The 215857-nt window shown below is 68.5% G+C and carries 271 protein-coding genes, 3 tRNA genes, 1 pseudogene and 3 riboswitches (1 of these 278 cut by a window edge); of the genes and pseudogenes, 85 read left to right on the forward strand and 190 right to left on the reverse strand.

Annotated features, from left to right (window positions below):
* Positions 1 to 472: 472 nt before the first annotated feature.
* The gene (locus CDO52_RS00010; RefSeq protein WP_094932145.1) at positions 473 to 730 is read left to right on the forward strand and encodes a hypothetical protein; all 258 of its coding nucleotides are present in this window, start codon (positions 473 to 475) and stop codon (positions 728 to 730) included.
* 78 nt (positions 731 to 808) lie between these two features.
* On the opposite strand, the gene CDO52_RS29190 is transcribed toward CDO52_RS00010, so the two are convergent.
* From CDO52_RS29190 to CDO52_RS00070, 14 genes are all read right to left on the reverse strand, one after another.
* The gene (locus CDO52_RS29190) at positions 809 to 1312 is read right to left on the reverse strand and encodes a DNA-methyltransferase (RefSeq protein WP_332459825.1); all 504 of its coding nucleotides are present in this window, start codon (positions 1310 to 1312) and stop codon (positions 809 to 811) included.
* Positions 1305 to 1532, reverse strand: coding sequence for a hypothetical protein (locus CDO52_RS28425; RefSeq protein WP_232524343.1), 228 nt, complete (start codon positions 1530 to 1532; stop codon positions 1305 to 1307). Before CDO52_RS28425 ends, CDO52_RS29190 begins: the two co-directional genes overlap by 8 nt.
* Before the next feature lie 667 nt (positions 1533 to 2199).
* Positions 2200 to 2484 carry a hypothetical protein gene (locus CDO52_RS00025; RefSeq protein WP_094932146.1) on the reverse strand — a complete coding sequence of 95 codons (285 nt, stop codon included), beginning with the start codon at positions 2482 to 2484 and terminating at the stop codon, positions 2200 to 2202.
* A gap of 98 nt (positions 2485 to 2582) precedes the next feature.
* On the reverse strand, positions 2583 to 2717 hold the full coding sequence (locus tag CDO52_RS29015; RefSeq protein ID WP_269769163.1) for a hypothetical protein: 135 nt from the start codon (positions 2715 to 2717) through the stop codon (positions 2583 to 2585).
* 30 nt (positions 2718 to 2747) lie between these two features.
* Positions 2748 to 2945, reverse strand: a complete 198-nt coding sequence (locus CDO52_RS00030; RefSeq protein WP_017619405.1) for a hypothetical protein — start codon at positions 2943 to 2945, stop codon at positions 2748 to 2750.
* A gap of 201 nt (positions 2946 to 3146) precedes the next feature.
* Entirely contained in the window at positions 3147 to 3308 is a 162-nt protein-coding gene (locus CDO52_RS26985) for a hypothetical protein (RefSeq protein WP_157745330.1), read from the reverse strand.
* A 278-nt stretch (positions 3309 to 3586) separates the two neighbouring features.
* Entirely contained in the window at positions 3587 to 6103 is a 2517-nt protein-coding gene (locus CDO52_RS00035) for a phage/plasmid primase, P4 family (protein WP_094932781.1), read from the reverse strand.
* Positions 6100 to 6402 carry a hypothetical protein gene (locus CDO52_RS00040; RefSeq protein ID WP_033300697.1) on the reverse strand — a complete coding sequence of 101 codons (303 nt, stop codon included), beginning with the start codon at positions 6400 to 6402 and terminating at the stop codon, positions 6100 to 6102. Before CDO52_RS00040 ends, CDO52_RS00035 begins: the two co-directional genes overlap by 4 nt.
* A gap of 205 nt (positions 6403 to 6607) precedes the next feature.
* The gene (locus CDO52_RS00045) at positions 6608 to 7117 is read right to left on the reverse strand and encodes a hypothetical protein (RefSeq protein ID WP_017619409.1); all 510 of its coding nucleotides are present in this window, start codon (positions 7115 to 7117) and stop codon (positions 6608 to 6610) included.
* Between the two features lie 15 nt (positions 7118 to 7132).
* Positions 7133 to 7552: a hypothetical protein gene (locus CDO52_RS28430; RefSeq protein WP_232524344.1), complete on the reverse strand. Its 420-nt coding sequence runs from the start codon at positions 7550 to 7552 to the stop codon at positions 7133 to 7135.
* Positions 7549 to 7932, reverse strand: coding sequence for a hypothetical protein (locus CDO52_RS28435; protein WP_232524345.1), 384 nt, complete (start codon positions 7930 to 7932; stop codon positions 7549 to 7551). Before CDO52_RS28435 ends, CDO52_RS28430 begins: the two co-directional genes overlap by 4 nt.
* Positions 7932 to 8243, reverse strand: coding sequence for a hypothetical protein (locus tag CDO52_RS00055; protein WP_017619411.1), 312 nt, complete (start codon positions 8241 to 8243; stop codon positions 7932 to 7934). The genes CDO52_RS28435 and CDO52_RS00055 overlap by 1 nt, the downstream gene beginning before the upstream one ends.
* Before the next feature lie 462 nt (positions 8244 to 8705).
* A complete protein-coding gene (locus CDO52_RS00065; RefSeq protein ID WP_017619413.1) occupies positions 8706 to 8978 on the reverse strand; it encodes a hypothetical protein in 273 nt (90 codons plus the stop codon).
* Positions 8978 to 9157 (reverse strand): hypothetical protein, encoded by a 180-nt coding sequence (locus tag CDO52_RS00070; RefSeq protein ID WP_017619414.1) that lies wholly within the window; start codon positions 9155 to 9157, stop codon positions 8978 to 8980. Before CDO52_RS00070 ends, CDO52_RS00065 begins: the two co-directional genes overlap by 1 nt.
* 244 nt (positions 9158 to 9401) lie before the next feature.
* On the opposite strand from CDO52_RS00070, the gene CDO52_RS00075 reads away from it, so the two are divergent.
* On the forward strand, positions 9402 to 10022 hold the full coding sequence (locus CDO52_RS00075; RefSeq protein WP_017619415.1) for a hypothetical protein: 621 nt from the start codon (positions 9402 to 9404) through the stop codon (positions 10020 to 10022).
* A gap of 131 nt (positions 10023 to 10153) precedes the next feature.
* Entirely contained in the window at positions 10154 to 10585 is a 432-nt protein-coding gene (locus tag CDO52_RS26990) for a hypothetical protein (protein ID WP_157745333.1), read from the forward strand.
* Positions 10586 to 10645: 60 nt separating this feature from the next.
* On the opposite strand, the gene CDO52_RS00080 is transcribed toward CDO52_RS26990, so the two are convergent.
* Positions 10646 to 11581 (reverse strand): tyrosine-type recombinase/integrase, encoded by a 936-nt coding sequence (locus CDO52_RS00080; protein WP_017619417.1) that lies wholly within the window; start codon positions 11579 to 11581, stop codon positions 10646 to 10648.
* A 534-nt stretch (positions 11582 to 12115) separates the two neighbouring features.
* Here CDO52_RS00080 and CDO52_RS27930 point away from each other — a divergent pair.
* Positions 12116 to 12781, forward strand: coding sequence for a methyltransferase domain-containing protein (locus CDO52_RS27930; RefSeq protein ID WP_198345804.1), 666 nt, complete (start codon positions 12116 to 12118; stop codon positions 12779 to 12781).
* 53 nt (positions 12782 to 12834) lie between these two features.
* Positions 12835 to 13272, forward strand: a complete 438-nt coding sequence (locus tag CDO52_RS27935; protein WP_198345805.1) for a hypothetical protein — start codon at positions 12835 to 12837, stop codon at positions 13270 to 13272.
* Between the two features lie 105 nt (positions 13273 to 13377).
* Here the strand turns inward: CDO52_RS27935 and CDO52_RS00090 are convergent, their stop codons facing one another.
* From CDO52_RS00090 to CDO52_RS00095, 3 genes are read right to left on the reverse strand one after another with little or no spacing between them, the layout of a single operon-like run.
* Entirely contained in the window at positions 13378 to 13572 is a 195-nt protein-coding gene (locus CDO52_RS00090) for a DUF397 domain-containing protein (RefSeq protein ID WP_017619371.1), read from the reverse strand.
* Positions 13569 to 13730 carry a hypothetical protein gene (locus CDO52_RS29195; RefSeq protein ID WP_332459758.1) on the reverse strand — a complete coding sequence of 54 codons (162 nt, stop codon included), beginning with the start codon at positions 13728 to 13730 and terminating at the stop codon, positions 13569 to 13571. The genes CDO52_RS00090 and CDO52_RS29195 overlap by 4 nt, the downstream gene beginning before the upstream one ends.
* Positions 13700 to 14383 carry a helix-turn-helix domain-containing protein gene (locus CDO52_RS00095; RefSeq protein ID WP_332459759.1) on the reverse strand — a complete coding sequence of 228 codons (684 nt, stop codon included), beginning with the start codon at positions 14381 to 14383 and terminating at the stop codon, positions 13700 to 13702. The genes CDO52_RS29195 and CDO52_RS00095 overlap by 31 nt, the downstream gene beginning before the upstream one ends.
* 354 nt (positions 14384 to 14737) lie before the next feature.
* Here CDO52_RS00095 and CDO52_RS26995 point away from each other — a divergent pair, with 354 nt between their 5' ends.
* From CDO52_RS26995 to CDO52_RS00135, 10 genes are all read left to right on the forward strand, one after another.
* Positions 14738 to 15127, forward strand: a complete 390-nt coding sequence (locus CDO52_RS26995) for a hypothetical protein (RefSeq protein ID WP_152471663.1) — start codon at positions 14738 to 14740, stop codon at positions 15125 to 15127.
* Entirely contained in the window at positions 15124 to 15393 is a 270-nt protein-coding gene (locus tag CDO52_RS00105) for a hypothetical protein (protein WP_017619374.1), read from the forward strand. The genes CDO52_RS26995 and CDO52_RS00105 overlap by 4 nt, the downstream gene beginning before the upstream one ends.
* Positions 15390 to 15791 (forward strand): hypothetical protein, encoded by a 402-nt coding sequence (locus CDO52_RS00110; protein ID WP_152471665.1) that lies wholly within the window; start codon positions 15390 to 15392, stop codon positions 15789 to 15791. The genes CDO52_RS00105 and CDO52_RS00110 overlap by 4 nt, the downstream gene beginning before the upstream one ends.
* Positions 15792 to 16034: 243 nt before the next feature.
* Positions 16035 to 16316 (forward strand): hypothetical protein, encoded by a 282-nt coding sequence (locus tag CDO52_RS00115; protein WP_017619376.1) that lies wholly within the window; start codon positions 16035 to 16037, stop codon positions 16314 to 16316.
* A 310-nt stretch (positions 16317 to 16626) separates the two neighbouring features.
* Positions 16627 to 17748 (forward strand): radical SAM protein, encoded by a 1122-nt coding sequence (locus CDO52_RS00120; RefSeq protein ID WP_017619377.1) that lies wholly within the window; start codon positions 16627 to 16629, stop codon positions 17746 to 17748.
* Positions 17745 to 17876, forward strand: a complete 132-nt coding sequence (locus tag CDO52_RS29020) for a hypothetical protein (protein WP_017619378.1) — start codon at positions 17745 to 17747, stop codon at positions 17874 to 17876. The genes CDO52_RS00120 and CDO52_RS29020 overlap by 4 nt, the downstream gene beginning before the upstream one ends.
* 103 nt (positions 17877 to 17979) lie before the next feature.
* The gene (locus CDO52_RS00125) at positions 17980 to 18657 is read left to right on the forward strand and encodes an N-acetyltransferase (RefSeq protein ID WP_198345806.1); all 678 of its coding nucleotides are present in this window, start codon (positions 17980 to 17982) and stop codon (positions 18655 to 18657) included.
* A gap of 12 nt (positions 18658 to 18669) precedes the next feature.
* Positions 18670 to 18810: a hypothetical protein gene (locus CDO52_RS27940; RefSeq protein ID WP_198345807.1), complete on the forward strand. Its 141-nt coding sequence runs from the start codon at positions 18670 to 18672 to the stop codon at positions 18808 to 18810.
* 86 nt (positions 18811 to 18896) lie between these two features.
* Complete coding sequence (locus CDO52_RS00130; RefSeq protein ID WP_094932147.1) at positions 18897 to 19223, forward strand: hypothetical protein; 327 nt, start codon at positions 18897 to 18899, stop codon at positions 19221 to 19223.
* Between the two features lie 5 nt (positions 19224 to 19228).
* Entirely contained in the window at positions 19229 to 19621 is a 393-nt protein-coding gene (locus CDO52_RS00135; protein WP_157745336.1) for a hypothetical protein, read from the forward strand.
* Between the two features lie 170 nt (positions 19622 to 19791).
* On the opposite strand, the gene CDO52_RS00140 is transcribed toward CDO52_RS00135, so the two are convergent.
* From CDO52_RS00140 to CDO52_RS00300, 37 genes and pseudogenes are all read right to left on the reverse strand, one after another.
* Positions 19792 to 19983: a hypothetical protein gene (locus CDO52_RS00140; protein ID WP_017619381.1), complete on the reverse strand. Its 192-nt coding sequence runs from the start codon at positions 19981 to 19983 to the stop codon at positions 19792 to 19794.
* Between the two features lie 24 nt (positions 19984 to 20007).
* Entirely contained in the window at positions 20008 to 20154 is a 147-nt protein-coding gene (locus tag CDO52_RS27000; protein WP_198345808.1) for a hypothetical protein, read from the reverse strand.
* The gene (locus CDO52_RS28440; RefSeq protein ID WP_232524346.1) at positions 20151 to 20489 is read right to left on the reverse strand and encodes a peptidoglycan-binding domain-containing protein; all 339 of its coding nucleotides are present in this window, start codon (positions 20487 to 20489) and stop codon (positions 20151 to 20153) included. Before CDO52_RS28440 ends, CDO52_RS27000 begins: the two co-directional genes overlap by 4 nt.
* A 133-nt stretch (positions 20490 to 20622) precedes the next feature.
* Positions 20623 to 20775: pseudogene (locus CDO52_RS28445) on the reverse strand (N-acetylmuramoyl-L-alanine amidase); the annotation flags it as partial.
* Between the two features lie 215 nt (positions 20776 to 20990).
* On the reverse strand, positions 20991 to 21227 hold the full coding sequence (locus tag CDO52_RS00150) for a hypothetical protein (RefSeq protein ID WP_017619384.1): 237 nt from the start codon (positions 21225 to 21227) through the stop codon (positions 20991 to 20993).
* Positions 21217 to 21390, reverse strand: a complete 174-nt coding sequence (locus CDO52_RS27945) for a hypothetical protein (protein ID WP_198345914.1) — start codon at positions 21388 to 21390, stop codon at positions 21217 to 21219. The genes CDO52_RS00150 and CDO52_RS27945 overlap by 11 nt, the downstream gene beginning before the upstream one ends.
* A 13-nt stretch (positions 21391 to 21403) precedes the next feature.
* On the reverse strand, positions 21404 to 23587 hold the full coding sequence (locus tag CDO52_RS00155) for a hypothetical protein (protein WP_017619385.1): 2184 nt from the start codon (positions 23585 to 23587) through the stop codon (positions 21404 to 21406).
* Positions 23574 to 24968: a hypothetical protein gene (locus tag CDO52_RS00160; protein WP_017619386.1), complete on the reverse strand. Its 1395-nt coding sequence runs from the start codon at positions 24966 to 24968 to the stop codon at positions 23574 to 23576. Before CDO52_RS00160 ends, CDO52_RS00155 begins: the two co-directional genes overlap by 14 nt.
* 3 nt (positions 24969 to 24971) lie before the next feature.
* Positions 24972 to 27614 carry a phage tail protein gene (locus tag CDO52_RS00165; RefSeq protein WP_017619387.1) on the reverse strand — a complete coding sequence of 881 codons (2643 nt, stop codon included), beginning with the start codon at positions 27612 to 27614 and terminating at the stop codon, positions 24972 to 24974.
* Positions 27615 to 27636: 22 nt separating this feature from the next.
* A complete protein-coding gene (locus tag CDO52_RS00170) occupies positions 27637 to 27993 on the reverse strand; it encodes a hypothetical protein (RefSeq protein WP_017619388.1) in 357 nt (118 codons plus the stop codon).
* 20 nt (positions 27994 to 28013) lie between these two features.
* Positions 28014 to 28382 (reverse strand): hypothetical protein, encoded by a 369-nt coding sequence (locus CDO52_RS00175; protein ID WP_017619389.1) that lies wholly within the window; start codon positions 28380 to 28382, stop codon positions 28014 to 28016.
* 82 nt (positions 28383 to 28464) lie between these two features.
* On the reverse strand, positions 28465 to 29025 hold the full coding sequence (locus CDO52_RS00180; protein WP_017619390.1) for a phage tail tube protein: 561 nt from the start codon (positions 29023 to 29025) through the stop codon (positions 28465 to 28467).
* 33 nt (positions 29026 to 29058) lie between these two features.
* Positions 29059 to 29493, reverse strand: coding sequence for a hypothetical protein (locus tag CDO52_RS00185; RefSeq protein ID WP_157745342.1), 435 nt, complete (start codon positions 29491 to 29493; stop codon positions 29059 to 29061).
* Positions 29468 to 29764 carry a DUF5403 family protein gene (locus CDO52_RS00190; RefSeq protein WP_017619392.1) on the reverse strand — a complete coding sequence of 99 codons (297 nt, stop codon included), beginning with the start codon at positions 29762 to 29764 and terminating at the stop codon, positions 29468 to 29470. The genes CDO52_RS00185 and CDO52_RS00190 overlap by 26 nt, the downstream gene beginning before the upstream one ends.
* The gene (locus tag CDO52_RS00195; protein WP_017619393.1) at positions 29764 to 30129 is read right to left on the reverse strand and encodes a phage head completion protein; all 366 of its coding nucleotides are present in this window, start codon (positions 30127 to 30129) and stop codon (positions 29764 to 29766) included. The genes CDO52_RS00190 and CDO52_RS00195 overlap by 1 nt, the downstream gene beginning before the upstream one ends.
* Positions 30126 to 30527 (reverse strand): Gp19/Gp15/Gp42 family protein, encoded by a 402-nt coding sequence (locus tag CDO52_RS00200; protein WP_017619394.1) that lies wholly within the window; start codon positions 30525 to 30527, stop codon positions 30126 to 30128. Before CDO52_RS00200 ends, CDO52_RS00195 begins: the two co-directional genes overlap by 4 nt.
* Before the next feature lie 15 nt (positions 30528 to 30542).
* Positions 30543 to 30785: a hypothetical protein gene (locus CDO52_RS00205; protein ID WP_017619395.1), complete on the reverse strand. Its 243-nt coding sequence runs from the start codon at positions 30783 to 30785 to the stop codon at positions 30543 to 30545.
* Positions 30785 to 31720, reverse strand: coding sequence for a phage major capsid protein (locus tag CDO52_RS00210; RefSeq protein WP_017619396.1), 936 nt, complete (start codon positions 31718 to 31720; stop codon positions 30785 to 30787). Before CDO52_RS00210 ends, CDO52_RS00205 begins: the two co-directional genes overlap by 1 nt.
* 34 nt (positions 31721 to 31754) lie before the next feature.
* Positions 31755 to 32228: a hypothetical protein gene (locus CDO52_RS27950; protein WP_017619397.1), complete on the reverse strand. Its 474-nt coding sequence runs from the start codon at positions 32226 to 32228 to the stop codon at positions 31755 to 31757.
* A gap of 75 nt (positions 32229 to 32303) precedes the next feature.
* Positions 32304 to 33062, reverse strand: a complete 759-nt coding sequence (locus CDO52_RS00220) for a VG15 protein (protein ID WP_152471667.1) — start codon at positions 33060 to 33062, stop codon at positions 32304 to 32306.
* Entirely contained in the window at positions 33059 to 34399 is a 1341-nt protein-coding gene (locus CDO52_RS00225) for a phage portal protein (RefSeq protein WP_017619399.1), read from the reverse strand. Before CDO52_RS00225 ends, CDO52_RS00220 begins: the two co-directional genes overlap by 4 nt.
* Positions 34396 to 36027 (reverse strand): terminase, encoded by a 1632-nt coding sequence (locus tag CDO52_RS00230; RefSeq protein WP_198345809.1) that lies wholly within the window; start codon positions 36025 to 36027, stop codon positions 34396 to 34398. The genes CDO52_RS00225 and CDO52_RS00230 overlap by 4 nt, the downstream gene beginning before the upstream one ends.
* Positions 36024 to 36398, reverse strand: a complete 375-nt coding sequence (locus tag CDO52_RS00235; protein ID WP_017619401.1) for a hypothetical protein — start codon at positions 36396 to 36398, stop codon at positions 36024 to 36026. The genes CDO52_RS00230 and CDO52_RS00235 overlap by 4 nt, the downstream gene beginning before the upstream one ends.
* Before the next feature lie 918 nt (positions 36399 to 37316).
* A complete protein-coding gene (locus tag CDO52_RS00245) occupies positions 37317 to 38042 on the reverse strand; it encodes a DNA-methyltransferase (protein ID WP_017619402.1) in 726 nt (241 codons plus the stop codon).
* 150 nt (positions 38043 to 38192) lie between these two features.
* Positions 38193 to 38480, reverse strand: a complete 288-nt coding sequence (locus CDO52_RS00250; protein WP_017619403.1) for a DUF6221 family protein — start codon at positions 38478 to 38480, stop codon at positions 38193 to 38195.
* Positions 38477 to 39232, reverse strand: coding sequence for a hypothetical protein (locus CDO52_RS00255; protein WP_017619404.1), 756 nt, complete (start codon positions 39230 to 39232; stop codon positions 38477 to 38479). The genes CDO52_RS00250 and CDO52_RS00255 overlap by 4 nt, the downstream gene beginning before the upstream one ends.
* A gap of 30 nt (positions 39233 to 39262) precedes the next feature.
* Positions 39263 to 39460, reverse strand: a complete 198-nt coding sequence (locus CDO52_RS00260) for a hypothetical protein (protein WP_017619405.1) — start codon at positions 39458 to 39460, stop codon at positions 39263 to 39265.
* A gap of 19 nt (positions 39461 to 39479) precedes the next feature.
* A complete protein-coding gene (locus CDO52_RS27005; RefSeq protein ID WP_152471670.1) occupies positions 39480 to 39824 on the reverse strand; it encodes a hypothetical protein in 345 nt (114 codons plus the stop codon).
* 278 nt (positions 39825 to 40102) lie between these two features.
* On the reverse strand, positions 40103 to 40294 hold the full coding sequence (locus tag CDO52_RS28450; protein ID WP_232524347.1) for a hypothetical protein: 192 nt from the start codon (positions 40292 to 40294) through the stop codon (positions 40103 to 40105).
* Positions 40291 to 41646, reverse strand: a complete 1356-nt coding sequence (locus tag CDO52_RS28455; RefSeq protein ID WP_232524348.1) for a DNA primase family protein — start codon at positions 41644 to 41646, stop codon at positions 40291 to 40293. The genes CDO52_RS28450 and CDO52_RS28455 overlap by 4 nt, the downstream gene beginning before the upstream one ends.
* A gap of 309 nt (positions 41647 to 41955) precedes the next feature.
* The gene (locus tag CDO52_RS28460) at positions 41956 to 42615 is read right to left on the reverse strand and encodes a bifunctional DNA primase/polymerase (protein WP_232524349.1); all 660 of its coding nucleotides are present in this window, start codon (positions 42613 to 42615) and stop codon (positions 41956 to 41958) included.
* A complete protein-coding gene (locus CDO52_RS00275; protein WP_232524350.1) occupies positions 42612 to 42839 on the reverse strand; it encodes a hypothetical protein in 228 nt (75 codons plus the stop codon). The genes CDO52_RS28460 and CDO52_RS00275 overlap by 4 nt, the downstream gene beginning before the upstream one ends.
* A 275-nt stretch (positions 42840 to 43114) precedes the next feature.
* On the reverse strand, positions 43115 to 43381 hold the full coding sequence (locus CDO52_RS28465; protein ID WP_232524351.1) for a hypothetical protein: 267 nt from the start codon (positions 43379 to 43381) through the stop codon (positions 43115 to 43117).
* Between the two features lie 257 nt (positions 43382 to 43638).
* Complete coding sequence (locus CDO52_RS00285; RefSeq protein ID WP_017619410.1) at positions 43639 to 44439, reverse strand: PD-(D/E)XK nuclease family protein; 801 nt, start codon at positions 44437 to 44439, stop codon at positions 43639 to 43641.
* Positions 44439 to 44588: a hypothetical protein gene (locus tag CDO52_RS28470; RefSeq protein WP_232524352.1), complete on the reverse strand. Its 150-nt coding sequence runs from the start codon at positions 44586 to 44588 to the stop codon at positions 44439 to 44441. Before CDO52_RS28470 ends, CDO52_RS00285 begins: the two co-directional genes overlap by 1 nt.
* A gap of 156 nt (positions 44589 to 44744) precedes the next feature.
* Positions 44745 to 45215, reverse strand: coding sequence for a hypothetical protein (locus CDO52_RS00295; RefSeq protein WP_017619412.1), 471 nt, complete (start codon positions 45213 to 45215; stop codon positions 44745 to 44747).
* Positions 45212 to 45484, reverse strand: coding sequence for a hypothetical protein (locus tag CDO52_RS00300; RefSeq protein WP_017619413.1), 273 nt, complete (start codon positions 45482 to 45484; stop codon positions 45212 to 45214). Before CDO52_RS00300 ends, CDO52_RS00295 begins: the two co-directional genes overlap by 4 nt.
* Before the next feature lie 421 nt (positions 45485 to 45905).
* On the opposite strand from CDO52_RS00300, the gene CDO52_RS00305 reads away from it, so the two are divergent.
* A complete protein-coding gene (locus CDO52_RS00305; protein ID WP_017619415.1) occupies positions 45906 to 46526 on the forward strand; it encodes a hypothetical protein in 621 nt (206 codons plus the stop codon).
* A 215-nt stretch (positions 46527 to 46741) separates the two neighbouring features.
* Here CDO52_RS00305 and CDO52_RS00310 read toward each other — a convergent pair whose 3' ends face one another.
* The gene (locus CDO52_RS00310; protein WP_232524551.1) at positions 46742 to 47713 is read right to left on the reverse strand and encodes a tyrosine-type recombinase/integrase; all 972 of its coding nucleotides are present in this window, start codon (positions 47711 to 47713) and stop codon (positions 46742 to 46744) included.
* The gene (locus CDO52_RS28475) at positions 47595 to 48086 is read right to left on the reverse strand and encodes a phage integrase N-terminal SAM-like domain-containing protein (protein ID WP_094932149.1); all 492 of its coding nucleotides are present in this window, start codon (positions 48084 to 48086) and stop codon (positions 47595 to 47597) included. The genes CDO52_RS00310 and CDO52_RS28475 overlap by 119 nt, the downstream gene beginning before the upstream one ends.
* A gap of 112 nt (positions 48087 to 48198) precedes the next feature.
* Between CDO52_RS28475 and CDO52_RS00320 the strand changes: the two genes are divergently transcribed.
* The 6 genes from CDO52_RS00320 to CDO52_RS00345 all read left to right on the forward strand — a co-directional run bounded on the left by CDO52_RS00320 (position 48199) and on the right by CDO52_RS00345 (position 54383).
* Positions 48199 to 48271 (forward strand) — tRNA-Lys (locus CDO52_RS00320).
* Between the two features lie 357 nt (positions 48272 to 48628).
* A complete protein-coding gene (locus CDO52_RS00325) occupies positions 48629 to 49042 on the forward strand; it encodes a VOC family protein (protein ID WP_026125929.1) in 414 nt (137 codons plus the stop codon).
* Positions 49043 to 49176: 134 nt separating this feature from the next.
* Positions 49177 to 49359: riboswitch (cobalamin riboswitch) on the forward strand.
* Between the two features lie 187 nt (positions 49360 to 49546).
* A complete protein-coding gene (locus tag CDO52_RS00330; RefSeq protein ID WP_017619419.1) occupies positions 49547 to 50716 on the forward strand; it encodes an ABC transporter substrate-binding protein in 1170 nt (389 codons plus the stop codon).
* Entirely contained in the window at positions 50697 to 51791 is a 1095-nt protein-coding gene (locus tag CDO52_RS00335) for a FecCD family ABC transporter permease (protein WP_094932150.1), read from the forward strand. The genes CDO52_RS00330 and CDO52_RS00335 overlap by 20 nt, the downstream gene beginning before the upstream one ends.
* A complete protein-coding gene (locus CDO52_RS00340) occupies positions 51784 to 52539 on the forward strand; it encodes an ABC transporter ATP-binding protein (protein ID WP_017619421.1) in 756 nt (251 codons plus the stop codon). The genes CDO52_RS00335 and CDO52_RS00340 overlap by 8 nt, the downstream gene beginning before the upstream one ends.
* On the forward strand, positions 52536 to 54383 hold the full coding sequence (locus tag CDO52_RS00345) for a TIM barrel protein (RefSeq protein WP_017619422.1): 1848 nt from the start codon (positions 52536 to 52538) through the stop codon (positions 54381 to 54383). Before CDO52_RS00340 ends, CDO52_RS00345 begins: the two co-directional genes overlap by 4 nt.
* Before the next feature lie 32 nt (positions 54384 to 54415).
* On the opposite strand, the gene CDO52_RS00350 is transcribed toward CDO52_RS00345, so the two are convergent.
* The 3 genes from CDO52_RS00350 to CDO52_RS00360 are packed head-to-tail and all read right to left on the reverse strand — an operon-like array spanning position 54416 to position 56625.
* Positions 54416 to 55666: an MFS transporter gene (locus tag CDO52_RS00350; protein ID WP_232524353.1), complete on the reverse strand. Its 1251-nt coding sequence runs from the start codon at positions 55664 to 55666 to the stop codon at positions 54416 to 54418.
* Positions 55667 to 55716: 50 nt separating this feature from the next.
* Positions 55717 to 56076 carry a MerR family transcriptional regulator gene (locus CDO52_RS00355; RefSeq protein WP_017619424.1) on the reverse strand — a complete coding sequence of 120 codons (360 nt, stop codon included), beginning with the start codon at positions 56074 to 56076 and terminating at the stop codon, positions 55717 to 55719.
* Positions 56077 to 56130: 54 nt separating this feature from the next.
* Entirely contained in the window at positions 56131 to 56625 is a 495-nt protein-coding gene (locus CDO52_RS00360) for a MarR family winged helix-turn-helix transcriptional regulator (protein ID WP_017619425.1), read from the reverse strand.
* Between the two features lie 57 nt (positions 56626 to 56682).
* Between CDO52_RS00360 and CDO52_RS00365 the strand changes: the two genes are divergently transcribed.
* From CDO52_RS00365 to CDO52_RS00380, 4 genes are all read left to right on the forward strand, one after another.
* A complete protein-coding gene (locus tag CDO52_RS00365) occupies positions 56683 to 57792 on the forward strand; it encodes a questin oxidase family protein (protein ID WP_094932152.1) in 1110 nt (369 codons plus the stop codon).
* A 267-nt stretch (positions 57793 to 58059) separates the two neighbouring features.
* Positions 58060 to 59742, forward strand: a complete 1683-nt coding sequence (locus CDO52_RS00370; protein WP_017619426.1) for a glycoside hydrolase family 10 protein — start codon at positions 58060 to 58062, stop codon at positions 59740 to 59742.
* 339 nt (positions 59743 to 60081) lie between these two features.
* The gene (locus tag CDO52_RS00375) at positions 60082 to 60567 is read left to right on the forward strand and encodes a hypothetical protein (RefSeq protein ID WP_026125932.1); all 486 of its coding nucleotides are present in this window, start codon (positions 60082 to 60084) and stop codon (positions 60565 to 60567) included.
* A 176-nt stretch (positions 60568 to 60743) separates the two neighbouring features.
* Positions 60744 to 61352, forward strand: a complete 609-nt coding sequence (locus CDO52_RS00380; protein WP_017619428.1) for a rhomboid family intramembrane serine protease — start codon at positions 60744 to 60746, stop codon at positions 61350 to 61352.
* Between the two features lie 86 nt (positions 61353 to 61438).
* On the opposite strand, the gene dcd is transcribed toward CDO52_RS00380, so the two are convergent.
* On the reverse strand, positions 61439 to 62029 hold the full coding sequence (dcd, locus tag CDO52_RS00385; protein ID WP_017619429.1) for a dCTP deaminase: 591 nt from the start codon (positions 62027 to 62029) through the stop codon (positions 61439 to 61441).
* A 122-nt stretch (positions 62030 to 62151) separates the two neighbouring features.
* Between dcd and CDO52_RS00390 the strand changes: the two genes are divergently transcribed.
* From CDO52_RS00390 to CDO52_RS28485, 3 genes are all read left to right on the forward strand, one after another.
* Positions 62152 to 62225 (forward strand) — tRNA-Gly (locus CDO52_RS00390).
* 118 nt (positions 62226 to 62343) lie between these two features.
* On the forward strand, positions 62344 to 62679 hold the full coding sequence (locus CDO52_RS28480) for a WGR domain-containing protein (protein WP_017619430.1): 336 nt from the start codon (positions 62344 to 62346) through the stop codon (positions 62677 to 62679).
* A 102-nt stretch (positions 62680 to 62781) separates the two neighbouring features.
* Positions 62782 to 62982, forward strand: coding sequence for a hypothetical protein (locus CDO52_RS28485; RefSeq protein ID WP_232524354.1), 201 nt, complete (start codon positions 62782 to 62784; stop codon positions 62980 to 62982).
* Positions 62983 to 63047: 65 nt separating this feature from the next.
* Here the strand turns inward: CDO52_RS28485 and CDO52_RS00400 are convergent, their stop codons facing one another.
* Positions 63048 to 63782, reverse strand: coding sequence for a hypothetical protein (locus tag CDO52_RS00400; protein ID WP_017619431.1), 735 nt, complete (start codon positions 63780 to 63782; stop codon positions 63048 to 63050).
* A 259-nt stretch (positions 63783 to 64041) separates the two neighbouring features.
* On the opposite strand from CDO52_RS00400, the gene CDO52_RS00405 reads away from it, so the two are divergent.
* The 3 genes from CDO52_RS00405 to CDO52_RS00415 all read left to right on the forward strand — a co-directional run bounded on the left by CDO52_RS00405 (position 64042) and on the right by CDO52_RS00415 (position 67488).
* Complete coding sequence (locus CDO52_RS00405; RefSeq protein WP_026125933.1) at positions 64042 to 65295, forward strand: cytochrome ubiquinol oxidase subunit I; 1254 nt, start codon at positions 64042 to 64044, stop codon at positions 65293 to 65295.
* A gap of 23 nt (positions 65296 to 65318) precedes the next feature.
* Positions 65319 to 66302: a cytochrome d ubiquinol oxidase subunit II gene (locus CDO52_RS00410; RefSeq protein ID WP_017619433.1), complete on the forward strand. Its 984-nt coding sequence runs from the start codon at positions 65319 to 65321 to the stop codon at positions 66300 to 66302.
* Positions 66303 to 66384: 82 nt separating this feature from the next.
* Positions 66385 to 67488 carry a hypothetical protein gene (locus CDO52_RS00415; protein ID WP_232524355.1) on the forward strand — a complete coding sequence of 368 codons (1104 nt, stop codon included), beginning with the start codon at positions 66385 to 66387 and terminating at the stop codon, positions 67486 to 67488.
* Positions 67489 to 67604: 116 nt separating this feature from the next.
* Here CDO52_RS00415 and CDO52_RS00420 read toward each other — a convergent pair whose 3' ends face one another.
* Positions 67605 to 69011, reverse strand: a complete 1407-nt coding sequence (locus tag CDO52_RS00420) for a hypothetical protein (RefSeq protein WP_017619435.1) — start codon at positions 69009 to 69011, stop codon at positions 67605 to 67607.
* 425 nt (positions 69012 to 69436) lie between these two features.
* Here CDO52_RS00420 and CDO52_RS00425 point away from each other — a divergent pair, with 425 nt between their 5' ends.
* A complete protein-coding gene (locus CDO52_RS00425) occupies positions 69437 to 70309 on the forward strand; it encodes an alpha/beta fold hydrolase (RefSeq protein WP_051060812.1) in 873 nt (290 codons plus the stop codon).
* Positions 70310 to 70329: 20 nt separating this feature from the next.
* Here CDO52_RS00425 and CDO52_RS00430 read toward each other — a convergent pair whose 3' ends face one another.
* Both CDO52_RS00430 and CDO52_RS00435 read right to left on the reverse strand, forming a co-directional pair.
* Complete coding sequence (locus CDO52_RS00430) at positions 70330 to 70737, reverse strand: heavy metal-responsive transcriptional regulator (protein ID WP_017619437.1); 408 nt, start codon at positions 70735 to 70737, stop codon at positions 70330 to 70332.
* A gap of 67 nt (positions 70738 to 70804) precedes the next feature.
* The gene (locus tag CDO52_RS00435; RefSeq protein ID WP_017619438.1) at positions 70805 to 71146 is read right to left on the reverse strand and encodes a hypothetical protein; all 342 of its coding nucleotides are present in this window, start codon (positions 71144 to 71146) and stop codon (positions 70805 to 70807) included.
* Positions 71147 to 71522: 376 nt separating this feature from the next.
* Here CDO52_RS00435 and CDO52_RS28490 point away from each other — a divergent pair, with 376 nt between their 5' ends.
* The 4 genes from CDO52_RS28490 to CDO52_RS00455 all read left to right on the forward strand — a co-directional run bounded on the left by CDO52_RS28490 (position 71523) and on the right by CDO52_RS00455 (position 75620).
* Complete coding sequence (locus tag CDO52_RS28490; RefSeq protein ID WP_017619439.1) at positions 71523 to 72161, forward strand: TetR/AcrR family transcriptional regulator; 639 nt, start codon at positions 71523 to 71525, stop codon at positions 72159 to 72161.
* Between the two features lie 243 nt (positions 72162 to 72404).
* Positions 72405 to 73094 carry an O-methyltransferase gene (locus tag CDO52_RS00445; protein WP_026125934.1) on the forward strand — a complete coding sequence of 230 codons (690 nt, stop codon included), beginning with the start codon at positions 72405 to 72407 and terminating at the stop codon, positions 73092 to 73094.
* Complete coding sequence (locus CDO52_RS00450) at positions 73091 to 74653, forward strand: MFS transporter (protein ID WP_017619441.1); 1563 nt, start codon at positions 73091 to 73093, stop codon at positions 74651 to 74653. The genes CDO52_RS00445 and CDO52_RS00450 overlap by 4 nt, the downstream gene beginning before the upstream one ends.
* A gap of 316 nt (positions 74654 to 74969) precedes the next feature.
* On the forward strand, positions 74970 to 75620 hold the full coding sequence (locus CDO52_RS00455; RefSeq protein ID WP_017619442.1) for a LysE family translocator: 651 nt from the start codon (positions 74970 to 74972) through the stop codon (positions 75618 to 75620).
* Between the two features lie 66 nt (positions 75621 to 75686).
* On the opposite strand, the gene CDO52_RS00460 is transcribed toward CDO52_RS00455, so the two are convergent.
* From CDO52_RS00460 to CDO52_RS00485, 6 genes are all read right to left on the reverse strand, one after another.
* A complete protein-coding gene (locus CDO52_RS00460; RefSeq protein ID WP_051060810.1) occupies positions 75687 to 76160 on the reverse strand; it encodes a YbaK/EbsC family protein in 474 nt (157 codons plus the stop codon).
* Positions 76157 to 76594: a hotdog family protein gene (locus CDO52_RS00465; protein ID WP_017619444.1), complete on the reverse strand. Its 438-nt coding sequence runs from the start codon at positions 76592 to 76594 to the stop codon at positions 76157 to 76159. The genes CDO52_RS00460 and CDO52_RS00465 overlap by 4 nt, the downstream gene beginning before the upstream one ends.
* Positions 76595 to 76621: 27 nt before the next feature.
* The gene (locus tag CDO52_RS00470; RefSeq protein WP_157745348.1) at positions 76622 to 77584 is read right to left on the reverse strand and encodes an amidohydrolase family protein; all 963 of its coding nucleotides are present in this window, start codon (positions 77582 to 77584) and stop codon (positions 76622 to 76624) included.
* Between the two features lie 2 nt (positions 77585 to 77586).
* On the reverse strand, positions 77587 to 78954 hold the full coding sequence (locus CDO52_RS00475) for a TrpB-like pyridoxal phosphate-dependent enzyme (protein WP_094932153.1): 1368 nt from the start codon (positions 78952 to 78954) through the stop codon (positions 77587 to 77589).
* 52 nt (positions 78955 to 79006) lie between these two features.
* Positions 79007 to 80344, reverse strand: coding sequence for an NAD(P)/FAD-dependent oxidoreductase (locus tag CDO52_RS00480; protein ID WP_017619447.1), 1338 nt, complete (start codon positions 80342 to 80344; stop codon positions 79007 to 79009).
* Positions 80345 to 80444: 100 nt separating this feature from the next.
* The gene (locus tag CDO52_RS00485) at positions 80445 to 80720 is read right to left on the reverse strand and encodes an acyl carrier protein (RefSeq protein WP_094932154.1); all 276 of its coding nucleotides are present in this window, start codon (positions 80718 to 80720) and stop codon (positions 80445 to 80447) included.
* A 310-nt stretch (positions 80721 to 81030) separates the two neighbouring features.
* Between CDO52_RS00485 and CDO52_RS00490 the strand changes: the two genes are divergently transcribed.
* Both CDO52_RS00490 and CDO52_RS00495 read left to right on the forward strand, forming a co-directional pair.
* Positions 81031 to 82158, forward strand: a complete 1128-nt coding sequence (locus CDO52_RS00490) for an acyl-CoA dehydrogenase family protein (protein ID WP_017619449.1) — start codon at positions 81031 to 81033, stop codon at positions 82156 to 82158.
* Positions 82155 to 83666: an amino acid adenylation domain-containing protein gene (locus CDO52_RS00495; RefSeq protein WP_017619450.1), complete on the forward strand. Its 1512-nt coding sequence runs from the start codon at positions 82155 to 82157 to the stop codon at positions 83664 to 83666. Before CDO52_RS00490 ends, CDO52_RS00495 begins: the two co-directional genes overlap by 4 nt.
* A 22-nt stretch (positions 83667 to 83688) precedes the next feature.
* On the opposite strand, the gene CDO52_RS00500 is transcribed toward CDO52_RS00495, so the two are convergent.
* Positions 83689 to 84273: a helix-turn-helix transcriptional regulator gene (locus CDO52_RS00500; protein ID WP_017619451.1), complete on the reverse strand. Its 585-nt coding sequence runs from the start codon at positions 84271 to 84273 to the stop codon at positions 83689 to 83691.
* A 418-nt stretch (positions 84274 to 84691) separates the two neighbouring features.
* Positions 84692 to 86362, reverse strand: coding sequence for a gamma-glutamyltransferase (gene ggt / locus CDO52_RS00505; RefSeq protein WP_232524356.1), 1671 nt, complete (start codon positions 86360 to 86362; stop codon positions 84692 to 84694).
* Between the two features lie 430 nt (positions 86363 to 86792).
* On the opposite strand from ggt, the gene CDO52_RS00510 reads away from it, so the two are divergent.
* Positions 86793 to 87650: a siderophore-interacting protein gene (locus CDO52_RS00510; RefSeq protein WP_026125935.1), complete on the forward strand. Its 858-nt coding sequence runs from the start codon at positions 86793 to 86795 to the stop codon at positions 87648 to 87650.
* Here the strand turns inward: CDO52_RS00510 and CDO52_RS00515 are convergent.
* The 3 genes from CDO52_RS00515 to idi all read right to left on the reverse strand — a co-directional run bounded on the left by CDO52_RS00515 (position 87647) and on the right by idi (position 89659).
* Complete coding sequence (locus CDO52_RS00515; protein ID WP_017619454.1) at positions 87647 to 87958, reverse strand: YciI family protein; 312 nt, start codon at positions 87956 to 87958, stop codon at positions 87647 to 87649. The two genes, CDO52_RS00510 and CDO52_RS00515, sit on opposite strands and share 4 nt — an antisense overlap.
* 105 nt (positions 87959 to 88063) lie before the next feature.
* Positions 88064 to 88915 (reverse strand): LysR family transcriptional regulator, encoded by an 852-nt coding sequence (locus tag CDO52_RS00520; RefSeq protein WP_017619455.1) that lies wholly within the window; start codon positions 88913 to 88915, stop codon positions 88064 to 88066.
* A 135-nt stretch (positions 88916 to 89050) separates the two neighbouring features.
* The gene (gene idi / locus CDO52_RS00525; RefSeq protein WP_017619456.1) at positions 89051 to 89659 is read right to left on the reverse strand and encodes an isopentenyl-diphosphate Delta-isomerase; all 609 of its coding nucleotides are present in this window, start codon (positions 89657 to 89659) and stop codon (positions 89051 to 89053) included.
* Between the two features lie 491 nt (positions 89660 to 90150).
* Between idi and CDO52_RS00530 the strand changes: the two genes are divergently transcribed.
* Both CDO52_RS00530 and CDO52_RS00535 read left to right on the forward strand, forming a co-directional pair.
* Entirely contained in the window at positions 90151 to 91128 is a 978-nt protein-coding gene (locus tag CDO52_RS00530) for a nucleoside hydrolase (RefSeq protein WP_017619457.1), read from the forward strand.
* A gap of 57 nt (positions 91129 to 91185) precedes the next feature.
* Positions 91186 to 92481 carry a cytochrome P450 gene (locus CDO52_RS00535; RefSeq protein ID WP_198345810.1) on the forward strand — a complete coding sequence of 432 codons (1296 nt, stop codon included), beginning with the start codon at positions 91186 to 91188 and terminating at the stop codon, positions 92479 to 92481.
* A gap of 101 nt (positions 92482 to 92582) precedes the next feature.
* Here CDO52_RS00535 and CDO52_RS00540 read toward each other — a convergent pair whose 3' ends face one another.
* The 4 genes from CDO52_RS00540 to putP all read right to left on the reverse strand — a co-directional run bounded on the left by CDO52_RS00540 (position 92583) and on the right by putP (position 97961).
* Positions 92583 to 94484, reverse strand: coding sequence for an ABC transporter ATP-binding protein (locus CDO52_RS00540; RefSeq protein ID WP_198345855.1), 1902 nt, complete (start codon positions 94482 to 94484; stop codon positions 92583 to 92585).
* Positions 94485 to 94763: 279 nt separating this feature from the next.
* The gene (gene nadE / locus CDO52_RS00545) at positions 94764 to 95603 is read right to left on the reverse strand and encodes an ammonia-dependent NAD(+) synthetase (protein ID WP_017619460.1); all 840 of its coding nucleotides are present in this window, start codon (positions 95601 to 95603) and stop codon (positions 94764 to 94766) included.
* A gap of 144 nt (positions 95604 to 95747) precedes the next feature.
* Entirely contained in the window at positions 95748 to 96320 is a 573-nt protein-coding gene (locus CDO52_RS00550; RefSeq protein ID WP_026125936.1) for a putative glycolipid-binding domain-containing protein, read from the reverse strand.
* Between the two features lie 138 nt (positions 96321 to 96458).
* A complete protein-coding gene (putP, locus tag CDO52_RS00555) occupies positions 96459 to 97961 on the reverse strand; it encodes a sodium/proline symporter PutP (RefSeq protein WP_017619462.1) in 1503 nt (500 codons plus the stop codon).
* Positions 97962 to 98277: 316 nt separating this feature from the next.
* A riboswitch (cobalamin riboswitch) is annotated at positions 98278 to 98457 on the forward strand.
* Between the two features lie 95 nt (positions 98458 to 98552).
* Between putP and CDO52_RS00560 the strand changes: the two genes are divergently transcribed.
* The 3 genes from CDO52_RS00560 (at position 98553) to CDO52_RS00570 (ending at position 102617) form a co-directional block, all read left to right on the forward strand.
* Positions 98553 to 99611, forward strand: coding sequence for an ABC transporter substrate-binding protein (locus tag CDO52_RS00560; RefSeq protein WP_017619463.1), 1059 nt, complete (start codon positions 98553 to 98555; stop codon positions 99609 to 99611).
* A gap of 8 nt (positions 99612 to 99619) precedes the next feature.
* Positions 99620 to 100774, forward strand: coding sequence for a FecCD family ABC transporter permease (locus CDO52_RS00565; RefSeq protein WP_017619464.1), 1155 nt, complete (start codon positions 99620 to 99622; stop codon positions 100772 to 100774).
* A 214-nt stretch (positions 100775 to 100988) separates the two neighbouring features.
* Complete coding sequence (locus CDO52_RS00570) at positions 100989 to 102617, forward strand: alpha/beta fold hydrolase (protein WP_094932158.1); 1629 nt, start codon at positions 100989 to 100991, stop codon at positions 102615 to 102617.
* Between the two features lie 160 nt (positions 102618 to 102777).
* Here the strand turns inward: CDO52_RS00570 and CDO52_RS00575 are convergent, their stop codons facing one another.
* The 3 genes from CDO52_RS00575 to CDO52_RS00585 all read right to left on the reverse strand — a co-directional run bounded on the left by CDO52_RS00575 (position 102778) and on the right by CDO52_RS00585 (position 105539).
* Positions 102778 to 103926 (reverse strand): OmpA family protein, encoded by a 1149-nt coding sequence (locus CDO52_RS00575; RefSeq protein WP_017619466.1) that lies wholly within the window; start codon positions 103924 to 103926, stop codon positions 102778 to 102780.
* A gap of 77 nt (positions 103927 to 104003) precedes the next feature.
* Positions 104004 to 104564, reverse strand: a complete 561-nt coding sequence (locus tag CDO52_RS00580) for a GNAT family N-acetyltransferase (RefSeq protein WP_017619467.1) — start codon at positions 104562 to 104564, stop codon at positions 104004 to 104006.
* A 99-nt stretch (positions 104565 to 104663) separates the two neighbouring features.
* A complete protein-coding gene (locus CDO52_RS00585; RefSeq protein ID WP_017619468.1) occupies positions 104664 to 105539 on the reverse strand; it encodes an alpha/beta fold hydrolase in 876 nt (291 codons plus the stop codon).
* A 524-nt stretch (positions 105540 to 106063) separates the two neighbouring features.
* Here CDO52_RS00585 and CDO52_RS00590 point away from each other — a divergent pair.
* From CDO52_RS00590 to CDO52_RS00605, 4 genes are all read left to right on the forward strand, one after another.
* The gene (locus CDO52_RS00590) at positions 106064 to 106354 is read left to right on the forward strand and encodes a hypothetical protein (protein ID WP_017619469.1); all 291 of its coding nucleotides are present in this window, start codon (positions 106064 to 106066) and stop codon (positions 106352 to 106354) included.
* A 6-nt stretch (positions 106355 to 106360) separates the two neighbouring features.
* Positions 106361 to 107323 (forward strand): MvdC/MvdD family ATP grasp protein, encoded by a 963-nt coding sequence (locus CDO52_RS00595; RefSeq protein WP_017619470.1) that lies wholly within the window; start codon positions 106361 to 106363, stop codon positions 107321 to 107323.
* A complete protein-coding gene (locus tag CDO52_RS00600) occupies positions 107320 to 108453 on the forward strand; it encodes a methyltransferase domain-containing protein (RefSeq protein WP_017619471.1) in 1134 nt (377 codons plus the stop codon). Before CDO52_RS00595 ends, CDO52_RS00600 begins: the two co-directional genes overlap by 4 nt.
* 88 nt (positions 108454 to 108541) lie before the next feature.
* Positions 108542 to 108757, forward strand: coding sequence for a hypothetical protein (locus tag CDO52_RS00605; RefSeq protein WP_017619472.1), 216 nt, complete (start codon positions 108542 to 108544; stop codon positions 108755 to 108757).
* Between the two features lie 180 nt (positions 108758 to 108937).
* Here the strand turns inward: CDO52_RS00605 and CDO52_RS00610 are convergent, their stop codons facing one another.
* Entirely contained in the window at positions 108938 to 109129 is a 192-nt protein-coding gene (locus tag CDO52_RS00610) for a DUF397 domain-containing protein (RefSeq protein ID WP_017619473.1), read from the reverse strand.
* Positions 109130 to 109139: 10 nt separating this feature from the next.
* On the reverse strand, positions 109140 to 109988 hold the full coding sequence (locus CDO52_RS00615) for a helix-turn-helix domain-containing protein (RefSeq protein ID WP_026125939.1): 849 nt from the start codon (positions 109986 to 109988) through the stop codon (positions 109140 to 109142).
* 184 nt (positions 109989 to 110172) lie between these two features.
* On the opposite strand from CDO52_RS00615, the gene CDO52_RS00620 reads away from it, so the two are divergent.
* From CDO52_RS00620 to CDO52_RS00635, 4 genes are read left to right on the forward strand one after another with little or no spacing between them, the layout of a single operon-like run.
* The gene (locus tag CDO52_RS00620; RefSeq protein WP_017619475.1) at positions 110173 to 110604 is read left to right on the forward strand and encodes a hypothetical protein; all 432 of its coding nucleotides are present in this window, start codon (positions 110173 to 110175) and stop codon (positions 110602 to 110604) included.
* Positions 110601 to 110846, forward strand: a complete 246-nt coding sequence (locus CDO52_RS00625) for a hypothetical protein (protein ID WP_017619476.1) — start codon at positions 110601 to 110603, stop codon at positions 110844 to 110846. The genes CDO52_RS00620 and CDO52_RS00625 overlap by 4 nt, the downstream gene beginning before the upstream one ends.
* Entirely contained in the window at positions 110843 to 111400 is a 558-nt protein-coding gene (locus CDO52_RS28495; protein WP_232524358.1) for a hypothetical protein, read from the forward strand. Before CDO52_RS00625 ends, CDO52_RS28495 begins: the two co-directional genes overlap by 4 nt.
* Positions 111400 to 111843, forward strand: a complete 444-nt coding sequence (locus CDO52_RS00635; protein WP_017619478.1) for a hypothetical protein — start codon at positions 111400 to 111402, stop codon at positions 111841 to 111843. Before CDO52_RS28495 ends, CDO52_RS00635 begins: the two co-directional genes overlap by 1 nt.
* Positions 111844 to 112872: 1029 nt before the next feature.
* Here CDO52_RS00635 and CDO52_RS00640 read toward each other — a convergent pair.
* The 7 genes from CDO52_RS00640 to CDO52_RS00670 all read right to left on the reverse strand — a co-directional run bounded on the left by CDO52_RS00640 (position 112873) and on the right by CDO52_RS00670 (position 115688).
* Complete coding sequence (locus tag CDO52_RS00640; RefSeq protein WP_017619479.1) at positions 112873 to 113100, reverse strand: hypothetical protein; 228 nt, start codon at positions 113098 to 113100, stop codon at positions 112873 to 112875.
* A 223-nt stretch (positions 113101 to 113323) separates the two neighbouring features.
* Complete coding sequence (locus tag CDO52_RS00645; protein WP_017619480.1) at positions 113324 to 113587, reverse strand: hypothetical protein; 264 nt, start codon at positions 113585 to 113587, stop codon at positions 113324 to 113326.
* On the reverse strand, positions 113584 to 113817 hold the full coding sequence (locus tag CDO52_RS00650) for a hypothetical protein (RefSeq protein ID WP_033300752.1): 234 nt from the start codon (positions 113815 to 113817) through the stop codon (positions 113584 to 113586). The genes CDO52_RS00645 and CDO52_RS00650 overlap by 4 nt, the downstream gene beginning before the upstream one ends.
* Positions 113814 to 114026 (reverse strand): hypothetical protein, encoded by a 213-nt coding sequence (locus CDO52_RS00655; protein WP_017619482.1) that lies wholly within the window; start codon positions 114024 to 114026, stop codon positions 113814 to 113816. The genes CDO52_RS00650 and CDO52_RS00655 overlap by 4 nt, the downstream gene beginning before the upstream one ends.
* Before the next feature lie 53 nt (positions 114027 to 114079).
* Complete coding sequence (locus tag CDO52_RS00660; protein ID WP_017619483.1) at positions 114080 to 115093, reverse strand: DUF932 domain-containing protein; 1014 nt, start codon at positions 115091 to 115093, stop codon at positions 114080 to 114082.
* A 44-nt stretch (positions 115094 to 115137) separates the two neighbouring features.
* A complete protein-coding gene (locus tag CDO52_RS00665) occupies positions 115138 to 115386 on the reverse strand; it encodes an SWIM zinc finger family protein (RefSeq protein WP_017619484.1) in 249 nt (82 codons plus the stop codon).
* Positions 115387 to 115478: 92 nt separating this feature from the next.
* On the reverse strand, positions 115479 to 115688 hold the full coding sequence (locus tag CDO52_RS00670) for a hypothetical protein (RefSeq protein WP_017619485.1): 210 nt from the start codon (positions 115686 to 115688) through the stop codon (positions 115479 to 115481).
* Between the two features lie 89 nt (positions 115689 to 115777).
* Between CDO52_RS00670 and CDO52_RS00675 the strand changes: the two genes are divergently transcribed.
* The gene (locus CDO52_RS00675; RefSeq protein ID WP_017619486.1) at positions 115778 to 116107 is read left to right on the forward strand and encodes a hypothetical protein; all 330 of its coding nucleotides are present in this window, start codon (positions 115778 to 115780) and stop codon (positions 116105 to 116107) included.
* 129 nt (positions 116108 to 116236) lie between these two features.
* On the opposite strand, the gene CDO52_RS00680 is transcribed toward CDO52_RS00675, so the two are convergent.
* The 72 genes from CDO52_RS00680 to CDO52_RS01000 form a co-directional block, all read right to left on the reverse strand.
* Entirely contained in the window at positions 116237 to 116473 is a 237-nt protein-coding gene (locus CDO52_RS00680; protein WP_017619487.1) for a hypothetical protein, read from the reverse strand.
* A gap of 9 nt (positions 116474 to 116482) precedes the next feature.
* On the reverse strand, positions 116483 to 117526 hold the full coding sequence (locus CDO52_RS00685; protein WP_017619488.1) for a peptidoglycan recognition protein family protein: 1044 nt from the start codon (positions 117524 to 117526) through the stop codon (positions 116483 to 116485).
* Between the two features lie 12 nt (positions 117527 to 117538).
* Complete coding sequence (locus CDO52_RS00690; protein ID WP_017619489.1) at positions 117539 to 117778, reverse strand: hypothetical protein; 240 nt, start codon at positions 117776 to 117778, stop codon at positions 117539 to 117541.
* A gap of 9 nt (positions 117779 to 117787) precedes the next feature.
* Complete coding sequence (locus tag CDO52_RS00695; RefSeq protein WP_017619490.1) at positions 117788 to 118258, reverse strand: hypothetical protein; 471 nt, start codon at positions 118256 to 118258, stop codon at positions 117788 to 117790.
* On the reverse strand, positions 118258 to 118905 hold the full coding sequence (locus CDO52_RS00700; protein ID WP_152471677.1) for a hypothetical protein: 648 nt from the start codon (positions 118903 to 118905) through the stop codon (positions 118258 to 118260). Before CDO52_RS00700 ends, CDO52_RS00695 begins: the two co-directional genes overlap by 1 nt.
* A 12-nt stretch (positions 118906 to 118917) precedes the next feature.
* Positions 118918 to 121890 (reverse strand): carbohydrate binding domain-containing protein, encoded by a 2973-nt coding sequence (locus tag CDO52_RS00705; RefSeq protein ID WP_017619492.1) that lies wholly within the window; start codon positions 121888 to 121890, stop codon positions 118918 to 118920.
* Positions 121891 to 121893: 3 nt separating this feature from the next.
* Positions 121894 to 125223: a hypothetical protein gene (locus CDO52_RS00710; protein ID WP_094932159.1), complete on the reverse strand. Its 3330-nt coding sequence runs from the start codon at positions 125221 to 125223 to the stop codon at positions 121894 to 121896.
* 6 nt (positions 125224 to 125229) lie between these two features.
* A complete protein-coding gene (locus CDO52_RS00715) occupies positions 125230 to 125508 on the reverse strand; it encodes a hypothetical protein (protein ID WP_017619494.1) in 279 nt (92 codons plus the stop codon).
* A gap of 14 nt (positions 125509 to 125522) precedes the next feature.
* Positions 125523 to 125921, reverse strand: a complete 399-nt coding sequence (locus tag CDO52_RS00720) for a hypothetical protein (RefSeq protein ID WP_017619495.1) — start codon at positions 125919 to 125921, stop codon at positions 125523 to 125525.
* A 202-nt stretch (positions 125922 to 126123) separates the two neighbouring features.
* The gene (locus tag CDO52_RS27015) at positions 126124 to 126348 is read right to left on the reverse strand and encodes a hypothetical protein (RefSeq protein WP_157745354.1); all 225 of its coding nucleotides are present in this window, start codon (positions 126346 to 126348) and stop codon (positions 126124 to 126126) included.
* Positions 126349 to 126650: 302 nt separating this feature from the next.
* Complete coding sequence (locus CDO52_RS00730) at positions 126651 to 127085, reverse strand: hypothetical protein (RefSeq protein ID WP_017619497.1); 435 nt, start codon at positions 127083 to 127085, stop codon at positions 126651 to 126653.
* 81 nt (positions 127086 to 127166) lie between these two features.
* The gene (locus CDO52_RS00735; protein WP_017619498.1) at positions 127167 to 127886 is read right to left on the reverse strand and encodes a hypothetical protein; all 720 of its coding nucleotides are present in this window, start codon (positions 127884 to 127886) and stop codon (positions 127167 to 127169) included.
* Positions 127886 to 128065, reverse strand: coding sequence for a hypothetical protein (locus CDO52_RS27020; RefSeq protein ID WP_017619499.1), 180 nt, complete (start codon positions 128063 to 128065; stop codon positions 127886 to 127888). Before CDO52_RS27020 ends, CDO52_RS00735 begins: the two co-directional genes overlap by 1 nt.
* Positions 128062 to 128496, reverse strand: coding sequence for a hypothetical protein (locus CDO52_RS00740; protein WP_017619500.1), 435 nt, complete (start codon positions 128494 to 128496; stop codon positions 128062 to 128064). The genes CDO52_RS27020 and CDO52_RS00740 overlap by 4 nt, the downstream gene beginning before the upstream one ends.
* 7 nt (positions 128497 to 128503) lie before the next feature.
* A complete protein-coding gene (locus CDO52_RS00745) occupies positions 128504 to 129115 on the reverse strand; it encodes a head-tail connector protein (protein ID WP_017619501.1) in 612 nt (203 codons plus the stop codon).
* 9 nt (positions 129116 to 129124) lie between these two features.
* Entirely contained in the window at positions 129125 to 129538 is a 414-nt protein-coding gene (locus tag CDO52_RS00750) for a hypothetical protein (RefSeq protein ID WP_017619502.1), read from the reverse strand.
* Between the two features lie 378 nt (positions 129539 to 129916).
* Positions 129917 to 131395 carry a phage major capsid protein gene (locus CDO52_RS00760; protein ID WP_026125942.1) on the reverse strand — a complete coding sequence of 493 codons (1479 nt, stop codon included), beginning with the start codon at positions 131393 to 131395 and terminating at the stop codon, positions 129917 to 129919.
* Positions 131395 to 132363, reverse strand: a complete 969-nt coding sequence (locus tag CDO52_RS00765; protein WP_198345811.1) for an HK97 family phage prohead protease — start codon at positions 132361 to 132363, stop codon at positions 131395 to 131397. Before CDO52_RS00765 ends, CDO52_RS00760 begins: the two co-directional genes overlap by 1 nt.
* A 4-nt stretch (positions 132364 to 132367) precedes the next feature.
* A complete protein-coding gene (locus CDO52_RS00770; RefSeq protein WP_017619506.1) occupies positions 132368 to 133756 on the reverse strand; it encodes a phage portal protein in 1389 nt (462 codons plus the stop codon).
* Between the two features lies 1 nt (position 133757).
* On the reverse strand, positions 133758 to 133910 hold the full coding sequence (locus CDO52_RS27025; protein WP_157745357.1) for a hypothetical protein: 153 nt from the start codon (positions 133908 to 133910) through the stop codon (positions 133758 to 133760).
* A 9-nt stretch (positions 133911 to 133919) separates the two neighbouring features.
* Entirely contained in the window at positions 133920 to 135434 is a 1515-nt protein-coding gene (locus tag CDO52_RS00775) for a terminase large subunit (RefSeq protein WP_198345812.1), read from the reverse strand.
* A 343-nt stretch (positions 135435 to 135777) separates the two neighbouring features.
* The gene (locus tag CDO52_RS29340) at positions 135778 to 136272 is read right to left on the reverse strand and encodes an HNH endonuclease (protein ID WP_394296724.1); all 495 of its coding nucleotides are present in this window, start codon (positions 136270 to 136272) and stop codon (positions 135778 to 135780) included.
* 81 nt (positions 136273 to 136353) lie between these two features.
* Positions 136354 to 136569, reverse strand: coding sequence for a helix-turn-helix domain-containing protein (locus CDO52_RS00785; RefSeq protein WP_017619510.1), 216 nt, complete (start codon positions 136567 to 136569; stop codon positions 136354 to 136356).
* 27 nt (positions 136570 to 136596) lie between these two features.
* A complete protein-coding gene (locus CDO52_RS00790) occupies positions 136597 to 136785 on the reverse strand; it encodes a hypothetical protein (RefSeq protein WP_026125945.1) in 189 nt (62 codons plus the stop codon).
* A 76-nt stretch (positions 136786 to 136861) separates the two neighbouring features.
* A complete protein-coding gene (locus CDO52_RS27030; protein ID WP_152471679.1) occupies positions 136862 to 137104 on the reverse strand; it encodes a hypothetical protein in 243 nt (80 codons plus the stop codon).
* A gap of 3 nt (positions 137105 to 137107) precedes the next feature.
* Entirely contained in the window at positions 137108 to 137446 is a 339-nt protein-coding gene (locus CDO52_RS00795) for a hypothetical protein (RefSeq protein ID WP_017619513.1), read from the reverse strand.
* Positions 137443 to 138156 (reverse strand): hypothetical protein, encoded by a 714-nt coding sequence (locus CDO52_RS00800; RefSeq protein ID WP_017619514.1) that lies wholly within the window; start codon positions 138154 to 138156, stop codon positions 137443 to 137445. The genes CDO52_RS00795 and CDO52_RS00800 overlap by 4 nt, the downstream gene beginning before the upstream one ends.
* Positions 138149 to 138514, reverse strand: a complete 366-nt coding sequence (locus CDO52_RS00805) for a hypothetical protein (protein WP_017619515.1) — start codon at positions 138512 to 138514, stop codon at positions 138149 to 138151. The genes CDO52_RS00800 and CDO52_RS00805 overlap by 8 nt, the downstream gene beginning before the upstream one ends.
* The gene (locus CDO52_RS00810; RefSeq protein WP_017619516.1) at positions 138511 to 138708 is read right to left on the reverse strand and encodes a hypothetical protein; all 198 of its coding nucleotides are present in this window, start codon (positions 138706 to 138708) and stop codon (positions 138511 to 138513) included. Before CDO52_RS00810 ends, CDO52_RS00805 begins: the two co-directional genes overlap by 4 nt.
* On the reverse strand, positions 138696 to 139070 hold the full coding sequence (locus CDO52_RS00815) for a hypothetical protein (RefSeq protein ID WP_017619517.1): 375 nt from the start codon (positions 139068 to 139070) through the stop codon (positions 138696 to 138698). Before CDO52_RS00815 ends, CDO52_RS00810 begins: the two co-directional genes overlap by 13 nt.
* Entirely contained in the window at positions 139067 to 140098 is a 1032-nt protein-coding gene (locus CDO52_RS00820) for a hypothetical protein (RefSeq protein ID WP_017619518.1), read from the reverse strand. The genes CDO52_RS00815 and CDO52_RS00820 overlap by 4 nt, the downstream gene beginning before the upstream one ends.
* A complete protein-coding gene (locus CDO52_RS29025) occupies positions 140088 to 140213 on the reverse strand; it encodes a hypothetical protein (RefSeq protein ID WP_017619519.1) in 126 nt (41 codons plus the stop codon). Before CDO52_RS29025 ends, CDO52_RS00820 begins: the two co-directional genes overlap by 11 nt.
* Positions 140210 to 140368, reverse strand: coding sequence for a hypothetical protein (locus CDO52_RS27035; RefSeq protein ID WP_017619520.1), 159 nt, complete (start codon positions 140366 to 140368; stop codon positions 140210 to 140212). The genes CDO52_RS29025 and CDO52_RS27035 overlap by 4 nt, the downstream gene beginning before the upstream one ends.
* 1 nt (position 140369) lies before the next feature.
* A complete protein-coding gene (locus CDO52_RS00825) occupies positions 140370 to 140978 on the reverse strand; it encodes a hypothetical protein (protein ID WP_017619521.1) in 609 nt (202 codons plus the stop codon).
* Entirely contained in the window at positions 140975 to 141172 is a 198-nt protein-coding gene (locus CDO52_RS00830; protein ID WP_017619522.1) for a hypothetical protein, read from the reverse strand. The genes CDO52_RS00825 and CDO52_RS00830 overlap by 4 nt, the downstream gene beginning before the upstream one ends.
* Positions 141169 to 141471 (reverse strand): hypothetical protein, encoded by a 303-nt coding sequence (locus CDO52_RS27040; protein ID WP_152471682.1) that lies wholly within the window; start codon positions 141469 to 141471, stop codon positions 141169 to 141171. The genes CDO52_RS00830 and CDO52_RS27040 overlap by 4 nt, the downstream gene beginning before the upstream one ends.
* On the reverse strand, positions 141468 to 141704 hold the full coding sequence (locus CDO52_RS00835) for a hypothetical protein (RefSeq protein WP_017619523.1): 237 nt from the start codon (positions 141702 to 141704) through the stop codon (positions 141468 to 141470). The genes CDO52_RS27040 and CDO52_RS00835 overlap by 4 nt, the downstream gene beginning before the upstream one ends.
* Positions 141701 to 142066, reverse strand: coding sequence for a DUF4326 domain-containing protein (locus CDO52_RS00840; protein WP_026125946.1), 366 nt, complete (start codon positions 142064 to 142066; stop codon positions 141701 to 141703). Before CDO52_RS00840 ends, CDO52_RS00835 begins: the two co-directional genes overlap by 4 nt.
* Complete coding sequence (locus CDO52_RS00845; protein ID WP_017619525.1) at positions 142063 to 142260, reverse strand: hypothetical protein; 198 nt, start codon at positions 142258 to 142260, stop codon at positions 142063 to 142065. Before CDO52_RS00845 ends, CDO52_RS00840 begins: the two co-directional genes overlap by 4 nt.
* Positions 142257 to 142445 carry a hypothetical protein gene (locus CDO52_RS00850; protein WP_017619526.1) on the reverse strand — a complete coding sequence of 63 codons (189 nt, stop codon included), beginning with the start codon at positions 142443 to 142445 and terminating at the stop codon, positions 142257 to 142259. The genes CDO52_RS00845 and CDO52_RS00850 overlap by 4 nt, the downstream gene beginning before the upstream one ends.
* The gene (locus CDO52_RS00855; protein ID WP_017619527.1) at positions 142442 to 142837 is read right to left on the reverse strand and encodes a hypothetical protein; all 396 of its coding nucleotides are present in this window, start codon (positions 142835 to 142837) and stop codon (positions 142442 to 142444) included. Before CDO52_RS00855 ends, CDO52_RS00850 begins: the two co-directional genes overlap by 4 nt.
* Positions 142834 to 143214 carry a hypothetical protein gene (locus CDO52_RS00860; protein ID WP_017619528.1) on the reverse strand — a complete coding sequence of 127 codons (381 nt, stop codon included), beginning with the start codon at positions 143212 to 143214 and terminating at the stop codon, positions 142834 to 142836. Before CDO52_RS00860 ends, CDO52_RS00855 begins: the two co-directional genes overlap by 4 nt.
* Complete coding sequence (locus tag CDO52_RS00865) at positions 143211 to 143612, reverse strand: hypothetical protein (protein WP_017619529.1); 402 nt, start codon at positions 143610 to 143612, stop codon at positions 143211 to 143213. The genes CDO52_RS00860 and CDO52_RS00865 overlap by 4 nt, the downstream gene beginning before the upstream one ends.
* A complete protein-coding gene (locus CDO52_RS00870) occupies positions 143609 to 143902 on the reverse strand; it encodes a hypothetical protein (RefSeq protein WP_017619530.1) in 294 nt (97 codons plus the stop codon). Before CDO52_RS00870 ends, CDO52_RS00865 begins: the two co-directional genes overlap by 4 nt.
* Complete coding sequence (locus CDO52_RS00875) at positions 143899 to 144285, reverse strand: hypothetical protein (RefSeq protein WP_017619531.1); 387 nt, start codon at positions 144283 to 144285, stop codon at positions 143899 to 143901. The genes CDO52_RS00870 and CDO52_RS00875 overlap by 4 nt, the downstream gene beginning before the upstream one ends.
* Complete coding sequence (locus tag CDO52_RS00880) at positions 144282 to 144521, reverse strand: hypothetical protein (protein WP_017619532.1); 240 nt, start codon at positions 144519 to 144521, stop codon at positions 144282 to 144284. Before CDO52_RS00880 ends, CDO52_RS00875 begins: the two co-directional genes overlap by 4 nt.
* Positions 144514 to 144813: a hypothetical protein gene (locus CDO52_RS00885; RefSeq protein ID WP_017619533.1), complete on the reverse strand. Its 300-nt coding sequence runs from the start codon at positions 144811 to 144813 to the stop codon at positions 144514 to 144516. The genes CDO52_RS00880 and CDO52_RS00885 overlap by 8 nt, the downstream gene beginning before the upstream one ends.
* Positions 144810 to 145382: a hypothetical protein gene (locus CDO52_RS00890; RefSeq protein ID WP_017619534.1), complete on the reverse strand. Its 573-nt coding sequence runs from the start codon at positions 145380 to 145382 to the stop codon at positions 144810 to 144812. Before CDO52_RS00890 ends, CDO52_RS00885 begins: the two co-directional genes overlap by 4 nt.
* The gene (locus CDO52_RS00895) at positions 145372 to 146304 is read right to left on the reverse strand and encodes a hypothetical protein (protein ID WP_017619535.1); all 933 of its coding nucleotides are present in this window, start codon (positions 146302 to 146304) and stop codon (positions 145372 to 145374) included. Before CDO52_RS00895 ends, CDO52_RS00890 begins: the two co-directional genes overlap by 11 nt.
* Before the next feature lie 80 nt (positions 146305 to 146384).
* Positions 146385 to 146888, reverse strand: a complete 504-nt coding sequence (locus CDO52_RS00900) for a hypothetical protein (RefSeq protein ID WP_017619536.1) — start codon at positions 146886 to 146888, stop codon at positions 146385 to 146387.
* A 46-nt stretch (positions 146889 to 146934) separates the two neighbouring features.
* Entirely contained in the window at positions 146935 to 147378 is a 444-nt protein-coding gene (locus CDO52_RS00905) for a hypothetical protein (protein WP_017619537.1), read from the reverse strand.
* Between the two features lie 64 nt (positions 147379 to 147442).
* The gene (locus tag CDO52_RS00910; RefSeq protein ID WP_017619538.1) at positions 147443 to 147988 is read right to left on the reverse strand and encodes a hypothetical protein; all 546 of its coding nucleotides are present in this window, start codon (positions 147986 to 147988) and stop codon (positions 147443 to 147445) included.
* Positions 147988 to 148887, reverse strand: coding sequence for a helix-turn-helix domain-containing protein (locus CDO52_RS00915; RefSeq protein WP_017619539.1), 900 nt, complete (start codon positions 148885 to 148887; stop codon positions 147988 to 147990). The genes CDO52_RS00910 and CDO52_RS00915 overlap by 1 nt, the downstream gene beginning before the upstream one ends.
* Complete coding sequence (locus CDO52_RS00920) at positions 148884 to 149597, reverse strand: hypothetical protein (protein ID WP_017619540.1); 714 nt, start codon at positions 149595 to 149597, stop codon at positions 148884 to 148886. The genes CDO52_RS00915 and CDO52_RS00920 overlap by 4 nt, the downstream gene beginning before the upstream one ends.
* Positions 149594 to 150130, reverse strand: coding sequence for a RuvC family protein (locus CDO52_RS00925; RefSeq protein WP_017619541.1), 537 nt, complete (start codon positions 150128 to 150130; stop codon positions 149594 to 149596). Before CDO52_RS00925 ends, CDO52_RS00920 begins: the two co-directional genes overlap by 4 nt.
* Positions 150131 to 150316: a hypothetical protein gene (locus tag CDO52_RS00930; protein ID WP_017619542.1), complete on the reverse strand. Its 186-nt coding sequence runs from the start codon at positions 150314 to 150316 to the stop codon at positions 150131 to 150133.
* Positions 150316 to 150786 (reverse strand): hypothetical protein, encoded by a 471-nt coding sequence (locus tag CDO52_RS00935; protein WP_017619543.1) that lies wholly within the window; start codon positions 150784 to 150786, stop codon positions 150316 to 150318. The genes CDO52_RS00930 and CDO52_RS00935 overlap by 1 nt, the downstream gene beginning before the upstream one ends.
* Positions 150779 to 151453, reverse strand: a complete 675-nt coding sequence (locus tag CDO52_RS00940; protein WP_017619544.1) for a hypothetical protein — start codon at positions 151451 to 151453, stop codon at positions 150779 to 150781. Before CDO52_RS00940 ends, CDO52_RS00935 begins: the two co-directional genes overlap by 8 nt.
* A gap of 136 nt (positions 151454 to 151589) precedes the next feature.
* Complete coding sequence (locus CDO52_RS00945) at positions 151590 to 151844, reverse strand: hypothetical protein (protein WP_017619546.1); 255 nt, start codon at positions 151842 to 151844, stop codon at positions 151590 to 151592.
* Position 151845: 1 nt separating this feature from the next.
* A complete protein-coding gene (locus CDO52_RS00950) occupies positions 151846 to 152046 on the reverse strand; it encodes a hypothetical protein (protein WP_017619547.1) in 201 nt (66 codons plus the stop codon).
* The gene (locus CDO52_RS00955) at positions 152043 to 152390 is read right to left on the reverse strand and encodes a hypothetical protein (RefSeq protein WP_017619548.1); all 348 of its coding nucleotides are present in this window, start codon (positions 152388 to 152390) and stop codon (positions 152043 to 152045) included. The genes CDO52_RS00950 and CDO52_RS00955 overlap by 4 nt, the downstream gene beginning before the upstream one ends.
* Positions 152387 to 152617 (reverse strand): hypothetical protein, encoded by a 231-nt coding sequence (locus tag CDO52_RS00960; RefSeq protein WP_017619549.1) that lies wholly within the window; start codon positions 152615 to 152617, stop codon positions 152387 to 152389. The genes CDO52_RS00955 and CDO52_RS00960 overlap by 4 nt, the downstream gene beginning before the upstream one ends.
* Positions 152614 to 153474 carry a recombinase RecT gene (locus tag CDO52_RS00965; RefSeq protein WP_017619550.1) on the reverse strand — a complete coding sequence of 287 codons (861 nt, stop codon included), beginning with the start codon at positions 153472 to 153474 and terminating at the stop codon, positions 152614 to 152616. Before CDO52_RS00965 ends, CDO52_RS00960 begins: the two co-directional genes overlap by 4 nt.
* 3 nt (positions 153475 to 153477) lie before the next feature.
* Entirely contained in the window at positions 153478 to 154680 is a 1203-nt protein-coding gene (locus CDO52_RS00970) for a YqaJ viral recombinase family nuclease (protein ID WP_157745360.1), read from the reverse strand.
* A complete protein-coding gene (locus CDO52_RS27045; RefSeq protein ID WP_017619552.1) occupies positions 154677 to 155150 on the reverse strand; it encodes a hypothetical protein in 474 nt (157 codons plus the stop codon). Before CDO52_RS27045 ends, CDO52_RS00970 begins: the two co-directional genes overlap by 4 nt.
* Before the next feature lie 2 nt (positions 155151 to 155152).
* Complete coding sequence (locus CDO52_RS00975) at positions 155153 to 155557, reverse strand: hypothetical protein (protein WP_017619553.1); 405 nt, start codon at positions 155555 to 155557, stop codon at positions 155153 to 155155.
* A complete protein-coding gene (locus CDO52_RS00980; RefSeq protein ID WP_017619554.1) occupies positions 155554 to 155760 on the reverse strand; it encodes a hypothetical protein in 207 nt (68 codons plus the stop codon). Before CDO52_RS00980 ends, CDO52_RS00975 begins: the two co-directional genes overlap by 4 nt.
* Positions 155757 to 155906, reverse strand: coding sequence for a hypothetical protein (locus CDO52_RS27050; protein WP_017619555.1), 150 nt, complete (start codon positions 155904 to 155906; stop codon positions 155757 to 155759). Before CDO52_RS27050 ends, CDO52_RS00980 begins: the two co-directional genes overlap by 4 nt.
* Complete coding sequence (locus tag CDO52_RS00985; protein WP_152471683.1) at positions 155897 to 156100, reverse strand: hypothetical protein; 204 nt, start codon at positions 156098 to 156100, stop codon at positions 155897 to 155899. The genes CDO52_RS27050 and CDO52_RS00985 overlap by 10 nt, the downstream gene beginning before the upstream one ends.
* Positions 156100 to 156726 carry a hypothetical protein gene (locus CDO52_RS00990; protein ID WP_152471684.1) on the reverse strand — a complete coding sequence of 209 codons (627 nt, stop codon included), beginning with the start codon at positions 156724 to 156726 and terminating at the stop codon, positions 156100 to 156102. The genes CDO52_RS00985 and CDO52_RS00990 overlap by 1 nt, the downstream gene beginning before the upstream one ends.
* A 66-nt stretch (positions 156727 to 156792) precedes the next feature.
* Entirely contained in the window at positions 156793 to 157089 is a 297-nt protein-coding gene (locus CDO52_RS00995) for a helix-turn-helix domain-containing protein (RefSeq protein ID WP_017619558.1), read from the reverse strand.
* Positions 157089 to 157331, reverse strand: a complete 243-nt coding sequence (locus CDO52_RS01000) for a helix-turn-helix domain-containing protein (protein ID WP_017619559.1) — start codon at positions 157329 to 157331, stop codon at positions 157089 to 157091. The genes CDO52_RS00995 and CDO52_RS01000 overlap by 1 nt, the downstream gene beginning before the upstream one ends.
* A 182-nt stretch (positions 157332 to 157513) precedes the next feature.
* Here CDO52_RS01000 and CDO52_RS01005 point away from each other — a divergent pair, with 182 nt between their 5' ends.
* Both CDO52_RS01005 and CDO52_RS01015 read left to right on the forward strand, forming a co-directional pair.
* Positions 157514 to 157936, forward strand: a complete 423-nt coding sequence (locus CDO52_RS01005) for a helix-turn-helix domain-containing protein (protein WP_152471685.1) — start codon at positions 157514 to 157516, stop codon at positions 157934 to 157936.
* A 1113-nt stretch (positions 157937 to 159049) separates the two neighbouring features.
* Complete coding sequence (locus CDO52_RS01015) at positions 159050 to 160816, forward strand: site-specific integrase (RefSeq protein WP_017619561.1); 1767 nt, start codon at positions 159050 to 159052, stop codon at positions 160814 to 160816.
* On the opposite strand, the gene CDO52_RS01020 is transcribed toward CDO52_RS01015, so the two are convergent.
* Complete coding sequence (locus CDO52_RS01020; RefSeq protein WP_017619562.1) at positions 160776 to 161849, reverse strand: ribonucleotide-diphosphate reductase subunit beta; 1074 nt, start codon at positions 161847 to 161849, stop codon at positions 160776 to 160778. The genes CDO52_RS01015 and CDO52_RS01020 overlap by 41 nt on opposite strands.
* 52 nt (positions 161850 to 161901) lie before the next feature.
* Complete coding sequence (locus CDO52_RS01025) at positions 161902 to 164451, reverse strand: ribonucleoside-diphosphate reductase subunit alpha (protein ID WP_017619563.1); 2550 nt, start codon at positions 164449 to 164451, stop codon at positions 161902 to 161904.
* Positions 164452 to 164609: 158 nt separating this feature from the next.
* Positions 164610 to 164860, reverse strand: a riboswitch (cobalamin riboswitch).
* Between the two features lie 98 nt (positions 164861 to 164958).
* Between CDO52_RS01025 and CDO52_RS01030 the strand changes: the two genes are divergently transcribed.
* Positions 164959 to 165603, forward strand: a complete 645-nt coding sequence (locus tag CDO52_RS01030; protein ID WP_017619564.1) for an HAD family hydrolase — start codon at positions 164959 to 164961, stop codon at positions 165601 to 165603.
* A gap of 86 nt (positions 165604 to 165689) precedes the next feature.
* Here the strand turns inward: CDO52_RS01030 and CDO52_RS01035 are convergent, their stop codons facing one another.
* From CDO52_RS01035 to CDO52_RS28505, 4 genes are all read right to left on the reverse strand, one after another.
* Positions 165690 to 166247 (reverse strand): hypothetical protein, encoded by a 558-nt coding sequence (locus tag CDO52_RS01035; RefSeq protein ID WP_198345813.1) that lies wholly within the window; start codon positions 166245 to 166247, stop codon positions 165690 to 165692.
* 56 nt (positions 166248 to 166303) lie between these two features.
* Entirely contained in the window at positions 166304 to 168040 is a 1737-nt protein-coding gene (locus CDO52_RS01040; protein WP_094932160.1) for an NYN domain-containing protein, read from the reverse strand.
* A gap of 238 nt (positions 168041 to 168278) precedes the next feature.
* A complete protein-coding gene (locus tag CDO52_RS29030) occupies positions 168279 to 169904 on the reverse strand; it encodes a hypothetical protein (RefSeq protein WP_269769165.1) in 1626 nt (541 codons plus the stop codon).
* The gene (locus CDO52_RS28505; protein WP_232524359.1) at positions 169865 to 171136 is read right to left on the reverse strand and encodes a sigma-70 family RNA polymerase sigma factor; all 1272 of its coding nucleotides are present in this window, start codon (positions 171134 to 171136) and stop codon (positions 169865 to 169867) included. Before CDO52_RS28505 ends, CDO52_RS29030 begins: the two co-directional genes overlap by 40 nt.
* Before the next feature lie 411 nt (positions 171137 to 171547).
* Here CDO52_RS28505 and CDO52_RS01050 point away from each other — a divergent pair, with 411 nt between their 5' ends.
* Positions 171548 to 172171 (forward strand): hypothetical protein, encoded by a 624-nt coding sequence (locus CDO52_RS01050; RefSeq protein ID WP_017619570.1) that lies wholly within the window; start codon positions 171548 to 171550, stop codon positions 172169 to 172171.
* 395 nt (positions 172172 to 172566) lie between these two features.
* Here the strand turns inward: CDO52_RS01050 and CDO52_RS01055 are convergent, their stop codons facing one another.
* Entirely contained in the window at positions 172567 to 173160 is a 594-nt protein-coding gene (locus CDO52_RS01055; protein ID WP_094932161.1) for a hypothetical protein, read from the reverse strand.
* Complete coding sequence (cutA, locus tag CDO52_RS01060; RefSeq protein ID WP_094932162.1) at positions 173157 to 173534, reverse strand: divalent-cation tolerance protein CutA; 378 nt, start codon at positions 173532 to 173534, stop codon at positions 173157 to 173159. The genes CDO52_RS01055 and cutA overlap by 4 nt, the downstream gene beginning before the upstream one ends.
* A gap of 54 nt (positions 173535 to 173588) precedes the next feature.
* On the opposite strand from cutA, the gene pyrE reads away from it, so the two are divergent.
* Entirely contained in the window at positions 173589 to 174122 is a 534-nt protein-coding gene (pyrE, locus tag CDO52_RS01065) for an orotate phosphoribosyltransferase (protein WP_017619573.1), read from the forward strand.
* A gap of 84 nt (positions 174123 to 174206) precedes the next feature.
* On the opposite strand, the gene CDO52_RS01070 is transcribed toward pyrE, so the two are convergent.
* Both CDO52_RS01070 and CDO52_RS01075 read right to left on the reverse strand, forming a co-directional pair.
* Positions 174207 to 174578, reverse strand: coding sequence for a hypothetical protein (locus CDO52_RS01070; RefSeq protein WP_017619574.1), 372 nt, complete (start codon positions 174576 to 174578; stop codon positions 174207 to 174209).
* Between the two features lie 178 nt (positions 174579 to 174756).
* Positions 174757 to 175143, reverse strand: a complete 387-nt coding sequence (locus CDO52_RS01075; RefSeq protein ID WP_017619575.1) for a RodZ domain-containing protein — start codon at positions 175141 to 175143, stop codon at positions 174757 to 174759.
* 331 nt (positions 175144 to 175474) lie between these two features.
* Between CDO52_RS01075 and fbaA the strand changes: the two genes are divergently transcribed.
* The 9 genes from fbaA to CDO52_RS01120 all read left to right on the forward strand — a co-directional run bounded on the left by fbaA (position 175475) and on the right by CDO52_RS01120 (position 186303).
* The gene (gene fbaA, locus CDO52_RS01080) at positions 175475 to 176497 is read left to right on the forward strand and encodes a class II fructose-bisphosphate aldolase (protein WP_017619576.1); all 1023 of its coding nucleotides are present in this window, start codon (positions 175475 to 175477) and stop codon (positions 176495 to 176497) included.
* Positions 176498 to 176596: 99 nt separating this feature from the next.
* A complete protein-coding gene (locus CDO52_RS01085; protein WP_017619577.1) occupies positions 176597 to 177016 on the forward strand; it encodes a DUF3151 domain-containing protein in 420 nt (139 codons plus the stop codon).
* A gap of 203 nt (positions 177017 to 177219) precedes the next feature.
* Positions 177220 to 178503, forward strand: a complete 1284-nt coding sequence (locus tag CDO52_RS01090) for an adenylosuccinate synthase (protein WP_094932163.1) — start codon at positions 177220 to 177222, stop codon at positions 178501 to 178503.
* Between the two features lie 52 nt (positions 178504 to 178555).
* A complete protein-coding gene (gene purD / locus CDO52_RS01095) occupies positions 178556 to 179830 on the forward strand; it encodes a phosphoribosylamine--glycine ligase (protein WP_026125950.1) in 1275 nt (424 codons plus the stop codon).
* 204 nt (positions 179831 to 180034) lie between these two features.
* Positions 180035 to 181342: an adenylosuccinate lyase gene (gene purB / locus CDO52_RS01100; RefSeq protein ID WP_017619580.1), complete on the forward strand. Its 1308-nt coding sequence runs from the start codon at positions 180035 to 180037 to the stop codon at positions 181340 to 181342.
* Positions 181343 to 181397: 55 nt separating this feature from the next.
* On the forward strand, positions 181398 to 182099 hold the full coding sequence (locus CDO52_RS01105) for a hypothetical protein (protein WP_094932164.1): 702 nt from the start codon (positions 181398 to 181400) through the stop codon (positions 182097 to 182099).
* A 61-nt stretch (positions 182100 to 182160) separates the two neighbouring features.
* Positions 182161 to 183075 (forward strand): phosphoribosylaminoimidazolesuccinocarboxamide synthase, encoded by a 915-nt coding sequence (locus CDO52_RS01110; protein WP_026125951.1) that lies wholly within the window; start codon positions 182161 to 182163, stop codon positions 183073 to 183075.
* Between the two features lie 410 nt (positions 183076 to 183485).
* Positions 183486 to 184787, forward strand: a complete 1302-nt coding sequence (gene murA / locus CDO52_RS01115; RefSeq protein WP_026125952.1) for a UDP-N-acetylglucosamine 1-carboxyvinyltransferase — start codon at positions 183486 to 183488, stop codon at positions 184785 to 184787.
* Between the two features lie 250 nt (positions 184788 to 185037).
* Complete coding sequence (locus tag CDO52_RS01120; RefSeq protein WP_094932165.1) at positions 185038 to 186303, forward strand: transcriptional regulator; 1266 nt, start codon at positions 185038 to 185040, stop codon at positions 186301 to 186303.
* Positions 186304 to 186427: 124 nt separating this feature from the next.
* Here CDO52_RS01120 and hisC read toward each other — a convergent pair whose 3' ends face one another.
* A complete protein-coding gene (hisC, locus tag CDO52_RS01125; RefSeq protein ID WP_051060816.1) occupies positions 186428 to 187516 on the reverse strand; it encodes a histidinol-phosphate transaminase in 1089 nt (362 codons plus the stop codon).
* A 149-nt stretch (positions 187517 to 187665) separates the two neighbouring features.
* On the opposite strand from hisC, the gene CDO52_RS01130 reads away from it, so the two are divergent.
* Positions 187666 to 188343 carry a hypothetical protein gene (locus CDO52_RS01130; protein ID WP_017619585.1) on the forward strand — a complete coding sequence of 226 codons (678 nt, stop codon included), beginning with the start codon at positions 187666 to 187668 and terminating at the stop codon, positions 188341 to 188343.
* A 270-nt stretch (positions 188344 to 188613) separates the two neighbouring features.
* Here the strand turns inward: CDO52_RS01130 and CDO52_RS01135 are convergent, their stop codons facing one another.
* Entirely contained in the window at positions 188614 to 189594 is a 981-nt protein-coding gene (locus tag CDO52_RS01135; RefSeq protein WP_017619586.1) for a MauE/DoxX family redox-associated membrane protein, read from the reverse strand.
* 4 nt (positions 189595 to 189598) lie between these two features.
* Complete coding sequence (locus CDO52_RS01140) at positions 189599 to 190552, reverse strand: hypothetical protein (RefSeq protein ID WP_026125955.1); 954 nt, start codon at positions 190550 to 190552, stop codon at positions 189599 to 189601.
* A 388-nt stretch (positions 190553 to 190940) separates the two neighbouring features.
* On the opposite strand from CDO52_RS01140, the gene CDO52_RS01145 reads away from it, so the two are divergent.
* Positions 190941 to 191459 (forward strand): SigE family RNA polymerase sigma factor, encoded by a 519-nt coding sequence (locus tag CDO52_RS01145; protein ID WP_017619588.1) that lies wholly within the window; start codon positions 190941 to 190943, stop codon positions 191457 to 191459.
* Between the two features lie 65 nt (positions 191460 to 191524).
* Positions 191525 to 191613 (forward strand) — tRNA-Ser (locus CDO52_RS01150).
* Between the two features lie 101 nt (positions 191614 to 191714).
* Here the strand turns inward: CDO52_RS01150 and CDO52_RS01155 are convergent.
* The gene (locus tag CDO52_RS01155) at positions 191715 to 192023 is read right to left on the reverse strand and encodes a hypothetical protein (protein ID WP_232524361.1); all 309 of its coding nucleotides are present in this window, start codon (positions 192021 to 192023) and stop codon (positions 191715 to 191717) included.
* A 15-nt stretch (positions 192024 to 192038) separates the two neighbouring features.
* Here CDO52_RS01155 and CDO52_RS27055 point away from each other — a divergent pair, with 15 nt between their 5' ends.
* On the forward strand, positions 192039 to 192236 hold the full coding sequence (locus CDO52_RS27055) for a hypothetical protein (RefSeq protein WP_083919932.1): 198 nt from the start codon (positions 192039 to 192041) through the stop codon (positions 192234 to 192236).
* Positions 192233 to 192715, forward strand: a complete 483-nt coding sequence (locus tag CDO52_RS01160; RefSeq protein ID WP_017619591.1) for a hypothetical protein — start codon at positions 192233 to 192235, stop codon at positions 192713 to 192715. Before CDO52_RS27055 ends, CDO52_RS01160 begins: the two co-directional genes overlap by 4 nt.
* Positions 192716 to 192838: 123 nt before the next feature.
* Here the strand turns inward: CDO52_RS01160 and CDO52_RS01165 are convergent, their stop codons facing one another.
* Both CDO52_RS01165 and CDO52_RS01170 read right to left on the reverse strand, forming a co-directional pair.
* Entirely contained in the window at positions 192839 to 193054 is a 216-nt protein-coding gene (locus CDO52_RS01165; protein WP_017619592.1) for a hypothetical protein, read from the reverse strand.
* A complete protein-coding gene (locus CDO52_RS01170; RefSeq protein WP_017619593.1) occupies positions 193051 to 193494 on the reverse strand; it encodes a hypothetical protein in 444 nt (147 codons plus the stop codon). The genes CDO52_RS01165 and CDO52_RS01170 overlap by 4 nt, the downstream gene beginning before the upstream one ends.
* 426 nt (positions 193495 to 193920) lie before the next feature.
* Between CDO52_RS01170 and CDO52_RS01175 the strand changes: the two genes are divergently transcribed.
* Positions 193921 to 194799 (forward strand): helix-turn-helix domain-containing protein, encoded by an 879-nt coding sequence (locus CDO52_RS01175; RefSeq protein WP_033300785.1) that lies wholly within the window; start codon positions 193921 to 193923, stop codon positions 194797 to 194799.
* Positions 194792 to 194983, forward strand: a complete 192-nt coding sequence (locus CDO52_RS01180; RefSeq protein WP_017619596.1) for a DUF397 domain-containing protein — start codon at positions 194792 to 194794, stop codon at positions 194981 to 194983. Before CDO52_RS01175 ends, CDO52_RS01180 begins: the two co-directional genes overlap by 8 nt.
* 88 nt (positions 194984 to 195071) lie before the next feature.
* Here the strand turns inward: CDO52_RS01180 and CDO52_RS01185 are convergent, their stop codons facing one another.
* The 4 genes from CDO52_RS01185 to CDO52_RS01200 form a co-directional block, all read right to left on the reverse strand.
* Positions 195072 to 196322, reverse strand: a complete 1251-nt coding sequence (locus CDO52_RS01185; RefSeq protein ID WP_017619597.1) for a DUF4407 domain-containing protein — start codon at positions 196320 to 196322, stop codon at positions 195072 to 195074.
* A gap of 115 nt (positions 196323 to 196437) precedes the next feature.
* Complete coding sequence (locus CDO52_RS01190) at positions 196438 to 197676, reverse strand: hypothetical protein (protein ID WP_017619598.1); 1239 nt, start codon at positions 197674 to 197676, stop codon at positions 196438 to 196440.
* Between the two features lie 19 nt (positions 197677 to 197695).
* Positions 197696 to 200008 carry a hypothetical protein gene (locus tag CDO52_RS01195; protein WP_017619599.1) on the reverse strand — a complete coding sequence of 771 codons (2313 nt, stop codon included), beginning with the start codon at positions 200006 to 200008 and terminating at the stop codon, positions 197696 to 197698.
* Between the two features lie 11 nt (positions 200009 to 200019).
* Positions 200020 to 200688, reverse strand: coding sequence for a hypothetical protein (locus CDO52_RS01200; RefSeq protein ID WP_017619600.1), 669 nt, complete (start codon positions 200686 to 200688; stop codon positions 200020 to 200022).
* Between the two features lie 458 nt (positions 200689 to 201146).
* On the opposite strand from CDO52_RS01200, the gene CDO52_RS01205 reads away from it, so the two are divergent.
* On the forward strand, positions 201147 to 201536 hold the full coding sequence (locus tag CDO52_RS01205; RefSeq protein WP_152471689.1) for a hypothetical protein: 390 nt from the start codon (positions 201147 to 201149) through the stop codon (positions 201534 to 201536).
* 7 nt (positions 201537 to 201543) lie between these two features.
* Here CDO52_RS01205 and CDO52_RS01210 read toward each other — a convergent pair whose 3' ends face one another.
* The 3 genes from CDO52_RS01210 to CDO52_RS01220 form a co-directional block, all read right to left on the reverse strand.
* The gene (locus CDO52_RS01210) at positions 201544 to 202245 is read right to left on the reverse strand and encodes a Crp/Fnr family transcriptional regulator (RefSeq protein ID WP_017619602.1); all 702 of its coding nucleotides are present in this window, start codon (positions 202243 to 202245) and stop codon (positions 201544 to 201546) included.
* 96 nt (positions 202246 to 202341) lie between these two features.
* On the reverse strand, positions 202342 to 202635 hold the full coding sequence (locus tag CDO52_RS01215) for a hypothetical protein (RefSeq protein ID WP_152471690.1): 294 nt from the start codon (positions 202633 to 202635) through the stop codon (positions 202342 to 202344).
* A gap of 301 nt (positions 202636 to 202936) precedes the next feature.
* A complete protein-coding gene (locus CDO52_RS01220) occupies positions 202937 to 203449 on the reverse strand; it encodes a helix-turn-helix domain-containing protein (RefSeq protein ID WP_017619604.1) in 513 nt (170 codons plus the stop codon).
* A 265-nt stretch (positions 203450 to 203714) separates the two neighbouring features.
* On the opposite strand from CDO52_RS01220, the gene CDO52_RS01225 reads away from it, so the two are divergent.
* Genes CDO52_RS01225 through CDO52_RS01235 form a run of 3 tightly spaced genes read left to right on the forward strand, consistent with a single transcriptional unit; the run spans position 203715 to position 207564 of the window.
* Positions 203715 to 205097 carry a 3'-5' exonuclease gene (locus CDO52_RS01225; protein WP_017619605.1) on the forward strand — a complete coding sequence of 461 codons (1383 nt, stop codon included), beginning with the start codon at positions 203715 to 203717 and terminating at the stop codon, positions 205095 to 205097.
* Positions 205094 to 205807 (forward strand): DarT ssDNA thymidine ADP-ribosyltransferase family protein, encoded by a 714-nt coding sequence (locus tag CDO52_RS01230; RefSeq protein ID WP_017619606.1) that lies wholly within the window; start codon positions 205094 to 205096, stop codon positions 205805 to 205807. Before CDO52_RS01225 ends, CDO52_RS01230 begins: the two co-directional genes overlap by 4 nt.
* Positions 205804 to 207564 carry an ADP-ribosylglycohydrolase family protein gene (locus CDO52_RS01235; RefSeq protein ID WP_026125958.1) on the forward strand — a complete coding sequence of 587 codons (1761 nt, stop codon included), beginning with the start codon at positions 205804 to 205806 and terminating at the stop codon, positions 207562 to 207564. The genes CDO52_RS01230 and CDO52_RS01235 overlap by 4 nt, the downstream gene beginning before the upstream one ends.
* An 81-nt stretch (positions 207565 to 207645) precedes the next feature.
* Here CDO52_RS01235 and CDO52_RS01240 read toward each other — a convergent pair whose 3' ends face one another.
* Both CDO52_RS01240 and CDO52_RS01245 read right to left on the reverse strand, forming a co-directional pair.
* Positions 207646 to 208449 carry a sporulation protein gene (locus CDO52_RS01240; protein ID WP_017619608.1) on the reverse strand — a complete coding sequence of 268 codons (804 nt, stop codon included), beginning with the start codon at positions 208447 to 208449 and terminating at the stop codon, positions 207646 to 207648.
* Between the two features lie 116 nt (positions 208450 to 208565).
* On the reverse strand, positions 208566 to 209870 hold the full coding sequence (locus CDO52_RS01245; RefSeq protein WP_017619609.1) for an NAD(P)/FAD-dependent oxidoreductase: 1305 nt from the start codon (positions 209868 to 209870) through the stop codon (positions 208566 to 208568).
* 221 nt (positions 209871 to 210091) lie between these two features.
* Here CDO52_RS01245 and CDO52_RS01250 point away from each other — a divergent pair, with 221 nt between their 5' ends.
* From CDO52_RS01250 to CDO52_RS01270, 5 genes are all read left to right on the forward strand, one after another.
* The gene (locus tag CDO52_RS01250; protein WP_026125959.1) at positions 210092 to 210913 is read left to right on the forward strand and encodes an NAD-dependent epimerase/dehydratase family protein; all 822 of its coding nucleotides are present in this window, start codon (positions 210092 to 210094) and stop codon (positions 210911 to 210913) included.
* A 14-nt stretch (positions 210914 to 210927) separates the two neighbouring features.
* Complete coding sequence (locus CDO52_RS01255; protein WP_017619611.1) at positions 210928 to 211974, forward strand: YdcF family protein; 1047 nt, start codon at positions 210928 to 210930, stop codon at positions 211972 to 211974.
* Between the two features lie 290 nt (positions 211975 to 212264).
* Positions 212265 to 212486: a type II toxin-antitoxin system VapB family antitoxin gene (locus CDO52_RS01260; protein WP_017619613.1), complete on the forward strand. Its 222-nt coding sequence runs from the start codon at positions 212265 to 212267 to the stop codon at positions 212484 to 212486.
* The gene (locus tag CDO52_RS01265; RefSeq protein WP_017619614.1) at positions 212483 to 212896 is read left to right on the forward strand and encodes a PIN domain-containing protein; all 414 of its coding nucleotides are present in this window, start codon (positions 212483 to 212485) and stop codon (positions 212894 to 212896) included. Before CDO52_RS01260 ends, CDO52_RS01265 begins: the two co-directional genes overlap by 4 nt.
* A 185-nt stretch (positions 212897 to 213081) precedes the next feature.
* Complete coding sequence (locus tag CDO52_RS01270; RefSeq protein WP_017619615.1) at positions 213082 to 213657, forward strand: NADPH-dependent FMN reductase; 576 nt, start codon at positions 213082 to 213084, stop codon at positions 213655 to 213657.
* Positions 213658 to 213774: 117 nt separating this feature from the next.
* Here the strand turns inward: CDO52_RS01270 and CDO52_RS01275 are convergent, their stop codons facing one another.
* Complete coding sequence (locus CDO52_RS01275; RefSeq protein WP_017619616.1) at positions 213775 to 215304, reverse strand: helix-turn-helix domain-containing protein; 1530 nt, start codon at positions 215302 to 215304, stop codon at positions 213775 to 213777.
* Positions 215305 to 215708: 404 nt separating this feature from the next.
* On the opposite strand from CDO52_RS01275, the gene CDO52_RS01280 reads away from it, so the two are divergent.
* Positions 215709 to 215857 carry the start of a peptidylprolyl isomerase gene (locus tag CDO52_RS01280; protein ID WP_017619617.1) on the forward strand. 511 nt of this gene lie beyond the right edge of the window, so 149 of the gene's 660 nt are visible here — the first part of the coding sequence; it begins with the start codon at positions 215709 to 215711; its stop codon lies beyond the right edge, outside the window.

Genomic DNA, 215857 nt, shown 5'->3' on the forward strand with positions numbered 1-215857 from the left:
CACCGGGCGCTACGGCCTGGACGTCCACTGACGCGCTGGCCGATCAGCCCTGGGTGCGGTTCAGGATCGCGTCGGCGTTTCGGCTGCTTTGCTGCGGCTGCTCTTCCGCCTTCGCTCGACGACTTCGCCCGGTGGTGTGGACGGCACAACGACCTCAGGTTCTGGTCGCTGTGGTCGTCGCCGTTGACGATGTGATCGACGTCGGTGGCAACACGTTCACAGCGTTCACCGTGCTCAATCCATGTGCATCTATAGCCATCCCGTTCAAGGACCCCGGCACGAACCGACGGCCACGACCGCGGGAGTCTTGATCGCCGGGTGGAGTTTCGCCAACCAGACACCGCCACCCCAGACGCGACAAGGATCCCCAGGTTCACGATGTGTCCATTTGTGGCCAGGATCGGAGATCAGGACGCGTGCGGCTGCTATCACCTAGCGTGACTAGGATTCCCCTGAACAGACGGGAGCTCCCATGTACCAGGACCCGCGCTACCACCAAGGCCAGTGGCAGCCGCCTCAGCACCCCCAGTACCCGCCGCCCTACCAGCAGCCGCAGCCACGCATGGTCAAGCGTGTGGAGAAACGGCGTGGTCTTGGGGGGCTGGCGAACTCGACTCACCTGCTGCTGACGGTGCTCACATGCGGGTTTTGGCTGCTGGTTTGGATTCCGTGGTGGATCGTGCGGATGGTGATTCCCCGGAAGCGGGTGACCCGGGAGTACTACCGCTGATTACCAGCATCCAGCTAGGCCTCTGCAGACCCGGCCCTCGCGCGGACCCCTGGTAGACGAGGGCCGGGAGCGCGGGGGCTACGGGTGGTGGCCGGTTTCAGTGAGGCGTTGCCGGGCAACGTCGGCGGAGTGCGCGGCTACTTCGACGCCGACGAACTGCCGCCGTTCAAGCAGCGCCGCGACGCCGGTCGATCCGGCCCCGGCGCACGGGTCCAGGATGGTCCCGCCGACGGGTGCAATCTTTACGAGCTCGCGCATGACCGCGACTGGTTTTTGCGTGATGTGCTGTCGCTGCTTGCCTCGCGGCTGCGAGCCTTCGAGTAGGCCGGGCAGGTAGATGGTCGGTGCGTGGCGGTAGGGCTGGCCGTGCGACGCCCACAGTACGTACTCACATTCGGCCTTGAATCCGTCCCGAACTGGGCGGCTGATCGGCTTGTGCCACGGGATGACGCCGCGCCAGGTCCACCCGGCGGCCTGTAGTGCGTCGGACGTGACCGGTAGCTGTCGCCAGTCGGTGAAGACCAGGGCCGAGCCGCCGGGCGGGTGAGGCGCAGGCCCTCCGACAGCAGTAGCGCTAGCCAGGCGAGGTAGCCGCGCTGGTCGCGGTTGTCCCCGGCGAAGTCGGCGAGGTCGTGTTGGGCGTCGCCGCTGACGTACTTGCCGCGTGCGGTGTCGCTGCGCCGCTCTGCGGGTGTGCGACCCCGCTGTTGTATGGCGGGTCGGTGATGAGGGCGTCGACGCTGCCGGTGGGCAGAGTAGGCAGGACCTGCAGGGCGTCGCCCTGGTGAACGATGGCGGTCACGCGTGCTCCGGTTGACGGAGGGGTCCGCTCCGGAAATACGAACGGCCCGGTTCGTCCCATGGACGGCGCCGGGCCTACATTGGTCGATCTGTGGACACAGTTATCCCGCAATTAAGGTAGCGCCTGTGGATAACTCGCGCAACTGTTGATCACAGCTTCCACATCGGGTCATAGTCGGGATGGCTGCTGTAGACCTGGGCCATGTGATGGAGAACTTCCTTCAGTGCGCCGAGGGACTGATCTATCGGTAGGCTCGGGACCTTATCCTTCTGCCCTTCACCCAGCGGTAGTTTCCAAGAATGCGGGCTTTGGCTCGGATGTCAGCAACCAACTGCTCGTAGGGGTAAGGCTCGGCGGGGTATCCATGCGCCTTCGCCCTGTCCACCCGTTGGGCGTCTTCCTCCAGGCGCGCTCTTAGGAATTCTTCGATAGTCATGACGCCATCCTGCCGTCTTTACTAACCGCTTCGAGCCGCCCGTTCAGCCAGCCCCATTCGTGTTCCGGCCATGCCGGACGGCCGTACACCCAGGTCCCGCAGTCTGCGGGCGGCGGCGAGCACACATCCGAGGTGCACACGATCACCAGTGCGTTGGCGACGAGCCGCACGACTAGGGTTCTCTCCCCTCCTGCGGGCGCCTCGGACGTGACTCCCGGCACCATGCGCACATCACAGAGAGCCGGTGTCCGTCGACGATTTCCCGAGCGCGCCCTCTAGTCGCGCCCGCATTCGGCGCACGGTGTGCTGGGCATCGTCGAGCGCCTCGTGATCGATCTCGGCCGCAGCCGCCAAGTGCTCGCCGACGTGGGCGAGGTACAAGCCGAGCGCCGGGTAGTCGTAGGCCGTGGTCGGCGGAGCGAGAACATCGACGCCAGCCGTCTCGGCGATGCGCTCGGCAAGCTCGTCAGCGGTGGTGAGCAGCTCGGTAAGGACGTCCAGGACATCGAGGTCCATCGGCGCCTTCGACCCTCCGAGGACGCTGTCACCTCGCTCGGCACGCTCGGTACGGACAAGCTCGTCGCGACGGCGCCGAGCGTCAGTGGCGGCGTGGCCTACCGGCCGGGGCGTGCCGTCCCGGGGATCCGGGACTGGTACAGGTCGGGCCAGCGGTCGGAGATCCACAGCAGGTCGGCGCGGACTTGGCCCAGCCTGCGCGCCCAGGTGACGGTCAGGGTCTCCGTGTTCAACAGCGCTCCTCTTGGACGGGAAGGACGGGTTCAGGGTTCGCGGGTCTCAATGACGACATATGCGCCGTCCGGGTCGTCTTGGCCATCGTGGTTCTCGCGGTAGATATGGCCGGTGGGCTCCTGGTAAAGGTCGTAGCCGACCTCGCGCATCAGGAGCCGCACGTCGGCGCTGCCCGGATCAGCGGTGATGCGGGCGTCGAGGAGGTCGCGCAACCGCCGAAGGGTCATCGGGGAATATATGGCGTTCTCAGAAAGGGATGGGTTCGCCATCGTCAGCCTCCTTCTCCGTTGAAGTGAATTCCACTGCCAACTCCGGAATAGGCCCGGGACATTCGTGCGCGGCGAGCACGTGGTGGTGGCGCTGGCGTATTCGGAATTGGTCGCGCTCGGCGACCTCCTGGTGTTGTCCGGCGGGGAACAGGTCGTAGGTCAACCGGCCTGCCAAGCGAGCGTGGAGCTCCTGGGCGGGTCGAGCGAGACGGGGTCGAGTCGGACAGTCAGCGCGGCGAGGGGTGCGTCGAGGGCCAGGACGACCACGGCACGGCAGCGGGCGCAGACGTCGAGCTGGGCACGGAGTCGAGCAGTGGTCACCAGCACCCCTGTGACGGGTCGGGTGACGGATGACGGGTGTGACACGTGGTTCGGGTTGAGCGGCTCGTGTGCGTGCGCATGCGCGCGTGGGAGGCGATGCGGCGAGAATCCGTCATATCTGTCATATGTGTCACCACCTGCCTTCTTTTTGGCTCCGACGTGTCATCGGATGTGTCATTGCCGGACGTGGATGTGTCATGGGTGGGGTACTGCACGTTCTTCTGTGGCCGGCAGGGTGCTGACAGGTCATGTCGGGGGGGGCGGACGGGGTGACGGGTTCACCAGCCGCTCTCATCCGCCGTGTGGTTGAGGTGGACCCCGGCGTAGTAGCGGGTGGAGGCGGACCGCTTCGTGGTGACGCCGTGGCGTTTGAGCTCGGTGGTGAACTTCTTCGCCGAGACAGGCTCTTCTCCCTCGCTGCGGCACCAGGCCTCATAGGCGGCGCGGAGTTTGCCGCCGACGATGCTCATGTGCTGTTGCGAGGGGTCGCCGAGCGTGCACATGTCGGTGAGGAAGCGGGCGACGGTGTCCTGGTCTTGTTCGTAGGAGCGGGTGGCGAGGCGGACGCTCTCAGGTGTGGGAAGTCCTTGGGCGAGGTAGTCGGCGGCGCCGCGGATGAGCCAAGCGAGGATCGCCGGGCCTTCGCCGTCGACGAGCTTTTCCTCCAGGTGGGGGTCGCGGCGGTCTTCGGGGACGGTGTGCAGGAACGGGACGAGGCGGAGCCTTCGCCAGAACGCCGGTCCGCCGGTGCGCACCTGCGGCTGGTGGTTGCCCAGCAGCCACAGTGTGTGCGTCGGGGTGAAGCTGAAGAAGTCCTGTCTCATGAACCGGCCGGTGATGACGTCCCGGCCCGTGAGCATCTTGATGCGGGCCTCGGCGAAGCGCTGACCGTCGTCGAGTTCGGATGCCACGACCAGGCGTGCCCCGGCCAGCCGGGCTATCTCAGTGGGGTGGCTGTTGGCCGACGACGCCAGCAGCATCTCCGAAGGCGCGGAGATGGCGTAGCCGGTCTCGCCGATGCCGACGAGGCGCATGACGGTGTCGGCAAGCGTGCTCTTGCCGTTGGCGCCGTCGCCGAATGCGAAGGGGAGGAGCTGTTCGACCACGGTGCCGATGAGGGAGAGCCCGAGGAGGCGTTGCACGTAGGCGATCAGTGTGGGGTCCCCTCCGAAAGTGTCAGTGAGGAATTGGCCCCATCTCTCAGCCGGAGCGTCGAAGTCCGGGGCGACGAGCGTGGAGCGGGTGTGAAGGGCGGCAGGGTCGGGGGCGCCGAGGGTGCCGGTACGGAGGTCGACGACGCCCGACGGTGTGTTGAGCTGCCAGGGGTCGCCGTCGAGTTCGGCGAGTGGAGTGACGATGCGGGGGTCGGTCTGAGCTACCTTGACCATGGCCTCCAGCCCGCGGGCGGACAGCGATCGCGCCTTGTGCCCGGCGTCCTCCTTGGCCTCGTCGGGCAGGCTTCGTGCGATGGCGCGGGCGAGTTCGCGCACCCGGCCTCGGTCGTCCCACGTCCAGCGGTGGCCGTCCCACACCAACCAGCCCCTCTGAGGACAGTGACGCACCTGGTGAGCGTGCTCGTCGACCAAGCGCAGGGCGTTGCCGTCGTCGGTGCGGGTGTAGGTGTCGGGGCCAGCGGAGGGGGCGGGCTCGTCGACTGACAGCGCGGCGGTGCCCTCGATGGGCGCGGTTCCCGGCTGGGAAAAGCGGGTGCCGCCGACGAGGGTGAGCCGCGGCCGGGAGGGGTCGGGGGCAGGCTTGCCGTACCCGGCCTGCTTGAGCGCGCGGGCCGCGGCGCGGTAGTCGCCGCCGTGTTCGAGGAGGGCATAGGCACCGAACTTTGTGTACGGCGTCTCGCTGGCGAATTCCGCGCTCGTGGTGAACACGTACAGCCTGTCCCTGTCCTCGGCGCGGCCAGTGGTCGCTGAGACTCCCATGCGCTTGCCGGGGCGCCGCCAGTACCGGGTGCGCCCGGACGTCCACAGTTCGGTCCACCCGTGCGGGGTGAGGATGTCGGACCAGTCGGTGCGGGCCTCGTAGTCGTCGCCGGGTGAGGTGCCACCGCCGGTCGAGGACGGGGTGGCGGTCTGAGGCATTGCGGCGGGCGGCGGGGTCTCGTCGAGCATCCGAGCGAGCTCTAGGAGGGCGTCGGAGTGCTCCCGGTTGAGGACGGCGATGGTGTCGGGGCCACCGGACTGCAGGGTCCACCGGCCGCCATTGGGGTGTACCGGGCCGTGCGACGGCGCGACGACGAGGAACCCGCCCTCTGACTTGGTCTCGATGAGGACCTGGGTCCTCTGGTTCGGGTTCTCGGCCAGCTCCTCGGCCGTGCTTGGGCGGCTGGCGAGTTTCGTGTTGGCAACGCCCTGGCCGTCGTCGACGCGCCAGAGCAGATGCAGGCCACCGGACGCGGTCGACTCGGTGTAGCCGCCCATTACCTGGCGAAGGGCGTCTCCCAGGCCGCTGTTGTCGGCCAGCTCCACGTACTGGGCGAAGATCCCCTCGTCGACCGCGCGGCCTTCCACGTCCAGGGCGACGAGGCCGCCGGACACGGCCCCGGCGACGATGCCGACACCGGGGTGGCCGTGGGCGAACCACGCGCGAACCCGATCCTCGCCGGGGCGGGCGGTCATGTAGTCGCGCCACCGGCCAGTGCCCGGGGCCTTGGTGCCATCTGAAGCGGCGGGGATGACGCACAGCCCGGCGGCGTGGAGGGCCAGGGCAGCATTGAGCGTGTGGGGCACGTGGGTCCTGTCCGGGTCGTGCTGGTGGGGTTGCGGGTCGGTGGGGCCGCTCATCGGCGCGCGCCCTGCCACTGGCGGACCTGGTGGGCGTGGGTGCCGGGGTCGGTAGAGGTGACGTAGCCGATGGGCTCGATGACACCTCGGCGGCGGGCGTGGGCGAACCGGGCGCCGATGGCGGCGGTGCGCGCGTCGTCCGGGATTTGCGCGCGGATGTCGTTGGCGCTGAACGGCTTTCCGGTAGCAGCGGCGCGGGCGATGAGAAGGTCGATCGCGGCCACGTCATCCCCGGCGGCCTGCTCGGCGGCAGCCATCCCGGCATCCCTCAGTCGCTCCCCCTCGGCTGTGGTGTGCACTGCTCCCCCTCGTCCTCGTCGTCGTGCGTGGCCGGTGCGTGGTGCCCGCCCGCGGGTTGCACGCGGCGTGTCCGACTGGATCCGGTCGGGCTGAGGTCCAGCTTGGGCGAGGCAGGGAGGGAGGCGGGAAGAGGCGCAGGGGAGGCGATTTTTCGCCTCGTGCGCCTCCCCCTACGCCTCCCTGGGCGCCTCCCCTGGTGACCTGCTACTTCTGCTGCAGGGACTTCAGCAGCGCCTGAACGGCGGGGTCGTTGGGGTCGGCCATCCCCGAAGCCGCCGCCGGGGCCTGGGCGGCGGGCGCCTGCTGTTGCGGCTGGGGCGCCGGGGCGGGCTGGGACACGGCGGGCTTCGCATGGGCGTCCAGCCACGCCTGGGCGCGCTGGGCGTCGGTGCCCTGCTCGTCGAAGGGCTGTAGCACCCACGCCTCAAAGCCGCTCGCGGTTGTGGCCTTGCCGATCCGGCCCAGCACCATGTGGGCGCCGGGCGTAAGGCGGTTGACCAGGCCGCCGTGGGTCATCAGGACGCCCTCGCGCAGCTCGGCGTCGGCATCAAGGTCGACGACGTCCACCGTGGCGGCCGGGACTTCTTTGCCCTTGAACTGGTCGAAGCGGTCTTCGATCTTGTGGCAGTTGGTGATCAGCACCAGGTGGCCGTCATGCTCGGCAGGCTTGAAGAAGCCTCCGCCACCGGAAGGCTGGGAGAAGGTGAAGGACATGGGTGTCTCCGTTTCCTATGCGGCCTTCGTGGCCTGGGTGGTGTTGGTGAGGTCGCCGGGGCAGCCGACGGACAGGTCGGTGCTGGCAGGACGCCACCACGGGCAGAACCGGCATGCGCTGGTTGCCGCGGCGGGAATGTGGGCCCACATCTGCGGGCGTGATTCGGGGTCCAAGGCGACGAGGGCGTCGCGGACGGAACCGAGGCGCTTGAGGGCGTTGAGGGCGACCTGGCGGTCGTAGGGCTCGGACCACACCCACATCCCGCCGAGCATCCCGCCGCGCGGATAGAACGCCAGAGCGACTGTCTGGGGGAAGAAGCCCAAACGCTCGAAGCCGAGGCCGTAGAGGTTGGCCTGGACCCGGTACTGTTCCCGGACTCCTTCGGCCTTGTACTTGCGCAGCGCGGAGTCACCGACGACCTTGTGGTCGATCACGGTATTCGTGGCGGTGTCGTAGGCATCGCACGACCCAGAAAGCCGGTAACCCGATACGGATCCGTCGTCGACTTCCACGGGCTCTCAATGAGGAACCGTCCTGGCTCCTTGTCGTTGTGAAGCAGCAGGGCGTCAGCCAGCCAGGCGTGAGTGGCGGTACCGACGATGCTCGGCCAGGGGTCGCCGCCGTCGTTGACGGTCGGCCAGTCGAGGAGCTTGTAGGCCAGGCGGCGGGGGCACGGGTCGCCGACCTCCGAGGGGCCGATCCGGCGCTGACGGGAACGCGGCGCGTTAGCGGACGCGGCCATGATGACGTCGGTCAGCGTGCGCTTGATGCCCTCATTGGAGTCGGGCTCGACGGCACCGGGCTGGGTAAACATCAAGCCCCACCGTCCTCGACGTCGAGGAGGACGAACCGCCGGCCCGGCTCTCCGGTACGGGTGTATTCGGCGATCAGGTCCGGGTGCTCCCGGCGTAGCCGCCTCGTGTCGAGGCGCTCGACGGGTTTCGTCCAGCGGTAGGTGATCACCGGTCGCCCACCCACTCGAGCCTCGGTCGCCTCCCCCAAACGCCCCTTCAACTGCCCCTCGATGACGGCCTCAGTCTGCTTAAGCTCGGCGATCTGCGCGCGCACCTGGCGCAGCGCGGCGACCCAGGTCGCATCGTCGTCGAGATCGATGTGCACGTTCATGCAGCTTCCTCCGGGCGTGCAGCGGCTCGCCGTACCCGGCCGCGCGCAGCAGCGCAGCTGCGGCGGAAAGGTGCATCCGGACCGGTGCAGTCACGGTGATGTCGGGGAGAGGGCGGCGGGCGCCGAGCAGTGCGGCCAATGTCGCTGCGTCCATGTGCGCCCACCACGACGCGGCTCTATCCGCACTGAACCCTGCCCGCTTGGTCACCAGCACGGCGACGTCGGCGCCAGCGTTGCGCCGCTCGGTCTCGGTCTCCTCCAGCCAATCCCGTATGAGGGAGTCTCCAGCGGTCTCCGCGCTCCTCCCGGACTTGACCTCCCACACGACGCCTGGGGTGCCGGTGATGTCGCCGCGGTCGGCCGCGCCGGACAGTGCGAGCCGCTCGGCATATGGCCACCCGTGTGGGCGTAGGAAGCGAACGACGGCGCTCTCGGCGGCGGTGCCGATCGCCTTGGATCTGCTCACGCGGCGTCCTCCTCTGCGCGCTTGCGCCGACGCGCCTCGACTCCGAGCCTCGACAATTCGAGGTAGAAGGCGGTTCGGTCGTTACGTGCTGCCTTGCGGCGGTCTTCCTCGGACATCACGCCGTCGGGGTCGACGTCACGTTCGTAGCTGGCCTCACGAGCCGTGTTGGCAGCGGCCAGCCGCTCGGCTCGGATCGGGGTGCGTGCCCAGGAGATGTGTGCTGCGCGACGTGCGATTTCCTTGCGCCGCTTGGGATCAGGGTGGGCCATCAGTCGACCTCCACAACTTCGAAGAGGTCGTCGAATCGGCAGTTGAGGGCAAGGAGGGCTCGGGCGATCATCGAGGCCGACGGGGGCATCTCGCCGGTGCCGACACGCATGGCGGTGGTGTGGGAAACGCCCAGGGCTCTGCCCCGCGCGGTGTGGGTCGTCAGGCCCGCGGCGGTCATGCACCGCTCCCAATGTGTGCGGCGAACCGCAACTCGGGCGAGCGACTGCGGTCGCAAGATCGTGTGCATGGACCGCACGTTAGCCCTGGCGTTTATCCGCACGCAAGAGCGAATTGCGCTGATTCATCAGGGATGACGTCGTGTATGTGCGTTGCATGCACACCCTGAAGGTAAGAAACTTGTCGCGTCCGGGCAGGTTAGGTAACCCTCGTAGACAGACGAGAGAAGCTGTAGTGTGCGCTGCATGCACAGCCGAAAATCTTCCCCGCTCTGGGAGCCGATCGCCCTGAACCAAGCGCTCGACGACCTGAAGGAGCTCGGCTACACGCGCGACCGCCTGGCCAAGGTCGCACGGGTCCACCGCTCCCAGGTCAGCCGCTGGGCGCACGGACTTCACCGCCCCAACCACGACGCTGTCGACCACCTCGTCGAGCAGCTTCTCTCTGAGGACAGCCGAACCGAGGTTCGTGACGCGGTGCTCGCCTTCGCCGCTGCGGCCGGTTACCGAAAGAACGTGGAACCAGAAGCCTCGCCACCCTCGTCTGAGCGAGAAGCTGCTGCCTCGCTACAGGACGCCCGGAGCCGCGACGGTGAGGAACTGGTGAACGTCCAGAGCGACCAAGAGCACGGTGTCGAAACGCACCGCTATCTGGTCGCCGATGAGGACTTCGAGATCGTGCAGCGGGTGTACCGCTCGATCGCCGACGACTTAGAAGAGGACGACGACTTGCCGAGGGAACAACGCCGAGCCCTGCTCGAGCACGCGCTGGAGCGGGCACGCGATGACGCGTTGATGATGCTGCATATGCGCAGGGAGCAACGACGCCGCAAGCAGCGACGGGAGCAGCAGGACGATAGCCCTTAGCACATTTCGCAGTCATGCGCGTGGCCGGATCCGGCCACAGCTGCCGGTTTCCCTCAGCGGCGCGGCTTACGGCGCTCGGATGCTGGCTTTGTCACGGTATGTGGTGGATTCTGACTTTAGGTCGGCCTACCATGATCACCTCGAACACCTATCCACGCACGTCAGGGGAGGGACTGTGCCGTACCGATCCCCCATCGCCCCCAATTAACCCCTCTATTTCCCCTTGCTCTCAGGACGACGAGGGAGCTGGCAGCGCCCGACTCGTTCATCACGACCGTGATCAAGATGCGCGGGAGCTCATCACGGTCATCGACGCGCGTGAGGGCATTTCCATCCGGCACCTGTTGCGTGATTACGACCACCACCTGCGCGGTGAGGTCCGTGAAATGTTCTGCGAGGCCGCGGGTCTGACCGACCCGAGGAAGGATCGGGCTGCGTTCTGGCGAGAGGTCGAGTCGCGGTGGGACCCTGCCGCACCTGTCACGCCGGAGCTCATGCGCGAACTGACGCGTGAATTCCGCCTCTACGACCTCAGCGAGTTTCCTGGCCTGAACCTCAACTAGGTCACCGAGCAGGCGCGCCCCGGACCTGGGAGGGATCCGGGGGCGCTGGTGTATCGCGGGTCAGGCTGCTGTGGCCTGGTCTGCCGGGGAGACGCGGCGGTGGGCGGTGCGGGCACGGGCCGCCGCGGCGGACGCCCCGTAGCGTTTGGCCATCGCGGCGGACTTCCATCCGCAGATCGCCATGAGCTCTTCCTCGCTGAGACCTGAGAGCTTCAGGAGGTGTGCGGCTGTGTGGCGGAACAGGTGCGGGTAGATGTGGTGGATTCCGGCCAGCTTGGCGCGGCGCTTGAGCATCTGGCGGACGCCGGAATCGGTCAGTGCTCCCTTCGGGCTGAGCCAGAGCTCCTTGCGGTGGCTCTTGTTGTGGTTGCGGCGCGCTCGGAGGTAGCGGTCGATGGCGTAGGCGGCGGCGCGTCCGATGGGGACGAGGCGCATGTCGCCGCCCTTGAGGGTGACGCGTAGGGCGGACTGCTGCAGGAGGACGTCGTTCGTGTCGCTGTCGTCAGGGGTGTAACGGAGTCCGACCAGGCCGGAGACGCGCACTCCGTTGTCGAGGAGGGTGAGAATGATCGCGCGGTCGCGGCGCGCTTCGAATGAGTTCCCCTTGCAGGTCTTGAGCAGTGCGGTGATGTGCTCCGGAGCGAGCACGGGGATGTCCTTCGTGGGGACCTTGGGCGCGCCGACCTTGAGCATGGGGTTCTTGCCGACCTTGATCTCTTCTTCGCGCACGAGCCAGTTGTAGAAGGCGCGGAGGTTGCGGAAGTCGATGGCCGCGTTGCCTGGCGAGGTGTCGGTCTGGCGCTTGCGGAGGAAGTCACGGATGTGAGCGGGCTTGGCCTTGCCTGCCTTGAGCTCGCGGTCGTGGTCGGCCTGGTAGGCGGCGAAGAGCGTGATGGTGTCGCGGTAGCGCTTGATGGTGCGCTCCGATCGGCCGCGGGCTTGTAGGTCGAGCTCCCAGCTGGCCATGTGCTCAAGGAACAGGTTCTTGACGGTCATCGGTCGCCTCTCACGTTCAGCTGATGTCGGAATCCTCAGCTGTGCGACCGTCGTGCGACTCGGGTAAAGTGACCTCCGTCGGAGAAACCCCTGCACAGTCGGGGGTTCTCACGGGCCATTAGCTCAATTGGCAGAGCAGCGGACTTTTAATCGGGCGTCTCTTCACCGTCGTGCAACACACGGCCGAACAGCTGAAACGCCAGAATAGCCGGAACCGTCGTGCAACCGATCCTCTGCTGTCAAAACTGGCCCGATCCGGCCACCCTTCACGTTCCGGACTTTTATCCCAGAACCCTCCCCCTGCGTCCTCCGCCTCTGCTTGGCCGCCTCCGGCCCTTCCCAGTGACGCACGGCGATCGCCGGGTTACGTTCCCAGTGGACGCGTCCGCGAGCATGGGAGGTAGCGATGGGGCATCGCAAAGGCGGCTCGGAAGATCGGGGCGACGGCCCAGCCTGGGAGAAAGACGGCAAGGAGGGCTCGGGACACGGCAATCAGGACTATCCTGACCAGTCCGGCGATGGCCAGGAACAGAAATGACTGACTTCGACGATGGTCCTGACCGGCTCGCCGACCTCCTCGTCGAGGCCGGTGCTCTGACGGATCCCGCGTGGGAAGCGGCGGTACGGGCGGTGCCACGACACGCCTTCCTTCCCGAAACGGTCTGGGTGCGCGACGACGATCCGCCCTGGCGCAGCCCCTACGGGCCGGACACACCGGAGTGGAGAGATGCCGCCTACGCGGACTATGCGCTCGTCACCCAGGTCGACGACGGTGAGTCGCTCGGTTCCGATGGGCGGGGGATGTACCCGACCAGCTCGGCCAGCCAGCCGAGTCTCGTCGTTCGCATGCTCCAGGCCCTGAACGTGACTGGCGGGGAGACCGCGCTCGAGATCGGAACGGCGACCGGATATAACTGTGCACTCTTGTGTCGACGTCTGGGCGATAAGGCTGTGACTTCGGTCGAGGTCGACGCTGCCCTAGCCCAGCAGGCGCGAGAGAAGCTGTCGGCCGCCGGGTATGAGCCGCGGCTCGTCGTCAGCGACGGCGCCGTCCCAGTCGAGGGCGGCCCCTTCGACCGCATCCTGGCCACGGTAGCCGCGAAGTCGATCCCCGCCGCATGGATCACCCAGCTCGCGCCGGACGGCATGCTCGTGACCCTTGGGGTAGCGATCACGCCGGGCACTGGCTCGTCCGACTGACGGCGGACGGAACTGGGGCCGCACACGGCCGCATCCTCGACGAGGCGCCGTTCATGTGGCTGCGCTCTCAGAGGTCCCACTTCGGCACCTGGCGCGATCACGTTGACGTCGACGCTCCGATGCAGGCGGGGCGAACGAAGCTGGACCCGCGCGCGGCACTGGGAGCCGACGGGTCTGGCCGGGCGATCGTCATCGGCACGCTGGTGCCGGACCTCTATCAGCGTGTCATCCGTGAGGGTGACGAGTTCACGGTATGGGTCTACGACGCGGCCGGGTCCTGGGCGGCTGCCGACTACGTGCCGGGGGCGTCTGAATGGGTGCAGAGCCGGTACGGGCCGCGGGACATCTGGGCAGAGATCGAAGCCGCATACGCGGTGTGGGAGTCGGCGGGCCGGCCGGAGGGTGACCGGATCGGCCTCACCGTGACTGCCGACGAGCACCGGCTATGGGTCGATGCCCCGTCGCGAGTCATCGGTGAAGGACTTCCGTAGTCGAATGGGAGTTGCGGCGATATGCTCGCCTCAGCCCATTGGGTTGTTTCAGGTATGCGTCGGCCCCGGTCTTCGGCCGGGGCCGCGTGTATGTGAACCAGGGCGCTACATGCTGCCCGCCTTGACGTCATCAATAAAGGCGCGCCACTCGGCCGTGGCGAACAAGAGGTGACCATGGTGTGGTTGCTTCGAGTCGCGCACAGCGGCGCCGTTCTGAGTGGCGGCGACCTCCACGCAGTTAGCGCTGTTGGCGCTGTAGCTGCTCTTGTGGAACAGCAGACGCGGGTTGGTCTCGCTCATTGGGGATCATCACTCTCTTGGGTCAGTAGCTGTCTAATGAAGCCGACCGACTCTGACGCGCGGAGGGCCGCGGCCTGCACGTGCCCGAAGATCGTCACGTACTGGGCGACGCCTTCGCCCTCGCTGATCACATGCCCGGTCGCGGTCTCGGTGTACACGATCGAGGGTCAATTTCTGCCGGAAAGTCCATGATGACAAACGGGCCGGTCGTCGCAGCATGAGGACCAGCGCTGAACGGTAGCACCTGTAGGTCTATGTTGTGCCTGGTGGCCATGTTCAGCAGGTGCTGAAGCTGGTCGCGCATGACGCCGGGTTCCCGCACACGCCTTCGAAGGGCTGCCTCGTCGATCACTGCCGAGAAGTGCGGCGGTCTGTGCCGGTTGAGGATCTGCTGTCGTTCGAGTCGCGCTGAGACGTGGCGCTCGACGACGTCGTCCGGATGTGCCTGCCCGCCACGAAAGACCGCTTCGGTGTACTCAGCAGTCTGCAATAGCCCAGGGATCACGAGGGCTTCATAGGCGCGGATCATCGACGCCTCTACCTCGAAGTCGGGCAAGACGTTGTCACCGAAGACGTCCTTGTACTCCGACCACCAGCCGCGTTCGCGTGCCTGGCGGGCAAGCGCGTGAAGTGCCTCGCGAGCCTCACGGTCCTTGATCCCGTAGAGATCGCACAGATGATCGATGTCTTCAGGCTTGATGAATCGGGTCTTGCCGTCCTCGATGCGACTCAGCTTCGGCCCTGACCAGCCGAGAGCCCTCGCGGCGTCGCCAATCTGGTTGTAGTTGGCGTTCAGGCGTGCGCGCCGCATCTCGGCAGCGAGTCGTCTTAGCCGCACAGTCGGGCTGTGGACGGTACGAGGGCGAGTCGGCATGCCCACAGTCTAGGGCGATCTCGGTCTATGAATCTTTCACAGAACCCCTTGCGATTCTGTTGATTGCATATCAGCATGGCGATACCTGACAGCAACACACTGATGGGCTATCCCATGAAATCTACAAGCAAGATCAGGCGTGCGGGTTACGTCTTCTTCCCTCTGCTCATCCCTCTAGCGGCTTTGCTGCTGCGGCTCACTGGTCAGCCGCCGTCTCCGGCTGGTCGGCACGCGGCCACTGGCCGCACTCCCGAGACGGCCGAATCGTCCGCGTCCGCACGGCGTCGCCGGGTGGACGATGAACGGGCTCCGCGGCGCCCGTCGACCCGTTCGCGCCCATACACGGCGGACGTACCTGCCACTGCCGCACTAGTTCCACGGCCGGGCCGGATCCCGGACCGCGACGCGTTCTATGAGCTGGCCGAGCTGTCCCCACACGCCGGGCGGTGGAGCTTCACCTACGATCACCGCGGGGTGCTGGCGCCCTATGTCGCGCGGAACCGCGTCGAGCCCGGCGTCGTGATCGCTGCGGCCACAGTCGGCGATCTCGGCGCGGTGCTCGACAGCATCACCGCCCCGGCATGGCCGCGCCCTTACACGCCCACCTCCGAGCAGCAGAGCGCCGCCGCAGCCGAGCGTGCCGACCTCGACCAGCTCGTCCGGGCGGGGGTGGCCCAGTGACCACCGTCCCGCGCTCCTACTACCGGGCGGAGCCCACCCCTGCCGACGAGCGGCGGCTCCGCGCCGCCTACGGCATGGTGCGGCAGGCCGACAGCATCCTCGTCGACATCGTCGACCACCTGCGCGACCCCGACCTGATCAACCCCGACACCGGTGACCACCCCCTCACCCCGTCGGGCCGTCGGCTGATGGCGGTGTGGGGTGAGGTCAAGGAGCTGGCCCGCCGCCTCGAAGGCGCCATAGACGACGAGGAGGCGACCCGGTGAACCCCTCCCACCTCGCCTGGAGCGGGCTCGACGGCCCTCCACACTGCGCTCAGCGTCGCCCCGGCTACCAGTCGGCCGCGCCCGGCGTCGCATGGCTCCCGTGTGCCCGACCCGCCGCCCACGCCGGGCCTCACATGGACGTCACCGGCGCGTCGTGGGCGACGACCATCGACGTCGTTGAACTCGACCCCGACGAGATGAACATCGTCGACTCAGCCGACGGGCGCCACGTGCACATCATGTTGGGCGACGCTCGGATCACCGTGCCGACCACCGGACCCGGCGCCGACCGTGCGGCCGAGGCCATGTGGCGGCTGTCCGACCTGTCGCATGAGGCGGCGCACCGGGCCGCGTGGCGGGTAGCGGACCGCGCCACCCGACGGCGGCCCTCTGGCTAGATGCTGCCGCCCGGTACCCGGTGTTCCCCTCCCGGGGCCGGGCGGCCACCAGACGCCGGGGTGCCTGACACTCCCCGCCCCGGCACCGGGGCGGGCCGCCACGTCAGAGGGGTGATCAGCGGCCCGCCCCACCCTGCCGCCCCGAGGCGTTGACCGGGGCCCTCGGGGCGGCTCCATCGTGGTCGCGCCCCGGCCGCGGGGACGGGGCGCGACCCTTCCCGCACAGCTCAGAGAGGCCAAACCATGACGGACGTCTTCACGCTCTCCCCGATGCTGATCGCCGTCTATGTCGGGGTGGGCATGGTGGATATGTACCTGCTGCATCGGAAAATCCTGGCGGCTGACCTCGAACGAGATGGAATCTGTGGCGACTGCCGCGCTATCGGGCGGCGCCACCAGGAGCAGGCGATGGCGCTCGAGATGGCGCCGCCGAGTGTGCAGGCGGCGACGATCCTCGTCAGCAGTGTGAGGTGGCCACGGCGGATCTTCGCACGGTTCTTCGTCCACTCGTGTCTACGGCAGTGAGCGTCGTGCATGGCGTGAGGGTGTGCACCCACCCGGATAGCCCCGGGCAGATGCCCGACCGCACTTCCTCTTCGTCGAGGGGATATGGAGGCCGATCGCCCCCGTGTACCTGGCGTTCGCGTCCTGGGCGCACGGGGCACCACAACCAGCATTACGACCCATCGGAAGGAATACGCATGACGATCCCGTTGAGATCCCCGCCCCACAGCCGCGGTTTGTGTGGATGGAGATCACCGGCAGTCGCCAACTGCCACAGAGCAGCAGCCCCTTCTAATTGGGCGCCCACCGCCTGACCCGAGATGAGGACCCGATGCACGAACTGATCGTCGCCCCGTTCCTCGACTCCTACCTCGTACTCCGTCCCGGCCGCGCCAACGGGATGAAGCTTCCGGCGCACCGGTACCTCGAACTTGCCGACGCCCCCGCAGGGAGCACAGTTCCGGGCTGGCTCGCCGCAGCAGCTGACCGCGCATTCGGCCTCGACTTGGCCGACCAGCCGCTCACCCCTACCGTCCTCATCCGCAAGCCCTCGCCCTACGGCTACGTCCGCGCCAGCTACGAACTCAACCTCGGCTGCAACTACGACTGCGAGCACTGCTACCTCGGCCTCAAACGCTTCGAGGGCCTGCCCTGGCCCCAGCGAGAAAGGCTGCTGCACATCATGCGGGACGCCGGCGTGGTGTGGGTTCAGCTCACCGGCGGCGAACCCCTCATCGACAAGCTGTTCCCCGACGTCTACCAGCTCGCCTACGAGCTCGGGATGATGATCAGCATCAGCTCGAACGGGTCCCGCCTTTCCAACCCGCACATCCTCGACCTGCTGACCAGCCGACGCCCCTACAGGCTCACCCTGTCGGTGTACGGGGCCACTGAGGACTCCTATGACGGCATGACGCGCCGCCGCGGCTCCTACCGCAAGTTCATCAAGGGCCTGGACGCCGCCGTCGAGGCCGATCTGCCCGTCCAGCTCAGCGTCGTAGTCAGCGAACGCAACGCCGACGAGGTCGACGCCATGGTCGACATGGCGACCTCACGCGGTATCAGCCACCACGTGTACGTGAACATGTCGCCGACGATCTACGGCGACGGATCGGTGCTGACGACGCAGTCGGCCGAGCACCTGCGTGAACGCAAGCCCTTCACCGGATGCAACGCGGGCCACACCTTCTTCCACGCCGACCCGCACGGCCGCGCCTCGATCTGCAAGATCGGCCGTGACGACGCCATCGACCTCATGTCCGAAGGCATTGAGGGGCTCGCCCGTCTCGGCGAGGTTGCCGACCGCCTGATGCTGCGTACCGGCGGCTGCTCCGGCTGTGCCCTGTCGGGCTCCTGCACCGTGTGCCGACCGCTGGCCTCGCAGTACCAGCAGGCCAAAGCCCCTCTCAAGATGTACTGCCAGCACGGACGACGGGAGGAGGTGACCCCATGACCGCGGTGTTCGTCGAACTCCAGCCGCCCGCGCAGCGGACGGCGGAGATCGAGTTCGTCGACGACCTAGACGACGTACTCGAATCCGAGAAGTGCAGCTGCAACGCAGGGGACGATAACCCCTACTGATCAGGGACGATACCCCTGATCCGGGCCCTGGTGGTTCTGCCGCCGGGCCCGTTTTGCATGGGTAGCATGTCGCCATGCGCGACCAGAGCGCCCCGAGGGGCCCGTGTTCGGTGTCCCCTACGTGCCGACCCTCGGCCCCGTCCACCCCGACGCCATCACCCCGGCCTGTGGAGGAAGTCGTCGCCAACAGCGGCACCGGCCGGTTCCTCCCGCACGACCCGGCCGCCCGCTGGGTGGCGCCAAGGACGGGCAGATCCTCACCGGGCACATCGAGGCCGCTTCCGGCCGGGTGATGGTGCCCACCCTCCTCGGCCGTGGGCACGGCCTGCTCACCGCCCACCACTACGGGCCGCTCGACGTCGACCAGGCGCTCGAAGACGCCGGAAAGCTCGCCGCCGACCAGGGCGCCGCCGAGGCCCGCATCTTCTGGCTCGCCCGTGAGCCACACCCCGAGGCAGGCCGCTGCCGCCGAATCCTCTTGAAGACCTTCCGCGACGTCGAACCGCCGCCGGAACCCGGCCGGGTCCTCACGTTGCACACCGCGTCCGCAGGTGTGCGGGGCACGTGGCCCGGATTCGCCGCGGCCATGGCGCACACGGGCTTCGCCGCGCTCGGCGACCGGATGCGCGCCGGAGGAACGGACGAGCCGGTCCTCGTCACCGTCGCCGAAGGGCGGATCGTCGGCGCGATCGGCCCCATGGCCACCCTGCCCGACCCCCTCGGCAGACTCCGGCTGCTGCCCAGTACTTCGGGGTCCTGCCGATCACCGCGGCACGGGTAACGGGCGTGCGCTGTGGCGCGCTGCGATGCACTGGGGCCGCCGCGCAGGGCCGACTACCAGCTGTTGCAGACCGAGCTCGGCGGCGCCTCCGACCGGCTGTGCCGCTCCGAAGGGCTGAGCACGCTCGGCTTCGTCACCGTGATCACCGTCTGAAAGGGGCGCCTCTTTGGAGTGCAGCGGCGGCAGTGGTCCGACCTGCCCGACGAAGCGCGTGCCGCTGTCGAGGCCTACACCGGCCCGTGCTGAAAGCCGTGCCGACGGGCGGTGGGCTCAACTCTGGGCTCGCCTCGGTGCTACACGACGCCGACGGGGCGGTGTTCGTCAAAGGGCTTCCCGCCGACCATGCGCAGGCGTGGACGCAGGGCCGGGAGGCCGCCATCGCTCCACACGTCGCCGACGTCGCGCCCCGCATGCTGTGGCACGTCCGGGCCGGAGACTGGGACCTGATCGGTTATGAGCACATCGACGGTCGCCACGCCGACTACACGCCCGGTTCGCCGGACATGTCGCGGGTGGCCGAAGCCCTGGCGCTGCTCGGCAAGACCCCTGCCCCGACGTTCCGGTGAAGACTGTGCACCGGTGGCAGGACTATGTGGACCGACCGGAGGACCTCAACCGGCTCGACGGCGTCGCGCTATTGCACACCGATCTCAACCCCACCAACATCCTGGTCCCAGGCGACGGACGGGCACTCCTCGTGGACTGGGCATGGCCGACCCGTGCGGCGGCGTGGATCGACCCGGCGTGCTGGGTGGTCTGGCTTGTCGCCGCTGGCCACACTCCGGCCGAAGCCGAGCGGCAGGCTGCGGCAATCCCGTCATGGAGCCAGGCCGACGCCGTGGCCCTCGACATGTTCGCCCGGGTCCAAGCGCGCCTTTGGGCTGAGATCGCCGACGACACTCCTGGCCGATGGGCCGAAGGTGTTGCTGAGGCGGCGGCGCAGTGGGAGAAGCACCGCACCTAGTGTCTTGACACGAAGCCGGACGGCGCCCCACGCCGTTGGGGGATGCTGTCGATGATCCCGCAGGCTCCAAACACGAAAAACGCCCCTGCCGCCATCGGCGGCAGGGGCGTGGTGCGTCCGGTCCTGGTCTTCCCCTACCTGGATCGAACGCGTGTACGAATAATATCAGGTCAGGACTCGTTGAGTTCGGGACGTGGGGTGTGCGGAGAGAAGTAGCCCACGACCGCGCCTAGGACGACGACAGCGGAAGCGGCGACCTCGGCGGGCACCTCGACACCGGCCAGACCGGCGGCGAATACGAGCACGGTTGCGAGCGCTCCAGCGAGCGTCGGACGGGCGACCTTGGCATCGACACGGGACATGAAGGGATTCCTTTCACTTGATATTCAGGGGAGCACTGGCTCGGCCGCGCCGGTGCAGTAGACGAGGGCGTCGGAGGTCTGCCACACCAGGCAGGTAACGGCGACGCCGACGGCGAGTCCCGCGGCGAACACGACCAGCAGCGGGCGCCGTGGGCGGTGGTGGCCCGTCATGTGATGGGCGAGGTCCATGCGGCGCGCCATGTCTCGGGGCCAATCAAGCCGTCGATGGCAAGGTGCTTCTCGCGCTGGAACGCGAGCGCGACGGATCGGGTACGCGGCCCGTACAGGCCGTCGGCCGCGAGGCTCCATCCCCGGTCGCGCATGCGTCGCTGCCAGGTGCGTAGGTCGCTCCGGTGGCTGTAGTAGCCGGAGACCGAGGCGTTCGGGCCGGAGCGGGGCCGAAATACCAGCCGGACCGCAATGGGAACCGCGGTGCCGTGGTTTCGCTGGTCGGTGGCGGGGTTGAACCGCCGGATCCGTTGACCGGCATCCCGGCGCGCACCCACCGGTAGAGCTGATCGCCGGGGCAATCGGTGCTGTTGACGTCTCGGTGACCGCGCATGGCCAGCGTGCGCCCGCGCGCCGGTTGGCCTCGTCGTACAGCGCCCGGATGGTGCGCCTCGCGGCGGCGGTAGCGTCGCCGTCGTAGCCGATGAAACACACGCCGATCCCGCTCGTGTTGTGTCCCACAGCGTGGGCGCCCACCGTCAGCCATCCTCGCCCCTCGTAGGCGTGGCCCTGGGCGTCGACGAGGAAGTTGTAGCCGATGTCGGCCCACCCCTGTTTGCCCATGTGGTAGCGCTGGATGTCGCGGGGGTCTGAGTCGTGGGGCCGTCGGCATAGTGCACAAAGAACTCAGTCCGTCGGTTCCACGTGGTCGTCACCCGGTTGCGGGGGAGCGGGCTCCCACGAAGCGCGGCTGATGATGTCGACCAATTGAGATTCCTCCTGATACGCGAAAACCCCGGCACACGAGCCGGGCGGGAATGGTTCGGGTTTGTGGGCGGTCAGCCGAGAACGGCGGCGAGCACTGCGGCGACGGCGGCAATCAGCGCGGACACTGTGGAGACGGGCAGGGCGTGGCGCCACTTATCGACGGCATCCGCGCGGCGTTCTAGGTCGGCCACTCGCTTCTCCATCGCGGCGAGCTGCGTGGAGATCGTGGTGAGTTGCCCAGCCATAGATCGCACTTCGCCATAGACATCGGCCACGGTGATCACGGCGTAAGGCTTTTCATCGGTCACGCGGCGGCTCCACGTATCCGTCCGGCGGACCATCGGGCACCGGACTAGGGGCCACGGGCGCTGTGACGCTGTCAGTCTTGATGTCCGGCTCGCCGGGAGGCTGGATCTCAAGGTTCTGGGTGAGGGGCACCGGCCGCGGTAGCTGGAGGTGGAGCTTGGTCATCGGGACCCTTCTCCTATCCGGGGTAGATGGGTGTGGCGGCGGGGTCGGCGATGGGCTCCAAAGTCAGCCCCGCATCGGCCGGGGGTGATGGCCGATACATCGGCCGAACGTCGAGCGTCATGCGCACCTCGGGGCCGCGGCCGGTGACGCGGATGCCAAGCACACGGAACAGGCCATCGACACTGCTGCCCGTCGAATCCGTGAGGCGAACGACGTCGCCGAGCTGGATCCGCGGGTCGGGAAGCACCTCGACGGAGCCGGTCAACGGAATCGGCTGCGCCGTCCACCTGAGGACTTGTTGGCCGATAGTGGACGCGTGGGCGAAGAACTGGACCCAGGGAGAAGCGAGCTGTAGAGCTTGCTGCCCGTAGCGGTCGATGCTGCCCGAATCGGTCAGTACGGCAGGGGCACCGGTGCGCGTGGTGATGGGATGGCGGGCCAGGACGAGTGAAGGGTCTCCTCCGTTACTGGCGGTCTGGGTGTAGGCCGGGTTAACGCCCCGGTTATGGAAGACCGCCGTGAGTGTCTCGTCGGAGTGGACGAGTTCGACTTCCACCGGCGCCAACTTCCCCTCCTTCGTCAGGAACTTGACCCGCGATGCGTCAGGGGTGCCGCTGCCAGAGGTGCTGAAGGGCATGGGGCACGGCGTCATCCACCCCCGGCCGGTCGTGTCGAGGCTGACGCGGAGTGTGCCGCGTGGGGGGATTTCACGGACGGTGTCGTCGGTGTAGAAGTCCTCGGCGCTGAGGCTCTGGAACTCGTAGGCGGTTGGAGCGACCTCCACAATGTTGGCGATGCCGTCTATCTCTTCGGACGTGATGATCTGGGCGAGGTCCCGGGCCGCGGTGATAGTGAGATCGGGACGCGCCTGGGTGTCAGGGCTCATGTAGTCGCGGGCATGGATGCGGAAGACGCCGTCCTCGTCGAAGCCCATGTACAGCAGCTGGGCGTCGGCGATGTCCTTCAGCATGTCCCACCAGGTGCCAGAGACGTTGGGCGCGGCGCGCAGGCGGTAGTCGTGAACCGACGCGTCGGGCAGGATGTCAGCGGTCTTGGCCCAGGTGGTGGTGATGTCCTCGGTGCCGACGAGGCGGGCGACGTCAACGCACTCCATCGGAGTTCGGCTGCTGGCGGTGATGGTGTGCAGCCACCCGAATACGGGGGTATCCCCGGTGTAGGTCGTGGGGGTGGCGAATTGGCGGGTCGGCCCCGTGAGCCACGCCCGTACCTTCACGCCGTCGCTAAGTGTGGCGAAGGAGATTTCGAAGGTCACTTTGTGACGACCATGCGCATGGTATTCAGCGGGGATGCTCCAGGCCGACGAGCCGCCGTTGACCTGTCCACGCAGGGTCCACACGGTGGGGTCGAAGACGCATTCGATGGTGGTGGGAGTGCCGGATTCGCCTGCGCGGAAGTCAAGTATGACGCTGCTGGCTTCGGTGTCGGTGCCGACGAGGACCCACCAGTCCACCAGGAGTGTGCCCTGCTGGGTGATGACGCGGCGCTGCGGCGCCCAGGTGATGGTGTACCCGTTCGCGCTGGTCGAGTGGGGACCGGCGGTCCATGGGGAAAGCCGCCGGTTGAACCCGGAGATGCCAGAGCGGGAGATCCTCATGCCGATGTTGGCGTCAACGCCGGTGTTCATCGAGGCGAAGAAGATCGACCCCGGTCGTTGCGGGGGGCTGTTGTGGATGCCGTTCATCCGCAGCGCGTGGTCGATGCACCAGGCGGTGGAAACACCGATCAGGGTGGTGTCCATGACGGGCGGGAGCCACGCCGGCCCGCGCAGCAGCTCGGCGCCGTCCAACGCGGTGAGGGAGGCCGAGCCGCCGCGCGCGTCCGCAGTGATCCGGCGAACCCGACCACGGAAGACCTGGTCCTGCCCCTCGGTGAGCCCCCAGGAGATGACGGCGGACTGGCCGGGGCGGGTGATGTCAGCGGTCGCGCGCGGCGACCAGGGCGAGTACCTCTGGGCCGCCGTCTGGGTGCCATCGCCGACGAGCGTGAGCTTGGCCTGGGCGGCGACGGCGCCTGTCGTAAAGGCGACCTGTGCGGGAAGCCCGGTGTCATAGGAGCGGTCCACCTCCCACTCGGCGACCTCCTCGGAGATGTCCCGTCCGCCGAGGTGGGCGGCGATAGCGTAGTGGCGCTCTCCCGCCTGCAGGGCCTCGACGAGTGCAGCGCTACCGGGGCGCATGTGATCTCACCTCCACCAGTTCCAGGGAGACGCTGCGGTAGGGCAGCGCGGGCGCGTCGGTGTAGGCCGTGATGGCATAGGTGGGGCAGCCGTCCCCGAGCGCGATGTCAGGAGGCGGCGGGGCGTAGGTGAGCGCGGCGGGACCGATCAGGCGCAGCCCGGTGAACGCGTCGTCCAGAACGGCGCGGGGCGAGACGGTGACCGCTCCGGCCGGGGCGTCCGCTGAGACCGACTCGGCGCCCGCAGCGGCTTCGGCGTGGCCGACGAGGGTGCCGGAGCGGTCCAGGAAGGCCAGCCGGGGCCGCGCGATCGCGTGGATGGAGGCGGTACCGAGGTCGCCGAGCGCCAGGTACACGGGCATCCCTGGGACCAAGGGCCAGCCTGCCGAGCCGTGGTAGGAGTGGAGCCAGATCACCTCGTCGCCGGTTGCGCCGTCGCGGACGCAGGCGTAGCGGGAGGAGTCGATCAGGCCGATGGCCACGGTGCCCGCACCTTCGACGGTGTACAGGTCACCGGCGGCCTCGGTGCTGTTTGCCGCGGCCATAAGGCGTCCGCGTGACTGCTCGGTCGTCAGAAGATTACGGGCCGCCGGGTCGATCACTTCTACCGTGGTGTCGGTGTAGTGGGCGTTCAGCGCGACCTCCGCCACGACGTCGGCGGCGTCTGGTTCCAGGCGATCCCACGACCAGGAGGTGCGGCGCGGCGCCCAGCGGGAGCGCGATGTGGTGAGGCGCCCCTCCAGCGACTCGAACTCAGCGGCACCGAGGTCACGAGTGCGTTGCCACGTCACGGGGGCGTCGTGGATGCGGAGGAGGGCGCCCAGAGGCCCTATCCACAGGTCATCCACAGGCGCACCGGAAGCGGGCGGCAACGGTGGAGGTGGAGGCTCGGGTTCCGTCCAGGCGAGGGTGATGCGGGTCGACTGGTCGCCGTCGTCGTCGGTCCAGGTGGCGAGAAGTTCGCCGGTCTTGTCGCCTGCGCTGCCGGTTGGGGACCGGCGGATCCATAGCGCCTGGGCGTCGGCGTCGGTGGCGTCGATGTGGATCGGGTCGGCGGACCAAGGCAGGTCGCCAGGGTCGGTCATAGGCGACGGAACCGTCAGTGCCTGCGGTTCGGCGGAGTTCCACACGCTAGATGGGGTGGGGTCCAGCGCCCACGCCAATCCCGTCCCGGTCAGGGTCAGGGTGATGTTGCTGGCGCGCCCCGACGGGCCGTCGGTGCTGATGGCGATGCACCGGTAGTCGGCCGCCGGGACGAAGGTGGCCTCCAGCAGTGACGAGGGCACCTGTGTACTGGAGATGTAGCCCCCGAGGGATTGCAGTGGTGTGGACTCCCCGTCCCATCCCTGGCTCAGGTCCGGGTTGGTGAGCTGGATGTACACCGGTCACCTCCTGGCGAGCTGCCGGGCACCGCGCTGGGTGGCGCGTGCGATCTCTTGGCCGTCGACGGTCAGGACGACGTCGCGTCCGGCGAGTGCTTCCACCGCCGCGACGAGGGGGCGCAGGGACGCGGCCTCGGCCGCAGGGGTACCGCGTGTGCCCGCCGCGGCCTCAGGGGCGAGGTCCGGTATGGCCACGGCGGCGAGCTGGGAGGAAGCGCGGGTCACGAGCGCCTCCCCCTGGCGCATGCCGTCGGCCAGCATCGACGCGATGGTGCGGCCCGCCCGGTCCATCGGATGCGTGCGCAGTGGGCCGCGCTTGGCGGGGCTGAACGGCCAGTACTCCCGCACCCCTTGGGCGATGTCGCTCATCTGATCCCACAGCGCTGAGACGGCGTCATTGATGCCGTCCATCAGCCCGTGGACGATCTTGAGCCCGGCGTTCTTCAGCCACGACCGGGCGCCACCGAAGTAGGCGCGGACCCGACTTGGCAGTGACCGCACGGTATCGACCGCCGAGGAGATCGCGCTGGTGACCCCTCGGCGCAACCCGTTCGCCGCTCCCACGGCGCGGTCGCGCGCCGAGCGGAACGCGCCCACCAGCCGGTCGCGGAAACGGGTAACGATTGCGGTGGCCCGGTCTCTCAAGTTCGCGAGCGCGCCGACCGTCCGGTCACGCAGGGAGCGCGCGGCCTGGCCGACGCGCTGTCCGGTCTCCTTGGCCGAGGCCATCCACTGGTAGAAGGACGTGGCCGCGTCGAGCACCCAGGAAATGACGGTGGCGACGGCTCCGACCAGCGTTCCGGCGCCCTTGATGAGCTCCGACAGGGCGGGCTGCAGGTCCCGGATGACCTGTGCCCAGGCCGCCGTTTGTGCGGCGATCATGACCAGCAGGTCAGGTAGGAGCGGTAGCAGGGGCAGTAGCGCCTCGATGATGTCGGGGACCAGCGGTGCCGCTGCCTGGATGAGCTCGTTGAATGCGGCTGCGAGCTCTGGCAGCACCGGCGCCAGGGATTCAGCGAGCTCGGCCGTGATCAGGGCCAACCCCGGCGCGATCGCCGTTAACGCTTCGGCGAGCACTCCGACCAGCAGCGCGGCGAGCTCGCCGACCACAGGCAGCAGCGGGGCGACGGCGATGAGGATGTCGGCCAGCGCCGTTCCGAGCTGCTCGAGGGCACCGGAGGAGACCAGCGCGTCGATGCCCTCGCCTAGGGCGCCGATCACGGCGGTGATCCCCGGCTCGAGGGCCGACAGGGCGGGCACGAGGCCGTTGATCGCCGAGGTGAGGACCGGGCCGAACGCGGTCGCTATATTGCCGACGGCCGGAGCCAGGGCACCGATCCCCGACAGCAGCGCCTGCAGGACCGGCGAGAGGGCGGCGCCGAGGTCGGACAGGCCTTGGAAGATCCCGGAGAGAGCCTGTGTTCCCTCAGCTGATTCGAGGAAGCGCGCCATCGCGCTGGTGGCCTGCTCGATGATGGTGAGCAGCCCACCGTCCCCGGCCGCGCCGAACACGGACCCGAGGATGCTGCCGACGTTCCCGGCGATGTCGCCGAGCTGGCCGAATACTTCGATGGCGCCGTCGATCCACTCGACGGCGCGCCCGGACTCCGCGGCGTCGTTTGCCCAGGCACGGAACCGGGCGGCGGCGTTGTCGATCGCGGTGCCCAGGCCCTCGATATAGGGCAGTCCGGCGCTGCCGAGCGCGGTCAGTCCGGACAAGAAGTCCGGCAGAGCCGAGTCAGCGTTGCGGATCGCCGTGGCGGTGGAGTCGAACAGCTCGTCGAGGAAGTCCAGGGATTGGGCGGATCCGGCGAACTCCAGCACGCTGGACGCCGCCGTTCCCATGGCGTCGGCGACATCCGCCATGCCTGCCGACAGGGTCGGCAGCAGCCGCTCCCCCAGCTTTGTGAGGTCTCCGGCCAGCGGGGCGAAGAGCGCTTCCTGTGCCTGCTGCTGCAGGTCACCCAAGGCCGGGGACAGCGCCTCGACCTCACGCAGCACCGACCTGGCGGCGGGGCTCAGGTCTTCGAGCGCTTCGGTGAACTTCTCGGTGTCACCGGACGCGAGAGCGGCGAAGGCATCGCCTACACCGAGTGTGGCCACCTGCAGCGTGCCCAGGGCCGCGCCTGCCGCAGCGACAGCAGCAGGGAGCGCGGCCGTGATCCCGGTGATTGGGGCGAGCGCGGCACCGAGCTGGACGACTTGTCCGGCCGCGACCGCCGCAGACGCGCCGAGGCTGGAGATGACGCCCACCAACGCCGACAGCCCGACCGCACGCCCACCGGCCCCTGCGACGCCGCGCCCGACCGCTCCCAGTGCTGAACGTGCACGCGACAGTGCCGACCTGTCGACATCGACCGTGATCTCGGCGGTGCGGTCGCGCGCCACGCGTGCGAGGTCGGCGGCGGCCCGAGTCGCGTTGACGTCGAGGCCGATGGCGACACCGTCGAGCTGCCGCTGCAGATCGCGCTTGATCCGGATGGCGTCTGCGGTGATGCGGCCTGCGTCCAGCTTCGTCGGGATGTTGACGGTGAGCGTGCGCTCGAGCCGGGTGAGCGCCTTGCTCAGGTCGGCCTTGAATCGGCTGGTGTCGGGCGCGACGCGGATGTTGACGCGCCCGACCGTGCGTCCGCCAGGACCGGCCATGAGGGGTCACCCCCTCACGCCGTCAGGTCGTTGGGCCACTCATCCCGTTGATCTCCGCGACGGTGAGCACGCGTGGCCGTTTCTTTGCGCCAGGTCGCCGATGGGGCGTGAACCGGTACCGCTTGCCGACCTGTGCCCGGGTGTTCTCGCGTTGGAAGTCGATCAGCTCGGCGGCGAGCAGGTTGGCCTGCAGCCGCGATTGCCAGGCCCTCCACTCGGCGAGCTCGCTGCGCGTCTCCTCGGCCGCACATGAGGCGTGGAACGCGCTGTCGTTAGGTAGGCCCTCCACGAGAGCGAGGGTGAGCACGGGTGATGGCCCACGCCCGCCCACCACCTCGGCCAGGTCGACCCGGTAGTAGCGGAGCAGGTCCGCATACATGGCCGCCCCGTGCCGGGTGATCAGCTCGCGGAGGGCGAGGCTTCCCCCGCCTGGTCCTGGCCGATGTAGCCCAGCGCAACGCGGATCTTCTCTTCGAGGTGCGCGTTGAGGACCGTCATCAGCTGGTTCGCCACTGTCTTCGAGGGGCACGCGGCCCGTAGCAGCGCGTCCAGGTCGGGCAGAGCGTCAGCCATCGCCGCCATGACCGAACGCTGGTCGTCTTGGTCGAGGTCGGCCAGGGCGGCGGTGATGCGCAGAAGCGCGGCGTGGCCCTCGGCTGGCAGTGCCGTGATGGGGCGCAGCCGGATCTCGCCCGCAGGCTGCGGCAGGGTGACGACAAACGGTTCGAGGACCGGGGTCTCAAGATGGGAGAGGTCGATTCCGGGCATGTGGGGCTCCAATGGGTGGCGCGGATCGCCCAAGGCGCATCCGGCAGACGGGCATGGTCAGCGGTGACCGGTGCCGGGCGGGTCAGGGGGCGGGGGGCGTGTAGGTCCGTTTGGCACCGACCTGGAACAAGTCGGCGAGTTCAGAGACACCCAGAACGGTGGCCTGCACCGGGAAACCCGTGAGGGCTTCTGGGTCAAGCTCGACATTGTCGGCGCGCAGGATCGACACGCGCGGGATCCAGAAGTCCGCGAACTGCGGACCGTCATCGACTCGGATGTACATGGCGCCCTCGGTTGGCTGCGGGGTGCCCTTGGCCACGCCGTAATAATCGCCGTCGGTCGTACCACCGGCGCCGTAATAGAGCTGATAGGCGAGCGCATCCCACTGCAGGAGGGCGAACTGGAACATGTGCGTCACAGGCGAGATGGATTCGCGGAGAGCGCTGTTCTGCCAGCTCCCGTGAGTCGTCCTCTCCCCGCCGTCCTGGGCGATCGTCAGCGGCGACTCACGGGAGGTGTGGCCGATTTCGACCAGGTCCGGGCCGGGGTTGTAGGGGTCGGTGGGGCGGGTCGCGGTGCCTGCCAGGTCGAGGTATAGGTGGCCCTCGCCAGGGATCACCACTGCGCCGTCGTCAAGCGCCATGGGTAAGCCTCCTTCGGCAAGACGTAGGGGCGGTCATGCCGCTCGGGGCGGACGGACCGTCAGTGTGTAGGTGGCCTGGTAGCGGTAAATGCCGTGGTCTTCGGCGTCGGATGGGATGTCGACGGGTGCGGCTTCCTCGCTGAAGTGCTGGATATGGCCGAGGCCAGGAAAGGCCCACTGCGGCGGCCGTGCCGCGTCGGCGAGTGCGCCACGGGACTGCTGGGCGATGTCTTCGGCCTCGGCGTCGGACGTCGCCCACACCTGCACGTCGACCAGGGCGACGTCGTAGAACAGTCGCGGGTCTGGGGCCGCACCGCCGACGCGCCGGGCCAGCACGAACGGGTAGCGCATCCTGCCGGGGATGCGGGTGCCAACAGCAACCCTGGGGGCGAGCGCCGAGCGCAGGACGGCGAGCAGCAGTGCGTTGACCCGCGGCAGGCGCCTACCCACCCCGTTGCCCGATCGCACGATGGAGCGCGTATACGCCCTGTGAGGGGCCACGGCTGCTGGTGGCGGTGCGTCCGAACTCGATCGCGAGCGCGTTGCCGCCGGGATCGTTGAGATTGACGAATGCGTCGCTCCGCGCGCCGGTGGTCACGGTGATCTGCGCGCGGCCGGTGTGCCGGTGCGCGCTGAGCACCATGCGGGCACGGGTAGCGAGCTGCTCGGCCTTGTGCTCTGCGGCGTCGGCGGCGAGGTGAGCGGCGATCCGCTCCACGCCACGAAACACCTGCGCCATCACGCCTCCCCTCTGGCCGACTCGGGCGGGTCCTTGCGCTCGCGGATCAGCGCGTCGATGTGGGCAGTGCGTCGTGACATGCCGTACCGGCGCGGTCGCCCGATCACGTCCCACCAGGTGCCCCCGTTGGTGACCCAGCGGACTCGGGACCATGCGCCCAGCGGTGCGGACCGGCAGATGACGCGGTAGGTGGTGGCGAGGTCCTGGCCGACGGCCGATAGCTCGTCGGAGGTGACCGGCTGCACCGAGGCGCGGATGCGCACGGGCTCGTCGGCTGGCCGCACGATGACGTTGCCCAGATCGTCGGTGGTGGTGACCTCCGGGAAGATGTCGAGGAATTCCTCGCCCCGGTCGAGCAGGCTCATCCCAACTCCCAGGCGTTCAGGGGCGGGCGCCGGGTGGCCTGCAGGTGGGGAGTGATGGTGAACGCTCCCCGGGAAGCACCCAGGAGGTCCCACTCCGAATCCATGACGAACAGGTGGCCTGAGGCCACCGCTGCCGATAGTGAATAGGAGTAGTTGCCTTCGGTCTCCTGCCGGTAGCCCTCCGGGTTACGGAGGACCCGGAGGACCGCGTTCGCCTCGACCTGCACGACCAGTGCCCGGAAGTTCGTATCCTTGGCCACGCGCTCGTCAAGGTCGGGGATCCGAGCCCGGATGCGGCTCTCGATGTCGTCAAGGAGTGTCTGGGCGAGTTGCTCCTCCTCAGCGGTGAGCGGCCGGTTCAGCCGCGCCTGCACATCAGCCGCCGTCGCGAGCGCCATGACCCACCCCCTTCGTTACTGAGCCAGGTCGATCAGCCCGGCCTTGGTGAGTTCGGCCGCCTCGGTTTCCGTGAGATCGGTGGTCGCGGCGATGTAGGCGACCCACGCGGCTTTCGCATCGGCATTGGCCGGGCGTTGGGGCTCCGCCGGTTCCGGCGGGTTGCTGACAAGGGTCGTCGCCCAGTCGGAACCGAGCGTCCGCGCTTGAGTGTGAGAGACGTGTATGACGGTGCCCGTGCGCGTGTTGCGGTACCGCATTAGGCCGAAGTGGTCTCGGTGTACTTGACGAACGCCTCGATGTCGTTGACGAGCCACCCGTATTCGGCCTCGGCGCGCACCGCGACGAGGTTGTGCTCGAACAGGCTCACGAGCTGTCCGTTGATGGTGACGGTGGCTTCGGTGGACACGTCGTAGCTGATGCCTCCGACCACGCCCCAGGCGGCCTGCGTCCAGTCGCCGCCGTAGGCCAGGGTGTACGCGGTGTCGGGGCTGGGCGGGGCAGCGGCGCCGACTCCTTCGCCCATGTATGAGGTACGGCCGAGCAGGCGGCCGGGGCGAGCCACTGCCGGAGACGTGTCTTCGGTGGGAAGGTCCACGTACAGCGGACGACCTGTGGTGTCGACGGCGCCGAGCACGAGTGGCTCGACGCGGTCGTCTAGGGCGAACCCGGTCAGGCGCTTACCGTCGTTGACCAGCAGGGACAGACCGGCGACGAAGTCGCCGTGGATACCGCCATCGGCCTGCGTGGTCGAGCCGAGCTCCACGGCCTTGGCGGTGGCCTCCAGGTTGTTGCCGGGGCCGAACGGTGTCGACTGCCCGCGCAGCGCGGCAGCGTCGAACGCGACGGCGAACGCCTCGGCGACCTGCTCGCGAATCAGGTTCATGTAGTTACCGGGGTTGGCGCGAACGACCTCAGCGGAGACCACGGCGATGGTGGCGATCTTCTGCGGGTCCATGTTCTTCAGTGCCAGGGCGCCGGAGCTGGCGGGCTTCTGCCCAGCCTCGGCAACCCACCCAGCTTCCATACGGCCGGTGACGACGGGGATGGATACGCCGTTGCCGCCGAGAGGAACCTCTCGGGCCAGGCGCTGGGCAACAGACATGCGGGCGGCCCGCTCGAAGATGGGCTGAGCCTGTTCGCGGGTGAGGAATCCGGCGAGCTCGCCGGTGGTGGTGGCGGCCGTGATGGCCATGGGCGTCTCCTACAGGGTGTGGGCGGCACCCCGGTTAGGGGATGCCGAGCTTGGACTTGAGGCTGTCGAGCAGCGGGTCACCGTTCAGCGCGTGGTCGGCGCCCTGCCCCTGGGAGGGATCCGGGCGCGGGCTGATGGGGGTCGGTGGCGGCGCGGCGGTGAGCTTGGTGGCCAGGGTCTTGGCGCGTTCCTCCACCTCCTCGTCGCTCTGGCCGGAGAGGAATGGCAGCAGGTCGTCGTCGAGGCCGTAGCGGCGGGCTGCCCGCTCGACGCGCAGCTGCTGCTCGACCTGTGCGGTCTTGCCGCTCAGCTCTTCGTATTCGCGTTGGACGTTGGCCGCTTCAGTGGCCGCGCTCTTCAGGTCGTCATAGTCGGCGTACTTGGCACGCTCACGGGCCAGGCGCTCCGACACGATGCGGTCGACGTCGTCCTGCGTGAACGTGGGGGTGCTGGTCGAGGGTGCGCCCTCGCCCAGGTCGTGGGCGGGGACGTTGTTGGTGTCAGACATGGGTTTCTCCGTGAGCCCGTCGGCATGACCGTCCTTGGGCGCGGACGTGGCGCTTACCCGCAGGGCGCGGGCGGTCTAGGCGGCCTCCCGGCCGGTTTCGCGTTGGTGTAGGTCGAGGTAGCGGCGCCAGCCGGCGAGGCTGCCGTTGGCATGCTCGTCCCACAGGTGCGAGAGCTCGAGGTAGTGGTCGTGGCCCTCCCAGTCGTTCCGGTCGAAGACGGGCACGACCTCGCAGTCGCAGTTGTTGTGAAAGGGTTCGCCAGTAGACGCCGCGTTGCGTCCGCGGCCCTCGTGGCGGATGAGTGCTGCCTCGGCGGATCGGTACACCGGGCCGCGGCTTGCGAGCATGGTGCAGAACGCGCAGTTGTAGGCGCCGGTGAGCCGCCGCGCGTACCCCAGGGCGCGCCTGTCGTGTCGGGCCGCGTCGATCGATGCCTGTCTCCCGGCGTCCTTGGCGTGCCGGTCGGCCACGGTGACGGCCTCCTCGACCACCGCGGAGGGCACGGTGTCGCCCTCGTCGAGGGAGTCAAGCCGTGGCCGGACCATCTCGCCCAGGCCCTTGTCGAGGGCCTGGGGTGGATAGTCGCGGCGGGGGAACTCCACGGGCGATTCGAATCCCAGCACGCGGTCTCGCTCGTCGCGATACGCTCGCTCGGCCAAACGCCAGTAGTCCATCCGCGCCCGGTACACCGCCGGGTAGGCAGCCTGCACCGCGGCGTTCCACTCGGCTTGCGATGGCCGGGGGCGCAGCGCCGTCCGGAACAGCGGCAGGAGCGCGGCGCGCAAGCCGAGAGCGATCATCGACCGCTGACGCTGCCGTTCCTGCGGGGTCACGGCGCAACCTCAGTTGGACGTTGCCCGGCCTCTTGGATGAGCTCCAGGTAGCGCACTGCCGGGTCCACGGCACCGAGGGACCTCAGGTGCCGCCGGTACTCCGGAGAGAACCCCAGTTGTTCCCAGGCGGCTTCCTGCGGCAACAGGCCCGCCTGGAACAGCTTGGTCACGGCATCGGCGCGCGCCGCATAGGTCGGCGTGGACGGATCGCGCCACACAGTCTCCAGCCGGTTGGCGCCCTGCTCGTCGCGGCCGACGATCCGCATCGCCAGCCGCATCGCCTGCTCCCATGCCTCCCCGAACATGCGGGCACGGCGCTCGGCACGCTTGACCAGCCGCGCCTCGCTACTGCGGATCGCATCCGCACTGGCTGGGTTGTCGCTGGTGAAACCGAGGAAGTGCGGAGGGAGACCCGACAGCGCGCCGACGATCCTGGCGTAGTGGTTGATGACCTCGGTGAAGTTCCTCAGATCGGCGCCCGGCAACTGAACGGCCTTAGCGTCTTGGTTGGCCAACGCCTTCATGCGGCCGAGGTAGGCCTCCCAAGTCGTCAGAGCCTTGCCATTCTGATCGACGAAGTCGTCCTTCTCCACGCCGAAGAAGATGTTCTGCGGTACGGCCAGCAACTCCTGGGCGCCCTGAAGGTTCGTCAGGGAACGGCACGCAGCGTCGGTGATCGGGATGACATCGGCCATCTCCGACCGGCCCCTGCGATCGGAGAGGCGGGACCGGTTGGTAATGGGTACTACCGGCACCACACCGAGGTTGTGTTCGTCGGTTGGAAGGTCGGGATTGGAGCGCCACCGGCCGCAATCAAGGCGGAAGTGCCCCGTGCGCTGCGGTAGGTACAGGGTCGCGGCGTGGGCCTGCCCATCGCGGGTGTCGTAGAGCCGCAATGCCCGGGTGACTCGGCGGGTGCGCGGGTCGATCTGGGCGTACATGGACCGGGCCGACTCGACCGTGATCACCGGAGCCGCACCGGCGTTCTCGGGCGCGCCGACGGCGATGTAGGCGCGACCCTGGACCAGGGCCTCCAGGTGCGCCAGCCCGGACTCCTCATCGAGGTTGTTGGCCTGCCACCAGCCCCACAGTTCTTCGTCGGCAGTGACGGCGCCGCCTAAGCGGAACCCCTCGACGTCGAGCCTCTCTTCGAGCGAGTCGACGACGAGGCGAGGCCAGTTGACCACGGTGGTGAGTTTGCGCATTTCCGGTGGTAGGGCGAGCCCCATTGCCTCCAAGCGCAATGCCCCGTCGTAGTAGGCATCGAGGCGCGCCTGCTGGCTCGTGTCCTCGGTCATCTTTTCGCCCAGATGCTGGACGAGGTCGGCGTCGCTCACCGGAAGACCACCACCTTCCGGTCCACGGGCCGGGCGCGCCCGGACGCTTCGAGTTCGTGGCGGGCCATGTCGGCAAGCAGACAACCGGCCCACGCGTCGACCTTGTTCTTCGATCCGCGGCGGTCTTTGCCGAACGAGACGCCGTACCGGTTCGGTCGGCGGCGGGCGTTGAGCACCTGGCGGCGCAGGCGGGGATCCCCGGTGTGACGCACCTTGCCATCGGCGACAGCCGCGACGAGGCGCTCGTTGGCGAGTGTGGACTGCTGCAACCTCCCCCGCATGTCCCAGGCGATTGGCTCCCGCACCGACGCCTTCACCAGCAGCCGCTCGCGGTAGGTGCGAGTCCAGCCGTCAATGTAGGACTCCCAATGCTCGACGTCGGCGAAGAACGCGAGAACCTCATAGCGCGTGAACGCCGTGTGCACCGCCTCGTCGACCGCTTCCCGATCGACTTCCCACCCATCGCCAGCGGGGCCGTCCGGCCGCTCCCAGATACCCAGCGGCACGAACAGGCGGTCGGAGATGCGGCAGGCGATGAGCACCGTGGCGTCCTCGCGGATGGACCCGTCAAAACCGAGCACGATCCGGTCGCCCTCGGCCAAGCGCTCATCGATCCGGCAGGCGTCCCAGTCCACCGGCGCGACTAGGCCGTCTTCGGCGGTCACCACCTGGTTGAGGTAGAACCGGCGAGCGTCGGCCGGGTGGGTGCCCAGGTCGTAGACCTCGGCCATCACCCGGTCGACGTCCACCCACGGCGCGTCGGCATACAGGTCGGCGAGCCCGGCGCGTAGCTCGGTGGGATCGCCGAGGTTCTTCACATGGGCTTGGGGGTGGTAGCGCATCAGGCCGACGTCAACCGCCGACCCTTCGGCGATCTTGTCGGCGTAGGCGGCGGTCTGCTCGGCCACGGACTCCTCGCCGGGGGTCCACGCGTTCGTGGTCTCCAGCGACCGGCCGCCCATCTTGCCCAAGTTGCGGCGCAGCGTTGCCGCCAACCGAATCCCTCCGTTGGAGGTGACCCACAGGTGCGGCTCGTCGAGGATCGCGTCAGTCAGCCGCTGCCCCTCCCTTGACGGAGCCGATGCGGTCACCGGCTCAAGACGACCGGTGCGGGTCCGTACCCGCGTCAGCCCCACATCGAGGCCGGGGATCGCGTCCGCCGCCGGCCCCTCGCGCAGCATCGCCAACACCAGGCTCATGGTGTTGTCGGTCTGGTCCTGGGAGACGGCGGCGAGCTGGATATGCGGCGACGGGTGTGGTCGACCGACGGCCTCCCCCTGGGCGTCGAATCCGTCGAACACCACGTCGGCGCTGAGCGCGCAGCAGGACAGGGCCGCCGCCAACGGCGACTTCCCCGACCCTTTCGGCAAGACCACCTGCCCGCGGCGGAACAGCCATCGGCCGCGCCGATCTACCGCGTACCACCACGCGACGAGGCGGGCCTGCGTGTCCGTCCACTGCCATGGCTCGCCCGCAGCGTGGCCGTCAGGCTGCGCAAGGAATGCTTCGGCCCAGGCGAGTACGCCCCACCCGAGTGTCGGCACCCCGTAGTCCGAAGGCATCCCCATCGGCAAGCCATCATCGGACAGCGGGATGTACTCGCCGTCGACAAGCAGGTGAACCGTCATGCGGTGCCCCGCTTGGACCAGCGGGCGCGTGCCGCAGCCCGCGCCTGGTCGGAGATGTGCGCGCTCTTCTGGTGTGCATCGGCGGGGGTGTCGGGGAGCTTGAGCGCCTTCAGCAGGCCGGCCAGAACCGCCCGGTGCTGGCGCAGCTCTGAAACGAGCGGGGATGCGACGAGCTGCCCCTGGGAACCGGTCACCATCAGGGGAGCATCGGCCAGCTCGTCCTCCAGGCGCTGGACGATGTCAGACTCACGGCAGGCATCGGTAAGCAGCCGCACCTCGTCGGGGCGCAGCGTGTAGGCGGGGACGATCGACTTCCACAGGGCACGACCGGCGGTGCCGAGCCGGGTAGGCATGCGGGGGGTGTCACCCACGGCGGGACACCCCCCGTCCGCGAAAAACCCGGCGAAGCGCACGCACACCCGGAGCCGCTATGACGTACCGGTCGGCTCTGCCCTGAGGGAGGGGGTCCCTCCCTGGGTATTCACCGGGCGCTACGGCCTGGACGTCCACTGACGCGCTGGCCGATCAGCCCTGGGTGCGGTTCAGGATCGCGTCGGCGTTTCGGCTGCTTTGCTGCGGCTGCTCTTCCGCCTTCGCTCGACGACTTCGCCCGGTGGTGTGGACGGCACAACGACCTCAGGTTCTGGTCGCTGTGGTCGTCGCCGTTGACGATGTGATCGACGTCGGTGGCAACACGTTCACAGCGTTCACCGTGCTCAATCCATGTGCATCTATAGCCATCCCGTTCAAGGACCCCGGCACGAACCGACGGCCACGACCGCGGGAGTCTTGATCGCCGGGTGGAGTTTCGCCAACCAGACACCGCCACCCCCAGACGCGACAAGGATCCCCAGGTTCACGATGTGTCCATTTGTGGCCAGGATCGGAGATCAGGACGCGTGCGGCTGCTATCACCTAGCGTGACTAGGATTCCCCTGAACAGACGGGAGCTCCCATGTACCAGGACCCGCGCTACCACCAAGGCCAGTGGCAGCCGCCTCAGCACCCCCAGTACCCGCCGCCCTACCAGCAGCCGCAGCCACGCATGGTCAAGCGTGTGGAGAAACGGCGTGGTCTTGGGGGCTGGCGAACTCGACTCACCTGCTGCTGACGGTGCTCACATGCGGGTTTTGGCTGCTGGTTTGGATTCCGTGGTGGATCGTGCGGATGGTGATTCCCCGGAAGCGGGTGACCCGGGAGTACTACCGCTGATTACCAGCATCCAGCTAGGCCTCTGCAGACCCGGCCCTCGCGCGGACCCCTGGTAGACGAGGGCCGGGAGCGCGGGGCTACGGGTGGTGGCCGGTTTCAGTGAGGCGTTGCCGGGCAACGTCGGCGGAGTGCGCGGCTACTTCGACGCCGACGAACTGCCGCCGTTCAAGCAGCGCCGCGACGCCGGTCGATCCGGCCCCGGCGCACGGGTCCAGGATGGTCCCGCCGACGGGTGCAATCTTTACGAGCTCGCGCATGACCGCGACTGGTTTTTGCGTGATGTGCTGTCGCTGCTTGCCTCGCGGCTGCGAGCCTTCGAGTAGGCCGGGCAGGTAGATGGTCGGTGCGTGGCGGTAGGGCTGGCCGTGCGACGCCCACAGTACGTACTCACATTCGGCCTTGAATCCGTCCCGAACTGGGCGGCTGATCGGCTTGTGCCACGGGATGACGCCGCGCCAGGTCCACCCGGCGGCCTGTAGTGCGTCGGACGTGACCGGTAGCTGTCGCCAGTCGGTGAAGACCAGGGCCGAGCCGCCGGGGCGGGTGAGGCGCAGGCCCTCCGACAGCAGTAGCGCTAGCCAGGCGAGGTAGCCGCGCTGGTCGCGGTTGTCCCCGGCGAAGTCGGCGAGGTCGTGTTGGGCGTCGCCGCTGACGTACTTGCCGCGTGCGGTGTCGCTGCGCCGCTCTGCGGGTGTGCGACCCCCGCTGTTGTATGGCGGGTCGGTGATGAGGGCGTCGACGCTGCCGGTGGGCAGAGTAGGCAGGACCTGCAGGGCGTCGCCCTGGTGAACGATGGCGGTCACGCGTGCTCCGGTTGACGGGAGGGGTCCGCTCCGGAAATACGAACGGCCCGGTTCGTCCCATGGACGGCGCCGGGCCTACATTGGTCGATCTGTGGACACAGTTATCCCGCAATTAAGGTAGCGCCTGTGGATAACTCGCGCAACTGTTGATCACAGCTTCCACATCGGGTCATAGTCGGGATGGCTGCTGTAGACCTGGGCCATGTGATGGAGAACTTCCTTCAGTGCGCCGAGGGACTGATCTATCGGTAGGCTCGGGACCTTATCCTTCTGCCCCTTCACCCAGCGGTAGTTTCCAAGAATGCGGGCTTTGGCTCGGATGTCAGCAACCAACTGCTCGTAGGGGTAAGGCTCGGCGGGGTATCCATGCGCCTTCGCCCTGTCCACCCGTTGGGCGTCTTCCTCCAGGCGCGCTCTTAGGAATTCTTCGATAGTCATGACGCCATCCTGCCGTCTTTACTAACCGCTTCGAGCCGCCCGTTCAGCCAGCCCCATTCGTGTTCCGGCCATGCCGGACGGCCGTACACCCAGGTCCCGCAGTCTGCGGGCGGCGGCGAGCACACATCCGAGGTGCACACGATCACCAGTGCGTTGGCGACGAGCCGCACGACTAGGGTTCTCTCCCCTCCTGCGGGCGCCTCGGACGTGACTCCCCGGCACCATGCGCACATCACAGAGAGCCGGTGTCCGTCGACGATTTCCCCGAGCGCGCCCTCTAGTCGCGCCCGCATTCGGCGCACGGTGTGCTGGGCATCGTCGAGCGCCTCGTGATCGATCTCGGCCGCAGCCGCCAAGTGCTCGCCGACGTGGGCGAGGTACAAGCCGAGCGCCGGGTAGTCGTAGGCCGTGGTCGGCGGAGCGAGAACATCGACGCCAGCCGTCTCGGCGATGCGCTCGGCAAGCTCGTCAGCGGTGGTGAGCAGCTCGGTAAGGACGTCCAGGACATCGAGGTCCATCGGCGCCTTCGACCCTCCGAGGACGCTGTCACCTCGCTCGGCACGCTCGGTACGGACAAGCTCGTCGCGACGGCGCCGAGCGTCAGTGGCGGCGTGGCCTACCGGCCGGGGGCGTGCCGTCCCGGGGATCCGGGACTGGTACAGGTCGGGCCAGCGGTCGGAGATCCACAGCAGGTCGGCGCGGACTTGGCCCAGCCTGCGCGCCCAGGTGACGGTCAGGGTCTCCGTGTTCAACAGCGCTCCTCTTGGACGGGAAGGACGGGTTCAGGGTTCGCGGGTCTCAATGACGACATATGCGCCGTCCGGGTCGTCTTGGCCATCGTGGTTCTCGCGGTAGATATGGCCGGTGGGCTCCTGGTAAAGGTCGTAGCCGACCTCGCGCATCAGGAGCCGCACGTCGGCGCTGCCCGGATCAGCGGTGATGCGGGCGTCGAGGAGGTCGCGCAACCGCCGAAGGGTCATCGGGGAATATATGGCGTTCTCAGAAAGGGATGGGTTCGCCATCGTCAGCCTCCTTCTCCGTTGAAGTGAATTCCACTGCCAACTCCGGAATAGGCCCGGGACATTCGTGCGCGGCGAGCACGTGGTGGTGGCGCTGGCGTATTCGGAATTGGTCGCGCTCGGCGACCTCCTGGTGTTGTCCGGCGGGGAACAGGTCGTAGGTCAACCGGCCTGCCAAGCGAGCGTGGAGCTCCTGGGCGGGGTCGAGCGAGACGGGGTCGAGTCGGACAGTCAGCGCGGCGAGGGGTGCGTCGAGGGCCAGGACGACCACGGCACGGCAGCGGGCGCAGACGTCGAGCTGGGCACGGAGTCGAGCAGTGGTCACCAGCACCCCTGTGACGGGTCGGGTGACGGATGACGGGTGTGACACGTGGTTCGGGTTGAGCGGCTCGTGTGCGTGCGCATGCGCGCGTGGGAGGCGATGCGGCGAGAATCCGTCATATCTGTCATATGTGTCACCACCTGCCTTCTTTTTGGCTCCGACGTGTCATCGGATGTGTCATTGCCGGACGTGGATGTGTCATGGGTGGGGTACTGCACGTTCTTCTGTGGCCGGCAGGGTGCTGACAGGTCATGTCGGGGGGGGCGGACGGGGTGACGGGTTCACCAGCCGCTCTCATCCGCCGTGTGGTTGAGGTGGACCCCGGCGTAGTAGCGGGTGGAGGCGGACCGCTTCGTGGTGACGCCGTGGCGTTTGAGCTCGGTGGTGAACTTCTTCGCCGAGACAGGCTCTTCTCCCTCGCTGCGGCACCAGGCCTCATAGGCGGCGCGGAGTTTGCCGCCGACGATGCTCATGTGCTGTTGCGAGGGGTCGCCGAGCGTGCACATGTCGGTGAGGAAGCGGGCGACGGTGTCCTGGTCTTGTTCGTAGGAGCGGGTGGCGAGGCGGACGCTCTCAGGTGTGGGAAGTCCTTGGGCGAGGTAGTCGGCGGCGCCGCGGATGAGCCAAGCGAGGATCGCCGGGCCTTCGCCGTCGACGAGCTTTTCCTCCAGGTGGGGGTCGCGGCGGTCTTCGGGACGGTGTGCAGGAACGGGACGAGGCGGAGCCTTCGCCAGAACGCCGGTCCGCCGGTGCGCACCTGCGGCTGGTGGTTGCCCAGCAGCCACAGTGTGTGCGTCGGGGTGAAGCTGAAGAAGTCCTGTCTCATGAACCGGCCGGTGATGACGTCCCGGCCCGTGAGCATCTTGATGCGGGCCTCGGCGAAGCGCTGACCGTCGTCGAGTTCGGATGCCACGACCAGGCGTGCCCCGGCCAGCCGGGCTATCTCAGTGGGGTGGCTGTTGGCCGACGACGCCAGCAGCATCTCCGAAGGCGCGGAGATGGCGTAGCCGGTCTCGCCGATGCCGACGAGGCGCATGACGGTGTCGGCAAGCGTGCTCTTGCCGTTGGCGCCGTCGCCGAATGCGAAGGGGAGGAGCTGTTCGACCACGGTGCCGATGAGGGAGAGCCCGAGGAGGCGTTGCACGTAGGCGATCAGTGTGGGGTCCCCTCCGAAAGTGTCAGTGAGGAATTGGCCCCATCTCTCAGCCGGAGCGTCGAAGTCCGGGGCGACGAGCGTGGAGCGGGTGTGAAGGGCGGCAGGGTCGGGGGCGCCGAGGGTGCCGGTACGGAGGTCGACGACGCCCGACGGTGTGTTGAGCTGCCAGGGGTCGCCGTCGAGTTCGGCGAGTGGAGTGACGATGCGGGGGTCGGTCTGAGCTACCTTGACCATGGCCTCCAGCCCGCGGGCGGACAGCGATCGCGCCTTGTGCCCGGCGTCCTCCTTGGCCTCGTCGGGCAGGCTTCGTGCGATGGCGCGGGCGAGTTCGCGCACCCGGCCTCGGTCGTCCCACGTCCAGCGGTGGCCGTCCCACACCAACCAGCCCCTCTGAGGACAGTGACGCACCTGGTGAGCGTGCTCGTCGACCAAGCGCAGGGCGTTGCCGTCGTCGGTGCGGGTGTAGGTGTCGGGGCCAGCGGAGGGGCGGGCTCGTCGACTGACAGCGCGGCGGTGCCCTCGATGGGCGCGGTTCCCGGCTGGGAAAAGCGGGTGCCGCCGACGAGGGTGAGCCGCGGCCGGGAGGGGTCGGGGCAGGCTTGCCGTACCCGGCCTGCTTGAGCGCGCGGGCCGCGGCGCGGTAGTCGCCGCCGTGTTCGAGGAGGGCATAGGCACCGAACTTTGTGTACGGCGTCTCGCTGGCGAATTCCGCGCTCGTGGTGAACACGTACAGCCTGTCCCTGTCCTCGGCGCGGCCAGTGGTCGCTGAGACTCCCATGCGCTTGCCGGGGCGCCGCCAGTACCGGGTGCGCCCGGACGTCCACAGTTCGGTCCACCCGTGCGGGGTGAGGATGTCGGACCAGTCGGTGCGGGCCTCGTAGTCGTCGCCGGGTGAGGTGCCACCGCCGGTCGAGGACGGGGTGGCGGTCTGAGGCATTGCGGCGGGCGGCGGGGTCTCGTCGAGCATCCGAGCGAGCTCTAGGAGGGCGTCGGAGTGCTCCCGGTTGAGGACGGCGATGGTGTCGGGCCACCGGACTGCAGGGTCCACCGGCCGCCATTGGGGTGTACCGGGCCGTGCGACGGCGCGACGACGAGGAACCCGCCCTCTGACTTGGTCTCGATGAGGACCTGGGTCCTCTGGTTCGGGTTCTCGGCCAGCTCCTCGGCCGTGCTTGGGCGGCTGGCGAGTTTCGTGTTGGCAACGCCCTGGCCGTCGTCGACGCGCCAGAGCAGATGCAGGCCACCGGACGCGGTCGACTCGGTGTAGCCGCCCATTACCTGGCGAAGGGCGTCTCCCAGGCCGCTGTTGTCGGCCAGCTCCACGTACTGGGCGAAGATCCCCTCGTCGACCGCGCGGCCTTCCACGTCCAGGGCGACGAGGCCGCCGGACACGGCCCCGGCGACGATGCCGACACCGGGGTGGCCGTGGGCGAACCACGCGCGAACCCGATCCTCGCCGGGGCGGGCGGTCATGTAGTCGCGCCACCGGCCAGTGCCCGGGGCCTTGGTGCCATCTGAAGCGGCGGGGATGACGCACAGCCCGGCGGCGTGGAGGGCCAGGGCAGCATTGAGCGTGTGGGGCACGTGGGTCCTGTCCGGGTCGTGCTGGTGGGGTTGCGGGTCGGTGGGGCCGCTCATCGGCGCGCGCCCTGCCACTGGCGGACCTGGTGGGCGTGGGTGCCGGGGTCGGTAGAGGTGACGTAGCCGATGGGCTCGATGACACCTCGGCGGCGGGCGTGGGCGAACCGGGCGCCGATGGCGGCGGTGCGCGCGTCGTCCGGGATTTGCGCGCGGATGTCGTTGGCGCTGAACGGCTTTCCGGTAGCAGCGGCGCGGGCGATGAGAAGGTCGATCGCGGCCACGTCATCCCGGCGGCCTGCTCGGCGGCAGCCATCCCGGCATCCCTCAGTCGCTCCCCTCGGCTGTGGTGTGCACTGCTCCCCTCGTCCTCGTCGTCGTGCGTGGCCGGTGCGTGGTGCCCGCCGCGGGTTGCACGCGGCGTGTCCGACTGGATCCGGTCGGGCTGAGGTCCAGCTTGGGCGAGGCAGGGAGGGAGGCGGGAAGAGGCGCAGGGGAGGCGATTTTTCGCCTCGTGCGCCTCCCCTACGCCTCCCTGGGCGCCTCCCCTGGTGACCTGCTACTTCTGCTGCAGGGACTTCAGCAGCGCCTGAACGGCGGGGTCGTTGGGGTCGGCCATCCCCGAAGCCGCCGCCGGGGCCTGGGCGGCGGGCGCCTGCTGTTGCGGCTGGGGCGCCGGGGCGGGCTGGGACACGGCGGGCTTCGCATGGGCGTCCAGCCACGCCTGGGCGCGCTGGGCGTCGGTGCCCTGCTCGTCGAAGGGCTGTAGCACCCACGCCTCAAAGCCGCTCGCGGTTGTGGCCTTGCCGATCCGGCCCAGCACCATGTGGGCGCCGGCGTAAGGCGGTTGACCAGGCCGCCGTGGGTCATCAGGACGCCCTCGCGCAGCTCGGCGTCGGCATCAAGGTCGACGACGTCCACCGTGGCGGCCGGGACTTCTTTGCCCTTGAACTGGTCGAAGCGGTCTTCGATCTTGTGGCAGTTGGTGATCAGCACCAGGTGGCCGTCATGCTCGGCAGGCTTGAAGAAGCCTCCGCCACCGGAAGGCTGGGAGAAGGTGAAGGACATGGGTGTCTCCGTTTCCTATGCGGCCTTCGTGGCCTGGGTGGTGTTGGTGAGGTCGCCGGGGCAGCCGACGGACAGGTCGGTGCTGGCAGGACGCCACCACGGGCAGAACCGGCATGCGCTGGTTGCCGCGGCGGGAATGTGGGCCCACATCTGCGGGCGTGATTCGGGGTCCAAGGCGACGAGGGCGTCGCGGACGGAACCGAGGCGCTTGAGGGCGTTGAGGGCGACCTGGCGGTCGTAGGGCTCGGACCACACCCACATCCCGCCGAGCATCCCGCCGCGCGGATAGAACGCCAGAGCGACTGTCTGGGGGAAGAAGCCCAAACGCTCGAAGCCGAGGCCGTAGAGGTTGGCCTGGACCCGGTACTGTTCCCGGACTCCTTCGGCCTTGTACTTGCGCAGCGCGGAGTCACCGACGACCTTGTGGTCGATCACGGTATTCGTGGCGGTGTCGTAGGCATCGCACGACCCAGAAAGCCGGTAACCCGATACGGATCCGTCGTCGACTTCCACGGGGCTCTCAATGAGGAACCGTCCTGGCTCCTTGTCGTTGTGAAGCAGCAGGGCGTCAGCCAGCCAGGCGTGAGTGGCGGTACCGACGATGCTCGGCCAGGGGTCGCCGCCGTCGTTGACGGTCGGCCAGTCGAGGAGCTTGTAGGCCAGGCGGCGGGGGCACGGGTCGCCGACCTCCGAGGGGCCGATCCGGCGCTGACGGGAACGCGGCGCGTTAGCGGACGCGGCCATGATGACGTCGGTCAGCGTGCGCTTGATGCCCTCATTGGAGTCGGGCTCGACGGCACCGGGCTGGGTAAACATCAAGCCCCACCGTCCTCGACGTCGAGGAGGACGAACCGCCGGCCCGGCTCTCCGGTACGGGTGTATTCGGCGATCAGGTCCGGGTGCTCCCGGCGTAGCCGCCTCGTGTCGAGGCGCTCGACGGGTTTCGTCCAGCGGTAGGTGATCACCGGTCGCCCACCCACTCGAGCCTCGGTCGCCTCCCCAAACGCCCCTTCAACTGCCCTCGATGACGGCCTCAGTCTGCTTAAGCTCGGCGATCTGCGCGCGCACCTGGCGCAGCGCGGCGACCCAGGTCGCATCGTCGTCGAGATCGATGTGCACGTTCATGCAGCTTCCTCCCGGGCGTGCAGCGGCTCGCCGTACCCGGCCGCGCGCAGCAGCGCAGCTGCGGCGGAAAGGTGCATCCGGACCGGTGCAGTCACGGTGATGTCGGGGAGAGGGCGGCGGGCGCCGAGCAGTGCGGCCAATGTCGCTGCGTCCATGTGCGCCCACCACGACGCGGCTCTATCCGCACTGAACCCTGCCCGCTTGGTCACCAGCACGGCGACGTCGGCGCCAGCGTTGCGCCGCTCGGTCTCGGTCTCCTCCAGCCAATCCCGTATGAGGGAGTCTCCAGCGGTCTCCGCGCTCCTCCCGGACTTGACCTCCCACACGACGCCTGGGGTGCCGGTGATGTCGCCGCGGTCGGCCGCGCCGGACAGTGCGAGCCGCTCGGCATATGGCCACCCGTGTGGGCGTAGGAAGCGAACGACGGCGCTCTCGGCGGCGGTGCCGATCGCCTTGGATCTGCTCACGCGGCGTCCTCCTCTGCGCGCTTGCGCCGACGCGCCTCGACTCCGAGCCTCGACAATTCGAGGTAGAAGGCGGTTCGGTCGTTACGTGCTGCCTTGCGGCGGTCTTCCTCGGACATCACGCCGTCGGGGTCGACGTCACGTTCGTAGCTGGCCTCACGAGCCGTGTTGGCAGCGGCCAGCCGCTCGGCTCGGATCGGGGTGCGTGCCCAGGAGATGTGTGCTGCGCGACGTGCGATTTCCTTGCGCCGCTTGGGATCAGGGTGGGCCATCAGTCGACCTCCACAACTTCGAAGAGGTCGTCGAATCGGCAGTTGAGGGCAAGGAGGGCTCGGGCGATCATCGAGGCCGACGGGGCATCTCGCCGGTGCCGACACGCATGGCGGTGGTGTGGGAAACGCCCAGGGCTCTGCCCGCGCGGTGTGGGTCGTCAGGCCCGCGGCGGTCATGCACCGCTCCCAATGTGTGCGGCGAACCGCAACTCGGGCGAGCGACTGCGGTCGCAAGATCGTGTGCATGGACCGCACGTTAGCCCTGGCGTTTATCCGCACGCAAGAGCGAATTGCGCTGATTCATCAGGGATGACGTCGTGTATGTGCGTTGCATGCACACCCTGAAGGTAAGAAACTTGTCGCGTCCGGGCAGGTTAGGTAACCCTCGTAGACAGACGAGAGAAGCTGTAGTGTGCGCTGCATGCACAGCCGAAAATCTTCCCCGCTCTGGGAGCCGATCGCCCTGAACCAAGCGCTCGACGACCTGAAGGAGCTCGGCTACACGCGCGACCGCCTGGCCAAGGTCGCACGGGTCCACCGCTCCCAGGTCAGCCGCTGGGCGCACGGACTTCACCGCCCCAACCACGACGCTGTCGACCACCTCGTCGAGCAGCTTCTCTCTGAGGACAGCCGAACCGAGGTTCGTGACGCGGTGCTCGCCTTCGCCGCTGCGGCCGGTTACCGAAAGAACGTGGAACCAGAAGCCTCGCCACCCTCGTCTGAGCGAGAAGCTGCTGCCTCGCTACAGGACGCCCGGAGCCGCGACGGTGAGGAACTGGTGAACGTCCAGAGCGACCAAGAGCACGGTGTCGAAACGCACCGCTATCTGGTCGCCGATGAGGACTTCGAGATCGTGCAGCGGGTGTACCGCTCGATCGCCGACGACTTAGAAGAGGACGACGACTTGCCGAGGGAACAACGCCGAGCCCTGCTCGAGCACGCGCTGGAGCGGGCACGCGATGACGCGTTGATGATGCTGCATATGCGCAGGGAGCAACGACGCCGCAAGCAGCGACGGGAGCAGCAGGACGATAGCCCTTAGCACATTTCGCAGTCATGCGCGTGGCCGGATCCGGCCACAGCTGCCGGTTTCCCCTCAGCGGCGCGGCTTACGGCGCTCGGATGCTGGCTTTGTCACGGTATGTGGTGGATTCTGACTTTAGGTCGGCCTACCATGATCACCTCGAACACCTATCCACGCACGTCAGGGGAGGGACTGTGCCGTACCGATCCCCCATCGCCCCCCAATTAACCCCTCTATTTCCCCTTGCTCTCAGGACGACGAGGGAGCTGGCAGCGCCCGACTCGTTCATCACGACCGTGATCAAGATGCGCGGGGAGCTCATCACGGTCATCGACGCGCGTGAGGGCATTTCCATCCGGCACCTGTTGCGTGATTACGACCACCACCTGCGCGGTGAGGTCCGTGAAATGTTCTGCGAGGCCGCGGGTCTGACCGACCCGAGGAAGGATCGGGCTGCGTTCTGGCGAGAGGTCGAGTCGCGGTGGGACCCTGCCGCACCTGTCACGCCGGAGCTCATGCGCGAACTGACGCGTGAATTCCGCCTCTACGACCTCAGCGAGTTTCCTGGCCTGAACCTCAACTAGGTCACCGAGCAGGCGCGCCCCCGGACCTGGGAGGGATCCGGGGGCGCTGGTGTATCGCGGGTCAGGCTGCTGTGGCCTGGTCTGCCGGGAGACGCGGCGGTGGGCGGTGCGGGCACGGGCCGCCGCGGCGGACGCCCCGTAGCGTTTGGCCATCGCGGCGGACTTCCATCCGCAGATCGCCATGAGCTCTTCCTCGCTGAGACCTGAGAGCTTCAGGAGGTGTGCGGCTGTGTGGCGGAACAGGTGCGGGTAGATGTGGTGGATTCCGGCCAGCTTGGCGCGGCGCTTGAGCATCTGGCGGACGCCGGAATCGGTCAGTGCTCCCTTCGGGCTGAGCCAGAGCTCCTTGCGGTGGCTCTTGTTGTGGTTGCGGCGCGCTCGGAGGTAGCGGTCGATGGCGTAGGCGGCGGCGCGTCCGATGGGGACGAGGCGCATGTCGCCGCCCTTGAGGGTGACGCGTAGGGCGGACTGCTGCAGGAGGACGTCGTTCGTGTCGCTGTCGTCAGGGGTGTAACGGAGTCCGACCAGGCCGGAGACGCGCACTCCGTTGTCGAGGAGGGTGAGAATGATCGCGCGGTCGCGGCGCGCTTCGAATGAGTTCCCCTTGCAGGTCTTGAGCAGTGCGGTGATGTGCTCCGGAGCGAGCACGGGATGTCCTTCGTGGGACCTTGGGCGCGCCGACCTTGAGCATGGGGTTCTTGCCGACCTTGATCTCTTCTTCGCGCACGAGCCAGTTGTAGAAGGCGCGGAGGTTGCGGAAGTCGATGGCCGCGTTGCCTGGCGAGGTGTCGGTCTGGCGCTTGCGGAGGAAGTCACGGATGTGAGCGGGCTTGGCCTTGCCTGCCTTGAGCTCGCGGTCGTGGTCGGCCTGGTAGGCGGCGAAGAGCGTGATGGTGTCGCGGTAGCGCTTGATGGTGCGCTCCGATCGGCCGCGGGCTTGTAGGTCGAGCTCCCAGCTGGCCATGTGCTCAAGGAACAGGTTCTTGACGGTCATCGGTCGCCTCTCACGTTCAGCTGATGTCGGAATCCTCAGCTGTGCGACCGTCGTGCGACTCGGGTAAAGTGACCTCCGTCGGAGAAACCCCTGCACAGTCGGGGGTTCTCACGGGCCATTAGCTCAATTGGCAGAGCAGCGGACTTTTAATCCGCGGGTTCAGGGTTCGATCCCCTGGTGGCCCACCCCGTTGTACTGGCGTTTCCCTTACCCGAGGGGGACGCCGGTTCTCGTTTGGTCGCAGTTCGAGTCGCGGACAGCGGCCGCCTGGGAGTCGAGAGATCTCGCCTCCACGCCACCGCCCCGACCAGCCGACGCGGGCCGCTCCTGGACCACGAGGGCGGATGGCGACCCCCTCCGCGCGAGGGTGTGCTTTCGACGGGAAACGCGATGCGTTGATCGTCGCCCGGCCGACCGACCGCGCTCGACCGAGCGCGGGCACGACCGGATCGGCCGATGTCCGACATGCCGGGGCGATAGCCACCGCATATGCGGGATGAACTGCGACGATGGTGGTTCGCCACGGTTTGGGAGGGCCTGCGATGACGTCTCGACTCAACCCTTACATCAGCTTCCCGGGCACGGCACGGGAGGCAATGGAGTTCTACAGCAGGGTCTTCGGCGGCACGCTGTCGCTGAACACCTATGGGGAGTACGCACCGCCGGGGACGCCCGGGGCCGACAAGATCATGCACGCGATGCTCGAGACGCCCAGCGGGTTCACGCTCATGGCGGCGGATGCTCCGCCGGACATGGAGCACAAGGCCGGAAACGACATGTCGATCAGCCTGAGCGGGGACGACACCGACGATCTGCGCGGCTACTGGGAGAAGCTGTCCGAGGGCGGCAGCGTGCAGGTGCCCTTCGAGAAGCAGATGTGGGGCGACCTCTTCGGGATGTGCACGGACCGCTTCGGGGTGACGTGGATGGTCGACGCCTACGACGCTCAGGCGTGAGGTGATCTCTTCTCGCCCCTGATCTCGTGGGTCGAGGTCGGGGGCCGCCGGGGCGGGCAGGGCGGTGCGGTGCGTTCGGAGTCGACCCCGGGTTCTTCTACGGAAGACAGGTCTGACCTTCCAGTTCGGGAGGGGGTTGGTTAGCCTTGATCTGTCGGCCGACCGCGACGGGATCCAGGAAGCCGGTGTGAATCCGGCACGGTCCCGCCACTGTGACCGGGGAGGGAACCCCACGTGCGACCACGGCTGATGGGCCGGAAGGTCGGGGTGAGCGTTGATCCGGGAGTCAGGAGACTGACCTGTCGCGGACACGATCCACGGGGCGCGGACCCCAGGGAGCGTGCATGGGGGCTGCCGTGGTTGCGGCAGTCCCGTTCGGGTGTGGCGTGTGCTGCTCATGGCGTGATCGACCGCGGTCCGGTTGATCGGTCGTGGTGAGGGTGCTCCGCTGTCCCGGGTGCAGGTTCTTCTGCGGCCTGCGTCCAGGACACGAGAGGAACCCGGATGCTCCATCGCGCCGCTCCGCCGAGCATCGTCCCCCACGGGCGAAACCGTGTAGATGAACCCTCCCTTCCGGCTGTCCCGCGTCGCAGACTGCTGGGAGGAGCGCTCGCCGCCGCCGTACTTCCGCTCGTCACTGCCGGGTGCGGTCGAACCGGCACCTCAGAGGACGCGGGGGGCCGTACGGTCACCGACCTCGCGGGAGAGAAGGTGGCGCTCTCCGGCCCGGTGAAGCGAGTGGTGACGATCCCGCTGCCCGCCGCTTCCATGGTGGTGGCGGTGAACGGCGGGCCGGACGTGCTGGTCGGCATGAACGCCGCCTCGCGCACCGCCATCGAGGACAGCTACCTCGGCGAGGTCTACCCCGAGCTGCTCAAGGTCGCCACCGACGTCGCGGGAGCCGAGTTCGCGCCCAATATCGAGAGTGTTCTGGCGCTGGAGCCGGACGTGGTCATCCAGTGGGGCGACCGCGGCGCCGGCCTCGTCGATCCGCTGCGCGACACCGGCCTCCCGGTCGCCCAGCTCACCTACGGGACCCAGGAAGACCTCGAAGGCGCCATCACCCTCTACGGCGAGCTGCTCGAAAAGCAGGACCGGGCCGACAAGCTGATCGGTCGGATGCACGAGCGGTTGAAGCGGTTGCGGGCCGAGCTGCCCGAATCCGACGACGACCGGCCGTCCGTCCTGTATCTGCGGGGTGCCGAGGACAGTCTGGAGGTCGGCGCCGGAGCCTCCTACAACCACTTCGTCATCGACCTCGTCGGGGGCCGCAATCCCGCCGCCGACCTCGACAACGAGCGGGCCACGATCGACGTCGAGCAGCTCCTGGAATGGGACCCCGAGATCATCCTGATCGGCAACTTCGGCCCGGCCACGCCGAAGTCCATGTACGACGACCCCAAACTGGCGGGCCTGCGCGCCGTGCGCGACCGCCGCGTCTACAAGGTGCCCCTGGGCGGCTACCGCTGGGACCCGCCCAGCCAGGAGTCCCCGCTCATGTGGGCGTGGGTCGCCGGTCTGGTGCACGAGACCGGGGCGCCGGGCCTGCGCGAGGACGTCGTCGACACCTACGGGTTCCTCTACGGCGGCGAGCCCTCCGACGCTCAGTTGGACACCATCCTCAACGTGAAGCTCAACTCCGTATCCCGCGGTTATGACGCGTTCGGCAACTGAGCCGGTGGTCGACGCCGCGGAACCGGCCGACGCGGTCCACGACGCCGAAGCGGCGGCCGCTCCCCGCCATCGCGGCACGGTGGCGGGGCTGGTGGCCGTCGTCCTGGTCGTCGGTGTCCTGGCCCTCGGCTTCGGCCGCTACTCCGTCAGCGTCGACCACGTCGTCCGTATCCTCCTCGGCCAGCTCCTCCCGATCGACCGCACCTGGTCGGCCACGGAGGCCGCCGCCGTGCTCAACGTGCGCCTGCCCCGGATCCTGCTGAGCATGCTCGTCGGTGCGGGCCTCGCCGTCTGCGGCGCGGTCCTCCAGGCCGTCTTCGGCAATCCGATCGTGAGCCCGCAGATCCTCGGCGTCTCCTCGGGCGCGTCGTTCGGCGGCGCCCTGGCGATCGTGCTCGGGCTGGGCTCGGCCGCGCTGGTCCTGGGCGCGTTCACGTTCGGGCTGGCCGCACTCGTGGCGGTCTTCGTGATCAGCAGGGCCCGCGGACCCGCCCCGCCCCTGACGATCGTGTTGTCCGGCATCGTTGTCGGAGCGTTCTTCTCCGCCCTGGTCTCGCTCCTCACCTACCTCGCCGATCCCTACACCGACCTGCCGTCCATTGTGTTCTGGCTGCTCGGCAGCCTTGCCGCCGCCAGCTACGCCAAGGTCGCCGTCGTCGGTATCCCGACCGTGGCGGGCGGAGCGCTGTTCCTGGCGCTGCGCTGGCGGATCAACGTGCTGTCCCTCGGCGACGAGGACGCCACCACCCTCGGCCTGCGCCCCGGGCGGCTGCGCTGGCTGCTGCTCGCGGCGGTGGCGGCCGTCGTCGCCGGGGCGGTCGCCGTCAGCGGAGTCATCGGCTGGGTCGGACTGGTCGTGCCCCACCTCGCGCGGCTGCTGGTGGGCTCCGACCACCGAGCGGTCATCCCCGTATCCGTCCTGATCGGCGCGGCCTACCTCACCGTCATCGACACCGTGACGCGCAACCTCGGGGTCGCCGAGATTCCGCTCGGCGTGCTGACCGCCCTCGTCGGCGCCCCCGTCTTCCTCGTCCTCCTGCACAACAGCCGCCGAAGGATGTGGTCCCATGCTTGACCTCGACGGGCTGGGGTTCTCCTACGACCCGCCCCACTGGCTGTTCCGCGACATCTCGCACCGCGTCACCGAGGGCGAGGTGCTGACCGTGCTCGGCCCCAATGGCCGCGGCAAGACCACCCTGCTCCGCTGCCTCGTCGGGCTCGCACACCCCACCGCGGGCACGGTGCGGGCCGATGGCGCCATCGGCTTCGTCCCCCAACAGCACCACTCCACGTTCGCCTACCGGGCGCTGGACATGGTGCTCATGGGCCGCACCCGGCACCTCGCGCCGCTCGCGTCCCCCGGCCGACGCGACCGCCGCCTGGCGCTGGCCGCGATGGAACGGGTCGGCATCGGGCATCTGGCCGACCGCGACTATCCGACGCTCAGCGGTGGCGAGCGCCAGCTCGTGCTGCTCGCCCGTGCGATCGCGGGCGAAGGGCGGGTTCTGGTCCTCGACGAACCCGCCTCCGCTCTCGACCTGCGCAACCAGGGCCGCGTACTGCACCTGCTGCGCGACCTCGCCGACGACGGCCACGCGGTCGTCATGACGACCCACCATCCCGACCACGCTCTAGAGATCGCCGATACCGCGATGCTCATGTTCGGCGGCAGCGACGTGCGGGTCGGCCCCGCATCCCGGCTGCTGACCGAGGACACCGTCGGCGACCTCTACGGCGTCCGCGCGCACAGCCTCGTCCTTGACGCCGGCGACGCATCCCGTCGCGTCCTCGTCACCCGGTTCGACCAGGAGGTCCACCCGTGACCGCTCCCGCCCCCGCTCCACGGCTCGCCTGCACGATCCGGCCGTGGGCGCAGTTCCCCCTCGACCGCGCGCTGCGCGGCATCCGGACCGCCGGGTTCGACACGGTCGCGCTGCCGGTGCACGGGGTGCCCGCCGTGGTCACCCCCGACACCCCACCCGAGCGCGCCGCGCGCGTGGGATCCATCATCGCGGAGCACGGGCTCGACCTCGTCCTGCTCAGCCACGCCGCCGACCTGGACCGCGGCGACGCGGTGGCACTCAGCTCGCTGTGCCGTCAGATCGACCACTGTGCCCGGCTCGGTGTGCGGCTCCTGGTCGACATGGGGTGCGCCGAGCCAGCGAACGACGAGCGCTACGTGCGGCTGATGGTCGGCGCCGCCCCGTACGCCGCCGCCCACGGCGTCACGATCGCGGTCAAGCCGCACGGCGGGCTGACCAGCACCGCCGCCGACACCCTCGCCCTGATCGAACGCGTCGGGCACACGGCCTTCCAGGCGTGCTGGGACCCGGGCAACGTCGTGCACTACGGGGGCGGATCCCCCACTGAAGGCCTGGCCGAGCTCGCCCCGCATGTCGTCGCTGTCGGCGCCCGCGACCATCCGGTGCGGCGCACGGAGCGGAACGGAGCCGCCAGCGGTGGGATGCCGCCGGCGATCACACCGGGCGACGGCATGGTCGACTTCGTCGGGCTCTACCGAACCCTGCGCGAGCACGGCCGTTTCACCGGGCCGAGCGCGGTGGAGAGCGTGACCAAGCTCGGCACCGTCGAGCAGCTCGAGTCCGAGGCGGAGCGAGCCCGCGACAACCTGCACGACGCCCTCGCCGGACGGGAGCCGACCCGCGCCGACCGGGAGCGCGCGGCCCCCGCGCCAGTGCGCCGATCCTGCTCGCTGGTGGCGCGCGCGGCCGCGGAGGATCCGATCGGCACGGCGCGTTACTTCGACCGCTTTCTCATGCTCGAACTGCCGCTGCCCTGGCCGCAGGGGATGGGCACCCCCGTGTGGGAGACGCCCCGCGTGCCCGCGCCGCTGCGGGCCGCACTGCGCGCGGCCACGCGCAGGACCGAGGAGCGGGGGCTGACCATGAAGACCTTCGCGGCGGCGCCCGACCCGGAGTTTTCGACCCCGGGAATGATGCGGGTGCTCCGCTTCGACCGGGAACCCGGAGCGGCCGCCGCGCTGTCCCGGATCGAGCACAGCGTGCCCGAGGAGCACGCGGCCGAGTTCATCGACGCGCTCTTCTCCGACGACCCGGCCGCCCTCGACCCCTTCGCCCGCTACCGAGCGACGGGTCACCACCGCGACCTGGTCGTGTGCACCCACGCCTCGGTCGACGGCTGCTGCGGCACCTACGGCTACCCCCTTTACCGCGCGCTACGGGACGCGCACGGCGGCTCCGGCGACGTGCGTGTGTGGCGGGTCAGCAGCTTCGGCGGGCACCGGTTCGCCCCCACCCTCGTCGACTTCCCCGAAGGCCGCTACTGGGGCAACCTCACTCCGGAGCGCATGGGACAGCTGGTGCACCGCACCGGCGACCCCGCCGACCTGCTCGACCTCTACCGAGGCTGGGGCTACCTGAAGTACCCCTGGGAACAGGCGGTCGAGCGCGAACTCCTGCGGACGCTTGGCTGGGAGTGGATCGGCCAGCGGCTGGAGCTGGCGCCGACCGACCCTGACCCAGACGGCACGCGCGTCGTGCGGGCAACAGCGCGAGATCCCCGGTCCGCAGCGGCTCGGCACTTCGACGCCGTGGTCGAGCAGGTGGGACCAGAACCCGTGCTGGTGGGATGCGACGGGACCGCGGGGGAGGTCCAGCGCTACGTCGTCGAGCTCAAGAGCCGGTGACCCATCCCGGCGGTTCGAGTCAGGAACTCCGCTCACCCGCAGGCGGCAGGGGTTGGCGACTCGGGCCGCTCGGCCGGGGGCCCGGCAGCATTCGCAGGCGTCGCGTCCGGGGTCGCCGCAGAGCGTTCTCGGGCGGGGCGCAAGGTCAGCGACAGGGACAGCAGTGTCATCAGGGCGGCGGCGATCGGCAGGTAGCGGACACCGACGAGACTGATGAGGGCACCGCCCAGGGCGCCCGCCACGCCCGTGCCCAGGTAGAGACCGGCGATGTTCATCGCCAGCGCGGTCATCCCGACCTGCGACCCTACCGCCGCCATGATGCTGCCCTGGATCGGTGGGTTGGTGCCCCAGGCGAACACCGCCCACAGTGCGACCAGCATGCCGAGCAGGATCGGGTAGCCGAAGCCGGTGAGGGCGAGGACAGCGAGCAGGGCGAGCGCCAGCGTGTGACCGCCGACCACCACCGGCAGGGCGAGCCGCGGTCCGAGGCGGTCGGTCAGGCGGCCACTGAACAGTGCTCCACCGAAGCCAGCGACACCGACGACGAACAGCAGCGTGGTGAGCAGTGATGGCGAATCCCAGGCCACATAAGCGGTGTAGGGCGCCAGGTAGCTGTAGAACATCAGTCCACCGGACGCCACCAGGAAGCTCACCATGACCAGACGCAGCACCGCCGGGTCGTGGAGCGGGCGGAGCCGCTCGCGCAGTGGGGCGGGCGCGCTGCCGCTGATCTTCGGGCCGGTGATCCCCAACCCCGCCGCGGCGATGACGCCCACCGCCGCGATCAGCAGGAAGGTCGCCCGCCAGCCGACGGCACCGCCGAGCCAGGAGCCCAACGGGACCCCGGTGATCAGGGCGACCGTCATGCCCGCTGTGAGCACGGAGAGGTAGCGGCCCTGGCGTCCGGCCGGAGCGCCCACGGCCGCGGACGTGAACGCCGCGGACGTGACGACGGCCGCGCACAGCGCGGCGACAGCGCGCGCGAGCATCAGTATCCAATAACCCGGCGCGAATGCCGCCGCGATATTCGCGACAGCGAAAACCGCCAGTCCGGAAATCATGACACCGCGCTTCGGGAATCGGTCGAAGACGACCGCCAGCGTGGGAGCACTGATGGCATAGACGACCGCGAAGACCGTGATGAGCTGGCCCGCGGCCGCGATCGATACGTCCAGGTCGTCAGCGATGAGCGGCAGGAGGCCAGCGATGATGAATTCGTCCGTCGCGGTGGCGAACAGGACCAAAAACAGCACAAAGAGCCACCATGGAATGGTGCGATTCATTATGAGGATTCTTTCAGCTCAGCCAGAATGGGCGACCGGCACGCGGCGGATTATCCAACTCCGCTGATTCGCTTTTCCAGCCGGTCGCGGTGGCCGGCGAGGACGGAGATCTTCCTGTCGAGTTCGGCCAGGCGATGGTTGTAGATCTCCAGGACGCGGTAGCACTGTTCGGGGTCCAGGTCCTGGTCCAGGCAGGGCGCGACGCGTTGCAGGTCGGCGACGCTCAACCCGGACCCCAGCAGTTCGCGGATGTTGCGAACCCGCACCACGGCGTCCTGGTCGTATTCGCGCCAACCGTTCTCCGAACGGCGGGACTCCAGGAGCCCGTGCTGCTCGTAGTACCGCAGCGACCTCCGGCTGACGCCTGTCAGCGCCGAAAGCTCTCCGATCCGCACCGGTTCACCGTACATATCGGGGACGCTAGGTGCTGACACCGGTGTCAAGGTCAAATCTCCGCGGGCGGTTCACAGCTCGCGCACCTCCCGGGCCCAGGCCCGAAGCCCGGCCCGGAACCCTTCGCGGTCGCGGGGCGAGAGACCTTCGAGGACGCGCAGGAGCGGGGCGGCGCGCGCGGCGATCATCGACTCGACCAGGGGGCGGCGCCCCTCGGGGATGCTGACGAACGCGCGGCGGCGGTTGTCCGGGTCCTCGCGGCGGTCCACCCAGCCGGTTCGGCTCAGGTCTCCGACAAGCTCGCTGGCCGTGCCGAGTGACACATCCAACCGCCGGGCCAGGGCGGTGACGGTGAGCGGCTCCTCGGCCAGCATCTGGGTGAGGACGGCCCCGTGCCGCGGTGTCAGCCGGTGGTCCTCGAACAGTGCCCGCAGCTCATCGGGCATGTCGGCCATCGCCCGGGCCGGGCGGAAGTACCCGGCGAGCAGCGGAATGAAGCCGAGGATCTCCTTGATCTCCTCAGGGCTCGGCGCTCGCGAGTCCGCGTTCGAGGTCTTGTCACTCACACCCGGAGTCTATATCTTCGGATATCCGAACTATTTGTAAATCCGAAGGGTTATCTCGTGATCGGCTACGAAGACGCCGTCAACGACGCACTCCTCCGCCTGGACGGCCTGGGCTACGAGCACGGATCCAACGACTTCGCCACCCACGGGCCGATGGCGGCCGAGGCCCTGGCGGCCCTCGGCCACGGAGACCAGGTCGCGGCGTGGGTGAACAACTATCGGAACACCACGGAGCACCACGACCCGCCCGAGCGGCGTTCCGGCATCGATCCCGAGGACGAGTCGTCGTGGCGCTCCGCGCTGGGCGAGTTCAGCAAGGCCGGGGAGTGGGAGCACCTGTTCGCTCGTGAGCTGGCCGAGGCACCGTGGCGCGACGTGCTCGCCCGCTGGTGGCCCCGCCTCATCCCGGGCATGCTCAGCGGCCTGACGCACGGCACGATCCGCACCGCGCACGCCGTGCGCGGCATCGCCGCCGCCCGCACCCCCAGCCAGGCACAGCTGACCGAGCTCGCTCGGGCGCTCGCCTACTGGGCGGCGCGCTACCACCGGCTACCCGGCCAGGCGCACCTGCGCGGCACGTCCGATCTCGGTTCGGCGATCGCCGCCCTGCCGCGCCAGTCGGCCGACGGAGGGGCTGCTCAGCCGCCCCCGCTACCTCCGCAGCGTCTCCGCGGGCTGGGCGAGAACGCGGGGTACAACGACGCTCTGGACTCCGTGCGCCCCACCGACCCGCAGTGGCTCATCAGCGAGATGACGGCGGAGTTCGCGGGCGTCTACCTCGCCCACCCGGAGGTCTTCCCCGTGCCACTGATCCACGGCGTCACGGCACCTGCGGCGGTCCGGCTCGTGCTCCCGCACCTGCCGGTCGAACTGCACGAACCGACGGTGGCGGCGCTGTGGCAGGTGCACATGGCACTGCTGCTGGCCTTCACCGATGACCGGCGGGGCGAGGCGGAGGCGCTCGCGGCGTCCCAGGACGACGACGTCCCGGCACTCAGCGAACTGATCGCCCGCGGCGCGGAGCATGTGGACGAGCACGTCATCAAGTTCACCGAGGCGTGCGCGCGCGAGTACGCACTCCGGCCGGATCCGCGCTATGAGGCGGCGCTGCACGCCGCCCAGCAGCGCATCCCGAACCGGGGAGCACTGTCCGTGTTCCCCGCATGAGCCGCTGACCAGCGGGGAGGCGGTCGCCTGGGGACCACGGCCGCCTCCCCGCTTCACCCATGTGTCCCCTCCGACCCGGTGGACCCCAGGCGTCCAGTCGACGAAAAACACCCGCGATTCCACCACGGAATCTCAATTGCACCCTTTTAGAATGAGGTGCGCATCACATCGCTCTGTCCGACTTCCAAGAACGCACGAGTTCGGAAGGGACCAACGTCGATGGACGATTACCGGGAACCGGGAGCAGCGCCGAACCAAAGCCGATACATGGACCAGGACCACGCCTCCCGCCCGATCCCCCACTCACCGCAGGACTCCGCGCTGCTCTCCCGCCGCTCCACACTGCGCGCGGCGGGCGGCGCGCTGACCGCACTCGTCTCCGCACCACTGCTCGCCTCTGCCCTGCCCGCGCGCGACGCGTTGGCGGCACGGGGCGGAGCGCCGAGCGACGACCCCGACGACTACGACGACCCCTGCCCCGAACCCGACCCCGACGCGCCGCCCAAGCGGCAGATGCGTGCGGCGTGGATCGCCTCCGTCGTGAACATCGACTGGCCCAGCGCCCAGGGCCTCGACGTCGCGACCCAGCAGACCGAGCTGGCCCGGCTGTACGACGAGGCGGTCAGCCACGGCCTCAACGCGGTCTTCGTGCAGATCCGACCGACGGCCGACGCCTTCTGGCCGTCCCCGTTCGAGCCGTGGTCGGAGTGGCTGACCGGACAGCAGGGCGGTAACCCCGGCTACGACCCGCTGGAGTTCGCCATCGCCGAGGCGCACCGGCGGAACCTGGAGTTCCACGGCTGGTTCAACCCGTACCGGGTCTCGATGCACAACGAGATCGAGCGCCTGGTGGAGAGCCACCCGGCCCGGCTGCACCCGGAGTGGATATTCGAGTACGGCGAGCGCTTCTACTACAACCCGGGCATCCCGGAGGTCCGTGCCTTCGTGCAGGACGCGATGATGCACGCGGTCGAGCACTACGACATGGACGGCGTGCACTTCGACGACTACTTCTACCCCTATCCCTCGGGCAATAGGGAAATACCGGACCGGGAGACCTACGCCCGCTACGGGAACCGCTTCGACTACATCGGCGACTGGCGACGGTACAACGTCGACCTGCTGGTGCGGGAGATGAGCGAGCGGATCAAGGCGGCCAAGCCGCACGTGCGGTTCGGAATCAGCCCGTTCGGGATCTGGCGCAACGCGTCCAGCGATCCGGACGGATCCGATACCAGCGGCTTCGAGTCCTACGACGGCATCTACGCCGACTCGCGGAAGTGGGTGCGCGAGGGGTGGCTCGACTACATCAACCCGCAGGTGTACTGGGAGATCGGGCTGAAGGTCGCCGACTACGCGAAGCTCGTGCCGTGGTGGGCGGGCGTGGTCGAGGGGACCGACACGCACCTGTACATCGGGCAGGCCGCATACAAGGTGGGCAACCCGGGGGCGTGGGAGGACATGCGCGAGCTGAGCCGGCATCTCGCGTTCAACCGGGACTACCCGCAGGTGAACGGGGACGTGTACTTCAGCGCGATTCGGATGCGGACGACGGCGGCGGAGGCCATGCGGATCATCGCCGAGGAGCACTACGCGTATCCGGCGCTGATACCGGTCACCGAAGGGCTCGACGGCGAGGCACCGCCTGCGCCGTTGATCATCCGCGCCCGGCGCACGGCGGGCGGGGCGGAGCTGACCATTCGGCGGCGGCACCGCAGCGAGCCGGCGTACTACGCGGTGTACCGGTTTGCCGGGGAGCCCGAATATGCCGAGCCGCCGGTATGCGACATGGAGGATCCACGGAACATGGCCGGGACGGTGCGGTGCGATGGTGAGATGACCACGTTCGTCGACACGGAGGTGGCAGAGGGGCCGCACACCTATTACGTAACGGCGCTGGACCGCCTGCACCACGAGAGCGAGCCGAGTCGCGGTCGCTACGTCGCGTGAGCCGTGGGGCGCGGCCGGGGCACGTCCGACCGGCCAGGGTGGCGCGGCGGCACGTAGATCCCACACGTCCACCGCGCCACCACGCGCCCCGGGCCCTGCCTCGGCCACGTGCCGCAAGGCGCGCGCCGCGCCCGGGCACGGGTTACGGGGGCGCTCGATATGATCACGTCCACGCCCGAAACCCGGATCGCCGCCATGGCAGGGGGTGCGGCTTTCCCGGCGGTTTCCGAATCCTTACCGCGTTCCTTTCTCGTTCGGCCTTCCGCTGGGCCGTCAGACCGGTACAGTGCGATCGGTGGTAGCCACACCCCCGTGACGCACAGTGAAAGAGGCCTGTCCGTGTCCGATACGGTTCGCTTGATCTGTCCCGTGGGGCGCAAGCATGGGGAAACGTGGGGCGGAGCCGCGCTCACCCTGCTCGGCGTCGTCACCATTGCTCTCTCACCGACCTACTGGGCCAACCTGATCCTGGGCATCCTGCTGGTCGCGGTCGGGTGCGCCCTCCTCTGGCACGGATTCCGGATGGAAGTACCGGTGCTGGAGGTCGAGGACGGCGAGTTCCGCTACGCGCGGGGGCGCTACATCGTGCGGATCCCGTTCGACGAGATCGGCTCGTACTACGTGCTGCGCGGACGCACGCGCTCGCTGGGGCTGTGCGACCTGACCGGCCGCCCGCGCGTCTTCCCGTCGGTTGAGGGCCGCCGCGCGAGCCGCCCGTACCTGCCCCTCACGGGCATGACGTCGCCGTCCAAGATCGAGGCGTTCATGCTGGCCGTCGGGATCCCGCCGCGCGACAGGTCGCTGACGGCGGGCAGCAGCAGCTAACAGCAGGCCACCGTCATGTGATCCGCGTCACACGTACACGGGCGTGGACTACCCCACGCCCCAAGAAAAGGCCCTGGTCAGCTGCGTGCGGGTCGACGAGCCGGTCGGCGGGGGCGTTGTTGACCGTCCTCACGGACTTATATTCGGCCGACAGGCGGTCACATACAGTCGGAAGCGTGACGCAGTCTCGGATTACCGCCATCCTGACCGTCGCGGCCTTCGCCGCCGCGATGTGGATCATCGAGGTCCTTGACTTCCTCGCCAACGGAGCGTTCGACCAGACCTTCGGCCTGCGCGCCTGGCAGACGGACGCCCCGTGGACGGTGCTGACGGCGCCGTTCATGCACGCGGGCTTCGAGCACCTGATGAGCAACACCGTGCCCTTCCTGGTGCTCGGCTCACTCGTGGCGTTGGGCGGGCTCGGCCGCTTCATGTGGACGACGCTGATCGTGATGGTGGTGAGCGCGGTCGGCGTGTGGCTGTTCTCCTCGCCGGGGACGCTCACGGTGGGCGCCAGTGGCCTGGTCTTCGGGTATTTCGGCTACACCGTGCTACGCGGGATCGTCGAGCGCCGGACCGTCGACATCGTCATCATGATCAGCGTCATCATCTTCTACGGCACGCTGATCTGGGGTGTGCTGCCCCAGCAGACGGGCATCTCCTGGCAGGCCCACCTCTTCGGCTTCATCGGCGGCCTGCTGTCCGCCTACGTCCTCCCCCGGACCGAGACACCGCGCCCGATCACCCGCGGCCCCGAGTACGGCTCTCCCGGCTACTACAGCTGAGCCAGCGTGAAGGGCAGGTGGCGGGGATCTCGCACCCGCCACCCCCCCTTGCTCGCCGCTCTCGCGAGTGCCCCTGGGGGCCAGGATCAGCGATCGTCCGAGTCGACCGGCGTCCGGAAGAAGTTCATGAAGGACCGTGAGGGCGTCGGCCCACGCTGCCCCTGGTATCGGGAACCGTAGGCGGGCGACCCATAGGGCCGCTCCGCGGGCGAGGTCAGCCGGAACATGCACAGCTGACCGATCTTCATCCCCGGGTAGAGCTTGATGGGCAGCGTCGCCACGTTGGACAGCTCCAACGTGACATGCCCGGAGAACCCGGGATCGATGAACCCAGCGGTGGAGTGCGTCAGCAGCCCGAGCCGCCCCAGCGAGCTCTTCCCCTCGAGGCGACTGGCGATGTCGTCCGGCAGCGTGATGACCTCATAGGTGGAGGCCAACACGAACTCCCCGGGGTGCAGGATGAACGCCTCATCCCCCTCGGAAGCGACCAACCGAGTCAGATCCGGCTGCTCGACCGCGGGGTCGATGTGCGGGTACTTGTGGTTCTCGAACACACGAAAGTACCGGTCGAGCCGGACATCGATACTCGACGGCTGGATCAGCCCGGGGTCATACGGATCGATCTTGACCCGCCCAGACTCGATTTCGGACCTGATATCACGATCGGAGAGCAGCACGCTGACGAACTTACCTGGTGTGACCCCATGCAGGGGATTCGTACCACCTGGAGCGTTACCCACCACGCCGCCGCGTCAGGTACGATAGCCTTCGTTGGCAGGCCGGGAACCGGCCTCACAACGCGGATGTAGTTCAATGGTAGAACTTCAGCTTCCCAAGCTGATAACGCGGGTTCGATTCCCGTCATCCGCTCCACTCAACAGACGGGCCCTGACCTGCGAACTCAGTTCGGACAGGCAGGGTCCGTTTGCGTATCGGAGGCACACAGCCGTTGCGTGCTGAGATCGCCCTCGGATCTCCTCCGCAGGGATCCATGCAGCAGTGTCGAAGCCACCGTTTCTCCTCCTTCTTCCGAACTCGACTGAAGCCCTCCGACGAGGGCGACGGTGGGCACAAGTTCTATGAGGTGGTGACCCCCGGGACCGAGGCCGCGGTCCGATTTGGGCGCGACGGGAAGGCCGAACCGATGCGGGTGGCGAATTGTGCGACACCGGCGAAGGCTGCGGCCGCGGCTTCGAAGAAGATCGCGGAGAAGCTGCGCAAGGGGTACGCGCCCGCGGTGCAGGGGGTGCGCAAGCGGCGGCCTGTCACACGGCGGCAGATCGTGCGTCGCCGGTCGACGGCCCGACGGGCGTCGGTTCTGTGGTGATTCCAGTCGGGGAGGGCGGCGCTCGGGATCTTCATCGACGACGAGCGATGCTCGGCGGGTAACTAGGCGGGGGACGTCTACGCGCTGCCTCACGAGGGTTCGGTGGTCGCGCGCTACGGGCTGCTCGACGGACTGAAGTGCACCGTCTCCGACGCCTTTTGGATCTACGCGGGCTGCGACGACGCCAAGGTCTGCGACCTCGCCGCCAAGATCCCGCACGTGGCCTACGAGATCGCCGAGGACGTCGAGTCCAGCCGCAGCGGCTTCTACCGCGTCCGCAGCGACATCTGCCGCCGGGCCTGACCAGCGGCCCTTTGTCAATGCGGCCGCTCCGACGCCACCGGGGACCCGGCGGCTACCGGAGATTCCTAGCCCGCCGCGGTGTCCGGGGAGCGCTTCCGGGTGACGTAGATGCGCGCCACGAAGGTCAGAGTGGCGGCCATGGGGAGCCAGGCGGCGGCCACTATCCAGAAGTTCTTGTCCCTGTCGCCGAGCACGAGCGGAGAGAAAGGACCGGCAACGAACAGCCCGAAGGCGAGGCCCAGGGTAGCGACCATGCCCGGCGTGGGGGCAGGGGCGCCGTGGCGGCGCAGGCGCCATGCGCACGCGGCCGTCATGAGCAGGCCGGGTGGAACGGTGATCAGCGCGAGGATGAGGACCCCTGCGCGCATGTTGTCCGGGGCGGCGTACGTCTCCTGCGAATCACCCTCGGAAGCGATCTCGGTCAGTCGTCCGCGCCAGATGGTGCCGGTGACCTTGTCGCCATCGTCAAGGCGGAACAGCACGGGGCCGTGGGAGGGGTAACGCGTCTCCCACCTGCCCCCGGCCGCGTCCGTCAGGAGGGCTCGGTTCGACTCGCTCCGCTTGTGGGTCAAGTGGGTACCGGACACGGTGAACTCCTGCGTCCACCGGCATTCGGCGGGCGCGGACGGAGCGGTCGGGCAACGCTCCGCCGCCTTGTAGGCGCGCAGATCGCGGACGCCGTCCGGTGCCTCCTTCGCGACGAGGAAGGCGACGCCGACCACCACAGCGATGCCGACCAGCAGGGCAAGGACGGTCGCGACGGTGCTCCGCAGGATCCAGGTGGGGGAGAGGGCGGACATGCCCGTATCGTCCCATTTCGTGAATCTTGGTGGCGACCCATAAACAGCGGCGAGCCGCGCCTCGCTCCGGCTTGAGCTCGCCTCCCTACTCCGCGCCTGGGGATCTCCACTGGTCCGCTACATCCCAGAGCGTACGTGCCAGCAACCTTCCCCTCCTGGGGCTGTAGGCCAAGTGCAGGCGCGGGAGTGATTCGCGAGTGATAGCGGGCGCCTGAGCATGGCCACACACGCTTCCCAACCGGCAAAGGCCCGCAACGCCATGCTCGATGATCCGCTTCAGCTCGCGCGGCTGCAGTTCGCTCTTACTGCTGCGACGCACTACATGTTCGTCGCGTTCACGCTCGGCCTGGCGCCCTATGTCCTGTTCAGCCAGCTCAGCGCCACCCTGCGTCGGGATGAGGCGCGGATGCGGGCGGTGCGGTTCTGGGGTGGGTTGTACGTCGTGAACTACGCGATGGGCATCCTGTCCGGGCTGGTCATGGAGTTGCAGCTGGCGCTGAACTGGCAGGGGCTCGGCGAAGTGTTCGGGTACGCGTTCGGCGCACCGCTGGCCGTGGAGACCATGGCCGCGTTCTTCGTCGAGTCGACCTTCCTGGGCCTGTGGATTTTCGGATGGGACCGCATGGGCCGGTGGGCCCACTGGGGTTGCTTCCTCGTCGTCACCGCCACGGCCTACGCCTCGGCGTATTGGGTCCTGGTCGCTAACGGGTTCCTGAAGTGGCCCGCCGGCTTCGCGATCGAGGATGGTGTGGCGGTCATCGACGACGCGTGGGTTCTGGTGGCCAATCCGTCCGCGTTGATGGGGTTCGCGCACGTGGTGATGTCGACGATGTTGGTCGGCGGCGCCGTCATCATCGCAACCAGCGCCTACCACCTGCGGCGCCGCAATGATCCCGACCGGATGTACCACCGGAGCATCCGGCACGGCGTTGTGCTGTTGATGATCGGGCTGATCCCAACGGTGATCAGCGGTGGAGTGCAGTTCACCCTGTTGGGCAAGGAGCCGCCGACCAGCGGGGCCACCTACTCCGCGGCCGAGATCGCGGCGATCGAGCAGGGGCACGGAGACGGGAGCAGCGCCCAGGTCTTCGGAGGGCTGGGCCTCGCCCTGATGATGCTCGCCTGGTCGCTGCTGGCCTGCGTCTGCATACTCACGGCGCTGGTGTGGCTGGTCGGCCGACTCGACCGATGGCGCTGGCACCTGCGGCTGCTCGCCTTCGTGCCGGTGCTGCCGTATGCGGCGAGCGTCGGCGGGTGGGTCTTCCGCGAGACCGAGCGTCAGCCCTGGGTCGTGCGCCACCACCTGACGACGGCGGACGCCATGACCGACATGTCCCCGCTCATGGCCGGGGTGTCCTTCACCTTCTTCACGGTGGCTTTCGCTCTGCTCGGAACGGTCACCGCCTGGCTACTGATCCGCCTCGCCCGGCGCGGCCCCGACGCGAGCCCGCTGGCCGCACCGGATCTGTCCGCCCCCGACGACCTTGACCGTGGCCCCGCCCCGACACTGTGACCCGGCGACCCTAGGGAACTCGCATGGAAACCTTTCCTGTCCTCCTGCTCTCCGGCCTGGTCGTGGGCTATTTCGTACTCGCCGGGTGTGACATCGGCCTGGGCATGCTGATGCCCCACCTCGCCCGGACACCGACAGAGCGTCGTCGCCTGGTGGCGGCGATCGCCCCCTATTTCCTCGGCACCGAGGTGTGGCTGGTGGGCGCTTTCGGCGTCGTCGCCGGGTTGTTCCCCGCTTTGAAAGGCGTGCTCTTCGAAGGTGGCCTCTGGGTGGTCTTCAGTGTTCTGTTGGCGGGGTGGCTCTCCCGCGACGCCGGGGTGTGGCTGCGGGCTCGCGTGGACAGGACCGGCTGGCATTCGGCCTGCGACACGATGATCACTGCAGGGAGCTGGGTCATGGGCACGACGTGGGGGTTGGTGGTTGGGGGGTTGCTCGCCGGTGGCAATCCGCTGTCGCCGTTCGGGCTGATTGGTGCCCTCACTGTCATGATGCTGTTTCTGCTGCGAGGGGCTGCGTTCGGTGCGGAGCGGCTGGTCCCCCGGCAGGCCAATGGCGACCATGGAGCTCCCAGTGCCGACGAGGCGGCCTTCCTCACCCGCCTGCTGGCACGGATCGGCCTCGGTGTGATCGTCGTGGCGGCGGTGGTGGCGCTGGTGCCCGGCAGTGGCCTGGCGGTCGACCGGCCCTTCGCCCTAGCCGTGTCCGCCTCCGTTCCGGTGGCCGCGCTGGCGGCGACCACCGGGCTGTCCGGGCCGCACTTGTCCCGGCACACGTCGGCTCTGGCTCTCGCCGCTATCCCTGTCGTGGTGGGCGCCGCCCTCGGTCTGCCGCTACACAGCGCCCCCGCCAGCACGCTGCTGCTGACCGGCGTGGCGATTCTTCCGATCTTGCCGCTGATGCTGGTGGGCCAAGTCGCCCTCTACCGAATGCTGCGCCGCCCAGCCGATGAGCACGGGTTTTTCGTGTCCACCATGCCGCCGCTCTCCGACAGCCCGGTGAACCGGTGAGCGCCCCTGCCGATCGTTGGCAGGGAATCACTCTTGTGGATTTTCCGGTGGGCCGACGCGCAATCCCGCTAGCATGCCAAACGTGGGCAGTCGAGCACATTACGTCATCAAAGAGGGGCGCGGCCACCGGGTCTTCTACTCCCAGTGGGGCGGCGACGACATCGAACTCGATCTGATACCGGGGCCGGACGCTGCGCTGCGCTTCATGGAGCGGCAGCACGCGCCCCAGGACTGGGTCGACGAGGTCATGTGCGATGGTGCCGCCCTGCTCGACCGGGATGAGCGGCGCCTGCTGTGGTTCGTGTTCTGCCGAGACGACTCCGCCTACCGCGCGGCGGTACTGCGCGTCCTGGAGCGCACCTGGGCGGGGTGGCGCATCGAATGGGCGTACAACGGATTGGCCGACCTGCTCGCCGCTCTCGGGGAGGACACGGAGCAGGTCCGGGCACCACGGGGGATCCCGGTCCCCGAGGACCTGCGGACCCCAGAGGAGTTCATGGCCGCGATGCCGGGTTTCACCTTTAACCCGGAGATCTACCCGCCCGGCTCACAGCTGCCTGCCACGCTCCCCCTGGGGCCGTTTCGAATCGAAGAGTTCACCGAAGCGGACGCGTCGGGGAGCCCGCGACTGGTCACCGTCCGCTCGGGCGGCGAGGTACGGGCGTACGCGAGCAGTTCGGGTGCGGCGACCATCATCGAGAACGGCCTGCGCGCGCTCGACACCCTAGCCACGTGGACCCCGGTGGCGCGGTTGGCGCGGATGCCGATCAGCGGTGTTCACCTGGACGCCGACGCTCGGACGGCCGGTGTCTGGACCGGCCGGGTCCTCTACCAGGAGCCGCTGCGGTCCGCCGACGCGTGGCCCGGCTGGAAGTGGGAGGTGTGGGGCGACGACTTCGCCGAGCAGCTGCGCCGCACCGAGGGAGTCGTGGACGTGCCGGAGCCTGATGTGTCGGCGGCGCTGGACCGGCTCGGCACACGGTTCGAAGAGCACCAGAAGGGCGGAGGGGCGGCGGCGTCCGGCATCACGACGCTGCTCACCGTTACCAGTGCCCTTCGCGGTGCCGCCGCGAATAACGGCCTCGAAGCCCAGGTCAACGACGACAATGCGTTCCTGCACCGCCCTATGGATCTCACAGCCGAGGAGTGTGCGGCGGTTGACGCGGCCATCGCCGACTCCCGCTGACAGCCGCGGACAGCGCGAGGTCCGGGGTTGTGGTGAGCGATCGCTGCGGACTGCCCCAGCCTCGCGGCACCTGACAAGGCCGACCGATGAGGCCGGTTCACCTCTCCGGTTGGCGGCTACCCGGTGAAGCCCTCGCTGCTGAAAGAACCCTCGTCGGCGCTCCCGTCGGTGACCCACCACAGGACGGGTGCCGAGGGGAACGTGCCGCGGTCGACGGCGAGCACGAGCTCGTCGGGGCCGTCGCCGTCGTAGTCGCCGAAGGCGAAGGCGCGGGCCACCCGGTCATCGGCCCCTTTCTCCGGGTCGGCGCGCACCAGCGGTGACGCGTCATGCGTTTCGAGCCCGGCGCCGGTGTCGCGCACCACGTCGACGCCGCGGCCGTCGAGGCCGACCGCCACCTCGTCAGTGCCGTCGCCGTCGAGGTCTCCGGCGACCATCGTGCGGAGCGGGTAGCTGGGGACGCTGCCGTCCTCCCCCGGGAGCGTCGTGGAGGAGTGCTCGGGTGCGCGCTCTTCGATGGCACCGTGGTAGACGTGCAGCTGACGGTGGACCTCGTCGCTCTCCGTCTCGTAGCCGGGCTCGTCGTTCCGCGTCCCGTCGTCACCGATGGCGACGTCGGTCGCGCCGTCACCGTCGAAGTCGCCGAACGCCGAGAGGCCCCCGGCGAGCAGGTCGACGGACTCCCACTCGCCGGGGTCCCCCGCCCCGGTCGTGAACAGCGTGTTCGCGGGCTGCTCCCCGTCCGCGCCGTGCCGCACCAGGAGCGGGGTCGGCCCGGTGCCGTCGGCCTCGGCACTGACGAGCCCGCCGAGCCGGGTGTCGACCGTCAGACGAGCGCTGCGTTCCGGCACGCCGTCCCTGTCGAAGGGGCCGTACAGCACGGTCAGGCGGGTGAGATCTTCTCCGGTGTCGGGCTCCTCGGCGGCCACGAGGTCGGCGTTGCCGTCGCCGTCGAAGTCCCCGGGGGCCGGGGCCGTGTACGAGCCGCCCCACGACCGCCCGGGGTCGTCCTCTTCGGGCATCGCCACGGTGGTGGGGGCCGCGTCTGCGTCAGGGCCGGTCGGCCCTCCCCAGAGGACTGCTGCTTCCCCGGCCCTGGACGCGGAGGCGGAGGCGGCGAGCACCGGGATGTCGTCGAACCCGTCCCTGTCGAGGTCAGCTGTGCCCGGCCGGAGCCGCTGGCCGTCGCCGGCCTCCGCGACGGCGAACATGTCCTCGGCGTCGATGACGGTGCGGGTGGTCGGCTCCGGGCCGTCCTCCGAACCGTAGACCACCACAAGGCGTCCGACCCCCGACAGGAAGTCCTCCGGGCCGGTGCCGTTGTAGGTGCTCGTGAAGAGGAGATCGGGGAAGCCGTCACCGTTGACGTCGTCGCGCACGTCGCTGCCCCCGCCCTCGGGGATGGGCGCGGCCTTGGTGACCTCTTCTTCCGGGCTGACGTTCCCGTCGTCCGAGGTGTTTGCGCACGCGGCCAGGAGGAGGACTCCCGCGCAGGTGAGCGCGGTAAGGCGGCGGTGGTGCATGAGCCTCCGATCGTGGGGTCGCCGAGCCGGGGCCACCCGTCCTACGGGTTGGTGTGCGGCCGACAGGTTAGCGGGAGAACGGACGGACGCGCGGTCCCGCTAAGGCACGCCCAGGCAGCGACCCTTACGCCGCGATCTGCGGAGCGCTTGTGTGGGGGTGGAGTGACATGCTCCCCTCCGAGCAGTCACCCAGGGAGAAGCGGAGGGCTACTACGCCGACGGCGACCCAGTGACGGGCGAGTGGCACGGCGTCTACTCCTACTGGGATGCCTCTCGCGGCGATCCTCGCCGCCATCCCCTGGGATTGATGACCGTTCCTGGCCTGCTCCCAGCCGGAGAGAGCCGCGACCACCGGGGCCAGAGAAGAAGGCACTGATGGGTTAGGTTCGCCGACGCTCACTATTTCACCGGCGAGGGTGGTCAACATGAGACAGGTCGACTGCCAGGGCACAGCGGGACGGGCGAAGACCCGTGACGGCCGCGAACTCTTCTACATGGAGCTTGAAGGTCCGGCGGGTGGCGGGCCGCCCGCGACGGTGGTGTTCGAAGGAGGACTCGCCGCGACCCGCTCCTACTGGGCGCTCGTCCAGCCCGACGTGGCGGCGTCGGCGCGGGCGGTGGTGTATGACTGCAGTGGCCTCGGGCGCAGCGCGCCCGACCCGCAACCGCGTGATCTCGCCCGGCTCGCAGACGACTTGGGCAACCTGCTCGACCATCTCGGCGCGGGACCTTTTGTCTTGGTTGGGCACAGCTGGGGTGGCCCGATCGTGCGCCGCACCGCCGCCGCGCGACCGGAGCGGATCGCGGGGCTGGTGTTGGTCGATCCCACGGACGAAGCCTGCGATCTGCTCTTCGACCAGTCCATTCGCAGGGTGGAAAAATTCCGGTGCTGGATGGCGATGGCACTGGCCAGGGTCGGACTGTTCGGCCTTCTGTTCCGGAAGGTGACCGCCGCTCTGCCCACCGACGCGGCCGCGGATATGCGCGTGGAAGCCTTCACTGTCCGGGCGGCGCGCACCATGGGCGCCGAACAGGTCGCCATCGAAGCCGACCTCACGGCCCTGCGCGAGTACCCTCCGGCCATTGGTGACGTCCCGGTCACCATCATCTCCGCCACCCAGCCCACTCCGGGCATGAACGCACGCGCCCGCGCGTCCGTGAACGCGTCCCACGCGCATCGGGCGCGGCAGTTTCCGCGTGGACGCCATGTCTACGCCCAAGAGGCCGACCACATGGTGCCGACGACCGAGCCCACTGTCATCACCGACGAGATCACGCGACTACTCAAGGCACTCTGAGAGAGCGGTCACCGTGTGCGTCAGCTGAGCTGGGACTGGATGATCGAGCAGAAGCCTGCTTCCGGCTCCTGGCCGTCGGGGGCCTGGTCCTGGAGGCGACGGATACGGTCGCGCAACAGCGTGAGCTCGGCGATGATGCCGTCGAGTTCGCCGAGTCTCCGGTCCAGCGCCGAACGCACATGCGCGCACGGCGCGTGCCCCTCCCGTTGGAGAGACAGGACCGTCCCGATGTCCCCCAGGCTGAGCCCCGCCGTCCGGGCGCGGGTGATGAACCGGAGAGTCTCTACGTGGTTCTCGCTGAACAGCCGATAACCGGACGACGAGCGTCGCACCTCGGGTAGGAGGCCGCGCTGTTCGTAGAGGCGGACCGCCTTGGGGCTTACGCCGGACATGGCAGCCGCCTCGCCGATGGTCATCCACTCAGCCATTGGGTCCCCGTCCTGTGAGTTCGGGGCCTGCCGGGTTGCGGGGCACCCCGGCAGGCCCCGGCTCGTGTCATGCGGATTCGGCGATTTCCCTGCACAGGCGAGCGCATTCCCGGCACGCCTGCGCACATGCCGCGCAGTACTCGGAGCTGCTCTGCTCGCACTGCGCGGCGCACGCGTCGCACACCTCGGCACACAGCGCGGCCATCTTCGGTGCCCACTGTGAACCGCGGGCCAGCAGCGTCTCCGTTACGCGGCAGATCTCCGCGCAGTCCAGGCACAGTCGTCCGCACTCCGCGCTGCCGTTAGGCAGACAGCAGTTGTAGTGGCACGTCTCGCAGGACTGCCGACACCGCGCGGTCGCGTCCGCCGCTGCCTGGTAGCTCGCCTTCACCATCGTCGCCGCCATCATGACCCCCTCTTGTCTCGTCCTCGTGATTGGACCTGACTGGCCCACATCCAGTCATAGGACGTTGCCCCTAGGGCAAGGTCAAGCCGACGCCCACATCCTCCCCCACTATTTCGGGGACACGGCTCTCTGGCACGCGGAACCGCCGGTCAGGGATCCAACCCAGCGATCGCCCCGACCCCAGGGACGGCGTTGCACAGTCACCGAAGAAGAGTGGGCCGTTGCTCGACTAGTACGACCGAAGCCCGCCTGCTGTTCCACCCTCGCACACGACACTGGATTGACTAGACGTGACGTCCAGTCTAGTCTTCCGTCCAGATTCAACGCTGCGTCTCGTCTCGCGCCAGCTTCTCCGCCACACATTCATGAGAGGAATCCCGTGAGTAAGCCGACCGCCGACGCCACCGATCGGCCCGATGTCATCAGCCGAACGGGCCCGCGCCGCAGTGAGAGCGCCCGGCTCGCGGTACTCCATGCCGCGGACGACCTGCTGGTAGAGCGCGGATTCGCCGGGCTGACCATCGAGGGCATCGCCCAGCGTGCGGGTGTGGCCAAGCAGACGATCTACCGCTGGTGGAAGTCGAAGGTCGACATCCTCCTCGACACCCTCGCCGATGACGCACGCGACGCTCTGCAGTGGCGCATCCCCGAAGGCGACACCGCAGCCGAAGAGGATCTCAAGGCTCACCTGCGGCGCGTTGCGGACTTCTTCCAGGACCCCGCCGGTCAGGTGCTCCAAGCGCTTGTGGGCCATGCCCAGTTGGACGAGAAAACAGCCGCGGCGCTGCGGAGCGGGTTCTTGCGGGAACAGCGGGAGCGCGACATCGCTGGGCTGCGAGCACTCCTTACCCGCTCCCTCCATGTCACTGTCGGCGACCAGACCGCCGGGCGTCTTGTTGATCTGTCGTTCGGCCCGCTGTACTACAGGGCGCTTGTGTTCGGGGAGCCGATCGACGAGGAGGTCGTGGACGCCACCGCACGCGCTGTACTCATGCTGGCCCGGGAGTCTGCTGCCTGAAGTTCCCCCTATCTCGAACTCAGTGATCGCTGGATAGGCGGTATTACCCGGCGCACTCGCCTGCGCATACCGCGTATCCAGCGATCCCATAAGGCTTATGCAGCCGTTCCTGTGCTGCGCGTTGAACGGAGAAGGTCAACTCCACGCGCTCCACCACCTCGCGTTCACACCTCCTTTATCTGAACAGCAGAGGAATGTGGTCTGCGCGGAATAATCCACCGCCCAGAGTGCGAAAGGAAAACAATGACGTCAGCCCTGCTCTCAACCATGGTGCGCAACGTGCTGGACGGAATCTCCGCAGAACAGCATCGAGTCGACGAGGTGGAGCAGCCCAAGCTGCTGCGGAAGGTCAGGGAACGCAGCACACCGTGGACGCCGGAAGAGCTGGTCGAGGCGTGCGCAAGCGGCTACTACGCTGCCCCGCCCGAGATCGGCAGAATGATCTACACCTTCGTTCGCGCCACACGACCTGAAACCGTTTTTGAATTCGGCACATCCTACGGATTCACGGCGATCCACATCGCCGCGGCACTCCGCGACAACGGATTCGGGATGCTGCACACCGCCGAATTACACGAAGGGAAATGTGCGGCGGCGAGAAAAAACCTGGCATCGGCAGGAGTGGGGGAATACGCCGAAGTCATCCAGGGAGAAGCCGTGGAGATCCTTTCGTCGTTCTCCCATCGCATCGACTTCCTCTACCTGGACGGATGGGCCGAGTTCTACCTGGAGGTTCTCCGCGCCGCCGAACCACGGCTCCGCGCCGGCGCCCTGATCCACGCGGACGACACCGAAAAGTTCGCGGCCGGAGCCCGTCCCTACCTCGACTACGTGCGCGACCCGTCCAACGGCTACGTGTCCACCGCCATCGCTGATGGACAGGGGCTCGAACTCTCCACGTTCACCCGTCCGTCAGAGCGGGAGCTTTCATGACCGCCCCTCGGACCGTGCGCCCGGCGCAGCGCTCCGCGGCCGCGCCGGGCGGCACCCAGCTCAGGCCGCGAGCCGCCGCGATCGCCGTCGGAATATGCGTCATGCTGGTGTTCGGTCTCGGCGCGAGCGTGAACCTCGCGGTCGGACGGTTGGCCACCAGTTCCCTGCACCCCACCGCGACACAGGTCCTGTGGGTCGTCGACAGCTACCTCATCGTCTTCGGCTGCCTGCTGATCCCCAGCGGAGCCGTCGGCGACCGCTTCGGCCGCAAGGGCGTCCTGCTCGTCGGCCTGATCGTCATGGTCACGGGCTCCGTCGCCTCCGCCGTCTCTCCCGATGTTGCCCCGCTGCTCGTCGCACGTGCTCTGACCGGCGCGGGCGCCGCACTCGTCCTTCCCAACAGCCTCCCTCTGTTCATCAATTGCCATCCGCCCGAGAAACGCGGCCACGCGGTCGCCGTCTGGACCGCATTCAGTGGTGGCGGCGGGGTCGTGGGGAACATCGTCGGAGGCGCCGTTCTCCAGTTCTTCGACTGGCAGGCCCTGTTCGCCGTGGCCGCCCCCATCGCTGTACTCGGCCTCCTGGCCGCCGCGATGTTCCTTCCGCGCCTCGAGCGTCACCAGCACAGGCTCGACACCGTCGGGGTTCTCCTCCTCGTCCTCGCGGTCTTCTCCGTGATGTTCGGCATCATCGAGGGCCCCGAACTCGGATGGGCGTCCTTCCCCGTCCTGTCGGCCTTCGCTGCGGGGGTGCTGCTTCTCCCGCTTTTCTGTCTGTACGAGGTCCGCCAGGAACGGCCCCTCCTGGACCCACGAGCATTCCGTCGCTCCGGTCTCCGCGCCGGGACCCTCGGCATCATCGCCTCGTTCATCGCCATGTACTCGGTCTTCTACCTCAACGGCCAGTACCTGATGAACGTCAAGGACTATCCGGCGGTCCTGGCAGGGCTGGGCACCGCCCCGCTGGCCGTCGTGATCTTCCTCGTCTCTCCCCGCGCCGCGCGTCTGGCCGACCGGTACGGCCCCCGTCCGGTCGTCGCCTGCGGACTGCTTGTGGTGGTCATGGGTCTGGGGCTCTTCTCCCTGTGCGGCCCCGGGACTCCCTATGTCCTGTACGCGGGATGCCTCGTCGTGGTCGGCATCGGGTCGGGACTGTCCAACCCGCCGCTGTCCAACGCCATCGTCACGTCCCTTCCCGTGAGTCAGGGTGGTGTCGGATCAGGCATCAACAGCTTCAGTCGGGAGGTCGGTGGCGCGCTCGGCTTCGCCATCTTCGGCACCCTGCTCACCGCACGGTTCCGGCACGCTCTCCCCGAAGGTCTTCGTCACCTCCAAGGAGACTCCTCAGCAGGACAGACGCTGGGCTCCCTCCTCAACCACGTCGAGAACACAGGAACGGCTGCGGCGGTGCAGCTGGCCGGGCAGGCGCGCGAGGCGTTCACCGTGGCCATGGCCGACTCACTGCGCGTTGTCGCGCTACTTCTGCTGCTAGCGGCGATCCTCGTCGTGGCGTGGCTGTGTCCCGAGGGCACGGAGCAGGACACACCGCACGTGAAGTAGCGACGGGGGTGGGTGATATGGGAGGCAGCACACGCCACCCCACACCTGGCCTTTATCCTGCGGAAATCTACCGATAGCCCGAAAAAATGGCCACATCCGGACAATACATTGCCCTTCTCCTCACCCCCAAAGAAGCCTGGTCGGGCGGAGGACCACTACAAGCCGATGACTGTGGCGACACTGGTGTCGATTCGCGAACACCTGCCTGTGGTCGGCAATATGGATGCCACAAGCCGTACGCTCGTCTATTTCGCCCGGACACCGTCGGCAACCTGTCCGTCTTCTCTTTACCACAGGGATGTAGAGATCTGCTTCCATGGAAATCATTGAGGTCTTACCGGCGTTTCTCGTCGCCGTCGTTCTGATCTCGGCGTCGCCGGGGCCGGCGATGGCGCTGATCTTTCGCAGGGCCGCCCTGCAGGGGTTCTGGCCGAGTGTGGCGACGGTGCTCGGGTTGGAGATGGGCATCTACCTCTGGGCGCTGGCGGCCGGGGCCGGGTTGGCGGCTTTGGTGGCGGCGTCCCACTCCCTGTATCTGGCGATTCAGATCGTGGGGGCCTGTTTTCTGGCCTATCTCGGAATCCGCTCGTGGGCGTCGGTGCTGCGTGAGCGGCGGATGCCCGACAGCGCGGGGAGTGACGAGGCGGATCCGCCCGCGCCGCGGGCATCGTCGCGGATCGCCTTTGTCGAGGGGCTTGTCGTTCAGCTCGCCAACCCCAAGGCCGCGGTCTTCATGTTCGCCTTCTATCCGCAGTTCATCTCCTCTGACCAGCCCCTGCTGCCGACGACCGCTCTCCTGGCGCTCATCCAGGTCAGCTTGGAGACCACGCTGTATCTGGCGCTGGCCGCGGGCGTGTCCCGCGCCGGTGTCTGGTTTCGCCGCCCCACGATTCGGCGACGTCTCGAAGCGGTGACCGGGACGGTGTTGATCGCCCTGGCCGGGCGGTTGCTGCTCACCGCGCGGTGAGAGCTGCCGGTTGTCCTTGCGGGCCGACGGATCGACCGACCGACTGCCCCGGCTGGCCGATCCTTCTTAGTGGGCGATGGGCGCGTACTCGGCGCCCGCTGCCGCGACCAGGTCGCGGGCTTCGATCTTGATGGTCCCGTCAGCGCGCCCACTGCCGCAGTAGACGACGCCCATGTCGGCCACGGCCTCGTCAAACACCACGGTCGCGTCGGCCAGACGAGTGAGCGGGCTGATGCCTCCCGGTTCCATCCCGAGTTCGCGCAGGTCCTCGTCCCCCGCCTGGCGCAGCTGGGAGCGCGCTACCCCCACGGCCCGCGCCAACCGGCCGTAGTGGACGCGCGCCAGGATCGGCACCGCCGCAAGCACGAACTGAGCGTCGGCCACACGGAACGCCATCGTCTTGAGCAGCTTCTCCGGAGGGAGAGCCAGTTCGCGCTCGATGTCCTCCAATGTCCTGATCGGAGCGTGACCGAAAGACGTGAAGGGGACCGATCCCGCATTCAGGATTTCGCTCGGGGTGGACGGCGACGTATTTTTCATGGCGCCGATCCTATAGCCGACGAACGCTTTATCATTCCGTAGAAGTCGACGCGCAGCACGGGATTGCCGTCCTCATTGATGAGCTCGCCGCGCTGCTGAACGATGCCGCAGTCCGGCCGCGACATCGCCGGTTGGGTTTCCATTACGGTGACGCTTCCGGTCAGCACCGCTCCTGGGAGCACTGGGGCCAGCCAGCGCAAATGTTCCAGGCCCGGGGAAACCTCCGCCGCGCTGTCGCGCAGAACCGCGTCGACGTACAGCCGCATGAATATCCCGGCCACATGCCACCCGCTGGCGGTCACCCCCAGTTCGACGTCGGTGTGCCGGGGCTGCGGGTCGTACATCGACGCGAATTCGACGATGTCCTGCTCCCCTACTTTCCACATGCCGAGTCTGTAGACGTCACCGACACGGAAATCCTCGAAGCAGCGCACCTTCCGCTCTCCCCCAAACCGGAGTCGTTACACCAGGCCGGGGAAGAGAGCCAGCGGGTTGGCCCGGCCGATCTCCTCCGCTCCTGGTTCCTTCTCGCCGCGGATCCGGTCCCGCGTCCGTTCGATGACGCTCTCGGGCATGAACGGGAAGTCCGTGCCGAAGAGGATGTGGTGTGGATGTGTCATGGCACGCAGGCAGTCGAAGACCCCCGGCCACGCCGACTGCGCGACCTCGTAGTAGAGGCGGGACAGGTGGTGGCGCACCGACTCCGGCCGGGCGTAGTCGTTGCCCTTGGCCACCCACACCGCGCCCAGCTCGATGCGCTCCAGCAGGTAGGGCACGGTCCCGCCCGCGTGCGCGAGGACGAACCGGATGTCCGGGTTGCGCTCCAGCACGCCCCGGTACAGCAGGTCCACCACGCAGCGCGTGGTGTCCATGACGAAGTCGACGACCGGAGGCGGTACGCGTGGCCCGGGCCCCGCGTACCCGGCGCATTCGCATCGGACGGCGGGGTTGGGGTGGAGGAACACCACGGCCTGGCGCCGGTTCAGCTCCTCGAAGACCGGCGCCAGCAGCGGATCGCCGGGGAGGCGTCCGTCGGGCAGGCTCGCCGGGATGACGGCGCCTCCCATTCCGAGCCGGTCGAAGGCGTGGTCGATCTCCGCCAGGGTGGCGCGCACGTCGGGGAGGGGAAGGGAGGCCAGCGCGGCGAACCGGCCCGGGTGGTCCCGGGCCAGTTCGGCGGTTCGCGTGTTCGTGCGGCGGACCAGTCCCTGTCCCTCCCCGTCCCGCAGAGCGGCATCCGGTAGCAGGACGGACAGGACCGCGCCCGCTATACCGCAGCGGTCCATGACACCGATCGATCCCTCCGGCGTCCACCGCGGTACCGGAACCCCCGGGGCCATGTGCGTCACCCCGCTCTCGCGCAGCTCCGCGACGAGCGCCGGGTGGTAGGCGTGGTGGTGGACGTCGATCCAGCCGTCCCGCACGGTCACTCCCCGACCGGCGCGGTTCTGGGCATGGTCTCCAGCGACGCGCGGATCTGCTCATCGGTCAGGTCGTAGTCCTCCAGCCTCCCGGCCAGGAACGCGTCGAAGGCCGCGAGGTCGAAGTGCCCGTGGCCGGACAGCCCGAAGAGGATCGTCCGGTCCTCGTTCGCCGCCCGCGCCGCCAGCGCCTCCTGCACCGCGCCCCTGAGCGCGTGGGCCGACTCCGGCGCGATCACGAACCCCTCGCTGCGCGCGAAGCGCACCGCCTCCCGGAACACCTCGTTCTGCTGCAGTGCCCGCGCCTCGACGTGGCCACTCTCGTGGAGCAGGCACAGCGTGGGCGCGTCGCCGTGGAAGCGCAGCCCGCCCGCGTGGATGGGCGCGGGGATGAACCCGCTGCCCAGAGACCGCATCGGCAGCAGCGGCCCGAGCCCGGCGGTGTCGGGGTGGTCGTAGCCGTACCTGCCGCGCGAAAGCGTGGGACAGGCGGCGGGCTCGGCCGCGAGGATCCGCGGCAGGGCACCCCCGTTGGCCAGGCCCTCGGCCATGAACGGGAACGCCAGCCCGGAGAAGTTGGAACCGCCGCCGACACACCCGACCACCACGTCGGGGGCGTCGCCGGACATCTCCATCTGGCGTTTGGCCTCGAGCCCGATGACGGTCTGGTGCAGGACCACGTGGTTCATCGCCGACCCCAGGGCGAACCTGGTGTCCTCCCGGCTGAGCGCGTCCTCGACCGCCTCGGAGATGGCCAGGCCGAGGCTTCCCGGGGAGTCGGGCTCCCTGGCCAGCACCTCCCGCCCCGCCTTGGTCAGCTCGGAGGGCGAGGCCGCCACCGAGGCACCCCACGTCTCCATGAGGTTGCGCCGGTAGGGCTTCTGGTCGAAGGAGGCGCGGACCATGTACACCGCGACCTCGACGTCGAACAGGCTGCCGGCGAACGACAGCGCCGACCCCCACTGGCCCGCGCCCGTCTCGGTCGTGACGCGCCGCACGCCCTCCCGCGCGTTGTAGTACACCTGCGGGATGGCGGTGTTGGCCTTGTGCGAGCCCGGGGGCGAGGTGCCCTCGAACTTGTAGTAGATCCGCGCCGGGGTGTCCAGGGCGCGTTCGAGCCGCTCGGCGCGGTACAGCGGGGTCGGCCGCCACATCTTGTAGGTGTCGCGGACCTCCTCGGGGATCTCCACCCACCGCTCGGTCGTGAACTCCTGCTCGATGACGTGGCGCGGCAGCAGCGCCTCGAGGTCCGCGGGCTTCAGCGTGTGCTGTGTGGCCGGGTGCAGGTAGGGCGGGAGCGCGGCGGGCAGGTCCGGGAGCACGTTGTACCAGTGGTGCGGAATCTCGTCTTCGGAGAGCAGGAACTTCTTCAACGGCGCTGGTCCTTTCGGTGCCTCGGTGCCGGTCCGATCGGTGCCACGGTCCCTAGAAGGCTGCGGCCTGGCTGGGTGCGCGGAGCGTCCCCAGATGGGAGTGCCAGAGGTGGTCGGGGTCCTGCTCCACCTGCCGGGTGATCTCGCGCATCTTGGTCAGCGCGACCGGCTCGCCCCCGTCCCAGACGTCGCCCTGGAGCATCTTCAGGACGTCGCCCCGGTAGCGCGGGTCGGCGACGAAGGCCGTGAAGAGGATGTTCAGCCGGTAGTAGATGGAGATGAACTCGTACCAGTTGTTCGTCGCCCGCCGCAGTTTCGTCTCGTAGGTGTCGAACGCGGACTTGCCGAAGCCGCCCTGCTCCGCCGCCGCGATAATGTCGTGGGAGGCGATCCGGGCGCTGTTCATCGCCACGCTCACCCCGCTGGAGAAGATCGGGTCGACGAAGCGGGCCGCGTCGCCGACCATGAGCCACCGGTCGCCGCAGATCTGCTTCATCGCGTAGCTGTAGTCGCCTTCGGGCTTGAACGGGCGCACGCGCCGACTCTTCCGCAGCGCCTCGGCGAGCTCGGGACGGCTGCTCATGCACTCCCAGAAGAACGGCTCCCACTGCTGCTTCGCGGCAGTGAAGTGCTTCTTCTGCGTGACCACCCCGACGCTGGTGACGGTCTCGGTGATCGGGATCTGCCAGACCCAGGTGTCGGTGATCGGCAGGAAGTGGATGAAGATGTAGTCGGCCTTCTTGTCGTCCGCGGTCAGCGCCGATCGGTCCAGCCCCTCGAACCAGGTGTGGATCGCGTACTGGTTGAAGACGGTGTCGGGGACCTTGACGCGGAGCTGGCGCCCGAGGAGCGTGTGCCGGCCGCTCGCGTCGACCACCATCCGCACCCGCGTTCGGGCGTCGCGGCGCCCCATGCGGTAGACGATCTCCGGTTCGGGTTCGTCGAAGTCGACGTGGCCGACCCGGACCCCCGACACCACCTTCGCCCCGAGCGACTCCGCGTGCTGCAGGAGCAGCAGGTCGAAGGCGCCGCGGTCGACGTGATACGTGTAGTCCTGCCGCACGCCGGGCTGGTCGCGCTCGTTGAACAGGACGTCGGCGGCGCGGAAACCGTGCGCGAGCTGGTAGCCGAGAGTCGGGATGTCGGAGGGGGCGGCCGAGGTCCACGCCGCGCCGTACTTGCGGGGGAACCCGAAGGAATCGACCTTGTCGAGGGCGCCGATGTCGTGGAGTACGGGCGTGGTGGCCGGGATGAGCGACTCCCCGACGTGCGGGCGGGGAAACAGCTCACCCTCGAAGAGCACACAGGAAAGACCGGCCTTCTGCAGGTAGGAGGCCATCGTCGAACCGGCCGGTCCTCCCCCGATGACGCCGATGTCGAAGTCTGCCATGAATCCACCTCACTGGTTGTCCGCGCGTCGTGCTGGTGGCGAGGGGGGTGGAAATGCCGTTGGCCCGCCAGCCGGAACAGTCCCCCCGGGCGGGCGTCGGCTACGGCTGCCGCTCGGAATCGGACGCGGCCGTCAACCTGGTCACCAGTGCGCTGATCGAGCGCAGGTCGGAGAAGTTTCTTCCGGTCATGTCCTCGGGTGGGATCTCCACCTCGAATCGGCGGTGGATGAACGAGGTCAGCCGCATCGTGGAGAACGAGTTCAGAATCCCGAGTTCGAGCAGTGGTGTGTCGGGCTGGATGTCGGAGCCAGGGGACTCGATGACCTCCTGCTCCAGGAAATCACGGAGAACTTTGAGAACATCCGACTCACTCAATTGGCGACTCCATATCTGCAGTGCACCTGGCGTGGGACCCGGCGTCGCACAGGCTTCGGCTGAGCCTAATCACAGGTGCTCCCCGAATACCTCACCCGCCATGGTGATTCTGCACCGCTGATTTTTTTCATCAATGTGGGTGGCATCGTCGCGCTAGCTCATCATTGTGGGCTAGCCCGACCACCAGGAAGCGGGAATACATTCGCTTGTCCGAGTTCGTTGATCTCACCCGTAGTGATGAGGACGTCGGCGGCGGTTTTACCGGAAAGGTCGATGTTTCCCAAGGGTGGCGCGCGTTACCGTTCCCCCTGTGGATTTCGAGTGGAGCGAAGAGGATAACGAGGCCTACGAGCGGATTCGGGTCGGGGCAGAGGCTCTCACGACGGGCCCGGACGAGTACTTCACCAGGGACGAGTGGAAGCGCTGCGCCGAGCTCGGCATCACGGGACTGTGCGTTCCGGTCGCGTCCGGAGGCGGTGGACTGGGGTTCCTGAGCACGGCGCGCGCGACGGAGGCCCTGGGGAGGGGCTGCTCCGACATGGGGCTGGTCTTCGGGGTGCTGGCGCACCTCTTCGCCTGCTCCATGCCCATCGTGGAGTTCAGTGGGCCGGAGCTGCGCGAGCGCGCGCTTCCGCGTCTGGCCTCCGGGGAGTGGATCGGCGCCAACGCGATCACCGAGGAGGCGGCCGGATCCGACGTCATGGCGATGGCCGCCCGCGCGCGCAGGCTGGGCGAGCACTACGTCCTCGACGGTGTGAAGTCGTTTGTCAGCAACGGTCCCGTCGCCGATCTTTTCCTCGTCTACGCGGTGACCGACCCCGCCATGGGCCACATGGGCGTCAGCGCCTTCGCCGTGGAACGCGATACGCCCGGCCTCGTCGCGGAGGGGCCGTTCGCCAAGACCGGCCTGCGCCGCTGCCCCGCCGGAGCGGTCCGCCTGGAGAACTGCCGGGTACCGGCGAGCCACCGGCTGGGCGAGGAGGGCCAGGGCGGAGCCATTTTCCAGCGGAGCATGAGCTGGGAGCGCACCTGCCTCTTCGCCGCCTACCTGGGCCAGACCGAGCGGCTGCTGGAGCGCTGCGTCGCCCGTGCCCGCGAGCGTCGGCAGTTCGGCCGCGCGATCGGCTCCAACCAGGCGATGTCGCACCGCATCGCCGAGATGCGGGTCCGGCTGGAGGCGTGCAAGCTGCTGCTGTGGCGCGCATGCTGGCTTCTGGACCAGGGGCGGCCGGCCCGCCTGGAGGTAGCTGTCGCCAAGCACGAGATCGCGGAGGGGGCGGTCCGCGGCGCGCTGGACGCCATGCGGATCTTCGCCGGAGAGGGCGTGCGCGCGGAATCGGATGTGGGCCGCGGCCTCGACGACGCCCTGCCCGCCCTGTTCTTCTCCGGCACGTCCGAGATGCAGCTGGAGATGATCGCCAAGGAGCTGGGACTGTGAGGCTCGACGAGCTGGTGACCGCGGTGGTGCGGCGGACACCGGACGCGCCGGCGGTCGTGGGCCCCGACGGCCACATGAGCTACCGGGAACTCGACACCGAGGCCGACCGGGTGGCCTCGGTCCTGGCCGGGCTGGGCACGGGCGTCGGCGACCGCGTCGCGATCTGGATGCCCAAGTCCGCGCGGGCGGTGGGGGTGATGCAGGCCGTCCTGCGGCTGGGGGCCGCCTATGTCCCGGTCGATCCGGGCGCCCCACTGGATCGGGCGCTGCGGATCATCGCCGACTGCGCGCCCAGCGCCGTGGTGGCCTGCGCGCGCCGATCCCGTGCGTTGCGCGACTCCCCGGCCACGATCCCCGCCGCGCTGCTGTGCACCGAACACGGCGACGGGCCGGGCTGGGACGCCGTGGAATCCGCTCACCCTCACGGCTACACGAGGGCGCACGGGGGCGGCGACGATCTCGCCTACATCCTCTACACCTCCGGCTCCACCGGAGCTCCCAAGGGTGTGTGCGTCTCGCACGCCAACGCGCTCGCGTTCGTGGAGTGGGCCGCCGCCGAACTCGAACTACGCCCGGCCGACCGCCTCTCCTGCCACGCGCCCTTCCACTTCGATCTGTCCGTGCTGGACCTCTACGGCAGCTTCCGGGCCGGGGCCTGCGTGCACCTGGTCGCCGAGGACGCCGCCTACGCGCCGCAGCAGCTGGTGCGGTTCCTCATCGAACGCGAGATCACCGTGTGGTACTCGGTACCGTCGGTCCTCATCCTCATGGCCCGCCACGGCGGGCTCCTGGAGACCCCGCTCCCGGCTCTGCGCGCCGTCGTCTTCGCGGGAGAGCCCTATCCGCTGCCCCACCTGCGCCGCCTGCGCGCCCACCTGGGGAACGCGCGCTTACTCAACTTCTACGGCCCCACCGAGACCAACGTGTGCGCCTACTTCGAGGTGGGGGAGATCCCGCCCGACCAGGTCCACCCCGTCCCGATCGGGCGCGCGTGCTCAGGCGACGAGATCTGGGCGGTTGACGACCATGGGAGGCCCGTCGGCCCCGGCGAGGAGGGGGAACTCATCGTGGCCGGTCCCACGGTGATGCTCGGCTACTGGGGTGCCGAGCCCCAGCGGGGGCGTCTGTACGCGACGGGTGACCGCGTGGTCCGCCGCGAGGACGGCGACTACGTCTATCTGGGCCGCCGCGACGGCATGGTGAAGGTCCGCGGCTACCGGGTGGAGCTCGGCGAGATCGAGGCCGTCCTGCAGAACCACCCCGCCGTCGCCGACGCCGCGGTGGTCGTGGCCGGGGAGGGGGTCGAGGCCCGCATCGTCGCCTACCTGGTCACGGAGGGGACCGCGCCCGGACTCCTGGAGATCAAGCAGCACTGCGCCGACGCCCTGCCCCGGTACATGATCGTGGATGCGATCCGCTGTATGGGCGAGCTGCCGCGCAACGCAAACGGGAAGGTGGACCGACACTCCCTGGCTGAGGATTCCGCCAAGGAGCGCCGGCCCGGCTAGTTCGGTGCACCGCCGGGGGTCGTCACAACATCCTGTGCTCGTAGGCGTAGGCGACCGCGCTGGCCCGGCTGCGGAGCCCCAGCTTCGTCAGGATGCTGCGGACGTGCGACTTGACGGTGTTCTCACTGATGGAGAGCTGGCTCGATATCCTCGCGTTGCTGTAGCCGCGCGCCAGCAGGGAGAACACGTCGGACTCCCGTCGGGTGATCTCGCCGATCTCGCTGTTCTCCTGGTGGAGTGTCGGCGCCTGGGCACCCCGATGGCGGGGAAAGCCGCGCTGCTCCGGGCGGTGGATTCGATAACCGGCCGAGAGCATGCGGAGCGCGGCACGGAACTCTTCCATATCGATGTCGGTGGGCAGGCACGCGTACTCGCAGCTCATACCGTCTTTGCGCAGATCGGCCACTGACGGGTCGACGAGCAGGGCCAGCCGTACCTCAACCTCGGACTCCGCCGCTACCGCGTCGACAGCGCGAGCGGAGTCCACGCACCCGTACAGATGGCCCACGACCACGACATCGACGTTGTTCGAGCCGACACTCGCCCGCAATTCGTCGAGCGACACCGCCCGGCCGACGACCGACATACCGCGTGAGCCGTCGATCATGCTCCGCAGGCCGATGAATGAAAAATGCCGACTCTCAACGATCAGAACAGAAACCTCACGCCCGCCTGCTCCCACGAGGCACTTCCCATCGGTTATCAACGAGTACCGAGTCGACCAACCGCATACGCACAACATTGTTAACTGTTCACGGAAATCCGCAAACAGAGCAAACACAAAGAAACCCCGTCAATTCCTACATACGCATCAAGTCTACACAGTTGCTATGAATTGCGAAAAGCCGCCAGATACCTGGAACAATTCCACCGCCAGCGGCATTGAGCTGCGTCAACCCCCACCCCCCCGGGACCAACATGGCCGCATCCGGTCAAATACATTCGACGTAAGACCAGCCGGTCTCAGGATGAATGTGTTAGAGGCGGAGGGAAAGTCGCCCTCGCCCCGCACCGCCCCACCGGCCTCACCGGCGCGAACGCAGGACAGCGGCGTGGCCGCCGCCGCGGCGCTCGGGTTCGGCGACGGCTTGGATGCGGCGGCCGCCGAGGAACTCCAGGGCGGTGGCCGCGCCGATCTCGCTGGTCTCGGTGAAGGTGTGCCCGAGGGCGGACAGTTCCTTGTCCTGGGCGGTGCCGAAGAAGCCCGGCTCCGCCAGGGTCGCGGGGGTGTTGCGCTGCGACAGCCGCGGTTCGGCCATGGCCTCGGGCAGGGTGAGGCCCCGGTCGATCCGGTCGACGAGGAGTTGCAGCACCGTGGTGATGATGGTGGAGCCCCCCGGACTGCCCAGTGCCAGGTAGGGCTCGCCGTCGTTCAGCACGATGGTGGGAGCGATGCTCGACCTCGGGCGCTTGCCCGGGCCCGGGAGGTTGGCTGCTCCCGCCCCGTTGTCGGCGACCTCGAACTCGAAGTCGGTGAGCTCGTTGTTGAGCAGGAAACCGCGGTTGGGGACGGTGATGCCGCTGCCGCCGGTCTGCTCGATGGTGAAGGTGTAGGAGACCACGTTGCCCTGGTGGTCGGCGGTGACGAGGTGGGTGGTCGACGGACCTTCCGTCCCGTTGTCGGCGGGCGGCCCCGCCGCCGCGCAGCCGTTGCCGTCGCGGGCGTCGCCGGGTGCGACCGGCGCCTGCTGCGCGGTCTGCATGTCGACGAAGCAGGCGCGCTCGTCGGCGTAGTCCTGGGAGAGCAGCGTCCGCAGGGGCACGTCGACGTGGTCGGGGTCGCCGATGTAGCTGTTGCGGTCGGCGTAGGCGAGCTTGCTCGCCTCCAGCATCAGGTGCCAGGTGTCGGTGGTGTCGCCAGTGCTGTAGGGCGCCCGGGCACGGGCGGCTTCCATGATGTTCAGGGCCTCGCCCACGGTCGAGCCGCCGGAGGAGGACGGCGCCATGCTGTAGACGTCCAGACCCCGGTATTCCACGTGCGAGGGCGCGCGCTCGATGACCTCGTAGTCCGCCACGTCCTCGGCGGTGAGCAGTCCGGGGCGGACGTCGCGCGCGGCGTCGGGGTCCACCGGCGGGTCGGCGGCGGTCGCGGCGATGTCGGCGCCGATCTCACCGTCGAGAACGTCCGCGCCCTCCCGCACGAAGGCGCGGTAGGTGTCGGCGAGGTCGGGGTTGCGGAGCACCGACCCGGGTTCCGGGGGCCGCCCGTCGGGCATGAAGAGCCGCGCGGTCTCGGGGAAGTCGGCGAACCGATCCTGGTTGGCGGCGGTCTGTTCGGCGAAGGTCGTGTCGACGACGAAGCCCTCGTCGGCGAGGCGGATCGCCGGGCGCATGACCTGTTTGAGCGGCTTACGCCCCCAGCTGTCGACCGCGTACTCCCACGTGGCCGGGGTTCCCGGCACCCCCACGCCCAGACCGGAGGTCACGGCCTCGGCGAAGGGGATGGGCTCGCCGTTCTCGTCCAGGAAGGCGTCCTCGTCCATGGCCGCCGGGGCGGTCTCGCGCCCGTCGATGGTGCGAATCCGGCCGTCGGCCGCGTTGTAGTAGACGAGGTAGCCGCCGCCCCCGAACCCGCCGGAGTACGGATCGGTGACACCGAGCGCGGCGGCCGTGGCGACCGCCGCGTCCACCGCGTTGCCTCCGGAGCGCAGAATCTCCATCCCCGCCTCCGTGGCGTCGGGGTCCACGGAACTCACCGCACCGCCGTAGCCCACCGCGACAGAGTCGCGCGTCGAAGGGCCGACCCCACCACGGTCCGCTGCTTCCGCGGGCGCTGAACAGCCCACGAGCAACACGGCCGCTCCCGCGGCGCAGAGTGCGTGGATACCGGATCGCTTCGTCACCTTCTGGTTCCTCCACATCACGCAGCGATTGGAGCCGAAAGACAGTCGTCCGCTGTGCGCCGACGATAACCCCGAGCCGCCCGCCCGCGCGGTAGCGGCCCCCTGTGTCTGCGAGGTCGCGCGCGTCGTGCCCGCCCCCCCGCGCAGGAGCCTCCCGCGCGGGCCGTCCGCGGTCGGCACAACGCCCTGTCCAGGAACGTTTGCCGTGAGGAGCGGACCCACCTAATGTGAACGAGGTTAGGATCGCCTAACCTCACTGCATTCGGGGACAAAGGGGGACACGATGGCCGAACCACGGCAGCGTGCGAAGAGAGCCGTCCACTGCGGCCGAGTCGAGAGCGTGGAGCGCCTGACACCGCATATGGTCCGCGTGGTGCTCGGCGGCGAGGGCCTCGCGAAGTTCAGTACGAGCGAGGCGACCGACAGCTACGTCAAGCTGCTCTTCACCCCGCCCGGCGTGGACCACTACCCCGAGCCCTTCGACATCGAGGAGATCCGCGCCGAGCGTCCCCGGGAGGAGTGGCCCATCGTGCGCACCTACACGGTGCGGGCCTGGGATCCGCGGGAACGGCTGCTCACCCTCGACTTCGTCGTGCACGGCGACTCCGGCGTGGCCGGCCCCTGGGCCGCCAACGCCCGTCCCGGCGAACTGCTGCGCTTCCTCGGCCCCGGCGGCGGCTACGCCCCCGGCACCGAGGCCGACTGGCACCTGCTCGCGGGCGACGAGAGCGCGCTCCCGGCCATCGCGGCCTCGATCGAGCGCCTGCCGGAGGGACACACCGCGCACGCCTTCATCGAAGTGGCCGACCCGGGCGAGGAGCAGCACGTCTCCGCTCACCCCGACGTCCAGGTGCACTGGCTGTACCGCGGGTCCCGTCCCGTGGGTGCCGCGCTCGTCGAGGCCGTGCGGACGCTCGAATTCCCACACGGCGACGTCCAGGCCTTCGTCCACGGCGAGGCCAACACGGTCAAGGAGCTGCGCTCGTTCCTCCGCGTCGAACGCGAAATCCCACGGGAGAACCTGTCGATCTCCGGCTACTGGCGTCTGGGCCGCACTGAGGACGCGTGGCAGTCGACCAAGGCCGAGTGGAACCGCCGGATCGAGGAGGAAGAGGCCTCCCGTATCGGCTCCGCCGCCTAGAACGGCCGGGTTGAGGCCCCTGGAGCCGCGTGCTCCCGGGGCGTGATCGCGGATCGGGTCGCGTTCCACTGGAGGACCTCATAGCTCGCCGCTCCTTCGCACACGAAGGGGTCCTGGCCGATGACCCGGTCGATCCGGGCGCGGTCGTCTCCCCCGGCCAGGATCACCCCTCCGCAACGGGGCACGCGGGGACCCGACATCAGGAACGTCCCGTCCTCGTAGTTGCGGCGCAGGTACTCGTTGTGCGCGGGCAGCAGCCGGTCGATCTCGGCGAGGTCGCCCTGATAGGTCAGCAGCAGAAGGAACAACGTCGGCCTCCTCGGGTGGGCGGTCGTGCGGGCAACACCCGCGCAGTCAACGCCCCGGGCGGCCCAGCGTCCACGAGGCCATTCCTCAGGCGGCCAAGGCCGCGGCTAAGAGGCCAGGTCATGGGCGATCGCCGGGAACACGGTGTGCCGCTCGTCACCGCGCCACGCCAGTGCCACGCGCATGCGCGGCGCCCCATCGGCCAACGGACGCCAGGCCAGCGACGGGTCGCCGATGTGGACCGACTCCGGCTGAAGGGCCACCACCGAGCCGTCGGCCAGCTCCGCGCGGGTCACCGCGCGGCGCGCGGCCGACACCCGCAACCGCGGCCGCCAGCCGCCGGCGTGGCAGGCGTCCAGGACGGCGTCGTGGTAGCCGGGCGCGCGTTCGCGACGGAACCACAGAAGCTCGTGTCCGGCGAGGTCATCCCAGGAGACGGCGGCAAGGTCGGCGAGTGGAGCGGCAGCGGACACCACCACACCCACCGGCACATCGTGCACGACCGATACCGCCATCCCGGTGGTGTCGGCGGGCAGGTTCACCACGCCAGCGTCCAGTTCACGCCGCGCGAGCAGGGTGAGCTGGTGGGCGGTCCCTGCGTCGAGGAAGGACACCCGAGCCCCCGCGGCCCGCGCCGCGTCCTGAATCCGCGGTGGAACGTCCGGCGGAAGTCCCGGTGGAATCCCCACCTCCAGCCGCTGCCCGGCATCCTCGACCGCTCGGGCCGCGCGGTCGGCCGCGGCGAGGGTGGTGCGGGCCTCCGGCAGGAGGGCCCGCCCGGCACGGGTCAGCGCCATGCCGGCGGGGGTCCGTTCGAACAACCGGGCACCGAGCCGGTCCTCCAGCACGCGGATCTGCTGGCTCAGCGACGGCGAACGCACCGACAACCGCTCGGCCGCGCGGCCCAGGTGGCCTTCCTCGGCGACCGTGCAGAAGTACCTGAGCTGGCGCAATTCCATGGCGCGATCGTAGCTGCCCCTCATCGGCCCACCGACGCCGCGCGGGTTGGCTTGCTGCCTCGGGCTGGTTACGAACAGCGGCGGGATCCCCGCCTTCCGGACGCTGGAAGGCCGGGACCCCGCCGGCATCCAGGGCTAGCCGCGTGCGCCTCCGGTGTCCGTTTCCCGCTGCGGGTCCAGGAGCGGGATCTGCATCGCCGCCCACGGGCTGATCAGGCGCGGTGTGCGCGTGGCGAGGCGGGCCAGGTCGTCCCACTCGACCCAGGCGAATTCCGCGACTTCGGCGGGGTCGGGATCGGGGTCGTCCACGGCGACGGCCCAGAACACCGGACAGAATTCGTTCTCCACGATTCCTTCGGGGGAGACCGCGCGGTAGCGGAAGTCCGGAAGCGCCGTTTCCACGCGTTCGATCTTGAGCCCGAGTTCCTCCCCCACCCTGCGGCGCACCGCATCTTCCATGGTTTCTTCGGGGTCGGGATGGCCGCAGCAGCTGTTCGTCCACACGCCGGGCCACGTCTTCTTCGACAGTGCGCGGCGGGTCATGAGGAAGCGCCCGGAATTATCGCGGATATAACAGGAAAACGCCAAGTGCAGCGGGGTCTCGCTGGTGTGGACCGCCCACTTGTCCGCGACGCCGCAGCGTTCGAGGTCGTCGTCCAGGAGGACGACCAGCTCGGCCGCGCTGTTCTCCGGGAGCTTCGCCCCGCGCTCGGATTCGCCGACTCCGTTGCCGGGGTACGTCATCGCCATCCTCGCAGACTATCGCCCGGCGCCGACCGCACGGGTAGGGATCGGATTTCGCCGCTCGGTTCGCTTCCACCTACCAGGATAGGTGTCAAGAAATACCTCGCCCCTTCGACGGTAACTCATGATTTGCAAGGCCGACCTTTTCCGGACTGATACCCCGGACCCCGGAAAAGTATTCCTGCGCGCATGATTCGCACTTACACGCTGGTGAGGTGGATTTCCGTGACTCCACTCCCCCGGCCCCGAATCCAGCGCGCGGAATAATGTCGCGAAAGGTGCACCGTGCGGCTTTTCCGTATCTCGCGGAATTGATGGCACAAGCGCCATAGTTCGGCGGGTTGTCCCGCGATGGGGCAACCGCGACGCGCCCGACAGGCGCCCCGCAGGGGGCCGATCACCCGACACCTGGTATCCCAGTGGTACTCCGGGCGGGATACGCGCGTCGGCGCCGGCTCGGAGGCGACCGGAACATCCCGCAGGAGGCCCCGATGCCCGTTCCTCTCATCATCGACACCGACACCGCCCAGGACGACTGCATCGCCCTGCTCGCCGGGCTCCTGGACCCCGCCGCCGACCTGCGCGCCATCACGATGGTGGCGGGCAACGTCGGCTTCGAGTCGCAGGTCCGCAACGCCTTCATGACCCTCAACGTCGCCGGACGCCTCGGCGAGGTCCCCATCCACCTGGGCTGCCGCCGCCCGATGGTCCGCCCCTGGGTCAGCGCCGAGGACGTGCACGGCGACGGCTCGGGCGGGCTCGACATGGACTTCGAGGGGTGCGCGACCGAGCGGGAGCACGCCGTCGACACACTCGTGCGCATGGCCGCGGAGCGCCCGGGAGAGCTGTCGATCGTCGCCATCGGCCCGCTCACCAACATCGCCATGGCGGCCATCCGCGACCCCGACTTCGCGCGCAACGTCAAGGCGCTGTACATCATGGGCGGCTCCAACAACGGGCGCGGGAACATCACCGCCGCCGCGGAGTTCAACTTCTACGTCGACCCCGAGGCCGCCAAGGCAGTGTTCGCGTTAGCGCCCGGACTCCCCATCACCGTGGTGCCCTGGGCGCCCGTCACCCTCGACCAGGCCGTCTTCGCCCAACCCGCGCTGGACGAGATCGCCGCCCTGGGCACGCCGCTCGCCGACTTCTTCACCCGCGTATGCGCGGCCACCCTGGAGTTCGACCAGAGCGTGGGCATCGACGGCACGACCCACCCCGACTCGCTCACCGCCGCCCTGCTGCTCCACCCCGAGCTGGTGCGGCGCAGCGCCCGCTACAACGTGGACGTGGAGACCGGCGGGGAGCTCACCCGCGGGTACGCGGCGATGTCGTGGGGTGTCCACGGGCTCCCGGACAACGCCACCGTCGTGGACGACATCGACGCCGCGGGCTTCTACGCCTACATCAAGGGCCTGCTGTCCACACCGACGCGGCCGCAGCGGCCCTTCCAGACCTCCGGGGGCTGACCCGAACTCTGAGCGGCGGGGACATCGGGCCAGCGGGCAACCGCGGCAGGAGCACCCTTGTCCGATGTCCCACCGTCGTCCATCATCGGCGTTGGGCACCGTGCCCGCACCACATTGCCGCCCCGGAGGCAGACCGTGGATGTCGACGCACTGGACGCACTCGACGCGCTGCAGCGCGACCCCTACCCCCGCTACGCCCAGGCCCGTCGCTCCGACGGGCTCACCAACGTTCCGGAGTTGGACGCGTGGCTGGTCGCCCGCTACGCCGACGTGCAGGAGGTGCTGAACCGGCCGTCGGACTTCTCCTCGGCGAACGCCCTGCGCCCCGACATCACCCCGTGTCCGGCCGCGCTCGCGGAGATGGGGAAGGGCATCAGCGGCGGGTCCGTCGTGCTCACCACCGATGGCGAGCGGCACCGCCGCTACCGCGACCCGCACACACGCGGACTCTCCCCGGCGCGCGTCATCACGATGATCCCGTTCATCACCGAGCGCGTCACCGCACTGATCGACGGCTTCGCGCCGGACGGCGAGGTCGAGCTGATGAGCTCCTATGCCGAACGGCTGCCGGGGGAAGTGATCGGTCGGCTGCTCGGCCTCGACCCCGATGACGTCCCCGCCGCCGTCCACGCGAGCCGCCGCGCCGAGCAGCTGCTGTTCCGCCCGCTCGACCCGGACGACCAGGTGGCCGCCGCCCGCGACTCCGTCGCCCTTCAGCACCTTATGGACGACTACGCGCGCCGCCACCGCGAGGATCCGCGCTCCGACCTGTGCACCGACATGATCCGGGCGCTGTGTCCCTGGCCGGACGAGCCCACGGCCGAGCAGCGCGGCGAGCTGGTGTCGACCCTGGTCAACGTGCTCCTCGCCGGGCACCTGACGACCACGGCCCTGATCGGCACCGCGCTGCTGCACCTGCTGCGCCACCGCGACCAGTGGGAGCTGCTGTGCGAGCGCCCCGAACTCATCCCCGGGGCGGTGGAGGAGGCCGCCCGCTTCGACGCCCCGATCCAGGGCTTCCGCCGGGTCACCACCCGCGACGCCATCCTCGCCGGGACCCGGCTTCCGGCCGGGACCGACGTCTTCGTCGCGTTCGGCTCCGCCAACCGCGACAAGGCGCTGTGCGACCGTCCCGACACCTTCGACATCACCCGGCCGAGCGTCCGGCATCTGGCGTTCGGGCACGGCGTGCACAGCTGCCCGGGGTCCCGCCTCGCCCGGGCGCAGGTCCGCATCACCCTGGAGAAGCTGACCCGGCGGCTGCCGGGACTGCGCCTGGCCCCGGAGCGGGACATCACCATGCGGCCGACGCTCATCCACCGCTCCCCGGAGGAGCTGCCGCTGGTGTGGTGAGCACCGCCGCCGACACGCGAAGCGCCGGCGCCTCGGGCACCCCGCGAGGGCACCCAGGTCACCGGCGCTGTTCCCGCTGTCCGCCGAGCGTTCGCCCGGCCTCAGGCGGCGGCCGTCGTCGACTCCAGCGCCTCCGGCACCGGAGCGGGCGAGGAGTCGAACTGGGTACGGTACAGCTCCTCGTAGCGGCCGCCCGCCGCGAGCAGCTCGGCGTGCGTCCCGCGCTCCACGATCCGCCCGGCCTCGACCACCAGGATGAGGTCGGCGGCCTGGATGGTGGACAGGCGGTGCGCGATGACCACGGCGGTCCGCCCGGCGAGCGCCGCGCCCAGTGCCTCCTGCACCGCGGCCTCGGAGGTGGAGTCCAGGTGCGCGGTGGCCTCGTCGAGGATCACCACCTGCGGGCGGGCCAGCAGCAGCCGCGCGATCGTCAACCGCTGGCGCTCGCCGCCGGAGAGCCGGTAGCCGCGCTCGCCGACGATGGTGTCCAGGCCGTCGGGCAGCGACGCGATGAGGTCGTCGAGCCGTGCGCGGCGCAGTGCGGACCACAGCTCGTCGTCGGAGGCCTCCGGCCGGGCCAGCCGCAGGTTCTCCCGCACCGACTCGTGGAACAGGTGTCCGTCCTGGGTGACCATCCCGATGGTGCCGCGGATCGAGTCGGCCGTCAGGTCCCGAACGTCGACGCCGGACAGCCGCACGGCGCCCTCGTCGGCGTCGTAGAGGCGCGGCAGCAGCTGCGCGATCGTCGACTTCCCGGCTCCGGACGACCCGACCAGCGCCACCATCTGCCCGGGCTCGGCACGGAAGGACACGTCGTGCAGGACGCGCTCGCCGCCGCGCGTGTCGAGGTTGGCGACCTCCTCCAGCGAGGCCAGGGAGACCTTGTCGGCCGACGGGTAGGCGAAGCCCACGCCGTCGAACTCCACCGACACCGGCCCCTCGGGGACGCCGCGGGCGTCGGGCTTCTCCTCGATCAGCGGCGGGAGGTCCAGGACCTCGAAGACCCGGTCGAAGCTGACCAGCGCGCTCATGACCTCCACGCGGGCACCGGCCAGCGCCGTCAGCGGCGCGTACAGGCGGGTGAGCAGCATCGCGAGGGCGACGACGGACCCGGCGTCCAGCATCCCGCCCACGGCGAAGAATCCGCCGAGCCCGTAGACGAGGGCGAGCGCGAGGGCGGAGACGAGGGTCAGCGCCGTGATGAACACCTCCTGTGTCATCGCCGTCCGCACCCCGATGTCGCGCACCCGCCACGCCCGGCGCGAGAACTCGGCCGATTCGTCGGCGGGGCGGCCGAACAGCTTGACCAGCGTCGCCCCGGCCGCGGAGAACCGCTCGGTCATCTGCGTGCCCATGGCGGCGTCGTGGTTGGCGGCCTCGCGCTCCAGCCGGGCCAGCTTGCCTCCCATCCGCCGCGCGGGGAGGACGAACACCGGCAGCAGGACCAGCGAGATCAGGGTGATCTGCCAGGAGAGCGAGAGCATCACGGCCAGGGCGAGCGTGAGCGTCACGATATTGCCGACGACGTTGGACAGGATGTCGCTGAACGCCCGCTGCGCGCCGATGACGTCGTTGTTGAGCCTGCTGACCAGCGCACCGGTACGCGTTCGGGTGAAGAAGGCGATCGGCATGCGTTGGACGTGGTCGTAGACGGCCGTGCGCAGGTCGACGATGACGCTCTCGCCGATGCTCGCCGACAGGTACCGGGTGACCAGGCCGACCCCGGCCTCGGCGAGGGCGATGAGCGCGATGAGGAGTGCGAGCCGGACGATGAGGTCGACCGCCGAGCTGTCGATGATCGCGTCGACCACCTGGCCGGCCAGGACCGGGGTCGCGACGGCCAGCGCCGCCGACACGACGCTGAGCACGATGAACAGCCCGAGTCGGCGCCGATGCGGGCGGGCGAAGGTGATGATGCGCCGGAACGTGGCCTTGGAGAAGGGGCGTCGGTCCCGTTGGGCGTGCATCGACGTGTAGAGCTGATGCCACGCGGTGACTTCCATGCTGCTCATGCCACACCACCGAATGTTGGGGAGTTCAGGTCGGGGCGGTTGGCGCACCGCCCGCTATGGATCACGACGCTAAATCCTCAACCATTGTTGAGGTCAACCCTCCGCGGGGCGGACTGATTCCACGCGTGCGGCTCGGGACGGGGGAAGGGGGCGGGAAAAGGGGCGGAAACGCCGAACACCCGCCCAGCATGATGGGCGGGTGTGACACTTCAGCGGCGGCGGTGGGAGAAAGACGGCGACCGCGGGCGGGTGGTCGCGTGCGGCGATGCCTCAGAGAGTGGTCGGCAGGGCGCGCTTGTGCGCGGTGGCGCGGTAGCGGTCGATCAGCGCGCGGCTGACGCGGTCGGAGACCGGGCGGCCCTCGAGGAAGTCGTCGATCTCGTCGTAGGTCAGGCCGAGCGCGTCCTCGTCGGGCTTCTGCGGGGACAGCGATTCCAGGTCGGCGGTGGGCGTCTTGTCCACCAGGTCCCGCGGCGCCCCCAGCTCGGCGGCGACGGCGCGCACGCGCCGCTTGGTCAGGCCGGTCAGCGGCACGACGTCCGCCGCTCCGTCGCCGAACTTGGTGAAGAATCCGGTCACCGCCTCGGCCGCGTGGTCGGTGCCCACCACCAGGCCGCCCGCGCCTCCGGCCACGGCGTACTGCGCCACCATGCGCTCGCGCGCCTTGGCGTTGCCGATCACGAAGTCGCGCGTGCCATCGTCGGTGAAGTCCAGTCCGGCCTCGGTGAGGGAGGCGGCCAGGGCGTCGGTGGCGGGCTTGACGTTGACGGTCAGGCACCGGTCGGGGGCACCGAACTCGACGGCGCGGGCGGCGTCCTTCTCGTCGGCCTGGACGCCGTAGGGCAGGCGCATCGCGATGTACTCGACTCTGCCGCCGTCCGCGCGCACCCGGTCCGCGGCGAGTCGGCACAGCCGCCCGGTGGTCAGCGAGTCCACCCCGCCGCTGATGCCCAGGACGAGCGCGGTGCAGCCGGTGCCGGTGAGCCGTTCGGCGAGGAAGCCGACCCGGCGCTCGATCTCCTGTCGGGCATCGAACGCCTCCGCCACCTCCAGTTCCTGGATGATGGCGCGGCGGGCTTCCTGCAGGTCGGGCAGGTACGTGTTCGTCATAAGGGGCCGTCCCATTCCGTAGGCGAGCGTCGTCGGATTATTCCGAACACCCACCCACGGACGGCGCATGGGGGTCGGGGATCAGAAACCGGAGGGGAACGAAGGTCGAGGACCGGGGATGGTGGACAGGGGAGGGGGAGGGGCTCAGCTCACCCGGGCGGCGAAGCCCTCGTAGTCGACGATGAGGCCGTGGCGATCGACCGTGAGCTCGAAGCTGCCGTGGTCGGGATCGCCGTAGACGTAGCGCCCGCGGCCTTCGGACGACTGGTGCCGGGTGTAGCGCTGGGTCATCCGGTGCACGCTCAGGTCGGGGATGTCGATCCACGCGACCGGGATCTCGCGTGACTCCCCCGGGCTCAGACCCAGGCGGCGGATGGGCAGCGTGTTGGTCAGCGGAGTGGACGCGACATCCACGTCCACACATCCGTCGAGGTCGGGGGCGGGTTTGCCGTCACGCGTCCAGTGGGCGCCCTTTGACGCCAGCTCGAGGGTGCGCACGCCGTTCGGGGAGAGGATCTCGACCCGGGCGCCGCGGGTCACCCACGCCAGATCGGCCCACACGGTGAAGCGGCAGGAATAGCGGGTACCCCGGTCGACGACGACCTCCGTCGCCTCCAACCGGAAGCCGTCCGTTTCCGCGATGAGTGTGCCCAGGCCCAGTCCTTCGACGACATCGAGCCGAGACCACACAGCGGGGTGATCGTTTCTGGCGGACATGACACCGTTCTACCTGTACGACCGATTACACAACAGCGTGCCCCCATCACCGATGCGTCACAACAGCAAAGAAGGACCCACCGGCGGGGGTACCGGTGGGTCCTGTCATTCGCGGGCGGCTGGGCTGGGCTTCTGGGCTCAGACGGTGGCCTTGGCTTCGCCGTCCACGCGGTCGAAGTCGTCCTCCATCTGCTGGCTGGCCCGGCCCAGGTTGTTGAAGACGGCGATCGCGATGAGGCTGACGACCACGGCCGGAACCATCGCGTACAAGTCGGTGTGCATGACCCGGGCGTCGAGCTCGGTCCAGATGACCGCCGTGGCACCGCCGCCGACCATGCCGGCGAGCGCGCCCCCGCGGTTCATCTTGCGCCAGTACAGGGAGAGCAGGATGACGGGGCCGAACCCGGCGCCGAACCCGGCCCAGGCGTAGCCGACCAGCTCCATGATCGTCTGGTTGCCCGACAGCGCGATGGCCGCGGCGGCCACGGCCACGCCCACGACCGCGGCGCGGCTGATCCACACCAGCTTCATGGGCGAGGCCTCGCGGTTGACGAACGCCCGGTAGCCGTCCTCGGTGATCGCGGAGGAGGCGACCAGGAGCTGGGAGTCGGCGGTGCTCATGACCGCGGCCAGGATGGCGGCGAGCAGCAGCCCGGCCACCCACGGGTTCATCAGCGCGCTGATGAGCGAGGGGAAGACCTGCTCGGCGTCCTCCAGCGGGGTGTCGAAGAAGACGACGCCGGTGAAGCCGACGAGCAGCGCCAGGGCCATGGCGGTGACCGCCCAGCCGACGCTGATGACGGCGGCCTGCGGGACGGCCTTGGCCGAGCGGATGCCCATGAAGCGGGCGAGGATGTGCGGCTGGCCGAGGTAGCCGATGCCCCAGGCGAGACCGGAGATGATGGCGATGGGCGCGAGCGCGTCCCCGAGGTTCGTGCCCTCGACGCCGCCGAGCATGCTGCCGAAGTCGACCTCGTGGCCGGCGGACGGGTCGGTCATGACGACGATGATCGCCACGATCGGCACGACGAGCAGCGCGAGCCACATCATCACGGCCTGGATGACGTCGGTGTAGCTGACCGCGAGGAAACCGCCGAGGAAGGTGTAGAGGACGACGATCGAGACGCCGACGATGATCGCGACGGCCGACGGCATGTCGAAGACCTTCTCGAACAGACCGCCCATGGCGACCAGGCCGGAGGCGACGTAGAAGAGGTAGAAGAGCAGGATCAGGATGGCCGAGGCGCCGCGCAGGACACCGCTGTGGTCACCGAAGCGGTTCTCCAGGTAGGAGGAGAGGGTCAGCGAGTTGGACTCGCCGCCGTTGCGCGCGTCGGTGGCGCGCTCGGTGTAGACGCGCAGCCGACCGGCGATCAGGTACCAGCTGGCCGCGAAGCCGATGGCGAGGCCCACGGCGATCCACGCCTCGCCGAGGCCGGAGAGGTAGATCGCGCCGGGAAGCCCCAGCAGCAGCCACGCGCTGAAGTCGCTGGCGTTCGCGCTCAGGCCCGCCACCCAGCTGTTCAGCTGGCGGCCGCCGAGGACGAAGTCGGACAGGGACGTTGTCCGCTTGTAGACCCAGAGACCGATCGCGACCATCGCCACGAAGTACATGGCGAAGGTGGCGGTCGAGGCCACCATCGAACTGCTCACTCGGCTCCCCTCTTTTCTCTGCTCGTCGGGATCACGGGAATTGACCGAATCCTGACGCGCGAGTGAAAGGTGTGGCAATGACCGATATGGACTTAGTCACTACTTCGAGACCTGGCCGATGCGTTCGTCGTCCATGCTTGTCGAACCGGCCATGCGTCTCCCCTACACCTTGTCTGATCGGACATTTACCGTAACGAAGGGTACATATAGGCAGGTCGGGCACTTTACCTCTCGATGACCTTTCGCCCGCAAGTGTCCAAGATCACGATCGGGACACCACGTCGCCCAGTACGGGTACGTGCAGCTCCTGGGCCCTACGATCGCCTGTGGCGACGGAAACCAGGAAGCCGGTGCGAGTCCGGCACGGTCCCGCCACTGTGACCGGGGAGTCGAGCCCACGGATGGCCACGGCGCGCAGGCGCTGGAAGGCCGGGTGAGGCGATGATCCGGGAGTCAGGAGACTGGGCCGTCGCGACACCGTCGACCAGGGGCGCGGACCCCGGGACGAGCGGGCACACAGCCCTGTTCGCAGGGGCGCCCGCGCATCCCACCGCGCCCGGACCCGCGAGAGGACCGGACGTGCCCAAGATCCCCCGCCCCTTCACCACCTTCCCACCCTTCGCCCGCCCCCTGTCGGCCCGGGGTACCGCATCGACGTCGTCGGCGACAGCCACGGCAGCGGCCGCATCGGCCCTGGTCGTCGCGCTCACCGGCTGCGGTAGCGGGGCGTCGGACGCCACGGACGACCCCACCGCAGCCTCCCCGGAAGGTTTCCCCGTCACCATCGCCAACTGCGGCACCGATGTCGTCATCGACGCGCCGCCGGAGCGCGTGGTGACCATGAACCAGCACGCCACCGAGGTGATGCTGGCGCTCGGCTTGGAGGACCGGCTGGTGGGCACGGCGTATCTGGACGACGCGGTACTGCCGGAGTTCCAGGAGGCCTACGACGCGGTCCCGGTCCTCGCCGACGAGTACCCCTCGTTCGAACAGGTGCTGGAGGCCGACCCGGACTTCGTCTACGCGGGTTTCGGGAGCAGCGCCTTGGATGACGCCGAGGGGCGGGGCCGGGAGGCGATGGCCGATGCCGGGATCGCGACCTACGAGAACATCGAGCAGTGCACCGACAACGTCACCATGGAGACCGTCTCCACCGAGATCGACAACATCGCGTTGATCTTCGGGGTCGAGGATCGCGCGGACGAGGTCAACGACGACATCACGGCACGGGTGGACGAAGCCCGGAAGCGGCTGGCGGACGTTGACCCGGTGGACGTGGTCGTCGTCGACTCCATCGACTCGACCGTCTCCACCGCGGGCGGCAACGGCATCGGCACCGAGATCATCGAGCGCGCCGGAGGCCGCAACGTCTTCGACGACGTCGACAAGGTCTTCGCCGACGTCTCCGTCGAACAGGTCGCCGAGCGCTCCCCCGACGCGATCCTCATCTACGACTACGGCGAGACGCCGGTGGAGGAGAAGAAGCGGGCACTGCTGGAGAACCCCACGCTCGCCGACGTCCCGGCGATCAAGGAGGAGCGGTTCGCGGTGCTCCCGCTGTCTTCGGCGGTGGTGGGCGTCCGGGCCGGCGACGCCGTCTACGACGTCGCCGAGCAGCTGCATCCGGACGCGTTCTGAGCCGGGGCATGCGACAGCACACGCGGTCCGCCGCCGACACCGCAGTGGACTCCGCCGTTGATCCGCCCGCTGAGGACCAGTACGGCGATCCGCAGCGGGACGGACAGCGGCGGACACTCCTGGGGCGGCGCGTCCCGCGCCGCCTCCCCGTGTCCATCGTGGTTCCGGCCCTTGTCGCAGCGCTGCCGCTTGCTGTGACGTTCGGCGTCGTCGCCGGGTCGGTGGGGATCTCCGTCGCCGAGACCTGGCGCATCCTGGCGCACCAGATCGTCCCCGGAGCCATCGACCCGACCTGGTCGGTGGCCCACGAGCGGATCGTGCTGACGGCCCGGCTGCCCCGGGTCCTGCTGGCCGCCCTGGTAGGGGCCGGACTCGCGATGGTCGGCGCGGTGTTGCAGACGCTGGTGCGCAACCCCTTGGCCGACCCGCTCCTGCTGGGGGTGTCCTCGGGCGCCACCTTCGGCGCGGTGCTCGTGACGATCGCGGGCATCACCGTGGCCGGTACGTACTCGGTCCCGCTGGCGGCCTTCCTCGGGGCTCTGACCGCACTGGTGGCCGTCTACTCCGTGGCGCGGACGAGCGGCAGGATGACCAGCACCCGACTCATCCTGTCCGGTGTCGTGGTCGGCCAGGTGCTGCAGGCCGCCGCGAACCTGATCATCATGCTGTCGGGCCAGCCCCACGCCGCCAAGCAGGTCATGCGCTGGACCCTCGGCGGACTGGGCGGCAGCACGTGGGACATGCTTCCGCTGCCAGCGGCCACGGTGCTCATCGTCCTGCTCCTCATCGCCGCCCAGACCACCGCGCTCAACGTCTTCCAGCTCGGCGACGACATGGCGACGGGCATCGGCCTGCACGCCGACCGGTTCCGCGTTCTGATGTTCGTACTGATCTCACTGGCCATCGGCGTCATGGTGGCGGTGAGCGGCCCGATCGGCTTCGTCGGCCTGATGATGCCGCACATCGCCCGCTTCCTCGTGGGCTCCGACCACCGCCGTTTCCTCCCGGTCGCCACCCTCCTCGGCGCGGTCTTCCTCATCCTCGCCGACCTCGCCGCCCGCACGCTGGCGTCCCCTGAGGAGATCCCGGTGGGCATCCTCACGGCCCTGTGCGGGGCGCCGTTCTTCCTGTGGCTGATGCGGCGGGATGCCCGTAGATCATGAGGCCGGAGGAAACAGCTGATCCCCGTCGGCCCCCTGCCGCCATGTGACTCCGGGGCACCTAGACCGGTTGTCCGCATTCGGACAGTCGCTTGGTCTATTACTTTTGTCAGTTCCGCGACCTTTGCCGGGATATCTAGGGTCGTCGCCGTCATGCCGAGTTCGGCCCGCCGCCACCACATGGTGGCGGCGGGCCTTCCCCCTCGAAAGGCGGACCATGAACCCAGGCAAAAGACGGAGCGGACGGATCCGCGCCGCAGTGAGCATGCTCGGCGTCGCCGCCCTGACCGGCGTTCTCGTCACACCGCCGACCGCCGCGGCCGATACGGTCGCCCCGGAACTCAGGCGCTTCTATGAGCAGGAACCCTCCTGGAAACCCTGCGACGGCGACGGGCTCGACGGCCTCGAATGCGCGAAAATCACCGTCCCCATGGACTACACCAGGCCTGAAGGCGAGAAGATCAGGATCGCCATCTCGCGGCGCCAAGCCACCGACCGCGACCACCGCCGCGGCATCCTGCTCCTCAACCCCGGCGGTCCGGGCGGCAGCGGCCTGGGCTGGGCCTCCAGGCTCAGCGACCAGAGGAGCGCCGAGGTCTACGACCTCATCGGCTTCGACCCGCGCGGAGTCGGCCGGTCCACGAATCTCAACTGCTCGGCGCCGGACCCCGCGGCATACGAGCTGCCCTCCCGGCCGACCGACGCCCAGCTGCACAACTTCACCGAGGCGGCACGCACGCAGGAGGAGGGCTGCGACCGGACGGCGGGATCGCTGCGGCCGCACATCACCACCGCCAACACCGCACGCGACATGGACGTCATCCGCGGCGCGCTCGGCGAGGACAAGACCAACTACCTCGGCTACTCCTACGGCACCTACCTCGGCGCCGTCTACGGCAGCCTCTTCCCCGACCGCATGGACCGCAGCGTTCTGGACTCCTCCGTGCACCCCGACCGCGTCTGGCGCGGTGCCTTCAAGGAGGCCCCACCGGCCTTTACGGAGAACGTGGAGCGGTTCGCCGAGTGGGCCGCGGACCACGACGACAAGCTCGGGCTGGGCAAGGACGCCAAGGCCGTGCGCGGTCTCATCGAGGACCTGGCACAGCGACTGCACGAGGAACCGGTCGACGGCGTCACCCGAACCGACTTCGACTACGCCATCGGGCAGCTCTCCCGCTGGCAGGGCGAGTGGGACCTGGTAGCCGAAGCGCTGGCCCGGCTGCGCGACGGCATCCCGCAAGAAGACGGCGACGATCAGTTCGACGCCGAGACCAAGGACGCCGCCGAAGCGATCGACCTGGTCGCGACCGAGTCCCGGGAACAGCTGGTGAACGGCACCCACAACACCATCCTGTGCGAGGCCGACTGGCCCACCGACCTCGACGTCTACTACGACGACATGCGGTACTACCGGGAGAACCACCCCTACGGGTGGGGTGTCGCCGTGACCGCGCCCAGGCCGTGCACCTTCCGCTCCTACACCCCGCCGGAGAAGCCGGTGACGCTGGAGCGGACGGGCTATCCGACCGGTGTCGTCATTCAGGGTGAGTACGACGCACAGACGCCGTATGAGGGAGGTCCGGCCATGGCCAAGCGGCTGCGCGACAACCTCATCATCGTCAAGGACGACGGCAACCACGGCTACTACGGCGGCCCGGACTACGACTGCGTCACCGAGCAGGTCGACGACTACCTCATCGACGGCATCCTGCCCGGCAGCGCCACCACCTGCCCGGGCGTCCCCCGGGCCGACCTCGATGCGGACCAGCCCGACGCCGACAAGCCCCTGGCCGAGCAGGTTCAGGACGTGCTCGACAAGCGCGAAGAAGAGCTCCCGGTCGGCTAGCCCTCGGCGTGACCTCGACGCCGGGGCGTGTCCGTTTCGCCCCCGGCACTGGACACTCCCGGGTAAGAAGAAAGGGCGTCAAGGCCGGTCGCTAGTCACCGGACCTTGGCGCCTTTTCTATGCCAGCGGCCGTCTCTCAACCATCGGACCCGCACGCGGCTCAGATATCGGCGGAGATCATCACACGTCGGTTCTTCTGCTTGCCCTTGTCGTCATCGTTGGAGGCAACGGGCTTCGTCTCGCCATAACCGGTCACGGTAAAGCGATCGGCGTCAAGGCTCTCCTTCTCAACGAGCCAGTCGACCACCGCCTGCGCTCGGCGTTCGGAGAGGTCCTTGTTGTGGTCCTCGTCCCCGTCGGAGTCGGTGTGCCCGTCGGCCTTGATCGGCGCGTCGTCCGGCAGTTCCTTGATCTGGTCGGCCACCTCGGCCAGGGTCTTCGCCCCGTCCGGGCGGATCTCATCGGAGTCGGTCGCGAACAGGACGTCGGCGTCGAGCCCGAAGGTGATGCTGTCCTCGCCTTCGAGGACGTCAACGTCCTCAACGCGACGGCCTTTCAGCCGCTCACCCTCCACCCGGACACCATCCACGCGCACGCCGTCGACACGGACACCGTCAACTCGAACGGAAGGGATCTTGGTTCCATCGTCCAGGCGAGCGCTCCCACGGTAGGCCGACCCACGGTAGGCGGAGGCACGGTAAAGCGAAGGGCGATAGATGGAGGATCGGTACACAGAGCTGATGTAGCCGCCCTCGCCAGCCTCCTCCTCGCTGATCTGGCACACTTCCTCAGCGGTCACCCCGTCCTCTTGGACGCCTTCGGAGGTAACCGCATCGGCAGTGACTTCCTCTACTTCGACGTCTCCGTACTCGAAGGCGGGGATCGTTACTTCGGGGATGGTGACCGGAGGAATCTCGGTCGGTGGGATGGAGGCGGCTCCCAGGCACCCGGCGGGAGCCTCGTCGACGGTCGCGCACTGTGCGGGGACGCGCTGGTCCGGGATGTTCACTCCCGGAATCTCCTGCTCCTCCTGCACGACTTCGCCCGCCTTGTTCTTCACCTCCGGGATGATGACGGGGTCGGTCTTCACCCCGGGGATCTCCACGGCCTCGATGAAAACGCTGTCCCCGGTGCAGTCAGCCGGGTCGGCGTCCTCCGCGTCGAGCGGGCTGGCGGCCTCCGGGGAGCCCTTCTCTTCCTTCGCGCTCTTCTTCGTGCCTCCGCCGCCGGAATCATCACCGGTCGAGCAGCCAGCGGCGACCAGCAACAGCGCCAGGGGAAGCGCGAGCAGGGGGGATCTGCCCTTCATGGTGTCTTTCCTCCGCAATCCGTCGTGGGCGCGAATAGGACGCGAAGGACGACCGCCACGTTCCGGGATGATGTCGCTTACGACGCGTGTCTACTCGCTCGCCACTCAGGCGCGAGCACCGACCACACCTCTATGTCGTGCCGCTTCCCCTGATACAGGTAGCTCGCGCGCAGAACACCGTCCTTCGTCATGCCCAGTCGCTGGGCCACGGCGATGCTGGGCGCGTTCGCCGCCGAGACCCGCCATTCCACACGGTGGGTACCGCGCTCTTCGATGGCCCACTCGATGATCACGCGCGCGGCTCGCGTCACCAGGCCCCGGCCCACCGCCGACGGCTCCAGCCAGCAGCCCGCCTCGGCGGTGCCTTGTTCGACGTCCATCGTCCGGAAGAGGACCCCGCCGACCAGCTTGCCTTCCGTCCAGATGCCGTAGATCCGCCCTTCGTCGGCGGCGGCCTTCTCCGCGTACATCCGGAGGTACGCGCGGCTCGACGCCAGGTCGGTGACGACGTCGGGAAGCCCTATGTGCTGCCCGATGAACTCCCGTCCCCGGTCCATGTGGGTCAGGAACTCCTCGGCGTGCCACGGCTCAAGCGGACGCAGCTCCGCGCTGTCGTCACCCAGGGATATCGCGAACATCGTGCCCCCTCATGGTCGAAACCGACGCATAACGCCAAGAGATCTTTTCACGGGTAGGCGTCAGCGATTCCTTGCCCCGGTGGGAAAGCGCCACAAGAGTCAACTGGCGATCTGAGCCTCCAGCCACGGACGGAGGATCCGTAGGACGTTGTTCGGCTGCATGGCTCCGGTGTGGTCGAGTCCGTCGAGAACGTGGACGTCCCAGCCGAGGGACTGCAGCTCGGGGCGGGTAGCGGTCAGGATGCCCGCGATGTCGACGATGACGTCGCCCCAGCGCGGCCCGTAAGTCATGGTGTCGGCCGAGCCAACGAAGGAAAGGCGGGGACACGTAATCCTCTGCTGGGCCGCCCTGTCGTCGAACGGCTGGAGTGCCTCATAGAGCGTGACGAACTGGCGCGTCTGAGTCTCGGTCATGGTGATCTCGACGGAGTTCCAGTCGAAGTCGGCCGACTCAGACCACGCGGAGTCCGCATCCGCCTCGGGGGCATCGCCGGACGTCGGTGTGTCCTCCCCGGTGGCCATGGCGTGCGTCGCGGTGGTCACGCGGAGCATCTCGGCGTACGGGCCGTTTACGGGAGGGAACCCGCCCATGGCGAGGGCGGTGAGTCGGTCGGTGCGCAGGGCGAGCTGGAGCCCGCTGAGGGCGAGCCAGGAGTAGCCGTAGTAGGCGAACCGGTCGACGCCCGCCGCGTCGGCGACGGCGAGGACGTCAGCGGCAATCGCTTCGGGCGTGAGGGTGTCGGGCTTGGGGACGGCCAACACGTGGCCCTGGTAATCAAAGGCGACCACCTGGAACCTGTCGCTCAGGCCGTCGATGAGGGACCGGCCGAGAGCCGGGTCGACGCCCCACTTCCGCATCTCGTCGGCCTGCGCTCCTTCGGCCGGTTGGGGATCGACCGGGAGCAGGACGGCGGGGCCGCTGCCGTGCACCTCGATGTCGATCCAGCTTCCGTCGTGCAGCCGGGCCTTGGGCATGGGAACCACTCCTCCTGGACTTGGGTGATCTCTATACTAGATAAAGTAATCATTCAGGTCCATAGATTACGGCGTAATGAGTTCACCCCGCAGCTGCGCATCAGAAAATGAGAGGGGTCCAGTGAGACGGCCGAACCGCCGCACCGGACCCCTCCGAGCGTCACGCCCCTCACCAGGGAGGGGACATGGCTACTGCCTGACTAGTCCCAGTCGAGGCCGCCGCCGGTCTGGTATTCGATAACCCGGGTCTCGAAGAAGTCATCCAGTTTCCTCGACCTGGGAGAATCCTGTTTTCGCAGGTAGAAGACAGCGTTCTCCGTCGTCTCTCGGTGGATGGCGGGGCCTGACGGCGGATGCCGTCTCCCAAAATTCTCCCAAAAACCGAAGCCCTCCCCGGGGCGGATCGCGCCTCGGGGAGGGCTTCCTCGTGCACGGCGGATTGGCCGGAGACGGCCACACCAATGACTCACAGCGATCGAAGAGTTACGGTTGTCCCCCCTCATTCCCAGATCGCTGGAGGCGCGGTGAGCGAGCAGACGCCGACCCGACCGACCGATGAACTCGACCTGATCACCCACTCTCCCGACGGCGAATCCAGGGGCCTGGATTTCCGGGCCGGAGACATCTTCCCGATGGACCCGCGGCCACACCAGCGGCTGAAGATCGACGAGCCCGCCTCGGAGGCACGGCCGTGGGGGCTGAGGTTCCTTCGCGCACCGCAGCCCCGCGCGGGCAAACGCAGCTCGGACACGAGTGACTTCACTACCGGCGGCGGGCAGGACAACCAGAATCCCGAAGACTGGGACAAGGACTAAGGACTGATGTCCGTCCTGATCCTCGCCCACCCGTCCGACACAGTCGCCGACCTAGTGGCCGATGAGCTGGACGAGCGCGACGTCGCCATCGCCCGACTGAGCCCTTCGGAGTTTCCCCGACGCCTGCGTATGGCGGCCGAGCTGCCGGGCGCCGGCCGTTGGTCCGGCACCCTGGTCCCCGACCGCGGCGAGGAGATCGCACTCGGCGACGTCCGTGCCGTGTGGCGTCGGAGCGCCGCGCAGTTCGTGCTCGACGAGCGCATGACCGGACCAGAGCGGGCATTCGCCTACGGCGAGGCCCGCCGAGGCCTCGGCGGCGTACTGGCCGCCCTGGGTGGCTGCCTGTGGGTGAACGACCCTGTGGCTGCCGCCCGCTGTGAATACAAGCCCGTCCAGCTCGCTGCGGCTACGAAGGTCGGCCTCTCCGTGCCGGAGACGCTGATCACTTCGGATCCCCAAGCAGCGCACGACTGGGCCAAGGGGCTCGGCCGACCCATTGTCTACAAGCCCATGTCGGGCGTGTGGCACGCCGATGAGGGACAGCTCCGGCTGATGTACACCACTCCCATTGAGGACCCCGGCGACCTCCTCGACCCCCGCCTGGCGCTGACGGCCCAGATGTTCCAGGAGCGGATACCCGTGGAGTTCGCTGTCCGAGCGACGGTCGTCGGCGACCGGGTGTTCGCCGCGCGGATCGACACCGACAGCCCCGAGGCTATGGAGGACTGGCGCGCCGATTACGAGGCGTTGCGTCATTCCGTCATCGAACTGCCCGCCGCCGTGACCGCCGCCCTGGTAGAACTGCACCGGCGGCTCGGTCTGGTCTACGGCGCCGCCGACCTCATCTGCGATACCTCGGGGCGGTTCGTCTTCCTCGAAACCAACCAGAACGGTGAGTTCGGGTGGATCACACACCACACCGGCCTGCCGATTCCCGCCGCGATCGCCGACCTGCTGGAGAGCGCATGAGCCGAGCCAAAGACCTGGCCGACCTGCTGGGCCTGACCGGCGCCCTGCGGGAGGCGATGCTGGCCGTTCCCCGGGATATGTTCGTGCCCGATGTCGGGACGGCCGGCCCGGCGGACGGGAGCCGCTACCCGATCGACCGGCGCGCCCGCCCTGATGAGTGGCGCCACGCGGTGTTCTCCGACTCCGCGGTCATCACCCAGTGGGACGACGAGCAGACCGACCCCGGACAGGTGGATCTCCGCCGCGCCCAGCCTTCCAGCTCAATCTCCGCTCCCAGCGTCGCCTTCGCGTTCCTCTCCCTGCTCAATCCGCGCGACCACGACCGCGTCCTGGAGATCGGCACCGGCACCGGGTACACCGCCGCGGTCCTGTCGGCGCGTGTGGGTGAGCACAACGTGGTAACTATCGAGGTCGACTCGGCAGTCGCCGAGCAGGCCGAGGCGAATCTGAAGATGGCCGGATTCGCCCCGCGGGTGCTCGTGGCAGACGGCGCGGACGGGCATAGAGACGATGCTCCCTACGACCGCGTCCATGCCACCTGCGCGGTACGGCGCATCCCGGGCGCTTGGGTCACCCAGACCCGTCCCGGCGGTGTCATCGTTGTCCCGTGGCAGCCCGGATACGACTTCGGGTGGATCGTCCGGCTCACGGCGACCGACGGAGCGGCCCACGGACGCTTCCACGGACGCGCCGGGTACATGATGCTGCGCGATCAGCGCGCGGCGATGCGCTTCGCTGTCCACCACGAGGAGGAGGCGGCCACCGCCACAACCCGGCTGGACCCGCGCAGCATCATCGACGCCGGCGAGGGAGCCGAACTGGTGATCACGGCGCTCGCGCCCGACGTCAAGCTCATCCCCATCCGCGCCAGCGACGGCACGGTCTCAGTGTCGCTGTACGAGATCGGCAAACCCGAGGGGGCATGGGCGGCCTGCGATTACGAACCCGGAGCCGACGAGTTCGAGGTCACGCAGTACGGCGAACGCCGGTTGTGGGACGAGGTCGAGGAGGGGTTCCTGCGTTGGCTGGAGCTCGGCAGCCCCGGCGCCGATCGATTCGGCCTCACGGTGATGGTCGACGGGACGCACATGCTGTGGATAGATGAGCCGGGGCGGCTCCTCGACGGCTGACAGGCGGCAATCGCGACGTTCCTGGGACATAGGAGCGAAGCGGCGCATAGCATCCCGCTCAGTGTCCCCTGATCGGAGGAGCGTCCGCATGTATCCCCCACCCCCTCCGCAGAAGCCGTCGCGTGCCAGCGGCCGAGCCGGGATCATCGCCGCGCTCGGCCTCGTCGGCGTGGTGATCGCCGTGGTGCTGCTGATTCTCGCCATCCTCGTGGACGTGCCAGCCATCGGCGCGCTCGCAGTGCTCCTGGGCCTTGGCGCAGGGGTGGTCACTGTCGTTGCTGGCGTGCTGTGGATCGTGTCATGAGGAACCGATCGGTAGCCCTACCGAGTATCTCCACCTGCGGAAGTCTGGTGCTCGCTGGGTAATGATCACCAGATTCAATGGCTGACATGCACGGTCCAAACCGGATAACATGATCGAGGATGAATGCAGCGAGCCCCCGGCGGGTGACCCGCCGGGGGCTCGTCTGATGCATGCCAGGTTCTACAGTTCACCTCGCACTGTGGACTGGACGAAAGCTGACCACTCGGCGGCGGTGAAGGACAGGATCCCCTTGTCGGGGTTCTTCGAGTCCCGGACAGCGGCACCAGAAGGCAGATCGGCGACCTCGACGCAGTCCCGAGCGGTGCTGCTGTAGCTCGACTTGCGGAAGTTCAGGGCGGTGGATGAATGCATGGTTGAATTCCTAGAGCTTATTGATCAGTGATTCCATCAGCTCGATCGACTCCGACTGCGACTTGGCGATGGCCTGAAGGCGATCGAACACCTGTCGGTACTCCTTCACCTCATCGTCCTCCTCTAGGAAGAGGGCATCAGTGCGCGCCTCCAGGAAGGCGATGGGTGCGTCCATCTCATCGGGAAAGTCGAGCAGGACGAACGGACCGCTGATCCCGGGATGGAGTCCAGCCGAGAACGGCAGCACCTGGATGGTGATGTCAGGGTTCTGAGCCTGGTCTATCAGGTGACGAATCTGCCCGGCTGCGACTCCATCCTCCACAGGCAGGCGATGCAGCGTCGACTCGTCGATGATCGCCCGAACGGTGGGCGGCTGCTCGCCTGCCAGAACCTCCTGGCGAGCTATACGTGCGTCGACGGTCCGGTTTATTTCCTCGGGGCGCGTGAGCGATGCGCTCGCTGACGCTGCCGCATAACCCCTGGTCTGGAGAAGCCCCGGGATGACGATCGGCTGGTAGGTCGAGATGACCGAGGCCTCGGACTCGAATCCGACGAGCGAGTCAGTGCCGAATACGTCTTTGAACTTCGTCCACCATCCGCGCTGCCGGGACTGGCGGGCGAGCTCCAGGATCGCCTCGCGCCGCTCCTCGTCAGTGACTTTGTACAGGTCGAGCAACTGGCGGATGTTGCCGATGTCGGGGCGGGTCCACTTGTTGCCCTCCATATGGGCCAGGCGCCCCCGTGACCACTCCAGTTGATCAGTGGCACCCTCCAACGTCAGCCGGTTTTGGTGCCTCAGATGACGGAGCACGGCAGACAGACGCCGCCTGCGGACAGTAGGGCTGTATCTCCTGGTCATACGGCCTCTCCCATGGGGGCTTCGTGCTGATCGTACGGCGAACTTCACAATCGGGCATCTTTCGGATGTCATGAATCGGATTCCGGCTATCCCCTTGCAAACTTTAGATTCCTAAGTTCATCATAGGACGTGCATTCATCCACTGCCGCCTTCATCCAGCGGCCCATCCCTTGGGGGATGATTCATGTCCTTCCTGAATCCGCAGCTCCTCCCGCTGGCCGCGCCTTCGTCAGCACAGGCCCCCGCGCGCACCTGCTCCGCAACCCGTCTCAGCGAAGCTGAGATCGACGCATTCACCGACATCGCCCTGTCCTTCGAGGATTGGGCGATCCGCTACAAGCCCGCTGCGTGCGGCGGTTCCATCTACACGGCCGAGCACGCCGCGACCGGTCGCAGGATCACCGCGAAGACGCTGCTCGACTTCCACCGCAAGCTCGACGCGGCCACCAGGATCGGCGAAGTTCCGCCGCCCTCGACGCGCATCCGTCCGTTCCTCATCGCCCACGAAGACCAACGGGCCCCTTCCGAGGCGCGCTACGCGGCGGAGCTGGCCGCCCTCGACCAGCAGGCCGAGCAGGACGATCTCGCCGAGCGCTGGATGGCGGTGGCACGGTGAGCGCGAGCTACACCTACATCCACGAGCTGCTCGCCGACGAGGTCCGTCTCCTCCGCCTGTGCCACGGCGACCTGACCGCTCTGCGGATCGCGGGCACCCAAATCGTCCTCGACGACGCTTCTCCACTCGACAGGCAGGACCGCATCCACGCCCTGCAGCGCCTGGCGGAGCTGGCCTTGCAGGCCGCCAGCGAGCTGCGCACCGGCCGCCGCGATGACGAGGCGGAGGTGGCGGACCGATGACCACGCTCGCCGCTGCCCGTCTCGCCGCCGTCACCATCCGCACGATCCAGCGGTGGTGCGCGCAGGGTGTGATCTCTGCACGCAAGCGCTTCGGCCGCTGGATCGTCGACCGAACGAGTCTGCTCAGCAGGCTCGGCATCGAGCTGGCCATGGTGCGGGCACGCCGGCGCCGACAGTCCACCGACGCGGCTACCGTCCCGGCCCTTCCCGCGCCTCAGCGCCGCACGCCCTCAGCAGGTCTGGCCCGGCTCGTAGTGCCCATCGGCAGAGCTGCCGCCCTGGCGAGGAGCATCGCACTCACATCGATACGACGACTTCTTCCGAGGAGTAGGTCGATGGCCTCCGTCATCCGCGTCACCGAAGACGACATCAGCGTCACCTATGACCCGCGGCTCCCCCTCATCCAGCGGTTCACCATACGCGGGACCGGCGGCCGGATCGTGCGCCTACGCGCGCCCTACTGGGAAGCCCACCGCGCTCTCATGCGCGAGTGCAAGATGTCCTACGCCCAGGCGAGCAACATCCTGGCACAGGCAGCGGGGGTGGACTCGTGATGACCACCGTACGCACCGACACAGCCGACACTCTCGCCGAGCTGAAGGCATGGGCGGCCTATCACGACGCCACCATCACCGTCGTCGACTACTGGGACGCCGTTACCTTCCGGGCCGACGTGGTCAGTGACGACGGCGTGCTCTACCGGTACCTGTACCGCGAGGAGTTCCCGCCGCCCGTCGCTCTCAAGCGGAGGCGCAACACCTTCACCGTGGAATGCGTCCACGAACCGGCCGGGGCACTCTGCTTCCACGTCCGCGTCGTCACGCCGCAGCTGAGCGACGGCGAACTCGTCGACCCCGCCTATCTGGCCGAACTGGTGGCCGTCGCCACCATCCAGCGGGAACGCCGCCTGCGGTGCGGCGCCACCGCCGAGAACCTGATGATCCTCACCACCACGCGCACCTACGCTGCCGATCACGCGTCCTACTGGGGGAGGTGACCAATGGCGACCACTTCCTTCGGGCCGACGTGCTTGGTGTGCGCGCACCGTTCGTGCCGTGAGATCCGTGCTGCGGGCCAGCTGCTCATAGGAGGACGGCGCGCTGAATACGCCATCGAGCATGCCCGCGCCGACGCTCTGGCGGCTCGTCACCCCGACGCCGTCATCTGGTGGGGCGAGCACACCATGCGGTATCACGCCCTCACCGCCGCCGGTCACCACGAGTCCGCCGATCTCGATGAGCTCGTCCTGATGATCTGGCCCTACGTGGAGCCAACGCCGCCTCCGCCTCCCCGGCGTTCCCCCGAACGACGGCGCTACCACATCTCGGCCCGATGCCCGACGTCCTCGACGGTGCCGGGCTCATTGGTGGGGAGCGCAGGGCGCCGAACGAGGGCAGGAACCGGCGGGATGCCACTGTCTACCGAGATCCGCCGACCCGGGGCATGGGGATATCCCGGGGTCGGTGACGCGCTGCACGCCGCCGTCGGGGCGGTTCCTCCCAGTGCAGCGCGAGCAGCTCCCGCCCCGCCGGTCACTGGGCGGCGGGGCGGGAGCCCACCCGGCCCCGTGCCCTAGAAGCCCCCGCGCGCCCTCTATCCCTATCGACCCCGTGGGGGCGCGCGGGACCATACCCGGCCTCGGACCATGACACTTCCCCGAGGCCGGACGCGCCGGTAGTGGCTGGCCGGCGCATGTGGGGCCGCAGGCACTGAGGGGCGCCCGCGGCCCCACACATAAACAGCCCTCGCCCCGAGGGAAGCACCAGAAAGGTGGGGGCGGGGGCGCCATTTCTATTGTCCACCCCCGCAATCATCGGGGATGGAACCGCGACCGCTGCGGCGCGCGCACGTGAGCCGGGGTAGCGTGCCCGTACGTCGCACCCGGGGAGGTCGCGGAGACAGCGAGTGTCCGCGCATGATGGGCACCTACGCGGCTGCGGGCCTCCCGGAGTCGGAGAGGCCACGCAGGGCAGGCTAGGCCAACACGAAACGACCCCGGCGTCAGCCGGGGGTCTGATTCGTGGGCCTAGCTCTGCCCGTCGGCGTCCCGGTCCTGGCCGTCCTCGTCGACGACGGAGTCGGAGACGAGGGCGACGGAGTCGGAGACGAGGGCGACGGACAGGTCAGGGACGGCCTGCGTGGCCTCGAAGACGGCGATCATCGCGCCGTCGATGGACTCGGCGGGCGGCAGGCCCATGGCCCGCAGCGCCGCGTAGGTGTTCATCATGCAGCAGAGGACCTCGCTGGCTTCCATTGCGACCTCCTTCAGGGTGCGACTAGGGCCGCGTCACCCCGGCGAGCGGGCGCGCGCAACCCGCCCCGACGAAGGAGGGGCGGGTTCCCTTGACTTCGCGTCGCGTCGACGCCCCGTAGGGCGGACACGACGGCGCCCGGGGTGTAGTCGCACCCGAGCCCGGGGCGCCTGGCCCGACGGACGGGGAGGTCGCACCACCCGGCCCGTGGGCCTGCTGGAGACGCTACCCCGTTGCGGCGGTTTCGCAACGGGCGCAGTCCTGGTCGTGTCGGTGGATGATGAGGTCCAAGGCCTGGCTGCACCCGAGGACCCCCAGGACCTTCGCGTAGACGTTGGCTTCGTGCATGGCGCCGTGGAGCCCGGGGCCCCACGTCATGGTGTCGGTGTGGGGCCAGCGCTCGCCTCGCTCGGAGAGGATTTTGTCGACGTCGTGCCAGGCGTCGACGCCCATTGCGGTGATCTGGTCGCGTTCCTTCTTGGTGCTCATTGTGGGGAACCCTTCAGCGTGTGGTGGGCGTCTCCTTCGTCGTCGTCCACGGCGTGCGCGCCGATCCACGTCGCGGCGGCGCCAGGGTCGCCGAGAGCGGCCAGCATGTCGGCCAGGACATCCACCTCGTGACAGGTGAGGCGGGTCCCGAGGTCGTCGGCGAGGTAGGCGTCGCCCCATACGTCGAGGAACCGGGCGGCGAGCGGGGTCGGGATCGTCGCGGTGCTCATGATCGCCACCAGCTCTCGGGCACTTCCCACGGGTCGACGAACAGCGCGTCGATCGGCGGGATGTAGTTGGAGCGCAGCCGCATCCGGTAGGCGGACATCGACATCCGCCGACCGGCCGCGAGGAGGCGTTCCTCGTCGGCCGTACGGCTGCGGTAGTGGGCGAGCATGTCCGCGTAGTCGGAAGGGTCGAGCCAGTCGGAGCGGGACATGGTGGTCAACTCCTCGGGGTGGCCCCCGGCTGGGTGCCGGGGGCCGGGGTGGGTCAGTTGAGGGCGAAGGCGTCGAACGCCTTGTTCTTCACGGCGCGCACGTTGTGGGAGGTCAGCGTGCGCTCAGCGCGGGCGGCCGCGTCGGATCCGAGCGCCCCGCTGCGCACCGGGGCGCGGTGGTCCAGGTACTCGGTGATGGCCTGGTAGCCCGCCCACCGGGTGCCCCGGATCGCCGCGTTGGTGTCGGCGTGGGAGAACAGCGCGCGCAGCTCGGCCTCACGCCGGTCGCGGTGGGCGCAGGTGCGGGAGGTCTCGTCGGTCTCCCGGGGCCAGAGGTCGCGGACGATGTCCATGAACTGGCCGTCAGCCAGGTCCTGGTCGATCATCTTCTCGGCCTCGGCCTGGAAGGACTCCAGGTACTTCCAGGTGAGTCCGAGGGACTGGCGGGCCTCCTCGATCCGGCCGGTCGCACCGGAGGTGTGCCGGATCGTGAACGAGGACCTGTTGTTGCGGAGCGCCGCCGCCTGCGTGTTGCTGCACACCACTCGGATCGGGGTGACGACCAGCCGCATGGGTGTGGTGCCGTCGTGGCTGTTCATTCCGGCGATGTAGAGGTCGATTTCGTCGGTTCCGGCGATGGTCATGGTCTGGGGGAGCTTCAGCGTCACGAACACCTCGCGCCCGTCCCTCAGGCTCCCGGCGGTCTCGAAGTGCGCGCCGGACGCATCGACCAAAGCGTTGAGGAATCCCGCCAGTTCCTCGTTCTGCACGGGGGTGTAGGCGGTGCCGACGACGCCCAGCACGTCCGGGCGGCCGGTTTCCGGGTGGGTGCGGACGGTGGCGTAGGTGTCGGGGACGTCCAGCGTCGCGTAGCTGAGGGGACCGGTCGGGACGCTGGTGGCCAGGGGGGCCTTGCGGACGTCCCAGTTGCCGAGCCGGGCGACGGTCATCGCCTGCTCTGCGGTGAACACGTCGGGGAGGATGGTGCCCAGCTGGTGCCAGGCGTCGGTGCGGGCGGATGCGAACGCGGCGGAACCGTCGCTGAAGGTTTCTATCTGGTGGGCCATGGTGAGGCCTTTCTGGGGCGGGTAATGGGCCGCCCCTTGGTGGGTCAGATCGAGGCGAGGCCGGAGACGACCAGGGCGACGGCGAGCCGGTGGTAGCACCGCAGGCCCTCACCGAGGACGAACGCTGCGCATCCGCACGACTCAGGGCTCGTGATGTAGGAGCGCTCCCCGTCGGCGGAACGCACCGAGTACACGTCGGCCAGGATCGGGTGGATACGGCCGGTCGCGATGACCTCCAGAGCCTTGGCCAGCTGATTCACGGTGTAGGGGCGGGCGGTGGGGGTGGCGGTCATCGGGGGCCTCCCTCCTTGGGTTGATGACTCTATTATACGCGCTAGCGAGTCATTTTTAAAGGAAAATAGGCGCTGATCAGGCAAGACTTCGACTACTCCGCCTTGCGCGGGCGCCCCCTTGACCGCCGTGACGCCTTGAACCGCTGCACGGTGGACTCGTACCACCACGGCGTCCGCTCGTCATACCGCCCGTCGGGCAACGGCCCCGAACCGCGCGAGACCATTGACCGCCAGCCACCCGGCGTCATGCCCGCCGCCGCGGCGGCCTCCTTCGTCGTCAGCCGACGCTCATCGGTATCCACAAATGGCACTGTAGCGCGTTGTTTTTCGCAGTCTCCTGACAGACGAAACCACCGCATCTACGCTGGAAAGCCCCAGCCGAGGAGCCCCCATGCGCCTGCTGGTCGCGCTCGCCGGAGCAGCCCTCCTGGCCGTCCCGGCGTCAGCCGAGATCACCACCCCCGACCTAGAGCCCAAACCCCCGCGGGCTGCCCCGCCGGCACCGTTATCCGAACCGCAGACGCGGGATATGCCTGAGGCCGAGCTCACCGCGACGGCGACGGTCACCGAGCCGCAGTATGTTCCGCCGGAGCCTCCCCCGAACCCCGGTGGCTACGACCCGGAGTCGATGCCGTCGATCGACGAGCAGATCGCCGAGTGCACCCGGCAGACCGGGCTGCCGCAGGCGTGCGAGGACAAGATCCGCCACGGGATTCCGTAGGCGTGGGCGGCCATGGAGGGGGATGGCCACCCGCACACAAAGAACGCCCCGCGCTCCCAGCACTGGGAGCGCGGGGCGCGTCGCGTCGAGGGCTTCCCCTCCCTCGAACGCGCGTTCGATACTAACAGGTCAGGGGCCGTAAACCGGCCTGCCTCGGGTCAGCCCAGCCGACAGCATCAGCCGCCCCACCAGCGGCGACACGTGTTCCTCGACCAGGCGGGCCACCGCGTAGTAGGTCGCGGTCACCACCACGGTGACGATCTCGGTCATCGCTCCCTCGGGCAGGTCAAGGCCGATCCGGGCCGCCTGGGCAAGCAGGACACCGACGATGACGGGAACCACGGTGCGAACAATGGACTCGTACATGGGATCTCCTCACGTGATGGGCTTGGTCCATAGCAGCGGCCAGGTGCGGGCGCCGACCAAGCCGTCGACGCCGCCCGGGTCGTGGCCCTCGCGGACGGCTTCGGCCTGGAACTGGCGAACCACCGCAGCGAGCGTGGCGTCGTACCGGTCCTCATGGGCCACCCGCCACCCGCGTTCGCGGAGCCGGTCCCGGATCCGGCGAACGTGCGGCCGGTCCGATGTCCAGAAGCCGGAGTGGTTCCGCGCATCCCGGGACTCCGGCCCGAACCAGTGACCCGCCGGGAGCGGGAACGCCGGCGCCGACGGCATAGGCGCCGGCGAGTCGTCCGGATCGTCGGCGAGGCCCATATGCCCGAGGGTCTCCGGACCCGCTATGCCGTCGACCGCCAGGGCGTGGTCGGCCTGGTACTCCCGCACAGTCCGCTCGGTCTGCGGTCCGAAGTAGCCGTCGACCTCGATGGCATAGCCGCGCAACCTCAGCTCGCGCTGCAGTGCCTCGATCTCCGGGCCGTGCTCGTACCTCTCCAGAAGCGCGTCGCGATCCTCACGGCGGTACTCCGGCTCGGGTGCCGGCGCGCCGCCGACGTCGGACACATCCCGGTAGTTCTTCGACTTCCACCAGGCGTAGTTGCTGCTTCCGGGGCAGCTCGTCGAGTTGATGTCTCGGTGGCCCTTGCGCACCAGAGTGCGTCCGGCCCGCCGGCTCGCTTCGTCGTAGAGCTCTACGACGGCGGCCTTGGCCGCAGGCGTCATGTTGTCACCGCCGATGAAGCACACCCCGATGCCCTGGACGTTGCGCGGTGCGGCATGCGCGCCGAGAACCGTCCAGCCGCGGCCCTCATAGATCCGTCCCGTGTGGTCGACCAGGAAGTTGTATCCGATGTCGGCCCAGCCGTTGGAATCCATGTGGAAGTCCTGGATCTGCCGGGGCGTCTGCGAAGTCGGCCCGGTTGAGTAGTGGAGGGTGAACTCCTCCCGCGACGACCACGCAACATACGAGCGCGATCTGGGAGCGCGGGCTCCCCACGCCGAGCGGCTGATGATGCTGACCATGGTGCCTCCCGGTCAGGTGAGTGCGGTGACCAGGCCGACGATGCCGCCGACCACCACGACGATCAGCGAGACGACCCCGATCGCGTAGGTCCGCAAGGTCTTGAGGTCCTCCGTGGTGACGCAGGCGGCGAGACGCTCGTAGAGGTCGCGGATCCGGGATTCGTGGTCGGCCTGGCGGTTGATGACGACGTCCAGCTTCGTGGAGATGGCTACGAGCAGGTCCCGCATCTCGTCGCGCTCGGACTCGGTCATAGCGGCCCCCTATGCGAAGATGGCGAGCTTGAACTGCGCGTAAGTCACGGCGACGTCGTGAGAGGCGTTGTGCGCGACAGCGATCGCCAGCGGCGTCCCCACCCGCGCGTACATGAGGTGGCTGAAGGCCCAGTACTGTCCACCAGGGCTCGGGGCCCGGTGCTCCGAGCGGGTGGAGTCGTGGCCGGTCGATAGGTTCAGCGGGTCGCGGATGATCCGGAACCGGAACTCTGTGTAGTCCCCGGGCTCGAGGTGAACGACGCCCTCGACGATCGACCAGCCGTCCACCGCCGGCCAGATCAGGGCTGACCGGTCATCGGGGAACTCGCTGACGACGCCGTCCGGCTGCTCTGCCGGGTGCATGTCGTGCCCGTCATAGGACTCGACGTCGCCGTACGGGAGTCGGATGAGCTGGTAGCCGCCGGAGGGGCCAATGGGCTGGTCGTCATCGACCGCGAGGGAACAGGCGTAGACGGACATCAGGCATCACTTTCTACGTAGGTCGTCTCGTACAGCATGTTGATAGTGAGAAATCCGCCGTCTTCGAAAACGGGCTCAGCGACGCTATCCGTCCAGTTGTCGAGGTCGCCATCCGTGTCCGAGATGTCCCACCGGATTCGGTCAATTTTGTCTCCCGACCCTCCGGCCAGGATGAGCGCCACACCATGCCGAGACCGCACGTCACCCGAGTCCTCAGCCCCCACTACAGTGCCAATCCAGCGCGTCCCGGTTTCCGCGGGAAGATTCGCCGGAAGGTCGAATGAATAGGTGCCGCTGCCCATATTTGTAGTGCTTCCGCGCGCCCACGAGATGCGCACCCACACCATGCGCCCCGGGAGCCGCCGGTAGCGGCCGATCAGTGTCCCGTTCCCAATGGATGGGTTCGTGGTGTCTGCCGTCCACGTTGGCGTGTAGGTCTTGAAATCCCCGTGGTAGACGAGGGTTTCCCAGATGGTTCCCGTATAGATCAGAAGCGTTTGGGTATCCGTCTCGTAGATCATTTGACCTTCGACAGGTGAGGATGGCCTCGTCGAGGAGGTGACAACCGCGATCACCTGTTTCGCAAGGTACGCATTGACGTCAGCGGCTCTCCACAACTCGCCGACGGCCCACGTTTTAAAACCCACGTCCGCCCCTTCTCAGTACCCCAGCGCGTTTTCGTCAAGCACGCCCAAAATTGGATCGTCAAGCACGAGGAACGCCCCCTTCGTCGCCGACTGCAGTGAGAACACAGTCCGCCACGAGCCCGGAACTATCTCGTGCTGAACCCCGCGCACGAACACGTCCCGCTCGATTAAGCTGCCGCCGCCCGGCGGACGTCGACGGATACGAATCCGGTCCCCGATTTCGAGCCCAAGCGCGAGCGGCATCAGTCGTCCGGGATCGCGGAGCGGGTCGATCGCGAGCTGCTCGAACCTCAGCTCCGGCTCGCTGCTCTGGTAGAGGACGAACTCCGCGTAGTGCCCAGCGGTCGTGTCGTCCTCCACGAGGAGCCCTGACGTCGAGTAGGTCCGCGTGAGGTACGCGGACTGAGACTCGGTGTCTGTCGCGACCTGCTCGGCACCGCCCTCCCTGGTGATTCGCACCTCGTTCGCGAGGGTCGCGTCGTCGCTGCTGATGATGACCTCGCGGTACCGCAGCTCCGGGTCGCGATCCCCGAAGATCGCCTTGGGGTGCACGCTCCGCGTCTCCGTGTAGAGCGCCCCGCGGTTGCGGAACACGACCTTTCCGGCCGCGTTGACGTACAGCTCGCCGATCTCGGTCTCAGCCACCGACCGGAGCAGCGACAGGGCGTCCGAGCCGAACGACGTTTCTTGCAGCGTCGTGTCGCCGGTCGCGATGTCCCGATCCCCGTCCGGCCACTCGATCGCGTCGAGGATGCGGACGATGCGCGCCCCGGAATCCTCGCTCCCGCCAACGGGTGAGGTAGCTTCCGCGAGCTGCCGGTTGCCGAAGACCTTGAACGCATCGCTGAACTGGACGCTCGCGGTGGACTCGTTCGGGTCTGACCACGCCACGTCCCACTGATCAGCGAATCCGCGGGCGAGGTCATAGACCTTCTCGTTCGGCTTGAAGTCCTCCGGGATCGACCCGGCGACGCACTGCACGGCGTCGACGTAGGCCACGATGGTCCCGGCCGGAATGGTGCCGTCAGTCCAGATGCTGACCTGCGCGTCGTACAGCACCCGGCCGTCGTTGATGGCGCCGGTCAGGGACACGCGCTCCCACGCGTCCGCCTGCGACGGTTTGCCGACGAAAGTCGAGTCGATCGCGTTCCCGCTGAGGTCGCCGGACCCGCCCACGATGGCAATATCGCTGACTTGGTCGTATGTCTCACCCGGGATATAGACGTAGGCGCTGATGGTGACCGTGTCGCCATCGCCCACCTGCCCGCCTTCGAATCCATCCGGGTACTGGGTGGCACAGTTGTGCGCCTCGAATGCGTTGCTGCCCGTGCGGGTGATCGCGAGTGCGTACGTCCCGAACTTCGGTACGACGTCCGTCGACGCGGCCAATGAGGTCTCGTTGTTCGACGTCCATCCGTCAGTGCTGGCGCCCTCAAAGCTGGGGTTCACCACCATGTTCGACGTCGAGCCCCACCGTGCGCGGAGCCGCATCTCCCGCATGGGCGTCACCTGGCTCCGGCCACCGACGACGTACGGCCCTGCGAGGTGGGTCGGGTCGAATCGTCTGTCGCGGTTGTCCAGGACCAGGCTCGCCGTGCCCGCGTCATAGGTCACGATCGGGCTGCTGACGCGGTCCGCGCCGCGGTTCGTGTTCGCTGACCTCACCCACTGGGAGACGTCGCTGAAAGCGGTCTCACCAGCCAACGTGTTCTGGCCGAGGATGCCCCGGTCCGGGTCGTCGAGGTGAAGGGCAAGCGGGTCCTGAGCTGCGCTGGTGAAGCTGGCCTCCGCGATGAGCGCCGGCAGATTCGCGAGCCCACCCTGAACCCCAATGGCCTCCGCGTTCGGCGCGGGCGGCGGCGCCTCCGTCCCCGCCTGGTACTCGACCAGTGCCCAGACGGCGCTGACCCGCCGGGTCAGCGCCTCTTCGGTCACCGTGCCGTAGCCGATTTGGATGCTCTGCAGATCCGTCGGAGTCCAGGCGACGGCCGTGTCCGGACTGGTGTAGCTGGTCAGCGAGTAGACGCTGGGAAAGCTGTCGTCGTGGGTCACCCACCCGTCAAGGCGAGCTTGAACGGTTGTCCCGACAGTGACCGCGCCCGCCGGCGACTTGAGCCTCAGTGCGAGGTCGCGGGTGCCCTCGAATGAGTGAGCGCCGATGCGCGCCCCGACTTGGATGAGCGTGATTGTGTCGGTGGACAGGATCGCGGAGTCATAGTCCACCGCATGTTCGTCGTGCCGCTGACCTGTCGCATTCCAGTAGGCGTAGGTCTGGATATCGTCCGGCGGGACGTCGTCGACCACCTGCCACGAGTCCTCTGACCCGAAGTGGTACGTCCCGTTGATCGCGTTGTGCCACTGGTGGGCGTCCCCGGCCGCATCCGGCCGAAGGTGCACGATCCGCCCCTCGCCGGGCCATGACGTCTGGTCACTGCCTGAGTCATCGTTGACGGCGATGTCGTCGAGGTACAGGTCGACCGTGCACGGGGTGATCGCGCCGAAGCGGAATGAGGTGCTGTTCTCTCCGAGGCTGATCACGCCGTCCGTCGCGAACTCGACGCCGTCGAGGCGCGCGGAGCTTCCGTTCCCCAGGCTCCGGACCTCGAGCTCGACCCGGTGCCAGGCGCCGACGGTCAACGCGCTCGAGTCCGAGCCCTCTTGGGTCTCGCCGTCGAGCAGCTGCAGCGTCCCCGCCGTCGTCAGCCTGATCCCGGCCGTGACCGCGTTAGCCTGGTCGACCACCTGAATCACATCGACGTCGACACTCGGCAGGGTCGACACGAGTAGGTACGCCCGCACATACCACGGCGACGTGTCGCTCGCCGCGACCTGGTGTTGGATGTAGGCGACGTCGGCCGTCGGCGAGCACCGCAGCGACGCTTCGCCTGACCGGGCGAGGTCCGTGCTGATCGTCGGGGACCCGCCCGTGCCGTCCCATTCAGCGGGCGACCGCAGCTCGAACCCGCACGACCAGACGCGCGCCATGTGTTAAGCCGCCCTAGCGAGTTTCCGGCCCGAGCGGCGTTCGTACTCCACAAGCGCCTCGTACACCGCTCGGCCGACGGCCGCCTTATCCGAGGTCGGCGGCACGTTCACATTGATCGTCACGTAGTGGTCGCCGCCGTGGTCGCGCTGCTGCAGCTCCCGGTGAGGGCTGACGTGCCCTCCCGTCGGGCCAGCCGTGAACAACTCACGGCCGCCCTCGCCGACCACTGCGGATTCGTAAGGCCGGAGCCCTCCGCCGAATCGTCTCCGGGCGACAGGAGCGAATCCGTAGCGGCCGTAGAACATCGGGTCGCGGTAGCCGCGTGCACGCTTCCCGCTCACCGTCCCCTTACTTCCCGCCGACTCCACATTGACACCGAGCAGAGTGCCCGCCATGTGACCCTTGCCGCTGTTTGTGACACCGACCATGAATTTTGAATTCAGCCCGCGCACCCACCCGCGCGGAGCCCGGGAACCCTGGAAACTAAACGTGCTGTATAGCCGCCCGAAGTGCGACGGCGGATTCACGTTCATGATGGCCTTCTGAATCCCGGCCATGTATCCGCTGCAGTCGAACAACGGGCCTCCGCCGCCCCAAAGGTACGGCCGACCAACGGTTTTTCTCACGAAGTTCGCGGCGCGGCGCAAACCGGCGCCGACGTTCTTCAGCGACCCGAACCCGGCAAGCCCGTAAGAGAAGATGTCGGCCACCGACTTCAGTTTCTTCAGCGCACCCGACACCATAGGCCCAATGAGCTTGTTATACGCACCCGAGAATCCGCCGCGACCGTACCGCGTGCCGACCGACCCCTTCATCGGGGTGAGCGCGCCCTTTGCGACCTTCATGAAGTCGGAGTCGAGGAACTGGTTCTTCGCCTTCGCCACGAAACTCTTGACGCCGCCCAGTATGCCCCCGCGCGCGAAACCGAGCTGCTTGGGATCGGTGACAGTGGGCGTGTGAGGGTTTCCGCCGATCCCGAGATCGAGCTTCGCCCGCTCCTGCTCGAGCGCATGACGCCCCCGCATGGCAGCGGAATTCAGCCGCAGCAGACGCGCCCGCTCGAACGGGTCGCGCATCAATTCGCTGACAGCCCAGCCCTCACCGCGCCGCACCGGTCGGAGCTGGTCATCCCCCATCTGCCATGCGGACGTACCGGCGATGATGCCGCCTCGAGCCAGACCCCCGCGATACCCGGAGCCGCGGCCCCTGGTTTTCGCGGAGTACGACGAGTAGTCGACATAGGGCAAGGTGCCGAGGTCCGCCTTTTTTGCGACGGCATTCCAAACGGCTCGAATTCCGCTGTTGTACACCGTGTCGACGATGAATCGAACGGGGCTTGATGCTGCACTTTGTACCTTCGACCACTGGCGACCGATCCCAGCTTGCGCCCGGTCAAATGCATCGATCGCGCCGTCGCGGAAGTCACGCAGCGCACTCAGTGCCCCGTTCTTCAAGCTGACCGCGTCGGAGATCACGCCGTCCTTGAGCGATTCGGCCCGCTCGAGCGCCTTGCTCTTCATATCGCTCATCCACGCGACAAAGCCTTTCGCGAGCTCGATTGCCTTCCCGATGCTGCCGCCACTCAACTTGTCGAACCACTTTAGAACGTCGTTGACGAGGTCCGGCACGACAGAATTTCCGACGAGTTTATCGTAAAGCCATACAAAGGCGTCGCCGATCCACATCAGCATGTCCCAAATAAGACCGCCGATGCCGGGCTTGTAAAACAGGAACTTGAGGCCTCGGTAGATCATCACGCCAAGGTCAACGAATCCCTCGCCGAGGAATTCAAGGAGTCCAGATCCGGTGGTTCGTTCAACCCACTTATTAAATTCTGCTAGGGCGTCAATGGCGTCGCGAATCGGTTTAATGACGAACCTGCGGATTTGCTTCGCGAAGACCGCGAGAACGGACTCAGTGAGGGATCGGCCACCGCTGAGATTCTCGAATGCTGCGCCAAGCTCCTCGTATGCGGCGATGACCTCGCGGACGTCCTTGTCGTTTTTCTTAAGTCCTTTGCTTACGCCGTTCTTGAAGTCCGTGAACGCGTCGAGCGCGCCATTCCACGTGTCAACAGCGATAGCCTTGAAGTCTTCGAGGATCGGGCCAAAGTCGTCTTCGAGCTGCGATCCCAGGTCGGTCAGACCCGGGCCGACTTTTTCCCAGAAATCGGACCAACCGCTCTTCGCCTTCGACCAGGCGCCGGACACGGCGTCACGGAAGTCCTCCGACTGCTGGTAGGCGACCAGGAGTCCGCCAGCGAGTAGCCCTAGCCCGGTGACCACGACGCCAAGCGGCGTGGAGATCGAGATCAGCAGCGAGGCGATGCTGGCCGCTTTCAGCGCGACGCCGACGGCCGTGATCCCGACGGCGATGGCGGTGATCGTCTCGGGTGGAGCTTCGGCGATCAAGTCGGCGAAGGCCGTGGCGACCTTCAGCGCTGCAGGAGCGATCGGAGCAAGACCCCTGAGGATGGTCCCGAGGGCAGGGCCGATGGAGTCAAGCAGGTCAAGGACGTGGGGACCGGTCGTCCGGACGTAGTCCATGAACGCCTGGAAACCGCGCGAGCCGCTAAGCCCACGTCCCCACTTCGCGAAGCCCGCCGCGATCTTCTCGACGAAGGACAGCATCGTCGGGGCGCTCGGGATGAAGGCATTTACGATCCCCGCGACACCGGCAGCGATGTTCCCGCCGGTTCGCCCCAGCGACCCGATGGCCGTCGGCGCGAGCCGCGTGACGCGCTTGCCGAACTCCGACCAGAATGGGTGCTGCAGGGCCTCGTCGAGGTCGTCGATCAGGTCCGAGAAGGCGCCCGCTGACGCTTTGACCAGTGGGTTCAGCTTCTTGAAATTGCCGCTGACCAGGCCGATCCCCTTGGAGAACACCGGCAAGACCGTCGGCTCGAGGCTTCTACTCCACTTCCGGTACTCCTTGGTGAGTCCCTGCCAGTCCCGCATGAGGGTGCGCGCGGCCGGAGACATGTCAGCCAGCGCGTCGGCGAGTTCCTCCTGCGCAGCCTCCGAGCCCTTCGCCGCGCGTTCCTGCAGCTTGAGCGCTTCGGAGATGTCAGAGATCGCGGGTACAGCGACGGCACCCATCGCCGCCGCACCGGCCCCCGCGGCCGTCAGTCCGGCCGCCATGGTCCCGGCCGCCGCGGTGATCCCGGCGAGCGCGGGTACGGCCGCAGCGGAGGCGGCGACGATGGGCGCGCCGATCGACCCGAGCTTGCCTATCTTCGAGTTCAGCGAGTCGATGTCCCGCTGAGCACGGCGGATACCGCGCCCGTTGTACCGGGAGAAGATCGAGAAGCCGAGGGAGGTGACGGTAGCCACGCTCGATCACCCCCCGCCGGCTTCGCCGTCGTCGTCTTGGTTGCGGTGGGTGAACCACTCGCTTGGGCGTGCGATACGCTCGGGCGGATCGATTGGGTTGGGGTGCTTGTCGTCGGTGAAGTGAGCGGCACCCATGAGGTGGTGCGTGCGCTGCTCCCCCTCGACGGCGAGGGCGAGCATTTCCCGCTCGTAGGCCGGGCCGAGCGGCCCGTACACCAGCTCGTACGCCTGCCACTCGGTGAGCTCGCGGGCGTCGATACGGGTGAGCAGCTCGCCCACCGTCATATGAAGGGCGAGCGCTAGTCGGAAGTAGAAGGCTCGCTCTGGTCGCCGCTCCCGCCGAAATCCTCGACCAGCTCCGCAAGGTCGTCGTCGCTCATACCGCACAGGCGCCGGGCGACGTCGAACACCCGGTTGAGCGCGGCGGCGGACTTGTCACCGAGAGCTGAGATGTCGTCGAGGGAGAACATGCGGTTGCCCCGCTCGTCGACGACTGTCATGGCGACCATGCGGGCGCGAGCGTTGGCCAGCTTGGACGCCTGCCCCGTCTTCTTGTCGACAAGCGACGCTTCGAACGCGTCCCGCTCCTTACCGGTCAGTGACCTGACACGCACTGTTCCGCCCCACTCCGGGACGGCAACGTCTTCGGTCCGTCGGTCGTCGACGGTTAGGATCGCGTCACGCGACAGCAGAGCCATAGCGGGTCTCCTTCTCTTGATCACGACAGGTCGTCGCGAACGAATTAACTGCTCGCCCTCGAACGCGGACGGGCGCGAGGGAATCCGTTCCTCATGCGGGTCGTTGCGCGCGGCCGTATCATCGGCACATGCGGGGAGTTGCGGAATCCGAAACTCTTGGAGTGGTCAGACCGGGGACCCGCATCACCCGGCCTGACCACGACTACACGGAGCGCCGACCGGCCACCCACCCGGCGGCGTCCTTGAGGACACCCCGCACATCGCGGGCGATCTCGTCGCGCTCGTCGGCAATGGGCTCGATGAACCACGACCCGCCGTCGGACTCCGCCCACGTGTCCCGCCGCCCGAACACGGGATGGCGCCATCCTCCCGTCCTGGTCTGCGAGTCGAGCCCACGGGGCAGCACGGCCTCATCCCGCGTTGGCATGCTGGTCACGATGCGCACGCCGGTACGAGTCGACGCCTGCACGCGCACACCGCGAGCGACCTTGCGGCGGAGCTGCCTGCGAGTGTGCGGGTGCTTCTTCGTACCGCCGCGAACCCCCTTCACAGGGAGGGCGCGTACCTTCCGCTTAACCTTCCTCACGGCCGGACGCACCGACTTGCGCAGCTCTCTACGGAGCTTCGTCGGTAGCTTGCGGTCCACCGCGCGAAGGCGAGCAGCCACACGCTCGAATTCCTTGCTGGGGACCACGCTGACCCGTACCGGGTCACGCCGGAACGCCATGGCTACGCGAAGGTTCCCCTCGTCACGACGCCGTCGACCTGGATGCTCGCGGAGAAGCTGACCTTCTCGGCGACGGCGCTCGTGATCGTGTAGTTGCTGACCCAGCACTCACCCGAGTACTTGACCGCGCCAGTCGTCGATCCGCCCGGCCCGTACTCGAAAGAAGCCGTCGAGGTCTCTTCCTCGAACAGCGCGTTGAAGATCGCGTCCGGCCCGGTGCTCGCGGTCGGGTCCCAGTGGCCGCTCACCTCCACGGTGGCGTTGAACAGGCCGGGAATGTTGCGGGTACCGGAGTCCCCGAACGCCGTGACTTCGGCGAGCGCCTTCTCACCAGGGAGACCGCTCACATTGTCGATGTACTGCGACACGTCCGTCAGCGACCCGCCGCCGGAATCGTCGATCTTGAAAACGGTGTTCTTACCGTGCTTGAAAGCCAAGGGACCCACCTCCGGGCATCAAAAAACCCGGCGTGCGCCGGGTGGACTGTCAGAGAATGCGGGTCTTTTGGCTGGTAGAAGCTAGGAGCGGGAGAACGCCACGTTGAACGTGAAGCTGGGAGTTGTCCCCGAGATGGTCCAGTCGGCCCGGACGTACTGATCAACCGTGCCGGTCACTGTCTTCGACTGGGAGTCAGCCGCGGTCGCCGCGTCGAAGGTGATCAGGTCGACGAAGGTGACGTTGTCGGCGCTGTCCTGAACCTTCGCCGTCAGGCTCGGGGATGCCCCCGAGGCAGCCGTCACGTGCAGATGCGCCACCCCACCGCCTGAAGTGGAGGCTCCGTTGTCTACCGCGGTTCCGGATCCCGTGGCGGTCTCGGCTGACAGATCGTGAAGGCTCACACCCGAGTGGATCGACTCGTCCGGCGAGGATTCGATGGACACCGACACCGCATCCGCCACCGCGGAGCTAATCGTGTAGTTGCTGACGTCCGCCGTCGTCAGGAAACCCTTCGCGCCGACCGTGGCCCCATTCGGGTACACCGTCGCCAACAGGCCATTGTCTCCGCCGGAGAAGACAGACTCCATCTCTTCGTCGAGGTTCCCGGTCCCGCTGTCGAAAAGGCCCCCGAGGGAAAGCGAACCCGACCGAAGGCCTGGAATGAACCTCTGCCCGTCGTCGGAGTACGCCGTCACCTCGGAAAGGTTCCTCTCGCGCGTCACCGTGTACGAATTCAGCGCTGCGGACACGTGCTTCTCGTTGACGAGAATCCGCCCGTTCTTGCTGTGGACAAACGCCATCACTCATCACCCTCTTCGGGGTCCGGTGTGGGTGCCGGAGAGATAGCACCCCGCTCTAGCAGCCACGGCACCGAATTCACCGGCAGATCATCGACCACCTCGCCCGGCTCCGCGCGTCGCTCGCCCTTGCCCTTCGGCGGCTTGTAGTTCAAGCCCCGAAGGACCTGGTACCGCTTCATGACACAGTCACCCTCACTAGAAACTCGGCGCCGTAGAAGTCCACCTTGTTGTGCGTGAGGATCCCGTAGAACGTGCACATTGGCACGACGCTGAAATCAGCAGCCCCACCCAACGTGTCGTCACCCTCGACCGCTGCGAGGACGGACGTCGATCCCGTCGGCGCGAGAAAATCGTCGAGTTCGGACTGCCCCGACTCCGCATGCGCCATCGACGTGAAGATTTTGATTGTGAAGAGGAGGTCGTGCGACCCGTCCTGGTAGGTCTTGCTGTAGTCAATCGGCGGATTCTGAGTTGAATCCGATCCTGGAACTCCCGGGACGATCAGCGCAGCCGGCGGGTTCACCGGCCCTTCCACGAACTCCCACACCTGCAAACCACTGATGGTCTCCAGCCGCGCCGCAAGCCCCGACCGGACAGCAGAAACCGACACGACCCGCTCACCCCACCAAGATCCGGTACCGGCAATAGCGCGCGAGTTTGGCCGCTGCCATCTTGTTGTCGCGCACCCGAATCACGCCAAAGTCGTCTGACCCGGCGACCCCGAACGGAGCCTGGCGCAAGTTGTACGTCTCGCTGGCGAGGATCAGACACGCCTGCCGCACCGGCTCTGGAACAGCATCCCAGCCCCACTGCGCGGTGACGCGAAGCGTTGCCTCTTGGCCGGTCACCGGGAACCGCTTTGCCTTGATGGACCGGATCTTGTAGAAGGGCCATCCTGTCTGGCCGTCAACTATCCCGTTCAGGGGCTCTAGCTGGTAGTCCGCAGCCGCCCACGTGGTGCCATAGGTCCCGTCGGCGTTAGCGTCGGTCTCCACCACCAGGTCCGTCGTGGTGTGCAGGTCGTCCACCGCAGCCCATCCGCACATGTCAGGAATGAACACCCGCGCATACGCCGTGGTGGTCTTGTTGAACTGCCGGTTGCAGTGTCTCTCGATCTCCCGCGACACCGAGTCGAGAGCGTCCTGCAGCTCGGTGTCGTCGCTGGCCGTCGTCACGCCCATGTAGCTCTTGAGCGAAGCGAGCGTCGCGTACGCATCACCCAGCGCCATGGCCAGCCCTCACGTGGTGTGGTCGACCGGGCCGCGGCGGGGCTCACCCAGCAGAATGGACGCACCATAGATCCCGCCCGTCGTCGCACCTGCCACCGTCGAGACGACCCGCAGATACCGGCGCACACCGATATAGCCGACGTAAAACAGCTTGTCGTCGTCAGCGGTCCCGATCTCCGGCTCAGTGCCCTGAAGGAACGCATCCGCGACCGCAGTGAACGTGCTGTCGTCGTCGGAGTCCTGCACCTCGATGGTGTGAGTGCCGTCGGTGATCGTGCCGGTGTGCACCACCACCATCGCCGTACGGTGCATGTCATCGCCGACGTTGCGGTCCACACTGGACCCGGTCGCCGTCGACGTGTGCGCGGCCGGGTTGATCGTCGCCCGCGCCGTCGTGTTCGTGTAGACACTCCGCCTGCTCATGATGCCTTGCTCCCCCCGTCAGTCGGGGTCTTGCGGGGGCGCCCCGGCCCGCGTTTCGGCTTCTCATCCTCAGCGGTCACCGTTGAGACGACCCGCTTCTCCCCAGGCTCCGCCGTAGCCCGCTCCACACCAGACCCGCGGCGCGACACATAGTCGCCCACCGGCTCGAAAAGCCGCTCACGGCCTTTGAAAACCGGATCAGTGTCCTCGACAAGCTCCCCAGCGGGCACAACCCTCTTGACACCCGCGACCTGAGTCGCGAACGCCTCCTTGCAGCGGTAAATCACCACCACTCCTTTCCGTGTTGGGCATACGGAAGGCCCCCGATACCTTTTGGCTGGGGGCCTTCTATGACCCGAACTGAATGTTCGTTATGCCCTATACGTCCAGCATGCGGAAAGCGCCGTCATTGACGCTGTCTGCACCAACGCGGTAGTACGCGTACCAGCCGCGCTGACCGGAAGGCCTGTTGTTGGCGGTAGCGAATAGGTGCGGAATGAATTCCACGGTCATCCCGATCCGGTCGGCGATCACGTAGTTCATGAAGTCGCCGTAGATCAGGACATAGTTGTTCGTCGCCGCAGTGATGCTGGAGTCCATGTCTTCGGACTCGAACGCGGGACGCCCCAACAGCTGCGGGGGCTGCCCCTCGCCGATCCGCGCCCACATGCCGGCTCCGCCGGAGCTGTCGAACTGGCGGATGTCGTTGTAGATCGCCCGGTGCGCCAGCCACGATGCGTTCGCCCGGTACCGGGCGGGCAACGCGTCGTCGAGAGCGTAGACGTCGCCGATGGCGAACGTGTCGTCCGTTGCCGCGTCCACCTCCGAAGAGGTCCCGGTCAGTGCGGTGACGATACCGGTCGGCTGCCCGGACCCGGAACCGGTCGCGAACGCCGCCGCCTCCAGGTCGTCCCGGCCGAACGCAAGCAGCCGCGCGACCTCCGCGGTCACGTTGGCCTCGTCCGCCAGCGCCTCCAACGAAATCGGCACGAACCCGGCCGCCTTGTGGATCGGCACCGTCGGCTGGGCGAAGGTCGGGGCGTCGTCGGACACCTCGGTCGCCTCAGCGTCCCACGACCAGGTCACCTGACCGGAGCTGACACCGTTCCACACGTCGGTGGTCGCGACGACCGACCTGGCGACCTGCCGGACCTGGTTCCGGGATCCGTCCGACGTGATGATGACGGTGGGGTCCAACTGGAACGGAACCAGGTAACCACCACTGGCGTCGGTCAAGCTCATGGCCCGCTCCAGAGCGCGCTGCTCCTCCGGCTGCAGCATGTGCCCGCGCCCGCTGGCCACCTTGGACCAGGCTCGCAGGTACTCCGGCGACGACGCCGCCAGGCACAGGCGGGCAATGCTGCTGTCAGAGTCGTCCCACCGCTCCAGGATGTCCGTCGCAGCAGACCGGACCCGGTCGCGGGTACCGGGCATCCGCTCAATGGCGGACAGAGCACGGGCACGCAACTCCTGCGCGATCTCACCCTTCGACCGGGAGAACGTGCGAACCTCACTGAGGTCCCACGGGTTGCGGAACCGCTTGTCCTCGACGGAGTCGGGGTTCAGGATCGGGTCGAGGTCGTAGCCGTCAGACGGGTTGACGGGTGTGCCGCGTTCAGTGCGCAGATCCGCCGCCGCAGGGGTCCGTTCCGTAGTCCGGGCCACGCCGCGAACACGCTCCAACGCAGCCTTGCGCTCAAGCTGCCGGCGGTGGGTGTCCACCTGCGCGAATTCCCTGGTGAGTTCGTCGAAGGACTGCTCGTCCTCGGCGGTCAGCTCGTCCTTGGCTTCCAGGCGTTCCAGTTCGGCTTCGATGTCCTTGAGGCGGATCACCGCCTGAGGGTGACTTAGTTCCATCACTGCTCTCCTTCGATGGACGCCAGCCGATCGCGCATCAGCGCCCGGATTTCCGAGATCTGGGTGCGAAGGCCGGTCGGTGTCGGGGTTGGCGACGGGTGCCCATCGGAGGGCGGCGCGTCAGAGTCGTCCACGTCCGGGTGCCCCTGCTCGGGCGGCGCGGTGCGGACATGAGAAAGCCCCGGGCTCTGCCGGGGCTCATTGGTAGACGGGTGCCCGTCAGGGGGCGGCGCGTCCGGGGGCGAACCGAACAGCAGCACACGAGCAACCTCGCGCCGGGTGTCCGGATCACCCAAGTCGTCAATGCCCGGGTCACTGGCGGACCGAGCGAGGGCGGCGCGCACCTCACGCGCCAAATCGGTGTCAGACCGCACCAGGTCGGCAACCTCACGTGCACGCACACCGACACTGGTCTCCATGTACTGCGGGAAGACGACAGGGCCGACCTCGTGAAGCTTCACCTCAACAAGGGTGCGTTCCAGGGGGCCGCGGTCGCCCGGCATCCACAGCAGGTCGAAGAGTTCGTCGTCGCGGACTTTCCTGCCGTTATTGTCACGCCACTCATCCCGCACCACGCTGAAGCGAAAGCTCATCCCGTCCACGGCCTCATCGGCGATGGCGTCGCGGATCGGCTCGATCAGCCAGTTGCCTGACAGGCGGGCGGAGACGGCCAGGCCGTGGTCGTCCTCGCGAAGGTCGTCGATGCGCCCCAGCGGGATGCTGCCGATGAGCGGGTGGCGGCCGTGGTCGAACTGGAGCACCGGGGTGCGTTCCCGTAGCGACTTGCGGAAGGCGCCCTTGCGGATCTTCTCGAAGAAGGTCCCTTCCCAGCTATCGATGAGTGTGGGCTGGTCGAACACCGCGGCGTACCCGGTGAGGTCGCGGCCATCGCCCGGGGCAGTGTCCCCCTCCGCCCGCTCGGCGACGAACGGCGCCGACCGGACCAGGTTCTCTCGGGGAGCGCTCACGTCACTACTCCTCATCTCCAGATCCGCCCGCCGGATTCTCACTCGACGTCGCCGCCGTGTCGTTCAGATTCGCGCCCGGCTCCTGCAACTGCACAGAGAACAAACCGGTGTGCTCAAGCAGATCCCAGTCGTTGGCGATCACGGCGGCCTTCGCCGATTCGTGCGTGTAGCCCTCGCGGGTGAGCATGCTGATCGTCGACGCCTCCGACAGTTGGATCTCGGCTTGGTCCTTGCGGTCCTCACGCAAAAACGGGACGTCGCGTGTGTCGTACCAGAACCGGGCACCGGACCGGCGCGGCAACAGGGGCGCCAACGATCCGGCCGCGTTCTGCCACAGCGGATGGATGGTCACATCCGCCAGGCGCCTACGGGCCTGCCCGTAGTTTCCCGCGTTCAGGCTGGACCCCTGCATGCCCTCGGACAAGCCCACTACCACCGGGGGCACGCCAGCGGCCGCCGCGATACGGGTCTCACCAGCACCCTGCACGGCCTTGAAATCCAACTGCTTGAGGTCGGCGCCGACCACCTTCACATCCGCGCCGCCACCCAAATACATGGTCTCGTACGCGTTCTGGACACCCTTGTGATTCGCTTCGAGGACTTCCATGAAATCCTTGAACTGCTCAAGGGTGACGGTCTCCTTCAACGAAACGGCAAGGTTCGGGGTGGCCGCGTTCTCGAAGAACTTGGCTTTGTGCAGCATCATCTGGCCGTCGGTCGTGATCTCCCGCAACACCGGGGTCAACCACGACATGCCGCGGTAGGTGGCCAGAGGGTCCGGGGTCGGCGCGAAGTGCGCAACCTCGTCCGGCAGCAGCGGGATAGGGTCCGAACCCGACTGCGGACCATTCTCGTGGTACAGGTAGCCGATTTTCCGGTACCCCAGCACGCCGCCCCGGTCCTGCCGCGGCTCTAAGACGATGTCCACCCAGTCAGGGCGGAGACGGACCAGTTCGTCGCCGCGCCGGGTCCAGTAGCTGTTGCCCGCGAGGTCGGCGTCCTGGATCATCCGCAACAGCAGATCCTGTGTGGTGCCGCCCGGCCACGGTTCCTCAACCAGCGACAGCGCGGCGTTGCCGAACAGCCTGCCGGGGCGCCCATTGGCGAGTTGCTGGTACTGGAACCGGATCGAACTGAAAACGAGCATCCGCACGGCCATGCAGGCGAACACGACACCGTTCCCCGCATACGCCTGCGTCGCGTACGCGGTCAGGTTGCTGCCGATCCGTTCGGCTGGACTTCCGTTCAGCGTCTGCTGGACACCCGCACCACCCGACACCCCGTAGGTATGGCCGTTGTACATGAACGACGACAACGCTGCAGCGTAGTCCTCGATCGTCGTGATGTGCCGTTCGCGTGGACGACGAAGCAGGGATGACCAGAGCTTCGCCACGTCACCCCTCCTTCATGTCGATGACGAACAGCACCACCAGCAGCACCGCGAAGCCGACGCCCACCAGGCCCCAGCCGCCGAACTCCCACGCCAAACCCGCCGCAACCAGAACCATCGACAGGGCGACACCCACCAGCGCCTCAGACCTGCGCACACGAACCCCTCACCGGAACGCCACCCACGGCGTCGCCGTTTCCGGTCCGATATGCGCCTTCTTGCCGTGGCCCCACACCGCCAGCGTCGCCGCCACCAGAGGACTGATGTCCACCGCGGCGCCGCGCCGGTTCCACGCCCACAGGTCAGCGAGGTCTCGCTTCGCCGCGCCGGCCACTGCGGTGTCGAGCGGCACCTGCCCCCGGTGGCGGAGCGTCGAGGAGTTCCCGCGTTTCGGCTCGACGGAGTTCTTGAGATCTCCGCAGGCTTGGGCGTACTCCCGCGTCGAGGGGTTCGTCAGCTCGATTCCGGCTTTCTCGAATTTCGTCATGAGCGTGCCCCCTGGCCCGCCCGCGTCGAGCACGACCGCACATGGCCGCCACCGGTCCACGAGTTCCTTCACCCGCGGCACCACCCATCCCGTCCCCGAACGGTGATCGAGCTCACTCTCAGTACCAGCGATCTCGACGTGCACCAGGCCGTCACCGCGCAGCCCTGCAACGGCGATGCACGCGTACGACTGGTCGGGAGTCACGTCGATGCCGAACGCGAGGGGTTCGTCAACGGCGGGAGTGGAGTCCTCGTCGCGGACGTCGGTCCAAGCCTCCTCTGAGATGACAAGCCACGCGTTCCCCTCGACAACGTAGTTGCCGACGCTCAACCGCTCCCGGGCGAACGCCTCCGGCGACATCGCCGCACGTTCCGACTCGATGAACTCGCGGCTGATCCGGATTCCGAATCCCGGGTTCGCTCGCGCCCACGTCTCCGGAGCCATCGGGTTGTCGTGCTGGTCGCAGTCGACCGGGCACAGCTCATCGCACACGTCCGCCGACCACTCGAAGAACGCGAGCCGCGAGCTGTCGCCGGATAGCGCACGCCGACGGACTCGGCTCAGCACCTCGCACGGAGCCAAATCCTTGTCCGGAGCGCTGCTCGTGTACCAGAGCTGCGGATTCGGTCTCGCGCTGAGCGTGGGCAGCAACGCGGCCATGTGATCATCCGTCAGGTTGTACGCCTCATCGAGGATGATGAGGTCGCCCGAGAATCCCCGCCCGCCGCCGCCCGTTCTCGTAGCGAAGACCAGGCGACGGCCGTCCTTGAGCTCAACGCCCTCCTCACCGTGAGAACGGTGGAACCGGTCCACGCGGGCGAGGAAGTCCGGGTTCGCCTTGATCAGGCGTTCCATCCGGCGGAAGTGCTCTTTCGACGTCTTGAATTCGTGGGCACTGTGAATGATCAGTTCCTCGCCGAACAGGAACAGGCCCGCCAGCTCCCTCGCCTCGAGGATGCTGCCCTTCCCGTTTTGTCGGCCGACAATCAAACCGCACTCGAACGCCGACCATGACCCGTCCGCGCGTTCCCCAAGTGAGGTCTCGAGAGCAAGCTGCTGCCATGGGTCAAGAATCAGACCGGCGCTTGCCGCGAGGTCGACCGCCTCCTGACCGGCACTAGTCAGCGCCGGCGGCGTCACCCTGATCCGCGGCTGCTGCTCTCCGAGCAGCACGGCGGGCGGCGAGATCGTCAACCGAGTCACCCGCCTCACCAGTCCGAAGAGAGTCCAGCTCGTTCAGGACCAGGCGGAGCTCTCGCGACAGCGGCGCGGCTTCCTTCGGCCCCGCAGCCCCGATGTCGCGCGCCAACCGGTCACGAAGTGCCTCAAGCGCCCGGCGCCGATCACCCGAGGCAGCAGCCTCACGCAGGTCCACGGCTCACCGCCCGTCGAAATCACGCGGGGAGAAAAACGGTCTCTGGGGGCGCGGGATCGCCCGCTTTCATGATCACGTCGGACCCCCGCCCCCCCTACCCGCCGGTGGCTACCCGGGGTCCTGCCCCTGGTGTCGCGTGCGGCGAGCGGCATTCGGTGGCGGTCACCAGCGGCGCGACGTGTTCGGTCTGATGGGTGGCTTGCCAGCGCCTTTGCGGCTATTGCAGGTGCGGTGTGCTGGGCGAAGGTTCTCAACGTCGTTTGGATCAAGATCGTTTGCGATCATGATCTTTCGCGGAACGACATGGTCAGCAGTCCAGCTCATTGGGTGGGTGTAGGGGAGCAGCTGGTCTATGGGCTTGCCGCATATCCAGCAGACGGATGGGGCCTCGCGGCGGAGGCGTGCGCAGGCGCGGCGCCAGGGCCGTCCGCTGCGTCCGGCGTAAACCCCTGGCATCTCCCCGCCCGCGTTGATCGGGTGCCCCCGGACTTGTTGTGCATCCCCGGGCTTGTTCGACCCTCGGGGGTTGGTCAAGGGTCCGGGGGTTCGGTGGTCCCGCATCTCGGAACCAGCCCCGTTGCACGGTTCCGCCCCGTTGTCGAGGAGGGTCCCTTCGCCATGGAGACCCGGGGGTGGGAGGCAACGGGGGCCGGACATGCGGAACGCCCGGGGCTATGGTGCCTCCGGGCGCTCAGGTACACGTGGTGTGATTCTCAAGCCAATGTAGGACACTCGACGTCAAGCGGGCAAGCGCGCGCCAGGGCGTCCCCTGTGGCGCCGGGCGCGCTGTTCAGCTTCGACCTCGAAGAGCAGGTGGGCGTTGATGTGCCCGAGCCGGACGGTGAGCAGCCCGGCGGCGATCCACCGGTTGACGGTGCGCACGCTGACGCCTGCAGCCTCGGCCGCCTCATCTTTGGTGTACCAGCGGTGTCGCGGGTCCGGGTGGTCGAGCACAGCGTCCTCCTCGGGTCCGGCCTGAGGTTACCCGGTGGCGATTACCTGATCGGTGTCGGCGTCGCGGACTTCCAGGCACAGGATGATGTCGCCCTGCCCGGGTGCATGCCGTGCGGCGTCGACGAGGAGGCGCTTCATCAGCGCGATGGCTGTGTCAGGGGTGGTGTGGCCAGAACTGAGTACTTCGCCGCGGTCGGCGTCCCACAGGGTGTACATGCTGACCACGATGGGCAGGCGACCGCGGCTGGGCGAGGGCGATCTCGCCGCCTGTGGATAACGGCCGTTCCTCGCGTCAGCTCGGCCGCGATTCCTCTCGGTATCGGTCGGCTTCGCCGTACTGCAGCTCGTGGCCGCAGGGCTGGAGGGTGATGGTGAGTGTGGCCGGATCAGCGGCATAGGTGACCATCCGGTCGGACAGATCACCGCGCACGAGCGATCCGTTCTGCGTGGTCAGCGCGTATGCAACAGCCAACTCGCAGGTCGGGCAGGCAGGCAGATCGCTATACAGAATCTCATGGGTCCTGATTGTGGCCACTGTCTACTCCTTCTCCTTGCGGGGCTTCTTCTGGAGGCCGGGGGCGAATCCGACGACGCCGAATCCGGCGATGGCCGCGCACACCGCTGCCGCGGCGATCCACCATCCGCCGACGGTCCACAGGTAGTAGGCAGCGGCGCCGAACCCGATGGCCAAGGCGGCGCCGAGCACGATACCTCCCCAGTCGCGGCGATAGTCGAGCTTGGCCTCGATCTCACGGACGAGGTCGTCGGTGCCGAGCCAGGCGCCGTCCACTTCCAGGCCGGAGGAGTTGAGAGCGTGAAGTGCCCGGTTCTTGGTGACGGTGTCGGCGCTAGAGATGCGGATCCATAGGTCGGTCACGAGGCCATCTTCCCTTCCTGCTCGGTCACGTGGGCGTCGTATTCGTCGATCGACAGGACCCGGCAGCAGTCGGGGTTTTCGCAGCGGATGAGGTCGCGGTCCTCCTCGTAGATGAGGGTGCGCCGGTCGCACCGCGGGCACGGGAAGGGTTTCCTCCTGGCCGGTGGCCGAGCCTTCGCGGTGGCCTGCAGACGGCGCTGCCACCGCAGCACAGCCAGCCCCATATCGACCGACCAGGGCCAGGTGAGCACACCGTCCAGGTGCACCGAAAGCCAGCTGATCGAGATGGTCAGCGCGGTGGCGCCACGGGACCTCTCGGGGCGTGTTCCAGCGCCGATCGCTTCCCTGTAGACGGCCTCCCAATGGGTGAGGTCGCCATAAAGCGCGTCGATCAGGTCGGCGGCCGGGGACGGTGACGGCGTTCCTTTCGACCGTCGCACCTTGTCGGAATCGTCTCCGCGACCACGGTGCCCGTCGGCCTCGGCTGCGATGAGTGCGGAGAGGTTGTCCAGGTCGGCCAGCGAGTGCCGGATCGCGCCAGCGCACCGCCGGCACCAGACGGGTTCGCCGGGTACGGGCTCGACCTCGGGCGGGTCGGGCGGGTCGCCGCGGTGTTCGGGGGCGGCTGCCGCCCACGCGTCGAGGGCGTCGGCGTGGGTGTCGCGGAGCTGCCGCCACGTGCGGTTACAGGGTCCGGGGCATTCAGTCATGGCGCCTCCCTTCCTGAGCGATCCGAAGGGCGTCGGCGAGCGGCACGTTCACCCATTCCGGGGTGAGCTGCACCTGCGGTTCGACCGCGTGGTCGTCGATCTCGATACCGTTTACGCGGCGCGCGCGGATCGGGTTGTGAATGCTCTCGATCTCGTAGACCTCGATGTCGTGGTGTGCGGCGAGCGCGGGCAATAGGTAGCGGCGCACCAGGGGGACGAGCGGCCAGGGAATGTCGTCCCAGTCCAGGCCCATTTCGTCGAGGTAATCGAGCCAGATGTCGGGCTCGTCTCCGTCGTTGAAGCCCCACTTCGACAGCAGGTCGGACGAGTAGAGCGTGATGGCGGGTTCTGAGGTCACGCGATGCCTCCGTTCTCGGGTATGCCTTCGCACCGGTCTTCCGAGGCGCTCCTCGCGTCACGGCCGCAGAACGGGCAGGCGGGCACGTCTCCGGCGAGCAGCAGCGGGCCGTGGCGGCTGGCGGGCTTTTCGGCGGCGGTCACCAGGGCAACGACGGCGGCTATGGCCAGCAAGGCGAACGCTACGGCGACCACGGTTCCTCCCCGATGGCGTTCCGGCGCTCCAGTTCCGCGATGCGCCGCTCCCGCTCGGCGATACGTCGCTCCTTCTCCTGAAGCTGCTGCCGCAGCTCGTGGTCGGTGAGCGGCGCCCGGTCGGCGATGCCGCCGGTGAGCGCGCGCCCGGTCAGGTAGAGCGGCCAGCTGAGGGCGATACCGATGGCGAATCCGGCTTGCTCCCGCCGTTCCTGAGCGACCCGGCGCGGTTTCGCGGCCAGAGTCGGGTAGTCCTCGATGAACTCGGCCACCATGCGGGCGACGAAGGTGGGCGCGACCCTGGCGAACCCGTACCAGAGGTAGGCGGCGGCTACGGCAATGATGACGGCGAGGATGATCACGGCCGCCTCCCCACTCGTCGTGGAACGCGGCGCACAGACAGACCCCGTGGATTGGGGCCTCCGCGGTGAGTCTGGCGCGGCTGGTGCTGGGGTCCGGCAGTAAAGGCGTGCCATGGCTGGGAATGGCGCCGCCAATCCAGAAGGACGTCGCGCGAGTCGTTGGTGATGGTGACGGTGCTCGGGTCCGTGGGTTCGTGACCGAAGGCGCCAGCGAACTGCTCGCGTAGGCGGTGGATCGCGGCATGGATACGGAGGGCGACGGGCCGGAAGGCCTCGGCCGTTTGCGTTGCCGCGACCGTGATCTCTGAGTCCAGCGGGTCGGGCGGCCACGGGCCCTGGCCGACGAATTCGATCCGCAAGGTCCGGCTGAGCCTGGTGTACCGGTCTGGCGGTGTGACGATGTCGGGCTCGTCCTGTGTAACTTCGTGGAGCGTGCACAGGATCGGGTAAGTGCGCCCGTCGGCTAGGGCAAGCGCGTCGATGTCGTCGATGGTGGCCGGTTCCAGCAGGACGGGGACCTCGCACTCGCCTTCCCACGACCGCAGGATTCCGCCCTCGTAGATGCGGGTGATAGTAATGGGACCTTCCCCGACAGCTGTGTCGGCCGCACAGATGGTGCCGTGCACCTGCGTTTCGACATGCCGCTCGAAGCCGAAGGCGGGCAGAGTGAAGGCACAGACATCGCGCTCAGCCTTCACGAACTGCTGCTCGCCGTCTGGGTCGAGCCGGTAGAACCGCTCGCGATCGCCGTCCCAGAACAGTGACGGGTCATCGGAGTACCGCACGACCATCGGGCGCGTAGTGGCCGCGTCGTCGATGACCTCGAACATCGGGCGCACAGCGGAGATAGAGCCGCCGACGAACTCCGGACCAGGATTGTAGATGCCGGTCGCGATCCCGTGCGCTTCGACAAACCGCCCTCCCAACTGCCCGCGCTCCCACTCCAGGAATTCTGGGTCGCTCCAGCGCAGGTCCTCGGCTCGGCGGAGCGTGGTGCCGATTCGGTCGAGGACGTCCTCAGCGGCCATCGGCCTCCTCCTCAGATTCGGTGCCCCATCCCGTCGCCTCGCGGTATGCGTGGGCGGTGTCGCGCGCCACGTGGGCGGCGCGACGTAGCAGGTCAGCGCTCGGAATGGTGGTCACTCACCGTCCCCCTTCGGGGGCTTCGGACCGCCGGACATCATGCCCGCGGTCAGGTAGAGGCCCTCGCCCCGGGTGAACCCGGCAGAGCGAAGGCTCAGGTAGTACTCGTGGGCGGCGATCGCCGCATCGCGGATGCTTGGTCCGGTAGCGCTCATGTCATTGCTCCAGGTCGGCGGTGCAGACGTCGACGTGAGCGACGCAGTCGGTCAGGTCGACCCCGTCGATCTCGACGCGGCCGGGGCGGGCTCCGCAGATGCCGGAGATGCCGGTGCGGCGAAGGCGGTAGGGGTGGAACGGCTCGTGGGCGATGGCGAGCACACTCGTGCCGCGCGCGGTCCGGGGACCGGCGGGCTCGACCTGGTAGGCGATCTCCAGGCCGGAGGTGCCGACCAGGTTCTCCAGTGCCTCGGCCAGGTACTCGCGGGCGTGCTGGAGCGTGAGCCGCGCGTCGGTGTCGGGAGCTATATGAAGATGCGCGTAGGCGAGGGCGCGGCGCTCCGCCGGGACACGCCGGTCGAGGTCGCCGAGAAGCAGCGCCGTCGGCACCGTGCAGTCCTCGCGGCCGTCGCAGCACACCCGGCCGCAGCGGGAGCAGTCCGAGGGAACGTCGGCCTGGACGGGCTCCTCCTCGGGTGCGGGTTCCACCGGCAGGCCGACGGTGTCGAGGTCGGTGTCGACGGGCCGCCACCGCATCGAATCGGGTCGGCTCTCCCATGCCTCCTGCAGGGCGGTAATCCGCTCGATGGTCTCCTCAGGGGTGCTCATCTGGTGGCCTCCTCTTCGAACGCGGACGCGCCTGCCTCGGTGACGCGCGCGACGAACGCCTGGGAGCCGGCTGCGCTCAGGTAGGTCCTGTGCTCGATGTGGCCGTCGCGGATCTGGCGGAACTCGATGTCCACCGAATAGGTGGGCACGACGGCGGGCTCGAACTCGTTGGGGTGGGCGCCGGTGCCGCTCATCGGCCACCTCCGCCGAGTGCGTGGCGCCACCGGCCCCACCAGGTGCGGGGCCAAGGGCGCGGGCGTGGCTGCAGGACGGTCGCCTGCTGTGGTTCTGCAGCGGTCTGCTCGATGGACTCGGGGACCGGAGCCGGGGCCGCCTTCGCCGGGAATACAGCGGGACGCGGCGGCGGAGCCCCGGTCAGTCGGTCGCCGCTGCCGGTGAACGTGTGCCACCCGTAGGGGTCCGCATACACCAGACCCTCCCTGCCGTGGGAATCCTGCGGCAGCAGGCAGATCCGGCACGTGGTCGAGGTCATTCGGTCACCTCTCGTTCGATCTCGGTGAGCCGCCGATCGAGCGGCTCGCCGTCGGGGACGGTGGTCAGCGCGCTCGCTACACGGCGTGCGGCGTCGACGACCGGAGGAGGGCACGCCCACGACGTCTTCGCGATCGCGGCGAGGAGGTGCGCCAGCTCATTTGGGGCGTAGCGGACCTCGTGGCCCTCGCGGAGGATGCGAGCGGCTCTGCGCAGCTCGGCTTGGGCGCTCATCGACTGCTCCCCTCACTGGCGAGTTCCAGGAGCACGTCGGCGTGGCACGGTTGGTCCAGGGGACACCAGCACGCCAGGTCATGGCCGCGAAGCTCATCCACGTGAGTGACAACATCCCGGCGATCGACATAGGAACGCCCCACGTCCATGTCGTCATGGAAGCCGTCGTAGCCCCCGCTTCCGGCGCCGGCGAGCCACAGGCGGTACCGCTCGCGGCACCACAGCTGCGGGTTCGGGTGATCGCTCGGTACGAAGTCGAGGGTGAAGGGGCTCGCCCACCTCGTCGGCCAACCGACGTAGACGGCGCCTGGAGGCATGCGCCAACCGCGTGTGCTTCGGCGCTGGATGCGACAGGGGCTCACCAGTCCTCTTCCCCTCGGATGAGGGCGACCTCGGCGTGGGCGTCCAAGGCCTCGTCGCGGCTGATGTAGCCCGCCTCGTGCTGTTCCTCGATGGCGTGGTACTCGGCGTCAGCGCAGTCCTCGCACCCGCACATCTCGTAGGCGTAGGAACCGTCGATGAACTCGGCGACGCACTCGCGGTAGTCGATGGTCATGCTGTTCCTCTCCTGATGTCGATAGAGATCCACTCATCGTCATCGCCTACGAGCGCGTCGACATCGACGGGTTCGTAGACCAGCCCGGTGCCGTTCTCGTCGATGTCGGTGAGCAGGACGGGCCACTGGCCGTAGCCGTCAGAGATGATCTGGTTGAGGTGGTCGCGGAGTTCGATCGCGTTCACGTCTCCTCCTCGCTCAGTTCGAACAGGGGTATGGGTGTGACCGCGCGTGGATTCGCGCGGTCGGCCGGAGACGCTGAAGCGGCACCGGCACCGTCCAGCTCGTCTTCGTCGTCCTCCTCGAAGGCGGCGGCCAGTTTGGCCAGGAACTGTTGGCCCTCCGGGGTGGCCTTCCAGTCGTCGAGGAGCCGCTGGCCGCGGTCGGTGAGCTCCATCCCCTGCTCGCCGTAGACCAAGAGCCCGCACAGGTAGGCGCCGAAGGCGTTGTTGGCGACCCCGTGGATGGGGTACCGCTTGGGGTTGTAGGTGAGGCGGCCCGCCTCGGCGTCCAGCAGGAAGTCCCGGTAGTACCAGGTGAGCCGGTCGGGTGGTTTCTCGAAGGAGAAGGTGCTCATCGAATTCCCTCCTCTCTCGTCCGCCGCAGCTCCTCCACAGCCGCCTGCTCGTCTGGTGTCAGTTGGTAGGGCATGCGTTTGACCGGACCACCGCCGCGGTAGGCGGCCAAGGCGTCGTATACGGCCTCTTCACTGCTGTCGGAGGAGTGCCACCATTCGACGGCCTTCCATACGCCCGACAAGCGCCGGATGGAGGCTTGGACGCGGATGTCCGTAGCACGCAGGTCGAGCAGGAGCTGCTGGGTCTCACTGGCCGCGTCGGGGGCGTAACCAAGTCGGGCGAGCACATCGGCCATCCCCGCTAGATCGTCACGCCTTTCGAACAGTTCGGCGAGGTCATCGGCGTAGCAAAGGTAGTTGTACGATCCACCGCTCATTGGGGCTCCTTGGCGGGTTGGGGGCAGCCGGTGAGCATCCGCGCGCCTTCCAGGCCTTCGCGCGTGAGCAGCGCCTCCTGGCCGGGCGGGTCGGGGATGGGTCGTGGCTCGGGATCGCCGCCGTCGTCCTCGTCGCGGAAGTACATGCAGTGGTACTGGTCGTGGAGGCTGCACAGGCCCTGTTCGTCGCGCGGTCCGTCGAGCCACTCAGCGGGAGTCCGGCCCATTAGGGACACCAGGATCAGCGGACATCCGGGGCCGGTCATCGCCCGCCCCTCGCGGTCGTGGACGCAGCTACCGCACCATTGGCCGATCCACGCGTACCCCTCGGTGCCGTTGGCGAAGGGCGCGCGCTCGCGGGCGCGGGCGTAGGCGTCGTCGTAATCCGGGAGGCTCATGGCGCATCCTCCCCGGTGGCCGGGATCCGCTCGCCGTCGGTGACGTCGCGGATCGTGGCGATGTCGGCCTCCAGGGCGGTCAGGACGAGCCGCCAGTGGGGACCGAACTGGCCGTGGATCACGATCCGCGGCTCCCTGGCCGTCGCCCGGCCGAGCAGCGCTGCAGCGGCGTCGTCCTTGAACACGACCTGGTGGCCCTGGACGCGTTCCACGTGGCCGGTGCGCCACACGACCTCGTATGTACGCAGCTCTCCGTGGTCGAGGCCGAGCGGGTCGGTGTTGTCGCTCATCGGCCGGCCTCCGTCCAACGGAGGGTGCGCAGGCTGCGAGGGTCAGTGGCCCATGCGACGGCGTCTCCCCACGTCCGGCCGCCGTCCTGGATGCTCTGGACGAAGTCGAGCAGCTCGCGGGCCGGGCCGGTGAGGGAGCGCACCGCCGGGTGCTTGGACGCGGCCAGCTCGATCGGGCGCCCCCGCTGTTCGCGGTCGAGCTGAGCGACCGACCGCACCGGCACGCCCAAGCGGACGAGCACCTCGGCGGCCAGGCACTGCGGGTGGCCATGACTGACATAGCGGCATCCGCGGGTCGCGGCACGCGGGTCGACGCGGTCGGGGTCATCAGCGGCGATCGCGTGGAGCACACGGATGACGGCGTGGTGGTCGATTCGGCTCATAGCGCGTCTCCGAACAGGTCGGGGCGGACGATGTCGTTGATGGGGCGCTGCGGGGCCATCGGCCAGTCGTCGCAGGCCTCGCAGTCGCAGCCCCGCGATCGCGATTCGGCGGCGTCGAGCAGGGCGAGCAGGGCGTGGGCGGTGGCAATCTGCGCGCGGACCAGCGCCAGCGTCGCGTGCGGCTCCTCTGAGGCCTGCGTGAGCTCGCGCTCGGCGGCCCGGCGATGTTCAGCCATCCGCGTCTCCGTTCTCCTGGTCGGCCGACGGGGTGATGAGACCGCGGATGCGGTCGGCGTAGGCGTGCACCTGAGCAGGGGTGGCCCGGTCGTGCCCGGCGGTGGGGCGCCACACGTCGCCGGTCGCGCGGGCCGCAGTCGGACGCCATCCGAGTCCGCTCAGTTCGGCGAGCAGCGAGGCGGCGAACGGCTCGGCGTCGGGGCGGTCGGCCCCCAGTAGGCCGTCACGTTCGCTGATGCGTCGCGCGATGAGCGCGACCGCCTCGTCGCGGGCCTCCATGCGGGCACTCATGACGCGCTCCTCGACGTCTGCGGGCCGCACACGGGGCAGGCCACCCGTTGCAGTCCGGCGCCGTCGGCCGTCACCTGTGTGCGGGTGCGTGTCTCGTCGTGGCACTGTCCGCACCATGGCGTCGTCGAGACCGATGGCGGTGCTTCGGGCTGTGCGGTTGAGTCGGCGGGGGCGTGCTCGGCGCGGGCGGCCACGTAGTCGGCGGTCGGTGAAGCGACCGGATGCGCGCCGGGCATGAGCGCCAGGCCCACCCGTTTGCCGTCGGCCAAGGCCTTCAGGTGCTCCTGGAACCGGCGGCTGTAGTCGCGGGCGTCAGGGTCGGCGGCGGGCAACACCCGGTCGGCATCGCGCAGGCGATCGTCGCGGATCCGGCGGACTTCGGCACGGATCTCAGCGGGAGCGATGAACGGCTGGCGTCTGGCGATCGTCTTGACTGCCTCGTGGCAGTCGTCGAAGTCCAGGTCTCCGATCAGGTCGTGCCAGGCGTTCGGTGTGTAGTCGTCGATCTTCTGCTGCGGGCAGCAAGCGCGTACGTACCGGCACAGCACGACTGCCTGTTCACGGGTCATCGGATGCCTCCAGAGCGTCTTGGGCTCGGGCGCGGGCGAAAGCGCGATCGAACTTGGCGTCTATGGCTTGCTGTTCGCGGTCGGCGGGGGAGGCGCGCGCCTGTACGCCGCGTTCATTGGCCTTCTTGGCGTCGTCGCGGATCCACTTCTGCCAGGCCTCGAACCAGTTGACGCGGCGGGCGCCGGTGGACCGGTAGTGACTGACGAACTGGGTAGTGCAGTGGTCGAGGTCGAGCAGGTAGGCGAATCCGCAGCCGGTGGCCCACCGGCGCATGCCGTCGGTGAGCGCGAAGTCGTCGGGGATCGGCGTGCCACGGCTGGACCGAGAGCTGCTCGATTCGGGCCGGGGTTCGGGGTGGTCGTCGCGAGCTGTGCGAGCGACAGCGGAGTACTCCGGCGACGGTTCGGTGTCGGCGGGCGCGGTTCCCCCCGCACCCCCCTGCCTCCTGTCTCCTGCTACCTGTCCCCTGCTACCTGCCACCTGCTCCGTCGGTGTGCCGTCGGTGTTCGCAACACCTGTTCGCCCCGACGAGTCGGTGTGCGATTCCGGCCGGGTGGCGTCGATTGGCGCTTGAGGCGTGCGAGCGGGCGGCTCGGGGTGGCGTGACGCCAAGCGCGAGTCGAGCTTCTGGTGCTTGGCCAGCTTGGGCAGGTGCAGATAGGAGGAGCCGTCGACTTGGTAGCGGACGACGTTGCCGACGCGCTCCAGTTCGGCCAGCCAGGTGTCGATGACCGTCGGTGTGACATCGTCGTCGTAGGGGAAAGTGCGTCCCTTGATGAATCCAGGGTTGCCGCGCATCCGGCCCTGCTCGTCGCATTGATTCCACAGCGCGATATAGAACAGACGCACGTCGCGGGAGAGCTGAGTGGCGAGTTCCTCGTCCTCCCAGTACTCCGGCTTGATCGAGCGGATGCGGGCCATCAGTGCCTCCTCTCGTGGTTGGGATCGCGCCTGCCGCGGGCTCGGCGGCTCGCCGCGGCAGGCGCGAGGTCTGTGGCGGGTCAGAAGACGCGGAACCCGCCGTGGTCGGCGGCCCTCTCCAGGTAGGCGATCCACTCATCCCAGTACTGGCGGTCGCCGTCGGCGAAGTTCGCGTCGAGCTGGTTCGGCGTGGCGTCTCGGGCGGCCTTGACTGCTGCCCTGCACTCCTCCGGGGTGACGTGCCAGCCGTCGTTGGTGGAGAACTTGAACGACGGGATCCCGGCAGCCTCGCCGGGGTGTTGGGCCAGGTGCGCGTTCACCTGGTCGAGGTAGGCGCGCGCTGCTGCCGCTGCGGGGCCGGAAACCACCCTCCCGCCATCCCCGCCTTCGAGATCTTGGACAGCGTCCACGTGCTCCCACGTGGTCCCGTGGTCGTGCGCCTCTGGGAAGGCGCCGGGGTCAGCGGGGTAGAGCATGCCGAGCCGGTACATCGCCTCGGCGTAGCGGGCCATGCCGAAGATGTTCAGGCGGAAGTAGGAACCGTCCTGGTCGGAGTCGTTTTCCCAGGTCATGTCGTAGCCCATGGCTCTCCTTTCTGGTGATGGTCAGCGCCTAGCGCGAAGTCGCATGTCACGCGGCGGGCGCGGGGGCGGCGTCCTCGACGTCGAGGACGTTTGGGAAGTGGGAGAAGAACCCGAACCGCCACCCCACGACGTGGAAGCGGTAGGTCTGGCCGGGCTCGATCCCCTGCCACACGTCCGCTGAGTCCCACTTGGCGTGCCACAGGCTGTCGGTGTTGGCGAGCACACCGCATTGCTCGGTGTAGATCCGGTAGGAGCCGTCGTCACCGCCGCGGTCCTTGTTGGTGACGGTGCACTCGACGTGCCGCTCGTTGTAGTGGGCGCGGTCGTAGGAGAGGCCCACCATGCCCGAGAGAATCCCGGCGAACAGGAAGGTGACGCCCCCCACCACCAGGGGGAATGAGCAGCCCTCCGGTTCTGCGTGGGAGCCGAACCATACGGCGGCGGTGGTGAGCAGAAGCGTCGCGGTAAGCGCGAGCAGCAGGCCAGTCATGGTGTTTCCTTCTCGATCGGGATCATGAGACGCGGAATCCGTCGCCGGGCTCGGTGCGGGGCGCTTAGGCAGCCGTCTCGTCGGCACGCAGGTAGGCGTCCATGTCGAGGCGGAGGCGGGTGCAGGCATCGGCCGGACCTGTGGAATCCGGGCAGCGGACCTTGAGGGCGAGCAGCTTGGCGCACGTGCCGACGGTGATCTGAGCCGCGGCGATGCGGGATTGCGCCGCCTCCATGACGTCGACCAGCTCGTCCCAAGCCATTTCGGCGAACAGGGCCTGCTGGTGGTAGACGGCGCCTGTCTCGGCGTTCTTGCGCTTGACTCCCATGACGGCCGCGCGCGGAACAAGGACCTGCTCGTGGTTGATCTCGACGACATGTCTGGACTTATCCCAGCGTTTGAAGCGCTTCAGGTGCCCGGAGCGCGCGTCGTCGACGACGACGTAGCGAGCCCAATTGCGTCCCGCGCGGATCGCGTCGGTGAGCAGCTCGTGCATGCGCTCGCCGATCTCCGCAGACGGCCGCCGCTGGCCGTGTTCGTCGTATCCGGCGTCATGCAGCAGCGCGTCGTACTCCTCGCGCTCTTCGGCCGACAGGTGTCTGCGATCCATCACTCCTCTTTCCTGACGGCCCGCAGCCCGCGGGGCCGTTTCGCCTCGACGACGTCCAGCCAGGTGGTCAGTCGCTCGCGCAACCGCGGGAGGGCGTCCCAGATGTCGGCGTCGGCGGCCTGAGCCGTGCGCTCGACATCGAGCAGTGGCAGGCCCTCGTTGGTCGCCTTGATCGCCCGCCACAGCGCCGCGCGGAACTGCGCGTCTTTGATCTCGGGGTCGTCGTCCACCCAGCGGCCCAAGGCGTCAGCGGTGGCGCGCTGATCAGCATGGGATGCGGCAGCGTCGGCGCGATCCTGCCCCTCCGGCAGGGGCGTGGGATCGTCGGCCGACGGCTCCCAGAACTCACCGACACCGAGGTCCGGGTGCGGACGTGAAGGGGCATCGTCGCGGCCGTCGATCACGTCGTCCTGCGGCGCGGGTCCCGGTTCGGGTGACGGAGCTGGCCGGGATGCCGGACGCGACTTGCCGTCGAGCGACTTCACGCGATTGGGCTGCTCCAACTGTCCGGCGCCGGACAGTTGAGCCATGTCATCTGCGACCGTGCTCTTGCCGACGCCGAGCGCTCCAGCGATCGCACGCACGGAATGGCCTTCGCGTCGGAGGTCAGCGACAACGGCGCGACGCTGTTCTTCGGTGAGGTGTCGGCGGTCGGAGTTGAGGGTGCGGGCGATCTCGCGCGCCTCGTCGTCGTCCTTGACGTGGATGACCACGTCGTCGGCGATGCCGATGCCTTCTTCCTCGGCGATGTGGACGCGGTGATGCCCATCGAGGATCCGGCCATGCTGGTCGCGGGTGATCGGTGAAAGCACTCCGAATCGTCGGATGCTCGCACGCAGAGCGTCCTCGATGTGAGGAGGCAGGGCGTCGAAGAGCTGCAGTGTGTCCCCATCGTTCATCGGGAGACCTCCCTCAGCGCCTGGTTGACGTAGGAGCGGGCGACGCCGAGACGATCGGCGACGACGCCGATCGGGTATCCCTCGGCGAGCAACTCGGCGGCGTCCTCGGCGATCGCCACCCGCCGGGGGACGCGGTCCCCGGTGTCGGGCTCGGCGGCCGGGTCGTCGATGCCGAGGTCGTCCCACGCCATCGGCGGCGGCCATTCCTTCTTCGCGGCCTTGGCGCGGGTGGCCCGACTGGCGCGCGTCTCCGGTGGCAGGGCCATGGACAGCGCGTCGTAGACAGCCGTGACTTTGCGATGCGTAGCGATTTCCACATACCGACGCTCGCCGCGGCGGATGGTGTGGAGCGATCCCTCGGATATCCCGGACCGTTCCATGACGGAGCGCGCCGACCAGCCCAGAGCGGCGAGCGCCTGAAGGCGTCGCATCGTCCCGATGGCCGGCACAAAGCCGACGGGCGTCGCCCACGGATCAACAGAGAGGATCGCGTTCGCGGTGTAGGAGGAAACGCAGGTCGTCTCGGGGCGCATTATGTAGGCTGCCGTGTGCTCGTTCAGTCCGGCCGCCAGCGAAATAGCGCGGCGGGTGTGTCCGGCATCCTCCAGCTTTCGAATGTGGGTGCGCACCGCGCCGAGGTTGCCCCGCGGGTTCCAACGCCCGTAGGCGATCTGGCGGCGCCGGTGCTTGGAGTAGGCAGCCGTGCTCATGCGACCTCCTCCGGCCACGTGATCTTGTCCAGGGCGGCGCGATGGCCTTTGGGAAGCGTGATCTCGGGGTGTCCGAGCGCGTCCAGGCCCATGAGGCGGAGCCATGCGGCGTCCACCTCGTTGTCGTCGCGTAGGTCGTCGCCGGTGCGCTGGTAAAGCGCCATGCGCATGTCCGGTTTTGTGGCTGCCCCCTTGCCGGTGGCAAACTTCTTCAGGCTGGCTGGGGGCACCAAGGCGTAGGGAACTCCGACCTCGATGAGCATGCTCCGGACAACGCCGTGCACCATGCCGAGCTTGGCGATGGCATTGGCCCGGACCGGCGGCACGTCCTCGATCACGACCAGGTCCACCCACCGGTTCGTACCTCGCGTTCCCGGAGGGCAGCCGCCGACGACGATCCGTACGGCCTCGCGGATGTCGATGAGCCGGGCGTCGCCCTCCCTGTCGGAGCCGATGAAGTCGGGCTGGCCGGAGTCCCATGCGACTCCGGTGGCCGAGACGGACAAGTCGAGGCCGACCACGCGCGGAGCCATTCAGACCTCCAAGGTGTAGATGTAGGCGACCGGCACGCCAACACCACGGACCGTGCCGATCGGTTGGGACAGGACGCGATGGCGGTCGTCGCGGTCGGGCGGTCCGGTTACTACCGGCTGGTGTTCGGCCCCGGGGTGCGACTCGATGTAGGCATCGATCAGGCGTTGCAGCTCGCCGAGTGTCATCAGAACGGCACCTCCGTTCGAGTACGGCAGGCGGCAAGGGCACGGAGGCGGTCCTTGAGTCGGATGTAGGAGGCGATCTCGCGGTCGAGGTCCCATGGGTCGTGGGCTCGCGCGGTCGCCGGAGAGCGTTCGCCGGTGTCGGCCTGTGCGCGGTATTCGTCGGCGAGCAGGTCGTACTCGACCCGCCATCCCGGATACAGCCGCTCAAGCTGCGCGCACACGCGGGCCGTGGCCGGGCGGTGGACACCTCTGACGGCCTGGCGTTCGGGATCGACCATGGGCATGGGCTGGGTGGTCTCCAGCTCAGCGGTACGCACAGGCCGCGGCTCGTCGGGGCGCGGCGGCGCGTCCTCATGGTGGAGGCCCCGCCGGACCTTGCGCTCATACAGCGCATAGGCGAAGGCGGCCAGGATCAGCGCGTCGAGAAGGGCGATGCCGAACCACTGCCAGGCGGTGTAGGCGTCATTCACCGCGGCCCACCTCCGCAGTGTTCTTGTGCTTCTTCATCCGCCGGTCACGCTGGTAGGCGAGCTCCGCCGCCCGGCAGGGATCGCAGGGCTTCTCGCCCCGGTAGTAGTGCTGCTTGTAGCCGCGCGGGGTGCCGTGAGCGATGGGCTTCCTACGGCCAGGCCGCTGTTTACCACCGGTCTTCTTCGCCTTTGCAGCGCTCAAGACCCCGTCCAGGCGAGCCTCAGGCATCGCCGCCAGCTCGGCGACGTCGTAGGCGCGGGGCTCCGGCGGCGGAGGTGCCGGTGCGCGCTTCAGCGACTCCGGGATGGTGCTCGGCTTCTTCGTCCGCCGGATGGGCGGTGGTGTGGGCGCGGGGCGTGGCCGCTCTGGTTTCGGCGTGGTAGGCGGAGCCGGTTCGGTGAGGCCGAGGGCGTTCATGATCTCCAGTGCCCAAGCGACGTCGGCGGCGTGCTCCGGTGACTCACACTCCCCCGCGCAGTTGTGTCGGTTGGCGATGCGGCGGACCATCACCGCCGCGTCGGCGCGGTCTTGCGCGTCGGCCTGCTGGGACTGGCCGTCCTCGTAGATGTGGAGGAGGTGGTGCGCGCGGGTGTGGTCGGTTTCTCGCGGCTCGCGCCGCCGTCGGCCTGCTGCGGCTGCGTGTCGGATCTGGGACTCGAAGGCCATTCCTCCCCCTCGGTGGTGTGGTCAGCGATGTAGGCGACGCGGGCAAGCTCGTCGGCATTCGGCGACGGCGGAGGTGGTGGGACCGGGCGGAGGCGTTCGGCCTCCAGGGCGCGGACCCGCTCTTCTAGCTCGTCGGTCATCGCGCCCACCCCGCTCTTACTGAGAGCCAGATGACGCGGTGGATCGGGCCGCGGTGTGTGTCACCGGTCATGAGCCCCAGAACGATCCCGTCGAACTCGTCCTGCGATTCGGGGTCGGGGTCGCGGACTCGTTCCGGGTGGCCGGTCATCTCCTCGATCAGGTGGGTGCCGAGCCATGCGCGGCGCGCCTGGGCGAGACGCTGGCGGCCCGCGACCTCGGCGTCCGTGATGAGGCGGTGGAGGCTGCGCATCTCACACCACCCCCTCCTGAAGGTCCTCGATCAGCGGCGATTCGTGCACCTGTACGGATTCGCCGAGACGCTCTCTCAGCTGGGCGCGCACCTCGGCGCGGTGGCCGGAGCACAGCACGTATTCCTGGTCGGTGGCCGGGCAGGTGACGCGGACTTCGGCGCGCTCTGAGCAGGTATAGCGGGAGCAGTAGATGAAGCTCATGACGCCCTCTTCCGCTGGTCGATGTCGTCAGCGGCGTATCCGGCGATGACCGACACCGCCGCGCCCGAGGCACGGACGCCGTAGACCACCGAGCCGAGCATCGAACTCACCGCCGGCAGCACCTTGACCATGTCGTCCTCATCGACGTCCACGGTGCGCGGCAGCTCACGCGCCATCACGGAGGCGTAGTGGTCCAGGAGCGGTTCCTGGGGGCGGCCCGTGGCGGCGTGGCGCCGCCGGTTCTCCCGGATGACATCAAGCGCGAGCTGCGGGGTCCAGGCCTCCGGGGGGACCATGCGTACTCCGTCTGCCGCGGCCCGGCGGATGTGGTCGTCGCTGGTCATGCTGCGTCGCCTCCGGTCGGTGAGGGCGGGGTGGGTAGGGCGCGCCTGGTCCCGCAGTGCCCGCAGCGGTGGGACAGCTTTTCGTTGACGGCGCGCAGGTCGCGGAGCTGGCGACGGAGACCGATGTTCTCGACGCGGTCGCGATCGTCCCGCGATGCGGCCAGGTACCAGGTGGCGACGGCGCTCACGGTGGCTCCGACGGCGAAGGCACTCAGAATGGGGATCACGCCGCACCCCCGCTGCCGGGCGGGACGGCCTCGGGCCAGTCGTCCGCTCCCTGAGGGGCCCCAGCGTCGGCGGGCTCCTCGACGATCTCGGCGTCGACCGGGTCTTCAGGCTGCGGCTCCTGCTGGGACGGCGGGGTGCGGTGACGGTTCCGGGTGGCGTCTGCTTCGGCGGCGGCGCGCAGCGTCTCGCGCACGTACTCGGCGCTGGTGGGCACCCACTTCTTGAGCTGGTGGACCGCTGTCTTCAGCCACATCCGGTCCTCCCACTGCTGCCACGGGGAGTCGGGGGCGCTGGACCGCTTCGAGACGGCCTTGACCTTCATGACCTCGTCGCGGGACATGACCACCACGCGGGAGGTGGCGCCGTCCTTCATCACGGCGTAGGCGTAGACACCGGCCATCTCGCCGCGCTCACCCCACCAGTCGGGCTGGTGGTCGGGGCGGTCCATGTCGGGGGTGAACCGGAAGAAGTCGCGCTCGTAGACGATCTCGGCCTTGACGGCGCTGACCGCTCCGGCCCGGTAGATGAGTTCGATCTCGCCCGTGTAGTCGACGACGCCGACCAGATCGACGGTCTCTGCCCGGCGGTTCTCGAAGTGCAGGATGTGGAACGTGTCGCCGGGGACCAAGCCCAGCCGGGCGCACTCGGACAGGCACATCATGTACCCGGACGGGTTGCGTTCGGCGGCGGCGGCGAGCTTGCTGTTCTTGCGCAGGTGGGCCTTCGCGAGCGCGATGAACCCCCGCTTGTCGACGTGGCTGGGCAGGATGCTGGCGAACCAGTTCGCGTACTGGGTGATGACGGCGGCGGGCCCGGACTCTTGCCGGGCGACCTCGCCTCGGACGGTCTGGGACATGGTTCACTTCCTCTTCGCGGGGGTGAGGCGGTCGATGGTGGCGGGGCCGACCCAGTAGCCCTTGCGGTCGTAGACCGAGCGGGAGCAGAGCTTGCGGCCAGCCTGGTCGAGTGCGGTACGGGCGTCTCCGAGGTGGGCTCGCAAGGTGTTCTCCGTGAGCCGCTTGGCGGCGTCGGCTTCGCGGTAGGCGTCGCACGCCTGTCGGTACTGCTCGGCGACGTCGGCGGGCACCTCGGTCTCGGCGTCGTCGTCGACGTCGGGGTGAAGTGCGCGGAGGGCGGCGGTGGTGGCGTGGTGACCGTCGACCGGGGGCGGATCCTCCTGCTCCACGCGCGCCAGGAACTCCTCGGCGCGCGTGCGCATGAACATGACGTCGTCGGCGTCGTAGGCGATGGTGTAGCTCCGGGTCTGCTGGGTGTGCAGGAAGAAGCAGACGATGACCCCCTCATCGAGGCCGAGGACGTCGAGCTGCCACAGGAGCTGTGCGCGGTAGTAGGCAGGGACTTCGTCCGTTCCATCCGGACCCCACCCGTCGTAGGCGCCGGAGGTTTTTAGCTCCAGCAGAGAAGTCGGCGGCGTCGCGATGCTCGGACATGTCGGGCAGACGTCGCAGCACGGTCCGCAGTCGTAGGGGTCGCAGCACGGCGCCTTGCCAGCGAGGGCGGCTTCCCCGGCCCTGTGCAGCCCGCACCGGCATGACGGAACCAGGCCGCGATCCGGGGTTGCCATCTGCCACGGCCGATCGGCCGATGCGAGCAGGCCCAGCCGGGTCAGCTCGTACTCGGGATGGTCGATCTCCCACCGGTCGGCGATCCACGGCTCCATATGGCGGCCGAGAGACAGGCGGTCGTCATCGGGACCACCGTCGAGCAGGCCGAGCTTCTGCCAGAACAAATTGAAGGGGGAGTCGAACGGTGAGATCCCCAGAACGACGGCGATTTCGGAGGCGGTGACGCCGCTACGGCGCGCGGCGAGCCAGTCCTCACGCGGGGCGTCCGGCGGGAGCAGCTCGACGGCGGCACCGATGCGACGGAGGGCGGCCGGACCGGAGCCCGGAGAGGGGGGCGGTGTCTCCGGCCCGGCCGCAGGGACGGACGCAGGCAGCGTCACCGGAGCATCCCCCAGGATCTCCTGTTCTGCCTTGGCTCCCGCAGCGGCCATGGACCAGCCGGCGGCGGGCAGCTTTGACGTCCTCTTCGTGGTCACAGCAGGTCGCCCCCAGGGACGAATCGCAGAGTCGGTGATTCGCAGGCCTTCACGTGGTCGGCCAGCTCGCGGATGCGCTCGGCCCACTTGGTCGCGTTGATCGCGCCGTCGGGGTCCGGCTCCTCGCCGAGCGCTTTGCTTACCGCCTGGTGGACGTCGGCGATGAGGCCGGGGGTGGGTAGGTCGCAGATCTCGGTCGGTGTTGCGCCCCATTGCCACCCGGTGATGACGACCGGCCCGGCGTAGGGCTGGACGGCGGCGCCGAGCACGGTCAGCACGCATGAGCCGGTCACGTTGCGCGGGTAGGTCTCCGGGCGGCGCAACCCCATGTCGTTGACCCAACCCGCAGCGGCGTAGTGGGGATCGAGCCGGACCCGGTTGGGTCCCTCAGGGCCGATCTCTGAGGTCAGGTCGAGGTCGCAGTCGCGGGTGGCCAGGGTGCCGTCTGTGGCGATGACGGTGTAGCGCATCCTCACCGCCTCCTCGCACGCGCCTGGCGGCGAGTGCGCTCGGTCCCGGGACGCGGGTCAGGGCCGGGCGAGACCCGCCTAAGCAGGAAGTCAGTGCGTACCCACGCGCGCCACGTCCCGTACTCGGGATGGGTGAACTCGACGAACACGGCCGACCCGTGGCCGGGCTTCCGCGAGTTGCCTTCGCCCGGCCGCCATGTGCCAGCGATCTGGGACGGGACGAGGCACCACGCGGTGTCCCCTCCGGTGGACAGGCACGGCACCCCGGCGGCGTCGTCGAAGGCGACGACGCCGCGGCAGCCGGTCTCGATGTGCGTGACCTCGGTACCCAGCGGCCAGACCTCGGCGAGGCGGGTGACGGACCGGCGGACGGCAAGCGGCGCCGGGTCGGGAGTTTTGGCCCTCATCGGTCTCTCCCGTCGTGGAGAGCGACGGTGACCCCAATCCCGACGGCGGCGGGATCGATGGTGTCCCACGCGTGGCTGCCGCCAGTGGTCTCGTAGCGGACCAGCAGGCGGCCGTCCGCCAGCACCTCGTCGACAATCCCATGGAGGGCGACGTCGACACGGTCACCGACGGCGGCGTCGGGGGCGTGCGTGTGGCGGATCATGACGTCACCTCGTCGATGTGCTGCAGCACCGTCACGGCGCTGGCCGTCGCTTCCCGGGCGTGCTCGTTGACCTCGGTCGGCACGACGACCTCGGGCTCGGGCTCCTGTGTTCGGCGCGGGGCACGCCGTGTGCGGATCAGTCGCATGGCGCCTCCCCGGAGCCGTCGGCCTCCACGAGGCGCCATCCGGCCTCGGCCAGATCGCGCCTCAATTCATCGAGGTCGGTCGGGCGAGCGACGCTGCCCATGGCCACGCGGCCGTCGACGGTGTAGGCGACCGCGTACAACGTGTCGCCGCGCGTACTGGGGATGGGGCGAATGGTCGCGACGCGCTCAGCCATCACGCCACCTCCTCGCCTACCGCAGGGTCCTCGGCGACCGGCTGTTCGTCGGCCTCGCGGGGCCCGTCGGCCTCCAGGCGGAGTTCGGCGCCGTGGACGGTGGCTGTGGCCTGGTAGTAGGCGCGGTCGTCGGTGGTGAGCAGCGGGTTGGCGTCGACGTCGACGCCCAGGGCATCGGCCCATGCCCGCAGGGCGTCGACGCCCCTGCCTCCGCCCCAGAAGCGGGCACGGAGGAGGTTTCCGTCGGCGTCGACCAGCCATTCCGGTGCCGGCAGATCGTGGTGCTCACCGGCCAGGCGGAGGGCGACGCGCAGGAGGCGGGCCTGCTGGTCGGCGGGCGGCGGAACCGCCTGGGGCGGCGTTTCGCCGCGCGCGTGGGCGAGAAGTATCCGGATCTCGCGCGCGTTGATCTCGATTCGGTCGGCGTCGGCGTAGGCGGCGTCGGCCTCGTCTTGGAGGCCGTGAGCACGGCACTGCGCCCGGTACCTGCGGCTCTCCAAATGCTCTGCTTCATCGGCGAGCAATTCGAGCGTGGTGTCGCTGATTCCGTGGATCACTTGTGCTCGACGCTCTCCGTCCCGTTCGCCGAGCCCGGTGCTCGCGCTGGAGGGGGTTACTATCGCCATGGCCCTGGACTCCTAACTCGTAGGGCCGCGCCCCTGTCGGCCATCGCCGACGGGGGCCTTCATGTGTCAGGCGGTGATGCGGCGCGCCCTGAGCGGGCGCACGGTGGGGTCGGTCGAGGGAGCCGGTGGCGTCCTGCGGCGCCGGGGGCCGGTAGAGCGGGCGGGCGGCTGCGGCGCCTTCTTCACGGGTTCGGCGGTGAGGGCGAGGATCTGTTCCAGATCGGAGGCGGTGAAGCGGTACTCGCCGCTGATCTTGTGGAACGGGATCCGGCGGGCCTTGGCCTGGTCGCGGAGCCACGACGGCTTGCACTTGAGGATCTGAGCGGCTTCGTCGACCCGGTAAACGGTGAGATCGTCGGCCATCACGCCACCTCTTCAGCAGTCGTTTCAGCCTGTTCAGGCGTGACTTCGAGGTCGGCGTCGACAGCGGCGAGGGCCTGTTTCATGCGGGCGTACACCGTGGGAGACGGCTGGTGGCGCCCCTGCTCGATGCCGTAGATGGCCCACTTGCTCAGACCGGCAGCGGCAGCGAGGGCGACGACCGAAAGGCCGCGGCTCTCCCGCAGGCGTCTGAGCTTGGCCCCATCGACCTTGATGCTGATCATAGGGCCAACATAGTCCAATGTTGGTGTATCTGGTAGTCCTACTCGCAGGTAATTTAGTTTTTATTGGTTCATGTTGGATACTCCGAGGTCAGCATTATGGGAATATCCAACAATCACCAGGTGAGGAAATCCTTACCTGCGTTAGGTTGGCCTATGTTGGAGAATCTTGTAGCGTTTGATTCGTGGATAGTGACACAGAGCGTCGAAGCCGACTCGGACAGTTGATCGAAGACCGCCTCAACCACCTCGGCATGGAGTACGCACAAGCGGCACGCCTCGCCGACGTGAGCGTCGAGACGCTCGCCAAGATCCGCCGCGGCGTGCGCGCGCGACCCAAGACCTACAGGCGGATCGAGCGCGTCCTGGGCTGGTCAGTCGGAGCCTGCGATGTGGTTATCGCCGGTGGGACTCCTCAGCTCCAAGACGATGGGCAGACGCAGCGGAGGTCGCTCCCGATCTTCGATGACCCCATCGAGCAGGCGGTGTGGGACATCGACGCCCCCGAGGATGTGCGCCTGTACTTCATCGGCGCATACCGGCTGCGCGATCAGCTTCAGCCGCTGGTGGACGCGTGGCGACGGCAACAGAACGAGGAAATAGCGTGACACACCGTAGCGAAGATAACGGAGGGGAAAAATCCGCGAGAATCATGGGAAAAACTCCTGACCCAGGGGGAGGATGCGTGCACGGGGTCTGGAGTGATGGCCATGGAAGTGCTTGTGGGAGCACTGAGCGTAGTGCTCATCGCGCTGATCATCCTGTTCGCCAAGCTGGCGATCTGCTCCAGGCATGCGGGCCGGCATTTGATCACACTCACCTCCCGCATTGCACAGCTCGAAGCCGCCGCCGAGCGCGATCGGGTCGAGCGAAAGCTTCCTCCCCCTCCTTCATCCCAACGACCCGACTGCAAGGTCCCCCGCAAGTCCACTCGCCTGCGCATCTTGCGCGGTGGGTCCGCCGGGGCTGGCGTCATGGCGGCTAGCGGGTGGCTCAGGGATTCCTTTACCGCCCAGTCCGCAGCGTCCGTCGCGAGCGTGGCACTGGCCGGGGGCCTCGGCGGGATGCTCTATGCCGATCAGCCCCACATCTCCGACCAGGAGCGCGACGAGCCGACGATCTCGACAATCCTCCCCATGCCAGAAAGGCCGATAACGCTCGAAGCGACGGCATCCCCCCGGACAGCGTCTGACGAAGCGGACGAGCCCCCGGCCGACAGCAGCACCCCCAGCGACGAAGTTGATGGGGCGACCAGCGAGACCGCAGTAGAAGAAGTCACCGAGCAGGAGGCTGAGCCAGCGGAGATCGCAGGCGCGAGCGAGGACCAAGGTGTCACCTCTCCGCCGGCCAGGCAGGACCCTTCCCCACAAGACGGGGATAGGGCACAGCAGGAGCCACCGACCAGCCAGCCACCGGCTGACGATGACGTCCCCTCCCCCGACCGTCCCCGCGGCCCGCAGCAACGACCGCCCAACCATCCGGGCCGTGGCCCGGATGGCACCGGGCCGCCGGGACTCACGGGGCAAGGGTCCGGAGCTTCGAGTTCAAGCGCCAATGGGGTGAGCCTGCCCAGCCTCGCCGAGGAGACGGCCGCGGGCGCACTCACCCTGTGCGCCCGCGTCGACCTCCCGGCGCCCAAGCCGGTGTGCCGGTAGACGCATCAAGAAGAAAGCCCCCTCCGTTCGGAGGGGGCTCCCAATCACAGCGAGAAGGATACACCCATGCCCTATCCCGAGAAGCGGTGGTCCAAGAAGGACGGCACCTTCTGGACCGTCCGATACCAGGCGGCCGACGGCAGCTGGCCCCGAGCAAGTCGTGATGACAAGGGCGAGCGCTGGCGTACCAAGCGCGACGCCGAGAAGTGGGCGGAGGACAAGGAAGCCCGCATCCGCATGGGCTTGGATGAGGAGTCCGCCCCGTCGGTCGTCGAGGCCGCCCGGCAAGCCCGCAAGCAGGAAGGGATCACACTCGGCGAGTGGGCCGACGAGTGGTACCCGAAACAGGACGTCGGTATCTCCCACATGCGCGGCCTTCGTAACGACCTGGAGCTCCACCTCCTTCCCCACCGGCCCGAGGGCCGCGACCAGGCTTGGGACGAGACGCGACTCCTCGATATCACCGCAGAGCAGATCCTCGCGTTCAAGCGAGTCAAGCGGGCCGCCGGCTACGCCGAGTCCACCATCCGGGGCTACTGCTCGACTCTCTACACGATGCTCGCCGACGCGATCGAGGCCGGGCACATCTCTGCGAACCCCGCAGCGACCAAGGCCAACCGAGGAAGGCGCAGCGGCACCGGCACGCGCAAGGGGAAGCGCGGAAAGCAACGCGTGACCACCGACGCGCTCGGTGCGCTGCTGCTGTCGGAGCGGATGGCGCTGCTCTCCGGGCGCGATGAGGAGTTCATCTCCGGGATCACCATGTACAACTCCGGCTTGCGCTTCGGTGAGCTGATCGGTTTGGAGCGGGAGTTCTGCCGCCCTGCCGAGCAGATGATCCGGGTGGAGTGGCAACTGTTCGAGATGGAGGGTGACTGGCACCGGCAACCGCCCAAGGACGACTCCTACCGGGACGTTCACATCCCGGAGTTCGTGTGCGAGCTACTGCGGCGCCAGCTCGCCAGCATCCCGCACAAGCCGACGAAGACGTGCGCATGCTTCAGGCCACCGACCGTTCACCGGTTCCTGGTGGCCGCGCTCAAGCGGCGCGGCGCCTGGTCGGAGGAGATGAAGACCGCGGTCCTCACTCACGCGCAGGACAGGTCTCTAGCGGAGCTCGGCATCGACCCCGACCTCGCCGATCGGTTCAACGGCGACTTCATCCGCGGCAGCGCCGCGCCGCCCCACAAGGGCGGGATCCACGTCTTCAGCGCCCAGTCCGGCTCGCCCCACCATCGACGAGGCTCCTACAAGCCGTGGCTCATCGGTGCCGCCTCCACCGGTATGTACCCGCCGAGGAAGAACAGCCAAGAGGAGTCTCCCGACGGGCACCCCGTGCCGCTGCGCGCCGAACCGTGGCCGGGGATGCCCATCCGCGGCAGGAACCCGCGCAAGAAGACCGAGGTGCAGTGGGTGCCGATCGCGCCGGGGATCACCCCGCACGGGCTGGCCCGCCACTCGCACAAGCGGGCGATGATCGAGGGGGATATCCCCGAGGTCCTCCAGCACGAGCGCCTGGGCCACGAAATGGGCGGCATCGGGGCCGTCTACAGCCAGGTGACCCCGGCGATGATCGGGCAGCTCATGGAGCTGCTGACGCGCAACTTTAGGGAGTCCCTGTACCAGCGCGCGAAGATGCACCCGCACTCACCGGTGACGGTCCTGGACGAGCTGCTGGAGCCCTACCGCAGGCGTCCGCACCGCGCCCCGACCAAGATCATCTCCCAAAATTCTCCCAAAAACGGGGTCCGACCCCTCCGCAGTCTGAAGAGCCGAACCCCGTCACAGCAGGTCAATCCCAGTCCAGACCCCCACCCGTCTGATACTCAATAACTCTCGTCTCGAAGAAGTTCTTCTCCTTCTTCAGGTCCATCATCTCCGACATCCACGGGAACGGGTTCTCCGTCTGGCCGAAGATGGGGGCCAGGCCGATCTGTTCGGCGCGGCGGTCGGTGATGAAGTGCATGTACTCCTCGCACAGGTCGGCGTTGAGGCCGAGGATGCCCCGCGGCATGGTCTCGCGGCCGTAGGCGACCTCCAGCGCGCAGGCCTCGGTGAGCATGGTGCGGACCTCGGCCTGGAACTCCTCGCTCCACAGGTGCGGGTTCTCGATCTTGATCTGGTTGATCACGTCGATGCCGAAGTTCAGGTGGATCGACTCGTCGCGCAGGATGTACTGGTACTGCTCGGCGATGCCGACCATCTTGTTCCGGCGGCCCAAAGACAGGATCTGCGCGAAGCCGGTGTAGAACCACATGCCCTCGAAGATCACGTAGAACGCCACGAGGTCACGCAGGAAGGCCTGGTCCGCCTCCGGGGTACCGGTGCGGAAGTCGGGGTCCTCCAGGTTCTGCGTGTACTTCAGGGCCCAGGCGTCCTTCTCCGTGATGGAGGGGACCTCCCGGTACATGTTGAACAGCTCGCCCTCGTCCAGGCCGAGGCTCTCGCAGATGTACTGGAAGGTGTGCGTGTGCACGGCCTCCTCGAAGGCCTGGCGCAGCAGGTACTGGCGGCACTCGGGGTTGGTCAGCTGCCGGTAGACCGCGAGCACGATGTTGTTGGCCACCAGGGACTCCGCCGTGGCGAAGAAGCCCAGGTTGCGCTTGAGCATGAGGCGCTCGTCCTCGGTCAGGCCGTCGCGCGACTTCCACAGCGCGATGTCGGCCTGCATGGCGACCTCGGTCGGCATCCAGTGGTTGTTGCAGCCCGCCAGGTACTTGTCCCACGCCCAGGTGTACTTGAGCGGGAGCAGCTGGTTGACGTCGGCGCGGGCGTTGATCATCGACTTGTCGTCGACGCTGACGCGGCCGCCGTCGCGGTCGATGGCGCCGAGGCCGGTGGTGTCGGGCTCATGGGTGGTCGTCATGTGGTGATTGGATCCTTCGGAACGTCTGCTGAGGGCGGCTGCGGGCAGTTCTCTACTGGCAGGCTTCGCAGTCGGGGTCGTCGATGGAGCAGGTGGAACCGGCGTCCGGGTCCAGTTCCGGGGCGGTGGAGGGGGTCCCGGCTGCCGAGGTGGGGGCCGGTGCGCTCGCCCCCGGCGACACGGCCGCCGCAGGGGACGGCGAGGGGGCAGCCGTGGGCGTCGGAGTGGCGGCGACCGCGTTCAGCTTGCCGTCGGTGCCCTTCAGCGTGCTCTTCTCCACGTGCGTGGCGCTCTGCGAGCGCAGGTAGTACGTGGTCTTCAGGCCCTTGCGCCACGCACGCCGGTACAGCTCGTCGAGCTTCCGGCCGCTCGGGGCCGCCATGTAGAGGTTCAGCGACTGCGCCTGGTCGAGCCACTTCTGCCGCCGGGACCCCGCGTCGACCAGCCAGGAGGGGTCGACCTCGAACGCGGTCGCGTACAGGTCCTTCAGGTCGTCCGGCACGCGGTCGATCGCGCCGAGGCTGCCGTCGTAGAGCTTGAGCTGGGAGACCATGTCGTCGTCCCAGAGGCCGCGCTCCTTGAGGTCGCGCACCAGGTAGGGGTTGACGACGGTGAAGTCGCCGGACATGTTCGACTTCACGAACAGGTTGCGGTAGATCGGCTCGATCGACTGGCCGACGCCGGTGATGTTGGCGATGGTGGCCGTCGGGGCGATCGCCATGACGTTGGAGTTGCGCATCCCCACGGTGCGCACACGCTCCCGCAGGGTCTCCCAGTCCAGCCGGGCCGTGGTGTCGACGTCGAGGTCACCGCCGCGCGCGTCGTCCAGCAGCTGCAGCGAGTCGATCGGCAGCACGCCCTTGCTCCACAGCGAGCCCTCGAAGGTCTCATAGGCCCCGCGCTCGGCGGCCAGCTCCATCGACGCGGTGATCGCGTGGTAGGAGATGAGCTCCATGCTCTCGTCGGCGAACTCCACCGCGCCCTGCGAGCCCATCGGCAGCCGCAGCCTGAACAGCGCGTCCTGGAACCCCATGAGGCCCAGCCCCACCGGCCGGTGGCGCATGTTGGCCCGCTCGGCCTCGGGGATCGTGTAGAAGTTCACGTCGATCACGTTGTCGAGCATGCGCACCGCCGTGTGCACGGTGCGGCGCAGCCGCTCGGCGTCGATGCCGTCCTCGGTCACGTGCCGGGCCAGGTTGACCGAGCCGAGGTTGCAGACGGCGACCTCGTCGGCGCTGGTGTTCAGGGTGATCTCGGTGCACAGGTTGGACGAGTGCACCACGCCGCTGTGCTGCTGCGGCGAGCGCAGGTTGCACGGGTCCTTGAAGGCGATCCACGGATGCCCGGTCTCGAACAACATGGTGAGCATGCGCCGCCACAGGTCGACCGCGCGCACGCGGCGCCACACCTTGATCTCCCCGGCCTCGGCGGCCCGCTCGTAGGCGGTGTAGGCCTCGGCGAACTCGGCCCCGTAGAGGTCGTGCAGGTCGGGCACCTCGTCGGGGGAGAACAGCGTCCACTCGCCGTTGGCCTCGACCCGCTGCAGGAACAGGTCGGGCACCCAGTTGGCGGTGTTCATGTCGTGCGTGCGCCGCCGGTCGTCACCGGTGTTCTTGCGCAGGTCGAGGAATTCCTCGATGTCGATGTGCCAGGTCTCCAGGTACGCGCAGACCGCGCCCTTCCGCTTTCCTCCCTGGTTGACAGCCACGGCTGTATCGTTGGCGATTTTGAGGAAGGGGACGACGCCCTGGCTCTGGCCGTTGGTGCCCTTGATGTGGGCGCCGATGCCGCGGACCGGGGTCCAGTCGTTGCCCAGGCCGCCGGAGTACTTGGACAGCAGCGCGTTGTTGCTGATGCCGTGGAAGATCGACTGCAGGTCGTCGCCGATGGTGGTGAGGAAGCAGGAGGAGAGCTGGGCGCGCTGGGTGCCCGCGTTGAAGAGGGTCGGGGTGGAGCACATGAAGTCGAACGACGAGATCAGGCCGTAGAACTCGATGGCCCGCGCCTCGCGGTCGTCCTCGTTGAGGGCCAGGCCCATCGCGACCCGCATGAAGAAGGCCTGCGGCAGCTCGTAGCGGGTGCCGTCGCTGTGCAGGAAGTAGCGGTCGTACAGCGTCTGCAGGCCGAGGAAGGTGAAGTCCAGGTCGCGCTCGGGGCGCAGGGCCGCGCCGAGGCGGGTGAGGTCGAAGGTGGCGAGGCGGGGGTCGAGCTGGCCCAGTTCCACGCCGCGGGCGATGTAAGCCGCGAGGTAGTCGGAGTAGCGCTCGGCCATCTGGGCCTGGTCGGCCTCGTCGAACGCGCCGGAGAGGAAGGTCAGCGCCTCCCGGCGGAGCTTGTCCAGCAGCAGCCGCGCGGCGACGTGGGAGTAGTCGGGGTCAGCCTCCACGAACGTGCGAGCCGCCATGACCAGCGCGAGTTCCAGCTCGTCGGAGGTGATCCCGGGGTAGAGGCCGCGCCGGGTCTCCGCGATGACCTTGTCGGCCGACACCCCCGTCAGCCCGGCGCAGGCCTCGTGCACCACCTGTCCGACCCGCTCCATCGGATCGCTCGCGGGGTTCGCGTGCGCGGGCTCCGCCGCGGCAACGTCGAGATCGAGGGTCATGGTGGCTCCAACCAGGTAGACGACAACCGGTTGGGGTGTCGAAGGACGGCGCGCACCAGCACACAGGGGAGGGTTCGCCCCGCGCCCCTCGGCGCGAGGTCGTCGTACTCCCTGATTCGCGGCGGCCCGCCCTCGAGGCCCCGTTGCAGTGCACGTCGGACGCGTGCACGCCGATGGCAGGTCTTCGGACTCGCGGGCGTCGGAGGACGGCGTGACCCGTGTCCTCCACCTACCGGCCATCGGCTTCCCGGGGGTCATGGCGTGGCGCCCAGTGCCGTGGGGATGGCGTTCGTTCCCGCTCACCGCTGCGGGGCAGTCCCGGACTCGCACCGGGTTCCCTCTTGCCTCACCCGCGTCGAACGATCAGAACGCCTCGACCGCCGGGTGAACCATCAGCGGGAGAGATACTACATCTAGTGGCGCCCGGCCGGGAACACCTCAATATAGGGGTGTGTCGCGGTGAATTTTCGGTCGCGGAGCGTGCGGGGCCCGTGGTACACGAGGGGGATGAGCTACCTGCACGTGTTCGACATGGACGGCACCCTGCTCAAGGGTACGAGCGCGAGTCTTCAGATCGCACGGGCGACCGGCACGGAGGCGGAGCTGCGCGACCTCGAACGGGCCTTCGCCAGCGGCGAGATCGACACCCGCGCCTTCGCCGCCGCGCTGCCCGAGGTGTGGCCCATGCTCACCGACGACCACGTCGCAGGGGTCTTCCGCAGCGGCCCGTTTCTCGACGGAATCGCCGATGTGTGCGGGGATATCCGCTCCCGGGGCGAGCGCTCGATGGTCATCACGATGTCGCCCGACTTCTACGCCGAGCGACTGTTCGATTTTGGCTTCGATGAGGTGGTGGCGTCCCGGTTCCCGGCCCTGCCGTTCACTGAGCCACCCCTGCCGGAGAACATTCTCACTCCCGCCGACAAGCCGCGGATCGTCGAGGAGGCGCGCCGACACGCGGGAATCGCGCGCGAGCGGTGCGTGGCCTACGGGGACTCCATGTCGGACGCGGCGCTCTTCCGGCACCTTGCGCACTCGGTGGCGGTCAACGCCGATCACCACCTCGCCGACATCGCCGGGGCGCACTACAGCGGCGGGAGCCTGGTCGATGCCTATGCCGAGGGCCGGGCACTGCTCCGCCCTTGTCGTTGATCTCGGAGATATTGGGGTCAAAATCGCTCGTGAGACCCCAATATCTCCGAGATCAACGGGGGAATCGGCGACGTCGTCTGCGGCGGCTATTCGTCGTCGAGTAGCCGGTCCAGGGCGTCTTCCGTCAGGCCCAGGTCCATCCGGATCCGGAAGCGCGTCCGCACCAGTTCCATGAGCAGGTCGTGCACATAGGCCGACACGTCCTGGTGCCGGAACCGCTCCACGCCCAGGGTCGACCAGTCGTGCGCCCCCGTCAGGTCGCCGTGGGCCTGCAGGGTCTCGGCGATGGTGATGTAGGTGGGCAGATTGCGCGGCCCCTCTTTACGCAGCCGCTCCAGCTGCGCGTAGGCCGCGTCGATCTCGTCGAGCTCCAGCAGCGCCCCCGCCAGGTGGGCGCGGGCGTCGATGACGGTGATGCCGCCGTCGTCGATCGCCCGCTGGTAGGCGGCCGTGGCCCGCTCGAACTCCTGGGCCATCTCCCACTGTTCACCCGCGCGGACGAAGAGTTCGGCGCGGGAGATCTCGCTGTCGGACTCGACCCGGTTGGCGAGCGCGATGAGCTCGCGTGCGACATCGGTATGGTCGCCGGACTGGACCGCCCTGAATTCCAGCCGGTCGAGATCGGCTGTGGTCACGCGGGTCACTGCCAGCCTCCCTAGGTCCCTCTTCGGTCCGCGCCGTGCCCCGGATCCGTGACACCTCAGCCTCGGGCACGTTCCAGGGCACTCCAGAAGCCGTTCCGCAGCGCGTCGCGGACTTCGTCGCGCAGCAGGAAGTCGATCGGCAGCGCCGACCCCTGCAGCAGGCGCGCCTCCAGGTCGGACGGCATCCGCGGACGGCTCGCGAGCACCGCCTCCAGCCACAGGGTGGGGGCGTCGCGCGCGATCGACTCGGCGAAGTCGTTCCCCTCCTGGCGCGCGGCATTCACCGCGTCGTCGATGGAATACGCCGATGCCGCTCCGGGCCCGACGCGCCCCACACCCGGGGGTGTGGGGGCGTAGGGACCGTGAGCGGTCGGTTGCTCGGGGCGGGGGCCAGCACCGGATCCGGGTCCCGGACGGGGTCCGTGGGAACCGGAGAATCCGGATTCAGTTTCCGTGCTGGCCCCATAGGTAGGGTTTGGGCCGGTATTACCTCCGTACGCCGGATTCTCGCCGGTGTGCGACCGGTACCGGGGGTCGCGGGGGTCCGGCCCCGGAGGCGGTGTTCCCCGGCCGGGTGGGGCGCCGCGCTCGTAGCCCTGCGCGCCGCCGCCCATCATCGGGTCGTGGTGGGGACCGGTCTGATGTGGTCCGGCCGGGTGCGGCCCCTGCTGGTGCGGTCCTTGCTGGTGGGGGCCCATGGGGTGCCCTGGCGGGACCCCGTTGCCCTGCGCGGGACCGCCGTAGCCGTTCTGCACGACGTCGCGCATGCCCGGGTGCGCCCCGGTGCCGCCGCCGGGTCCAGCGGGTCCGGCGGGTCCGCCGCCGGTGGCGCCGAAGCTGGGCTGCGGACCGGTGGGCGGGTTGGCCATCATCGACTGCTGGCCGCCGGTCGGCTCCTCGCCGCGTCTGCGCTGCGGCGGGGCGTACCCGCCGGACGGGAACCCGTTGACGTCGATGGGCCCGGAGGGGTTGGTGCGGCCGGAGTCCGTGCCGCCCTGCGGGGCGAGGTGGTCGCCGCCGCGCTGCTGGGCGATGCTTTGGCGCATGGCGCGCAGCTGGTCCATGGCGCTGCCGGTCATGGCCTGCTGCGCCCCGGTGGAGGCGAACATGGCCTCCATCCCACCCGTGTTGCCGACCGCAGGTTCGACCCTGGAGGCGCCGGTGTGCGCCGTGACCGGGCGGCGCGTCACCTCGGGGCCGCTGTGCGAGCGCCCGTTGGTGAGCGGGGTGGTGGTCTCGGCCGACTCGTCGCCGGTGGCCGAGAGGAGATTGACATACGGGCGCAGGTGCCCGGCCCCGATCTCGATGAGGTCGTCGCACTCGCGGCGGAGCGCCCGCGAGATCGTCCAGTTGCCCTCGACCGAGATGTGCACGACGGTAACCCTGACGCCGAGGTCCTGGACGTCCGACACGACCTGCGCCATGTCCTCGTCTCCGCTGACCAGGACCGCTTCGCACAGCACTCCCGTGCGCGCGAGCGTGGTCAGGTCCCGTTGCACGTAGCTCTCGACGCCCTCCCGTCTGCCGGGACGGATACGCGCGGCTCGGAACTTGATGCCGGGAATGTCCGCGATGCCGTCCTGCTCCTGGGTGCGGCGGCCGTCGGCCGTCGCCTCGTACCAGTAGCAGCGCAGCAGAGGGAGCCCCGTGCGGTCACGCGCCACCTCGTTGAGGAGCTGAACGAGTCCCGCGTAATCCCATGACACGGAGTCCCGGTTCCGGGTTCCGTGCACAGCCATCGCACCGTCGGCAAGGAGGTAGCCGGCGTCCACGAACAGCGCGCAGCGATCCACGCGACACCGCCCCTTCCCATTGTGCTGGTCACCCGGACCTGGGGGCATGTACCGGGTCTATCCAACGATCGGCCCTCGGCCAATAGACAGGCCGGGCCACAGCCTAACCAAGTCTGTCTCGGTTTGCGTGCCCCCTCCGACACCCGTGGCCGGATGATCACCCTCGGTTCACGCGTCCTAGCTGCGCGGATTCCGATGCCGCACGGAGATCTGCGGTTGTTTGCTCTCGGGCCTGTCGTCATGTCCGCATCGGCGCCGTCACGGCCACCGCGCCGGCCAGGTACGCGTCCTGCCGGGTCACCAGCCGGACCTCCGGGTCCCGCGGGAGAACCGGGTTGAACCGCACGACGTCGGTGCCGAACGCCAGCGGCGGGCCGACGGCACCGCGCGCGGAGCTGGCGAAGGCGTTGTTCGGATCCGCGTCACCGCCCTGCGGGGTGAGCGCGGTGCCGTCCAACAGCACCTGGTCGCCCGGAAGGTCGGCGTCCCCCTCCCAGGCGACGACGTCGACGGTCGCCGGGACGGCGGCCGGAAGCAGTCCGGCCAGGGGGAAGCGCATGCCCTGGTCGTCGTGGAAGACGGTCTGCGACGCGTCCAGCACCATCGCCTGGTTGTAGGTCTCGGCCGGGTCCTCCAGGACGACGACCATGCTCCAGCCCGCGTAGGTGCTCGTTCCGGTCTTCGTGGGGACGTCGGCGACCCACCACTCGCCCCCGCCCTGTGCCCGCACGATGTCGGTGATGTCGGCGAACGCCTGGTAGGCGGGGTAGCCGGGCAGCCTCGCGCGGCCGACCTCATCGGCGCGCACATCGATGTAGGAGTCCGCACCCGGCCCGCGCAGCTTCGCCGTCGCCGACGCGGGGGACCGGCCCGAACCGGAGAAGTACAGCCCGGCCCAGCGGACCGCGCCGCCCTCGGGCAGCGACCACCGCGCCGAACTGGACATCTCCGTGCCCGGGTCGTCGTCGAGGTCCATGGGCCGCATGTCCCACATGTCGTTGTCGCGGAACTCGCCCTCGCGCTGCAGCGCACGCGCGCACTCGCCGCTCTCGGAGGACTCGCCGATGATCTCCTCGATCGTCTCCTCCGCCTCGTCCTCGGCCTTGTCGTCCACCGAGGTGTCGATGTCCTCGTCGTCGGGGGAGGGGGCATCGGGAGTGGGCGCGGGGCTGGGAAGTGCGGAGGGGGACTGCGATGTGGAGGGCGACGGGGGTGGCGCCGCTGGCGCGGAGGGACCGGCGCTCGACGCGGGTGCGGGCACGGGGTCCGGGGCGGCGGGTGCCCGCTGTTCGTCGGCCTCGGGGGCGGTGGAGGCAGTCGAGCCGCTGGGAGAGGCCGGAGCGGCCGGGGGCGCGGGGGTCACCTCGCCGCCCGGCTTGTTCACCACGATCGGCCACCACGGCCAGGGGCGCCAGCGATCGTCATCGTCCACGCAGGTCAGCAGCGCGTTCCCGGTGCTCTCGGTGCGCACCTGCCCGGCCGCGGCGTAGCGGGCCGGTTGGCCTCCCCGGTCGACGCCGCGCGAGCCGGCCGCGGTCGCTCGGGCGTCGCCGGAGCTCACGGTCATGTGCGGGGGGTCGCCCGCTGTAGCGCGGGGAGAGACGACGACGTCGAGGTATTCGGTGGTGCGCGCACCGGCGTCCAGACCGGATCGGACGCACTTCCCGCCGTCGGCGGTGGCGGTGCAGCTCCAGCCGCTGTCGCTGGGAGCGAAGGGGGCGGCGTTCCCCCGGCGCCCGCTGGCGCGGAGGGCGACGCCCGGAGGCAGATCGACTTCCGCGACGACGTCGGCCTCGGCGGAGTCGCCGCGGTTCGCGACGCTGATCACGATGATCCCGGTGCGGCCCGGCACGAGCGCGCCCACCGGGTCGATCCGGGGCGAGGTCGGGGACGCCGGCTTCCGGCGGTTCCACCGGCTCGTCGGGCTCGGGCGGCGACGGCGAGGGGGCGGGCGTCGGCTCCTCCGACACAGGGGGGAGGATCACCGGCGGGTCGGGGGCGGGAACCTCCGGGGCCGCCACTGGCGGCGGAGGTGTGGGGGCCGCGGGCCCGGGGCGCCGGTTCCTCGGCGTCAGGGGCCTCGGGCTGCGGGTCCTCCGGCTGCGGCCGGTCCGGCCGCGACTCCGGCGGCTCGGCCGCGACCGGCGGCTGGTCGGGCGAAGGCGGGACCGTTTCGTCGTTGCTGACCAGGGCGATGACCGCGGCCGCCGCGACGGCGGTGGCCGCCGCGCCCGCGGCCGTGGCCTGCTGCTGGCCCCGGGACATCCGCCCCCACCAGCCCGCGGACAGTGCCCCGCCGGGGAGCGACGCGAGGTAGCCGGCCGCGGCAGGGCCGGCGAACAGCGGGAGGATGATGCCGGGCAGGCCGAAGTTGACGTCCATCAGCTCGGCGTAGACCTCGCGGCACTCCGCGCACTCGTCGAGGTGCCGGTCGACGGTGGCGGTGTCGCGTTTGCCGAGCCCGCCCCGCACGTAGGAGCCGAGCAGGCCGAGCGCCGGGCGGCAGCTCTCCGCCGACGCCTCGCCGGAGAGGTGCATCTGCAGGTATTTCTCGCGCAGGCCCTCGCGGGCGCGGTAGGCGAGCGCGGCGACGTTGTTGGGGGTCTTGCCGAGGATCGTGGCGGCCTCGGCGGGTTTGACCCCTTCGATCTCCGTGTACCAGAGCACCGACTGCCACTCGGGGCGCAGCGCGAGGAAGGCGCGGGCGATCAGCGACCGTTCCAGCCCCTGCAGGGCGGGGTCCACGAAGGGCTCGCCGCGGTCGAACTTCTCCATGTCGTCGGTGACGACCTGGCGCTTCTCGCCGCGGGCCCGGTCGTAGACGGCGTGCCGGACCGCGGTGAGCAGGTAGGGGCGGAACCCGTCGTCCGGTCCGCCGCCGCGCTGCACGACGCCGAAGACGCGGGTGAAGGTCTCGGCGACGACGTCGTCGACCTCGGCCTCGCCGCGGACAAGCTGGCGGGCGAGGCCGCGCGCCGCGTCGATGTGCCGCTCATAGAGGGTGGCGTATGCGGCGGTATCTCCGCTACGGACCCTTTCGAGAAGCTCGGCGTCACCGATAAGTAGCTCGGTGTGATCGCCTTGCGGTTCCGTCATGCGTTGCCTTTCCGCTGCGTCCGGATCCCGTGTCCAACCACCGGTGCGGCCCTCCGGCGCCGCCCGCTGGACGCCCCGCACCGCCGAGGTTTCACGCCTCGGCGCCGACCTCCCGAAACGCCCCGCAGAAGGCCTGAGAAAAAAATATCTCGAACTCGCGTCATAACTGCCACCTACGGCTGTCTTTACGGGTGAAGGCGCTCGGACGGGCCCGCCGAAACGGGGGCGCGGGCCCGTCCGGCAGCGTCGGACCGGACGGCGCCAAACGGCGAAGAGACAGGATTGGGGATCGAAGTGGAGGGCTCTGAACTGGTGAAACGGATCATATCCAGTCGCCGGTTGCGCGAGCTCTGGTGCCTCCGTAGTCGGGAGACCGGGTGGGATCCGCCGGATGACTGGTGGACCCCGGCCGTGGAATCTCTCTGCGCGGCGGCGTTCGAGGGAACCGACATGTCGGCGGCATGCGTACGTTTCGGACAGGCCAGAGCACGGTCCGGCACCTCCATCGGTGCGGCGCTGACCGACTTCGCCGCGCTGACCGACGTCCTCGGCTGGTCGGCTCCGCCGCTGGACCTGGTGACGTCGGTGGCCGAGGGGTGGGTCGACGGCGGGCGTTCCCGCGACGACTGCCAGGACCCGCTCACGGGCCTGGCCACCACGGCCTATCTGCGCACCCGCTTGGGCGAGGTGTACCGGGGCAGTGGGCCCGAGGCGCACCCCTCCGCCACGCATGTGCTGATCCTCGTGGCGCTGGCCTCGGGTATCGACCCGTGGCGGCGCACCGCCCGGCTGATCGTCCTCGGTCACGAGCTGCGCCAGGTCTTCACCCAGGGCGAGTCGATCGCGCTGCTCAGCCGCGGCCGCATCGCCGTGCTCGCCCCGCTCTCCCCCCACCTGGACGAGCGGGTGCGGCGGCTCCGCGACGAACTGTGCCTCGGCCATGAGGCCGACGTGTGGACTGTCGCCCTGCCCGACGATCTCGACCACGCCCTGACGTTCCTCAACGAGGTAGGGAAGCCACCGATGAGCGCTTAGAGACCAATTTCCCCCGGCACCGCCGAGGTCGCGCGGCCCCGTTTGAGGGGGCGGGGCCCGGCATCGGCGGTCCGCCGACCGGACGCGACTCGCTGAGGGGGCGAGCGTGTGGGTCGGCACTCGCCGGAGCCCTGCTCCGGCGAGGGGTTACCGGACGGTTGCTGGAGCGGTTTTCTGGCCCTCCTCGACAGGGCGACCCTCCAAACCGACTGGTAATCAAGGGAATGCTGCTTCGCGGCATTCCAGGAGGCGCGTCCGCTTGGGGAGGCGGGCGCGCCTCCGCCTTGTTCGTCCATCGGCCGGTCCCCCGTTGATCTCGGGAAAGTGCGCCGAATACTCGCGAGTATTCGGCGCACTTTCCCGAGATCAACGGAATGGAGAGGGGCGGGGCCGCCCTACAGGCGGCGGGCGAGGTCGAGCAGGGTGTCGGCCTGTTCCGCGGCGGAGGCGCCCGTCGCGTCGGCCACCGGCCAGTCGCGCAGGACGGCCAGCCGGGAGCACACGGCGTAGCGCTGGTCGGTGAGCAGGTAGCCGCACGGAGCGTCGGGCCAGTCCTGCACCAGGGGCAGCGGCTCGGTGGAGAACCCCGGAGGACGGCGCGGCTCGGGGGCCACGGGGGTGTCGGCCGCCCGCGTCTGGGCCGCGACGAGTTCGGCCCGGGTGGGCGTTCCCGGCTGCGGGAGCCAGGCGTCCAGCAGCACATAGCCCGCGACGTGGCGATGGGCCGCCCGCTGCGCGGCCCCGATCTGCGGGATCAGCGGGCCCGCAGCGCCTTCCGCGACGAGCACGAGCGGCGTCGTGGGGGCCGCGTCGGCGATCTCCAGTGCGGCGCGCGCGATGTAGCGGGCGGCGTAGGGCGGCCGGTCGGCGTCGTCGATCGTGGGGACCACGACCTGCGCGCCGTGCTCGGCCAGGCGCGCGGGAATCTCGCCCCACCGCTCCGGGGTGAACGCCGGGTCGTGCAGCAGGACCAGGGTGATCGCGGTCATTCGTGTGTGGCGGGGGTGGAGGGCATGGTGGGCTCGGCCCGGCGGGTCTCGGCCACCACCCAGTCCAGGTACTCGGGATTGCCGCCCTCGACGGGGACGGCGATGATCTCCGGCACGTCATAGGAGTGGGCCTCGACCAGGTGGGCGGTGAGGTCGTCGAGCCGGTCGCGGCTGGTCTTCATCACGACCATCCACTCCTCGTCGGCGCACACCTCCCCCTGCCACCGGTAGTGGCTGGTGATGGGGCCGCCGACCTGGGCGCAGGCCACGAGCCCGCGCTCCACGACCGAGCGCGCCAGTTCCACGGCCGAGGCCCGGTCGTCCGTCGTCATCTCCACCCGCACCGGCACGGCGTGGGTCATCGATTCCGCCATTCCTACCTCTTGGCTGCTCAGGATGGTGATCGACAGGTCCTAGGCTCAGTGGTCATGAGCGATCGTTCGGACCTGCTTCGACACATCAACGATAAGGCCGTGGTGCGCGGCAAGGTCACCCTGTCGTCGGGCCGAGAGGCCGACTACTACGTGGATCTGCGCCGGGTGACCCTGGACGGCGAGAGCGCGCCGCTGGTCGGGCGCGTGCTGCTCGACGTCACGGCCGACCTGGACTACGACGCCGTGGGCGGGCTGACCCTGGGCGCCGACCCGGTGGCCACCGCGATGATGCACGCGGCGAGCGCGCGCGGGCAGCGGCTGGACTCCTTCGTCGTGCGCAAGGCCGGCAAGGCGCACGGCCTGCAGCGCCGCATCGAGGGTCCGGACGTCGCGGGCCGCCGCGTCCTGGCGGTGGAGGACACCTCGACGACCGGCGGGTCGGTGCTGACCGCCGTCGAGGCGCTGCGCGAGGCCGGGGCCGAGGTCGTCGGCGTTGCCGTCATCGTCGACCGGGGCGCGCGGGACAAGGTCGTCGGCGAGGGGCTGGAGTACCGCACCGCGTTCGACGCCTCCGACCTGGACGTCTGAGACGCCTGAGGGACGTGTGGCGCGTGAGCGCACGGACGCCGTGGGGGCGCTGGCCGGCCAGCGCCCCCACGGCGTCTCCGTCCGTCAGTGAACGTGGCTCCACTTGGACGGCTTCTCACCCTTGAACTTCAGCTTGAAGTGGTAGGCGTGCGGCACCTTGTGCAGTTTCTCGGGGTCCTTACAGCCGCCGGAGTTCCACCACTCCTTGCTGGAGGAGTCGACGACCCCGTGCGGGCTGAACCGGTCGCACCTTGTGTCCTTGATGTACATCTTGTACTGGCCGGCCATGCGGACGTAGCCGACGCGCTTTCCGCCCTCGTAGGCGTCGATGCGGTTGTGGCTGTACTTGTAGGTGACGTGCGGTTCCATCTCCGCGAAGGCGGCGGCCGGGGTCAGCAGTGCGCCCACGATTCCGGCGGCAGCGGCGGCCCGGCCCATCTCGCGCAGCAGAGTCATGTTCGTCTCCCTCGGTGATGCGATCGGCGTGGTCGGCGTGTGACCACCAGACGAACACAAACAGTAATCTTGGCACCACTCAAAGCAATTACCGTGAGGGTGTCATCCCGGGATTTTGCGCACTTTGGACCATCGGTCTACGTGGCCGAACACGGCGGCGGGAGCGCGGAGGCGGGGATCAGGGCGCCTCGGCGCTGAAGGTGTAGCCGGGCTCCTCACCGGCGATGTCCTGCAGCTCGCCGTTGACGTAGACCTCGACGGCGTCCGGACTGCCGATGGTGACGTCGAGGGACGGCTGGTCGAAGCTGACGTACTGGCCCTGCTCCATGGTGACGTCGGTGAGGACCTCGCCGCCGGGGATCCGCACGAGCACGTCGCTGGAGTCGCCGATGACCTTGACGTAGAGCATCTCCATCTTCGCGGTCTCGGATCTGGCGTCGGCGGAGGTCCCGGCGCCCTCGGAGACCACGCCGCTGCCGGCGTTTCCGGGCAGTGACCGGTACAGGAAGTACCCGCCCAGCACGACGAGGGTGATGAAGAGCACGACCGCACCCACGATGGCCACGATCTGGCCAACGCCACGAGGATCATTGCGATGTCGTCCCACGCTGCTGAATGTAGCGTGAATCACCCCTGACAATCGACGTCGGGTGGGCACAGACCCGCATCAATCGCGGATTTCACCACTCACCGCAATGCGAAATCTACGAATTGTCCACATATTCATCATATGATCCGATGCATTTAACCCGGCCCATGCACTCTTTGCAGGGGTGACGTCAATTTGGACTAGACCCCATACCGGCCGTCCGACTTCGTAATACTGGCTGCAACGCACCAGCGGGCACACCGCGGGGCGGTCCGACGAAACACCAGGTCAAGCAGGGAGTCACACCATGCCCATCGCGACCCCCGAGGTCTACACGCAGATGCTGGGCCACGCGAAGGCCCAGGGCTTCGCCTACCCGGCCATCAACGTGACCTCCAGTCAGACGCTCCACGCCGCGCTGCGCGGCTTCGCGGAGGCCGAGAGTGACGGCATCATCCAGATCTCCACCGGCGGCGCCGAGTTCCTGTCGGGCGCGACGGTCAAGGACATGGTCACCGGTTCGGTCGCCTTCGCGGAGTACGCGCGCATCGTCGCCGACAAGTACCCGGTCAACATCGCCCTGCACACCGACCACTGCCCCAAGGACAAGCTCGACGGCTTCGTCCGCCCGCTGCTGGAGGTCTCCAGGGAGCGGGTGGCCAAGGGCCAGGAGCCGCTGTTCCAGTCGCACATGTGGGACGGTTCCGCGGTCGAGCTGGAGGAGAACCTGCGCATCGCCGACGAGCTCCTGGCGAAGTCCAAGGAGGCGCGGACGATCCTGGAGATCGAGGTCGGCGTCGTCGGCGGCGAGGAGGACGGCATCGTCGGCGAGATCAACGAGAAGCTCTACACCACGCCGGAGGACGCCCTGCGCACCGCCGAGGTGCTCGGCCTCGGCGAGAAGGGCTACTACATGACCGCCCTGACGTTCGGCAACGTGCACGGCTCCTACAAGCCGGGGTACGTCAAGCTGCGTCCGGAGGTGCTGCAGAAGGCGCAGCAGGCGGTCGGCGAGAAGTACGGCCGGTCCAAGCCGTTCGACTTCGTCTTCCACGGCGGATCCGGTTCCACCACCGAGGAGATCCACTCCGCCATCGACTACGGCGTGGTGAAGATGAACATCGACACCGACACGCAGTACGCGTTCACCCGCCAGATCGTCGACCACGTCATGAAGAACTACGACGGCGTGCTCAAGATCGACGGCGAGATCGGCAGCAAGAAGGCCTACGACCCGCGCTCGTACGGCAAGGCCGCCGAGGCCGGGATGGCCGCCCGCGTCGTCGAGGGCTGCCAGCACCTGAAGTCCGCGGGCAACAAGCTCAAGTAGCGCCCGCGAGCCGCTCCTGAGGTCGGCACGGCCCCCGTTCCGCCGCCGGATCGGGGGCTTCGCCGTGCCCACTGGGCCGACGCTGGCAGGATGGGGCCCATGGACCTGCACAAGAACCTGCTCGGAGAACCTCCGGCCACGCACCTGCCCGACCTTCCCGAGGCGCGCGAGGCACTGGCCGCCAGCGCTGACGACCCCGCCGCCGTCGCCGCTCGGTTCCCCGTCTACTCGGCGGCCTGGGCGACGCTCGCCGAACGGGCCTTCGCCGATGGCGACCCGGTGGCCACCTACGCCTACGCCCGCACCGGCTACCACCGCGGCCTGGACCAGCTGCGCCGGGCCGGGTGGAAGGGCCACGGACCGATCCCGTGGGACCACGAGCCCAACCGCGGCTTCCTGCGCTCCCTGCATATGCTCGCCACCGCCGCCAAGGCCATCGGCGAGACCGAGGAGGCCGAGCGCTGCTCGACGTTCCTGCGCGACAGCAGCGCGGCCGCCGCCGACGAGCTGGAGAGCTAATCTAGGGCTCTGACCAGCGCACTCACCGGTCCCGGGGGCGGCGGGACGGCACCCACCCGCCCCCTCCCCACCGGCCCCGGGTCATGTAGGCTCTATACGCAAGGGCCCCTGTCGCTGTCTTGCGCTGGGGCCTGAGCCATGTGTGCATGACACCGTGTGGGATTTTCCTCGGTCAGATCGAACGAATGAAGAGGTAGACGCGGATGCCGGCGATCACACTCGTTGGAGCCCAGTGGGGAGACGAGGGCAAGGGCAAGGCGACCGACCTTGTCGGCAACCGCGTGGACTACGTGGTGCGGTACCAGGGCGGGAACAACGCCGGCCACACCGTCGTCATCGGCGACCAGAAGTACGCGCTGCACCTGCTGCCCTCGGGCATCCTCTCCCCCGACGTCGTGCCGGTGATCGCCAACGGCGTGGTCATCGACCCGGCCGTCCTCTTCGAGGAGCTGCGCGGCCTGCAGGAGCGCGGCGTGAACACCGAGCGGCTGCTCGTCTCGGCGAACGCGCACCTGATCATGCCCTACCACCGGGCCCTCGACAAGGTCAGCGAGCGCTTCCTGGGCAAGGGCAAGATCGGCACCACCGGCCGCGGCATCGGCCCGACCTACGCCGACAAGATCTCCCGCGCCGGCGTGCGCGTGCAGGACACCTTCGACCCCAAGATCCTGCGGAAGAAGATCGAGCTCGCGCTCAACGACAAGAACCAGATCCTCACCAAGGTGTTCAACCGCCGCGGGCTGGACGCCGAGCAGATCATCGAGGAGTACCTGGGCTACGCCGACCTGCTGCGGCCCTACGTCGCCGACACCTCGCTGGTGCTGAACCAGGCGCTGGACGAGGGCAAGACCGTCTTCCTGGAGGGCTCGCAGGGCACCCTGCTGGACATCGACCACGGCACCTACCCGTTCGTCACGTCCTCCTCCCCGACCTCGGGCGGGGCGTGCGCCGGGGCGGGGATCGGCCCGACCCGCATCACCAAGGTCATCGGCATCCTCAAGGCCTACACGACCCGCGTGGGCTCCGGCCCCTTCCCCACCGAGCTCCTCGACGAGCAGGGCGAGTGGCTGCGCCAGCAGGGCGGCGAGTACGGCGTGACCACGGGCCGCAACCGCCGCTGCGGCTGGTTCGACGCGCCCATCGCGCGCTACGCCACACGCGTCAACGGCATCACCGACTTCTTCCTGACCAAGATGGACGTGCTGTCGGGTCTTGAGCGGATCCCCGTGTGCGTGGGCTACGACGTCGACGGCGAGCGCTGGGACGAGATCCCGATGACGCAGACCGACTTCCACCACGCCACCCCGGTCTACGAGTACTTCGACGGGTGGAACGAGGACATCTCCCACGTCCGCTCCTTCGAGGAGCTTCCCAAGAACGCTCAGGCCTACGTGCGTACCCTGGAGGAGATGGCCGGAGCCCAGATTTCGGCCATCGGTGTGGGCCCGGGCCGCGACCAGACGCTGGAGCTGCGCTCCCTGGTCTGAGCCCCGCGGCACCGCACACCGTTCCCCACACGACAACAAAAGGGTCCGCTACGTGAAAGCCTTGGTCCTCGGCGGCGGAGGCCGCGAGCACGCACTCGTCCGAGCGCTCTCCCTCGATCCGGGGGTGAGAGACCTGCACTGCGCGCCCGGCAACCCGGGCACCTCGGCACTGGCCGACAACCACGTCATCAACGTGCTCGACGGCCTGGCGGTCACCGAGCTCGCCGCCCGCATCGGCGCCGAGCTCGTGGTGGTCGGGCCGGAGGCGCCACTCGTGGAGGGCGTGGCCGACGCGCTGCGCGACCGCGGCATCCCCGTGTTCGGCCCGGACCGCGAGGCGGCCCGGCTGGAGGGGTCCAAGGCCTTCGCCAAGGAGGTCATGGAGGCCGCGGGCGTCCCCACGGCCCGCGCCCGTGTGTGCAAGAACCCCGGGCAGGTGGCCGAGGCGCTCGACGCCTTCGGCGCGCCGTATGTGGTGAAGGACGACGGCCTGGCGGCGGGCAAGGGCGTCGTGGTGACCGGGGACCGCGCGCTGGCCGAGCAGCACGCGCGTGAGTGCGGCCGCGTGGTCATCGAGGAGTACCTCGACGGCCCCGAGGTGTCGCTGTTCGTGCTCAGCGACGGCATCCACGCCGTGCCGCTGCTGCCGGCCCAGGACTTCAAGCGCGCCTACACCGGCGACGAGGGCCCCAACACCGGCGGCATGGGCGCCTACGCCCCGCTGCCGTGGGCCGAGCCCGGCCTGGTGGACGAGGTGATGGAGTCCGTGGTGCGCCCGACCATCGCCGAGATGTCCCGGCGCGGTCACCGCTACCAGGGCCTGCTGTACGTCGGCCTCGCCCTGACCTCGGCCGGACCGCGGGTGGTGGAGTTCAACGCCCGCTTCGGCGACCCCGAGACCCAGGTGGTGCTCGACCGCCTCGCCACCCCCATCGGATCCCTGCTCCAGGCGGCCGACACGGGAGCCCTCGGCGGGATCACCTCCCTCGACTGGCATGCGGGAGCGGCCGTCACGGTGGTGATCGCCGCGGAGAACTACCCGACAGACCCGGTCAAGGGCGACCTGATCACCGGCCTCGACGCCGCCGAGGCGGTCGAGGGCGCCTACGTCCTCCACGCGGGCACGGCCTGGAGCGGCGCCCGCGACCTGAAGTCCACCGGCGGCCGCGTCCTCAACGTGGTCGGCACCGGCCCCGACCTCACCCAGGCCCGCGAACGCGCCTACGAGGCCGCGGGCAAGATCGAGCTCCGGGGCTCCTTCTACCGCACCGACATCGCCGAGAAGGCCGCCCTCGGAAAGGACCTGGGCCAGGACCCGCAGGCCTGACCCGCGACACGCTCCGAAGGTGATCACGGCGATGGTCTCCGTTCCACCGGTCCGCTCTGTCGGCCTGAGAGCCGAATCGCCGTGATCACCGGTGCGGAGTGATCGGGGTCCGCTGGGCGGCCTTGTCCGCGTTCGCCCTGTCCGCCGTGACCCGGGTCGCGACCTAACACCCCTAGTGATCCGGGGACCTGCGAAGATAGTCGGGTGATCGAGCGCTACACCCTTCCGGAAATCGGGCGCGTCTTCAGTGACGCCCACAAGTACGAGCTTTGGTGCCAGGTCGAGACCCTGGTGATGGAGGCGCACGCCGCTGCGGGGACGATCCCGGCGGACGCGGTCGAGCCGGTGCGCAAGGCGCCGCCGCCCACCCCGGAGCGGGTGGCCGAGATCGAGGCTGTCACGCAGCACGACGTCATCGCCTTTCTCACCGCGTGGGCCGACAACACCGAGCCCCGTGACGCCGCCGCGTGGGTCCACTTCGGGATGACCTCCTCCGACCTGCTGGACACCGCGCTGGCCGCGCAGCTGGTCGAGGCCACCGACATCCTTCTGGCCAAGGCCGACACCCTCGTGGCCGCGCTGCGCGACCACGCGCTGGCGCACAAGGACACGCTGCGCGTCGGCCGCACCCACGGGATCCACGGCGAGCCCGATGTGTGGGGGCACCGCGTGGCCGACTTCGCGTTCGGCATGGCCCGGTCCCGCGACCGGCTCCGCCGCGCGCGCGAGGCCGTCGGGGTCATGGCGATCTCCGGTCCCGTCGGCACCTACTCCAACATCGACCCGAAGGTCGAGGCGTACGTCGCCGAGAAGCTCGGCCTGCGCCCGGCCGATGTCTCCACGCAGGTGGTGCTGCGCGACGGCATCTCGGAGTGGGTCTCCTGCCTGGCGATCATGGCCACCGTGTGCGAGGCCATCGCCCTGGAGGTGCGGCACGGCCAGCGCACCGAGGTGCGTGAGCTGTGGGAGCCCTTCGGCAAGGGGCAGAAGGGTTCCAGCGCCATGCCGCACAAGAAGAACCCGATCATGTCGGAGCGCATCTGCGGGATGGCGCGCAACGTGCGCGCCCAGATCGTGCCGGTCATGGAGGGCATCCCGCTGTGGCACGAGCGCGACATCTCGCACTCCTCCACCGAGCGCATCGCGCTGCCGGACGCCGCCATCGCCACCGACTACCTGCTGAACCTCACCACCAAGCTGGTGAGCGGGCTGGTCGTCGACACCGACCGGATGCAGGCGAACCTCGACTCCACCAACGGCCTGATCTACTCCTCCACGGTCGTCTCCGAACTGCTGGAAACCGGGATGTCCCGCGAGGACGTCTACGCTCTCGTGCAGACCGCGGCGATGCGGACCTGGGAGACCGGCACCGCGTTCCGCGAGACGCTGCGCGAGGAGGCCTCCGCGCGCGGCGTCGCACTGGACGAGGCGCGGCTGGACGGGGTGTGCCGGCCGGAGCGCTTCGTGCAGCGGCTCGGCGGCGTCTTCGACCGGCTGGCGAAGGTGAGCTAGCCGGCCCGACCGTCGAGTCCGGCGATCCGGCCAAGGCGAGCGAGGAGCGGAAAGCATGATGAGGACCGACCAGTACATCGACGTGGTCCGGCGACGCCTGTACTCCACCCACTCCCGGGTCATGGAGAACCAGCGGGTCGGGCCGGGGACAGCGCTGGTCGGCCTCCGCTCCGAGAACGTCGCGCTGACCCCGATGAGCATCTCCATCGCGGTCATCTCGGCCGAGTTCGCCACCGGCCCGATGCTGCGCGACTTCTGCAGGTCAGCTAGCAGCGCCGCCTACGCCATGGCCGGCGGCGGCGTCGGCCTGGTGAAGGGCGCGTGCACGATCGCGGCCGTGGTCGCCGACCGCTCCGACCCCGAGGCCCAGCAGTTCGCCGGGCAGAAGACCCAGGTGGGCTTCGGCACGACCCTGCGCCCGGTCCTGGTCGATCTCGGCAGCGGGAACGTGGTGTGCTGGCTGGGCAGCCAGTTCGTGGGCGCGTTGGCGATGGACATGGTCAACACGAATGTGCGTCGGCACTTCCCGCTGCCCGCGCAGGCGCGGGCCGAGATCGGCGGCGGGCACGCCCAGCCGTACCCCGGCGCCCCCGTTCCGCCCGCCCCGCAGGCCAATCCGCCGCATCAGCCGCCCCCGCCCCCTCCGCGGCCCCAGCAGCCTCCCCGGAGCGGCCCGCACGGCCCCTACGGGCCGCACAGCCCGCACGGCCGTCCGGGCGGGTACCCGCAGCCCCCGGGCCCCTACCGCCCGTACTGACGCCCTTTGGCGCCGCCCAGTCCAACCCCGCCAATCCGAGATGGACAAGGACACCCACGCTTTGAGCGGCTTCGTCGTCAAACCCGAGCCCGTCGAGGTTCCCGGCCTCACCCACCTGCACACCGGCAAGGTCCGCGATCTGTACGCGACCCAGGGCGGCGAGCTGGTGATGGTCGCCAGCGACCGCGTCTCCGCCTACGACTGGGTGCTGCCCACCGAGATCCCCGGCAAGGGGCAGCTGCTCACCCAGCTGACGCTGTGGTGGTTCGAGCGCCTGTCCGACCTGGTGTCGGGCCACGTGCTGGCCGACACCCCGCCGCCCGGCGCCCCCGCCGACTGGGCCGGGCGCACGCTCGTCTGCCGCAACCTGGACATGATCCCGGTGGAGTGCGTGGCGCGCGGCTACCTCACCGGGTCCGGCCTGGCCGAGTACGAGCAGACCGGCACGGTGTGCGACGTACCGCTCCCGCCGGGCCTGGTCGACGGTTCCCGGCTGGAGGAGCCAATCTTCACCCCCGCGCTCAAGGCGGAGGTGGGCGAGCACGACGAGAACGTCTCCTTCGCCGCCGTGGCCGCCGCGCACGGCGAGAAGCTCGCCGCCGAGCTGCGCGACCTGACGCTCGCCGTCTACGCGCGGGGACGCGCGATCGCCGAGGAGCGCGGCATCCTGCTCGCCGACACCAAGTTCGAGTTCGGCCACGGGCCCGGAGGCGAGCTGGTGCTCGCCGACGAGGTCTTCACCCCCGACTCCTCGCGGTTCTGGCCGGCCGACTCCTGGAGCCCCGGCCGCCCCCACCCCTCGTTCGACAAGCAGTTCATCCGCGACTGGCTGACCTCGCCCGCCTCCGGCTGGGACCGGGCCGCCGACACCCCGCCCCCACCGCTGCCCGACGAGGTCGTCGAGCGCACCCAGGCCAAGTACATCGAGGTCTACGAGCGCCTGACCGGCGTGGCCCCCGACGTCGGCGGTCGCTGACCAGCTGTCGGCCGGCTGGCGGCCGGACGAGCCCGCATCGTGGGGATCACCCCTCCCGGTGATCCCCACCACGATGGCCCCGCGCGGTACGCACAAGGCATACAGTGGTACCCGTTCTGTGCCAGGACGGGCTTCTCATCGCCCCGCACGCGCACAGGACTGTGTCGACCCGCCACCGGGCGATCACGTGGCCTCTTGGCGCGCCCGTCTCCGCCTCAACCCCCCGCCGTGATCTTCCCGCCGCTGGGCATTGGAGACCCGCCGCCGGAATGTCATCGCCGGTCCTCGACGCCGAGCGCTGTGCCGATCCCCCCGCCGGACCGCACCGCGCGTATGCCGCGTCCCGCCGTGGCGGGCGACACCCCCGCAGCATCATCACCGACATCCGCCACATGAAGGAGTACATGCGCATGGGCCAGCAGGTTCGTTACCGCGTCCGTGGCGGCCGTCCCCTCAAAGGAACGGCCTTCATTCAGGGCGCGAAGAACGCCGTCCTGCCGATGATCGGCGCCGCGCTGCTCGCGTCGGAGGGCCGCACGGTACTGCGCAACGTCCCGATCATCGAGGACGTCCGCCGCGCGCTGGAGCTCGCCGAGCACATCGGTGCCAAGGTGGAGTTCCACGAGCCCGAGCGCACCATCGTCATCGACGCCAGCGAACTCGGCGACCCCGAGCGCGCCGTCCTCCCGGCCGACATCGCCGCCCGCTTCCGCGGCTCCGTGCTCTTCGTCCCCGCCCTCATGCACCGCATGCGCCAGGCCCGCATCGAGGGCGTCGGCGGCTGCAACCTGGGCAGCCGCAAGCTCGACTTCCACTACCGCGGGTTCGCCCGCCTCGGCGCCGAGGTGACCGAGGACGCCGAGCGCAACCACATCAACATCAACGCCCCGAACCTGCGCGGCGGCCGCCTCTACCTGGACACGCCCTCGCACACCGGAACCGAGAACCTGATCATGGCGGCGGCGCTGACCCCGGGCACGACGGTCATCGAGCACGCCGCCCTGGAGCCCGAGGTCCTGGACGTCATCGAGTTCCTCACCCGCATGGGGGCGAAGATCTCCGGCGGCGGCACCGGCATCATCACCGTCGAGGGCGTCGAGTCGCTCACCGCGGTCGAGCACACGATCATGTCGGACCGGATCGACGCCGGTGTGCTGGCGATGATGGCCGCGGCGACCGGCGGCGAGGTCAGCCTGGTCGGCGCGCACCTGGACCACCTGGGCGTCGCGCGCTGGAAGCTGGAGCAGATGGGGGTGGACTTCGCCCAGCAGGGCGCTGTGCTGCACGTGCGCCGGGACGCCGACGCCCCGCTGCGGCCGATCAACGCCGTCACCTCGCCCTACCCGGGCTTCGCCACCGACCTGCAGTCGCCGCTGATGGCGCTGGCCACGCTGGCCGACGGCGAGAGCTACCTGCACGAGGCCATCTACGACGGCCGCTTCGCCCTGGCCGACGAGCTCAACAAGATGGGCGCCAAGATCGAGGTCGACGGCACCCGCGCGATCGTGCACGGCTCCCCCTCGACCCCGCTGCGGGGGGCCGACGTCGTGGCGCACGACCTCCGCACCGGGGCAGCTCTGGTGCTCGCCGGCCTGGTGGCCGAGGGTGAGACGGTCGTCGCATCGGGCTACCTGGTTGACCGCGGTCACTCTCAGTTCGCCAGCCGATTGGCCGCTTTGGGCGCCGATGTCACCCGCGAAAGCGCCGCATAAGCGCCGAATGCCCAGTTCACGCCGGGGTGGGGGAGCGATCTCCCGCCCAGGCTTTCAGCGTTCTGTGTGAAACGATCTTCATCTGCCCCGCACAATGGGTACGATCGCGGCAATCATGCCGTGACAGAAACAGGTTCGGGAAACCAGTGGGCGCACATAGTGAAGAGCGTGGAATGGTAGCGGGGAGCAGCCCGAGGTGAGTGCGCAGCGTACTGGCGATTTGACAATTGGTGTCATTGGGCCGCATGAAGTGGTGGAGCGCATCATGCTCATGGGGCCGGGGTCCACGGGCCCGCTCAACGCCAGACTGATCGCCGCCGCCTATCGAGACGAGCAAGAGGCGACCGACAAGGTACTGCGCCTGGGGTCAGCGATCGATGCCTATCTGTTCGCGAGCCCCGTCCCATACGAGTTCGCACGTAAGGCGGGGGTACTGACGATGCCCGCCACCTACGTGCCGCTCGGCGGGGCCAGCCTGCACGAGGCCCTTCTGCGGGCCACTTTGGACGAGAGATTCGAGCCGACGCGGGCCAGCCTCGACGTACTCGGCCGGGCCGATGTCGTCGAGGCGTACTCCGAGGTGGACCTGCCTGTCGACGGCATCCACGTGCATGAGGAGCTGACCAGCACGGCACAGCTGACCTCGTTCCACGAGGGGCTGTGGCGGCGCAAGGCCACCCGGATGGCCATCACCTGTGTCCGGGGTGTGGCCGAGCGGCTGGAGGCGATCGGGGTACCGGTGATTCGGCTCCGTCCGACCAACGCGGGCGTGCGCAGTGCCCTGCAGACCGCGGGTCTGCTCGGCGCGCACCACCGCCTGGAGGAGGCGCAGCTGGGCGTGGTGATCGTCGACGTCCCCACGCTGCGCGACTCCACGCGGCGCTCCACCCCGCGATACTGGCGCGACGAGCTGCGGCTGGCCCTGCACCGGCTGCTGCTGCAGGAGGCGCACCGCATCAACGCGGCCGCACACCCGGTGGACGACCACACCTTCATGATCACCGCGACGCGGGGCTCGTTGGTGTCGGCCACCGAGGGCTTCCGGCAGCCGCCGTTCGTGGAGCGGATCAAGGCCGAGCTCGGCATCGCCATCGAGGTCGGCATCGGCATGGGGCGCACCACGCAGGACGCCGAGACCCACGCCCGTGCGGCGCTGAGCCGGGCGCAGGCGACCCGGCAGAGCTTCGCGGTCGATCGGGAGGGCCGGTCGCTGGTTCCCGCACAGCGTGCCCCGCAGCGGCAGACGGCGGAGCCCCTGCGCACCAAGGGCCGCGAGACCCTGGTGCGGCTGTCCGAGAAGATCGCCGAGGAGGACGGCCCGCTGGTCGTCGACGCGGAGAACGCCGGGCGGATGCTCGGTGTCACCCCGCGTACGGCCCGGCGGCTGCTGCGCACCCTCGTCGAGGAGGGGCTCGCCTGGCCGCTGCCGCCCAACCGCACGCTGCAGCCGGGGCGCCCGCGCCAGCTCTACCGGCTGATCGTGGAGAAGCTCGACAAGGACAAGGCCGGCAAGTAGCTCGAGCAGCCGGAACCGGCTCGACCGGCCGGGCGGCGGAGCCCGGGGGAGGCCGCGGTGGTCACCGCGGCCTCCCCCGGCGCCGTCGTTCGCGCGCGGCGGCGGTGCCGGACAGGGCGGCGGGTCAGCCCTTGTTCCGCGTCGGGTAGGCGTGGGCGACGGCCAGGAGGGCGTCGTTCTCCTCGGGCGTGCCGATACTGATGCGCAGCCCCTCGCCGGCGAAGGGGCGCACGGCCACGCCGGCGGCCTCGCACGCGGCGGCGAAGTCGAGGGTGGCATCGTCCATGCGCAGCCACACGAAGTTGGCCTCGGTGGGCGGCACCGCCCAGCCGTCGGCGATCAGCGCGTCGCGCACCCGGCCCCGCTCCTTCACGGTGAGCTCCACGCGCTCCAGCAGCTCGCGCTCGGCCTCCAGCGACGCCAGCGCGGCGGCCTGGGCCAGGTGGTTGACCGCGAACGGCACCATGGTCTTGCGGACGGCGGTGGCGACGTCCGGGTGGCCGATGAGGAAGCCAACGCGCAGCGCGGCCAGGCCGTAGGCCTTGGAGAAGGTGCGCAGGACCGCGACGTTGGGGCGGTCGCGGAACAGGTCGATCCCGTCGGGCACCTGGGGGTCGCGGACGTACTCGCGGTAGGCCTCGTCGAGGACCACGAGGACGTGGTCGGGGACGCGGGCGAGGAAGGCGTTCAGCTCGGCCTCGCGTACGGCGGTGCCGGTGGGGTTGTTCGGGTTGCAGACGAGGACAACGCGCGTGCGGTCGGTGATGGCATCGGCGAGGGCGTCGAGATCGTGCGTCTCGTCGCGCAGGGGGACGCGCACCGACGTCGCGCCGGACAGGTCGGCGAGCAGCGGGTAGGCCTCGAAGGAGCGCCAGGCGTAGACGACCTCGGTGCCGGGCTCGGCGGTGGCCTCCAGGAGCTGCTGCAGCACCCCCACGGACCCGGCGCCGACGGCCACGTGGTCCTCGGGGACGCCGAACCGGGTGGCCAGGGCCGCGGTGAGCGCGACGGCGCCGGTATCGGGATAGCGGTTGATCTCGGTGGCCGCGGCGGCCAGCGCGTCGAGGACCGAGGGCAGCGGACCGTACGGACTCTCGTTGGAGGAGAGCTTCATCGACCGTCCGTCCGGACCGACAACCTTGCGGCCCGGCGTGTAGACGGGGATGGAACTAAGTACAGCCCGGAAATACGACGAATTCCGCTCCGACACCATTGTCCTTCCTCGATACTCTGTGCAAGTCCAAGAATACGCACGGCGATGGTCCGCCGAAAATACCCACTCGGACCTCAGCGGCAATATCGCACAGAAGAGGAAATAGCACCATGGACCACCCTGGAAAGCTACGGAAAGTAATCATTAAAGTGCTCAGCGTTGCGACCATCGCTTCCGCGCTCACCGCCTGTGGCTACGCGATCGGCGGCGAGACGGCGAACGACGACCCGAACGCCGAGGCCGCGGCCAAGCTGCGCGACGCGCAGCTCGTGCAGTTCGGTGAGGCCAAGATCGTCCCCGAGCGGAGCGAACAGGGCACCTACGCCCGGCTGGCGACCATCCAGCAGACGGAGGAGCTGCGCGAGTCCGCCGACATGGACAACCCCGAATGCATGGACGCGGCCAATCGGTGGGGGCGGCTGAAGAAGGTGCGGGAGGCGCCGAGCTCGCTGGCGACGTTCCTGCGGGGCGAGGACACCATCGCGCACATGCTGATCGCGACGGGCGAGAAGACCGCGCAGAAGGTGGTCGACACCCCGCTGCCGGAGGAGTGCCTCGAGTACGAGGTCCGGTTCGAGGAGGGCGCGACGACGTCGTACAAGATGGAGCGACTCGACATCGAGGAGGTGGCCGATGCCTCCCGTGCCTACACCGTGGAGACCGAGATGGAGAAGGAGCCGGTGGTGCTGCACAGCCTTCTCTACCGCAACGGGGACAACCTGGGGGTCACCTCCATCCTCGGCACCAACGAGGACGGGGATTACAAGAAGACCCTGCAAGCGTTCACCGAAGCGGCGGTCGAGCGCGAGGACCGGGTCTTTCCCTAGCCCCGTACAGCGGACCCGCCGCGGCCGCGTGCGGCACGGCGGAGGCGGTTCCGTGGATCCCCGGAGACGCGGGAACGGGTGGCGCGAGGGGTGCCGATGCACTAGAGTCGAGACTAATCGAACTGGCGTTCGAACAAATCGGACGTGGGCGGCGCGATCACGGCAGCGCACCTGTTCGGCCTAGCGGCGGTATGGCCGAATGGCGTCGGACGCGCCCCCACGTCCCATTGTCTCCGCCGTCGGCGGCGGAACTCCGGGGTGCCCGGCACCTCACCTCGGGGCGGTCTTCGAGGGATCCTGCACCGGAATCACCGTGTCGGGTAGCTCGACGGCCTCCCGTTCTCCCGGCCCGGGCAGAGCGGATCGGGCGGCCACTTCGCCGAGCACAGCCAGGGTCTCCCCGGTCTCGCCATCACTGATGGCCGCGCGGACGGCCGGCCGGCGCCCCCGCACGTGGACGCCGAACACGACGTCGACGTCCCGGTTGTCGCGCGTCCCCGCGAACCGGATGAAGCGCCAGCAGCCGTGCCGCCACACATCCGCGGGCTCCGCGTCGGGTTCGGTGATCAGCGCCGTGTTGGCGCGCCAGACATCACTGGCCTTCAACCGGGTCAGGGTCCGCCGCAGCGGCACCTCGCGCAGCTCGCACGGCTCCAGGTGGAACCGGCGCATCGCGAGCTCATTGAGCTCTGGGGACAGAGCGGCGATCAGCACCACCTCGGCCGCCATGGCCACCAGGTGCGTGAGCGTGGGAGCGGCGAGCACGACCACGCCGGTGGACTCCAGCCCGATGGTGGAGACGGCCCCGGCGGCGAGGACGAGGGCCCGCGCGATCGTGCGCCACCCCACCGGGGTCGTGCTCAGCCCGCCGAAGCAGCCGCACCCCAGCTCCGGGTCGCGCTCGCGCAGCCGGAACAGCAGGAGCGCCGCCACCAGGAAGAGGGCCGCCGTGGCCCCGCGGGCGATGTCGCCCGGGAGGGCGGTCAGGGTGAGCAGGCCGACGGCGAGCACGGCTTCGAGCCAGCCGTTGGCCAGCTCGAAGCGGCGGTGAAACCGGCTCGGCAGCAGCGCCACCGGGCCGCTCCCGCGCGGCGAGCGGTCGGCGATCTTGGCGACCGCGCCGAGGAGCAGAAGCAGGACCAGGATCGGCAGTTGGATATCGCGCACCACACCGATGACGTCGGCCGAATCGGCGACGTCGGCGACGCCGGTCACGTTGATCGCGTTGATCGCAAAGGTCTCGACGACCATCTCGTCACCCCACTGTCAGCGTCGCGTTGAAGCATCCGGACTCTGGGCACCCGCCCAGGGCGACATAACTCATCAGGGTCAGCTGCGCGATACGGCCGCTGGCCTCGCTCTCACAGGCGGTGCAGAGGTCGCAGAAGCGGCCGACGGCCGAGCCGCAGGAGAGGACCTGGAGCGCGGTGGAGAGGCCGGTGCAGTCGTTGCTCAAGGAGAACGTCGTGCCGATGGAGAGCAGGGGCAGAGGTCCGCAGCTCTCCCCGCGGTCGCACACGTCGCCGCAGTCGCCGCCGGGATCCAGCGCCGGGTAGGCGGCGCCCGTTGCGCGGGCGAGCGGGTTGACGTGCGTCGAGCGCCCCAGAGCCGGGTCGTACCAGCCGACGGTTCCGGACACCGCACCTGGGAAACGGTGGACGGGCGGGCGGCGCGGGGCCTCGTCGACGGGGTAGGGGGCCTGGGTCGTGGCCGGAATCATGGCGTGCACGGCGCCGTCGTGCCAGAGGCCGATGGCGTCGAAGAGGTAGCCGGGTTCGAGGACCGGGTGGCGCACGCCGATGCGCCCGGAGGCGCGGTAGGGGATGACGACGTGGCGGCGGGGACGGCCGTGGCCCTCGTCGACCTCCAGGGCGTCGCCGTCGCGCGCGGCGATCACACCGGTGACGCGGGCGATCTGCGCCCAGACGCGTTCGGCCACCCAGCGTCCGCCGTGGGCGCAGCGGATCACGACGTCGTCGCCGGGGAGCAGCGCCGAGGAGTCGACGTCGCGCCCGCGCCAGAAGGTGGTGGAGCGCTCGAACAGGAAGGGCTCCTCCCCGCGCGGCGTCGCGATGCGCAGCATGTGCGGCGTGATGTCGAGGACCACGCCGCGCGCGACCCGGCCCGGTAGCTCGTCGGCTACAGGGGCCGCGTCCTCACCGAGGACGGCGGCGGTGAGCCGTCTGCGGTCACCTATATCTACTGACATCGCCCCTCCTGTTCCGCCGTGCCCGGTTCCATTTTCGCCATCCGTTCCCAGGTCGGGGTGTTACACGCCGAACGACCCTGTTTTCGTCATCAATCCCGGCTTACGGCTGACGCGAAACGCCCGGGGAAGCGACCGCAATGTCGCCTTCGTCCGACGCACGAGACCCCCTGTGGGCTGGTTGCTCGCGATCCGCCCGATCCTTCGCGTTTGTTCGAACATGATGTGAAAGAGAGCTGATCATTACGTATCGCGTGCAACAGTGAAGAACAAGGTGAAGATTGTGACCGAGACCACGTCGTAGCCCACGAGGGCGGACGCGTGAGCGAGACCGCGCAACCACCCGCAGGGGCGGACACCACGTGGTCGCGAGCCCGGATCGGTGGTCCGTGTGAAAGACACGACGCGGCGAACCAGGTACGAGGAGTTCTCCGGCTACGTCGACGAGCGTGGCCCGGCACTGCTACGGATGGCACGGTCACTGACGGGCAACCGCGCCGACGCGGAGGACCTGCTGCAGGCGGCCCTGCTCAAGACCTTCTTCGCGTGGGACCGCATCAACAGCCCCAGCGCCCGGGACGGATACGTGCGCCGGGCCATGGTCAACACCCAGATCTCCGAGTGGCGCCGCAAGCACCTGGAGATCTTCCCCACCGAGGAGATCCCCGAGCAACAGGTCGACGACCCCACCTGGAAGAGCGACCTCGCCGACCTGCTGCACCGCGCCATCGACCGCCTCCCGGAACGGCAGCGTGCGACCGTCATGCTCCGCTACTACGAGGACATGTCCGAGGCCCAGATCGCCGAACAGCTCGGCATCACGGTCGGCACGGTCAAGAGCACCCTCTCCCGCGCCGTCGCCAAACTCCGCCTCGACGCCGACCTCGCCATCGAACGCGCCATGTCCTGAACCCACCCGCCGTCCCCATTCGTTTTGCGCCCGCACCCCCGCACTCTGTACTCTTGTGCCTGCCAGGAGGATTCGCCTAGTCCGGTCTATGGCGCCGCACTGCTAATGCGGTTAGGTGGCAACGCCTTCCGGGGTTCAAATCCCCGATCCTCCGCAGGTCACGAAGGGCCCGCCGCGCACGCGGCGGGCCCTTCGTCGTGAGCTAGTCTCAGTTCTCGTCTCAGTCACGGTCGGCGCGGCACCCCGCCAACGCGCTCACCGACAGTCGGCTCGGTCCGCGCCGACCGTTCCCGGATCGGGCAGGGTGCGGGCCACGGCCACGACGTAGGACCGCAGATCGGGCGTGCTGTTCGGATCGGCGCCCAGGATGAGGCGCGTCATCTGGGGAAAGGCGAGCGGCCAGACCGCGACTCCGATGACCGCCAGAAAGGTGGCCGCGGCCGCCCGGTCGTCCAGAGGCGCGCCGGTCGCCTCGGCCAGCGTCGCGGCCTTGCGCGCGTAGTGCCCGTCGGGGAGGGGGTCGCTGCCGTAGTGCAGGGCCTCCCACATCATCAACCGCGTCATCTCGGGGGTCTCCCGATGGAAGTCGAACACCCGCCCCGCGTACTCTCCCAGGTCGCCGCAGGGCAGCCCGACCTTGGCGGCGTGCGGCGGCGGCTACACGACTGGTACCGCGGGGCTGCGGTGTTCCACCGCGAGCCCGCCGTGGCCGAGGCGCGCGAAGGGCTGTCGAATACTCTGCTGGCCGAGCAATCGACCATGAAGGAGCTGGCATGACGCGGATCGGGATCACCGGTCACTCGAACCTCTCAGCCGACAGCGTGCCCCTCGTTCGCGACGCCTTGGCCGATCTGCTCGCCCCGTATGCCGACGGCGACTTGGTCGGCCTCTCCTGTCTCGCGCGAGGTGCTGATCAGGTCTTCGCCGAGGTCGTCCTGGATGCCGGCGGAAAGCTTGAAGTTGTCCTTCCCGCAGTCGACTACCGCGAGGCGAAGGTCAAGCCGCACAACCTCGACCAGTTCGACGAGCTCCTGATGCGCTCGACGCTGGTCCGGTATATGCCGCACAAAACCGCGGGTCGAGCGGCCTACGAAGACGCCAATGAGGCGATCCTGGGCGGGATCGACCGCCTCGTTGCCGTCTGGGACGGCCAGTCGTCCGGCGGGAAGGGCGGCACCGGTGACGCGGTCAACGCCGCGCGGGGCCGGGGAGTCCCGGTGGACGTGGTCTGGCCCGAGGGTGCTCGCCGGGAGTGAATCCTGGTGGGGGCGGCAGCGGGGAGCCCGTTGGCTGATCCTGGGCCTAGTCGTAGTGGCAGGTCAGGGGTTGCCCGACCCTGCCCCCTCCGCAGGGTCGGGCAACCGGTTTGGGGGGGGCGGTCAGCCGCGTTCAGCCTCGACCTGGGCGAGACGGGCTTGCACCACGGCCAGGTAGGCGTGGGTGCGCTTGGTTCCGGTGACGTGGTCGGTCAGGTGGAACCGCCAGCCGTCATCGGTGCGGTGCCAGGTGAGCGTGCAGTCGAGGCCTTCGGCCTTCTGCCGGACTTCGGTGAAGATGTCGCCGAGGTGGCCCGGCGGGAGCTGGGGGAAGATCATCGCAGCCTCACCTGCGCTGGGCAGTCGGTGGGATAGGTGCGCTCGGTGGTGAGCACCGTCAGGTTCTCGGCGGTGGCTCCGCACACGGGTCGGCGTTGGCGCTGGATCTCGGCGGCGGCGACCAGCTCGGCCAGGTGGGCCGGGTCGCCGCCCGCGCCGAGGTCGGGGGTGACCTTGCGGACGTGGTAGCAGGAGGCCCCGCCGGGTCCGTGGAACAGCGTCACCGTGTAGGTGTGGGCGCGGCGCTTGAGCGCGATACCGGGCGGCATCTGCTCCCGGTAGGTACAGCGAAAGCGCACACCGTCGCGGCTGAGCGTCTCGGCCTGGTGGGTGATGTGGTCCCAGGCCTCTTCGACGGTGGTCACGGTGGTGTTGTGGTAGCGGGCCCAGGTCTCCAGTTTCCGGAGGGAAGTGACCGTCCAGGTCTTGAGGGTGCTCATCGGCCCACCTCAGAGAGGAACCGCTGGAAGGCGGCGTTCTGCGCTGAACGGCGGTGTTCCAGGGCGAGGAGGTAGGGACGGACGCGTTGAGATCGCCGTCGTCGAAGTAGAGTGTGCATCGTCAACAGAGCTCCTTGTTGGTCTGTTGGCCACGCCCCGGGAGTCCTGGCTGGAACCGACTCGCCGGGGTCTTTTTGTTGGAGCCTCGTCGCATGAGTGCGTCGGGGGACCCATGTGGCGAGAGCCTCACTTAGGCCTATAGTGACCGATCACATGCTTATTTGCAATCGTCATTTTTAAAGAGCTGCGACGAGCTTACTTGTCGATCATGCCCGTAGTTGAATGGTGCGTGAAATGTCTGGTTCGCCACGGCGGAACATAGGATCGGCCTCGTACGCAGGAGAGGCCGAGAGGAAGGCGAGCGACGTGATCAGCAGCCCCACGCTCAGACGCCGACGGCTCTCGCGCCGCCTGCGCGAACTGCGCGATCGTAAGGGCTGGACTGCCAGGCAGGTTGCTGACGAGGCGAAGAAACGCTCAGGTCGTCCTCGCGGGTGGTCGGACAGCAAGGTCATTCGCCTGGAGCGCGGTGAGTGGAAGCGTCTTCGTGTCGATGATGTCCGCGTTCTCCTGGACATCTACGACGTGACCGATCTCGATGAGATCGCTGCTTGCGAGCACCTGGCCAAGGAGGCCAACCAGAAGGGCTGGTGGGCCACCTTTGACGATGTGCTTGGGTCCGGGCAGTTCGTCGGACTGGAGACCGAGGCGTCACAGATCCGCACGTACCAGCCTGCTGCCATCCCAGGGCTGCTGCAGACCGAAGACTACGTTCGCGCGGTCATCCGTAGTGATGGCGTCGATGACGAAACAGAGGTCGAGAGGCGCGTAGCAGCCCGGATGCTTCGCCAACAGTTGCTGACCCGAAGCACCCCTCCCGCTTATCACGCCGTCATCGACGAGGCTGCTCTCCTTAGAGTCACCTCTCAACTTCGAGGTCAGCTCCAGCATCTGCTCGATGTAGGGATGCGGGATAATCTGGACATACAGGTGCTTCCGATTGATCGAGGGCCACATGCGGCAATGACGGGACAGTTCGTCATCATGGACTTTCCGTCCCCTGACCCGCCGATCGTGTACCTGGAGACGCTGTCCGAGGAGATCTACTTGGAGAAGGTCGCCGATATTCAGCGTTACCAGCAGATCTATGACTTCGTGCGGACGGAAGCTCTTCCTCTGGACGAATCACGAGAGATCATCCAGAACCTGCTCATCTCCCGTAACCAGGACGCCACCAATGCGTGAACCCCACATGGTCTTCCGCAAGTCGAGCTACAGCGGCGCTAGAACTCAAGACTGCGTCGAGGTGGCCGACCTGCCTGGCGGGGCGGCTGTCCGCGATACTCAGAACCGCCGCCTCGGCCACCTGACCTTTGATGCCGCCGAATGGCGCGCCTTCCTGACCGACGTGAAGCGCGATCGCCTGTAGCAGGACCCAATCGACACAGGCCCTCGATCCCCGGTGGGGTCGAGGGCCTATCACATATCCAGCAGCTGTCTCCGCAGGAAACCCGTAATCACTGCGCCTTGTCGTCTGCTGGTGCGTCCTGGTCGCCGCGGAACCTGGCGGCGAGGGCGTCGATCGCGGTGTTGAGGTCGGCGCCGCTTTGGGCGCGGTCGGTGTGGGCCTCCAGTTCGGTGTGGCGGATGTGGCGTTCCCTGTTCATCTCGCGGGTGCGGAGCTCTTCGTCCTTCTCGTCGGTTTCCCTGCGGTACCTGAGTTCGAGTTCCTTCTCATAAAGGTCGGACTCCTGGCGGCGCTGGCGCGAGCACAGCCGGTCGTAGGCGCTCACGCCGCCGAGCAGCTTGGTCAGGACGGGCAGCGCGTCGACGGTGATGAGGAGGAGGCGCAGCGCCCACTCCCCGATGAACACGTAGGCGCTGTTCTGGGACAGCCGGTGGAGCGCGTCCATCTCCTCCAGGATTCCGGCCTCGCCGTCCTCGTCGGCGCGTGCCGCGATCTTGTCGTCGATCTGCTTGGTCAACGCGCTCTCGTAGTCGCCGGACGCCTCGCCGACCTTGCTCTCCAGGGAACCCACTGTTCCGTCGAGTTCGAGGAGCCGTCGCTGGTGCTCGTCGAGGCGGCTGTCCGACCGGTAGTCGTCCGCCTCCCTTCGGAGCCGCTGACAGTTGGGCCCTGCGCCTACACGTCCGGTGAGACCGTCGCCCTCCGTCCCGTTGCACTCGCGGCGGGCCAGGTCATTCTTCTTCGCGAGCGTGCTCTCGATCTCCCCGATCCGCTCCGCGAGGTCATCGCGTTCTTCCGTCGCCGAGTCGAGTTCCTCCCGTACCGAGAGAAACGTCGAATCGGACACCGTGATGAGATGGTCGTCGCAGTTCGGGTCGTCGACCTTCTCACCTGAGACCGGGTTGCACCGCCGCAGCATCGACGCGTAGGAGTCCACCTCGTCCTGCGAGGTCCGCTCCACCTCCCGTTCGATCGCGGGTTGGAAAAGATACAGGAGCAGCGGCTCGGCGACGACGAAGCCGATCAGGACCGCCAGGGCGATGCGCCCTGCCAGCACCCGAAGCTTCATGACGCCTGCCGTGCCATGGGTGGTGGACACCAGCCAGCAGTCCAGCGCGAGGATGAGGGCGGCCCAGAACAGGGCGAGCGGGATGAGGAGGGGCCACGGCGTCGGGGTGAACCGGCCCAGGCCGATCAGCGCGGCCAACCCCGCCATGCATCCGGTCCCCAGGATGACCAGGCCCTGCCGGGTGTAGCGGGCGCGCTCGCCGGGATGCCAGGCAAGGAGCTCCTCGCTCACGCCGGTGAGCCTGCGTACCTGGCGTCCCCAGCCTGTGTCCTCTGCGGCCGGCCGATACGGCTCCTGCGGTGGAACTGACGGAGGTGTGGGGAGAGGCGCCGACCGCGTCGCGGAGTCAGTCGTCATGGTCGTCCTCCCGGATGTCCAAAGACGCGCGATCACTGCGGTCGCCACTGTGCTCTGTACGGCGAGCGTTCTCGCCTTCGTCCGCTTCACGGTCCGAGGCCGAGCGGCCCGTGTCGGCCTCCGCTTCGGGGAGCGCCTTCTCCCGCACGGATGAATCGACCGGGGTGGGCTGCGTCAAGGGGGTGGAGGTCCCCAGCTGTTCCGCCAGGATGCCGCGAACGTCAATGGGGACGTCGTCGCCGTGGCCGTAGCGGATCGCGGTGGTGAGGACCTCCTTCTGCAGGTGCTCCCGACGGTGCCGGTCCTCGCGTGCCCAGACCTCCCACTCGTGTTCCCGTGCCTCCCGGCGCAGGGCGTCCTCGCGCTCCTGCTCCCGCCGTTGCTGCTCATCGGCGCGCTCCTCCTGGAGCCGCCGTTCCTCCGCCAGTTCTTCACGGTCGCGCTCAGCGGCGATCCGGTCGGCGAGCTCGCTCAGGCTGGTCTTTCCTTCGGCGACGCTCAAGGTCAGTGCCTCAATGGTGCGGTTCTGGATCGACTCGCTGAGCCCGACCATGATCTCGCGGGTGAAGGTGGTGACCATCCCACGGATCTCCTGCTCATTGGATGTCTCGCGACGCTTGGTGAGATGTTCCTTGAGCACGTCCGGCGTCTTGATCTCCGTCCCGGCGTATTCGATGCGCATTCCGGGGACGTGCGGCGGCATGAGCTCGGTATAGGCCTGGATCTGCGAACTCACCACATCGCGCACAGTGTTGACCTCGGAGAGCGTGTGGCTCTGACCGAGCCGGTGGAGCTTCTCGTATTTCCGGAGGTAGATGTCGATGATCTGGTGAGCGTCACCACGTCCGGCGCGAACCACCGTTTCCGCGTCGGTCACCGTGCAGGTGAACGTGATCTGGAGGGTGAAGCCGGCGTCCTCGGCGGACGGGATCTCGCGCTCGATGGTCACGGGGACGTCGTGTCCCAGGTCGACCAGGCTCACGTGGTCGGCGGTCGTCACTCTGTCGTCGTCGAGCGGCGTCTCTCCACTGTCGACGAGGTAGCCGCCCCCGGTGCGGTACACCAGCACCTGGTGTGCCTCGGCGCTCGGGAGCTCCGAGCGGTCGCGGCGACGGCCGCCCAGGCCCAGAAATCCGCGCCGCGTGGGCGGCTGGAGTACACGCCGCTCGACGATCGGGAACGCGGGAGTGCGCGTGTCCATGTCCGAGTCCGTGTCGGTGGTGCTCATCGTCTTCTCTCCCGGTTTCCTAGGCCGTGGACGTGCTCGGGCCGATGGCCCTGAGCAGGATCGCGAGGATGTGTTCGGCGAACGGTCGTTCTTCGTCGGGGCGGCGGGCGATGGTCGTGAAGGCGGCGCGAAAGTCCTCGTGCTCGTCGCGTGGCAGGGCCTCGGCGAGAGACGCGACGAGCGCCTGGCTTCGCTTGTCGGCGTCGGCGCTCAGCAGCCGGAGGGCGCACAGCGTCTCCCAGAGCGCGAGGATGGCGGAGCGCCGAACCGGCCGATGCACGATGACGGCCGCCCACAGGTCTGCGACCTGCGGGATGACCGTGGGATCGCGGTCGATGTGGAGCGCGACGGCCGGAGCGTCGTTTCGCGCGGATTCGACGGTCAGGACGGAGAGGACCGCGCGCAGTGCGAGCGTGCGGCGATGGCGGGTCCGATCGTGCGGACGGGTGCTGCGGAGAAGTTCCTCCACCCGCCTGAGCAGTTCCCCGGCGCTCTGCTCCTGGTCGGTCAGGGTGCCGAACAGGGCGCCCAGGGCGATGGCCGCGTCAAGGCCCAGCGCCGGTCCCGGAACGTGGACTGCCGGTCGGAGCGGGTCACTCGCGTCCACGATGATCCGCATGAGTCGGCGGATCGCCTCGGAGAGGTAGCGCACCCCCAGTGCCCCGCTCCACGCGAGCACCCCGGTCTCCTGCTGCTCATTCGTTCCCTCGGTGGTCCACCGGACGGCGGTGCGCAGCGCCACGGGCGCGAGCCGGTCGTCCCGGCACATCACCCACAGGACATAGGTCGCGGTGATCTGGCCCGCCCAGTCGGCGGCGCCCCGCGACCACGGTTCCAGGTAGGTCTCCGCGACTTCGTCCAGTGCGCTTGCCGCGAGCGTCGCCAAGCCCTCGGCCGTCGGGACACGGAACCGCTGCTCGGCGATGACCGTGTCGATCCAGGTCCGCACGGCGTCCCAGAAACGCACGTCGAAGCGTTCCCACAGCTCACGGAGGACCTCGACACGGTCGTTCGCCTCCAGGAATACCGGTATCCGCTGCCGGACCCCGTCCGCATGGTGGTGCTCCACGCGGACCAGGTCATGGGAGAAGCGGCCGATGCGCCGCTGAGGCAGCACATCCTGGCCGGGTGGGGGCGGCTGCGGCGCCTCGCATCCTGTGCTCGGCCGTACCGGGGGAGGCATCCGTGCGGCGAGCGCGGCGTCGAGGCGCAGTGCGGTGGCCTCGATGTCACGCTGCTTCATCCCGAGCATGAATGCGAGGGCGGTGATCTCCACGATCTCGTCGCGGGAGCGTTGGCGACCGCCGTCGTGGTCATCGGCGTGTCCGCTCGTGGGCGGTTCAACGTGCTCACCGCCGAACCACTGGCCGATCCGCTGCCGGTCGGCTTCGCGGAACACCTCGGTCACCGCGGCTTCGGGGGCCTCGCCTTGGGCGAGCCGGTTCGCGACTTCGACGAGGTCGGCCATGGTGCATTCGTCGGGGACCGATGCGGCCGCCGCGTCGGTGCCGCCATCGGCGATTCCGGAGCCGAGCCGCTCGCGCAGGACGTGGCCGGTATCAGGACGCCGCCAGGGAATATGCGCTACGGATTCGGCCGACGGCGCACCGGGACGCGGGGTGGTCGTGATCACCAGGTGGGCGCCGGCGTCGGTGACCCGGTCGCGCAACGCCTTCCAGTGGAAGTCGCGCTCTTGGAGCGGGCCGTGCCCCTGGCCGCCGAACCAGTCGAGGACGATGTAGCCCCTCCCGCGCGTGTAGGAACGCTCGGTGAGCTCATGGAGGGACATCGAGGGCGAGAGCACCACGACGAGGCCCTCCGTCACGTCGCGGATCAGCGAGATCGCGCCGGTGCGCCGCCCGAGACCGGGATCCCCCGTGAGGACGACGAGGTGGGCCTTGCGGAGCTCTTCCCTGGCCTGCTGGTAGGGGGCGGGATGCACGATGTGCCGCAGTGCCGTGCGGACTTCGGCGTCACTTAGGCGCCCGGTTACCTTGGCCGCCGCCGGACGGCCCGTCCCGGCAGCGATTCCGATGGTGCTGTCCCCGGCGCTGACCGGACCGTTGAAGTAGTTGTTGACCGCGAACATCCGGTCGGCACGCTCGTCGGCACCGAGTCCGCTAGCTCCGGAATCACGAGTGTCGTCGGGGTCCGACTCCCGGCCGTCCCGCTCGGCCTTCTCCTCGTTCTCCGCCTCCTCGCTCTTCCGCCGCTTGTCCTCCTTCTCTGCTGTCTCCCGCCGCTCCCTGGCCGGGCCGTCCTCCGCCGCGGCGTGAGGCGCGGCATCGACCGGACCGTCTCGCCCCGCGTCCCCGGACGATTCGTCGGTCACCCGTTCCTCCCCTACTCGAAGCGCATTCCGATGACGCCGTTCGAGGCGTCGACCTGGTCGTTGAACTCGTTGTGCACCACGTGTCCGGCGCTGTAGTGCTTCGCGTCCCGCGGACCGCCGCCCGACGTCGCGGCGTCCCGGTCAGCGGCACGCGTCGGCGGGCTCGAGGGCTTCTCGGCTCCGGGGTCGTCCGGCTCGGATGCTCGGCCGAGATCGAGTCCGTGCACGTCGTGTCCTGGGACATGGATCCAGGCGTCCTCGGCGAACTCCTTGCTGACCACGCGCACGCACCGGAAGTCGGTCACCTCCAGGCCGGTGTGCCGCTGCATCACGGTGTCTAAGAAGACCGGTTGGGAGACGATGACCGCGAGGTCAGCGCCGGAGGAGGCGAGTGCTCGGCGGAGCACGTCGCTGTCGACCAGTCGGGCCACGGCGACGATGCCCTTGCCCCGGTACCCGTGGGGTGAGGCGACCGCGGTGCCGTGGTGGATCGCCAGGCGGAGCCGGAGCCGTGCCTCGGGCACCAGGTCGTGGTTGTAGCGGCGCAGCGCCGCCGCCAGCTCCCGGACACACGTCTCGACCACGACCGGTTCCGGAGTGTCCGCCGGGAGAACGGCGAGTTCGCCGTCTCCCGTCGAATTGACCTCCCAGGATGCGCGTTTGAGTCCGGAGCGCGTCACGGCCCGTCTGAGGAGCTGTGGCAGTGCTTCTTGAAAATCGGCCTGCCGCTGGTCATCCGCACTCCCGAATCCCTTGATATCGACAGACCAGAGCAGCCGGCGACCGAATTCTTCATGACAATCCATACCCTTCCTCCTCCTCAGTGCCCGTTCATCCGATTCGAACCTCGAACCCAACGCAAGTCTGGCGCGAAACAGTCAGGAGGATTCCTGATCAGTCGGCATTCTCATGGGCGAACTCCCTGATAAGGGCTGTGACGATACACACACCCGCAATTGCTGATTGATCCGGGATTATGGCAGAACCGCACGCTTCCAATGGAATCAGTAATCGAGGCCGATCGACCCCCAGGAAGCGCGAAAGGGTCAAAATGACGAATCAGGACCCAAACGACATTTCAGCCGCGTTGGCGTCCATAACCCTCTTTCAGAGCAATGTCCAGCAAGCAGACGGAAAAGTGGGCGCTCTGCTCGTGGCCTACGCTGGCGCCGCTGTGGCGGCGATGTCCTCCCAGTCGGAGCTCTCCGAGCGGGGCGACGTGGTGGCGGCGCTGCTGCTGGCGGGGTTCACCATCGCGTTCCTCGGTTCCGGGTATCACCTGGCGCAGGCGCTGCGACCCCGCATGGGCGTCCCCCACGGGGCGAACCGATTCGGGCTGACGGGGATAGGCGCGTCCTGGCCGGCTCCAACGCCCTTCACGAGTGCGGAGGCCTGGGAGATGTCACAGATGCTCGCCGCGATCGCGCAGCGCAAGAACTTCCATGTCGCCCGTGCCATCCCCTGGGTCGCCGGGATGCTCTCCGTGGGGATCGGCGGGGCGGTGGCGGGTCTGCTCCCGGGATCCTGACCGGGGTTCAGGCGAGGTCGGCGAATACCCGGAGGCGGTGAAGGTCGACCACCGTCACCTGCCGGTAGCGCGACCGGATGTAGCCGTCGTCCCGGAGCCCGCGCAACGCCTGCCCCACGGCGTCCTCCCTGGCCCCGATGAGTCGCCCGAGTTCCGCCTGGGAGAGGCGCACCCCGAGATCGAGGCCGTCGTCGGTCACCGCCCCATGGCGGTCGACGAGATCGACGATGACCCGGGCGAGGCGCACCGGGACCTCGTAGACCGCGAAATCGGTGCGACGACGCTCCGCCCACTCCAGGCGGTCGCCCAGCACAGAGCCGATCGCACCCCACGCATCCCGGTTCCGGTCCAGGAAGTTCATGAACACGGGAGTGGGGATCGCCTGGGCGATGGTCGGCGAGCACGTGGTCACCGTCGCCATCGGGGCCGATCCCCGCAACGGCCCCATCTCGCCGACCACATCACCGCTGACGCGGACCGCCAACAGGGTCTCGACACCGTTGGGCAGGCGGGTGGTGACCTTGACGCACGCGGAGTTGCCCGGCTGTGACGACCGGAGGACGTAGACCGTGTTCTCCGAGTGGCCCTGTCGAAGGAGCGTCGTGCTCGTCGGGTACGTCCGCGCTTGCGTCAGCCCGAGCAGATCCGCACGGGCGGCCTCACCAAGCCGGGACACGAACGTCCCCGCGGGCCACTTACTGATGAGCATGGCGGGTTCCGTCACTCCTCTCCATGGCGCCTCCCCAGTTTGCACTGCCAGCTCGGGCTTGTGGGAAGGGTGAGGGGAGCAGACGATGGGCCGCCGTCAGCTCGCGAGGACCGGATTGACCGGGATCAAGCCCCATTCGTCTTCGTAGCGGCGCAGGAATCTGGCTGTCACCGGCGCGTCCAGGTCGTAGCGCCTTTCGATCTGGTGCTGGTACTCCACGGGGTCGATCCGCGGGTCCGTGATGCCGGACGCTTCGCACAGCAGCTCGCGCGGCGCGCCGAAGAGCTGGCCTTCATAGGCGCGCAACAGCTGGCCCAGGATGATCCCCTGGTTCACGGTCACCAGCACGCCATCCGGGTCTCCGCGCCCGAACGGCAGGCTCGTGGTCACGAACTCCGTGCCCTTGGGGAGAGGAGCGACAGTGATCGCGAGCGGATACTTCCAATCCCGGCCTGAGCGGTCCTCCGGGGGATGCGGGGCGCTGGGCACGGTCCCTCCCTGTCACGTGCACGAATACGGACCTATAGCGGGGTGATCATGGTAAAGGGCGTGGCTTCGCCGATTCCACGCGCGACCACGACGAACAGCCTCGAATCGATCAATCGCGGGCGGGATTCGGCGCAGCGACGGGCTTTTCGCGTCTCGTGGCCGGATCCGGCCACCTGCCTGGACAACGACGCCACGAGGGTCGCTAGTCGTTTCCCCTCAGTCGGCGCCGATGCCGACGTTCGGTGTGGATGATCATGAGCGCCTGGCTGCGCGCGACCTCCAGGGCCTTCTCCAGCAGCGCTTCCCGTTCCGCAAGTGTGAGGTCGTCATCGGCGGTCAGGTCGGCCGAGACATCGTCATAGATCCGCTGCACGAGGTTGACTCCCTGCCTGCGGTAGTGGCGTGTCTCGACCCTGGAGCCTCTGTCGTACTCGGCGGCGATCAGCCGGTCCTCGACGGCCTTCGGCTCACCGCCGCCGGCCATGCGCCGGAACGAACCCGATTCCCACCCCAACTTCCGCTCCAGCTTGGCAAGGGCGAAATCGCTGTAACGCGTGCGTTCGCCGAGCTCCATGGCCTGCAGCAGCCGGTAGGAGATGGACGGCTGCATGCGAGCGAACTGAGCACGGTCCAAGCCGAGCGCCTCGCGACGCTTCCTCACTGCCTCGCCGACGTCGGCAATGTACGCACCGAGGTCTGTGCTGGGTCGCGGCATGCGCGCTCTCCTGAGGTTCTGGGCTGACATCGGCATCATTGCCGAACTTGCCTTCGGCATCAACAAGCAACAGGGCCCCGTCTCAGCAGCCACCGTGGGCTGCCCGCTGGTGACCGCGGCCGGCGGGAGCCCTTTCGGCCTCCATCAATGCCAACACCAAGAATGATACCTGGGTACTTGCCGTACATGCTTATAAATGCTTAGCTTCTCGCATGGCACGCACCTCACCGAGAGTCGTCATCCCCCCACACCCTGGAGAGGCCCCATGAACCTTCCCCAACCCAAGGGGCGGCAGAGCCACGTCATCTACCTCCCCGCCACGGGTCATCAAGTGGTTCTGGGAACCGCTGGAACCGGGAAGACGGTGATGGCGGCCATGCGCGCGCTCCACCTTTCCCAGCCCGGCGCCCCGGCCTGGGGCAGGACTCTCCTCATCACGTACAACAGAGCGCTGGCGAAGTATCTGGCGAATATGTCCGGCGGGGACACGGAGAACTTCCACATCCGTACCTATGGACGGTTCGCGCGTGGCTATCTAAAAGACCGCGGTCTCATACGCGGACGCAACATCCTCGGCAAGGGACGAGTCGGCTTCGTGCGGCGAGCCGTCCACGCGGCGGCCACGAACCACCCGGGGCTCAAGCTGTTCGAGCGCGAAGCGGAATGGTTCCGGGACGAGATCTCGTGGATCACCGGCATGGGATTTCAGGACAAGGAAGAGTACCTGGAATCCGAGCGTCTCGGCCGGAAGACCCCCATCAGGGGCCGGGCCAAGGAAGCCGTCTGGGATGTCCTTGAGCACTACCGCGAAGTGCGGAAATCAGCCGACTACGACTTCGACTGGGACGACATCGCCATAACGGTGCGCCACCAGCTGGCCCTCGACGACAGTCCGAGACACTACCGGCACATCGTCATCGACGAAGGCCAGGACCTCTCTCCCGAGCAGATCAGGTCACTGGCCGACGCCGCGGCCCCCGACGGATCGGTGACCTTCTTCGGCGACTATGCCCAGCAGATCTACGGGCAGGCCATGTCGTGGAAGTCCTGCGGCCTCAAAGTGAGAAAAGTCGAGAGGTTCCAGGACAACTACCGGAATTCCACCGCGATCGCCAACGTCGCGATCGCCCTGAGCTCCCAACCGTTCTTCGGGAAATCAGACGACCTCATAGCTCCCATCGCGCCGAGCGCAAACGGCCCCAAGCCGACCCTGGTGAAGTGCCGGAACCAGGAGGAGGAGATCAGGGTCATACGGGACACGGCCCAGCGGCTCGCCGCCGAGGGAACCGTGGCGATCATCGGCCGCACATGGGCCGACCTCGGCCTTGTCTGCCAGGGACTCTCCTCTCAGCGTCTCGACACCGTTCCGTACTCGTGGGACGCCGATCCGGGCATTTACCACACGACGTTCCACTCGGCCAAGGGGCTGGAATTCCAGTCGGTCCTCATACCTTTCTGTGGGGCAGCCAGCATGCCAATGCAGGAGACCGTCGACTATTTCGGCGCCGAGGACGCCTGGGAGCGCGAGGCCAAGCTCCTCTACGTTGCTATTACGCGAGCCAAGTCCGACCTCCTCATCACCTACAGCGGTGACCGGACCCCGCTCCTCCCCACCGACGACGGCCTGTTCACGGAGATCCAGCCATGACATCCTCGTGCCCCGAGGTCGCTGATGCCCTCCGCAAGTGCGCGTTCACCCGCCTCGCCCACTTCACTCCCGCGCGCAACCTGTCCTACATCCTCGGCGACGGCCTGATCCGCAGCAGTGCCGACTTGGCGCTGAAGGCTCCCGACTACTTCTCCCCGACCGACAGGGAGCGGTTCGACGGACACCCCGACAAAATCTGCTGCACGTTCCAGTACCCCAACGGTTACTATCTCGCCCAGGCGAGGGCCAAACCGGAATACATCAACTACCCCGACTGGGTATGCCTCTTCCTGGAGGCGTCGCTGGTGACCCGCCCCGGCACGCTTTTCGCCCCGCACAACGCGGCCAAGGACAACGGCGCGCACCTGAAATCAGGCGGTGAGGGGCTCCTCGCCTGCTTCGCCAACAGAGTGGGCGAACAGCACCGGAGACCCTCTCATCTGCCGGGCGCGGCCACCGACCTTCAGGCGGAAGCACTCGTGCCCGGGCCCATCGACATTCGCCACGTCACCGCCGTGGCCGTTCCCACCACAGATGACGCCGCCAACGAATGTTCTCGGCTGCGCGTGGTTGGACAAAACCCGGCCCGCTTGTCCTGGATTGTCTCCGATGCCCTGTTCGATAGGGACGAGCTGCGCAAGCGGATCCACGGTGGGAATTCCATCCCCCTGGCATCCTGGGAACCCTCAGATGATGGGGAGAGGCGATGACGGAGCCAACTCCTGTGGACTGGCGCGACCGGAGCCAGGGCACGTTGCTCGGGGCCGCGGTCGGAGACGCTTTGGGCTGGCCGCAGGAGCAGCGGAGCGGCATCGTCGGAGGTCGTAAAGCGCGACGGGTCGAGCCGCGGCTGGAGTTCCGCCCTTGGACGCGGTGGGGAGGCGGACGCTTCACGCGGTACAAGGACCCTGTTGCCGCCGGTGAGTACAGCGACGACACCCAGCTCCTCCTAGCCACGGCCCGGGCGTGCCTGACGGGTGACGACTGGCTGACGTGGCTGACCGACGTGGAACTGCGCGTGTGGTCTGTTTACCAGCGTGGTGGTGGACGTGCCGTCCTCAAGGCCACCCGGGCGTGGGCGAGGGGCACGGCCCCGTGGCGGTCGAGCAAGGACGAGGTAGACGAGTACTTCGCCGCCGGAGGCAACGGTGCGGCCATGCGTGTCGCTCCCCATGCGCTCCTCCTAGCGGAGGATGGATGTCCGCAGGACCTCGTCAGAAGAATCGTCCTCGACGGCATGACGACCCACGGACATCCCCGGGCCTTGGTCGGAGCGGTCGTCTATGGACTGGCGGTCTGGCACACACTGCGGCGGCGTGAGGCGATGCAGTACGGCGGTCTGGTCGACTGGCTCCTCACGTCGGCGGACTGGAGCGACCTGGCTGTCCCTCACGAGAACCTGCCCGATGACTGGCTGCGTGCGTTCGCCGAACACCATGGTCACGACTTCCGGCATTCCTGGGAGAACACAGGGCGGGAGATGCGGGATCTCCTGCGGACGGTCCAGTCCTCCCTGGAACGCGGACTTCTCGCCGACGACGACCAAGCTCTTCGGCAGCTGGGATGCTTTGACGCCAAGGTCAATGGGGCCGGGACGATCAGCGCCGCCGCGGCCTGCTATATCGCGGAGAGATTCGCGGTGAAGCCGCAGGCCGGTCTGCGCAAATCGGCGTTCCTCGCCGACGCCGACACCGACACGCTCGCGTCCATGTCTGGAGGGCTCCTCGGCGCGGTGCACGGCACGAAGTGGCTCGACGGTCTGACGCCGACGCTCCAGGACCACGGCTACATCGGCCGTCTGGCGGAGAGGCTGTCCCCGCCCAGACCTGACGTAGAGCCTGCGTCCTTCCCCGCCCCGGACACCAGGGCATGGCTGGAGTCAGTCGCCGCTGCCGAGCTTCCCGACACCTTCGTCGACGGACGCGGCGTGCGTGACGCGCGATGGATCGACCTGGAGAGTTCCGGAAAACAGAGGACGGCCCGGCTCAGCCTCACCTTGGACGACGGCCAGCATGTGATGATCGACCGGCAGCTTCGCACCCAGCAGCGTCGAGAACCGGCCGTGCGCACCGAGACCGCGGCAGCTGGGCGGCCGGAGGTCTCCGAACACCGGACCGCCGAGCCACCCACGGTCACGCGTGTCGCTCTCCAGGTCAGGAATCTGAGCGAGACCCGCAACTTCTACGCCGGTGTGCTGGGCGTCCAGGTCAGAGAGAGCGAGCGTGCCCTGTATGTGGGCAGTTGGCTCGCCTTCGTCGAAGGCCAGGAGGACCCTCACCTGACCCTCGGTCCCACCGCCCAGGTCGTCGTCGCATGTCCGGACCCGAAAGGCGTCGAGGAGCGGCTCAAAGAGCACGGAATCCAGCCCCTCGCACGAGGTCCAGACGACGTGGACGGCTCGCTTCGCGTCCGCGACCCCGACGATAACGAGGTACTCCTGTGGCCGCCGAAGACCCGCTCAGGCTAGGCCGGAGCGTTTGACGGAGACGGACCAGGCGGCGCCCGCGGCCATACTCGTGGCGCCGCCGTGGTCGTCGTGGCCGTAGGGCTAGAGGCCGAAGCCGCCGAAGAGGCCGCGGTGGCGTTCGAGGGCCTGGTCGATCCAGGTGGAGACCTGGGCGGCCCAGTCGATGTTGTCGGCGTCGGCATGGTTGAGGCGGAAGAGGCCGTAGACGTCCTGGCCCGAAGTGAAGAGACCGCCGCGCTTGTCGAATTCGATGACGACGTCCATGCCGTGCGGGCCGGCGACGAGGGAGAGTTCGAGTTCGTTGATCTCGTGCGCGTAGCGCGGGGAGGCGTAGTACTCGATCTCCTGGAACAGCGGGAACTCCTGGCGGGTACCACTGATGTGGCCGTGTTCGACGTCGGTGTGCTTGAGCTTGAAGCCGAGCCGGGCGAACGCTTCCAGGACGCGGTCCTGGGAGGGGACGGGGTACACGCGGATCGGGTCGAGATCGCCCTTGTCGATGGCTCCGGCGACGGCGACCTCGGTGCGCACGCCGACGACCGCGCCGGGGAGCGGTGAACCGCCGGCATCGGTCAGCGGGGTCTGCCAGGGCACCGGGTAGCGGAACGGGATCGACCTGCGCTCGCCCGCCGCGAGGTGGAACGGGCCGGTGACGGGTACGCGGGCGAACCCCGCCTGGACCTGGCTTTCGCCCTCGTCGTGCTCGACCTCCGCGCGCGTCGCGAGCGCGAGGGCGATCTCGTCGATGCGGGAGTCGACCTCGCCGCCCTGGAGTTCGACGTGCCCATCGATCGTGCCGCCGGGGTAGACGTGCGGGTTGGCGAGGACGGTGTCCACACTCGGTCCGCCGATGCCGAAAACGGCGAGGAAACGTTTGAAGCCCATTGCGTCCCTTCCAAGGAGCCGTCGGCGCACCGGAGGGGTCCGCGGCGCCGGGGCGGTTCGTCGTCGTGTCTCTAGACATGACGGCGGGGCACTGCCGTGGGTTCCACGGATCGGGCTCAACACAGGCCGAAGGGCGGTTTGTGGAAGGAGGGCCGGCCGCTACCGGTATGCGTGTCGGCCGACGCGGTGATCGGGGTGAACACCTCGCGTGGAAGGGGCGAATCCCAGGCCTGGTCCAGCACGACGGTCGAGGCGAGCCTGCCGATCTCGTCGGACCCGCGAGCACCGTGGCCATTGCCTCCGATGACGACGCTGAAGCTCTCGTCCGCGTCGATATGGCCGATGTAGGGGTACGTCGACGACGTTTTCTCGATGATGCAGCATGCCGGGCGAACTGACGTCGGCTTCATGTCGGGAGCCAGCATCCGCATCATGTCCACCAGGAACCCGGATTGGCGGGACGTGACCTCCTGCCGCGAATACCAACCGACCATGTCGTCCACGGTTGTCAGCTCTTCGACAAAAGGCTGCATTCCCGGACCGATCCGCATGTACCACCTGCCATCGGGATACCGCACCGGAGGCAGCATGTAACTCGACATGTTCGCGTCTCCCGTCTCCTCCGGATCCACGGTCACGACCGTGGGTAAGGACTGGAATCGCTTCAGCTGCGTGCCGGAGACCTCAAAGAGCAGGTTCGGTTCGGTGAAGGCATGAAGGGCGAGCCGGCTGCCTTCCGGCAGTACGTTGTTGTGACTGGTCACGGCACCCGTGGCGACCAGCACCCTCTCCGCTCTGATCTGCCGTCGGCCGCTGTCGCCTTCGATGTGGAGACGCCACACGCCGGAGGTGTCCTCCCGATGGACGGCGGTGACGGCCGCCCGAAGGAGTCGGGCTCCCGCTGTTCGGGCGAGACGCAGTTGGGCCCTGATGAGCTGACGTGGATTGAGATAGCCGGCCTGATCTCGTTCGAGCAGCCCCTCGACACCCGTGGCCAAGGCGGGCAGCCCCAGTCCGGGGAACTCCCGCGGCAGATCGTCTGCGGACTTCCGCTCCACGGCGATACCGTCGTTGTCACACTGCCGCAGCATCGATTCTGTTCGACGGGGGATCGATTTCGCCACCAGGGCCAGAGATCCGCATTCATGGGAGAATCTGATACCGGACTCTTCCTCAACCTCCTGGAAGCGGTCCAGTGACTTCGCATCGATCGTTCCCCATACGGCATCCCAGCCCATGCGCCGGGTAATTCGGGCCTCATCGTAATGAGCACCGAACGCGTGAATGCTTGCGTTCGTTTTGTCATCGGGCTCGGCAGGACCGATCACCAGGACGTTGGCACCGGCACGACCCAGGTATTTCGCGGCTGCCGAGCCGAACATTCCAGCCCCCACGACCACGGCTTCGTAGATCTCCGACATGATCCTCTGACCCTAATCTGCTCGGCGCTCGGGCGAAATCTCAGGATCGCAGATCGACGGCTCCATTGACATTAGCCATACACGCGTCTAAGTTCGGCGCTTGGCAAACCATTGAGACCGATTGAAGATCACATAACAGCGATCTTCAGTCTCCCCCACAAACGCCCTCGCATCCAGCACGTTTCCATGTGAGGCGCGATTCTCCAGCGGAGGCCTTTGCCATGCGCGTTGCAGTGACCGGCGGCGACGGATTCATCGGCAGGTACGCGATCGACCATCTGCGAGAGTGCGGCCATGAGGCGTTCGCGGTGGACCGGTCGTCAGGGGTGGACATCCTCGACGAGGAGCTGGGCACCGCTCTCAAGGGAGTGGACGGTGTCGTGCACCTGGCGGGGGTTCTCGGGACCGAAGAGCTCTTCGACCAGGTGGACGATGCCATCGACATCAACGTGAAGGGCACCTACCGGGTGCTGGAGGCATGCCGGGGGAACGGCGCTCGGTTTGTCGGGATCACGATGCCGCAGGTCTGGAGAAACGTTTACCAGGCGACCAAGAACTGCGCGCAGCAGCTCTCCTATGCGTGGCAGCAGAATTTCGACGTGCCCGTCAGCCATGTCCGGGCGTTCAACGCCTTCGGGCCGGGGCAGAAGCACTACGGTGTGCAGAAGATCGTTCCCACCTTCGCGGTGCGCGCGTGGAGCGGGCGGCCGATTCCGGTGTGGGGTGACGGGACGCAGACCGTCGACCTCGTCCACTCCACCGACCTCGGCCGCATGCTGGCCGAGGCCTTGGCCTTCGGCGACTGCGAGGTGTTCGACGGGGGGACGGGCCGCTCCATGACCGTGGGGGAGGTGGCCGAGATGGTTCTGGAGATCACCGGGTCCACGGCCGGGATCGAGTACCTGCCCATGCGCAAGGGGGAGACGAAGACGGACATCGTCGCCAAGGGGGAGGGCTGGGACCGGCTCGGCTGGAGGCCGGAGTTCCGAGCCGGGGATCTGGAACGCACGGTGCTCTTCTACAAGCGATTCGCGGATGCCTGAGTAGGGCGGGGCCGATGGACGCGACGGACGCGGGGCATGTGGTGGCCTTCTACGCGAACGCGCTGGAGCGCGCCTGCGTCGAGATCCCGGAGCCCGACGGGTCGGCGCGAGCGCGGGGGACGGCGCCGCGCACGCTGGAGGTCAGGGTCGAGCCCGACCACGGTGGACCTCCGTCCACCGTCATGCTCCTGGTCGATGACGGTGATCTCGTTGGCTACAAGGTCGCCGACGACGCCGACTCCCCCTCGGCGTGGTCCGCCGATCGGATACGCCTCACGGTCCCGGAGGGCGCACTGCGCGATGTGCGCAACGGGGCCGCCACCGGTACGGCGACGGTCATGTCCGGCCGCGTCGGCGTTGACACCGCCACGGTCTGGCCTGAGCTGGCCGAGCTGCGGCGAGCGACGCTCGGCCGCCGGTTCCAGCGGTATGTGGCCGCGCTGGGCGGAACAGGGCACGACAGCGCGCCGCCGACAACCCCGCACACCGCCCAGGGCACCGATCTGGTCGCCGTCCTCGCCGCCCCCAACGGCGCTGACGGTGTCCTGAGCCCCATGGCGACCGGCCGCACCCGCGCCGCGTCCCTCCTCAGTGCCGATCTCGGCGCGACGCTGGTTCTCACCGGCGGCTTCGGCGCGCAGTTCAACACGACGGGACTCCCGCACTGGCGGCACTGCCTGCGGTGGTTGACGGCGCAGGGGCTACTGCCCGACCGGCCCCTGGTCGCGCTGGAGACGCGGCACACCTACGACGACGCGCTGTTCCTGCGTGAGCTGGCCGACACCCGTGCCATCGGCGACATCACCCTCGTCACCTCCGAGTACCACGCGGAGCGCGTTCGCTACATCCTCGACCTGGTCCTGCCGGAGGCGCGCGTCCACCCGGTCGCGCATCCCGCCCTGGCCACGGCGGAGGAGGCGCGGCTGCGCGCACACGAGGCGCACGCGCTCGGAAAGACCGTCGCGGCCACCGTGCTCTTCGGACCGGACCGGCTCATCACGCCCTTGGAGTGCGCGGCGATCGACGCCGGTGAGCGATGGCGGCCCAAGGCGAACGGGTGACGGAACCACCGAACCGGATGTGCTGTCCGCACTGACCGACCTTCGCGGACTGACCGTCGTCCCCGAAGAAGACGGGATCCGCATCGACATCTGGTGACCAGATGCTCAACAACTCGTATCGACCTCATGCCGATGCGTCCGTTGTTCAAAGCTGAGGACGAGCGCCTCCAAGTGAGCCCACCTGTTTGTGTTCCTGTTCCACCAGCCACCCGGATTTGAGGAACCGCAGGATGGATACAATGTTGATGATGCATGGTGTTGATATCCATAAACACTAGAGGCGGTGCGCAGTGACCCTGACACAGATCGACATCGACTCCGACGCACTGGCGGAAGCCATGCATCTATCGGGGGCCAGAACCAAGAAGGAGACCGTGAACACGGCTCTCCGCGAGTACACCGCCCGACACCGACGCATCGCGGCCCTAGAGCGCTACGCCAACCTGGCCTCGGGCTGGGACTACGAGGAATGGCGTCGACACCGAGACGAGGCCAAGGGATCAGGGGCGTGATCCGGTACCTCATTGACTCCTCTGCACTCTGGCGAGTCTTGCGCGATGTCAAGTATCGAGACGCCTGGAGGGATGTCATCAGCGAGGGGGCGATCGGCTCGTGTCATCCACAACGAGCGGAGTTTCGCCGGTCGGCACGGAACCTGGACGAGTACGAGCAGATGAACGACATGTTCACGGATCTCTATCCAGACGTGGGTGTCCCCAAGAACGCGTGGCAATGGATCGAGTCCGCGCAGTACAGACTGCTTCGTGGTGGCGCTCACCGCTCCATGTCCACCGTTGACCTCCTCATCGCCGCCACCGCATCCCACCACGGCTTGGTCGTGCTGCACGACGACAACGACTACCGGGCCGCCTCTCAATACGTGACAGACCTACGTCAACGCAGCGTACGGTCCCTCCCCTAGCGTGACCACATCCCATTGACCAGGGGGTTCTGTCGGCCCTGCCCTGGCGCTCGTGACGGCCTGATTCTGAGCTGTTGACCTCAACATTGGTTCATGTTTGAGGATGTCGACATGACGCGAAAGCCCCGCTGGGGCCGCGTTCACCGATACAGGTCGCTCACGAGCCTTGTTGAAAGGGATTCGTCATGCCGTACAGCCCCCTCCGCCTCGCCGTGATCATGGCCAGCACCCGCGAAGGCCGATTCATCCCGACCATCACCGAGTGGATCGCCAAGCGGGCGCGAAACCACGGCGACCTGGAGGTCGACGTCATCGACCTGGCCGAGGCCCGGCTCCCCGACGTCCTCACCTTCGACCCGACACCCGACGCGGTCACCGCCCTGGCGCCGCGGTTGGACGCGGCCGACGCGTTCGTCGTGGTGACACCCGAGTACAACCACAGCTTCCCCGCCCCGCTCAAGACGGCCATCGACTGGTACCACGCGGAGTGGCGGGCCAAGCCGGTCGCGTTCGTCTCCTACGGCGGCATCTCCGGTGGCCTGCGCGCCGTCGAGCAGCTGCGCCAGATCTTCGCCGAGCTGCACGCGACCACCATCCGCGACACGGTCAGCTTCCACAACGTCTGGGGCGAGTTCGACGCCCAGGGCCGGCCGGTGGACGCCGAGGGGGTCAACGCGGCCGCCAAGACCATGCTCGGCCAGCTCTCGTGGTGGGCCGACGCGCTGCGGGAGGCGCGCGTCAAGCAGCCCTACGCAGCCTAACGACGGGCCCCAGGAGCCCGGTGGCCTGAGCCGCACGGGGACGCGAAACGACAATGGCGCGTTCCGGGGTATCCGCCCCGGAACGCGCCATGCCGATGCAACGCGGTGTGCGACCTCTTAGATGTCGCGGAAGATCTCGATCTGCGCGCCCACCGAGTTCAGCCGCTCGGCCAGCGCCTCGTAGCCGCGGTTGATGACGTAGACGTTGCGCAGCACCGACGTGCCCTCCGCCGCCATCATCGCCAGCAGGATGACGACCGCGGGCCGCAGCGCGGGCGGGCACATCATCTCCGACGCGCGCCAGCGCGTGGGGCCCTCGACGAGGAGGCGGTGCGGGTCGAGCAGCTTCACGCCCGCGCCGAGCCGGTTCAGCTCGGTGAGGTAGATGGCGCGGTTCTCGTATACCCAGTCATGGATCAGGGTCGAGCCCTCGGCCATCGCCGCGATCGCCGCGAAGAACGGCACGTTGTCGATGTTGAGCCCCGGGAAGGGCAGGGGGTGGATCTTGTCGATCGGCGAGCGCAGCTTGGACGGCTTCACCGTCAGGTCGACGAGGCGGGTGCGCCCGTTGTCGGCCGCGTACTCGGGCCCGCTGTCGTACTCCAGGCCCATCTCCCCCAAGACCGCCAGCTCGATCTCCAGGAACTCGATCGGCGCCCGGCGGATGGTCAGCTCGGAGGAGGTGACGACGGCCGCGCTCACCAGGCTCATCGCCTCGACCGGGTCCTCGGAGGGGGCGTAGTCGACGTCGACGTCGATCTCGGCCCGGCCCTTCACGCGCAGCGTGGTCGTGCCGATGCCCTCGATCTCCACGCCCAGCCGCTCCAGGAAGAAGCACAGGTCCTGGACCATGTAGTTGGAGCTGGCGTTGCGAATGATGGTTTCACGGTCGAGGCGGGCCGCGGCGAGCAGCGCGTTCTCGGTGACCGTGTCCCCGCGCTCGGTCAGCACGACGGGACGCTCCGGGGAGACGTCGCGGTCCACGGTCGCGTGGTAGGCCCCGTTGGTGGCGAGGACCTCCAGGCCGAACGGGCGCAGCGCCGTCATGTGCGGCTGGACGGTGCGGGTGCCCAGGTCGCACCCGCCGGCGTAGGGCAGCTTGAAACTGTCGACGCGGTGCATGAGCGGACCCAGGAGCATGATGACGCTGCGGGTCCGGCGCGCCGCCTCCTCGTCCATGGAGTCCAGGTCGAGGGCCATCGGGGGTACGATCTCCAGATCGCTGCCCTCGTTGATCCAGCGGCTGCGCACGCCGATGCTCTCCAGCACTTCGAGGATGCGGTAGACCTCCTCGATGCGTGCGACACGGCGAAGAATGGTGCGACCCTTGTTGAGGAGGGAAGCGCACAGCAGCGCCACGCAGGCGTTCTTGCTGGTCTTGACGTCAATACTGCCGGACAGGGGACGGCCGCCGACGACACGCAGGTGCATCGGACCGGAGTAGCCGAGGGAGATGATCTCGCTGTCCAGCGCCTCGCCGATGCGAGCGATCATCTCAAGGCTGACGTTCTGATGCCCCTTCTCCATGCGATTGACAGCGCTCTGGCTGGTTCCCAGCGACTCCGCAAGCTGCGCTTGGGTCCAGCCGCGGTGGCGGCGGGCATCCCGAATGAGCTTGCCGATCCGTGCAAGGTAGTCATCTGCCATAAGAAGTGACCGTATCTCATATATGAGACTCAAGTGACAAGTACCCGCTCCAGGAGGCAAATCCGGACGGATCCGACGCGCGGTTGGGCACCGCATCGATCCTGGCGTCCCGGGCGTGAGCACCGTGTAAGGCTGCCCCCCGTGAGTCCGCTCACTCCATCCGATCGCACCCGGTGAAGGCACCCGCGCCGACACGCCGAGACGCCACCCCCTAACTCCTGAGATGACGCCAGATGATCAAAAGTTCCGCCCGAGAGGCCGGAAATCGAGTGGTCAGCCCCACATCGACCAGGATGTCCGCCCCGTCCCCGTCGAGTGAACCAGGACTCCGGGCCGGATCCGCCCGCGCCCGCTACCCTCGATGGAGCCCGAGCACGCTCCGACCATCGGAAACGGACCCCGTGATGAACCGTCTCATCCAGACCGCAGCGGCCGGGGTGGCCGGCGCCGCCCTGCTCGCCTCCGCCGCCTGCGGTTCCGAGGCGGCGAGCGAGGAACCCGGCGCGAAGGCCGCGTCCCCCGACAGCTCCGCCGACTACGAGGCCGTCGCGAC

The organism is Nocardiopsis gilva YIM 90087, from assembly GCF_002263495.1.
GTDB lineage: Bacteria > Actinomycetota > Actinomycetes > Streptosporangiales > Streptosporangiaceae > Nocardiopsis_C > Nocardiopsis_C gilva.

Bases quoted from the DNA above. Each gene is read 5' to 3' on its own strand.
- CDO52_RS00010 (WP_094932145.1), top strand. From the start codon at position 473: ATGTACCAGGACCCGCGCTACCACCAAGGCCAGTGGCAGCCGCCTCAG.
- CDO52_RS00025 (WP_094932146.1), bottom strand. From the start codon at position 2,484: ATGGACCTCGATGTCCTGGACGTCCTTACCGAGCTGCTCACCACCGCT.
- CDO52_RS00030 (WP_017619405.1), bottom strand. From the start codon at position 2,945: ATGACCCTTCGGCGGTTGCGCGACCTCCTCGACGCCCGCATCACCGCT.
- CDO52_RS00035 (WP_094932781.1), bottom strand. From the start codon at position 6,103: ATGAGCGGCCCCACCGACCCGCAACCCCACCAGCACGACCCGGACAGG.
- CDO52_RS00045 (WP_017619409.1), bottom strand. From the start codon at position 7,117: ATGTCCTTCACCTTCTCCCAGCCTTCCGGTGGCGGAGGCTTCTTCAAG.
- CDO52_RS28435 (WP_232524345.1), bottom strand. From the start codon at position 7,932: ATGTTTACCCAGCCCGGTGCCGTCGAGCCCGACTCCAATGAGGGCATC.
- CDO52_RS00055 (WP_017619411.1), bottom strand. From the start codon at position 8,243: ATGAACGTGCACATCGATCTCGACGACGATGCGACCTGGGTCGCCGCG.
- CDO52_RS00065 (WP_017619413.1), bottom strand. From the start codon at position 8,978: ATGGCCCACCCTGATCCCAAGCGGCGCAAGGAAATCGCACGTCGCGCA.
- CDO52_RS00070 (WP_017619414.1), bottom strand. From the start codon at position 9,157: ATGACCGCCGCGGGCCTGACGACCCACACCGCGCGGGGCAGAGCCCTG.
- CDO52_RS00075 (WP_017619415.1), top strand. From the start codon at position 9,402: ATGCACAGCCGAAAATCTTCCCCGCTCTGGGAGCCGATCGCCCTGAAC.
- CDO52_RS26990 (WP_157745333.1), top strand. From the start codon at position 10,154: ATGATCACCTCGAACACCTATCCACGCACGTCAGGGGAGGGACTGTGC.
- CDO52_RS00080 (WP_017619417.1), bottom strand. From the start codon at position 11,581: ATGACCGTCAAGAACCTGTTCCTTGAGCACATGGCCAGCTGGGAGCTC.
- CDO52_RS27930 (WP_198345804.1), top strand. From the start codon at position 12,116: ATGACTGACTTCGACGATGGTCCTGACCGGCTCGCCGACCTCCTCGTC.
- CDO52_RS27935 (WP_198345805.1), top strand. From the start codon at position 12,835: ATGTGGCTGCGCTCTCAGAGGTCCCACTTCGGCACCTGGCGCGATCAC.
- CDO52_RS00090 (WP_017619371.1), bottom strand. From the start codon at position 13,572: ATGAGCGAGACCAACCCGCGTCTGCTGTTCCACAAGAGCAGCTACAGC.
- CDO52_RS00095 (WP_332459759.1), bottom strand. From the start codon at position 14,383: ATGCGGCGCGCACGCCTGAACGCCAACTACAACCAGATTGGCGACGCC.
- CDO52_RS00115 (WP_017619376.1), top strand. From the start codon at position 16,035: ATGACGGACGTCTTCACGCTCTCCCCGATGCTGATCGCCGTCTATGTC.
- CDO52_RS00120 (WP_017619377.1), top strand. From the start codon at position 16,627: ATGCACGAACTGATCGTCGCCCCGTTCCTCGACTCCTACCTCGTACTC.
- CDO52_RS29020 (WP_017619378.1), top strand. From the start codon at position 17,745: ATGACCGCGGTGTTCGTCGAACTCCAGCCGCCCGCGCAGCGGACGGCG.
- CDO52_RS00140 (WP_017619381.1), bottom strand. From the start codon at position 19,983: ATGTCCCGTGTCGATGCCAAGGTCGCCCGTCCGACGCTCGCTGGAGCG.
- CDO52_RS27000 (WP_198345808.1), bottom strand. From the start codon at position 20,154: ATGACGGGCCACCACCGCCCACGGCGCCCGCTGCTGGTCGTGTTCGCC.
- CDO52_RS27945 (WP_198345914.1), bottom strand. From the start codon at position 21,390: ATGACCAAGCTCCACCTCCAGCTACCGCGGCCGGTGCCCCTCACCCAG.
- CDO52_RS00155 (WP_017619385.1), bottom strand. From the start codon at position 23,587: ATGCGCCCCGGTAGCGCTGCACTCGTCGAGGCCCTGCAGGCGGGAGAG.
- CDO52_RS00165 (WP_017619387.1), bottom strand. From the start codon at position 27,614: ATGGCCGGTCCTGGCGGACGCACGGTCGGGCGCGTCAACATCCGCGTC.
- CDO52_RS00170 (WP_017619388.1), bottom strand. From the start codon at position 27,993: ATGTATGCGGACCTGCTCCGCTACTACCGGGTCGACCTGGCCGAGGTG.
- CDO52_RS00175 (WP_017619389.1), bottom strand. From the start codon at position 28,382: ATGCCCGGAATCGACCTCTCCCATCTTGAGACCCCGGTCCTCGAACCG.
- CDO52_RS00180 (WP_017619390.1), bottom strand. From the start codon at position 29,025: ATGGCGCTTGACGACGGCGCAGTGGTGATCCCTGGCGAGGGCCACCTA.
- CDO52_RS00190 (WP_017619392.1), bottom strand. From the start codon at position 29,764: ATGGCGCAGGTGTTTCGTGGCGTGGAGCGGATCGCCGCTCACCTCGCC.
- CDO52_RS00195 (WP_017619393.1), bottom strand. From the start codon at position 30,129: ATGAGCCTGCTCGACCGGGGCGAGGAATTCCTCGACATCTTCCCGGAG.
- CDO52_RS00200 (WP_017619394.1), bottom strand. From the start codon at position 30,527: ATGGCGCTCGCGACGGCGGCTGATGTGCAGGCGCGGCTGAACCGGCCG.
- CDO52_RS00205 (WP_017619395.1), bottom strand. From the start codon at position 30,785: ATGCGGTACCGCAACACGCGCACGGGCACCGTCATACACGTCTCTCAC.
- CDO52_RS00210 (WP_017619396.1), bottom strand. From the start codon at position 31,720: ATGGCCATCACGGCCGCCACCACCACCGGCGAGCTCGCCGGATTCCTC.
- CDO52_RS27950 (WP_017619397.1), bottom strand. From the start codon at position 32,228: ATGTCTGACACCAACAACGTCCCCGCCCACGACCTGGGCGAGGGCGCA.
- CDO52_RS00230 (WP_198345809.1), bottom strand. From the start codon at position 36,027: ATGACGGTTCACCTGCTTGTCGACGGCGAGTACATCCCGCTGTCCGAT.
- CDO52_RS00250 (WP_017619403.1), bottom strand. From the start codon at position 38,480: ATGACTATCGAAGAATTCCTAAGAGCGCGCCTGGAGGAAGACGCCCAA.
- CDO52_RS00260 (WP_017619405.1), bottom strand. From the start codon at position 39,460: ATGACCCTTCGGCGGTTGCGCGACCTCCTCGACGCCCGCATCACCGCT.
- CDO52_RS28450 (WP_232524347.1), bottom strand. From the start codon at position 40,294: ATGAGCATCGTCGGCGGCAAACTCCGCGCCGCCTATGAGGCCTGGTGC.
- CDO52_RS28455 (WP_232524348.1), bottom strand. From the start codon at position 41,646: ATGCCCTCCTCGAACACGGCGGCGACTACCGCGCCGCGGCCCGCGCGC.
- CDO52_RS28460 (WP_232524349.1), bottom strand. From the start codon at position 42,615: ATGAGCGGCCCCACCGACCCGCAACCCCACCAGCACGACCCGGACAGG.
- CDO52_RS28465 (WP_232524351.1), bottom strand. From the start codon at position 43,381: ATGGTGCTGGGCCGGATCGGCAAGGCCACAACCGCGAGCGGCTTTGAG.
- CDO52_RS00285 (WP_017619410.1), bottom strand. From the start codon at position 44,439: ATGTTTACCCAGCCCGGTGCCGTCGAGCCCGACTCCAATGAGGGCATC.
- CDO52_RS00300 (WP_017619413.1), bottom strand. From the start codon at position 45,484: ATGGCCCACCCTGATCCCAAGCGGCGCAAGGAAATCGCACGTCGCGCA.
- CDO52_RS00305 (WP_017619415.1), top strand. From the start codon at position 45,906: ATGCACAGCCGAAAATCTTCCCCGCTCTGGGAGCCGATCGCCCTGAAC.
- CDO52_RS28475 (WP_094932149.1), bottom strand. From the start codon at position 48,086: ATGACCGTCAAGAACCTGTTCCTTGAGCACATGGCCAGCTGGGAGCTC.
- CDO52_RS00325 (WP_026125929.1), top strand. From the start codon at position 48,629: ATGACGTCTCGACTCAACCCTTACATCAGCTTCCCGGGCACGGCACGG.
- CDO52_RS00330 (WP_017619419.1), top strand. From the start codon at position 49,547: ATGCTCCATCGCGCCGCTCCGCCGAGCATCGTCCCCCACGGGCGAAAC.
- CDO52_RS00335 (WP_094932150.1), top strand. From the start codon at position 50,697: ATGACGCGTTCGGCAACTGAGCCGGTGGTCGACGCCGCGGAACCGGCC.
- CDO52_RS00340 (WP_017619421.1), top strand. From the start codon at position 51,784: ATGCTTGACCTCGACGGGCTGGGGTTCTCCTACGACCCGCCCCACTGG.
- CDO52_RS00350 (WP_232524353.1), bottom strand. From the start codon at position 55,666: ATGAATCGCACCATTCCATGGTGGCTCTTTGTGCTGTTTTTGGTCCTG.
- CDO52_RS00355 (WP_017619424.1), bottom strand. From the start codon at position 56,076: ATGTACGGTGAACCGGTGCGGATCGGAGAGCTTTCGGCGCTGACAGGC.
- CDO52_RS00370 (WP_017619426.1), top strand. From the start codon at position 58,060: ATGGACCAGGACCACGCCTCCCGCCCGATCCCCCACTCACCGCAGGAC.
- CDO52_RS28480 (WP_017619430.1), top strand. From the start codon at position 62,344: ATGCAGCAGTGTCGAAGCCACCGTTTCTCCTCCTTCTTCCGAACTCGA.
- CDO52_RS00400 (WP_017619431.1), bottom strand. From the start codon at position 63,782: ATGTCCGCCCTCTCCCCCACCTGGATCCTGCGGAGCACCGTCGCGACC.
- CDO52_RS00405 (WP_026125933.1), top strand. From the start codon at position 64,042: ATGCTCGATGATCCGCTTCAGCTCGCGCGGCTGCAGTTCGCTCTTACT.
- CDO52_RS00410 (WP_017619433.1), top strand. From the start codon at position 65,319: ATGGAAACCTTTCCTGTCCTCCTGCTCTCCGGCCTGGTCGTGGGCTAT.
- CDO52_RS00420 (WP_017619435.1), bottom strand. From the start codon at position 69,011: ATGCACCACCGCCGCCTTACCGCGCTCACCTGCGCGGGAGTCCTCCTC.
- CDO52_RS00425 (WP_051060812.1), top strand. From the start codon at position 69,437: ATGAGACAGGTCGACTGCCAGGGCACAGCGGGACGGGCGAAGACCCGT.
- CDO52_RS00430 (WP_017619437.1), bottom strand. From the start codon at position 70,737: ATGGCTGAGTGGATGACCATCGGCGAGGCGGCTGCCATGTCCGGCGTA.
- CDO52_RS00435 (WP_017619438.1), bottom strand. From the start codon at position 71,146: ATGATGGCGGCGACGATGGTGAAGGCGAGCTACCAGGCAGCGGCGGAC.
- CDO52_RS00445 (WP_026125934.1), top strand. From the start codon at position 72,405: ATGACGTCAGCCCTGCTCTCAACCATGGTGCGCAACGTGCTGGACGGA.
- CDO52_RS00450 (WP_017619441.1), top strand. From the start codon at position 73,091: ATGACCGCCCCTCGGACCGTGCGCCCGGCGCAGCGCTCCGCGGCCGCG.
- CDO52_RS00455 (WP_017619442.1), top strand. From the start codon at position 74,970: ATGGAAATCATTGAGGTCTTACCGGCGTTTCTCGTCGCCGTCGTTCTG.
- CDO52_RS00460 (WP_051060810.1), bottom strand. From the start codon at position 76,160: ATGAAAAATACGTCGCCGTCCACCCCGAGCGAAATCCTGAATGCGGGA.
- CDO52_RS00480 (WP_017619447.1), bottom strand. From the start codon at position 80,344: ATGGCAGACTTCGACATCGGCGTCATCGGGGGAGGACCGGCCGGTTCG.
- CDO52_RS00500 (WP_017619451.1), bottom strand. From the start codon at position 84,273: ATGATCGACGGCTCACGCGGTATGTCGGTCGTCGGCCGGGCGGTGTCG.
- CDO52_RS00510 (WP_026125935.1), top strand. From the start codon at position 86,793: ATGGCCGAACCACGGCAGCGTGCGAAGAGAGCCGTCCACTGCGGCCGA.
- CDO52_RS00520 (WP_017619455.1), bottom strand. From the start codon at position 88,915: ATGGAATTGCGCCAGCTCAGGTACTTCTGCACGGTCGCCGAGGAAGGC.
- idi (WP_017619456.1), bottom strand. From the start codon at position 89,659: ATGACGTACCCCGGCAACGGAGTCGGCGAATCCGAGCGCGGGGCGAAG.
- CDO52_RS00530 (WP_017619457.1), top strand. From the start codon at position 90,151: ATGCCCGTTCCTCTCATCATCGACACCGACACCGCCCAGGACGACTGC.
- CDO52_RS00540 (WP_198345855.1), bottom strand. From the start codon at position 94,484: ATGGAAGTCACCGCGTGGCATCAGCTCTACACGTCGATGCACGCCCAA.
- nadE (WP_017619460.1), bottom strand. From the start codon at position 95,603: ATGACGAACACGTACCTGCCCGACCTGCAGGAAGCCCGCCGCGCCATC.
- CDO52_RS00550 (WP_026125936.1), bottom strand. From the start codon at position 96,320: ATGTCCGCCAGAAACGATCACCCCGCTGTGTGGTCTCGGCTCGATGTC.
- putP (WP_017619462.1), bottom strand. From the start codon at position 97,961: ATGGTGGCCTCGACCGCCACCTTCGCCATGTACTTCGTGGCGATGGTC.
- CDO52_RS00565 (WP_017619464.1), top strand. From the start codon at position 99,620: ATGCGACAGCACACGCGGTCCGCCGCCGACACCGCAGTGGACTCCGCC.
- CDO52_RS00570 (WP_094932158.1), top strand. From the start codon at position 100,989: ATGAACCCAGGCAAAAGACGGAGCGGACGGATCCGCGCCGCAGTGAGC.
- CDO52_RS00575 (WP_017619466.1), bottom strand. From the start codon at position 103,926: ATGAAGGGCAGATCCCCCCTGCTCGCGCTTCCCCTGGCGCTGTTGCTG.
- CDO52_RS00580 (WP_017619467.1), bottom strand. From the start codon at position 104,564: ATGTTCGCGATATCCCTGGGTGACGACAGCGCGGAGCTGCGTCCGCTT.
- CDO52_RS00585 (WP_017619468.1), bottom strand. From the start codon at position 105,539: ATGCCCAAGGCCCGGCTGCACGACGGAAGCTGGATCGACATCGAGGTG.
- CDO52_RS00595 (WP_017619470.1), top strand. From the start codon at position 106,361: ATGTCCGTCCTGATCCTCGCCCACCCGTCCGACACAGTCGCCGACCTA.
- CDO52_RS00600 (WP_017619471.1), top strand. From the start codon at position 107,320: ATGAGCCGAGCCAAAGACCTGGCCGACCTGCTGGGCCTGACCGGCGCC.
- CDO52_RS00605 (WP_017619472.1), top strand. From the start codon at position 108,542: ATGTATCCCCCACCCCCTCCGCAGAAGCCGTCGCGTGCCAGCGGCCGA.
- CDO52_RS00610 (WP_017619473.1), bottom strand. From the start codon at position 109,129: ATGCATTCATCCACCGCCCTGAACTTCCGCAAGTCGAGCTACAGCAGC.
- CDO52_RS00615 (WP_026125939.1), bottom strand. From the start codon at position 109,988: ATGACCAGGAGATACAGCCCTACTGTCCGCAGGCGGCGTCTGTCTGCC.
- CDO52_RS00620 (WP_017619475.1), top strand. From the start codon at position 110,173: ATGTCCTTCCTGAATCCGCAGCTCCTCCCGCTGGCCGCGCCTTCGTCA.
- CDO52_RS28495 (WP_232524358.1), top strand. From the start codon at position 110,843: ATGACCACGCTCGCCGCTGCCCGTCTCGCCGCCGTCACCATCCGCACG.
- CDO52_RS00635 (WP_017619478.1), top strand. From the start codon at position 111,400: ATGACCACCGTACGCACCGACACAGCCGACACTCTCGCCGAGCTGAAG.
- CDO52_RS00640 (WP_017619479.1), bottom strand. From the start codon at position 113,100: ATGGAAGCCAGCGAGGTCCTCTGCTGCATGATGAACACCTACGCGGCG.
- CDO52_RS00645 (WP_017619480.1), bottom strand. From the start codon at position 113,587: ATGAGCACCAAGAAGGAACGCGACCAGATCACCGCAATGGGCGTCGAC.
- CDO52_RS00650 (WP_033300752.1), bottom strand. From the start codon at position 113,817: ATGAGCACCGCGACGATCCCGACCCCGCTCGCCGCCCGGTTCCTCGAC.
- CDO52_RS00655 (WP_017619482.1), bottom strand. From the start codon at position 114,026: ATGTCCCGCTCCGACTGGCTCGACCCTTCCGACTACGCGGACATGCTC.
- CDO52_RS00660 (WP_017619483.1), bottom strand. From the start codon at position 115,093: ATGGCCCACCAGATAGAAACCTTCAGCGACGGTTCCGCCGCGTTCGCA.
- CDO52_RS00665 (WP_017619484.1), bottom strand. From the start codon at position 115,386: ATGACCGCCACCCCCACCGCCCGCCCCTACACCGTGAATCAGCTGGCC.
- CDO52_RS00675 (WP_017619486.1), top strand. From the start codon at position 115,778: ATGCGCCTGCTGGTCGCGCTCGCCGGAGCAGCCCTCCTGGCCGTCCCG.
- CDO52_RS00680 (WP_017619487.1), bottom strand. From the start codon at position 116,473: ATGTACGAGTCCATTGTTCGCACCGTGGTTCCCGTCATCGTCGGTGTC.
- CDO52_RS00685 (WP_017619488.1), bottom strand. From the start codon at position 117,526: ATGGTCAGCATCATCAGCCGCTCGGCGTGGGGAGCCCGCGCTCCCAGA.
- CDO52_RS00690 (WP_017619489.1), bottom strand. From the start codon at position 117,778: ATGACCGAGTCCGAGCGCGACGAGATGCGGGACCTGCTCGTAGCCATC.
- CDO52_RS00695 (WP_017619490.1), bottom strand. From the start codon at position 118,258: ATGTCCGTCTACGCCTGTTCCCTCGCGGTCGATGACGACCAGCCCATT.
- CDO52_RS00705 (WP_017619492.1), bottom strand. From the start codon at position 121,890: ATGGCGCGCGTCTGGTCGTGCGGGTTCGAGCTGCGGTCGCCCGCTGAA.
- CDO52_RS00715 (WP_017619494.1), bottom strand. From the start codon at position 125,508: ATGACGGTGGGCGAGCTGCTCACCCGTATCGACGCCCGCGAGCTCACC.
- CDO52_RS00720 (WP_017619495.1), bottom strand. From the start codon at position 125,921: ATGGCTCTGCTGTCGCGTGACGCGATCCTAACCGTCGACGACCGACGG.
- CDO52_RS27015 (WP_157745354.1), bottom strand. From the start codon at position 126,348: ATGCCAACGCGGGATGAGGCCGTGCTGCCCCGTGGGCTCGACTCGCAG.
- CDO52_RS00735 (WP_017619498.1), bottom strand. From the start codon at position 127,886: ATGGCGTTTGTCCACAGCAAGAACGGGCGGATTCTCGTCAACGAGAAG.
- CDO52_RS27020 (WP_017619499.1), bottom strand. From the start codon at position 128,065: ATGAAGCGGTACCAGGTCCTTCGGGGCTTGAACTACAAGCCGCCGAAG.
- CDO52_RS00745 (WP_017619501.1), bottom strand. From the start codon at position 129,115: ATGGCGCTGGGTGATGCGTACGCGACGCTCGCTTCGCTCAAGAGCTAC.
- CDO52_RS00750 (WP_017619502.1), bottom strand. From the start codon at position 129,538: ATGAGCAGGCGGAGTGTCTACACGAACACGACGGCGCGGGCGACGATC.
- CDO52_RS00760 (WP_026125942.1), bottom strand. From the start codon at position 131,395: ATGGAACTAAGTCACCCTCAGGCGGTGATCCGCCTCAAGGACATCGAA.
- CDO52_RS29340 (WP_394296724.1), bottom strand. From the start codon at position 136,272: ATGTCCGGCCCCCGTTGCCTCCCACCCCCGGGTCTCCATGGCGAAGGG.
- CDO52_RS00790 (WP_026125945.1), bottom strand. From the start codon at position 136,785: ATGTACACCCTGTGGGACGCCGACCGCGGCGAAGTACTCAGTTCTGGC.
- CDO52_RS00800 (WP_017619514.1), bottom strand. From the start codon at position 138,156: ATGACTGAATGCCCCGGACCCTGTAACCGCACGTGGCGGCAGCTCCGC.
- CDO52_RS00820 (WP_017619518.1), bottom strand. From the start codon at position 140,098: ATGGCCGCTGAGGACGTCCTCGACCGAATCGGCACCACGCTCCGCCGA.
- CDO52_RS27035 (WP_017619520.1), bottom strand. From the start codon at position 140,368: ATGAGCGCTACCGGACCAAGCATCCGCGATGCGGCGATCGCCGCCCAC.
- CDO52_RS00825 (WP_017619521.1), bottom strand. From the start codon at position 140,978: ATGAGCACCCCTGAGGAGACCATCGAGCGGATTACCGCCCTGCAGGAG.
- CDO52_RS00830 (WP_017619522.1), bottom strand. From the start codon at position 141,172: ATGAGCGGCACCGGCGCCCACCCCAACGAGTTCGAGCCCGCCGTCGTG.
- CDO52_RS27040 (WP_152471682.1), bottom strand. From the start codon at position 141,471: ATGACCTCGACCACGTGCCGGATCTGCCTGCTGCCGCAGGATTCCCAC.
- CDO52_RS00835 (WP_017619523.1), bottom strand. From the start codon at position 141,704: ATGAGCGCCCAAGCCGAGCTGCGCAGAGCCGCTCGCATCCTCCGCGAG.
- CDO52_RS00845 (WP_017619525.1), bottom strand. From the start codon at position 142,260: ATGACCATCGACTACCGCGAGTGCGTCGCCGAGTTCATCGACGGTTCC.
- CDO52_RS00855 (WP_017619527.1), bottom strand. From the start codon at position 142,837: ATGAGCACCTTCTCCTTCGAGAAACCACCCGACCGGCTCACCTGGTAC.
- CDO52_RS00860 (WP_017619528.1), bottom strand. From the start codon at position 143,214: ATGAGCGGTGGATCGTACAACTACCTTTGCTACGCCGATGACCTCGCC.
- CDO52_RS00865 (WP_017619529.1), bottom strand. From the start codon at position 143,612: ATGAGCCTCCCGGATTACGACGACGCCTACGCCCGCGCCCGCGAGCGC.
- CDO52_RS00870 (WP_017619530.1), bottom strand. From the start codon at position 143,902: ATGAGCGACAACACCGACCCGCTCGGCCTCGACCACGGAGAGCTGCGT.
- CDO52_RS00875 (WP_017619531.1), bottom strand. From the start codon at position 144,285: ATGAGCCGAATCGACCACCACGCCGTCATCCGTGTGCTCCACGCGATC.
- CDO52_RS00880 (WP_017619532.1), bottom strand. From the start codon at position 144,521: ATGGCTGAACATCGCCGGGCCGCCGAGCGCGAGCTCACGCAGGCCTCA.
- CDO52_RS00885 (WP_017619533.1), bottom strand. From the start codon at position 144,813: ATGAGTGCCCGCATGGAGGCCCGCGACGAGGCGGTCGCGCTCATCGCG.
- CDO52_RS00890 (WP_017619534.1), bottom strand. From the start codon at position 145,382: ATGACCCGTGAACAGGCAGTCGTGCTGTGCCGGTACGTACGCGCTTGC.
- CDO52_RS00895 (WP_017619535.1), bottom strand. From the start codon at position 146,304: ATGGCCCGCATCCGCTCGATCAAGCCGGAGTACTGGGAGGACGAGGAA.
- CDO52_RS00900 (WP_017619536.1), bottom strand. From the start codon at position 146,888: ATGGGCTACGACATGACCTGGGAAAACGACTCCGACCAGGACGGTTCC.
- CDO52_RS00905 (WP_017619537.1), bottom strand. From the start codon at position 147,378: ATGACTGGCCTGCTGCTCGCGCTTACCGCGACGCTTCTGCTCACCACC.
- CDO52_RS00910 (WP_017619538.1), bottom strand. From the start codon at position 147,988: ATGGATCGCAGACACCTGTCGGCCGAAGAGCGCGAGGAGTACGACGCG.
- CDO52_RS00915 (WP_017619539.1), bottom strand. From the start codon at position 148,887: ATGAACGATGGGGACACACTGCAGCTCTTCGACGCCCTGCCTCCTCAC.
- CDO52_RS00920 (WP_017619540.1), bottom strand. From the start codon at position 149,597: ATGAGCACGGCTGCCTACTCCAAGCACCGGCGCCGCCAGATCGCCTAC.
- CDO52_RS00925 (WP_017619541.1), bottom strand. From the start codon at position 150,130: ATGGCTCCGCGCGTGGTCGGCCTCGACTTGTCCGTCTCGGCCACCGGA.
- CDO52_RS00930 (WP_017619542.1), bottom strand. From the start codon at position 150,316: ATGACACTCGGCGAGCTGCAACGCCTGATCGATGCCTACATCGAGTCG.
- CDO52_RS00940 (WP_017619544.1), bottom strand. From the start codon at position 151,453: ATGGCCTTCGAGTCCCAGATCCGACACGCAGCCGCAGCAGGCCGACGG.
- CDO52_RS00945 (WP_017619546.1), bottom strand. From the start codon at position 151,844: ATGCGCAGCCTCCACCGCCTCATCACGGACGCCGAGGTCGCGGGCCGC.
- CDO52_RS00950 (WP_017619547.1), bottom strand. From the start codon at position 152,046: ATGAGCTTCATCTACTGCTCCCGCTATACCTGCTCAGAGCGCGCCGAA.
- CDO52_RS00955 (WP_017619548.1), bottom strand. From the start codon at position 152,390: ATGACCAGCGACGACCACATCCGCCGGGCCGCGGCAGACGGAGTACGC.
- CDO52_RS00965 (WP_017619550.1), bottom strand. From the start codon at position 153,474: ATGTCCCAGACCGTCCGAGGCGAGGTCGCCCGGCAAGAGTCCGGGCCC.
- CDO52_RS27045 (WP_017619552.1), bottom strand. From the start codon at position 155,150: ATGCGCTACACCGTCATCGCCACAGACGGCACCCTGGCCACCCGCGAC.
- CDO52_RS00975 (WP_017619553.1), bottom strand. From the start codon at position 155,557: ATGAGGGCCAAAACTCCCGACCCGGCGCCGCTTGCCGTCCGCCGGTCC.
- CDO52_RS00980 (WP_017619554.1), bottom strand. From the start codon at position 155,760: ATGATCCGCCACACGCACGCCCCCGACGCCGCCGTCGGTGACCGTGTC.
- CDO52_RS27050 (WP_017619555.1), bottom strand. From the start codon at position 155,906: ATGCGACTGATCCGCACACGGCGTGCCCCGCGCCGAACACAGGAGCCC.
- CDO52_RS00985 (WP_152471683.1), bottom strand. From the start codon at position 156,100: ATGGCTGAGCGCGTCGCGACCATTCGCCCCATCCCCAGTACGCGCGGC.
- CDO52_RS00990 (WP_152471684.1), bottom strand. From the start codon at position 156,726: ATGGCGATAGTAACCCCCTCCAGCGCGAGCACCGGGCTCGGCGAACGG.
- CDO52_RS00995 (WP_017619558.1), bottom strand. From the start codon at position 157,089: ATGGCCGACGATCTCACCGTTTACCGGGTCGACGAAGCCGCTCAGATC.
- CDO52_RS01000 (WP_017619559.1), bottom strand. From the start codon at position 157,331: ATGATCAGCATCAAGGTCGATGGGGCCAAGCTCAGACGCCTGCGGGAG.
- CDO52_RS01015 (WP_017619561.1), top strand. From the start codon at position 159,050: ATGCCCTATCCCGAGAAGCGGTGGTCCAAGAAGGACGGCACCTTCTGG.
- CDO52_RS01020 (WP_017619562.1), bottom strand. From the start codon at position 161,849: ATGACGACCACCCATGAGCCCGACACCACCGGCCTCGGCGCCATCGAC.
- CDO52_RS01025 (WP_017619563.1), bottom strand. From the start codon at position 164,451: ATGACCCTCGATCTCGACGTTGCCGCGGCGGAGCCCGCGCACGCGAAC.
- CDO52_RS01030 (WP_017619564.1), top strand. From the start codon at position 164,959: ATGAGCTACCTGCACGTGTTCGACATGGACGGCACCCTGCTCAAGGGT.
- CDO52_RS28505 (WP_232524359.1), bottom strand. From the start codon at position 171,136: ATGACGGAACCGCAAGGCGATCACACCGAGCTACTTATCGGTGACGCC.
- CDO52_RS01055 (WP_094932161.1), bottom strand. From the start codon at position 173,160: ATGACCGCGATCACCCTGGTCCTGCTGCACGACCCGGCGTTCACCCCG.
- cutA (WP_094932162.1), bottom strand. From the start codon at position 173,534: ATGGCGGAATCGATGACCCACGCCGTGCCGGTGCGGGTGGAGATGACG.
- pyrE (WP_017619573.1), top strand. From the start codon at position 173,589: ATGAGCGATCGTTCGGACCTGCTTCGACACATCAACGATAAGGCCGTG.
- CDO52_RS01070 (WP_017619574.1), bottom strand. From the start codon at position 174,578: ATGACTCTGCTGCGCGAGATGGGCCGGGCCGCCGCTGCCGCCGGAATC.
- fbaA (WP_017619576.1), top strand. From the start codon at position 175,475: ATGCCCATCGCGACCCCCGAGGTCTACACGCAGATGCTGGGCCACGCG.
- CDO52_RS01085 (WP_017619577.1), top strand. From the start codon at position 176,597: ATGGACCTGCACAAGAACCTGCTCGGAGAACCTCCGGCCACGCACCTG.
- CDO52_RS01090 (WP_094932163.1), top strand. From the start codon at position 177,220: ATGCCGGCGATCACACTCGTTGGAGCCCAGTGGGGAGACGAGGGCAAG.
- CDO52_RS01105 (WP_094932164.1), top strand. From the start codon at position 181,398: ATGATGAGGACCGACCAGTACATCGACGTGGTCCGGCGACGCCTGTAC.
- murA (WP_026125952.1), top strand. From the start codon at position 183,486: ATGGGCCAGCAGGTTCGTTACCGCGTCCGTGGCGGCCGTCCCCTCAAA.
- hisC (WP_051060816.1), bottom strand. From the start codon at position 187,516: ATGGTGTCGGAGCGGAATTCGTCGTATTTCCGGGCTGTACTTAGTTCC.
- CDO52_RS01135 (WP_017619586.1), bottom strand. From the start codon at position 189,594: ATGGTCGTCGAGACCTTTGCGATCAACGCGATCAACGTGACCGGCGTC.
- CDO52_RS01140 (WP_026125955.1), bottom strand. From the start codon at position 190,552: ATGTCAGTAGATATAGGTGACCGCAGACGGCTCACCGCCGCCGTCCTC.
- CDO52_RS01155 (WP_232524361.1), bottom strand. From the start codon at position 192,023: ATGACGCGGTTGATGATGTGGGAGGCCCTGCACTACGGCAGCGACCCC.
- CDO52_RS27055 (WP_083919932.1), top strand. From the start codon at position 192,039: ATGGAAGTCGAACACCCGCCCCGCGTACTCTCCCAGGTCGCCGCAGGG.
- CDO52_RS01160 (WP_017619591.1), top strand. From the start codon at position 192,233: ATGACGCGGATCGGGATCACCGGTCACTCGAACCTCTCAGCCGACAGC.
- CDO52_RS01165 (WP_017619592.1), bottom strand. From the start codon at position 193,054: ATGATCTTCCCCCAGCTCCCGCCGGGCCACCTCGGCGACATCTTCACC.
- CDO52_RS01170 (WP_017619593.1), bottom strand. From the start codon at position 193,494: ATGAGCACCCTCAAGACCTGGACGGTCACTTCCCTCCGGAAACTGGAG.
- CDO52_RS01180 (WP_017619596.1), top strand. From the start codon at position 194,792: ATGCGTGAACCCCACATGGTCTTCCGCAAGTCGAGCTACAGCGGCGCT.
- CDO52_RS01190 (WP_017619598.1), bottom strand. From the start codon at position 197,676: ATGAGCACCACCGACACGGACTCGGACATGGACACGCGCACTCCCGCG.
- CDO52_RS01210 (WP_017619602.1), bottom strand. From the start codon at position 202,245: ATGCTCATCAGTAAGTGGCCCGCGGGGACGTTCGTGTCCCGGCTTGGT.
- CDO52_RS01220 (WP_017619604.1), bottom strand. From the start codon at position 203,449: ATGCCGCGACCCAGCACAGACCTCGGTGCGTACATTGCCGACGTCGGC.
- CDO52_RS01225 (WP_017619605.1), top strand. From the start codon at position 203,715: ATGAACCTTCCCCAACCCAAGGGGCGGCAGAGCCACGTCATCTACCTC.
- CDO52_RS01230 (WP_017619606.1), top strand. From the start codon at position 205,094: ATGACATCCTCGTGCCCCGAGGTCGCTGATGCCCTCCGCAAGTGCGCG.
- CDO52_RS01235 (WP_026125958.1), top strand. From the start codon at position 205,804: ATGACGGAGCCAACTCCTGTGGACTGGCGCGACCGGAGCCAGGGCACG.
- CDO52_RS01240 (WP_017619608.1), bottom strand. From the start codon at position 208,449: ATGGGCTTCAAACGTTTCCTCGCCGTTTTCGGCATCGGCGGACCGAGT.
- CDO52_RS01245 (WP_017619609.1), bottom strand. From the start codon at position 209,870: ATGTCGGAGATCTACGAAGCCGTGGTCGTGGGGGCTGGAATGTTCGGC.
- CDO52_RS01250 (WP_026125959.1), top strand. From the start codon at position 210,092: ATGCGCGTTGCAGTGACCGGCGGCGACGGATTCATCGGCAGGTACGCG.
- CDO52_RS01255 (WP_017619611.1), top strand. From the start codon at position 210,928: ATGGACGCGACGGACGCGGGGCATGTGGTGGCCTTCTACGCGAACGCG.
- CDO52_RS01270 (WP_017619615.1), top strand. From the start codon at position 213,082: ATGCCGTACAGCCCCCTCCGCCTCGCCGTGATCATGGCCAGCACCCGC.
- CDO52_RS01275 (WP_017619616.1), bottom strand. From the start codon at position 215,304: ATGGCAGATGACTACCTTGCACGGATCGGCAAGCTCATTCGGGATGCC.